175 protein-coding genes, 3 tRNA genes and 1 pseudogene (1 of these 179 running past the window's edge) are annotated in these 207,902 nt (G+C 55.1%); 124 read left to right on the top strand and 55 right to left on the bottom strand.

Going from position 1 to position 207,902, the window contains the following annotated elements; genetic code table 11:
• Positions 1 to 417, bottom strand: the 5' end (the start) of a protein-coding gene (locus HMPREF0577_RS02825; protein ID WP_004012146.1) for a hypothetical protein. It extends 1,023 nt beyond the left edge of the window; 417 of the gene's 1,440 nt are visible here — the first part of the coding sequence; the start codon lies at positions 415 to 417; its stop codon lies off the left edge, out of view.
• A gap of 134 nt (positions 418 to 551) precedes the next feature.
• On the opposite strand from HMPREF0577_RS02825, the gene HMPREF0577_RS02830 reads away from it, so the two are divergent.
• Entirely contained in the window at positions 552 to 1,592 is a 1,041-nt protein-coding gene (locus HMPREF0577_RS02830; protein ID WP_004012147.1) for a glycosyltransferase family A protein, read from the top strand.
• A gap of 123 nt (positions 1,593 to 1,715) precedes the next feature.
• Here HMPREF0577_RS02830 and HMPREF0577_RS02835 read toward each other — a convergent pair whose 3' ends face one another.
• The gene (locus HMPREF0577_RS02835; protein WP_231282877.1) at positions 1,716 to 3,137 is read right to left on the bottom strand and encodes a hypothetical protein; all 1,422 of its coding nucleotides are present in this window, start codon (positions 3,135 to 3,137) and stop codon (positions 1,716 to 1,718) included.
• A gap of 216 nt (positions 3,138 to 3,353) precedes the next feature.
• On the opposite strand from HMPREF0577_RS02835, the gene HMPREF0577_RS02840 reads away from it, so the two are divergent.
• Positions 3,354 to 4,703, top strand: a complete 1,350-nt coding sequence (locus HMPREF0577_RS02840; protein ID WP_248613653.1) for a CAP domain-containing protein — start codon at positions 3,354 to 3,356, stop codon at positions 4,701 to 4,703.
• Between the two features lie 25 nt (positions 4,704 to 4,728).
• On the opposite strand, the gene HMPREF0577_RS02845 is transcribed toward HMPREF0577_RS02840, so the two are convergent.
• Genes HMPREF0577_RS02845 through HMPREF0577_RS02870 form a run of 6 tightly spaced genes read right to left on the bottom strand, consistent with a single transcriptional unit; the run spans position 4,729 to position 12,468 of the window.
• Entirely contained in the window at positions 4,729 to 6,027 is a 1,299-nt protein-coding gene (locus tag HMPREF0577_RS02845; RefSeq protein ID WP_004012150.1) for an ABC transporter ATP-binding protein, read from the bottom strand.
• Positions 6,027 to 6,926 carry an ABC transporter permease gene (locus tag HMPREF0577_RS02850; RefSeq protein ID WP_004015665.1) on the bottom strand — a complete coding sequence of 300 codons (900 nt, stop codon included), beginning with the start codon at positions 6,924 to 6,926 and terminating at the stop codon, positions 6,027 to 6,029. The genes HMPREF0577_RS02845 and HMPREF0577_RS02850 overlap by 1 nt, the downstream gene beginning before the upstream one ends.
• 1 nt (position 6,927) lies before the next feature.
• Positions 6,928 to 7,989, bottom strand: a complete 1,062-nt coding sequence (locus HMPREF0577_RS02855; RefSeq protein WP_004012152.1) for an NAD-dependent epimerase/dehydratase family protein — start codon at positions 7,987 to 7,989, stop codon at positions 6,928 to 6,930.
• Positions 7,990 to 8,021: 32 nt separating this feature from the next.
• Positions 8,022 to 9,386: an alginate O-acetyltransferase AlgX-related protein gene (locus HMPREF0577_RS02860; RefSeq protein WP_004012153.1), complete on the bottom strand. Its 1,365-nt coding sequence runs from the start codon at positions 9,384 to 9,386 to the stop codon at positions 8,022 to 8,024.
• The gene (locus HMPREF0577_RS02865; protein WP_004012154.1) at positions 9,383 to 10,609 is read right to left on the bottom strand and encodes an acyltransferase family protein; all 1,227 of its coding nucleotides are present in this window, start codon (positions 10,607 to 10,609) and stop codon (positions 9,383 to 9,385) included. Before HMPREF0577_RS02865 ends, HMPREF0577_RS02860 begins: the two co-directional genes overlap by 4 nt.
• A 17-nt stretch (positions 10,610 to 10,626) precedes the next feature.
• Positions 10,627 to 12,468 carry a rhamnan synthesis F family protein gene (locus HMPREF0577_RS02870; RefSeq protein WP_004012155.1) on the bottom strand — a complete coding sequence of 614 codons (1,842 nt, stop codon included), beginning with the start codon at positions 12,466 to 12,468 and terminating at the stop codon, positions 10,627 to 10,629.
• Between the two features lie 195 nt (positions 12,469 to 12,663).
• On the opposite strand from HMPREF0577_RS02870, the gene rfbB reads away from it, so the two are divergent.
• Positions 12,664 to 13,656, top strand: coding sequence for a dTDP-glucose 4,6-dehydratase (gene rfbB, locus HMPREF0577_RS02875; RefSeq protein ID WP_004012156.1), 993 nt, complete (start codon positions 12,664 to 12,666; stop codon positions 13,654 to 13,656).
• A gap of 47 nt (positions 13,657 to 13,703) precedes the next feature.
• Entirely contained in the window at positions 13,704 to 14,564 is an 861-nt protein-coding gene (rfbD, locus tag HMPREF0577_RS02880; RefSeq protein ID WP_004012157.1) for a dTDP-4-dehydrorhamnose reductase, read from the top strand.
• A 106-nt stretch (positions 14,565 to 14,670) separates the two neighbouring features.
• Here the strand turns inward: rfbD and rfbA are convergent, their stop codons facing one another.
• Positions 14,671 to 15,534 carry a glucose-1-phosphate thymidylyltransferase RfbA gene (gene rfbA / locus HMPREF0577_RS02885; RefSeq protein ID WP_004012158.1) on the bottom strand — a complete coding sequence of 288 codons (864 nt, stop codon included), beginning with the start codon at positions 15,532 to 15,534 and terminating at the stop codon, positions 14,671 to 14,673.
• A gap of 172 nt (positions 15,535 to 15,706) precedes the next feature.
• Here rfbA and manA point away from each other — a divergent pair, with 172 nt between their 5' ends.
• The 4 genes from manA (at position 15,707) to HMPREF0577_RS02905 (ending at position 22,616) form a co-directional block, all read left to right on the top strand.
• A complete protein-coding gene (manA, locus tag HMPREF0577_RS02890) occupies positions 15,707 to 16,906 on the top strand; it encodes a mannose-6-phosphate isomerase, class I (protein ID WP_004012159.1) in 1,200 nt (399 codons plus the stop codon).
• Positions 16,907 to 17,174: 268 nt separating this feature from the next.
• Entirely contained in the window at positions 17,175 to 17,468 is a 294-nt protein-coding gene (locus HMPREF0577_RS02895; protein WP_004012160.1) for a WhiB family transcriptional regulator, read from the top strand.
• Between the two features lie 196 nt (positions 17,469 to 17,664).
• Positions 17,665 to 20,994 carry a glycosyltransferase gene (locus HMPREF0577_RS02900; protein ID WP_004012161.1) on the top strand — a complete coding sequence of 1,110 codons (3,330 nt, stop codon included), beginning with the start codon at positions 17,665 to 17,667 and terminating at the stop codon, positions 20,992 to 20,994.
• Entirely contained in the window at positions 20,991 to 22,616 is a 1,626-nt protein-coding gene (locus HMPREF0577_RS02905) for a DUF5719 family protein (RefSeq protein WP_004012162.1), read from the top strand. Before HMPREF0577_RS02900 ends, HMPREF0577_RS02905 begins: the two co-directional genes overlap by 4 nt.
• 89 nt (positions 22,617 to 22,705) lie before the next feature.
• Here HMPREF0577_RS02905 and HMPREF0577_RS02910 read toward each other — a convergent pair whose 3' ends face one another.
• A complete protein-coding gene (locus HMPREF0577_RS02910; RefSeq protein ID WP_248613655.1) occupies positions 22,706 to 23,533 on the bottom strand; it encodes an RDD family protein in 828 nt (275 codons plus the stop codon).
• A 44-nt stretch (positions 23,534 to 23,577) separates the two neighbouring features.
• Here HMPREF0577_RS02910 and HMPREF0577_RS02915 point away from each other — a divergent pair, with 44 nt between their 5' ends.
• From HMPREF0577_RS02915 to HMPREF0577_RS02945, 7 genes and pseudogenes are all read left to right on the top strand, one after another.
• Positions 23,578 to 24,561, top strand: coding sequence for a stage II sporulation protein M (locus HMPREF0577_RS02915; protein ID WP_004012164.1), 984 nt, complete (start codon positions 23,578 to 23,580; stop codon positions 24,559 to 24,561).
• A 139-nt stretch (positions 24,562 to 24,700) separates the two neighbouring features.
• Positions 24,701 to 24,901 (top strand): annotated as a pseudogene (rpmE, locus tag HMPREF0577_RS02920) (50S ribosomal protein L31); the annotation flags it as partial.
• A gap of 178 nt (positions 24,902 to 25,079) precedes the next feature.
• Positions 25,080 to 26,180, top strand: coding sequence for a peptide chain release factor 1 (prfA, locus tag HMPREF0577_RS02925; RefSeq protein WP_004012166.1), 1,101 nt, complete (start codon positions 25,080 to 25,082; stop codon positions 26,178 to 26,180).
• On the top strand, positions 26,177 to 27,169 hold the full coding sequence (locus HMPREF0577_RS02930) for a N5-glutamine methyltransferase family protein (RefSeq protein WP_004012167.1): 993 nt from the start codon (positions 26,177 to 26,179) through the stop codon (positions 27,167 to 27,169). Before prfA ends, HMPREF0577_RS02930 begins: the two co-directional genes overlap by 4 nt.
• Before the next feature lie 110 nt (positions 27,170 to 27,279).
• Positions 27,280 to 29,538: an HlyD family efflux transporter periplasmic adaptor subunit gene (locus HMPREF0577_RS02935; protein ID WP_004012169.1), complete on the top strand. Its 2,259-nt coding sequence runs from the start codon at positions 27,280 to 27,282 to the stop codon at positions 29,536 to 29,538.
• 18 nt (positions 29,539 to 29,556) lie between these two features.
• Positions 29,557 to 30,405 carry an ABC transporter ATP-binding protein gene (locus HMPREF0577_RS02940; RefSeq protein WP_036342223.1) on the top strand — a complete coding sequence of 283 codons (849 nt, stop codon included), beginning with the start codon at positions 29,557 to 29,559 and terminating at the stop codon, positions 30,403 to 30,405.
• The gene (locus HMPREF0577_RS02945; RefSeq protein WP_004012172.1) at positions 30,402 to 31,703 is read left to right on the top strand and encodes an ABC transporter permease; all 1,302 of its coding nucleotides are present in this window, start codon (positions 30,402 to 30,404) and stop codon (positions 31,701 to 31,703) included. Before HMPREF0577_RS02940 ends, HMPREF0577_RS02945 begins: the two co-directional genes overlap by 4 nt.
• Positions 31,704 to 31,943: 240 nt before the next feature.
• Here HMPREF0577_RS02945 and HMPREF0577_RS02950 read toward each other — a convergent pair whose 3' ends face one another.
• Together HMPREF0577_RS02950 and HMPREF0577_RS02955 are read right to left on the bottom strand one after the other, a co-directional pair.
• Positions 31,944 to 32,807, bottom strand: a complete 864-nt coding sequence (locus HMPREF0577_RS02950; protein WP_004012173.1) for an aldo/keto reductase — start codon at positions 32,805 to 32,807, stop codon at positions 31,944 to 31,946.
• A gap of 93 nt (positions 32,808 to 32,900) precedes the next feature.
• Positions 32,901 to 33,959: a L,D-transpeptidase gene (locus HMPREF0577_RS02955; RefSeq protein ID WP_248613656.1), complete on the bottom strand. Its 1,059-nt coding sequence runs from the start codon at positions 33,957 to 33,959 to the stop codon at positions 32,901 to 32,903.
• Positions 33,960 to 34,053: 94 nt separating this feature from the next.
• Between HMPREF0577_RS02955 and HMPREF0577_RS02960 the strand changes: the two genes are divergently transcribed.
• On the top strand, positions 34,054 to 34,923 hold the full coding sequence (locus HMPREF0577_RS02960; protein WP_248613657.1) for a YwiC-like family protein: 870 nt from the start codon (positions 34,054 to 34,056) through the stop codon (positions 34,921 to 34,923).
• A gap of 225 nt (positions 34,924 to 35,148) precedes the next feature.
• Here the strand turns inward: HMPREF0577_RS02960 and HMPREF0577_RS02965 are convergent, their stop codons facing one another.
• The 3 genes from HMPREF0577_RS02965 to HMPREF0577_RS02975 all read right to left on the bottom strand — a co-directional run bounded on the left by HMPREF0577_RS02965 (position 35,149) and on the right by HMPREF0577_RS02975 (position 38,050).
• Complete coding sequence (locus HMPREF0577_RS02965) at positions 35,149 to 36,405, bottom strand: class I SAM-dependent methyltransferase (RefSeq protein WP_004012176.1); 1,257 nt, start codon at positions 36,403 to 36,405, stop codon at positions 35,149 to 35,151.
• Between the two features lie 176 nt (positions 36,406 to 36,581).
• A complete protein-coding gene (locus HMPREF0577_RS02970) occupies positions 36,582 to 37,013 on the bottom strand; it encodes a Fur family transcriptional regulator (protein WP_004012177.1) in 432 nt (143 codons plus the stop codon).
• Positions 37,014 to 37,117: 104 nt separating this feature from the next.
• Positions 37,118 to 38,050: a hypothetical protein gene (locus HMPREF0577_RS02975; RefSeq protein ID WP_248613659.1), complete on the bottom strand. Its 933-nt coding sequence runs from the start codon at positions 38,048 to 38,050 to the stop codon at positions 37,118 to 37,120.
• Between the two features lie 439 nt (positions 38,051 to 38,489).
• On the opposite strand from HMPREF0577_RS02975, the gene recA reads away from it, so the two are divergent.
• The 4 genes from recA (at position 38,490) to HMPREF0577_RS02995 (ending at position 41,889) form a co-directional block, all read left to right on the top strand.
• Positions 38,490 to 39,608: a recombinase RecA gene (gene recA / locus HMPREF0577_RS02980; RefSeq protein WP_004012180.1), complete on the top strand. Its 1,119-nt coding sequence runs from the start codon at positions 38,490 to 38,492 to the stop codon at positions 39,606 to 39,608.
• A complete protein-coding gene (locus tag HMPREF0577_RS02985; protein WP_004012181.1) occupies positions 39,605 to 40,135 on the top strand; it encodes a regulatory protein RecX in 531 nt (176 codons plus the stop codon). Before recA ends, HMPREF0577_RS02985 begins: the two co-directional genes overlap by 4 nt.
• Positions 40,128 to 40,694, top strand: coding sequence for a CinA family protein (locus HMPREF0577_RS02990; protein WP_004012183.1), 567 nt, complete (start codon positions 40,128 to 40,130; stop codon positions 40,692 to 40,694). Before HMPREF0577_RS02985 ends, HMPREF0577_RS02990 begins: the two co-directional genes overlap by 8 nt.
• Before the next feature lie 82 nt (positions 40,695 to 40,776).
• A complete protein-coding gene (locus tag HMPREF0577_RS02995; protein ID WP_004015686.1) occupies positions 40,777 to 41,889 on the top strand; it encodes an NADH:flavin oxidoreductase/NADH oxidase in 1,113 nt (370 codons plus the stop codon).
• 57 nt (positions 41,890 to 41,946) lie between these two features.
• Here the strand turns inward: HMPREF0577_RS02995 and HMPREF0577_RS03000 are convergent, their stop codons facing one another.
• The 3 genes from HMPREF0577_RS03000 to HMPREF0577_RS03010 all read right to left on the bottom strand — a co-directional run bounded on the left by HMPREF0577_RS03000 (position 41,947) and on the right by HMPREF0577_RS03010 (position 46,370).
• Positions 41,947 to 42,786, bottom strand: a complete 840-nt coding sequence (locus HMPREF0577_RS03000) for a hypothetical protein (RefSeq protein WP_004012185.1) — start codon at positions 42,784 to 42,786, stop codon at positions 41,947 to 41,949.
• 57 nt (positions 42,787 to 42,843) lie between these two features.
• On the bottom strand, positions 42,844 to 44,457 hold the full coding sequence (locus HMPREF0577_RS03005; protein ID WP_004012186.1) for an ABC-F family ATP-binding cassette domain-containing protein: 1,614 nt from the start codon (positions 44,455 to 44,457) through the stop codon (positions 42,844 to 42,846).
• A gap of 137 nt (positions 44,458 to 44,594) precedes the next feature.
• Positions 44,595 to 46,370 carry a hypothetical protein gene (locus HMPREF0577_RS03010; RefSeq protein ID WP_004012187.1) on the bottom strand — a complete coding sequence of 592 codons (1,776 nt, stop codon included), beginning with the start codon at positions 46,368 to 46,370 and terminating at the stop codon, positions 44,595 to 44,597.
• A gap of 129 nt (positions 46,371 to 46,499) precedes the next feature.
• On the opposite strand from HMPREF0577_RS03010, the gene HMPREF0577_RS03015 reads away from it, so the two are divergent.
• From HMPREF0577_RS03015 to miaA, 3 genes are all read left to right on the top strand, one after another.
• Positions 46,500 to 47,906, top strand: coding sequence for a hypothetical protein (locus HMPREF0577_RS03015; protein ID WP_050756876.1), 1,407 nt, complete (start codon positions 46,500 to 46,502; stop codon positions 47,904 to 47,906).
• A gap of 166 nt (positions 47,907 to 48,072) precedes the next feature.
• Positions 48,073 to 49,716 carry a tRNA (N6-isopentenyl adenosine(37)-C2)-methylthiotransferase MiaB gene (gene miaB / locus HMPREF0577_RS03020; protein WP_050756877.1) on the top strand — a complete coding sequence of 548 codons (1,644 nt, stop codon included), beginning with the start codon at positions 48,073 to 48,075 and terminating at the stop codon, positions 49,714 to 49,716.
• Positions 49,713 to 50,672 (top strand): tRNA (adenosine(37)-N6)-dimethylallyltransferase MiaA, encoded by a 960-nt coding sequence (miaA, locus tag HMPREF0577_RS03025; RefSeq protein ID WP_004012190.1) that lies wholly within the window; start codon positions 49,713 to 49,715, stop codon positions 50,670 to 50,672. The genes miaB and miaA overlap by 4 nt, the downstream gene beginning before the upstream one ends.
• Here the strand turns inward: miaA and HMPREF0577_RS03030 are convergent.
• The 3 genes from HMPREF0577_RS03030 to HMPREF0577_RS03040 form a co-directional block, all read right to left on the bottom strand.
• Positions 50,601 to 51,548 carry a YbjN domain-containing protein gene (locus HMPREF0577_RS03030; RefSeq protein ID WP_248613660.1) on the bottom strand — a complete coding sequence of 316 codons (948 nt, stop codon included), beginning with the start codon at positions 51,546 to 51,548 and terminating at the stop codon, positions 50,601 to 50,603. The genes miaA and HMPREF0577_RS03030 overlap by 72 nt on opposite strands.
• A gap of 191 nt (positions 51,549 to 51,739) precedes the next feature.
• Positions 51,740 to 52,588 (bottom strand): class I SAM-dependent methyltransferase, encoded by an 849-nt coding sequence (locus tag HMPREF0577_RS03035; RefSeq protein WP_004012192.1) that lies wholly within the window; start codon positions 52,586 to 52,588, stop codon positions 51,740 to 51,742.
• 58 nt (positions 52,589 to 52,646) lie between these two features.
• Positions 52,647 to 53,648: a hypothetical protein gene (locus tag HMPREF0577_RS03040; protein ID WP_248613661.1), complete on the bottom strand. Its 1,002-nt coding sequence runs from the start codon at positions 53,646 to 53,648 to the stop codon at positions 52,647 to 52,649.
• Positions 53,649 to 53,821: 173 nt separating this feature from the next.
• Between HMPREF0577_RS03040 and hflX the strand changes: the two genes are divergently transcribed.
• Together hflX and HMPREF0577_RS03050 are read left to right on the top strand one after the other, a co-directional pair.
• Positions 53,822 to 55,363, top strand: coding sequence for a GTPase HflX (hflX, locus tag HMPREF0577_RS03045; protein WP_004012194.1), 1,542 nt, complete (start codon positions 53,822 to 53,824; stop codon positions 55,361 to 55,363).
• Entirely contained in the window at positions 55,360 to 57,381 is a 2,022-nt protein-coding gene (locus HMPREF0577_RS03050; protein WP_004012195.1) for an ATP-dependent DNA helicase, read from the top strand. Before hflX ends, HMPREF0577_RS03050 begins: the two co-directional genes overlap by 4 nt.
• A gap of 131 nt (positions 57,382 to 57,512) precedes the next feature.
• Here HMPREF0577_RS03050 and lexA read toward each other — a convergent pair whose 3' ends face one another.
• Positions 57,513 to 58,268 carry a transcriptional repressor LexA gene (gene lexA / locus HMPREF0577_RS03055; RefSeq protein ID WP_004012197.1) on the bottom strand — a complete coding sequence of 252 codons (756 nt, stop codon included), beginning with the start codon at positions 58,266 to 58,268 and terminating at the stop codon, positions 57,513 to 57,515.
• A 254-nt stretch (positions 58,269 to 58,522) separates the two neighbouring features.
• On the opposite strand from lexA, the gene HMPREF0577_RS03060 reads away from it, so the two are divergent.
• Both HMPREF0577_RS03060 and nrdR read left to right on the top strand, forming a co-directional pair.
• Complete coding sequence (locus HMPREF0577_RS03060; RefSeq protein ID WP_004012198.1) at positions 58,523 to 58,978, top strand: LysM peptidoglycan-binding domain-containing protein; 456 nt, start codon at positions 58,523 to 58,525, stop codon at positions 58,976 to 58,978.
• 117 nt (positions 58,979 to 59,095) lie between these two features.
• Complete coding sequence (gene nrdR, locus HMPREF0577_RS03065) at positions 59,096 to 59,542, top strand: transcriptional regulator NrdR (RefSeq protein ID WP_036369526.1); 447 nt, start codon at positions 59,096 to 59,098, stop codon at positions 59,540 to 59,542.
• Positions 59,543 to 59,714: 172 nt separating this feature from the next.
• On the opposite strand, the gene HMPREF0577_RS03070 is transcribed toward nrdR, so the two are convergent.
• From HMPREF0577_RS03070 to HMPREF0577_RS03080, 3 genes are all read right to left on the bottom strand, one after another.
• Positions 59,715 to 61,493, bottom strand: a complete 1,779-nt coding sequence (locus tag HMPREF0577_RS03070) for an AMP-binding protein (protein ID WP_004012200.1) — start codon at positions 61,491 to 61,493, stop codon at positions 59,715 to 59,717.
• A gap of 95 nt (positions 61,494 to 61,588) precedes the next feature.
• Positions 61,589 to 62,830 (bottom strand): phosphoglycerate dehydrogenase, encoded by a 1,242-nt coding sequence (serA, locus tag HMPREF0577_RS03075; protein ID WP_004012201.1) that lies wholly within the window; start codon positions 62,828 to 62,830, stop codon positions 61,589 to 61,591.
• Positions 62,831 to 62,881: 51 nt separating this feature from the next.
• Positions 62,882 to 65,206 carry a HelD family protein gene (locus HMPREF0577_RS03080; RefSeq protein ID WP_004012202.1) on the bottom strand — a complete coding sequence of 775 codons (2,325 nt, stop codon included), beginning with the start codon at positions 65,204 to 65,206 and terminating at the stop codon, positions 62,882 to 62,884.
• A 107-nt stretch (positions 65,207 to 65,313) separates the two neighbouring features.
• On the opposite strand from HMPREF0577_RS03080, the gene HMPREF0577_RS03085 reads away from it, so the two are divergent.
• Positions 65,314 to 66,357: a PAC2 family protein gene (locus HMPREF0577_RS03085; RefSeq protein ID WP_004012203.1), complete on the top strand. Its 1,044-nt coding sequence runs from the start codon at positions 65,314 to 65,316 to the stop codon at positions 66,355 to 66,357.
• A 122-nt stretch (positions 66,358 to 66,479) separates the two neighbouring features.
• Here HMPREF0577_RS03085 and HMPREF0577_RS03090 read toward each other — a convergent pair whose 3' ends face one another.
• Positions 66,480 to 67,787, bottom strand: coding sequence for a hypothetical protein (locus HMPREF0577_RS03090; RefSeq protein ID WP_004012204.1), 1,308 nt, complete (start codon positions 67,785 to 67,787; stop codon positions 66,480 to 66,482).
• Positions 67,788 to 68,017: 230 nt separating this feature from the next.
• Here HMPREF0577_RS03090 and HMPREF0577_RS03095 point away from each other — a divergent pair, with 230 nt between their 5' ends.
• The 14 genes from HMPREF0577_RS03095 to HMPREF0577_RS03160 all read left to right on the top strand — a co-directional run bounded on the left by HMPREF0577_RS03095 (position 68,018) and on the right by HMPREF0577_RS03160 (position 83,142).
• Complete coding sequence (locus HMPREF0577_RS03095; protein WP_004012205.1) at positions 68,018 to 68,428, top strand: DUF3040 domain-containing protein; 411 nt, start codon at positions 68,018 to 68,020, stop codon at positions 68,426 to 68,428.
• Positions 68,429 to 68,591: 163 nt separating this feature from the next.
• A complete protein-coding gene (gene mraZ / locus HMPREF0577_RS03100) occupies positions 68,592 to 69,023 on the top strand; it encodes a division/cell wall cluster transcriptional repressor MraZ (protein ID WP_004015704.1) in 432 nt (143 codons plus the stop codon).
• Entirely contained in the window at positions 69,020 to 69,169 is a 150-nt protein-coding gene (locus tag HMPREF0577_RS03105; protein ID WP_004012207.1) for a hypothetical protein, read from the top strand. Before mraZ ends, HMPREF0577_RS03105 begins: the two co-directional genes overlap by 4 nt.
• A 57-nt stretch (positions 69,170 to 69,226) precedes the next feature.
• On the top strand, positions 69,227 to 70,249 hold the full coding sequence (rsmH, locus tag HMPREF0577_RS03110) for a 16S rRNA (cytosine(1402)-N(4))-methyltransferase RsmH (protein ID WP_004012208.1): 1,023 nt from the start codon (positions 69,227 to 69,229) through the stop codon (positions 70,247 to 70,249).
• Positions 70,249 to 70,653, top strand: coding sequence for a cell division protein FtsL (gene ftsL, locus HMPREF0577_RS03115; RefSeq protein WP_004015708.1), 405 nt, complete (start codon positions 70,249 to 70,251; stop codon positions 70,651 to 70,653). The genes rsmH and ftsL overlap by 1 nt, the downstream gene beginning before the upstream one ends.
• Positions 70,654 to 70,722: 69 nt before the next feature.
• Positions 70,723 to 72,525, top strand: coding sequence for a peptidoglycan D,D-transpeptidase FtsI family protein (locus tag HMPREF0577_RS03120; protein ID WP_004015709.1), 1,803 nt, complete (start codon positions 70,723 to 70,725; stop codon positions 72,523 to 72,525).
• Between the two features lie 104 nt (positions 72,526 to 72,629).
• Entirely contained in the window at positions 72,630 to 74,180 is a 1,551-nt protein-coding gene (locus tag HMPREF0577_RS03125) for a UDP-N-acetylmuramoyl-L-alanyl-D-glutamate--2,6-diaminopimelate ligase (protein ID WP_004012211.1), read from the top strand.
• A 10-nt stretch (positions 74,181 to 74,190) separates the two neighbouring features.
• Complete coding sequence (locus HMPREF0577_RS03130; protein ID WP_004017847.1) at positions 74,191 to 75,642, top strand: UDP-N-acetylmuramoyl-tripeptide--D-alanyl-D-alanine ligase; 1,452 nt, start codon at positions 74,191 to 74,193, stop codon at positions 75,640 to 75,642.
• Positions 75,639 to 76,742 (top strand): phospho-N-acetylmuramoyl-pentapeptide-transferase, encoded by a 1,104-nt coding sequence (mraY, locus tag HMPREF0577_RS03135; protein WP_004012213.1) that lies wholly within the window; start codon positions 75,639 to 75,641, stop codon positions 76,740 to 76,742. Before HMPREF0577_RS03130 ends, mraY begins: the two co-directional genes overlap by 4 nt.
• Positions 76,739 to 78,256: a UDP-N-acetylmuramoyl-L-alanine--D-glutamate ligase gene (gene murD / locus HMPREF0577_RS03140; RefSeq protein ID WP_004012214.1), complete on the top strand. Its 1,518-nt coding sequence runs from the start codon at positions 76,739 to 76,741 to the stop codon at positions 78,254 to 78,256. Before mraY ends, murD begins: the two co-directional genes overlap by 4 nt.
• On the top strand, positions 78,198 to 79,508 hold the full coding sequence (locus HMPREF0577_RS03145; RefSeq protein ID WP_231282884.1) for an FtsW/RodA/SpoVE family cell cycle protein: 1,311 nt from the start codon (positions 78,198 to 78,200) through the stop codon (positions 79,506 to 79,508). Before murD ends, HMPREF0577_RS03145 begins: the two co-directional genes overlap by 59 nt.
• Before the next feature lie 9 nt (positions 79,509 to 79,517).
• Positions 79,518 to 80,651, top strand: a complete 1,134-nt coding sequence (murG, locus tag HMPREF0577_RS03150; RefSeq protein ID WP_004012216.1) for an undecaprenyldiphospho-muramoylpentapeptide beta-N-acetylglucosaminyltransferase — start codon at positions 79,518 to 79,520, stop codon at positions 80,649 to 80,651.
• Positions 80,648 to 82,120 (top strand): UDP-N-acetylmuramate--L-alanine ligase, encoded by a 1,473-nt coding sequence (murC, locus tag HMPREF0577_RS03155; protein WP_004015712.1) that lies wholly within the window; start codon positions 80,648 to 80,650, stop codon positions 82,118 to 82,120. Before murG ends, murC begins: the two co-directional genes overlap by 4 nt.
• Positions 82,121 to 82,317: 197 nt before the next feature.
• Positions 82,318 to 83,142, top strand: a complete 825-nt coding sequence (locus HMPREF0577_RS03160; RefSeq protein WP_248613663.1) for a cell division protein FtsQ/DivIB — start codon at positions 82,318 to 82,320, stop codon at positions 83,140 to 83,142.
• A gap of 98 nt (positions 83,143 to 83,240) precedes the next feature.
• Here HMPREF0577_RS03160 and HMPREF0577_RS03165 read toward each other — a convergent pair whose 3' ends face one another.
• From HMPREF0577_RS03165 to HMPREF0577_RS03175, 3 genes are read right to left on the bottom strand one after another with little or no spacing between them, the layout of a single operon-like run.
• Positions 83,241 to 84,008 (bottom strand): amino acid ABC transporter ATP-binding protein, encoded by a 768-nt coding sequence (locus tag HMPREF0577_RS03165; protein ID WP_004012219.1) that lies wholly within the window; start codon positions 84,006 to 84,008, stop codon positions 83,241 to 83,243.
• Between the two features lie 30 nt (positions 84,009 to 84,038).
• The gene (locus HMPREF0577_RS03170) at positions 84,039 to 84,692 is read right to left on the bottom strand and encodes an amino acid ABC transporter permease (protein WP_004012220.1); all 654 of its coding nucleotides are present in this window, start codon (positions 84,690 to 84,692) and stop codon (positions 84,039 to 84,041) included.
• Between the two features lie 19 nt (positions 84,693 to 84,711).
• The gene (locus HMPREF0577_RS03175; RefSeq protein WP_004015717.1) at positions 84,712 to 85,548 is read right to left on the bottom strand and encodes an amino acid ABC transporter substrate-binding protein; all 837 of its coding nucleotides are present in this window, start codon (positions 85,546 to 85,548) and stop codon (positions 84,712 to 84,714) included.
• Positions 85,549 to 85,764: 216 nt separating this feature from the next.
• Here HMPREF0577_RS03175 and ftsZ point away from each other — a divergent pair, with 216 nt between their 5' ends.
• From ftsZ to HMPREF0577_RS10810, 8 genes are all read left to right on the top strand, one after another.
• Positions 85,765 to 87,447, top strand: a complete 1,683-nt coding sequence (gene ftsZ / locus HMPREF0577_RS03180; protein WP_004012222.1) for a cell division protein FtsZ — start codon at positions 85,765 to 85,767, stop codon at positions 87,445 to 87,447.
• Positions 87,448 to 87,627: 180 nt separating this feature from the next.
• The gene (locus HMPREF0577_RS03185) at positions 87,628 to 88,098 is read left to right on the top strand and encodes a cell division protein SepF (RefSeq protein ID WP_004015720.1); all 471 of its coding nucleotides are present in this window, start codon (positions 87,628 to 87,630) and stop codon (positions 88,096 to 88,098) included.
• Positions 88,099 to 88,219: 121 nt separating this feature from the next.
• Complete coding sequence (locus HMPREF0577_RS03190) at positions 88,220 to 88,522, top strand: YggT family protein (protein ID WP_004012224.1); 303 nt, start codon at positions 88,220 to 88,222, stop codon at positions 88,520 to 88,522.
• A 212-nt stretch (positions 88,523 to 88,734) separates the two neighbouring features.
• A complete protein-coding gene (locus HMPREF0577_RS03195) occupies positions 88,735 to 89,382 on the top strand; it encodes a DivIVA domain-containing protein (protein WP_036342239.1) in 648 nt (215 codons plus the stop codon).
• 1 nt (position 89,383) lies between these two features.
• Positions 89,384 to 90,031, top strand: coding sequence for a signal peptidase II (locus HMPREF0577_RS03200; RefSeq protein ID WP_004012226.1), 648 nt, complete (start codon positions 89,384 to 89,386; stop codon positions 90,029 to 90,031).
• Positions 90,028 to 90,948, top strand: a complete 921-nt coding sequence (locus tag HMPREF0577_RS03205; protein WP_004012227.1) for an RluA family pseudouridine synthase — start codon at positions 90,028 to 90,030, stop codon at positions 90,946 to 90,948. The genes HMPREF0577_RS03200 and HMPREF0577_RS03205 overlap by 4 nt, the downstream gene beginning before the upstream one ends.
• 146 nt (positions 90,949 to 91,094) lie before the next feature.
• Entirely contained in the window at positions 91,095 to 94,907 is a 3,813-nt protein-coding gene (gene dnaE, locus HMPREF0577_RS03210; RefSeq protein ID WP_036342242.1) for a DNA polymerase III subunit alpha, read from the top strand.
• A complete protein-coding gene (locus tag HMPREF0577_RS10810; protein WP_004012229.1) occupies positions 94,904 to 95,053 on the top strand; it encodes a hypothetical protein in 150 nt (49 codons plus the stop codon). The genes dnaE and HMPREF0577_RS10810 overlap by 4 nt, the downstream gene beginning before the upstream one ends.
• 263 nt (positions 95,054 to 95,316) lie before the next feature.
• Here the strand turns inward: HMPREF0577_RS10810 and HMPREF0577_RS03215 are convergent, their stop codons facing one another.
• Positions 95,317 to 96,591 carry an MFS transporter gene (locus HMPREF0577_RS03215; RefSeq protein ID WP_004012231.1) on the bottom strand — a complete coding sequence of 425 codons (1,275 nt, stop codon included), beginning with the start codon at positions 96,589 to 96,591 and terminating at the stop codon, positions 95,317 to 95,319.
• 34 nt (positions 96,592 to 96,625) lie between these two features.
• Positions 96,626 to 96,994 carry an RNA-binding S4 domain-containing protein gene (locus HMPREF0577_RS03220; RefSeq protein ID WP_004012232.1) on the bottom strand — a complete coding sequence of 123 codons (369 nt, stop codon included), beginning with the start codon at positions 96,992 to 96,994 and terminating at the stop codon, positions 96,626 to 96,628.
• A 151-nt stretch (positions 96,995 to 97,145) separates the two neighbouring features.
• Between HMPREF0577_RS03220 and HMPREF0577_RS03225 the strand changes: the two genes are divergently transcribed.
• The 9 genes from HMPREF0577_RS03225 to HMPREF0577_RS03265 all read left to right on the top strand — a co-directional run bounded on the left by HMPREF0577_RS03225 (position 97,146) and on the right by HMPREF0577_RS03265 (position 106,474).
• Positions 97,146 to 97,967, top strand: coding sequence for a hypothetical protein (locus tag HMPREF0577_RS03225; RefSeq protein ID WP_004012233.1), 822 nt, complete (start codon positions 97,146 to 97,148; stop codon positions 97,965 to 97,967).
• A gap of 24 nt (positions 97,968 to 97,991) precedes the next feature.
• Entirely contained in the window at positions 97,992 to 98,876 is an 885-nt protein-coding gene (locus HMPREF0577_RS03230) for an SseB family protein (protein WP_004012234.1), read from the top strand.
• 252 nt (positions 98,877 to 99,128) lie between these two features.
• Positions 99,129 to 100,172 (top strand): helix-turn-helix domain-containing protein, encoded by a 1,044-nt coding sequence (locus HMPREF0577_RS03235; protein ID WP_004012236.1) that lies wholly within the window; start codon positions 99,129 to 99,131, stop codon positions 100,170 to 100,172.
• Positions 100,173 to 100,242: 70 nt separating this feature from the next.
• Positions 100,243 to 101,025 (top strand): DUF4417 domain-containing protein, encoded by a 783-nt coding sequence (locus HMPREF0577_RS03240; RefSeq protein WP_248613665.1) that lies wholly within the window; start codon positions 100,243 to 100,245, stop codon positions 101,023 to 101,025.
• A complete protein-coding gene (locus HMPREF0577_RS03245) occupies positions 101,022 to 101,375 on the top strand; it encodes a polymorphic toxin type 50 domain-containing protein (protein WP_004012238.1) in 354 nt (117 codons plus the stop codon). Before HMPREF0577_RS03240 ends, HMPREF0577_RS03245 begins: the two co-directional genes overlap by 4 nt.
• Positions 101,376 to 101,377: 2 nt before the next feature.
• The gene (locus HMPREF0577_RS03250; RefSeq protein WP_004012239.1) at positions 101,378 to 101,734 is read left to right on the top strand and encodes a hypothetical protein; all 357 of its coding nucleotides are present in this window, start codon (positions 101,378 to 101,380) and stop codon (positions 101,732 to 101,734) included.
• Between the two features lie 117 nt (positions 101,735 to 101,851).
• Positions 101,852 to 102,997, top strand: a complete 1,146-nt coding sequence (locus HMPREF0577_RS10820) for a site-specific DNA-methyltransferase (protein WP_004012240.1) — start codon at positions 101,852 to 101,854, stop codon at positions 102,995 to 102,997.
• A gap of 26 nt (positions 102,998 to 103,023) precedes the next feature.
• Complete coding sequence (locus HMPREF0577_RS03260; protein ID WP_211204929.1) at positions 103,024 to 103,917, top strand: DNA methyltransferase; 894 nt, start codon at positions 103,024 to 103,026, stop codon at positions 103,915 to 103,917.
• Positions 103,910 to 106,474 (top strand): DEAD/DEAH box helicase, encoded by a 2,565-nt coding sequence (locus HMPREF0577_RS03265; protein ID WP_004012244.1) that lies wholly within the window; start codon positions 103,910 to 103,912, stop codon positions 106,472 to 106,474. The genes HMPREF0577_RS03260 and HMPREF0577_RS03265 overlap by 8 nt, the downstream gene beginning before the upstream one ends.
• A gap of 121 nt (positions 106,475 to 106,595) precedes the next feature.
• Here HMPREF0577_RS03265 and HMPREF0577_RS03270 read toward each other — a convergent pair whose 3' ends face one another.
• Both HMPREF0577_RS03270 and HMPREF0577_RS03275 read right to left on the bottom strand, forming a co-directional pair.
• Complete coding sequence (locus HMPREF0577_RS03270; RefSeq protein ID WP_004012246.1) at positions 106,596 to 107,660, bottom strand: glycosyltransferase family protein; 1,065 nt, start codon at positions 107,658 to 107,660, stop codon at positions 106,596 to 106,598.
• A 10-nt stretch (positions 107,661 to 107,670) separates the two neighbouring features.
• Entirely contained in the window at positions 107,671 to 110,310 is a 2,640-nt protein-coding gene (locus HMPREF0577_RS03275; protein WP_004012247.1) for a sodium-translocating pyrophosphatase, read from the bottom strand.
• 120 nt (positions 110,311 to 110,430) lie between these two features.
• Between HMPREF0577_RS03275 and HMPREF0577_RS03280 the strand changes: the two genes are divergently transcribed.
• From HMPREF0577_RS03280 to HMPREF0577_RS03310, 7 genes are all read left to right on the top strand, one after another.
• Positions 110,431 to 111,051, top strand: a complete 621-nt coding sequence (locus HMPREF0577_RS03280) for a Sec-independent protein translocase family protein (protein ID WP_004012248.1) — start codon at positions 110,431 to 110,433, stop codon at positions 111,049 to 111,051.
• A gap of 27 nt (positions 111,052 to 111,078) precedes the next feature.
• On the top strand, positions 111,079 to 111,360 hold the full coding sequence (locus tag HMPREF0577_RS03285) for a twin-arginine translocase TatA/TatE family subunit (protein ID WP_004015739.1): 282 nt from the start codon (positions 111,079 to 111,081) through the stop codon (positions 111,358 to 111,360).
• A gap of 29 nt (positions 111,361 to 111,389) precedes the next feature.
• Positions 111,390 to 112,130 carry a twin-arginine translocase subunit TatC gene (gene tatC, locus HMPREF0577_RS03290; protein WP_004012250.1) on the top strand — a complete coding sequence of 247 codons (741 nt, stop codon included), beginning with the start codon at positions 111,390 to 111,392 and terminating at the stop codon, positions 112,128 to 112,130.
• Positions 112,131 to 112,534: 404 nt separating this feature from the next.
• A complete protein-coding gene (infC, locus tag HMPREF0577_RS03295; protein ID WP_004012252.1) occupies positions 112,535 to 113,605 on the top strand; it encodes a translation initiation factor IF-3 in 1,071 nt (356 codons plus the stop codon).
• A 2-nt stretch (positions 113,606 to 113,607) separates the two neighbouring features.
• Positions 113,608 to 113,802 (top strand): 50S ribosomal protein L35, encoded by a 195-nt coding sequence (rpmI, locus tag HMPREF0577_RS03300; protein WP_004012253.1) that lies wholly within the window; start codon positions 113,608 to 113,610, stop codon positions 113,800 to 113,802.
• A gap of 18 nt (positions 113,803 to 113,820) precedes the next feature.
• The gene (rplT, locus tag HMPREF0577_RS03305; RefSeq protein WP_004012254.1) at positions 113,821 to 114,201 is read left to right on the top strand and encodes a 50S ribosomal protein L20; all 381 of its coding nucleotides are present in this window, start codon (positions 113,821 to 113,823) and stop codon (positions 114,199 to 114,201) included.
• 24 nt (positions 114,202 to 114,225) lie between these two features.
• The gene (locus HMPREF0577_RS03310; protein WP_004012255.1) at positions 114,226 to 115,035 is read left to right on the top strand and encodes a TrmH family RNA methyltransferase; all 810 of its coding nucleotides are present in this window, start codon (positions 114,226 to 114,228) and stop codon (positions 115,033 to 115,035) included.
• Positions 115,036 to 115,125: 90 nt separating this feature from the next.
• Here HMPREF0577_RS03310 and tpx read toward each other — a convergent pair whose 3' ends face one another.
• The gene (gene tpx, locus HMPREF0577_RS03315; RefSeq protein WP_004012256.1) at positions 115,126 to 115,620 is read right to left on the bottom strand and encodes a thiol peroxidase; all 495 of its coding nucleotides are present in this window, start codon (positions 115,618 to 115,620) and stop codon (positions 115,126 to 115,128) included.
• Positions 115,621 to 115,646: 26 nt separating this feature from the next.
• Positions 115,647 to 115,844 carry a 50S ribosomal protein L28 gene (rpmB, locus tag HMPREF0577_RS10825; protein ID WP_004012257.1) on the bottom strand — a complete coding sequence of 66 codons (198 nt, stop codon included), beginning with the start codon at positions 115,842 to 115,844 and terminating at the stop codon, positions 115,647 to 115,649.
• Positions 115,845 to 116,017: 173 nt separating this feature from the next.
• Here rpmB and HMPREF0577_RS03320 point away from each other — a divergent pair, with 173 nt between their 5' ends.
• Together HMPREF0577_RS03320 and HMPREF0577_RS03325 are read left to right on the top strand one after the other, a co-directional pair.
• Positions 116,018 to 117,697, top strand: a complete 1,680-nt coding sequence (locus HMPREF0577_RS03320; protein ID WP_004012258.1) for a hypothetical protein — start codon at positions 116,018 to 116,020, stop codon at positions 117,695 to 117,697.
• Positions 117,698 to 117,799: 102 nt separating this feature from the next.
• On the top strand, positions 117,800 to 120,259 hold the full coding sequence (locus tag HMPREF0577_RS03325) for an ATP-dependent DNA helicase RecG (RefSeq protein ID WP_004012259.1): 2,460 nt from the start codon (positions 117,800 to 117,802) through the stop codon (positions 120,257 to 120,259).
• 31 nt (positions 120,260 to 120,290) lie between these two features.
• Here HMPREF0577_RS03325 and rsmD read toward each other — a convergent pair whose 3' ends face one another.
• Positions 120,291 to 120,854: a 16S rRNA (guanine(966)-N(2))-methyltransferase RsmD gene (gene rsmD / locus HMPREF0577_RS03330; RefSeq protein ID WP_004012260.1), complete on the bottom strand. Its 564-nt coding sequence runs from the start codon at positions 120,852 to 120,854 to the stop codon at positions 120,291 to 120,293.
• A gap of 39 nt (positions 120,855 to 120,893) precedes the next feature.
• Here rsmD and coaD point away from each other — a divergent pair, with 39 nt between their 5' ends.
• Genes coaD through HMPREF0577_RS03360 form a run of 6 tightly spaced genes read left to right on the top strand, consistent with a single transcriptional unit; the run spans position 120,894 to position 125,269 of the window.
• The gene (gene coaD / locus HMPREF0577_RS03335) at positions 120,894 to 121,436 is read left to right on the top strand and encodes a pantetheine-phosphate adenylyltransferase (RefSeq protein ID WP_169769901.1); all 543 of its coding nucleotides are present in this window, start codon (positions 120,894 to 120,896) and stop codon (positions 121,434 to 121,436) included.
• A gap of 23 nt (positions 121,437 to 121,459) precedes the next feature.
• Entirely contained in the window at positions 121,460 to 122,278 is an 819-nt protein-coding gene (locus tag HMPREF0577_RS03340) for an ATP synthase subunit B family protein (protein WP_004012265.1), read from the top strand.
• A complete protein-coding gene (locus HMPREF0577_RS03345) occupies positions 122,271 to 122,906 on the top strand; it encodes a YceD family protein (protein WP_004012266.1) in 636 nt (211 codons plus the stop codon). The genes HMPREF0577_RS03340 and HMPREF0577_RS03345 overlap by 8 nt, the downstream gene beginning before the upstream one ends.
• Before the next feature lie 23 nt (positions 122,907 to 122,929).
• Entirely contained in the window at positions 122,930 to 123,715 is a 786-nt protein-coding gene (gene rnc, locus HMPREF0577_RS03350; RefSeq protein ID WP_004012267.1) for a ribonuclease III, read from the top strand.
• Positions 123,708 to 124,616: a bifunctional DNA-formamidopyrimidine glycosylase/DNA-(apurinic or apyrimidinic site) lyase gene (gene mutM / locus HMPREF0577_RS03355; protein ID WP_036342251.1), complete on the top strand. Its 909-nt coding sequence runs from the start codon at positions 123,708 to 123,710 to the stop codon at positions 124,614 to 124,616. Before rnc ends, mutM begins: the two co-directional genes overlap by 8 nt.
• Entirely contained in the window at positions 124,616 to 125,269 is a 654-nt protein-coding gene (locus tag HMPREF0577_RS03360; RefSeq protein WP_004012269.1) for a response regulator, read from the top strand. Before mutM ends, HMPREF0577_RS03360 begins: the two co-directional genes overlap by 1 nt.
• A 73-nt stretch (positions 125,270 to 125,342) precedes the next feature.
• Here the strand turns inward: HMPREF0577_RS03360 and HMPREF0577_RS03365 are convergent, their stop codons facing one another.
• From HMPREF0577_RS03365 to HMPREF0577_RS03385, 5 genes are all read right to left on the bottom strand, one after another.
• On the bottom strand, positions 125,343 to 126,650 hold the full coding sequence (locus tag HMPREF0577_RS03365; RefSeq protein ID WP_004012270.1) for a sensor histidine kinase: 1,308 nt from the start codon (positions 126,648 to 126,650) through the stop codon (positions 125,343 to 125,345).
• Positions 126,643 to 128,583 (bottom strand): thiol reductant ABC exporter subunit CydC, encoded by a 1,941-nt coding sequence (cydC, locus tag HMPREF0577_RS03370; protein WP_004012271.1) that lies wholly within the window; start codon positions 128,581 to 128,583, stop codon positions 126,643 to 126,645. Before cydC ends, HMPREF0577_RS03365 begins: the two co-directional genes overlap by 8 nt.
• The gene (cydD, locus tag HMPREF0577_RS03375; RefSeq protein WP_004012272.1) at positions 128,580 to 130,376 is read right to left on the bottom strand and encodes a thiol reductant ABC exporter subunit CydD; all 1,797 of its coding nucleotides are present in this window, start codon (positions 130,374 to 130,376) and stop codon (positions 128,580 to 128,582) included. The genes cydC and cydD overlap by 4 nt, the downstream gene beginning before the upstream one ends.
• Positions 130,377 to 130,474: 98 nt before the next feature.
• The gene (cydB, locus tag HMPREF0577_RS03380) at positions 130,475 to 131,638 is read right to left on the bottom strand and encodes a cytochrome d ubiquinol oxidase subunit II (protein ID WP_004012273.1); all 1,164 of its coding nucleotides are present in this window, start codon (positions 131,636 to 131,638) and stop codon (positions 130,475 to 130,477) included.
• A gap of 14 nt (positions 131,639 to 131,652) precedes the next feature.
• Positions 131,653 to 133,284 (bottom strand): cytochrome ubiquinol oxidase subunit I, encoded by a 1,632-nt coding sequence (locus HMPREF0577_RS03385; protein ID WP_004012274.1) that lies wholly within the window; start codon positions 133,282 to 133,284, stop codon positions 131,653 to 131,655.
• Between the two features lie 381 nt (positions 133,285 to 133,665).
• Between HMPREF0577_RS03385 and HMPREF0577_RS03390 the strand changes: the two genes are divergently transcribed.
• The 11 genes from HMPREF0577_RS03390 (at position 133,666) to deoC (ending at position 146,440) form a co-directional block, all read left to right on the top strand.
• Entirely contained in the window at positions 133,666 to 136,086 is a 2,421-nt protein-coding gene (locus tag HMPREF0577_RS03390; RefSeq protein ID WP_169764718.1) for an Rne/Rng family ribonuclease, read from the top strand.
• A gap of 13 nt (positions 136,087 to 136,099) precedes the next feature.
• Positions 136,100 to 137,941: an ABC-F family ATP-binding cassette domain-containing protein gene (locus tag HMPREF0577_RS03395; RefSeq protein ID WP_004012277.1), complete on the top strand. Its 1,842-nt coding sequence runs from the start codon at positions 136,100 to 136,102 to the stop codon at positions 137,939 to 137,941.
• Positions 137,942 to 137,950: 9 nt separating this feature from the next.
• Entirely contained in the window at positions 137,951 to 138,883 is a 933-nt protein-coding gene (rapZ, locus tag HMPREF0577_RS03400) for an RNase adapter RapZ (protein WP_004012278.1), read from the top strand.
• Between the two features lie 48 nt (positions 138,884 to 138,931).
• Positions 138,932 to 139,954: a gluconeogenesis factor YvcK family protein gene (locus HMPREF0577_RS03405; RefSeq protein WP_004015769.1), complete on the top strand. Its 1,023-nt coding sequence runs from the start codon at positions 138,932 to 138,934 to the stop codon at positions 139,952 to 139,954.
• Between the two features lie 104 nt (positions 139,955 to 140,058).
• Positions 140,059 to 141,039, top strand: coding sequence for a DNA-binding protein WhiA (gene whiA, locus HMPREF0577_RS03410; protein WP_004012280.1), 981 nt, complete (start codon positions 140,059 to 140,061; stop codon positions 141,037 to 141,039).
• A 297-nt stretch (positions 141,040 to 141,336) separates the two neighbouring features.
• On the top strand, positions 141,337 to 142,344 hold the full coding sequence (gene gap / locus HMPREF0577_RS03415; protein ID WP_169756973.1) for a type I glyceraldehyde-3-phosphate dehydrogenase: 1,008 nt from the start codon (positions 141,337 to 141,339) through the stop codon (positions 142,342 to 142,344).
• Positions 142,345 to 142,435: 91 nt separating this feature from the next.
• A complete protein-coding gene (locus HMPREF0577_RS03420; RefSeq protein ID WP_036342434.1) occupies positions 142,436 to 143,626 on the top strand; it encodes a phosphoglycerate kinase in 1,191 nt (396 codons plus the stop codon).
• Between the two features lie 5 nt (positions 143,627 to 143,631).
• A complete protein-coding gene (tpiA, locus tag HMPREF0577_RS03425) occupies positions 143,632 to 144,408 on the top strand; it encodes a triose-phosphate isomerase (protein ID WP_004015772.1) in 777 nt (258 codons plus the stop codon).
• Between the two features lie 348 nt (positions 144,409 to 144,756).
• The gene (locus HMPREF0577_RS11650) at positions 144,757 to 145,251 is read left to right on the top strand and encodes a hypothetical protein (protein ID WP_169769488.1); all 495 of its coding nucleotides are present in this window, start codon (positions 144,757 to 144,759) and stop codon (positions 145,249 to 145,251) included.
• Positions 145,236 to 145,628: a preprotein translocase subunit SecG gene (gene secG, locus HMPREF0577_RS03430; protein WP_004012285.1), complete on the top strand. Its 393-nt coding sequence runs from the start codon at positions 145,236 to 145,238 to the stop codon at positions 145,626 to 145,628. Before HMPREF0577_RS11650 ends, secG begins: the two co-directional genes overlap by 16 nt.
• 164 nt (positions 145,629 to 145,792) lie before the next feature.
• A complete protein-coding gene (gene deoC, locus HMPREF0577_RS03435; RefSeq protein WP_004018047.1) occupies positions 145,793 to 146,440 on the top strand; it encodes a deoxyribose-phosphate aldolase in 648 nt (215 codons plus the stop codon).
• A 31-nt stretch (positions 146,441 to 146,471) separates the two neighbouring features.
• Here deoC and HMPREF0577_RS03440 read toward each other — a convergent pair whose 3' ends face one another.
• Entirely contained in the window at positions 146,472 to 148,193 is a 1,722-nt protein-coding gene (locus HMPREF0577_RS03440; protein WP_004012287.1) for a phospho-sugar mutase, read from the bottom strand.
• Positions 148,194 to 148,437: 244 nt separating this feature from the next.
• Between HMPREF0577_RS03440 and HMPREF0577_RS03445 the strand changes: the two genes are divergently transcribed.
• From HMPREF0577_RS03445 to HMPREF0577_RS03470, 6 genes are all read left to right on the top strand, one after another.
• Positions 148,438 to 149,523, top strand: a complete 1,086-nt coding sequence (locus HMPREF0577_RS03445; RefSeq protein WP_004012288.1) for a BMP family lipoprotein — start codon at positions 148,438 to 148,440, stop codon at positions 149,521 to 149,523.
• A gap of 89 nt (positions 149,524 to 149,612) precedes the next feature.
• A complete protein-coding gene (locus tag HMPREF0577_RS03450; protein WP_004012289.1) occupies positions 149,613 to 151,133 on the top strand; it encodes an ABC transporter ATP-binding protein in 1,521 nt (506 codons plus the stop codon).
• On the top strand, positions 151,130 to 152,482 hold the full coding sequence (locus tag HMPREF0577_RS03455; protein WP_004012290.1) for an ABC transporter permease: 1,353 nt from the start codon (positions 151,130 to 151,132) through the stop codon (positions 152,480 to 152,482). Before HMPREF0577_RS03450 ends, HMPREF0577_RS03455 begins: the two co-directional genes overlap by 4 nt.
• On the top strand, positions 152,479 to 153,777 hold the full coding sequence (locus HMPREF0577_RS03460; RefSeq protein ID WP_004012291.1) for an ABC transporter permease: 1,299 nt from the start codon (positions 152,479 to 152,481) through the stop codon (positions 153,775 to 153,777). Before HMPREF0577_RS03455 ends, HMPREF0577_RS03460 begins: the two co-directional genes overlap by 4 nt.
• 65 nt (positions 153,778 to 153,842) lie before the next feature.
• Positions 153,843 to 154,250, top strand: coding sequence for a cytidine deaminase (locus HMPREF0577_RS03465; RefSeq protein WP_004012292.1), 408 nt, complete (start codon positions 153,843 to 153,845; stop codon positions 154,248 to 154,250).
• Positions 154,251 to 155,549, top strand: coding sequence for a thymidine phosphorylase (locus tag HMPREF0577_RS03470; RefSeq protein ID WP_004012293.1), 1,299 nt, complete (start codon positions 154,251 to 154,253; stop codon positions 155,547 to 155,549).
• Here HMPREF0577_RS03470 and deoD read toward each other — a convergent pair.
• Complete coding sequence (deoD, locus tag HMPREF0577_RS03475) at positions 155,542 to 156,264, bottom strand: purine-nucleoside phosphorylase (RefSeq protein WP_004012294.1); 723 nt, start codon at positions 156,262 to 156,264, stop codon at positions 155,542 to 155,544. The two genes, HMPREF0577_RS03470 and deoD, sit on opposite strands and share 8 nt — an antisense overlap.
• A gap of 75 nt (positions 156,265 to 156,339) precedes the next feature.
• Positions 156,340 to 157,479: an SPFH domain-containing protein gene (locus tag HMPREF0577_RS03480; protein WP_004012295.1), complete on the bottom strand. Its 1,140-nt coding sequence runs from the start codon at positions 157,477 to 157,479 to the stop codon at positions 156,340 to 156,342.
• A gap of 149 nt (positions 157,480 to 157,628) precedes the next feature.
• Here HMPREF0577_RS03480 and HMPREF0577_RS03485 point away from each other — a divergent pair, with 149 nt between their 5' ends.
• Both HMPREF0577_RS03485 and HMPREF0577_RS03490 read left to right on the top strand, forming a co-directional pair.
• Positions 157,629 to 158,705, top strand: a complete 1,077-nt coding sequence (locus HMPREF0577_RS03485; protein WP_004015776.1) for a TFIIB-type zinc ribbon-containing protein — start codon at positions 157,629 to 157,631, stop codon at positions 158,703 to 158,705.
• Positions 158,706 to 158,720: 15 nt separating this feature from the next.
• A complete protein-coding gene (locus tag HMPREF0577_RS03490; protein ID WP_004012297.1) occupies positions 158,721 to 159,770 on the top strand; it encodes a TPM domain-containing protein in 1,050 nt (349 codons plus the stop codon).
• A 31-nt stretch (positions 159,771 to 159,801) separates the two neighbouring features.
• On the opposite strand, the gene tkt is transcribed toward HMPREF0577_RS03490, so the two are convergent.
• Positions 159,802 to 161,883, bottom strand: coding sequence for a transketolase (tkt, locus tag HMPREF0577_RS03495; protein ID WP_004012298.1), 2,082 nt, complete (start codon positions 161,881 to 161,883; stop codon positions 159,802 to 159,804).
• Between the two features lie 91 nt (positions 161,884 to 161,974).
• Here tkt and HMPREF0577_RS03500 point away from each other — a divergent pair, with 91 nt between their 5' ends.
• The 10 genes from HMPREF0577_RS03500 to HMPREF0577_RS03550 all read left to right on the top strand — a co-directional run bounded on the left by HMPREF0577_RS03500 (position 161,975) and on the right by HMPREF0577_RS03550 (position 172,078).
• Positions 161,975 to 162,934, top strand: coding sequence for a site-specific tyrosine recombinase XerD (locus HMPREF0577_RS03500; RefSeq protein ID WP_004012299.1), 960 nt, complete (start codon positions 161,975 to 161,977; stop codon positions 162,932 to 162,934).
• A 47-nt stretch (positions 162,935 to 162,981) separates the two neighbouring features.
• Positions 162,982 to 163,824 carry a ParA family protein gene (locus HMPREF0577_RS03505; protein WP_004012300.1) on the top strand — a complete coding sequence of 281 codons (843 nt, stop codon included), beginning with the start codon at positions 162,982 to 162,984 and terminating at the stop codon, positions 163,822 to 163,824.
• Complete coding sequence (locus HMPREF0577_RS03510) at positions 163,814 to 164,632, top strand: segregation and condensation protein A (protein WP_004012301.1); 819 nt, start codon at positions 163,814 to 163,816, stop codon at positions 164,630 to 164,632. The genes HMPREF0577_RS03505 and HMPREF0577_RS03510 overlap by 11 nt, the downstream gene beginning before the upstream one ends.
• A complete protein-coding gene (gene scpB / locus HMPREF0577_RS03515; protein WP_004016716.1) occupies positions 164,629 to 165,393 on the top strand; it encodes an SMC-Scp complex subunit ScpB in 765 nt (254 codons plus the stop codon). The genes HMPREF0577_RS03510 and scpB overlap by 4 nt, the downstream gene beginning before the upstream one ends.
• Positions 165,386 to 166,222, top strand: coding sequence for a pseudouridine synthase (locus HMPREF0577_RS03520; RefSeq protein ID WP_004012303.1), 837 nt, complete (start codon positions 165,386 to 165,388; stop codon positions 166,220 to 166,222). The genes scpB and HMPREF0577_RS03520 overlap by 8 nt, the downstream gene beginning before the upstream one ends.
• 92 nt (positions 166,223 to 166,314) lie before the next feature.
• Positions 166,315 to 167,559, top strand: coding sequence for a prephenate dehydrogenase (locus tag HMPREF0577_RS03525; protein ID WP_004012304.1), 1,245 nt, complete (start codon positions 166,315 to 166,317; stop codon positions 167,557 to 167,559).
• A gap of 93 nt (positions 167,560 to 167,652) precedes the next feature.
• A complete protein-coding gene (cmk, locus tag HMPREF0577_RS03530; RefSeq protein ID WP_004012305.1) occupies positions 167,653 to 168,396 on the top strand; it encodes a (d)CMP kinase in 744 nt (247 codons plus the stop codon).
• Positions 168,397 to 168,439: 43 nt separating this feature from the next.
• Positions 168,440 to 169,993 (top strand): ribosome biogenesis GTPase Der, encoded by a 1,554-nt coding sequence (der, locus tag HMPREF0577_RS03535; RefSeq protein WP_004012306.1) that lies wholly within the window; start codon positions 168,440 to 168,442, stop codon positions 169,991 to 169,993.
• A 207-nt stretch (positions 169,994 to 170,200) separates the two neighbouring features.
• Positions 170,201 to 170,274, top strand: a tRNA-Pro gene (locus tag HMPREF0577_RS03540).
• A gap of 778 nt (positions 170,275 to 171,052) precedes the next feature.
• Complete coding sequence (locus HMPREF0577_RS03550) at positions 171,053 to 172,078, top strand: RodZ family helix-turn-helix domain-containing protein (RefSeq protein ID WP_004012309.1); 1,026 nt, start codon at positions 171,053 to 171,055, stop codon at positions 172,076 to 172,078.
• Between the two features lie 146 nt (positions 172,079 to 172,224).
• Here the strand turns inward: HMPREF0577_RS03550 and HMPREF0577_RS03555 are convergent, their stop codons facing one another.
• Entirely contained in the window at positions 172,225 to 174,024 is a 1,800-nt protein-coding gene (locus HMPREF0577_RS03555) for an AMP-dependent synthetase/ligase (RefSeq protein ID WP_004012311.1), read from the bottom strand.
• 196 nt (positions 174,025 to 174,220) lie between these two features.
• On the opposite strand from HMPREF0577_RS03555, the gene HMPREF0577_RS11785 reads away from it, so the two are divergent.
• Positions 174,221 to 175,735 (top strand): hypothetical protein, encoded by a 1,515-nt coding sequence (locus HMPREF0577_RS11785; RefSeq protein ID WP_248613668.1) that lies wholly within the window; start codon positions 174,221 to 174,223, stop codon positions 175,733 to 175,735.
• Between the two features lie 122 nt (positions 175,736 to 175,857).
• On the opposite strand, the gene glnA is transcribed toward HMPREF0577_RS11785, so the two are convergent.
• A complete protein-coding gene (gene glnA / locus HMPREF0577_RS03565; RefSeq protein ID WP_004012314.1) occupies positions 175,858 to 177,279 on the bottom strand; it encodes a type I glutamate--ammonia ligase in 1,422 nt (473 codons plus the stop codon).
• Between the two features lie 272 nt (positions 177,280 to 177,551).
• Positions 177,552 to 179,489 carry a cell wall-binding repeat-containing protein gene (locus tag HMPREF0577_RS03570; RefSeq protein WP_004012315.1) on the bottom strand — a complete coding sequence of 646 codons (1,938 nt, stop codon included), beginning with the start codon at positions 179,487 to 179,489 and terminating at the stop codon, positions 177,552 to 177,554.
• Positions 179,490 to 179,660: 171 nt separating this feature from the next.
• On the opposite strand from HMPREF0577_RS03570, the gene HMPREF0577_RS03575 reads away from it, so the two are divergent.
• From HMPREF0577_RS03575 to HMPREF0577_RS03585, 3 genes are all read left to right on the top strand, one after another.
• Entirely contained in the window at positions 179,661 to 180,950 is a 1,290-nt protein-coding gene (locus tag HMPREF0577_RS03575) for a thiamine ABC transporter substrate-binding protein (protein ID WP_004012316.1), read from the top strand.
• 100 nt (positions 180,951 to 181,050) lie between these two features.
• Positions 181,051 to 182,745 carry an ABC transporter permease gene (locus tag HMPREF0577_RS03580; RefSeq protein WP_004012317.1) on the top strand — a complete coding sequence of 565 codons (1,695 nt, stop codon included), beginning with the start codon at positions 181,051 to 181,053 and terminating at the stop codon, positions 182,743 to 182,745.
• A gap of 43 nt (positions 182,746 to 182,788) precedes the next feature.
• Positions 182,789 to 183,532 carry an ABC transporter ATP-binding protein gene (locus HMPREF0577_RS03585; RefSeq protein ID WP_004014196.1) on the top strand — a complete coding sequence of 248 codons (744 nt, stop codon included), beginning with the start codon at positions 182,789 to 182,791 and terminating at the stop codon, positions 183,530 to 183,532.
• A 46-nt stretch (positions 183,533 to 183,578) separates the two neighbouring features.
• Here the strand turns inward: HMPREF0577_RS03585 and HMPREF0577_RS03590 are convergent, their stop codons facing one another.
• Positions 183,579 to 184,040, bottom strand: a complete 462-nt coding sequence (locus tag HMPREF0577_RS03590; protein WP_004012319.1) for a tRNA (cytidine(34)-2'-O)-methyltransferase — start codon at positions 184,038 to 184,040, stop codon at positions 183,579 to 183,581.
• Between the two features lie 46 nt (positions 184,041 to 184,086).
• Here HMPREF0577_RS03590 and HMPREF0577_RS03595 point away from each other — a divergent pair, with 46 nt between their 5' ends.
• The 6 genes from HMPREF0577_RS03595 (at position 184,087) to HMPREF0577_RS03620 (ending at position 190,404) form a co-directional block, all read left to right on the top strand.
• A complete protein-coding gene (locus HMPREF0577_RS03595) occupies positions 184,087 to 186,987 on the top strand; it encodes a DEAD/DEAH box helicase (RefSeq protein ID WP_004012320.1) in 2,901 nt (966 codons plus the stop codon).
• A gap of 107 nt (positions 186,988 to 187,094) precedes the next feature.
• Positions 187,095 to 187,457, top strand: a complete 363-nt coding sequence (locus HMPREF0577_RS03600; RefSeq protein ID WP_004012321.1) for a hypothetical protein — start codon at positions 187,095 to 187,097, stop codon at positions 187,455 to 187,457.
• A 64-nt stretch (positions 187,458 to 187,521) separates the two neighbouring features.
• Positions 187,522 to 187,611, top strand: a tRNA-Leu gene (locus tag HMPREF0577_RS03605).
• A 45-nt stretch (positions 187,612 to 187,656) separates the two neighbouring features.
• Positions 187,657 to 188,787, top strand: coding sequence for a bifunctional GNAT family N-acetyltransferase/nucleoside triphosphate pyrophosphohydrolase family protein (locus tag HMPREF0577_RS03610; RefSeq protein WP_004012322.1), 1,131 nt, complete (start codon positions 187,657 to 187,659; stop codon positions 188,785 to 188,787).
• A 50-nt stretch (positions 188,788 to 188,837) separates the two neighbouring features.
• Entirely contained in the window at positions 188,838 to 189,932 is a 1,095-nt protein-coding gene (locus HMPREF0577_RS03615; protein ID WP_004012323.1) for an FAD-dependent oxidoreductase, read from the top strand.
• A gap of 121 nt (positions 189,933 to 190,053) precedes the next feature.
• The gene (locus HMPREF0577_RS03620) at positions 190,054 to 190,404 is read left to right on the top strand and encodes a hypothetical protein (protein ID WP_004012324.1); all 351 of its coding nucleotides are present in this window, start codon (positions 190,054 to 190,056) and stop codon (positions 190,402 to 190,404) included.
• On the opposite strand, the gene HMPREF0577_RS03625 is transcribed toward HMPREF0577_RS03620, so the two are convergent.
• On the bottom strand, positions 190,391 to 191,389 hold the full coding sequence (locus tag HMPREF0577_RS03625; RefSeq protein ID WP_004012325.1) for an aldo/keto reductase: 999 nt from the start codon (positions 191,387 to 191,389) through the stop codon (positions 190,391 to 190,393). The two genes, HMPREF0577_RS03620 and HMPREF0577_RS03625, sit on opposite strands and share 14 nt — an antisense overlap.
• 96 nt (positions 191,390 to 191,485) lie before the next feature.
• Here HMPREF0577_RS03625 and HMPREF0577_RS03630 point away from each other — a divergent pair, with 96 nt between their 5' ends.
• From HMPREF0577_RS03630 to HMPREF0577_RS12115, 9 genes are all read left to right on the top strand, one after another.
• Complete coding sequence (locus HMPREF0577_RS03630; RefSeq protein WP_004012326.1) at positions 191,486 to 192,631, top strand: tRNA (adenine-N1)-methyltransferase; 1,146 nt, start codon at positions 191,486 to 191,488, stop codon at positions 192,629 to 192,631.
• Positions 192,624 to 194,252: a proteasome accessory factor PafA2 family protein gene (locus HMPREF0577_RS03635; RefSeq protein WP_004012327.1), complete on the top strand. Its 1,629-nt coding sequence runs from the start codon at positions 192,624 to 192,626 to the stop codon at positions 194,250 to 194,252. The genes HMPREF0577_RS03630 and HMPREF0577_RS03635 overlap by 8 nt, the downstream gene beginning before the upstream one ends.
• A gap of 34 nt (positions 194,253 to 194,286) precedes the next feature.
• Positions 194,287 to 194,490 (top strand): ubiquitin-like protein Pup, encoded by a 204-nt coding sequence (locus HMPREF0577_RS03640; protein WP_004012328.1) that lies wholly within the window; start codon positions 194,287 to 194,289, stop codon positions 194,488 to 194,490.
• A gap of 3 nt (positions 194,491 to 194,493) precedes the next feature.
• A complete protein-coding gene (locus HMPREF0577_RS03645; protein WP_004014191.1) occupies positions 194,494 to 195,885 on the top strand; it encodes a proteasome accessory factor PafA2 family protein in 1,392 nt (463 codons plus the stop codon).
• Positions 195,882 to 197,552 (top strand): hypothetical protein, encoded by a 1,671-nt coding sequence (locus HMPREF0577_RS03650; RefSeq protein WP_248613672.1) that lies wholly within the window; start codon positions 195,882 to 195,884, stop codon positions 197,550 to 197,552. Before HMPREF0577_RS03645 ends, HMPREF0577_RS03650 begins: the two co-directional genes overlap by 4 nt.
• A 110-nt stretch (positions 197,553 to 197,662) precedes the next feature.
• Positions 197,663 to 198,526, top strand: a complete 864-nt coding sequence (locus HMPREF0577_RS03655; protein ID WP_004012331.1) for an indole-3-glycerol phosphate synthase TrpC — start codon at positions 197,663 to 197,665, stop codon at positions 198,524 to 198,526.
• Positions 198,523 to 199,473, top strand: a complete 951-nt coding sequence (lgt, locus tag HMPREF0577_RS03660; protein ID WP_004012332.1) for a prolipoprotein diacylglyceryl transferase — start codon at positions 198,523 to 198,525, stop codon at positions 199,471 to 199,473. The genes HMPREF0577_RS03655 and lgt overlap by 4 nt, the downstream gene beginning before the upstream one ends.
• A 393-nt stretch (positions 199,474 to 199,866) precedes the next feature.
• Positions 199,867 to 200,085, top strand: coding sequence for a hypothetical protein (locus HMPREF0577_RS03665; RefSeq protein WP_004012334.1), 219 nt, complete (start codon positions 199,867 to 199,869; stop codon positions 200,083 to 200,085).
• A gap of 290 nt (positions 200,086 to 200,375) precedes the next feature.
• Positions 200,376 to 200,534 (top strand): hypothetical protein, encoded by a 159-nt coding sequence (locus tag HMPREF0577_RS12115; RefSeq protein WP_155812118.1) that lies wholly within the window; start codon positions 200,376 to 200,378, stop codon positions 200,532 to 200,534.
• 397 nt (positions 200,535 to 200,931) lie between these two features.
• Here the strand turns inward: HMPREF0577_RS12115 and HMPREF0577_RS03670 are convergent, their stop codons facing one another.
• The 3 genes from HMPREF0577_RS03670 to HMPREF0577_RS03675 all read right to left on the bottom strand — a co-directional run bounded on the left by HMPREF0577_RS03670 (position 200,932) and on the right by HMPREF0577_RS03675 (position 201,959).
• Positions 200,932 to 201,639, bottom strand: a complete 708-nt coding sequence (locus tag HMPREF0577_RS03670) for a DUF3800 domain-containing protein (protein WP_004012335.1) — start codon at positions 201,637 to 201,639, stop codon at positions 200,932 to 200,934.
• 142 nt (positions 201,640 to 201,781) lie between these two features.
• Complete coding sequence (locus tag HMPREF0577_RS11970) at positions 201,782 to 201,910, bottom strand: hypothetical protein (protein ID WP_004012336.1); 129 nt, start codon at positions 201,908 to 201,910, stop codon at positions 201,782 to 201,784.
• Positions 201,883 to 201,959: transfer RNA gene (locus HMPREF0577_RS03675), tRNA-Leu, on the bottom strand. The genes HMPREF0577_RS11970 and HMPREF0577_RS03675 overlap by 28 nt, the downstream gene beginning before the upstream one ends.
• Before the next feature lie 93 nt (positions 201,960 to 202,052).
• Between HMPREF0577_RS03675 and HMPREF0577_RS03680 the strand changes: the two genes are divergently transcribed.
• On the top strand, positions 202,053 to 202,664 hold the full coding sequence (locus HMPREF0577_RS03680; protein ID WP_004012337.1) for an ANTAR domain-containing response regulator: 612 nt from the start codon (positions 202,053 to 202,055) through the stop codon (positions 202,662 to 202,664).
• 183 nt (positions 202,665 to 202,847) lie between these two features.
• On the opposite strand, the gene HMPREF0577_RS03685 is transcribed toward HMPREF0577_RS03680, so the two are convergent.
• The gene (locus HMPREF0577_RS03685) at positions 202,848 to 203,315 is read right to left on the bottom strand and encodes a PaaI family thioesterase (protein WP_004012338.1); all 468 of its coding nucleotides are present in this window, start codon (positions 203,313 to 203,315) and stop codon (positions 202,848 to 202,850) included.
• A 24-nt stretch (positions 203,316 to 203,339) separates the two neighbouring features.
• Here HMPREF0577_RS03685 and polA point away from each other — a divergent pair, with 24 nt between their 5' ends.
• On the top strand, positions 203,340 to 206,462 hold the full coding sequence (gene polA / locus HMPREF0577_RS03690) for a DNA polymerase I (protein WP_004012339.1): 3,123 nt from the start codon (positions 203,340 to 203,342) through the stop codon (positions 206,460 to 206,462).
• Between the two features lie 104 nt (positions 206,463 to 206,566).
• Here polA and HMPREF0577_RS03695 read toward each other — a convergent pair whose 3' ends face one another.
• Positions 206,567 to 207,829, bottom strand: coding sequence for a dicarboxylate/amino acid:cation symporter (locus tag HMPREF0577_RS03695; RefSeq protein WP_004012340.1), 1,263 nt, complete (start codon positions 207,827 to 207,829; stop codon positions 206,567 to 206,569).
• Between the last annotated feature and the right edge of the window lie 73 nt (positions 207,830 to 207,902).

The raw sequence follows: 207,902 nt of genomic DNA on the forward strand, positions 1-207,902 counted from the left end.
AGTGACAAACCCTTCGTTGAGAATGCCTATCTCGTACCAGTTGGCCGGGTCAAAGCGAAACTGCATCATCGCTTTGTACCCAAAACCGGCACCGTAGGGGCAGTCGTTCTGGTCACAATCAGTCCCCATATTCCCTTCAACTTGGGCATTTATGGTACCACGAGGAGCGAGTTGCCCTGGGGTGGTAGCTGCACCGCCGGTCCATTCGCCGTTTCGGACACTGCCAGAGACACTCACGGTAGTGTTGTGGTCAAAGGTATTCACCTCGAAACCTGGGGAGCTGGCCGTGAACAAATCAATAGTGGCCGCGTTTGCTGGAGGGACGTTTGTGAAATTTAGACACAATGTAGCCAGAAGCGAGAACGCGGCAACCAGCGCCAAGGATAGTTTAGAAAATCTATTTACTTTCACACGCATTAGTCTTTTCTCTTCTTTTTCTTTTCCTATTTGAACCGGTACCCAGTCTAGCAACCGTGACGCTCGAACAACGGTAGAAAACGCTTGCGTGGTGTAGACTTAGGGATGTAGTTAAAGTCAGGGGGTTATGTTCCATGTCACCTAGAGTTACCATCGTGACGCGTACCAAAAACCGCCCTCTGTTGTTGGCTCGGGCGCTACAATCTGTGAATGCTCAGACTTTTCGTGACTATCAGCATGTTATTGTTGACGATGCGCGTAACCCTGAACCTATAGAGCGGATGCTGGAAGGCTTAGATTCGGAGGGGCGTGACAAGGTTCTGCTAGTTGCCAGTGCGGAGAACACTAGGAGGGAAGGCGTAGTTTACGCTGGTTTATCCGCATCGCATTTGCAGTACTTGTGTATTCACGATGATGACGACACGTGGGAGCCGCATTTTTTAGAAAAAACCGTGGCGTGGATGGATGCTCATCCTGAAGCGGGAATGGTGGGCGTGCGTTGCAATCTGGTAAAGGAAAAGGTGGAAGAAACCGAAATAGTCGAGCTAGAAAAAGCACCGCTGCGTCCCGAGCTTGACAGTTTTACCCTGCTGGAAACTAGTTATGCTAATTACGTTCCGCCTATTGCCCAGTTATTTCGTCGAGCTAGCGTGGATCGGTTAGGTTTCTGGGATTCTTCCTTGGCTACTCAGGCGGATTGGGAGTTTAATTTGAGGATGCTGGCCGATAGTCCGGCAGGTTTCTTAGGGGAGGAACCGTTAGCGAACTGGCACCATCGTAGGCAAAGTGAAAACGAGTTGGATAATTCGGTGGTCTCAGAGCGTTCTGGCCACTATAACCAGAATCTTTTGATTCGTGATTCGTATCTGAAACGCAGCTTGCAGCAGGGTGATACGGGAATGTTTGCAACCGTGTTGGCGCAGCAGGTGTGTATTAAAACGTTACGCGAGGAAATGAACGAAAAGCTGCAAAATGCAGAGGATTCGCGCCAGATGATTCACGCCAGTTTGGTTAAAACTATTTTGGGGCAGCAAGAGCAGTTATCGCGGCTGCATGAGGAGTTGCAGGAAATCAAGGTCGCTAACGCGGAAGTACTCTCGGTGGTGAAGGACTTGCAGTCCTACCAGTACCGGTTCCGGCGACGTTGGAACAAACTGTGGGGGCGGGGAAAATAGTACGAAGCCTCGTGTTGAGGGGGAAACTCCTGGTTATGTTGGCAGCATTAAACCAGTTGGCATCCCGAATTCGGGATGCCAACTGTGCTATTTAGGGTGCCGTCGTGGCTGTCAAGCCGCGATTTATCTATGTGCCGGGTCTTGTGACCAAGACGAAGTCATGCACTGTCCAGACTGGCGATTTTCTGGAAGATACTGCCAAATCATCGCTACCCCACCCACGAGGGTGGTATCCCAGTCCTTCCCGGCAGGAATTCCCTGAGCCTGTCCCTCTACTTCAAAGGAATTGGCACCAGTCTTGCGGGCTTGCAAACCGTAGGTGCCCTGGAGTCCCCATTCGTGGTGGAAACCACAGTCCCCGCCACCATGTCCAATCTGAGCCTCCACCCCGCTGAAGTAGGCATGCACATAGTCGCCGTTTTGAGCCGCATTGCCCTCTACGGAGGCATAGATACGGCCGGACAATTTAGCCTTCATATTCGCTATGGGTTTACCATCAGCCCAGATTACCGCCCAGCCGTTTTCTTTCCACCATTCGATGCGCAGATTGTGCCAGTTAAAATCGGCGGGTTGGACATAGTCGTAGTCGAAAATTCCTGCGGACATACGACCCGAAATATAGTAGGGATTCCCCCCAGTTTCCGGTGCAGTTTGGGCAGTTTGTATTCCTGCAGAGACAGCAGTTCCATGGTCATCATGCAGCTTAATGTAGCTGGAATGACCCACCCCGTAACCGTTGTCCTTCATATTGGCGGTAATCATGGCATAAGGCTTGCCTTGGGGGATAAACACGGTGGAACCGGGAACCTTACCGGAAATATTGAGGTTATCGAATACCACATTAACCGCATCATTCGGATTTTGAGCGGCTGCCATAAAAGTGATGGAGGGGCCATTCTTATCCCCGGCGGTGAAATTGTATCCGCCGAATACTCGTGTGTTATCCACTACGAAACGGATGTAATTTCGGGTCCACTGTGCCTTGATTAGGTGGCAAAAATCCTTAATGTAATGTTGCTCATCCAAATCTACCTTTTGGTTGGACTGCATTTTTTGAATGATATTGGCATTAGCGGCTTTCTGCGCGTCAGTCACTAGGGGCTGAGTGACGCGGAAAGGATTCCCCAGATGTGTCCCCAAGACTACAATTTCCGGTCCCCAGGTCACATTACCTTGGTTGAGAATACCGATTTGATAGTAGTTTTGGGAATCGAAGCGGAACTCGACTACCCCTTGATATCCCGACCCGCTACCGAAGGGACAGTCCCCTTGCTCGCAGTTTTTGCCCATATTGCCACGTAACACCACATTGGTGGTTCCAGTGGGGGGCATTTGATGAGCAGTGGTTGCCCGTGATCCGGTCCACTGACCGCCTCGGGAGGTACCGCTTAGAGCCACAGTAGAGTTGTTATCCGTGACGTTAACCGTGAATCCTGGTCCGGCGAAGCCCCAAAAATTGGTAGTCGCACCATGAGCAGGAATAGCGGTCAGAGAAACTAAAGTCAGAGCGCATGTCCCAATCATAGCGATAAATTTGCGTTTCATTATCAATAAAATCCTTCCCCTTCTCTGGTGAAAATGTGTTTCGTACCCTCCAGCATAGCGCTACCGGGAAGATAAAAGGGCGAAATGGAAACTGTTCTTTCGGTGCTTGATGTGTTTTTACAAGTCTTTATCCCTAGGGGATTTACAGTTCTACCGGTACCAATTTTGGTGGCGCTGAAACAAATTGTGGGCCGGGGAATTAAAAAAGTTCTTTTCATGGCTAGTGGTGAAACGATAGAATCGTTGCAAGCGAATATTTTACTTTCAAAAGGAGATGATTCGATGCTATTGCGAACCGTTACTGTTAGCCTGGGAGCCTTGGTATTAGTGGGCAGCGCCTTTACGGCGGTGCCTGTTCCTAAATCCGCTGATACCGACGTGACCACCTCGGTCAAATCTGCCACAGTAGCAACCAAATCTGTGCCGACTGCGGGATCAGCTACACCGCAGTACCGTTGGAATAATGCCCAGGCAACCTATCGGGATTTAGCTAATTTGGCGTATCACGTACACATGCGACCGGGGCTGAAAGTTTCCGTTACCCAGGGAAGTGCCGCCGAGAACTGTATCCCGGGGGCAGCCGACCCGAACTTTTTGAATCTGGCTTTAGACGCGTGGAACTACTTCCGTTCTCTCAATGGACTCGACCCGGTCAAGCTGAGTGGCGAATCGGCATTTGTTCAAAATGCTCAGCACGCCGCGATGGTGATGGCAGCCAATAATTCCTTGGGACACTATATCAGCCCCGAATGGAAGTGCTACAACGAGGCTGCTAGCGAGGGAGCGAGCAGTTCTAACCTGAATCTTCGCCACGGCTACGGAGAGCGCTCTACTGGGTTTGCGTACAGCCCGGCTGAATCCATGTTGGGTTATTTCACCGAGAACGGAGTGCGCAACGATGGTTTAGGCCACCGCACTCAAATGATGGAACCTTATTTGACTACTTCGGCCATTGGATCGTCTTGTACCAGTTATGGAACCTGCGGTGAGAGCGTACGGATGCATCGCCCCAATCACGCTGCCTTCGGAGTAATGTTTAACAGTTCGCGTCGTCGCCCCTTGGCCTTATCGTGGCCTGCGGCGGGTTATTTCCCACGCGAAATGCTGCCCAATACTCAACAGGGATCCAAGTGGCACTTCGCCATGGATGGGGCGGATTTGACTGGAGCTACGGTTACACTCACCGACGCTTATGGTAACCCGATTCCCTTGGATGAAGTGAAGAACTCTAAATCTCCCAACGGGCCGTGGCCTGAGCTCGTACAAAAGGATGACTACACAACCTATGAATATGACACGATTCTGTTCAAGCCATCTATGGCTCATCTCGGTTCTGCGGGGTATATGGACAAGGAAATCAAAGTCACTGTTACAGGGATTAAACCCAAAAAAGACGAGTACAAGCGTCCGCAGATAAATGTTCCCTCGTCCTATACCTATTCCGTGTTGATTATGGACACGACTGTGCCCGGTAATCCCTACGGGGATGCGGATGGAGACGGAATCTCCAATGTGGATGAGCTAGAAGTGTTCCGCACTAACCCCTTTATTCCCAACCGGCGGTAATCCCCGCATCCGGAGAACCGGGAATCTAGGCATTATCGGCGGCGTTAAACTCCGTGTGTGCGGCCAGCTCTTGCCAGTAGGCTTCGTCGCGAACCGGCAGTTTGGCCATTTCTGCGGGCGGGCACAGGTTTTTGAAATGCGAGCCGAAAGCCACCACGCCGCCGGATTCCATTCCCACCCAGGGCAGCACGTCAAAAGCGACTCCTTTTTGCCAGGCGTCAATTACTTGGTTAACCTCAAAATTTTGGATTGACGCTGACAGGTAGTAAGTGGCGGGACGTAGTGGCAGGTGTGGAATCGTGATGTCAACACTGCCGGTTCCGGGGAGTAACATTTCGGGCACAAAACTGTCATCTAGACTGTGATGTCCCCAGACCCAAAACCCTTCCCTGGTATCAATAGAAGCCCCGAAAACCGGGCGTTTAATGGCTTGCAGGCATTCATAGTGCAGACGAATCGTAATCGGGTCACCGGTGTGAACTTTTCTCGTATCTGTCCCCTGAGGGCCAATCCATTCCATTTTGGTAATTTTGGCTTCGCCAGAGCCGAAACGGGTGCCGCCTTCTTCCACGCGCACGGCTCCATGCGCCATGTTGGAATAACGATCCACGATACTGGCGGCAGAACCGGATGCCACTAACTTGCCGTGGTTGAGCCAGGCTGCTTCGTCACAGAAAGTTCGCATCATTTCCAGAGCGTGCGATACCACTACCACGGTGCGTCCTTCCTGACGGAACTGAGCAAATTTATTTAAGCATTTTTCCTGGAATTCCAGGTCGCCCACGGCGAGAATTTCGTCTACTAACAGGATTTCGGGTTCCACGTGGATGGATACGGCAAATCCTAGGCGCACGTACATGCCGGAAGAATAGTTTTTGACCGGTTGATCAATAAATTTTTCCACCCCGGAAAACGCCACGATTTCATCGAACTTTTTTTCGATTTCCTTCCTGGACATGCCAAGAATCGCCCCGTTTAGGTAGATATTTTCTCGGCCGGACAAATCCGGGTGGAAACCGGATCCGACTTCCAGCATGGCCGCCATACGCCCGGTGGAAGTAATATGCCCCGAGTCGGGCGCTAATATTTTCGCAATACATTTCAGTAAAGTGGACTTTCCTGAACCGTTTTGACCCAAAAGGCCGAAAGTGGATCCCCTGGGGATGCTCAACGTCACGTCGTTTAAAGCATGAAACTCCTCAAAGGCACCCTGGCGTTGGCGCAGCAGGCGTCGTTTCAGAGAACGGTCACGCTCCTTGTATATGCGAAAGGTTTTAGAAAGGTTTTCCACTGTGATGGCAGTATTGTTGTCAGGGCTAGTCATCAGAGTTCCTCCACAATCCGTTTGGAAGCCTTTTTAAACACGAGGATACCCGCTAGCAGGCTAAGCACGGCCCAGATGGTAATACCCAGCCAGACTTCTGGGGGGGCAACAGCGTAATCGTAAAACACCGCCCGGTTGGCTTCCAGAATAAGTTCGGCGGGATTAATCCGGAAGATTACGTCCAAAGGCAGTGGTTTTCCACCCCAGTTAAAACCTTTAGCGGCCAGGGTTTCCTGGGCGGAAACCAGCATGGATAGGGGGAAAACCACTCCGGAGGCATACATCCAAATTTGGGTGAATATCCCCCACAAGTGGGAAATGTCCCGGTAGTACACTGTTCCTACGCTCAGTAGCAGAGCCAATCCCGTCCCGAAAGCGGCGCTCAGCAGTAGTATCGGTATCAGCAGCGGTACGTAAAGCAAGACTTTCGGCCCGCCCATTAGCATGGTAACAATCAACAGCACCAGCAGCTCGAAGAGAAAATTAAAGGTTTGCGCCACCGTAGAGGCCAACACTAGCACCCAGCGGGGAAAATACACTTTGGTCAATAGTCCGGCGTTACCTACCAAGGTGTTCATCCCGTTGGTGATGACCCGGGAGAGGTATCCCCAGCACAGTACCCCGATTCCTATCCACAGGGCAAAGGAATCAATGTCGGAGTTTCTCCCCGGTTCCACGCCACCTCGAAAAATCACCCCGAAAATCACTGCGAAAACCGCTATCGTGGCTAGGGGATTAATCAAAGACCACAGGCGTCCTAACACGGTGCCTTTGTATTCGGCGGAAATTTCGCGGCGAGCCAGCACCCACACCAGCTGGCAGGCGTGGAGGTATTCGGCTTTTCGTGATATCCCGGCGGGTGGTTCGGGATGGGGGGAAGAAATACGGGGAAGCTTCACGTTAATTTTCCTGATTTCGCGCATCAATCCAGTTACAAAGGCGTTCGATACCGGTAGCGATATTCACTGCCGGGTTCCACTCTAGGGCGGTAGAGGTTTGAGAAATATCAGCCCATCCGGCGCGAATGTCTCCTTCGCGGTATTGCCCGGTGATGACAGGGTCGGGAGCCTGGTAGTAGTTTGCGATTTCGACGGCAAGCTCGTGAATAGTGGTGGCTTTGCCTAATCCCACGTCGTAGGGGTAGCGGTTGGTGTGGCCTCGTTCCACTCCTGCCGCTAGGGCGCTGCTAACATCGTCGATGTAGACAAAATCGCGGATAATTTTGCCGTCTTCGTATACGGGGATTGGTTTTCCTGCTTTGGCTAGGCGGGCAAATAGGGAAACTATTCCGGTATAGGGGTTAATCAGTGACTGGCCTGCGCCGTAAACATTTTGCAGACGGAACCGTACCAGTTCCACTCCCATTGATCCGCACCAGGAGGATAACAGGTTTTCCTGGCACAGTTTCGTGGCCGCGTAAACGTTGGCAGGGTCAGGGGCGACTTCCGGGGAGAATTGCACGGTGGGTTTCAATCCGGGGAATTCCCATTGTCCTGCTTCTAGCATGGCATGGGTGCGCATTCCCGGATAGCAGGTTTGTCCTTTCTCGTCAATCCAGCGTCCTTCCCCGTATACCGCGCGCGATGAGGCCAGGACGATTTTTTCGGGAATGATTTTGTTTCTGGCCAAGGCGTCGGTCATTTGGGTGGTACCGACCACGTTAGTCGAAGAGTGTCGTGTGGCTTCCAGCAGGGACTGGGCAGTGCCAGTTTCGGCTGCCAAGTGCAAGATTACGTCTGGTTGCACTATTTGCAGGAGGGCATCCCAGTCCGCTGATTTACGCACGTCTCCCACCACCAGTTCGGCTCGGCTGTCGAGGTCTGCGGGGCGGGTGGCGGTGGCGTGAATCTGCGGGTGCAGATTATCGAAAGCCACTACGCGATCGTAGAGTTTTACCAGCAGGTGTGAAGTGGCGCAGCCAATAAAACCGGCGCCTCCGGTGATGAGGCAAGTTTTTCCCATGATTCTCCTTATTCCTAAAACTCGAAGCCATTCTAGTCGGCTTTTGTGGGCTTTGACGTATTCGCGCTTGGTTGGGGCAGGGGTGGCGGGGTGAAGGTCAAATATCTTTCCGCAAATTCGAAAATAATGACTCTGGGTTTTTGCGTGGCGATAGCGGTTGCAAAGTCGGTGGGGTGGCCGGTGTCCAAGTAGTGTCCCATCTGGTATGTTCGTGAGAATGCAAGGTTCCACAGGGGAGAAATCCCGTTTCCCATGGAATCGCGGAATATCAGCGCCGCAGGTCCGGTGGCGTGTGGGTTGCGGGTTTCTGTTGGCAGGTTTGCGAAATCGGTGCCGCTACCCACCGGTAGGGTGAGAGAATTTCCGTTTTGATCTGTCGCGGTGAAAGTACCGGGTTGTAGTGAGAACGCGGGTACTACCCAGTCGTTGGCTTGCTGGTGGTACCCCAAGGGCAGGAATTCATTGGGTGCTTGTGCCACTCGTAGTTGCGCCACCGGGGGGACGGTTAGGCCTTGCAGTTGTGAATCTAGTGCGGCCAAGCATTTGACGGTTTGTTTCCAGGCCAGGTATCCCCCGTAGGGCGACCAGTGCGAGTTGACTCGCGACCAGCCGTAGAACGTGTCTGGGGTCTTAGGTTCGACTGGTGCTTTTGCGGAGACGGTTTCCCGCGTGTCCAACCAGGGGAGTTGCGGGTAGGCGCGAATGAGCTGGTTTAGTGGCTTGTCGGAAAGTAACTGTTCGGTCCATTCTGGCAAGAATCGTGCGAAAACGTCCCATTTGGCCGGACCGGGCATGATTACCAGGGTGGCGCCTCTTGCGTTTGCCAGGGTGCGCAAGTTTGTGAAAAATTTTCCCCATTCTGCTAGCTTGGCGGCGGATAGCTGTTCTTTTCCGATGGCTTGGGAAAAATTATGTGCTTGGGCGTCGGCCCAGAACACCCAGTTGTCGCGTCCTATCACGTAGGGGCTGGTGGTGGCGTGAGTGATGAAGGTTTCCGTGGCTCCGGTGCCGGCGGTGCCGGCAAAGTGTGAGGGTTGTGGTTGCGGGATTGAGGGTAAACATGGAGCAGGGGCGAGTGGGGCTAGGGCTTTGGTGGTATTAGCGGTGGCGTTAGTGTTGACACGGGGGGTTCGGTTGGTTGTTTTGCCGATTTCGCAGTGCGTTGCACTATACCACAGTCCGATTCCGGTGGCGGCGATAACCGCGAGCATTAACCCCATTAGCGGGAGGTAACGCAGTATGCGTTTAAATCCTCGTTCTTTTAATTCTATATCCCGTACACCGGTGGTGGAGGCGGTAAAACCGGCGGTGAAAATCCGGTTGCGTAGGCGCGGCCGGGTGGCTGAGCCGTTTTCGTGGCGCTTTGGTGAGGGGGATGCAGGTTCAGCGTGGTTCATGAATTTGCCTTTGGGGATTCGGGGGAGGCTTTCACCTCTGCGGGGGGCTGATTCTTGTCGGCGCGCCGACATTTTTGAAACAGTATTTTCATCCATACAGGCGTCCAATTTTTCAGGCTCATAGCGGGTTTTTCGATCAGGTGCCATGAAAGAAACGCCACCACGTGGGTCGCTATGATAATCACCAGGTGGTAGACTATCCAACCACGTTGGGGTAGCCCGAAGTGCGCCCCGAAGGTCATTATCGGCCAGGCGAAAATATAAACCCCGTAAGAAAAATCCCCGAATCTCTCCCAGTTTTTTAATGGCAGCACCACTGCCAGCCACATGAGGAAGTAGCAGAAACCAAATTGTCCCACAATATTCCATCCGTGCGTGGCGTAGGTAAACACCCCTAGACAGATTCCAAAAAGAGCTAGGCGCCCATCCAGGGGAATCCGATCCCCAAACAGGGCGAATAGGGTTCCAAACGCAAAGGGAGCGAAGAACATGAGCAAGAAAATATCCGAAAAAACCGGGCTTAAAGCGGTGACTTTCACTCCCATCCACATCAGAGCATTCAACACGATTGCCGCTAGGGCGATAAGCCCGCCTAAACGACGGTGGGTGAACAGTCCGAATAATCCCGCCAAACCCACTAAAATATAGCATAAAAATTCGTATTTTAGGGTCCACGCGCTGCCATTCCAGTCAAAAGCGCCGTGCAGGATGGAATAGGGCAGGTTCCCTCCCTCCCCGGCGATATTACGCTGGTTTAACACCAGGAACATATTGTTCCAGAAGTAGGTGAGAGGGGATTCTTTGGGCGGGTGGAGGTAACCGTTCAAATTCCCGTGTTCGTGATAGTAGGAAATAGGAGCCAGCACTACCACAGTGAACAGCAGCGCCGTCCAAAAGGCGGGAAAAATCCTGAGGATACGGCGCCAAAAATACCGGAAAATTGTGGCGTGTCCCATGCGTGATTTGGTAATCAGAAAACCGGAAAAAAAGAAAAACCCGGCTACCGCTACCCCGCCTAAGGATTGCTCGGAGGAAATTTGCACCCCTAAATCTTCCCCACCATAAAAACCTCCAATGGGCCCGGCGTGGGAAAAAATCACTAAAAAAGCCATCAGCCAGCGTAGAAAACCAATCGAGTTGCTGCGCGGGTCAAAAACTTCTGACAGGTAATGCCACTGGCGAGAATGCTGCCCGGTGACGACGTGCGATTGTTGCGTACTCATGTCCAGTTTCTTTCCCCTTACCTTGAGCGGACTTTGTGATAAACCTGGCGGGCGAGGAGATAAAACGGGCGCAGCGTTTTCGCCAGATGGGGGGAGCGGCGTTGTAGTGTGAGTTTCAACTCGGGCAACAGCCCGTAAGGTCGCCGATTCTGCAAGGCGGTGACAGCCTCAAGTGGAAAGCCGGGTAATTGCGATAGCAACGCTTGCACCCGGTATTCCATAAATCCGTAATAGATACCCGCCCACTCTCGGTTCATGACGCTTTTGCAAATCAGTCCTTCGCTCAGGGAGGAGTAGGAAAAGATTCGCTCAATCACGTGAGCCAAAGATCCGTCAGAATACTGGCCTTCTTCGGGGAAATCGTTAAAAGTGAAGTGAGCCTTTGTGAGGGGAAGCAGGGCTTCGGGCCGCGCGAAAAACATTGACCCGTAGGGAGACAAGGGAGTCGTATCGTCGAAAGGCAGTTTGATTCCCAAGCGTTCGCACAGCGCCAGGGCGGGTTTTTTGTTTGCAAACCAGGCGTGCCCCAGGGTGGGGTAGCCCAGAGACACGGCGGGAGGAAACACCATTCCTAGGTAGGGCTCGGTTGCGAACAAGTGCAGCAGGTTGGCGGTGTAGCCTGGGGAGGGCAGCAGATTTTCGAACAGGTGGCGTTTGAATAATTCTGCCGCGTTGTATGCGTCCTGTGCGGATTTTTTGGAGTGAATTTTTGCCACCACGTCGAAACATCCCGGTTCCAAGACGTCGGCGCAAGTCACCAGGAAAGCGGAAACGTCGCGGCCGCGGTTCGATTCCACGATGCGCACTTCGGCTTGGCGTCCCATGGTTTGGAGCTGTTGTTCAATTTGGGTTTTCTTCTCGGGGGTGGAAGTGGTGAGGAAAATTTGGGCGTGGTCTCCCAGGTATGAGAATCGTTTCATGATTTCTGCGGTCATGTCCGCGTAGAAAACATGAGCCACCCCGGCAATTCGCAATTTGGCATTAGCTGCTAGAACGGATTCTTCCGCATTGTCATCCAACACTTGAGTCAGATTGAAATTGGTGGACAAAACCCGGGGCTTGGCGTTGTGTGATACGTTTTGCCAGATTAGTTCTTCGGGGTATCCCGCCCGGCGGACTTCGCGCATGATATCGGCACCGATGATGGCCTGTTTGTCCAGGTAGAGCGGGTCATGGAAGAATAAGCGGCGTTTTAGAATCGGGCATCCATCGGCCAACATTAGAGCAGCATTGTCGAAAATCGGATGCACTGCGGGGTAATTTTCCGCCGGCCAGGCCACCTCGTAGCGCCACCCTAAGTCGGCAAAATGCTTGGTGAACCGTGACTCGTGGTGTACCACGGAGTCTGTGTAGGAGTTTATCGGGGGCATGGTTGCCCAGTATTGCCGGAAGTCTGTGGATGCCAGCAGTTTGTGGCGCACCGCAATCCAGTGCGATTGAATATGCAGCGGCATTTCTAAAGCTACGGTAAAAGGGTGGGGGCGTACGGCTTTGTGAGCGCTGATGCCCCAAAAGTCAGTGTCGATGGCATCCATGCGGTTAAACATGTCCGCGTAGGGGTGGATGGGGCCAAAAAATGTGTAGTTCATGAGGATAACCTCATCGAAACTATCCAGACGTTCCCAGCCGATTTTTTCCAGGGATTCCTTATAGGCGTACACGTCAAACCCGTTGTTTTCCCGCTCCCACACGGTATCCGCTACTTTGGACAGTTTCTGTTTGGAGGTTTCGGTCAGGACGCTGTTGGAGACGACGAAAATCAGTTCGGCGTGTTCCCGCAGCTTTTCCAGGTTGTATGTTACGTAGTCATCCACTTGACCTGATTTGTCATAGAACAAGTAAATGACGGCTCTGCGCATAGATTTTCCCCTTTTTGGCGTTGCTGCGTGGAAGAATGAAGCATCTTCCCGTGTTGTACATCTTATTGTATCGGGTAGTGCGGTGCTAAAAGTTTTGGTTTTCGCCACGCGCCATGTTCGACCATCTGCTATCAGTGGAGATGTGTAAGCTAGTGGGGAGCAGCATCGAATAAAACAGATGAGGGAGGATTTTGAATGCATGTCTTGGTTACCGGTGGAGCCGGGTTCATTGGCGCTAACTTTGTCCACACTACGGTGGAAGAACACCCGGATGCCACGGTTACTGTTATCGATAAAATCGGTTATGCCGGCAACCCTAAATCCATTGAGGGTCTTGATCGGGTCAAGCTGGTGGTTGGCTCTACTGAAGATAAAGACCTTATGGATGCGTTGGTGAAAGAATCTGACTTGGTGGTAAATTTTGCAGCTGAGTCTCACAACGACAATTCACTAGTCGACCCCTCGCCTTTTATCTATTCCAACCTGGTGGGAACGTTTAACACTCTGGAGGCATGCAGGCGTCACCGGGTGCGACTTCACCACATTTCCACCGATGAAGTTTATGGGGACTTGGCACTGGATGACCCGCACAAGTTTGAGCCCGATTCGCCCTATAGGCCGTCTTCGCCGTATTCCGCTTCCAAGGCGGGTTCTGACATGTTAGTTCGCGCGTGGATTCGTTCATTTGGTATCGAGGCTACCATCTCGAACTGTTCTAACAACTACGGTCCCTATCAGCATGTTGAAAAATTCATTCCCCGCATGATTACTAACCGTATGGACGGGGTACGTCCGCGCCTCTACGGGGATGGTTTGAATGTGCGCGACTGGATTCATGTGCTTGACCATAACACGGCAGTGTGGGCTATCATCAACAAAGGTCGCTTGGGGGAGACATACTTGATTGGTGCCAATGGGGAAAAGAACAACTTGCAAGTGGTACAGGCATTAAACAAGATGATGGGGTTCCCCGAAGATGATTTCGACCAGGTTAAAGACCGTCCCGGTCATGACCGCCGCTATGCGATAGATGCCACTAAGCTACGTGAGGAAACCGGGTGGGAGCCCAAGTACACCGACTTTGAGGAGGGTTTGCGTCACACTATCGAGTGGTATCAGAGTAACGAAGCCTGGTGGCGTCCCACCAAGGAAGCTACGGAGGCCAAATACGCTCGGCAGGGTCATTAGCCGACGCTCCGAATGTCCGCTTTGAGAGGCGAAAGTAAGGTGGAAAAATGCGGTGGATAGTTCTCGGAGCTAAAGGTATGCTCGGCCAGGACGTGGTGGAGTTGCTTCAATCTAAGAACCAGGAAGTTCAGTCCCTGGATCGTCCGCAGGTAGATTTAACTCTTTTTGACTCGCTACGTTCTCAAGTTCGCGATGCGGACGTGGTGGTGAACTGCGCGGCTTTCACTGCGGTGGACGCGGCGGAGGAACAGGAACGGCAGGCTTTTGACGTCAACGCTAAGGCAGTGCAATATTTGGCGGTGCAGTGTCGGGAAATCGGGGCGCGTTTGGTGCATGTTTCCACTGATTATGTATTTGACGAACCAGCCGATCGTGACACTCCATGTCCGGAGGACGCTTTGCCCGCACCTGCTGGCGCCTACGGTCGCACGAAACTGGCTGGGGAATGGGCTTTGCAGGCGCAAGGCAAAGACTATCTGATTGTGCGCACGGCTTGGCTATACGGGGCGAAAGGGAACTGTTTCCCTAAAACGATGGCGCGTCTGGCTGGTGGACACGACCGGTTGACGGTGGTGGCCGACCAGTTTGGCCAACCCACGTGGACGCGAGACTTGACGGATTTGATTTGGCGCCTGGTGGAGGCTAAAGCTCCTACGGGGATTTACCACGGTACTTCCAGTGGGAAAACCAGTTGGTATGGTTTTACTCAGGAGATTGTTCGTTCTTTGGGTAGGAATCCGGCGATGGTGGTTCCGGTTGCTACGGCTGATTTTCCGCGCCCGGCGCCGCGCCCGGCTTTTTCGGTGTTGGGGCATAGGGCTCTGGAGGCGATTGGGGTGGCACCGATAGGCCAGTGGGATTCACGCTGGAAGGTCGCCGCAGGGGAGGTTTTGGCAGACTTCCGCTAGTTTTTGGTTTTCCCATTAGGTGTCAGCCGGAAATGCCGGTTGACACCTAATGAACCCACCTCATGAGTCCGAACCCGTTAGCGAGCCCGCGACGGATGGTGTCTGTTTAGTCTTGCAATAGTCCGAGCAGATACTCGCCGTACCCGGATTTGCGCAAGGGTTCGGCCACCCGCGCTAAATCCGTGTCGCTCAAAAATCCGCGCCGCCAGGCGGCTTCCTCCGGGCAGCCGACCTTCAGGTCTTGGCGTTTCTCGACGGTACGCACGAAGGCCGTCGCGTCCGCCAGGGAATCGAAAGTCCCGGTATCCAACCAGGCGGTGCCGCGCGGCAAGACTTCGACATGCAGTTTCCCGGCCTCCAGATACTGGCGGTTCACGTCGGTAATCTCGTATTCCCCGCGAGCCGAAGGCTTGAGGTCGCGGGCAATTCCCACCACGTCATTGTCATAGAAATACAACCCGGGTACTGCGTAGTTGGACTTTGGCTGTGCCGGTTTTTCTTCAATCGAGACGGCCTTGAAATCCGAATCGAATTCCACCACGCCATAGGCCTGGGGGTTGTGGACGTGATAGGCAAACACTGCGCCCCCGTCAATGGTATGGAAACGTTGCAACTGGTCACCCATGCCCGGTCCATAGAAAATATTGTCACCCAGCACCAAAGCCGCAGAATCCTGTCCGATGAAATCCGCGCCTAACACGAATGCCTGTGCCAGGCCGTTGGGGACTTCTTGAACCACATAGGACAGGTTGATTCCGAACTGGGAGCCGTCCCCCAGCAGCCGATGGAAAGCCGGGGCATCATGTGGGGTAGTGATAACCAGAATATCCTTTATCCCCGACAGAATCAGAGTGGTCAAAGGATAGTAAACCATGGGTTTGTCATACACCGGCACCAGCTGCTTTGAAGTGCCTTGGGTAATGGGGTGTAACCGAGTGCCGGAACCGCCGGCTAAAATAATTCCACGCATACGGGAATTCTATCAGGGTACGGGGTGCGGCGCGGCTTTGTGGCGGTGTGTTGGATTGCGGTTTCATGAGGTGCCATCCCCAAAGAGCTGTCTTGGTAATTCGGCCTGGTAAATTCCCGCATTGGCGGGGTTTTTAAGTAAAATCAGAGGTAACAAGGCGTTGGGAGGAAACATGGAACGTATCAGTGGAGTAAAGAAGCAATACGCTTGGGGATCGGATACCGCTATCCAGGAACACTTTGGTATTGGCGAACCGGGTGAAACCCTGGCTGAAGTCTGGTTCGGGGCGCATCGTTTGTCGCCATCTGCGTTGCTGTCAGATGAATCGGCTGACCCGATTTCCTTGGCGGATTGGATCAGTGCCGACCCCGAGGGCACCCTGGGGGTTTCGGTGGTGGAACGTTTCGGGGCACGTTTACCGTATTTAATAAAGCTGATTGCCCCTAAGCGGCCCCTGTCTCTACAGGTACACCCGGATCGGGAACATGCCCAGTTGATGTTTGATGTCGAAGAACGCGCCGGGATTCCTCTTGATGCTGCCCAGCGCATGTACAAAGACCCCAACTATAAGCCGGAGCTGATTTACGCTTTGACCCGTTTCGAAGCCTTAGCGGGTTTCCGTGCCCCGCGGCGTATTGTGGAAATCTTTTCCGATTTGGATACGGAACTGGCCACTCAGATTGTTTCTCAGCTGCGCGCGCAGCCTTCACCTGAGGGTATCCGGGAGGTCACCGATCGTTTGCTTTCCCCCCACACTACCCCGGCAGCTCCCCAGGTAGAGGCTACGGTGGCGGCGATGAGTGACCGGTTACAAGCGGGGGTTTCACCTTCGGTGCGTGTTGATCGGGTGGTCACCAGCCTGGCACGTCAATATCCGGGGGATGCTGGGGCGGTAGTAGCTGCCATGCTGAACCCGGTATCACTTCGTCCCGGCGAGGTTCTGTTCACCCCCCCGGGAGGGATTCATGCTTATGTTTCGGGGCTGGGCGTGGAAATCATGGCGAATTCCGACAATGTGTTGCGCGCCGGGTTGACCGAGAAACACGTTGACTGCCAAGAACTGTTGAACTGTCTGGACTACGTGGCAGCACCCCCGGTGCGGATTGCCCCGGAATGGGTGACGGATTCCACCCAGGTGTTCTATGCCCCAGTGGATGACTTCGAACTGTCGGTTACAAAGTTGGGCGACCCTCAGCTGTTGCCAGGGCACGGGGGGCGGATTGTGCTGTGTATCGAGGGCGAAGCCATCCTCAGTGACGCGGAAACTGACCAGTTGCGCTTGTTGCCGGGACAGGCTGTGTTTGTGCGTGCTGATAAAACCCCGGTCTATGCGTCGGGACACGGCGTGGTGATGCAATCCGATATCCCCTAAATCCGCCGGATTCCCAATTACCCAAAATCCGGTTTTGTGGCAAACGGTCCATGGTGTGTCGTAGTAAATGTGATATTTATCACACTTGCGGTTTAGCTGGGTAATCAAGCGGATTGAGCTCGGTTTAGGGACAAGCACCTCGTGAATCACTTGTGAATATGAATGACAAACGTGTAACTTGGTACTAGCGATTTCCCGTCCAGCGGCCCGAGACAGGCCTCGGGTGCCGGGAAACTAAAGAACTCGATACAAGAGAGGTGCGTTGAATATGTGGAATCTGTTTGGTGAGGGAGCCATCGACTATGTCGATACCTCCACCGCCATAGATGATATTTTCAACGGGCCGCTCGCCTGGCAAGCCCAAGCCTTGTGTGCCCAAACCGATCCCGAAGCCTTTTTCCCGGAAAAAGGCGGCTCCACCCGGGAAGCGAAAGCGGTGTGTGCTCAGTGCGAGGTGCGCGAACAGTGCCTGGAATACGCTTTGGCCAACGATGAACGCTTCGGTATTTGGGGTGGCCTCTCAGAACGAGAACGCCGCCGCTTTAAACGACGGGTGTCCTAGGTAAAACCCCGGCCAGGGCTTGAAATCCAGGATGGCACCTCATGAAGGGGCAACCCAACCAGTCCCACCAATCCAGCCCAGCCCAACCCCGCCGGCCAAATACCCTCCCGGCAACAGCAACTGGATAGCAAACTAGGCAACACGCCCCGACCGCGCCACTTAGGAACCAGCCCCTAAAAACGCTAACCTTAAACCTATGCCATTAGAAGTCAGCGCTTTCGTCGTCACCTCCGGGGAAACTCCCTACCTAGCGGCGACTTTGTTGGCAGTGTCGCGCCAAACTATCCCCCCGAAATCTGTCTATGTGATTGACGTTTCTACCTCTGGGGTGGCGCGGCGAGTCGGCACCCAGATTTTAACCGCGCCCGGGGCTCGTAACCTGGGGGCAGCTCTCGAACAGGCGCGTCTTTCCCCCGATTTCCCGAAGCTGGAATCCGGTGCCGCCATCTGGTTGCTGCACGACGATTCGGCACCCGACGCGACTTGCCTGGAAGAACAGCTGCGCGTTTTTGCTGCCAGTGATGATACCGTGGTGGTGGGCGCCAAACAACGTGCCTGGGACAAGGCCGCGCAACTGCTAGAAGTCGGGATTCAAGCCACTGCTTCGGGTCGGCGTCTACAGGAAATGGATGCCGGGGAAATCGACCAGGGGCAATATGATGGTCGCAGCGATGTACTCGCGGTGGGAACTGCTGCGATGCTGGTCGACTGGGATACCTATCTCGAACTAGAAGGTTTCGACCCGCAGCTTGGTTCCTTTGGGGACGGATTGGAGTTTTGCCGCCGGGTGCATTTGGCGGGGTATCGCGTCCAAGTGGCGCCTCGTGCCGTCGTGTACCACAAACTTGCCGGATACTACGGACTGCGCGGCCCCGACGGCGGGCGGCCCACCCGCGCGACCCGCCTGGCTGAAGAAAAAGACGCTCTGGAACCGGAACCAAAACGCTCTTTCACCCCTCGAAGGGTGGCGCAACTGCATAACTGGTTGGTAGCCGCACCCTGGTGGCAGTTTATTTTCCTGCCGCTGGTGGTGCTGATTCTAGGCGTTATTCGCATTGGGTGGCGCATTGTCACCAAGGAACCCAAACTGGCCGCCGGGGAGCTAAAAGCCACCCTGGTCACCGTGTTTCACCCCGTGGGGGTGTGGCGCGCCCGGCTGAAGCGTGCCCGCCACCAAAGAGTCCCGAGTCGCGCCCTGAAACCTTTACAGATTAAAGGGAGGCAAATCTGGCAGGCCAAGGTCACCCTGCGTAAAATCGCCAAAGACGCGCGTAAACCCCTGATTACTGACCAGCAAGCCCGGCAAAACTATATCATTGAAAAGAATATCGATGCGGGACTTTCCCTGGTGGTGGCGCTGATTCTGTTGATGATTTCCTTGTTGACTGGGCGTTTCGCCCTGGGCGGGGTCGCTGGGGGAGCGCTGCCTAGCTTGCCAGAGGCATCCTCGGAGTTTTGGGCGCACCTGATTTCTGGGTGGCTGCCGGCCGGACTAGGCTACGGCTCCCAGATTCTAGCGGCCGACCCCTTGGGGCTGCTGCTGGGTATCCTGGGGGTGTGCCTCGGGACAGTGGGGATTAAGAGCCCGGTAATTCTGGCTATCTTGGGTTTCGCGACCCTGCCGGTGGCGTGGCTCGCGGCCTGGTGGGCGGCGGCAGTGATGACCACTTCCCGTCCTTTGCGGATTACGGCGGCTTTGTCTTGGGTGCTGTCCCCGGCTTTGCTGGCGAGTCTGGGGGCTGGTCAGATTTCTGGGTGGATATTGGCCTGGGCGATTCCGCTGTTCGCGGGGGCGTTGGCGCGAGCCAGTGGAGCGGGGCACACCCGAATAGTGATGGGCGACGGCAATGAACCGGTAGAGATTACGGTGGAATCGGCGCGAATCATTCAGGCTGGTTTAGCAGCTTTGGCTGGTTTCGTGGCGGTTTGTGCCGCTCAAGTTTTGATTGTGCCGTTGGTTTTGCTTTTGGGTTTGGGATTCATGAGGGGCGTGTCCAGAATTCCGGCGGATTATTCGCCATCCGGGCTATCCCCTCATGAAGCCGCGCCCAAAGCGAGCCAAGCCCTTAAAGCGACTCACGCCCGGCTCGCCTTTCGCCACCTGCTGATTATCCTGCTGCCCTCGGCGTGGCTGGTGTTGCCGATGCTGTTGCGTACCTTGAGCCACCCCAACCAGTGGCCGCTGTGGGTATCTACCCTGGGGGTGCCCCAGGAATCGCCGACTCCGAACTGGATGGATTTGCTAACTGGTTGGCCACTTTCTTTGCGTCAGGTGCATCTGGCTCTGCCGCTGCCCGGTTGGCAGTGGCTGGCAGTGGCGCCCGTGCTGCTGACACTGATAGTGACGCTGGTCAGCGTGGTGGTGCCGGGGCACAGCCTAGCCTCGCACTGGTCGGTAATCTTGGCGCTGTGCGGTTTGGCTATCGCCGGGTTGTCTGGGGTAACTCCGGTGGCTGTCCACGAGGCACATGCGGTCACGGCCTGGGCCGGCCCGGGCTTGGCCGTGTATCATGCGGGGCTGCTGACGGCGGCAGTGACTTTCTGGAACCGGCTGCGTTTGGATACCCCCCTTCAAGTCGCTGGGTGGGTTGAAAAAACCTGTCGGGTCGGGTTGGCGGTGGCGGTGTTCATCCCGGTGGTGGGGGTGGCACCGGGTCTGATTAGCGAAATCGTGCACCCACGAGCCAGCGATTTTGGGCGTCTCCAGGCTTTCCACGAAGAAATGTTGCCGGCCACGGTGGTGAATGGCCAGACTGGTCCCCAACAGCAACGTTGTTTGAACTTGGTGGTGCAAGCCGCCCCCAATCAGTCCATCCTGGTAGAGGCCAGCGTGTGGCGAGGGTGGCGCGATACCGTGTTCGAGGCTGCGCCGTGGGTGAAACTGAAGAATTATCAAAATGTGTCTGGGACGCGCAGTCCCGATGCCGCCGACACGGTGCTGTCCCAGACCGTGGCGGCGGTGTTGGGGGGTGACACTCCGCGGCTAAGCGAGCAATTGGCCAGTCTCGACATTCACTTTATTGTGGTGGCGAACGGTGATTCGGAACCGGTGCGCCATTTAGTGAATCTCTTGGATTCCAGCGCTGACTTGGAGCGGGTGACTCAAACCGCAGCGGGGACGGTGTGGCGACTCGGCGATGATAGTCAAGCCGGCTTGGTACGGGTGGCTTCGGCTCATTGGATTGGGGGTCGCCCCAGTTGGCCTACCGAGAAAAACCAGGCCATGGCTTTGTCAGGGCGAGTCCCAGGACAGGTGGCTTTGCCGGCTGGTAGTGAGGGGCGATTGATGGCGCTCTCGGAGCGTCGCGATGCTAACTTTATGCTGCATCTTGACGGTAAGCCTTTGAGTGCTGTGGACAACGGCCAGTGGAATAATCTGTATCGATTGCCGGGCGGCAAGGGTTCCTTACAGATTCGCTATGCATATCTGCCCTATCAGTTGTGGGGAGCGGTGCTGGTGTTATGGCTGTTTATCGCGTTCGCGGCGGCTTTGCCTTTGCGGCGAGTCTCGGAGGTGAAAGTGTGACAAATTCAGGAAAAAATGCTGTGGGGAAAGCACGCGAGCCTCGCGCCGGGGTACAGACTTTGAAAATGGTGTTGCACTGGGGCTTGGGAACCGTGCTGGTGTGGGGCATGAGTCTTGCCCTGGTGGTTTTTGCTTGGAAGCATCCGGTAGTAACTGGGGGGGTGCGTTATGGAGAGCCGGTGCCAGTTCCTGCCGCAGAGGTAGTGTTGTCTTGCCCGGCTGTGCCTCCCACAGTGAATCCGAAAGCGGTGGATGCGGCTGGACAGCGGGTCGCACCCCCCCAGATTGCCGGATCGCTGACCGCCACCGTGTTGGCACGTAGTGGTAAAGTCCCGACGGATGCGGTTTTCTCGCCTCTAGTTGATTCCGTTCATGAGGTGCCAGCCGCTACCCCGACCGCTAGCGCTGCACCGACGTCTGTCCCGAAAAAAAAGTCTCGAGGCAAGGATGGTGATGCCCAGGCTGAGAGCGAGCCTCCCGAAGACACCCGGTCTGACCTGGTGTTACGCCCCCGCTCGGCGATGCTTTTTGGTCGTTTTTCTAAGCCGGTAAGTGGGTTTTTACGTGCGGCTCCCTGGGAAAACCGGGCAGCTTTGGCGGCGGCTGATATTGAGCAGTCGGTGTCCTCGGGAGACTATCGCGGCTTGGCTACGGGAACATGCCAGGTCGCCTCCCAGGATGTCTGGTTGGTGGGGGGTGCTACTATCCCGGGAAACTCCACCGTGTTGCAACTCATGAATCCTTCGGCGAATCCGGTGGAAGCCAAGGTAGAAGTCTGGGGGGATACCGGAAAACAGCGTTTCCCGCGCGGCGAGAAACTGCGTATTAACCCTAAAGACCAGGTTTCGATTCCTTTGGAATCCGCGCTGCCCAGTCTGCAAAGCCTCGCGGTACACGTGAGTGCTTCCGGGGCGGGAGTAGCAGCTTCTTTGATGACCCACAATTTGCAAGGACTGACAGCGGGTGGCGTGTCCTTGGTGCATGCCAGCGTGGCTCCGGGGAGAACCCAGGTGATTCCCGGGGTGGCGATGAGCGAGGATTTGGGAGCGGTGCGGATTTTGAATCCTGGTTCGGAAACCACCCATGCCTCGATAGAGGTTGTAAATGAAAACGGTCGTTTCCCTTTGCCTGGCGGAGCCAAAGTTACCTTGGATGCCGGCACCGTCACCGATTTTACTTTGGGAGGATTGCAGGCGGGTAACTATGCGGTGGTGGTCACGTCTCCAGACCCGGTGGTGGCGGGAGCGGTGGTGTATCGTCACGGTGGGGAGTCCGAGCAAGACCCAGGACGGTTCATGCGTGATCATGCTTGGCTGCCGGCTTTACCTCCCGGCGGTGGAGTGGTGCTGGGACCGGCAGCAATTAATCGACAACTTTTGGTGACGAATCTGGGCGAGGCAAATAGTGAGTTTAAAGTTGCTGGTCACACCCATGTGGTAAAGGCTGGAACCACGGCGGTGGTGCCCCTGACCGAGGAAGCGGCTGATTTGGTAGAGGCTCCGGATTTGTATGTGACTCAGGTTTTAACCACCGAGTTGGGGGATGGCTTGGGGATTGACTCCTTGGAGCCTTCCCCAGATTTAGCTCAATCACGTCAGGTTTATGTCCAACTGCGCAGCTAAATTCTGACAGACAAAACAGTATTGTAGACTTCTTGGATAACGCCAAGTTTCCCCGTTTTTTGCGATGATAAATTCGGGGGTTGTCGAGTTTACACCCCGTATTTCGGGGCAGAGACCGCCGCGACTTTCTGGGAAATATTTGCGTCGCGCCTCATATAGGTTTCGTATTCGAGGTCGCGGCGCAACACCAGCACTGCCGCAATGAAACGTTCCGGATTTGTGTTGGGCGGCGGTGGGGGATAAACCGAGGGCTCTAGCTCGTTGGCTATCTGTAGGGCGGCCTGGCGGCGTGCCTCAGGTTGCATCTTGCCTGCAGTTTGCAAGAAACGACGTGCCATTACTGAAAATGCCCCGTCAAGTTCTTTGACATGTGCGACCATTGCCCAACCCGCGAGCTCCGGGGCTAGGAGCAGCGCCTGACGGCGGGTGACTGCGGGTTCGGAAATCACATAGGTTCCGGCAAAGAAATCCCCGACCCGCCGGGAACGTCGGTTGAAGGTAGCAGTCAGAATCGCCACGGCACCCCCGGTGAACCAAATTTCTCCCACCCCAACCAGAGCACGAATAAAGGCGTGACGGAATGTAATCGGGCCACCGTCGTCGCGTACCACGCGAGTTCCCGCCACGAACTTACCCAGGGAACGACCGTGGGTCAGGGTTTCCACAATCATGGGATAGAAAAATGCCCAAAACGCTATTGTCGTAGCGGATAAGGCCATGAGCTGGGCAGAATTGTTTATCGGCAGCTGATCAGTGGGACCAAAAAAATAAAACAAAGCCACGACTTCGCCAGTTAACACCATGCCCACAATCGCGGACGCAATGTCGATTAGGCCTGAAATAACACGTAAAAACAGGGATGCCGGCTGTACCAGCAAAGCCACTGCTTCGCCGGTGACCACAACATCTGGTCGCATCTTCTCGCCGCGAAAAGTCTCCATATTACTGTTAGATTACCATTATGGATATTGACGCGTATAGTGCAAGGCAACGCCCAGCCTGGAAACGACTGGAAAGACTGAACCGGAAACGGCGTTTGGACGGTGCGGAAGTCGACGAACTGGTGGGACTATACCAACGTACAAGCTCAGATTTAGCCACTTTGACTTCTTCAGCTACCGATCCCGATTTGGTTTTAGAGCTGACCCGAATTGTACAGTCCGCCCGCGGCCGCATCAGCGGGGCACGGGCGGGAACCTTGAAAACCTTGGGATACTTCTTTACGGTTACCCTGCCTCTAGCCATGTATCGCTTGGGGCCACTGTTTTTAGCTACCTTGGTGTATTCCCTGTTCATAGCGATTTTCGCAGGATTCTGGGTGTTTAACCACCCAGAGATTATGACTGCCCAAGGCAGTGAGTCGGATTTGCAGCGATACGCTCAAGAGGCCTTTATCTCCTATTATTCCAATAACCCCGCCCCAGACTTCATGGCGCAAGTATGGACGAATAACGCCACTATCGCCGTGCAAATGGTAGCCACATTTATGACTGGGGTGATTCCCCTGATGATTTTGACTACTAACTTTGCCCAGGTAGGTATGGCCGGGGCGATATTGGCGAAGTACGGGGACATCAAGGTTTTCTTTGGGCTAATCACCCCCCACGGCATCCTGGAATTGTCCTGTATCGTGCTGGCCACCGCCGTGAGCCTGCGTTTATTTTGGGCAATTTTCGTACCCGGGGACTTGCCGCGTACCCAAGCCTTTGCAAAGATCGGGCGCGAGCTGCTGCCGGTGGGCATGGCTTTAATTATGCTTTTGGCTATAGCGGGAATCGAAGAGGCCTTTTTGACTCCCTCGCCGCTGTTACCACTGGTAAAGGTGCTTGTGGCGGTGGTGGTCTATGCTCTGATTATTACCTGGGTGGTGGTTTTGGGGCACCGTGCCAAAAAACTGGGCTTGACTGGGGATATCGCGGCCAACCAGGCCGGTTACATGCTCTAGACTCAGTTCCTTTTCGGGACTGGCGCGGTAGCATTTTTCAACAGTTATGATTAGCTGTGGCATAATAGACCCTGGTTCCTGGTTCACCTGTGGAAAAGCCGCCGGACCCAGAACCCATTGAAACCCCTAGGAGAAATTGATGAAAAAGGATATCCACCCGGAGTACGTTGAAACTCGGGTTACCTGTACTTGTGGAAACAGCTTTACCACTCGTTCCACTTTGACTTCCGGTGAAATGCGCGTGGATGTGTGTTCTGCCTGCCACCCCTTCTATACCGGGAAGCAAAAGATTTTGGATACTGCAGGTCGTGTTAATCGCTTCGAGGCGCGCTACGCCAAGTACAATGCGGCCAAGAAAGCGGCGGCGGAAAAAAAGGCCGCCGAGGCTAAGAAGGCTGCTAGCGAAACCACTGCGGCTAAATAGCTTTGCTTTGGCACCGGTTCGACCCTTCGGGGCGAGCCGGTGCCTTTGCTTTAATTTCTAACCGGTGAAACCGGGTGCTTTTGAAAGGAACATCATGTCTAAATTTCCCCCCGAGCTGGCGGGGGTTGAACCCCTGCTTGAAGAATACGCCGCCGTGGAACGCGAAATGAGTGACCCGGATTTACATTCTGACCAATCACGTGCCCGCCGGGTGGGACGTCGCTATGCGGAACTGGGACGAGTTGCGGCGGCCGCGCGAGCCTTCTTGGAGGCACAAGACGACTTGGAAGCCGGACGGGAGATGGCTGCCGAAGACCCGGATTTTGCGGCGGAACTGCCGAAACTCCAAGAAGCTTTCGATACTGTTCAAGCTGCGCTGATAGAAATCCTCACCCCACGTGACCCCGACGATGCCCGTGACGTGATTATGGAAATCAAAGCCGGAGAAGGCGGCGAAGAATCTGCCCTATTCGCTGGGGACTTGATGCGTATGTACCAACACTATGCGGAAAAAATGGGATGGGCCGTACAGATTTTGGGTTTGACTGAATCTGATTTGGGCGGGGTTAAAGACGCCCAAATCGCGTTCAAAGCCAAGGGTAATCCCACCCCAGAAGAAGGCGTGTGGGCACACCTGAAATACGAAGGTGGGGTGCATCGGGTTCAGCGAGTGCCCGTCACTGAATCTCAAGGCCGTATCCACACTTCGGCTGCCGGGGTACTGGTAATGCCGGAAGCCGAAGAAACTGGGGATATCGAGATAGATCCCAATGACTTGCGTATTGACGTGTATCGTTCTTCGGGGCCGGGGGGACAATCCGTGAACACCACCGACTCGGCGGTGCGCATCACCCACCTGCCCACCGGAATCGTGGTGTCGATGCAAAACGAGAAATCTCAGTTGCAAAACAAAGAAGCTGGGATGCGCGTGTTGCGATCGCGCCTGATGCAGTTAGAACAGGAAAAACGTGAAGCAGAGGCCGCTGAAGCCCGGGCTTCCCAGGTACGCACCGTGGACAGGTCCGAGCGAATCCGCACCTATAACTTTCCGGAAAACCGGATTGCGGATCACCGCACCGGGTACAAGGCCTATAACTTGGACGCAGTTTTGAACGGAGAGCTCGCACCGGTAATCCAATCCGCCATCGATGCCGACGAAGCTGCACGCCTTGCCGCTGTTGGCGAAAAACAGTGAAAATCCCGGAGCATATCTCCTCGCGGGCAGCAGTGAACGATGCGGCCTTTGTACTCAACGAAGCCGGGATTGGCAATGCCCGCATGGAAGCTTCCTGGCTGCTGCAGCATGTGTTGGAGCACCCTCCACTTTATGACGAGCGTCTCGATGCAGCGAAATATCAAGAGTTTTTTGCGCTTGTAGGTCAGCGCGCGCACCGGGTTCCCTTGCAACACGTGATGGGAGAAATGTATTTCCGAGGACTCAAATTGCGGGCGCGACCCGGAGTATTTGTGGTGCGTCCGGAAACCGAGTGGGTCGCCGAAGCCGGCATCGAGACAGCTCAAGTTTGGGGGGCACAGGGAATACCTCCCCAGGTTTTGGATCTCGGATGCGGGTCGGGCGCACTGGGGCTAGCTGTGGCTGCCGAGGTCGCGGATACGGTTTTAACCAGTGTGGATATCAGTCCCGAGGCCGTAGCTTTGACGCAGGAAAATGCGGATTTGTGCGGGATAAAGGCGCGGGTGATACTGGCCGATGCTACGGATTTAGGGGGGCTTATATCCGCACTTACAGCTGATTCCCGGTTGGCACCTCATGAAACGGACAGAAAAGCCGCCGCCACGGAGGGCGAATGCCAAACCGAAGCGGCACCTCATGAATCCGAAAACAACGGAGCAAACGAAACCAAGGCGACCCCGAAATTCCACGTTATAGTAACCAACCCTCCCTATGTAATCGAGACAGTAACCCAACCCGAGGCCGCCGCCGACCCACCCCAAGCCCTCTACGGCGGGGGGACAGACGGCTTGGACATCCCTCGCAGATTCCTGGAAAACGCGGCAAAACTGCTGGTCGCTGGGGGAACTGTGGTGATGGAACACGGAGAAACCCAAGGGGAAGCTTTGGTCGTGGCGGCACGCGACCTGGGATTCGGGCGGGCACACACCGAAAAGGACTTGGCAGGACGGCCCAGATTCTTGCGAGCCAGCGATTATCAGGGACTTTAAAACTTTGTCCCCGATACTGAAGTTTTTTGGTAAGGGGTTAATTAGGGATTTCCCCTATAGCGATAAATTTAAGATTGCTTTATCGTGGTTAACGACCGAAAGGATTGCCCGTGAGTGATGATGTTAAGAAAACCGAGATTTCCAAGGAAGTAATTAGCCCGGTGAAGCCTGGCGCTAAACTCGCCGATGAGTCGGAAACAAAGCCGAGTACGAACCCGTTTGCGACCCCGACAGTGAAACCTGGCGCGGCTGGCACCTCAGCCCCGGGAGCTTTGAGCACGAAACCCATGAAGTTCAAGAAAAAACTGGGGAAGGGGAAAAGGAAGAAACGGCGTCGCATTATCATAGCCATAGTGGTGGTATTGGTGCTAGCGCTGCTTGTATTTATGCTGCCAAGTCTGTTTGGGGGGGGACGAAACGATGCTAATGCAAACGCGATTTATTCCGGTGATATTACCTCGGTGAAACGTAGTGATGTCACTAAAACCGTGTCCTTGAATGGTACTTTGGAAAGTTCCAAATCAATGGCGATATATACCACGCTTAATTCCCCGGTGACAGCCCTGAAAGTAAGGGCGGGTGATGCAGTCACCACGGGACAGGTACTAGCGCAATTGGATACCGATGCCACTGTCAAAGAAATTGCTTCGCAACAGGCAGCGATGCAAGATGCCCAGGTTTCCAAACAAAATGCCATAAACCAAGCCCAGGATACTTACCAGAACTTTGCGGATTCCTTGGCTAGCGGTACTAACCCGGAGATAAACGCCGCTAAGAAAGGCATTAAAACCGCCCAGGCTGAATATCAGAAAGCCCAAAAAACTTTTGAAACCTTGAAAACTGATCGGGCAACTAAGATTACGGATTCCCTAGTCACTCAGGAAGCTGCGTTGCGCACCGCCTACCAGGAGGTAGAGAAAACCCGGATGAGTGCCTCGCGGATTGGGGCAGCATTGAAAGAAGCCGACAGGATGCGAGACCTAGAGAGTATTTCGCTGGCATCGGATAAAGCGGATTTGGCTTTGCGTCAAAAAGAGCTGCAAAAGGCACAAAACGATTCCAGCCTCAGCAAGGAAAAGAAAGCTGAAGTGATTAACGCTTTGCAGTGGGAAATCAACCATTTGACTGAAGTAATCGCCGAGGGCGAAGCCAAAACACAGGCCGTCAAGGAAAAGTATGATACAGCTTGGTCTCAAGAAAAAGAGAATAAGCTAAAGATACGTCAAGCCACCGAAAACTTAGGGATGGCACGTCGGCAATATCGCCTGGCTTTGCTAAAAGTTGACCGTGAGCTGGCTGATGCTCAGGATGCGGTGGCTCGGGCTCAGGACGGAATTTTGGATGCGAATGCGGGGTTGCAACAGGCCGAAGCGACCGCCCAATTGCAAAACCGCACGAACCAACGGGCGATAGAAACCGCGCGATCCGGGGCAACTAATGCCCAGGGACAGCAGGCCATTGCCAAACTGCGTGCTGATATTAATTCCGCCACGGTCAGAGCCCCGATGACTGGGGTAATCACCAGCGTGACCGCCAAAGTTGGATCGCCCGCTCAGGGAGCCTTATTCATGGTAGAGGATAACCAAAACCTGTTAGTTAAAACAGCCGTGAAAGAAAAAGACGTGTCGAAACTCTCGGTGGGACAACAAGTAACTTTCAAGACTCCCGCCACGGGGGACAAGAAATACACCGGAACCGTAACATTTATTTCCCCCGCTGCCAGCCGAGACCTGGCCGGTGGCGGTGACGGGAACAATTCCTCGGGCGGATCTGCCTCAGGGGGAGGAGCTGGTGGCTCTGGCGCTTCGTCGGTTATGTTCCCCGTGGAAATCAAGGTCACCGGGGAGTTGACCGGGCTGCGCTTGGGATCCACCGTGAAAGCTAAGGTTATTTTGCAAGACGCACGCAATGCTTTAACTGTACCTTCGAGCGCCTTGCTGGATGCTCCGATGCCGGTGGGGGCAAGCAGTGCCGGTGATGCTGGCGACGAAGGGGAATCCGTCCCCTCCAAGTCCGGGGCAAAACCCAGTGTGGTTTTGGATCCGGGAGCGCCCCCGGAAGCTCGGGAAGAGGCGAAGAACCCCTCGGTAGCCGGGGCTGCCAAACCCGCAGGTCCAAGTAATCCCAATGCGCCTAAGTCTGTGCTGGTCTTGGAAAATGTGGGAAGCAAAACCCCCACTATCAAGGAAGTCAAGGTGAAAGTACTGGTGGAAGGCGCTAGCGCCACCGCGATTGAAGGGCCAGGAATCGGAGCGGGCACCAAGATTCTGAACAATCCCATGCAGTACATGCACCTTATCGGTCTGAAAGCCCCGATTGTGGATACTCCGCTGCCCGAAAGCAGTGCTGGTAGCGCTCCACAAGGCTAAATAGGGAGATACAGAGCGATGAAAAATATTCCTGATACACCCGCACCGCCTGGAATTCCCAGGGTATCCGGTACCCCGGGGGTGCCACCCGTGATTGACATGCACGGTATCGTCAAACGTTTCTTCGAGGACACCGACCACGAACTGACGGTGCTAAAAGGATTCGACCTCGCCATATATCCGGGAGAATTCGTGTCCATCGTGGGATCTTCGGGCTCGGGGAAATCTACTTTGATGAATATCATTGGCTTGCTGGATCGACCCACAGAGGGCAGCTATGTAATCGCGGGTCAAGATATGGCCGATGCCGATGATGATGACATGGCGTTGCTGCGTTCCCTGTCCATAGGTTTCGTGTTTCAAAGTTTTAATCTGGTCAGCCGTACCAATGCCCGAAGAAATGTGGAACTGCCCATGATGTATGCCGGGGTAGGACGTAGCGAGCGTCGTGAACGCGCCGAAGAGTTATTGGAATTGGTGGGCATGGGGGAACGCATGAACCACCAGCCCAATGAACTTTCCGGTGGACAGAAACAACGCGTGGCAATTGCCCGGGCGATGGCTAATGACCCCGATATTATCCTGGCGGACGAACCTACCGGGGCACTGGACACCGAAACCGGAAACATGGTGATGAATCTGTTCCACCAGCTGCATCGCCAGCAGGGTAAAACCATTGTGCTGATTACCCACAACCCGGAGTTGGCCGAGCAAACCGGGCGTATTTTTCACATGCGTGACGGGCTGTTGGACGCACCGGTACCGGGTTCACTGGCGCAAAGTGTCCAGGTGTCAGGTGAACAAATCGATGCTTTTAGCGGGCATTCGACCCGAGCCGCTGCGGCAATGGGGGGTGGAACGCGATGACTCTGGGAGAAAGCCTGCGCCTAGCCTTAGCCGGGCTATGGGCAAATAAGCTGCGCGCCTTGCTGACCTTGCTGGGCATTATTATTGGTATTGCTTCCGTGGTGGCGATTATGACCCTTTCAGAGGGAATCACCCAATCGGTAACCAAGTCGCTCAACAGCATTGGTGGCACAGACATGTATGTCAGGGTGGATACCAAAGAAAATATTGCCAAGATGAAGAGCAATGATAATGGTTCCTATGTCGATTCCGCCAATGTGCCCAATAAAGAGGACTCCGACTATATCACCACAGATTTTTTGGAAAAACTACGCAGCGATTTTGCCAATCGCATCGAAGGTGTAAGTGTTTCCGGAGCCGGTGGATTTGGTACGGTGACCTATCGCGAAAAACAGGTTGATGTTAGCAACCAGTCCACCAACCAGGATTTTCTGATTGGATCCAACCAAGAGATGCTTGCCGGGCGAGGCTTTACCGCCGATGAAGTTCTTGATGGGGAGCCAGTGGCAGTTATCAGTGAAAAAATGTTGAAAGAAGTCTTTGGTGGCAACAAAAATCTGGCCTTGGGGGCGGAATTTAGCTATTCGGCTGGCAACGGGGATATGACGTTTAAAGTCATTGGTATCTATCGGTCGGTGAAGGGCAAAGGTATCGGAGGAGCCCTGGCTGGAGGCCTCAGTGGGGATGACAATCAATTCTATATCCCCTATACCCTGGGGGATGAAGTAAATGGAACCACCACCAGGGGATTCGAATATGCCACGATTAGGCCTAAAGCTAGCGGGAATCTGAAGGCACTGCGAGACGAAATCCAACGTTACTTTGACAAACAGTGGGAGACCAGCCAGAACTTTGGGGTAATCGTAGTTTCCATGGAAAATGCCATGAAACAGTTAAACCAGTTGTTCGGGACGATTTCTTTAGGCCTTTCTGCGATAGCCGGACTGTCCCTGCTGGTAGGCGGAATCGGGGTGATGAACATCATGCTGGTTTCCGTTACGGAGCGCACCCGCGAGATTGGGATTCGCAAAGCTCTCGGTGCCACCCGCAGCAATATCCGCAGCCAGTTCATTATCGAGGCTATGATGGTGTGCCTCTTGGGAGGCATCCTGGGGGTGATACTTGGCGGGGTTGGCGGCTATTACGGGGGTGCCGCCATGGACGCTTCTGCGCTGCCACCCTTGGGGGCATTGATTTTTGCCCCAGCGTTCTCAGTCGGAATTGGCGTGTTTTTCGGATACTATCCCGCGTCGAAAGCCGCCAAGCTCGACCCCATTGAGGCTCTACGCTTTGAGTAGTTTGTTGTAGCCAGACGAGTCACCGCAAAAGCAGCGGAAGAGTGCTCCCAGACGCGAGGCTGCTGCGTCGCACGGCACAAGCCGTATAACGACGCAGCTACAACGCGGCGGAGCGGCGGAGCTAAAACAGCGAAGCCGCGTCGTTTTAGCCGAAACGGCTTAAGTGGCAAAGCCGCGTTCAGGGGAACCTTCCCCCTTTTGTCTCGCGTGGGGGCACTCTAGCGACGAACGGTGACACGATTACTTACGTAGCCAGTTGACCTTATCGGGATGCGAGCCGGTGCGACCGGCTTCACCCCGGTCAAGATTATCCAGCACGGCGCTGGCCTCGGCATCGAGCTGCACCTCGAGCGCTCCCAGGTTTTCTTGCATCCGTTCGCGGTGGTTCGACTTGGGGAACACCACATCACCCCGGTCAATCGCCCAGCGCAGAACCAGCTGTGCCGGCGTGCAACCCAAGCGTTTCGCTTCACGCTGTAACCCCGGGTCGTCAAAGAATCGCCCGCGCGCCAGTGGCGACCAGGCTTCGATAATTCCCCCATGAGCCCGGGTGAATTCGCGTACCTTGTTATTAGCAAACCAGGGATGTGTCTCTATCTGGTTCACGGCCGGGAACTCCCCGACTTCATCAAGGAGCCGTTGCAGGTGCGACACCTGGAAATTCGACACTCCCACGTGGCGTACCAGCCCGGCATCGCGGAAATCCAGCAGCAACCGCCAGCAATCGGGATATTTTCCGTCATAGGTATCGGGCATAGGCCAATGAATCAGAAATAAATCCACATAGTCCGTACGCAACTTTTCCAGGGATTCCTCTAGGCTACGCCGGGCATCGGCCTCGGCGTGGAACGGATTATCCAGCTTAGTCGTCAAGAAAATTTCGCTGCGGGGAATCCCACTGACCGCTAAAGCCGTCCCCACCTCAGCTTCGTTGCGATACATTTGTGCCGTGTCTATATGGCGATAACCTAGTTCCAAGGCGGCTTCCACAATCTGCTGAGCCGAATCAGGTGCAACCTTGTAGGTACCGAAACCTAGCTGCGGGATGGTGCCTCCCTTTGGGTCGGAAAACTGTATTTGGGGAATAATTATCTTGCCTGTCATTTTGGCCTCCTTTAGCCCCGATTTTATCCCACGATTGTCATCCCGGATGGCACCTCATGAACCCGTGACCCCAAGCGAGAACAACCGCATCGGCTACTGATGAACCACCACGACAGTCCCGATGCTGACCAAATCAAACACCTGTTTCGCATCCGCCACTGCCATATTTATACATCCATGCGAGCCCTTTTCTGGTTCCCACACGAAGGTGTGGCGCCACGGCGCTCCGTGTAAGGCGTAATCCCCGCTGAAATACGCTATCCACGGCGCAGCCTCCTCGTAGGGGCCGTTCCAGCCGATTCCGCGCATGATTTGGTGGTCAACCTTGGCATAGACCTGGAAAACCCCCTGGCGAGTCGGTGCTTGTGGATGCCCATTCACCATCGGAATCGGTCCATAAACCGGCTGATTTCCACGGTAAACTGCCGTAGTATGATTGCTCAGATTCACGTCCACCCACACCTGTGTAGGCTGTGCTTGATAAGCCAAGGGTGGGGTGGGCACCACCGTGTCATCAAAACCGCCGGGAGCAGACTCGGTGCGTAACTCTATCTTGACCTCGCGTTTTCCGTCTTGTAGCGACTTCATGAGTTGCGAGGTACTCTTGGCCAGATTCTTGATTTTCACCCCGCTCACCGGGTCTTTGAGCAGCCGCACCAAATGCCCCGTCGCATCCACTTGCCGCGAACCTTTTTCGGGGGCGCGTTTCAGTTGGGCGGCGGCTTGGGTCATCCACGCGGCGACTTTTTCTGGCTGGAACTGGACTTTAGTACGAACTTTACCTTTTTGTGACCGGTCGGGCTGGAATCGAACCCAGGAACGCAGCTGTGCCGGGGTGGCGCGGATTTCGCTGGGCTGCGTTTTTTGGGGACTAGCTTTGGCGGGTTTCGCCGAGACGGAGCCGGTGTTGCCGGTGTTCCCAGTGTTGCCACTGACTCCGGCTAGAGTCACCACCACTTGACGCGAGGTAATTTCTTGAGATGCGGCCGCCGTCGCTCGCTTTATGGCATCGCTTTGCTGCTGGTTATGCCCGAAAACCTGCCAAGATGCCACTATAACTATGCCCACAATCATGGCCAGCACCCACATTGACGGGGACTCCCAGACGTGAACCCGCCGATGTTGAGGTATCAGGTGTGAAGGATGATTCATAAATAAGCGGGTTTCTCCGTAGTTTTACGAGCAAATATTCGATACGAAAATAATACCTGATTGAGACCCAGGCGAAATGCATAAACTAGAGATTATGAATAAGTCTCGCGCTCCCCACAAGAAGCTGAAGTCTCAGGTGCGTAACTGGTTGCCCAACCAGCATGGCGCATGGTTCATTGTCATTGTTCCGGCGCTGTTCGGGGCAAGTTTGGGCGGCTGGGTTTGGCAACATGCTCTGCTGCTAGCGGTGTGGATTATCGGGTTTTTCTTTGTGTTTTCCGCGCTGCGATGGGTAAAGAACCCGCGACGAAAGACCTTGCGGACACCCGTGGTGGTGTACGGCGTGGTGGTGGGCGTACTGGGTGTGGCGACTTTGGTAGCCTTGCCACTCCTGGCATGGTGGATTCCAGTTTTCGCGGTCATCATAGGAATTTGGGTCGAAGAAGTCTGGCGCGGACGTGAACGGGAACTGGGGGCACGGTTGAGCGTCATCGTGGCGGCCGGGCTGATGACACTGGTGGCGTATCACTGTGGTTTGATGGGCACGGCTTTGCGGATGGGACAGGATGCCGTTTCCGGGATTCATGAGGCGCCAGTCTTGGGTGGACATGCTTTTTCCTCGAGTTTACGAGGCTGGCCGGCGGCCGGGATGGTAGCGGGGGAGCTGGTGGCCTATTTTGCGGCCTCGGTGCCCTATGTGAAAACGATTTTCCGGCGACGCGGAGACCACCGATTTTTGGTGGTTTCAGCGGTTTCTCACGCGGTATGCCTGGTGGCGGCGGTGATATTTGCGCTGTTGCACTGGGTTTCTCCCTTGGTTGTGGTGGCGTGGCTGGTGGCGCTGGGGCGTGCGGTATGGTTCCCCTGGCAGGCAGCTCGACGTGGAAAACCGTGGAAGCCCCGCGTGATTGGGTTTAGCGAAGTGGCGATTTCCGTGCTGGTTTTTCTGGCGACCATGCTGTGAGCTATAAGTTCTGAGACAATTTTAGAGCGTGGACGTATCAATAAAAAATTTAACCATAACATCTGTGCATTCCCCACCAACTATTTCTGGGTATAGGATAACGATGTCCTTAAAACTTGAGTAATTCCGGACACCCAGTCTTACCTTTTGTGTCTCAAATTTTTTTCTTTCCTCTTCTTTAAGGTTATTGGAAAGAAAGTCTAAATTAGCAAATACCTCTTTGCCCTATTTCCTTGAAAGCAACACTATTGTTTCCACATGTCGGGTGTGAGGGAACATGTCCACCAGTTTCAACTCGGTAACGCGGTACGACTTCATTCGGTGCAAGTTGTCCACCAGACTGGGCTGGTAGCAAGATGAATAAATCACGTGGGGAATCTCGGATTTTTCAATCCACTTTGACAGTTCGTTGCCCAGCCCGCGCCGGGGCGGGTTCACCACCAACAAATCGGGCGTAACCAGTTTCTTTTGATTCTTAATCCACTTGCCGGCATCGGCGGTGATGAACCGCAATCCGTTGGCGGCTGGCTTGGATATAACCTGGTTGGTTGTGATGTTGTCAGTCGTGTTGCTGCCGGTAGTGTCTCCGGTCACCTGGGTGGTTTGGTTTTCATGAGGTGCCTGTCCAGGAGTCGCCCGCTGCAACTGTGCGGCATGTTTGGCTCCCTCGATAGCGGCTCCGGCAAGTTCCACGCCAATAACCTGGCAAGAACCTGGCTCGCCACCCCCGGCCTCGCCTGGACTTGGGTTGGCACCTAATGAATCCGCCACCGCGAAACCAAAACCACCCACCCCGCAGTACAAATCCCAAACCAGGCCGGGACGCAAGCGCGCGGCCCACTCAGCCGCCTGATTGTACAGCGCCAAGGCTCCTGCCGTATTGGTTTGGAAAAACGCGCCGGGTGCCAAGAACAAATCCGTGCCCACCCCGGGCATGGGTAAAAACCGCTGCGGGGACAACACGATTTCCTCCGGGCCGTCAATCAAAGCAGTGTGTTCAGGTTGAATATTCACGGAAAACACACGCAGCCCCGGCAACTCGCGAGCCAAATCCGGCCAAGTGTTTTCCACCCGTTTCAAGGCAGCCTTCGAGCGCAACACCAGGCGCACCATCAGTTCTCCGGCCGGGTTCGCGCTGACCAGAACGTGGCGCAATTCGCCCCGGTGTGCGTCAATTTGATAGGGACGTGCCCCCAAGCGCAACAACCACTGGCGAATCGGTTCGAAAGTAGCGCGAATCGACTCGGGGTACAGCGGACATTCCTCCAGGTCAACCCCGTGAGGATGACGCGGCGTGGGTGCCAGTCCCAGGGTAATGGTTTTCTTAGACCCTGAAATCACCATCTTGGCCTTGTTGCGAAAACCCGGCTGCGGGCATTGGAAGGGCGAATTCCACTTGGTATCCGGGGTCAGGAAAGGATAAAGCATTCGGCGCGTAGTGCGCATCTTGTCGCGTACCTGGTCACGATAGTCTTGCCCCATCAGCTCACAAGACCGACAGCTTCCCCGGGAAAAATACGCACACTTCACGCTAGCTAGTCTACGGCGCGGGAGGGATTGGGTAAAAAGTCGCGCCAATCACTTGTTTCCAAAGCTGGTAATCGATGGTTTTTCAACCGTCGATTACTGCGGAAGTCCGCGAGACACTATTGGGAGATTCAAGAAGTCTTGGCGGAATCGGAATTCTGGCGGCACTCGGCGCAAACCCCGTTGAGCTCCATGACATGTTCGATCTCGGTGAAGCCGTGTTTATTGGCCAGTTTATCCAGAGTTACTTCCAGCCCTTCCAGGCTGAATTCTTCGGTTTTGCCGCATTTGCGACACACCAGGTGATGGTGGTGGTGGATATCGCCGCATTCGCGATACAGCATCGTGCCGTCAGCGGCGCGCAGTTGGTCGAGGACTCCTTCGGCGGCCAGGGAAGCCAGGTTGCGGTAAACCGTGGCTAAGCCGATGGTGGCACCGGCAGATTTCAATTTTGTGAACACATCCGCTGCAGAAAGGAAATCTGGTTCGCCGTGCACGGCTTGCAGCACAGCCTCTAGCTGACGGGTTTTGCGTTTCCGGGTGGGGGCTTCTTTCCTTTCCATAGGTATATTGTGTCGCTTTTAGCGATATAAAGCCAGTTATCGGATAATGATAACATTTTTCAACAAAAGTGTAAGTGGGATTTGTGGCGGTTAATCGTCACGAATTAGGCTGCTATCACTTCGGGAAGGTAGCTACTCGCTCCGGGCATATTGGTGGTGATACTGCCAGTGCTGACACCGCGACCAGCGTCGCTACCAGCCGCACCCCCGGCCGCCCGTTCGGCACCGGGGGTGAAACTCGGCGCAATAGCAGTCACCGAACTATTTGCCTCGCGATAGGCATCAAGTGAGGCCTGAGCCAGGCGTTGCGCGGGGTGTTCGCCGCGTTGCGCCAGTTGCATCTGGCGTATCCAGAACTGCCCTTCCGTCACGCGCCGCCCCCAGGCTTCGATATCGGCCTGCTGGCGCTTGCGTTTGGCTTTGCGTGCGGTCTCCAGGTGGTTCAAAGCCGCACAGCGTTTTTGCTCAGCTTCTTGCAAACGGCGTTGTTTCATGGCTCGCAGCGCCGCCTCAGCTGCCTGCTTGGCTTTCTTTTCTTCGATGTAATCCTGGGCTTCTCGATCAAGTTTAGCTTTGCGTTCCTGGGCTTCCTGGCGGGCAAGTTGCATTTCTTGGGCATACATTTGGTTGGCGTACTGGGTGGCTTCCAATGACCTTCTTTCCAGTTCTTGCGCGGCGGCATCGTCACCAATTCCGGCGGAAACTCGCGCCTGCTGGGCTAAAGACAGCGCCTGAGCTTCGTACTGTTTGGCTTTCTGAGCAGCTTGCTGCGAAGTGGTGGCTCGGGGGGCGCAAAGCGAGCTGAATACGTTGCTACGTTGTCGGATACCAGAAGCGTTTTTCTCGGCATGTTTGCGCCGAGCCTCACGTTCGATTTGCTGTTGTTCAAAATCGTCTAGGGCGTCAAGAAATTCTTCGTCTTTTTTGGAAAGTAAATTATTTTCTTTGGCGAAAGAGCGCAAAGAGCTGCGCAGCTGCATCCCAGCGGTCAGCTGGTTTCGCATCGCGAATGCGCCGGCATTAAAAACCAGACTCATTTTTCCGCCCTCCATGGCTTAGCGTGGTCATTGCTGATTTTGTGCGCCCTCCTGGCGACAATCTTTTCCATCGGCAGATTCGAGAGGAAACTTAGCTTTTTAGCTCATGTAAATATTCCCCATAGGGTGCGTATAGTTTGAGTAAATTTAAAGGTTTTTGTTGGGGGACGGGAAGGTCTCTCGGGTGCGGTTGGTGGTTTATGGGTCGAATTCATGAGGTGTTTGCTCCAATCTCGGCGTGTCTTTGCATTCGAACGCCTGTTCGATATAAGGTTTTCCACAGATGAAATAAATCGTCTGTTTCCACAGGGGTGGAGAAAGTCGATTTTTCGCGTCCAGGGTTGCGCGTAACCTCATCTTGAAGGCCTCGGAGAGGGGCTGGAACCAACAACCTGAATAATCGGGCAGCGGCGAGCTGCGAACAAGGAAGGGCAAAATAATGGCGAAAGACGATCGGGCAAAGGCTTTGGAAACCGCTTTGGGTCAGATTGATAAGCAATTTGGTAAGGGATCCGTGATGCGGCTGGGGGATAATGCAGCGGGTAAGGACATTGCGGTGATTCCTACCGGTTCGGTGGCGCTTGACGTGGCGTTGGGTATCGGGGGTTTGCCCCGCGGGCGTATTGTCGAGATTTATGGACCAGAGTCCTCGGGCAAAACCACGGTGGCTTTGCATGCGGTGGCTAATGCCCAGAAAGCGGGCGGGAATGCCGCCTTTATTGATGCTGAACATGCTTTGGATCCGGTTTATGCCCAAAAGCTCGGCGTAGACATTGATAATCTCTTGGTGTCCCAACCGGACACTGGCGAACAAGCCCTGGAAATCGCGGATATGCTGATTCGCTCGGGTGGACTAGATATTATCGTAATCGACTCGGTGGCCGCTCTGGTTCCAAAGGCTGAAATCGAAGGGGACATGGGGGATTCCCACGTCGGTTTGCAAGCCCGATTGATGAGTCAGGCTTTGCGTAAAATTACTGGGGCGCTGTCCGCGACGGGAACCACTGCAATTTTCATCAACCAGTTGCGTGAAAAAATTGGGGTGTTCTTTGGTTCCCCGGAAACCACCACGGGCGGTAAAGCCTTGAAATTCTATGCTTCGGTGCGTATAGATGTGCGCCGAATCGAAACTATGAAAGATGGCACCAACCCGATTGGTAACCGTACCCGCGCCAAGATTGTCAAGAACAAGATGGCTCCGCCGTTCCGTCAGGCCGAATTCGACATTATGTACGGCGAGGGCATCTCGCGTGAGGGGGGGCTGATTGATCTGGGGGTGGATTGCGATATTGTCACTAAGTCTGGTTCCTGGTTCACCTACGGCGAAATCCAGTTGGGACAAGGCAAGGAAAACGCCCGTAAATTCTTGCGGGATAACCCCGAGTTGGCGGCGGAACTCGAAAACAAAATTCTAATCAAGATGGGGGTACGTCCCGATCCCGAAGCCGCTAGTGAGAGCATCGAGGTCGAGGGGACGGAAGCTGGAGCGGTGCCAAAAATTGCTGTAGTCACCGAAGAAGACACCCGTAGCACCAAGAAAACCCGGAAGGCATCGTGAGTCTGCATCTAGTAGCCTCCGCAGCCCCGGATGCGGCTGAGGCGGGACTAAAACTCCTGGATCGACGCGCTGTAACCGAAACCCAGATGCGCCAACACCTGGCCGGTAAGGGATTCGAAGCAGCGGCGGTGAACGAGGCTGTGGCTTTGTTTACGGCTCGCGGTTGGATTGCGGATGGAGACTATGCCGGGGAAATGGTGCGTCAACGCTTTGCAAAACCGGGGCTTTCCCGGGCGAAACTGCGCGCTGATATGGAAAAGCGCGGCTTGGATTCTCCCGAGGTGGATGCCGCGCTAGCAGCCTTGGACCAGGAATTCCCCCAGTGGGAGGCACAAAATGCGTGGAATCTCTTGAAGGGGAAACTCGTCGGAGCGCGGCGTGGTCTCGACTTGGACTGCGCCCCAGACCGGCGCAAGCTCCAGGCCAAACTGTGGCGATATCTCGCTACTAGGGGCTTTGATTCCGATATTTCCCGCCAGGCCGTGCGCCGGGTGTTAGACACAATCACAGAGGCACCTCATGAATAGCACCACCCCAAAACCTGACGAGCCAAACCTCGGGGAAGCCATGGACTCACCGCAGCTCGTGGCCACGCTTCTAGCCCAGTTAGCCCGGCGCGGCTGGAAACTGGCCGGCGCGGAATCCCTGACCGGGGGGATGATAACCTCCACTATCGTCGACGTGCCCGGGGCTAGTGAAGTCCTGCTTGGCGGGGTAGTAACCTACACTGATGCCATAAAAAACCAGGTTTTGGGGGTGAGTGAAACCCTGTTGGAAACCTATACGGCCTACAGTGGCGAATGCGCCTTAGCTATGGCTGCGGGAGCCCGAAAACTGTTCGGGGCTGAGATTGCCTTCGCCGCTACTGGGGTCGCTGGACCTGGATCCGACCAGGGATTCAACCCGGGCATCGGCTTCGTGGCCTGCGTTAGCCCCTCCGCCAGCCGGATTCGTTCGTTGCGTCTCCCTGCGGACTGGGAACGTGGTCGGATTCGTGAAGCGTTTACGCGTGCCGCTTTGGATTTAATTCATGAGGTGCTTGCTACAGACACGGGGCGTAACCCCGTGCTTGGATTGCCCCGATAAATCAGGGAGTCCCGAGAAATTTGGACGCATCAAAGGAATAGGGGTTAAAAATACCCACGTTAATCCATGTAGAATTTAGGACATGTCGCGTTTATTTGAGCCTTTTGAATTTCATGGAGTAACCGCCCGCAACCGCATGTGGATGCCGCCAATGTGCCAGTTCACCGCGTCTTCGGAGGGATCGAGCGCCGGCTGGCCCAATGATTGGCATGAAATTCATTACGGGGCTCGCGCGGCCGGTGGGGTGGGAGCTGTTATAGTCGAGGCCACTGCCGTCTGCCCGGAAGGTCGGATTTCCCCGTTTTGCCTGATGTTGGATCGCGACGAGAAAATCCCCGGATTCGCCCGGCTCGCCACCCTCATCAAAGAGGGTGGGGCTTTAGCAGGAATCCAGATTTCCCACGCGGGGCGCAAGGCTTCCTCTTCGCCTTCCGGCACCCCCTTGGTGCCAGCGGACGACGAAATGGGGGGAATTGGTTGGCACCCGGTGGCTCCCAGCCCGATTCCGTTTTCGCCGCGTCACGAGGTGCCACGGGAACTTGACTTGCCAGGCATTAAAACTATTCAAAATCAGTTTGTTCAAGCCGCACGTCGTGCTTTGGAAGCCGGATTCGACTTCGTGGAACTACACGGGGCACACGGATATTTGATGCACGAATTCCTCTCGCCTATCACGAACCATCGCATTGATGAATACGGCGGCGACCTCGAGGGGCGCTTCCGCTTCTGGAAAGAAATCATCGTGATGATTCGCGCCGAGCTAGGTAGCTCTTTCCCATTATTGGTGCGGATTTCCGCCACTTCCTGGCTGCCGGAATCGAATCTGGAACTGCGTCGCGATGTGACCTTGGACGACTGGGGCAAACTGGCTCATGAACTGTCCCGTCTGGGAGTGGACTTCATTGATGTATCCACTGGTGGGTTGGTTCCGGGGGCGCAAATCCCGGTTGCCCCCGGATACCAGGTGCCCTATGCCCAAGAAATTCAAAACCGTGGTCCGCTGCCGGTTTCCGCTGTGGGATTGATTACGGAGCCAGCTCAGGCGGAACAGATTCTGGTCACCGGAGCGGCCTCCGTGGTGGAGGTAGGCAGACCCCTGTTGACTGATCCTTCGCTTCCGCTGGCGTGGGCCGCGCGGCTGGGGGATGAACCGCCAGTGCCGGAACCCTATACCCGGGGTACGCCGCGCACCTAAGGCTAAACCGGATTTCCGGCATGCACCTCATGAACGGAGCATAAACAACCCCGACGGTTACTGAGCTTTGGCGACGAAAGCCTGGCCGATATGGGTCACCAGACGTTGCAAATCCGCTTTAGCGTTCGTGGCATCCTGTTCCGGATGCGCCCCGTCAAAGAAAACCCGCAGCTCCAGGTTCCCAATCCGCTGGAAAATTCCCACCGTGGTATAACCGGCAGACTCACTGGCCACCAGGGAGCCTTCCTCTGCTTTTTCAGAAACCTTCCCGGCGGGTTTCGCCGTGAGCTTGGTCATCAACCCGTCGGTAGCACCGTCAAGCGGATAATCCTTGACATCGGCTGTGAAATTTGTGACCTCATTGGTTAACGGTTGTGCCGGGGAACTGCCGTTACTTGCCCCGGCCACAGTCAAAGTGTACTTGGGGCAAGACTTGGGGAAAGCTCGTTGAAAATCGCTGACAGACGAGGCTTCTTTCACACCCGGATGGGCACGCAGCTGGAGTCGCACCAGTGTCTTGTTGTCCTGGCTCACAGCTTGCGAGAATGCGGCCGGAATAGAGGTGTCGTCCTTGTAGGTATCCAGCAGTTTCGCTTGGCATACCTCGGGGTCAAACTTGGCGGTTCCCAGCAATTTCGCGGCTTCCATATCTCCCAGACGTGTTGAACCGGTCTCTTCGGCACTCTGAACCTCAGGCTTTAACTTGAGAATTTTCGTGTCGTTAAGCAACACTCCCAAGTTAGGTGCAGAGAACTTCTTGACCAGCTGGGGAATCTCGGATTTTTTCGCCTCGTACTGTGCCTTGGCATCCGAGGAACTAGTCGACGCGCAGCCAGACAAAGCCGAGGCCGTCAACGCGATAGTCGCCAGGCTCGCTAGAATTCGAGTTTTTTCCATAGTTATTTCGCCTTTCTTGTGGGGATTACTTTTTTAGTGTAACCGCCGAAAGTCGAATTAGTCTGCTTCAACCAGCTCTAAATATTCATCATCATCCCATAAGTCCTCGTCTCCGTCGGGAAGCAGTAAAACGCGTTGCGGGTTTAGCGCCTCGACCGCGCCGGGGTCGTGACTGACCAAGACGACAGCGCCTTCATATGTTGCCAGGGATTTGAGGATTTCTTCACGTGAAGCCGGATCGAGGTTATTCGTCGGTTCGTCCAAGAGCAGCACATTAGCCCCACTGACCACCAGAGTAGCCAAGGCCAGGCGGGTTTTCTCGCCGCCAGAAAGTACCCGGGTGGGTTTATCCGCATCCGCTCCGGAAAACAGGAACTGTCCCAGCAAGGAACGCAGCTCGGTGTCATTCAAGCCCGGCGCGGCGGCCTGGAGGTTTTCTACCACGCTTAGCGTGTCGTCGAGGGTTTCATGTTCCTGGGCATAATAACCGAGCTTCAGGCCGTGGCCTTTTATGACTTCACCCGCATCCGCAGTTTCTAAGCCGGCCAAAATGCGTAACAGCGTGGTTTTCCCCGCGCCGTTGAAACCCAAAACCACCACTCGGGAACCCCGGTCGACAGCCAGGGACAGACCCGAGAACACCTCTAAGGAACCGTAACTTTTAGCCAATCCCTCGGCTTGCAGGGGGACTTTCCCACAGGGAGCCGGTTTGGGAAAGGCCAGACGGGCAATCTTTTCGCGGGTAGTTTTGATTTCCGTGGATTCCAGCAGCTGCTCGGCACGACGCAGCATTTGCTGGGCGGCCACGGCCTTGGTGGCTTTGGCTCGCATTTTCTCGCCCTGGGCAGACAGCGCGGCGGCTTTTTTCTCGGCCACCGCACGCTCACGTTTGCGTCGAGCCTCGTCCTCGGCGCGGGCTTTAAGATAGGCCTTCCACCCCAGGTGGTAGATATCCAGGGCGCCGCGATTAGCATCCAGATACATCACCTGGTTGATGGTTTCATCCAAAAGCTTCACATTGTGTGAAATAATCAAAAACCCGCCCGAAAAGGAACGTAAAAACCCGCGCAGCCAAATGATTGAGTCGTGATCGAGGTGGTTAGTGGGCTCGTCCAACAACAGGGTGTCAGCTTCGGAAAACAACACCCGCGCCAGTTCTACCCGGCGACGTTGTCCCCCCGAAAGTGTGCCCAAGTTTTGCTGGAGCATCGCGTTGTCGATGCCCAGGTTCGCGGCAATCTGGGCGGCTTCGGCCGCCGCCGCATAGCCCCCCGATTGGTGGAATTCCTGGTCGAGTCGCACGTACTTTTCCATGGCTTTTTGCTGTTTTTCCCCAGTTTCTTGACTCATAGCCACTTCGGCTTTACGAATCCGTGCCTCGATCTGGTCTAAACCTCGCACCGAGAGAATACGATGGCGCACGCTTTGCTGGGGGTCGGCGGCACCGGGGTCTTGGGGCAGATATCCCGGAGGAGCGGAACGTGAGACTTGCCCCTCGACCTGGATTGCGTCAGGTATCCCCGTGCCGGACAGCAGGCGCATCAGCGTGGTTTTCCCCGCACCGTTGCGACCCACCAAACCGATGCGCATCCCTTTATTGACTTGGAAAGATGCTTCGGACAGGAGGACGCGGTCAGCGATACGCAAAGTCAGGTTAGCGGCAGTAATCACCTAAAGAGCTTAGCCAACTCTGGTCTAAACCCCGAAACATTTTGAATTCAAACTAAAGTCAGCCCAAAATTATAACAAATAAATCCCCATTTGTGTGTAAAACTCGACAAGCTGTCCCGCGTAGAATTACGAAAACATTAGCCCGCGAGCAAGGCGAGTTCTTCGAGCAACATCCGCAGCTCGGCAGGGGTGGTGGCATCGACGAAGTCATCGGCTCGAATCAACCACTGGCGGGCTTCGCCCAGCCTACCCAGCTGCCAATAGGCCTGTATCAAGTAACACGCCACCCGCAGCGATTGACGGCGGCTATCCAAGCTCTCGGCCAAGTCCACCAGTGGCAGGCCACAATCCAGCATCTCGTCCCAGTGTCCGCCCAAACCCAACAGGGCAACATGACTGGTTTCAAAGAGTAACCAATGGTGATCCGCAGAAATCTCGCGGGGGAGGGACACGAAATTCACTTCGGACACGGCTTGGTGAAAACGCGTTAAAGCCGAGTGGCTCCTCATGAAATCAAGTAAAGAAAAACCCGGCACCGGGCGACTTAAAGCCACGCCCCCATCCGAGCGGAGCGAACCGTTCGTTACGTGGCCTTCCGCAGCCGCGCCCTCGTCCAAGGCAGGCAGCAGCCAAGCAGCCCAGCCGTGGTGAAAACCATGCTCGCCCAGCAAAGCTGCCACGGTAAAATGGGCTCTCAACAGGGAACGCACGCTTTGCCAAGAACACAAGGGAGTCTGGTTCAACAAAGCAGCAGTGCGCACAGAAATTGTGTTATTCCCATTGCGCGCATCAAAAGCAAGCGCCAAACCACGCGCGACCCGTTCCAAACGAGCCTGAGCCGTTGCTAAAGACACCCCGGGCTGCAAAGACTCAAAAGCAAACCACGGGTTATTGCCCGGAATAGCGAAATCCAGCTCCGGAACGGTGGTATCGAGGTTTCGATAGGCCTGTAAGGCACGCCTCAAAAGCGCGGCTGCCGCCCGAGCGGCAACCAGTAAATCCCAGGGATCCTCGGGATTCGCAAACCAATGGGCGTGAGTGTGCAAAATCTCTAGACCCTCGTCCAGGCTCCACGTTGCCGCACAAAAACGTAACTGCGAGGCGATATCGCCTAGATATTGCGAGGATTCGCTTTGATGACGATAACTGCGTTCATGGGCACGCCACGCCACGTCACCCTGGCCAGCCCAAGCCTGGGGCAACATCAACAATGGGTCAATATCTTCGGGGTGGGAACACTGCCAAGACGCGGTCGAACAACGCCCCAGAGCCTCGCGATACAGGCTTAAAGCACGGGGATAATCCACCGCGTTTACCGCCCAGGCAATCCGGGAACGGAAATGATGCAAAGGACAGTCAACCTCGCCCGTAACCTGGCGGGGAATCTCCTCGAGTCGCGACATAACATCCAAGGCTTCCCCCGCCGCGAGACGTTTACCTAAGCCCAGCTCCACTTGGTGACGGCTGCTCAGGCGGGAATGTAAATCAATCCCCGTCTTAGAGGCAAAAAACTCCATCCAAAACACCAGACTTTCGATGCAGGACGCATCAACGCGGGGATGACGTACCGCCAACGGCGGCACTTGCAACATTTGGGTGGCGATATTAAGGCGCTGTTCCTCGTCAAGCTCGTCGGGGTGATGCGCGATGTAATCTAGCACCCACGCCAAGTTAGACAAGGCCAGTTCGGTGTTACCGGAATCCAAACCATCCCACCCGATTTCCAGGCGAATTGAAATCTCGAGGTCCCCTAAAGAATGTTTTCGGGCAGAGTCAGCCAAGTCCTGCAAGTGTGCCAGGCGAGCCGCCCCCAGCGGTTCCCCCAGAGTTTCCAACAATTCCGTGCGAATCTGGGCGGCGAGCAATTCCGGGTCAACCCCGGAAAGAAAACCTTGGGTTTCGAAAATGCTCATCACCACAATTCTAGGGTTTTTCGGGGACTCCAGACTATTTCGAGTTCCGACTGCGTGTCGCGGCGCGTCATTGGCGGTTTTAGGCCAAATTATCTGTAAAGTGAAGCTGAAAATATGGGGAGGGGGGATATGGAACCAGAGTCAGCACAGCCAACTGAGTCCGCGACTTTCTTAGCCACGCAACTGGCCAATGCCACCTCTAAGCCTCCCGGGATTCCCCGCACCAAAGCCACTTTGGACGTGGTTAGTGCCGCGCGGGAAGCCGGTTACGACGAGCTATTAGCGCAAGCTGAAATTGAGCTAATTGGCTGTCACCTGCAGGGACGTAATCTTGGCAAAGCACTAGAAGCGTTTTCTTCGACCCTGACCCGGCTGCTGTACCGCCCGGAACTCTATGATTCCAGGTCTTTGTCCCAGCTGGGGAGATTTTTCCCGGAAGTGATTGAAAGCGCGGCCTGCCACCCTGATGTGCCATTGTCCTTGATTAATCACCTGTTGGTGGGCTTAGAGGCTTTTCAGGAAAGCCTCGATCCCTCGCCGGCAGCCTCGGATTATCTGCGTCACAATACGCGCCTGGCACTGGGACAACCCCCCACAGAACGCAGTTTCCTAGATCGGGCGATTGACCGCATCACTCCGGCAGATTCCCGATCCCTACAGCGTGCGATTGATATTACTCAAATCGAAATGGCCGCCGCGACGCATCCAGATTCTGCCTTGCAAGTGGCGTGGCGGATGTTGACCCACGAGTTGCCCGGGGGACAGAAAGCGCGGTTGTTGCGAGTGATGCTGCCGGCTTTGGTGGCGCAACGTGCCTGGCAGGTGGCGTGGGAGGCACACCTGATTTCCTATGAATATGACCGCGAGGTTTCTCGCTTGGCGGATTTGGCCGAGCACTTTCGTTTCCTGGCGATAAGTGGGATGTGGCGCCGCCTGGTGAAAGTACTGGAACGCCACCTGGCTTTGATTCGTCACGCCCACGACCCGTGGGATTTGTGCCTCGGCCTGCGTGGCGCGGTGGGATCATTGGAATCATTGGTATTCAACGGGTACGGTGGGTATCAGTTAAAGGTTTCCCTCGCCCCTGCTGCCCGGTTTCATGAGTTGCCAGCCCTGGTGCGACCCACTGTTCGAGAAGCGCGCGATGCTCTGGGAAGAGCCTTGAGCGGCCTGGCGCGACGCTTCGATGACCGTAATGGCACCGTGGAAGTCTCGGTATCCTCGGGATTACTGGGCTATACCCCCCTGCCCGACGGGTTGGTGTTGGCTGGAAACGAAGGCGACGCCCGGTTCATGGCGCGCCTGTTACGGGCGCGAGCCCTGTTGGAATGTGACCAGGGATTCGATGCGCTGCTATTGTTGGGCGGACTAGAACAGACCAATTTTCCTTCCGTGGTGCGTCTTGCCCCCGAGATTCGGATGTTAACCTCGCTTGCCCGGATGCAAATGAGCCACGATGCGGCAGATCGCCTGGAAAACCAGCCAGCCCCTCATGAATCCGGAACCGAAAACCAGCAACGCACCGGCAGCGACTAAACCCGCAAAACAACGCCCCCGACCTGCAGCTTACCGGGCAGACTGACGCACTTAGAACACATTTGACTCAAATATAACCATCCCGGCGGCGCCGAAAACAGCAAAATCGACACCGATGCCTTAGAATAAGCCGGTGAGTAGTCCCCAAATTATGGAAGCGTCCGGTATGAAAACTGCGGCTGTCGCCAACCGACCCCTGTCGCCAGCCGAGAGGGGGCTACCGCGCACCTATCATGTGGTGACCCTGGGGTGTCAGATGAATGAGCACGACTCGGAACGTATGGCGGGGCTGCTGGATGCAGCGGGGATGGTGCCGGTGTCGAGTGTGCCCGAAAAGGCTGCGCGTGCCACCCGCGCCGGCGACGGGGGAGCTGACGTGGTGGTGCTAAACACCTGTTCCGTGCGAGAAAACGCGGCAAATAAGCTCTATGGGCACCTGGGACAGTTGGCCGAGGTGAAACGCGAACGTCCCGGCATGATGATTGCGGTCGGTGGGTGTTTCGCCCAACAAGAGGGTTCCGGGATTTTGCGGCGTGCCCCGTGGGTTGACGCGATTTTCGGCACCCACAATATCGACATGTTGCCGGTGTTGCTGCGCCGCGCGGAGCTACGCCAAGAGGCCGCCGTGGAACTGGAAGAAACTCTGAAAGTCTTTCCTTCGATGTTGCCAGCGCACCGCACCAGCCCGGCTTCGGCCTGGGTGTCAATCAGCGTAGGGTGCAACAATACCTGTACATTTTGCATTGTGCCGTCCCTGCGGGGGCGCGAACGCGACCGGGAACCCGAAGAGATTCTGCGGGAACTGCAAGCCGTTGTGGCGCAAGGCGCGGTGGAAGTCACGCTGTTGGGACAAAACGTGAACTCCTATGGTAACGGCTTCGGTCGACGCGGGGCATTCGCCCAGTTGCTGCGCGAGGCGGGACGCACTCCCGGGTTGGAACGGCTGCGGTTTGCTTCCCCCCACCCGGCGGCTTTTACCGAAGATGTGATAGCGGCGATGGCTGAAACCCCTACCGTGATGCCGTCGCTGCATTTCCCGTTGCAATCCGGGTCAGACCGAGTGCTGCGTCAAATGCGGCGGTCATACCGGGTGGAGCGATTCTTGCGGATATTGGGTGAGGTTCGCGATGCTATTCCGGAGGCCGCTATCACCACCGATGTAATCGTTGGATTCCCCGGGGAAACCGACGCGGATTTCGAGGCCACCTTGCGGGTGATGGAACAAGCGCGGTTTTCGGCGGCCTTTACGTTTATTTATTCTCGGCGCCCCGGCACCCCCGCCGCTGACCGTGAAGACCAAGTCCCGTCCGAGGTAGTGTCCGAACGCTACCAGCGGTTGCTCGCATTGCAGGAACGAATTTCCACCGAGGAAAACGAGCGGCTCGAAGGCCAAACAGTCGAGGTGCTGGTTGGGGAACAGGGCACGAAAGACCGGGAAACCGGGCGAATGTCGGGTCGGGCTCGGGATAATCGGTTGGTGCATTTCGCGCTGCCCCCGAGTCTGAGTCAAAGCGACTTACAGAAGGGTAACGGCAGTGCAATAACGCATTCAGGCGGTAAATTGATGCATCCGGGGGGCGAACCACCAATGCCGCGCCCCGGCGATTTCGTCACCGTTCAGGTCACCCACGGTGCCCCACATCATCTGGTGGCGGATTCCGCCTTGGCGGGTGGCCGGTTCGAGGTGCACCGCACCCGCGCCGGGGATTTATGGGAAGCTAGCCAGAGTGCGCCTGCCCCGGGGCACGGGATTCAACTGGGAATGCCGGGGATTCCCGTGGTGGCGCGTCGCCGGAGAGTTGCCTCTTGATAGTCACCGTGGTTGGCCCCACCGCCAGTGGGAAAAGTGATTTCGCCCTGGATTTGGCCGAAATGTTGTTGGGACAGCCTTGGTTTCAAGCGGTTTTCCCCGGCGGGGTCGAGATTGTGGGTGCCGATGCTTTTCAGCTCTATCGTGGGCTAGATATCGGCACGGCGAAAACCCCGAAAACCGAACGGCGGGGGATCCCCCACCATCAGATAGATGTGCTGGCACCTCATGAAGAGGCTTCCGTGGCGGCCTACCAACGCCACGCGCGCGCCGATGTCTTGGGCATCCAAGCCCGTGCCGCCCTGCCCTTGGTAGTGGGGGGCAGCGGACTGTACGTGCGTGCTTTGACCGACAAGCTTGCGTTTCCGCCGACTGACCCGGCGGTGCGGGCACGCTGGCTCTCGCGTTTGGAGGCTTTGGGCGCTTCCGCGCTTCATGAGGTGCTAGCGGAACGTGACCCAGTGGCGGCGGGGCGGATTGACCCCAATAATGGGCGGCGCCTGGTGCGAGCCCTAGAGGTGATTGAACTGACTGGCCAGCCGTTTTCCGCATCCTTGCCCGACGGGACATACTGGCAAGATGACACACTACAGTTTTACTGCACCCGGGATTTGGCGGATTTGGACACGCGGATTGCGGTGCGTACCCGTGCGATGTTCGCGGGTGGCCTGGTCGAAGAAACCCGAGGTTTGTTGGCAGATACCGAGCATCCCCTGGGGGTCACGGCGCGGAAGGCCACCGGGTATCGCGAGGCGGCGGGGGTTCTTAAGGGCGAGCTAAGTGTGGCGGAAGCAATCGAGCAAACCGCCTTGGCCACCCGGCAGTTGTCGCGTAGACAGATTAAATGGTTTCGTCGCGAGGCGCGTTTGGTGGAACTGGCGATGTCAAGCAAAGAATTTGGGGTGCTGCTGACCCAAGCGAGTCAACAAATCCGTGGATACGCCCACGCCGACTAGGATTTGCGTGTCTAACTGGTGCATTGACAGACCTTCGCCGGTGGGGATCAGGTAATCTACCCGCAAGTAAGGATTCCGGCGTAACCCGAGAATGCTGATTTCACCCAAAGCATTTTCGATATTGGAGTTATTCACTGCCAAGAACAGTTCTTCGGGTGGTACCGAATGTGGCAAACGCACCAGAGCCGAGACGGAAAACCAGGTGTCTTCGCCGAACAAGCGCAACACGGTTTCTTGGGTGGAGTTGAGGATTCGCGGGGCATCGAGCAGATGGAAAACCGAGCCGTCACGTTGGGTACGCAGGTGCAGTCGGTTGCAGGTTTTGTCCACGAAGTCTCCATCAACCCGTTGAGTGGGGTCATCCTTGTAGACAGCACTGGGAACCTGGAGGACATGCTGTTTTTGCAGCATATCGCGGTGGAAAATGTACTTGTCTTCGGGCTGAACCCACTGGAAGCTGGATTCCAGGGCGTGTGTGAAACGCTCGACCATAATCAGTGCCAGCAACAGGCTAGCCTCGAGTTGTTGCGACCCCATTCCCGCCGTGACCTGGAAACTGGTTTGGGTGGAAACATGCAGGTAGTCGCCGTGTTCATAAATCATGGCTTTCGGTCCCACCACCTCGCGATTGTGCCGCAAGATATAGGGGTAAAGTTCGGGTTTTTCCATGGTGGGGATGGCACCACGCCACACGCTACGCAGGCGTAAGACCCCCGTCACCAGGTCGATATAACTGGTGGCGGTGGAACACGGAATCATGAGCATATGTCCAGTACTGCAAACGTCAACCACGTAGTTTCGGCCAGCACTATCTAGAGCATCACAGATTCGATCCAGTGTGACCGCCTGGGGACATTGCATCGTCATTTGCGGCATAGCTAAATCGTAGTCGGGTGCGCGCGGTTACGGGGGCGAACTGGGCAGACATTTTAAATCCCGTCTAGATTTTGGCTAGCGCCTCATGAAACCCCCATCATGGACACATAGCGTCAAGAATGCCTGACATGTGCGCTTAAGGCTAGCCCGTGACCTGGGATTTTACTTGGCGCGATATTCTATCAAAGCGCTTATGTATCCATGGGGCGTAGCTGCAGTACGCGAAAACCCTTGGAAGACGCGAGCCGTTCCGTCTCCCAGCCCGAGTCCCGAGCCCACGCCGCAAAGGTATCCGCCCCCAGGTTTCGCCCCATCACCAGGTATGCGACCCCGCCTGGACGCAACTTCACCCGCCACGCCGTCCACATCGCGTGCAGCGCATCCTTGCCGATACGCACCGGGGGATTGGACCAAATCACGTCCACGCTGCCATCCGCCAGCTGCGCCAAAGCGGCTGTCTCTGCCAGGACTTCGAGGTTTCCCAGCCCGTTTTCCCGGGCGTTCTTCGCGGTCAAATCCAGGGCGCGCGCGTTCACATCCACCGCCACGACCCGCGCCGCCGGGCGCTGTCGCGCCATCACCAGACTCAACGGTCCCCAACCGCAACCCACATCCACGAAGACCCCACCCTCGGGCAACTTCGGGACTTTACGCAGCAACACCGCCGTGCCCTTGTCCAGGCCATCCCCGGAAAATACCCCAGAGTCGGTGTGTATCCGAAAAGTCATCCCCGCCAGTTCCACTTCGAGTTCCCGGGGGCGCGCGGCGGCGCTGGGGTTGGCCGCAAAGTATTGTTCGTTTCCCTCGGGTTTCGGCGTGGCGTGGGCTTTGGGGGTGGGGGGCGAGTTTTTCCTCCGGGCGTGCGTCGAGCTGTTGTGCGTCGAGCTGTTGTGCGTCGTGCTGTTGTATGCCGTGCGGTTTTGCGCCGTGCCGTTGTGCTTCGTGCCGTTGTGCTTCGTGCCGTTGTGCTTCGTGCCGGGGTTTCCCGTGCTACCGTCGCGCCTCGCGGCAAAGTGCTGTTTATGAGGGCGTCTATTCATCTAGGTATCCTTCTGCTCGGCTCGGCGCTGGTAATTCTAGGGCTTTCATGAGGTGCCATCAAAAAATCTTGGCCACCAACACGGAAAGCAGCGAAGTCAGCACGCTCATCACCAGCGCCAAGAGCAACGCCCCCAACACGGAAAACGTAAAGAAGAACAGGCAGAAACCTACGCCCAGTGAAGAAAGCCCGAATTCCAAAATCCACTCGCCCGGTTTCGCCAGTCGCATCCGCGTTGCCGCCAGTTGCGCCGCCACATCCAGGCCTACCAAAATCACGGTCAGCCCAAACGCGAGTCCCAGATATGCCCAGAAATCCTCGAAAATAATCGCGACTTCTTTGGGTCCCCATCCCGAAAGCAGCAACACGCACAGGGTGGGCACCATTAACGCCACCAGATTTCCCAGCATTCGCGCCAGGCCTTCCCCGAAACTGATTACCGTCGGGCGTGCTGTGTTTTTGTCGGCATCGGACCTGTGCATAATCCGCAGCAGCGGTGGGGGCACGGGGGCGTTGGTGGGGCGGGGTTTAGGCTCGGTTTTATGAGCGGCCTGTGGTTCGTTGGCCGCGTCGCTTTCGGGGTCGGATTCATGAGGTGCCAGCTCCAAATCCTGTCTGGACGCATCTTTTGTATCCAGACCAGACAAAGTGGTTGCGGGCTCGGTTTCTGGGATGGCACCTCGTGAACCCGACGAAATCACAGCCTTAGCCGTACCCAACAGAGTTGCTAAATCCACGGCCAACCCTTCGCCAGACTCGCGAGGCGGTCGCCCTTCTATCACTCGCGGCACCCGGGGACGCAGCCGTTCCGGAACCGTGATGGTCGGGTCGTGTTGAGCGGCTTCTATGATAATGTCATCCTCGTTGCGCCAATCCGGGACATTGAACAGGGCTTGTTGGCGGCGTTGGCGTGAATTACTGGTGTCGGCTTCAACGGGGGCAGTGCGAGGCAAGGATTGCCCGAAGGCAGAACGCCGTTCCCCCCGAGGTGTCGACTTAGCGCTATTTTCGGGGGAGGGGTTGGGTTTATCCTTAAAAGTCAATGGCGAAAACCTCTCCATAGGGGCTAAGAGAATTTTAACGGAAGGGAAATAATTTGGGGGCAAATCGGGGCACATCCGCAGCATTTGAAGCGCAACCGGGTCGAGAGTCGCGACCACGCCCAGAGAATCGTTGCAGTTCGCAGAAACTGAGTGACCTGGAGGCGGGTGCGGAGCGAGAGTCCTTACTTGGTTTGGATGGTTGGCGCGACCCGGGGAACGAGACTGGTCGGAAAACTTGGCCGGAGGGGGGAAACCAGCGTGAGCAACAGTATCTTCGTGACCAGGCGGCGCGCTGGGAAGAACGCTATGCCTTGAGTCGGGGGGAGTCTTTGGGTGCGGAACTCTCTGATATCTCCGAGGTTGAATACCGTGAGGTGCGGCTGGAAAAAGTCGTGTTGGTGGGAATTTTTCAAACCGACCGAGACAAGGCCGAATACTCGCTGCGGGAACTGGCGGCTTTAGCGCAAACTGCGGGGGCAAAGGTGCTGGCCGGGATAACGCAACGTCGGGAAAGTCCCGATGCGGCCACGTTTTTGGGGATTGGTAAAGCTAAAGAACTGCGTGCCCTAGTGGCTAGCTTAGAGGCTGACACGGTGATTGTTGACGACGAACTCGCCCCCTCTCAGCGGCGCGGCCTAGAGGACGTGGTCAAGGTCAAGGTGATTGACCGTACGGCCGTGATTCTGGATATTTTCGCTCAACACGCGACCTCCCGCGAAGGTAAGGCCGAGGTGGAACTGGCGCAGTTAGAGTATTTGTTGCCGCGTTTGCGGGGATGGGGCGAATCCATGAGTCGCCAGGCCGGCGGACGAGCCGCCGGCGGTGAGGGCATCGGTTCAAGGGGCCCGGGTGAAACCAAAATCGAACTTGACCGGCGCCGCATCCGCACCCGGATGAGTCGCCTGCGTCGACTGCTGCGAGAGATGGCTCCTACCCGTGAAGCGAAACGCGCGGCGCGGCGTGCCGGGGGAGTCCCGGCCGTGGCGATTGTGGGTTACACGAATGCCGGGAAGTCTTCACTGTTGAACCGTTTGACCGGGGCGGATGTATTGGTACACGACGCCTTGTTTGCCACGCTGGATCCCAGCGTGCGTAAGACACACACGGCCACGGGGCGGGTGTATACCCTGGCGGACACGGTGGGTTTTGTGCGTCGGTTGCCTACCCAGTTGGTCGAGGCTTTTCGTTCCACCCTGGAGGAAACCGCGATGGCGGATTTGCTGTTGCATGTGGTGGATGCGGCGAATCCCGATCCGATGGGCGAAATTGAGGCGGTGAACGCTACCCTAGACACGATTGAATCCATTCGACACACCCCGGTGGTGATGGTTATTAACAAGGTTGATGCGGCTAGTGCCCCGACTTTGGCGCTGCTGCGGCGGTTGCTGCCTGAGGCGGTGGAAGTCTCGGCTCGTAGTGGTCAAGGAATTGAACGACTGCAAGAGGTTATCGCCTCGCGTCTACCCTGGCCCCAACAGCGGGTACGGGTGTTGGTGCGGTGGGAAAACACCGGTTTGCTGGAGCGGATTTACCGCGAGGGAAGCCTGGTAAGCCAAGAAACACGGGTGGACGGCACGTTTGTTGATGCCTGGGTGGAACCCGCCTTGGCGGCGAGACTGCTGAATCAAGCGTTGGGCGCAACCCTCGACAAGCCAGTCGCGGATGAAGCAAAATGCTCGACACCTGGGATGGCACCTCATGAACCCCCCGTGAATACCGAGAGGATAACATGAGCGAAACGAAACCCACCTGCGAAGATATCCTCGAAGCGGCCGTGGTGGCGCTTGGCGGCACGAAGCGATCGGGACAAGTCGTGATGGCTCGAGCCATAGCCGAGGCTTTCACGCAAGGCGAACACCTGGCGGTACAAGCCGGTACTGGCACTGGGAAATCCTTGGGATACCTAATTCCAGCTTTGCAATACGCCGCCACTGAGGACACTAGGGTCGTGGTTTCCACCGCCACCCTGGCCTTGCAACACCAGATTATTGCTAAGGACGCCCCGTTGGCGGTGGCGGCGGTGAAAAAAGTGTTGGGTGAAAGCCCTCGGGTGGAAGTGCTGAAAGGCTGGCAAAACTATGTCTGTTTGCATAAGTTGAATGGTGGATACGAAGGGCTGGGCGAGGATTTATTCGCGGCAGCGGATATGATAGCACCCGAAGAGATGGCCGAAGCGGGGGGGAAAGGGGCGCAGTCAGCGTGTGACCGACGGGCGCGCCGGCCACGCGGATACGCCGCCCAGACTAAACGACTCTATGAATGGGCGCGGGAAACAGACACCGGAGACCGCGACGAAGCCCCCGCTGGAATCACGAACCGAGCTTGGAGGCAAGTGTCGCTGTCCTCTCTGGAATGCGTGGGGGATACCTGTCCGTTTCGTGACCAGTGCTTCCAGGTGCAGGCGCGCCAACGTGCTGCCGGTGCCCAGGTTGTGGTGACGAATCACGCTATGTTGGGGCTGGCAGCGGCGGGTCGGGCTACTCCGCTGCCGGAATATGATGCGCTGGTGGTGGACGAGGCGCATGATTTGGTGGAGCGAGTGCGCAGCCAGGCTACTACCGAGCTGAGTGCGAGTCTGGTGGCGAGCGCCAGCAAAGCCGCCGGGCGGGTTGGTTTGGAATGTGCCGAGCGGCTAGCCGACCAGGCTTTGGCCTTGCAGATTGGGTTTTCCCACCTGGAAGACGGTCGGTTCAAGGTAGTGCCATCCGCCATCGCAGAATGCCGAACCGTGTTAATTCCCGCCTTGAAACAGGGGTTGGCTGATTTGGCCAATAAAAAAGAGGAAACCCCCAAAACTGCCGTGGCCAAGGGGGTACTGTCTAGCCTGTTGGAAACCCTGGAGGCGATGAATCCCGACAGGGTGGAATCTGGGCAAAACGTGCTGTGGTTAACTCGCGGTTATGAACGTGACCAGGAACCCCGGCTCTATGTGGCTCCCTTGAAAGTTGCGGATAAGCTGGCTGCTCGGATTTGGGCGGATACTGCCGTGGTGATGACTTCGGCTACTTTGAAGCTGGGGGGCAGTTTCGAGCCGGTTTTGCACCAGGTTGGCTTGAATCGCGCTGTGCCCGCCCCGAAAACTTTGGATGTGGGGTCGCCGTTCCAGCCTGCCAAACAGGGGATTTTGTACTTGGCCAAGGATTTGCCCGCCCCGGGTCGCGGCGAGCACCCTGAGGTTTTTTGGAATCGGTTGGTGGCTTTGGTACAAGCTTCACGGGGTGGGGCATTGGGCTTGTTTTCTTCCCGGAGCATGGCCGAAAAGGCGGGAGAAGTCTTGCGCGAGCGCACTGACTGGCCGATTCTGGTGCAAGGCGAGGATTCCGTGGCGGCGCTGGTGCGTGAGATGCGCGAGGATTCCTCGGCCTGTTTGATGGGAACTTTGTCCCTGTGGCAGGGAGTGGATTTACCTGGAGCGACATGTCGCTTGGTGGTGATTGACCGACTTCCTTTTCCGGTTCCCAGCGATCCCTTGATAGAGGCGCGATGCGAGGCGGTGCGCCAGGCGGGGCGCAGTGATTTCATGGAGGTTTCGGTGACCCATGCGGCGCTGTTGATGGCGCAGGGTGCGGGACGGTTGCTGCGTTCTGGCAGCGATCGGGGCGTGGTGGCTGTATTGGATTCCCGCTTGGCCACGAAAAGCTACGGGCGTTTCATTATTACTTCGATGCCGCCGCTGTGGCCAAGTACCGATGCCTCGGTGGTTCTTGGCGCGCTGGGGCGTTTGGTGGAAGGTCTCGAAGCCGAGGCTTAAGCACGTGTCGCGTGTTTGCTGGCAGCGCCACATATCGAGGCTCCGTGGTGTTGCGAGTCTAAAATGCTAGCGTTTTACGCCGGCGGTCTAGTTTCAGGTGCCCTGGTGGTGTTTTTGAGTGGTGTTGCGGATTAAAGCGCACGAATAACGGTCACAACTTTCCCTAGAATTGTCGCGCCATCCCCGGGGATTGGCTCAAAACTGGGATTATGTGGCAACAGCCAGATATGCCCTTTGTCCCGCGAGAATTCCTTAACCGTGGCTTCGCCTTCCAGCATGGCGGCCACAATATCCCCGTTACGAGCCTCGTTTTGGGCGCGCACCACCACCCAGTCCCCATTCATAATCGCCGCGTCACGCATGGATTCCCCGTTGACCTCCAACATAAACAGTTCCCCGGCTCCGGTGAAGCGTCTTGGTAGCATAAACGTGTCTTCCACCAGTTCTTCGGCGGTTATCGGGGTGCCGGCAGCGATGCGTCCCACCAGTGGGATGGCGTTGGAGTCGGCGGTGTCCGCCACGCCGATAGGGATGGTGTGGATGGTGGCAGAGATATTTTCGGTCGTTTTGAGGCTGGAGTTATTTTGGTTGTTACGTTGGGTTTCGCTGTATACCTTCGGCGCTTCGGGCGCATGAGGTGCCATTTCGGTCGTGACCACGGGTGTCCCCTCGGGGAGCTTTACGAATTCCAAAGCGCGAGGCTGGTTGGGAACCCGGCGTAAATACCCTTTTTCGACCAGTACTTCCAGGTGATGCTGAACGGAGGAAGGCGAGGACAGCCCCATAGCCGAGGCCAATTCTCGCACCGAGGGGGGGTAGCTCAGCTCACGGCTGAGGCGGTAGAGCGTGTCCAACACTTCCCGCTGTCGTTTCGTGAGGTCGCTCACTGGGGTTCCTTTCTGTCTAAAAACTTGTCCCGAACTAGATTGGGTTTTCTCGCGTATTTGCAACGGAAAACCCGAGTGCAACGAAGCGTAATTTTCGCTTTGAGGCTGGTTGGAGACTGGTCTTACCAACTTCGGCTAGTTGCTTATCTAAATCTATATTCGCACAAATGTTCGATTTAGGCTCGACAACGCGCCGATGATGGTTTATATTATACGTACAAGTGTTCGTACGAACAAATGTTCGAGTGAATGGGATGATGATAATGACTGCAGTTTTGGCTCCGGCTTGGGGCGGCGAAGAACTTGAATTCAACTATGAATCCTTGGCTCCGAATCATCCGGCGGTGCGGAGGAAACACCACTCACCCCGGCTCCGGTTGGTTCCCGGCTTGGGGGCGGAAACTGTGGGTGTTCCCGTGCTCTCTTGGTGGCGTATTGCCGGTTCGGTGGGGGTTTTTATTTTGGCATTAGTGGCGGCGGTGACTCTAGGCGCTCTGGTGGGAATTGGCCTTGACCCAAGTTTTGGGTTGGTACCTGTTGACTACTTCTCCTATACAGTTCTTCCCGGGGACAACCTGTGGAGTCTCGCCGCCGCTAATGTCACGGCGCTACCCCCCGGGGAAGCTGTGGCGCAAATGATGCAAATCAATCATCTCGATGCAGCTTCTGTGCTGCAAACTGGCGACCAGCTGCTGATTCCCATCTATTAAGTCAGAACAATGAATACGAATCCGCAACTTCTTGAGCCGGTTTTCACGCGCTTGCAAAAAAATTCGTTTAATCTTACGGTAAGAGCTCCTGGAATGTCCTTTAGAAAGGATTCAGCTTTGCACTGTCCGTTTTGCCACCACGAAGACTCTCGCGTGATTGACTCGCGTACCTCCGAAGACGGCGCCTCGATTCGTCGTCGTCGGGAATGCCCCCACTGTGGGGGGCGCTTCACCACAGTTGAAACCACTTTGTTGCTTGTAAAGAAACGCTCCGGGGTTACCGAGCCGTTTTCACGGGACAAAGTTATTGCGGGGATGGCCAAAGCTACCCAGGGACGTCCGGTCACCGATTCACAATTGGCGCTGCTGGCTCAAGGAGTCGAGGAGACTTTGCGACAAAAAGGTGCTGCCGTCATTAACGCTGAGGATGTAGGGAAAGCTATCCTGGAGCCCTTGAAGGCCTTGGACGAGGTGGCCTATTTGCGTTTCGCTTCGGTTTATTCTGACTTCAACACCCTCGAGGATTTCGAGGCCGCCATCGCTTCACTCAAGCACCGCAGGTGAGGAAAAATTGCTGTTCATTTTACTTCTTGGCTCTGTTGGCGTCGAGTGTTGATTTTGTTCTAGCGCTTAGGTTTTCTCTCTATTGATTTGGCGCGGATTGGTCTTGCTCTCCGAGAATCCTGACTTTTCTTGCCATGAAGCTCTCCTTTCGGATGTTCAAGCCCGAAGCAGCCTAGGACAGCTCTTTCAACACGGAGTCGCGAACCTTGCGACGTTGAATCTTGCCCATCTGGTTTTTCTCTAGGCTCTCGGGGAAAGACACGGAGCGTGGCATGGCATAGCGTGGCAAAACCTCACTCACCCAACTGCGTACCTTGTCTAGATCCAGGCTAGCACCGGGTTTCAACACAATCGCGGCGTGAACTTGCTCCCCGCGAGCTGCGTCAACCTGGTCAGGAATCCCCACCGCTGCAACTTCTTGTACCTGAGGCATGGACGCAATCGCGGTCTCTACTACGGAAGGGTAAACATTGAAACCGGAGATAATAATCAGCTCTTTTCGCCGATCCGACATTTTCAAGAAACAGTCATTTTCCTCTACCAAATCCCCGGTCTTCAACCAGCCGTCCGCAGTGAATAACAAGTCCGTCTCGACCTGGTCGCGCCAGTAACCAGGTGAGCACCCCGGTCCTTTCACTATCAGTTCGCCAATCTGGCCGGGCTCCACGTCTTGGTTGCTTTCCGGATCCACCACTCTAACCTGAATAGAGGGGAAGACGATACCCATATAGCCCAAACGACGGTCGGGACTCATGGGGGAGCCTAGTACGGTGGGGGAGGTCTCGGTCATCCCGTAGCCCTCGATGAGGTATCCTCCCGTAGTGTTTTCCCAGCGTTTGGCGACCTCTTCCGTCAGGGGCATTGCCCCGGAAATTGCGTAGGAAAACGAGCGCAAATTCACTTTCGGGTTATTGACAGCCGCCTTCGCTAGGCGGTCAAAAATTGGGGGCACCCCGACAATAAACGTGCCGGGACGCCGTCGTTGCGCGCGCAATATCCCTTCGACATCGAACTTCGGGAATAACACGGCCGTCCCCCCCAAAGCTAAGTTTCCGTTCAAAGACAAGGTCAAACCAAAGGCGTGGAAGAAAGGCAAGACACAGTACCAGGTTTCTTGGCCTTCCCGCAGTTTCGTCACCCAAGTGGTGTTAGCCCACAGATTAGAAACTAAGTTACGGTTGGTCAAAATCACCGCTTTTGGCTTCCCCGTGGTGCCCCCCGTATGCAGCAAAACCGCTGGAATATCGGGATCGACGCGGGTAATGCGGTTGAAAGGCTTGCAGTGAGCCAATAAATCATTGAAATCCGGCAAATCTTTGGCCGCCGCATCACACATTTGACTGCGCAAATCCCGGGCTTTCTTAACCGGAAGCTGCAAAGAAAACCGCAGGTGGCGCGGCAAAGCCCGCGCCATGTCAATCGAAATCAGCTCTGCGGCCACTTCGGCGGCCACCTCACGGATAGTGACAGCGGTTTTCTGCCAGGCAAAAATCAGTTTCGGTTCGGCGTTTTCAAACTGCCACTTCAGTTCCACCGGGGTGGCTAGGGGATTGTGCAGCACGGCAACCGCCCCTACTTGCAGACAAGCATAGAGCACGTAGATAAACTGGGGACAGTTAGGGGCAACTAATGAAACCCGATCCCCCCTTTCCACGCCGCGTTCCCGCAGTAAAGCTGCCGTAAGCTGTACCCGGTGAACCAGCTCACGATAGCTGGTGGTGGCACCAAAAAAATCCAAGGCGACGCGACGCGGATACTTATTAGAGATGCGCCGCAGCATATCAATCAGCAGTTCGTCGGTGATAGGAACTTGACGGGGAACCTTTGGATCGTAAAGCTCCCGCATTCGTTTGGTCAGCTCAGAATCATTTTCCGGGGGAGTATGTACATAGCGAGGCAGGTGAATCCCCGCAGCGGGGGCTAGACCAAGCAAATCGACGGTGTCAGTCAAGGGTTTTCCTCTCCAATTCGGCAAGCGTTATATCCAGTTTAAACATAGTTGCCGGTCAACTGTCATTTTGACCGGCAACCGCACGTCCAAACCGCTTAGTTCACCGTGGTTGCATCCACGCGGGTAAAACCAGGTAAAGGTATGACCCGGCAACGGATTGTGGTGTCCATGGCGTTGATGTCTTGCACCGCAGCCACCGGCAGCTCAGAGGCAATATCGGCAATCACATAGCCCACCTCGCCGTTCGTGCCCAGAATCTGGCCTTCAACGTTCACATTCGCTGCCGCCATTACCTGGTTGATATGCCCCATAACACCGGGGGTATTTTGGTGAATCACACTCATGCGATAGCGGGTTCTCTCGGTTGGCTGCAAGGACAGAGTGGGCATATTCACACTCATCACGGTTTCCCCGGTTTGGATATAGTTGCAAATCTTGGCGGAAACAAAGCTACCAATGTCTTCTTGCGCCTCCAGGGTAGAACCACCAATATGTGGGGTCAGAATCGTGTTTTCCTTGCCCAGCAGGGGAGATTCGAAAGGTCCGCCGTTTTTCAGTGGTTCCTCGGGGAACACATCCACCGCGCAACCCCCCAGATGCCCTGAATCCAGGGCGGCCGCCAGGGCATCCACATCCACCACGAATCCCCGCGAGAGATTCAACAGCTTTGAACCTGGTTTCATCATGGCAATCTCGCGTGCCCCGAACATATTGCGATTCGTTGGCCGTCCATCCACATGTAGGCTGACAAAATCAGCCCCCTGCAAGGCTTCTTCCAGGGAATCACACTGTTTAGCATTGCCAATCGGCAGCTTCTTGGCCAAGTCATAGAACTGAACCCGCATCCCCATAGCCTCGGCCAGAATCGAGAGCTGGGTACCCGTAGAGGAATACCCGATAATCCCCAGGGTTTTCCCGCGCACCTCGTGGGAATTTTGAGCAGTTTTCTGCCAGTCGGCACGCTGCATATGCGCGTTTCGCACCGGCAGCAACCGCGCCAAGGCAATAATCTCGGAGATAGCCAATTCCGCTACCGAACGGGTATTAGAATAGGGGGCGTTAAACACTGCGACCCCGTGGGTCGCCGCCGCTTTCAAATCGATTTGGTTGGTGCCAATCGTAAAAGTTCCAGCGCAAATCAAGTCTGGGCAAGATTCAAACACGCGGCGGGACAGATTTGTTTTCGAACGAATCCCCACCATCTGACATCCTTGCAACGCCTCTATCAGCGCGTTTTCATCCAAGGAACCGTCGATGCGCTGCACCTCTATATTCGCATCGTGAAATGTCTTATCGGCTATCGTATGCGGGTTTTCAAGCAAAAGAATTTTCATCATACCTGTACTTTCTCGCTATTTTCATTGTTTTCTTAATAACTATAGACGGTTTCAATCTATTCCCAGCACGGCTCCGGTTTTAATCATGTGTAAACGCCTGGTGGGACGGGTCATCGCTACGTATAAATCCCCCGCTGACACCTGTGCCACGCCCGCCGGGTCGACCAAAACTACCACATCAAATTCCAAGCCTTTGGAAGCCTCCGGGGTTATCCACGTGACCTGGTCATTTAGCGGATCAGTCTGAGCCAGACCTAGAGCCGCCCCAAAGTCGGCTCCTAGATTCGTAATCACCGCCAGGCGGCCTTCACCGCTGCCGACCTCTGTTTCGAGCCGTGACACCTCTTGGTCGAGAATTCTTCGGGTGGGAGCCACCAAATCTTCGAGAGAGATATCCGCAGGCAAGTCTGTAATTTCCAGGCAGTCCTCGAGGTCGCGTGCAGAATGACACGGAACGGGAACACACCCGCCATTGGCCGCCAATACTCGCTGGGCTAAATCCATAATTCGGCGTGGGGTGCGGTAGTTAATCGTCAGAGCCTCCATAACCGGGTTGGCACGGGTTGCCGGTCCCAATAGCCCTTGCCAGTCGGTAGCATCGCCGGGGTGCCTCGCCTGGTTCACATCTCCTACCACAGTGAAAGACCGCGAGGGACAGCGGCGCAACAACAGGTGCCAATCCATGGGAGTTAGCTCTTGGGCTTCGTCGACCACCACATGCCCATAGGCCCAAGACCGATCCGCCCGGGCACGTTGTTCCAAGGGGGAGAGGATTTCCACTCCTCGGGTCGAGGCCGCTAACTGGGCTGGGCTCACGAGGCCGCCGCCCAAATCCATGGCTTCGATGGCATCGCGAGCCCGCTGGACTTCCCGTTGGGCGTGGGCGCGAGCCGCCGAGCCCTCGTCGGTGAGTCCGGGTGTTGGTCCCAACAATTCGGCCAGTTCATCAAGAATCGGGACATCAGCATCCGTAAATGGAGTTCCTTTGGGGCGAACCAAGGATTGCAATTCGCGACTCGTGAACGCTACCTTTGCCAGGGCAACCACTCGGCGTAAGTAGTCCGGATGGGCATATAAACGTTCCAACAGTTGGGGAGCCGAAGCCGGCAGATACATTCGATTTATGGCGCGGCGCACTATCGGCGAAGAACGGATTTCTTCGGTCATCCACTCTAAATCTTGGGGGCGAGCCTCTGCGCCGCCATACATGGCTGTGAGCTCACGCACCAAGTATTTCGCATAAGCTGCCCAGCGTTGATTATGAGTGCTACCGGCGTGAGACCCGGCCTCCATGGCATCACGAACCAAGGCTGTACTGAGAGTCAGCTGCACATGCCCCAGGTCAAGTTCCTGGTCGGTTGCGGGGGGACGTTTCAAATCTGCCACGACCGCCGCCGCGACTTTAATCCAGCGGGTATCGCCTTTTAACGCTCGCAGTTCAGGGCGCTCCGCCACGGTTTTCACCCCAGGGAAAGCCTCGCCCATCGTGATACTGACCACTCCAGTTTCCCCCAAAGCCGGCAAAACCCGCTCGATATAACGCAAAAACGTCTTGTTTGGACCGATAACCAAAACCCCGGTGCTGCCCAGCAAATCTCGGTGGGCATAGAGCAAATAAGCCGCGCGATGCAAAGCCACCGCAGTTTTTCCGGTTCCCGGGCCGCCTTGCACCACCAGAAATGCATTCAAATCCGCACGAATCACCCGATCTTGCTCGGCTTGAATGGTGCCGACTATGTCTTGCATGTGTCCCCCGCGTGCCGAGGACAGGGCTGCCAGCAACGCTCCTTCCCCTTGCAATGTGGTGGTATCGGCCGCGTCGGTATTCAATAATTCATCTTCTAGGGACACCACCTGGCGCAGTTCGGTGCCGAGGTGACGTCGGCACAACACGCCCATGGGCTGCACGGCGGTGGCTTGATAGAAAGGCCGGGAGGCTTTGGCTCGCCAGTCGATTAGCAGTTGGTGGGACAGCGCATCTTCCAGTTCTGCACTGCCTGGGCTCGTTGCTGTCGCTGCGTCGCCCACACTTGGCGACACACTCGCGTTCGTCGGGTCATTATCCGTACTTGACGCAGATTCTCGCAACCCCACTCGGCCAATGTGAAACTGCGTTCCGTTTTCCATATCCAAGCGTCCAAAAACCAGGTGGTTTTCAACACTTTCCAGACGAGCGGCCTCGTCTCCGTAGTGGGCTGCCAAAGCATCCCGGTCAGCTCGAGCCGAAGGATTGGCCGAAATCTGGGCTGCGATTTTTGCTTGTTGTTCACGATAAACATGCCGCCAAGCGTCTAAAGCGGCATAGGCTTTGTCAACAAATCCCTGCTCTTTAGCCAGCTCTTGGTGGCGTATCGTGTCGTCAGGACTGGGTTCCATTGAGCCTCCCTGTCGGAAAACGTGGTAATCAATTATGACCTAAAAGCCACCTCCCAAGCGAATTAAGCTTGAAACGGGGTAATCTATTAAGGAGAGTGAGGAGGAACATGACACCAGACTATTCATTACTGCTTCCCGGCACGAACTCCAAGGTTCGCGCTACGGTGCTGCTGCACCATCTGCATGGTGCTATGGATGCGGGTCATGCCGGTCGTGGTCTGATAGAACACCTGGTGGATACCCTGCCGGTTAAAACTGTGGCTACTTTCAACTCTGATTTACTCATCGACTTCCGTTCGCATCGCCCTTGGTTGCGTTTTGAAGACTGGCATTTCTCTGACTTGGAAATGCCCGAAATTAAACTGGATTTGCTCTCCGACGATAACGACACAAATTTTTTGGTTTTGCACGGTCCGGAACCGGATGCTCGCTGGAACGCCTTTGTGCAAACCGTGTTGGATTTGGCTAGAACTATGGGCGTGAAACAAATCGTGGGGGTGGCGGGGATGCCAGCGGGGGTGCCGCATACGCGCCCCACCCCAGTGCATATGCACGGCTCGAATCCGAAATCTTTACCGCAACAGCCCAGGATGCAAGGCGAGATGACGATTCCGGCGGGGATGGATCAGCTTTTGGAATACGCCCTGGGCGAGGCTGGTTTTGATTCTCTGGGGATTATCGCGGCGGTGCCGTATTACCTGGCAGAGGGGGACTATCCGCCGGCCGCAGCGGCCATCATGCAGGCAGTGGTTTCGCAAACTGGGTTGGCTTTGCCGGTGGGTGACGTGGAAGCGGCGGCAACCGTGACTTTGGGGCAAATCAATCAGATGGTCGATCAGGCTTCCGAGGCTAAGGTCATTGTGGAAATGCTCGAGAAGAATTTCGACGAGGCCAAGCCGGATGCGATTATTGAGACGAAGCCCGAGCCTTTGCCCACAGCTGACGAGCTGGGTGCTCGACTCGAGGAGTTTTTGGAGCGTAGTGACCGCTTGTCGCGGGGTTTACAGTTAAAGAATCTGGATCGCGATTTCGAAAAGAACAGTAATTCGGGTTTGTCGTCTTTGCGTGAGACTCCTTATGAGCGCCGCGATATCGACCCGATGCGCCCGAAGCGTCGTCCCCGTCACCGTAAGGATGTGGAAGAGGACTAGGGCTTCTGTAGTTTTTGGTTCGTTGGGTTAGTCTCGCTGGGTTTTGTTTAGCGGTGCCCGCTTTGGTGGTTTTCTTTCGGATTCATGAGGTGCCATCCCGGGTGCCGGGCTGAATCCTGAAATCACTCCCATTTCCCTAGGGGCTCATAACCCGGGTTCGGGTTCTGATATACCGGGAACATTAAATCGGGTTGCAGGAAACCTAGATATATAGCCAGAGACACGCAAACTATTCCCAAACCGAGCCAGAGGAACGCGCCTCTCGCTAGGCGTATGATTCTTTCTGCGCCGGTATCGAAACCCATCAGATTCACTCGGCTTAGATTGATGGGATAGTACCAGGCTCGAGGCCCCTCGGCGGCTACTGTTTCCAGATTGTGATCCTCGGAGCCGAGCTCGGCGCGTTCGGCGGCTTCTATCCGAGCCTTGGCAGTGGCTTCCTCGAAGGCTTCACGCTCCGCTAAAAGTTGGGCTTCTCTCTTGGCGCGAGCCTTGGCGGCGGCTTCCCTCACTTTGGGTGGACGGGGGTCGCTACGCGGGTCACTGCTTGGCAGAGCAGTGATTTTGATGGTGGTTTCACCTCCGGGGGTGTCAAACTGGGCGATGGCGGAATGTGCGGTGTCTTCGGGCTTCGTGGATTGAACCCGGAAATTTCCGGCGGCTTCTTCTTTGAGCTGTTCTCTGATGAGGCGCTGTAACAAAATCGTGGTGCGCCGTCGCGCGGCATCCACCTGTACTTTTGAATATTGCACGGGCATCCCCAGAGGAGCCCACATAATTGAGACCTCGTAGCCGTTTTGACGTCCTTGCCCGCGTCCTAGGATTTGGCGCACTCCGGTGATACGCGCCGGGACTGTGACCGGGTTGGAGCTGAGTCGTACCCACAAAATAAAGTTGCGGACGCTCTTTGTCAGGGCGATGCCCCCAAGGTATATCAAGGCTCCTATTACTAAGGGGAACATGAATACAAACCAAGGGTCGGCATCCTCGATAGTCTTGAGGTTAAACAGCGAAGCGCCGGTGGCTATGAACTGTGCTGCTAGTACTAACAGCGCCCACAAAATCCGGTTCATATTCCACGATTCGTCCCGGGTAAAGACGATATCTCGCGGGTCGAAGCTGGAAACCCAGGCAGTTAGTGGTTGGCGGTGCCGCAGGGCTTCGCGGGCGCGTCCGGGGTTTAAATCGGTGGGATTGAGGCTAACTTCGTGAAATTCTGCTTCGTCATTGGATTCCCAAGCGTGAATCAGCACCGTCACCTCGTAGGGGTGAGATCGGTGAACGTCGTCTTCCGTCAGTGCTTCGACTTCTTTGACATACACTTGAGCTTGGAAACGCTCGGTACCGGGGTGTGGTCGCGCCCTTATCACCAGGTAAATCGCCAAGAATAGAGCGAGAATCCACCATAAAGCTATGATTATCAGCTGCATAGAACCATTAAACCAGTTTGGCGCTAAAATGACAGCTTCATGACGTCAACGTTTTGTCGGATTGGTGTGCTTTTGGTTGTTTCTGGAGCAGGCGGTGTTGCTTAAGACTGGGGTAAATGGGTCTTGTTCGGCTGACATTTCGCGGTGGTGTGGCATTGCGGGAGGCAAAAAGTTACAATGGTGCTTAACATGAGTTGTCCAAGCAAGTTTTCTGCGCCGGAGGATGAAAAATGCCGCTGTCTGACTATGAAAAAGAAGTATTGGCACAGATGGAAGCGCAACTGAGTGACCAAGATCCTAAACTGGTAGACCAGATGCGAGGTTCGGCTCGTTTCCCTCGGGTAACTTCACGCCCCCGGCGGGTCGCCTTCGGGGTGGTCTTGATGCTGATTGGCATAATAGTTTTGGTTGGTGGCCTGGTGGCCTCGCCTTATCTGCAGCATCTCCAGGTTCTGGGTACTTTGACCGGAGTTTTGGGTTTCGTTGTGGTGGTGCTCGGTGTTTTGCAAATCCTGGGAATTTTATCCACGCCGCACTCACGAAGAGTTCCGAGTCGCAAGCCAGCGGTGGCGCGTAGTGGCGGTAGTTTTATGGAGCGTCAACAGGATAAGTGGGATCGCCGTCAAAACCCGCAAAGCTAAGCGGAATCGACAGATTATGATTTCCTAAAAATTCCTCCACCAGCATATTCCCTGAAATTTCACGAGATTTCAGGGAATGTTTCTTATTTAACTCGCGTTTCACTATGAAAGTGGAGCTAAGTGGAGTAAAGTGGAGGAAACTGGTAATAGGAAGGAGGGAAACGTGTTCCTAGGCACTTACGAGCCCAAGCTCGACGACAAGGGACGTTTGATTCTTCCTTCCCGTTTTCGTGACCAGCTCTCGGCTGGAGTCGTCCTCACCCCTGGTCAGGAGCGTTGTATCTACGCCTTTCCGACCAGCGAGTTCGAAACCATTTATGACGAGCTGCGCCAGGCACCCCTAACCCACAAAGAAGCCCGCAAGTTCTCCCGTGTCATGCTCTCGGGAGCAACTGACCAGATTCCCGACAAGCAAGGCCGGATTAACATCCCTGCCAATCTGCGCCAATACGCCGGGTTGAACAAGAACCTCAAGGTGATTGGAGCCGGAGCTCGAGCCGAGATTTGGGATGCTGACACCTGGGATACCTACCTTTCCGAAAGTGAAGACGCTTTCGCCGAGATAGCGGAGGAAATCGTGCCCGGATTGTTATGAGACAAAGCGGTCAAAGCCGCGAGGTGTCCCCCCGAATTCTGAATGTGCTTCCCCGCAGGCAGACCTCGGTGGGAAACCTGGCGGATTTGACTGCTCAAACCAAGGTGAATCCCGAGACTGGCTGTTTTGTGGATGGCACCTCATGAAAACTGAATCAAAACCACCGCAAGCTTTCGTAATCGATAAAGGAGCCCCCCAACCCCATGAGTACCATCACCCCAACCGCAGCGATACACCAGCCGGTGCTGGTGCAACGCTGCGTGGAACTGCTGGCACCCGCGCTAATCCCTGTTGAGCGCCCCGTGCTGGTGGATGCTACCGTGGGGTTGGGGGGACATTCCGAAGCCTTGCTGCAACGCTTTCCCCACTTGCAGATTATCGGGATAGACCGCGATGGTGAAGCCCGCGCCTTGGCTGGAAAACGCTTAAGTGTTTTCGGATCGCGAATAGAAATCGTGGCGGCAACCTATGGGCAGCTCGCGGAAATCCTGGCGGAAAGAGGCCTGGAAACCGTCGACGGGATTCTTGCCGACCTGGGAGTTTCCTCGCTGCAACTGGATGAAACCGCGCGAGGATTTGCCTATGCCATCCCCGAGGCTCCCCTGGATATGCGTATGGATCAAAGCCGGGGGATTACCGCAGCACAATTCATAGCTACCACCAGCGAGACAGAAATCGCGAGGGTGCTGCGCACCTACGGGGAAGAAAAATTCGCCCGACAAATCGCCAGAAATATTGTGAAAACTCGGGAAGTCACGCCTTTGCGCACCACCGGAGAGCTGGTTGACCTAATCAGAGCCACAATACCTGCCCCGGCACGCCGCCACGGTGGAAACCCCGCCAAGCGCACCTTTCAAGCTCTGCGAGTGGCAGTGAACGACGAACTGCGAGACTTAGAAGTCTTTCTCACAGCGGCGCTCGACGCTTTGCGAGTCGGCGGACGCCTGGTAGTGGAAAGCTACCAGTCCCTGGAAGACCGCCTGGTCAAACAAGCCTTCACCCCGGGAATCCATCCGGAGGTACCCCGGGGGCTGCCCGTGATTCCCACCGGGTATGAACCGTGGTTACAAGACCTGACTCGCGGAGCTGAAAAAGCCGATGCCCTCGAGCTGCAACGAAACTCCAGATCTCAATCGGTGCGCCTTCGGGCAGTAGCGAAATTGCGCGAAATGGCACCTCATGAACCGAAACGCCCCAACCCCAACCCCGCACCGAGGAGGAAATAGTGAGCAACGTAAACTACGCGCTGCGCAAACCCCAACCCGCTCCACGATCACTGAGTCCGGCGGCATCACCCCGCGAGCGACTTCACGTGGTGCCGACCCTGGCAAAACGCCAGATAACTTGGCCCATGTGGGTTACGGTAACCACCCTGCTGATTATGTCGTTGGTGATACCAGTCGTGGTCAACGCGCAGATGGCGATGACCTCCTACGCTATGTACGCCCAGCGTTTAGAGCTCTCGCAACTACAGGACTATCAAGCCGACCTGGTTATGCGGGCTCGCGAAGCCCAATCCCCCCAGAAATTGGCTCAAAAAGCCCGGGAACTGGGATTGGTACCCGCCGGGAGCCCGGGGTACATCAACCTCGCGGAACACAACGTTACCCCCGGCCAGGCGGCTCGCTAGACATCGCGGTAAAGAGGGAAACCGGCGTGTGATACCGGCAAAACCTCGGAAAAAAGGCAAGCTGGGACAGTGAGTCGTTTACGGAGAGGCACCCTGGCCGGGTTGATTATTCTTGTCTTGGTGGTATTCGCGGTACGTCTCGTATTTGTGCAACTGGTTGACGGTCCCGCATTAGCCAAGCAAGCCCAGCAGCAGCGGTCACGCACTACTGTTATCAAGGCATCGCGGGGCGATATTGTGGATGCGAGCGGCAAGCCGCTGGCCACCTCGGTGCGACGCTATAACGTTGGGGTAAACCAGATTAAAATTAATACGTATTATGAACCCGTTATGACCAAGCGTGACGGCGAAGAAGTGCCTGAACTGGATCAATACCGCCGTGCAAAGATTAAAGCCTTCGGGCCGGTGGCAGCGGCCGAAAAATTGGCACCGCTGCTGAAACAAGACCCCGCCGAACTGGGGGGCAAATTGGTGGCCGCCCCCGGCAGTAAACCGTCTACCTTTGTGTATATAGCCAAGGAAATCACTCCAGAAGTGTGGCGTGACATTCAAAAACTGCGTATTCCCGGCATCGAACCGGAGGAAATCACCAAACGAATTTATCCCAATGGTAATATCGCCGGCAATATTGTGGGGTTCACGAACACTGACGGAGACGGTCTGGCGGGACTGGAACTGAGCCAAAACGCGAAACTCGCGGGGGTGGATGGCGAAGAATCTCGCGAAATTGGTCGTAAAGGGCAGGAAATCCCAGTTCAAGGCAACTACAAGAAAGACGCCATCGCCGGGCAAAGCGTGAAAACCACCATCCGCGTGGACTTACAAAACAACTGTCAACAGATAGTGGAACAGACCCGAGTCAAAACCGGGGCACAAAGCGTTACCGCCGAAGTTGAGGAAGTCGGTACCGGGAGGATTTTAGCCTTGTGTGAAACCGATACCGTTGACCCCCGCCACCCCACCAAATCCAGCGAAAAAAACCGGGGTTCCAAAGCCGTATCCACTGTTTATGAACCCGGTTCGACTATGAAAGTTCAGACCATGGCCAGCGTTTTGGACGAAGGGAAAGTTACCCCCCTGACCCGTTTCACGGTTCCTTACAAGATAACTATGTCCAATGGGCAAACCTTCCAGGATTCTGTGTTCCACGGGGTGCAAAGTTTAACGTCGGCGGGGATTATCGCGAAGTCGTCAAATGTGGGAATCGTCCAGGTCGGGGATTTGGTAAAGGATTCTCAGCGTTACGCCAAGTTACGCCAAGTAGGATTCGGAAAGGTAACCGGAGTGGAACTTCCCGGCGAATCCGGGGGGCTGCTGTCCCCACCCGAAAAATGGGATGGGCGTCAGCGCTATACCATCATGTTTGGACAAGGCGTAGCAGCGACTATTTTGCAGGTCACCAGCGGGATAGCTACCGTGGCTAATGGTGGGGTGAAAGTCTCGCCGCATCTGATTGACTCGTGGCGCACCCCGGAAGGAAAAGTCATCCAGAAAAAGGTTGATGCGGGAACCCGGGTTTATACCAAGGAAACCGCCCGGGAAATGTTGACTATGATGCAAGGAGTGGTCTCTGGAAGCGGTGGGGCATCCGCCGCCGTCATCGAGGGATACCCGGTGGCCGGCAAAAGCGGCACCACTCAGTTAATTAATTCTAAAGGCCAACAAACCGGCACCATTGGTTCATTTTCTGGCGTGTTCCCCGCAGATAATCCTCGAGTGGTAATCACGGTGGTGGTAGAGCGTCCCGCCACCTCTATCTATGGTGTGGTGGTGGCAACTCCGGCATTTAAAGACATTGCAAACGCTACGATAAGGGAGTTGGGCATTCCGCCGACAAATGCTAAGTCCGAGCTTTATCCCATCGGGGGGTAGTATCCCGGAAAACCCGGATAAACTGGGTACTTGGGGATTTCTAGAAAAACCTGGGGATTCCACAGAATCAGATAAATCCGGAAGCCCCATAAAGGAGAACACGAATGACTTTGGAAAATGAATTCAACCCTTTCGAACCGGATTTACAGGCTTTGGCTTGGGTGGATACGGCTGCTATTGCCGACGCTGTGGGGGGGACAAGGCACGGGCCGGCCGGACAGGTGCGCGGAGCCGTGATAGATAACCGCGATGTTCGTGGTGGGGAACTGTTCATCGCGATGCCCGGTCTCCATGTTCACGGCGCAAAGTTTACCCCCGATGCGATATCTCGAGGGGCAAAGGCGGTGCTGACTGATGCGGCTGGACTGGATTTAGTGGCCAACCCGGAGGTTCCGGTTATAACAGTGCCCGATGTACCCCACGCTGCTGGTCGCGCCGCCGCTATGGCTTGGGGTAATCCCGCTAATCATTTGCGATTGTGGGGGGTAACGGGGACGAACGGGAAAACCACTACCACGTATTTGCTGCGGCACCTCTTGCACCGCGTCGGAAAACTTGCTGCTTTGGTGGGAACGGTAGAAGTCGCTATCGGTAAACGTAGTGTGCCCTCGAATATCACCACCCCCCAGGCCGCTCAAGTTCAGGCCATTGCAGCGTCCACGGTCGCCGCACACCTCGAGGATCTCGTTTTAGAGGTCTCTTCTCATGCTTTGGGGTTGGGGCGGGTTGATCCGCTGCGATTTAGAGTGGCAGGTTTTTGTAACTTAACCCATGACCACTTGGATTTCCATCACTCTATGGAGGATTATTTCCAAACCAAGGCCTCGCTGTTCACCGAAAGACGCTCCGACCGCCAAGTAATCATTGTGGATGATGACTGGGGACGCCGTCTGGCTGAACAACTTGAGCGCATGGGACAACATGACTTTGTGACCCTTTCCACCACTGGATTCCCCGCAGATTGGCAAGCCTCCATCACTCCCGATACCAGTGGCTACTCTCACTTGGATTTGCGGGCTTTCGACGGGAAAACCGCCAGTGTTCAAGTACTGATGCCTGGCCGCTTTAATGCGGTCAACACGGCCTTGGCTATTGTGATGCTAGTCACCGGTTTGAGTGTCAGTCCACGGATGCTGAATGGGGATATTCTGCGTCACCTTTGTTCTCACCCCATCCGGGTGGAAGTTCCGGGACGTATGGAACTGATTGCGAATCAACCTCGAGTTATTGTGGATTTCGCGCATAATCCGGGGGCTTTAAAAAGCTTGCTCGAAACCTTGCGCCCCTCTACCGCTGGCCGGCTGCGTCTGGTGTTTGGAGGAACCGGGCAACGTGACCTTGAAAAACGCCCGATTCTGGGTAGAATCGCCGGTGAATTAGCTGATTTTACCTATCTTACCGATGACGATCCCCACGAAGAAGACCCCGGCAAAATCCGCGCCGAGGTTCGCGCTGGGCTGGAAGACTTCCCCGGTAAGTATGTCGAAATTGCGGGGCGATCCGCGGCTATTAAACAGGCCATTCAAGACGCGAAGCCCCAAGATACGGTCGTTATCGCGGGTCGTGGCCACGAGACACTTCAGGAAACCCCGGTGGGAGCTATAGACTTAGATGACCGCGTGGAAGCTCGCGCGGCATTGCAACTGCGAAACTAGGAGCAATCCCTTGATCGACATGACGATTGATGCACTGCGAGAAATCGTAGGGCTGGAGCCAGGTACAAATTCCACTCGAATTCAAGGTACGGTAAACACAGATTCCCGATTTATCGAAGCGGGTGATGTGTTTGTGGCTTTGCCGGGAGAACATACCGATGGACACTGTTTCCTGGGATCGGTGGCGCGTCGGGGAGGGAAAGTAGCGGTGGTAACCAAAAACCGCGACGAAATCCTGGCGCAAGACTGGGCTACCGAGGAGGAACTGGGGAAACTGATTTTACTCCAGGTTGACGATGCCCAGATAGCCTTGGGGAAAATCGCCCAGGCTCATCTAGAACAGCTGCGAAGCCGGGCACGAAATGGGTCAGGCAAGCTTAAACTCGTGATTGGGATTACCGGATCGGCGGGCAAAACTACGACCAAAGACCTCGCCCGCCAGCTGCTTTCTGCTAAGGGAAAAACTGTGGCTCCCCCCGGTTCTTTCAACAATGAAATAGGTTTGCCCCTGACTGTGCTCCAGGCCGATAGTGATACGGAATACCTTGTCCTCGAGATGGGTGCTTCAAAACCGGGGGATTTGAAATATTTGACGGCGATTGCTCCGCTGGATGTGGCGGTGGTGTTGATGGTGGGGACGGCGCACTTGGAATCCTATGATTCCGTGGACGCGCTGGCCGCAGAAAAATCCCAGATTATCACCAGTCTCGGTCCCACCGGGGTAGCCATCCTGAACGCCGACGATCCGAGAGTCGAAGCTATGAGCGGGCGCACCGCCGGTAGGCTGATTTACTTTTCTAGCCAGAAAGCTACGGGGGTGCGGGCTACTCACCTCAAGGTTGACTCGGATTCCCACGCCTCTTTCACCCTGCATACCCCTGCCGGTAAAGCCCAAGTAGAGATGCAACTCATCGGGGCTCACCACGTATCTAATGCCCTGGCTGCCGCAGCCATCGCGCATGTAGCCGGGATGGCAACTCATGAAATCGCGGCCGCCCTACACCACGCCACCCCCCAATCCGAGCACCGAATGCACCTGGTGCACCTGGCAGACGCAGTGGACTTGATTGACGATGCGTACAATGCCAACCCCGATTCTGTCAAAGCCGCACTGGATGTACTATCGAAGTACGCTGCCAGCCGACGGGTTGTGGCCGTGTTGGGCGACATGCTGGAGCTGGGGGTAGCTGCCCCGCAACTGCACGGCGAGATTGGACGTTACTGTGCCAAGGTAGGAATTCCGGTGCTAATTGGGGTCGGGCCGATGGCGAAGAACATTGAGCTGGCTTATTCTGCGCTGCGTCATGATGGGGAACACCATCACACCCTCGATGAAAAATCCGCCGGGCGTTTGCTCCAAGAAGTAGTGCGTCCCAAAGACTTGATTCTGATTAAGGGGTCGCACGATTCGAATCTGTGGAAACTCGCTCAAAGCATCGAGGAAAGGGGACGGGTGCGATGACTGCAGTACTCCTGGCCGGTATGTTTTCGCTGGTCATCAGCCTGTTCGCCACCCCGGTTTATGTAAAGTGGCTGGTGAAAAAACAGTTTGGCCAGTTTATCCGTCAAGACGGGCCGACCGCGCACTACACTAAACGCGGCACCCCCACCATGGGCGGAGTGATGATTATCGCGGCGGTGATTGGGGGCTGGGCAGTGGCGCATATCCAGATAGGGATAGTGTCGCATCGCAGCCCGGTGGTTTCCGAGGTATTGCTGTTGTTCCTGCTGGTGGGGCTGGGATTCATTGGCTGGTTAGACGATTGGATTAAAATTTCTAAGCATCGATCCTTGGGGTTGAATCCCACCGCTAAACTGTTGGGACAGTTGACAGTGGCCTCGATTTTTTCCGGTCTGGCGTTGGGGTTTGAAAATGACCAGAAACTCACCCCCGCTTCCACTAAAATCTCGGTGATTCGCGACACTGGAGTGAACCTGGCATTCCTGGGGATTGGCCTGGGAGTGGTTCTGTTTTTGATTTGGGCTAATTTCCTGGTGGCCGCCTGGTCGAATGCGGTAAACCTGACTGACGGTTTGGATGGTCTGGCTTCTGGGGTTTCCATCTTTGTGTTTGGTGGCTACGGTTTGATATCGTTTTGGCAGTTTTCGCAGTCATGTCGCACGGCCGGGGCGGTGGTCAGTGCTTGCTATGGGGAAACTCGCGACCCGCTGGGGGTTGCCATTGTTTGTGCCGCGATAGTCGGGGCACTGATTGGCTTTCTGTGGTGGAATGCCTCCCCAGCGCGGATTTTCATGGGAGACACGGGATCCTTGGCTCTGGGCGGCGCGCTGGCGGGGGTATCGATTTTCACTCACACCGAGTTCTTGGCGGTAGTTATCGGGGGGCTGTTTGTGGTGGAGGTGTTTTCCGACGTGATTCAAGTCGGTTTCTTTAAAGCCACGCGTCGCCGGGTGTTCAAAATGGCTCCAATTCACCACCATTTCGAGTTGTTGGGCTGGAAAGAGATTACGGTAGTGATACGCTTTTGGATTATTGCCGGGATTATGACGGGAGCCGGGGTAGGTATGTTCTATTTTGATTGGGTGGCGCGTTTGCCATGAGTTCGCAGTTTACTGATGCCTCTATTGGGGTTTTAGGCTTAGGGAAATCCGGTATCGCGGCGGCAGAGGTGCTCATGTCGCTAGGGGCGCGAGTGACTTGCTACGATGCCTCTGGGGCGGCGTTAGAGCGCGCGCGCCAGGCTTTGGGTGCCTCTGGAGTAGCTTTCTGTTCATTAGTCGGGGAGGAAAATCAGGCGCAAGCTGCCGTCGAGGCGGGGCATAAATTATTTATTGTTTCCCCGGGAATTCCCCCGCATAATCCGCTTTACCGGTTGTCTGCCGTAGCGGCACCCGTGTGGTCAGAAGTGGAACTGGCATGGCAGATTCAACAGGAGAGCTCCAATCGCGGGTGCAAGTGGCTGTGTATTACTGGTACGAATGGGAAAACCACCACTACGGGAATGCTGGCACAAATGTTGATTACTGGGGGAGTGGTAGCCACGGCGGTGGGGAACTATGGCACCCCGATTGTCCAGGTGGTGGCCGAAGGCGCGGTAGATGCCTTGGCGGTAGAACTGTCCTCTTTCCAGTTGCACGCGACGTTTTCCGTGCAACCCTGGGCATCGGTTTGGCTGAACTTTGCCCCCGATCATATTGACTGGCACGGCAGCGCCGATGAATACGCTTGGGATAAGTCCAAAATCTATCGCGGGGTGCAACACGCTGCTTTCTATCCCGTCACCGAGGAACTACCGACCAAGGTTTTGGCGCAATCGGGTTTGCCCCCGGAACGTATCTTTGGTTTGACTCCTGGGATTCCCCAGCCGGGTTTCCTGGGAGTAATCGACGATGTTTTGGTTGACCGGGCTTTTACTTCCGACCCCGCCAAACAGGCCTTAGAGCTGGCACGTTTTGCCGACTTGGAACACTTGACTGGGCAGCCTACCCCTACCTCTGCGATTTTGCAGGATACCTTGGCAGCAGCGGGGTTGGCGCGGGCCTACGGGCTGCAGCCGGTTTGGGTGCAGCGCGGTATCCGCGAATTTGAGCTGGAACATCACCGTCGTGCCCCGGTTGGTGTGTTCGATGGCGTTTCCTATATTGACGATTCGAAAGCGACCAATACTCACGCGGCGGCAGCTTCTTTGCGAGATGTGGCGGATAAACACGCCGTGTGGATTGTGGGGGGCGACCCCAAAGGCCAAGATTTCCACCAGCTGGTAAAGCTGGTGGCTCCGAAGGTGAAAGCGGCGGTGTTAATCGGCCTTGACCCGGAACCTTTCCGTCAGGCATTTGCGCAAAACGCCCCGGGAATTCCCTTAAAACGAATCGAACCGGGGGACAATCTTATGGAACGAACCGTGAAAGCCGCTACGGATTTCGCTGCTTCGGGGGATGTGGTTTTACTTGCCCCGGCATGTGCCTCTTGGGATCAGTTCCCTAACTACGGGGTGCGCGGCGAATTGTTTGCGGCGGCGGTAAACGCGTTACACCAGGCCAAGACAGGAAAGCAAGATGACGAAACTCGATTCGCAAGCGGCACCAGCCGCAACAGCGGAGTCGAATCCCGCTGAGTCGTTGCGCCCGAAACGTCGGTTTCTACAGTCTTGGCGTGACCACCCGGTGTTGAGCTACTACCTGCTGTTGGTTATTACTTGGCTGTTGTTTGCTATCGGCTTGATTACCGTGTTTTCGGCGGCTACCATCGCGGCGCTAGACCAGAAATCTAATCCTTTTTTGGCCTTCGGGAAGCGTTCCTTGATTTATTTGGCTTCCCTGGCGGTCATGTTTGCGGCTTCACGAATCAGGGCGGTGATATATAAGCGCTTGGCCTGGTATTTACTTGGCGCTTCATGGCTGTTGCAGGCCTTGGTGTTCTTGCCTGGTTTCCATGGGGTCAGCGCGGGCGGTAACACGAACTGGCTGGTGATACCGGGAATCGGCTTTTCCATTCAGCCTTCCGAGTTCATGAAACTCGCCTTGGTAATTTTCCTGGGAGCCATGCTCTCGGATTCGAGGTTGCGTCACAAGTCCACCAGAAATTTTCCGCTGTACTCGATTGGGGGAGCGGCTGGTGGCTCTATCGTCTTGGTTATGATAGGCCGCGACCTGGGGACTGCTATGGTAATGTCTTCCTTGATTCTGGTGGCTTTTTTTATTGCGGGTATCCGCTTACGTCACCTCGCTATCATCGTGGTTTGCGGCGCCGGTTTGGCTGCCGTGGGGGTGATGAGTTCCCCGAGCCGCCGCCGTCGGGTTTTCGGTTTCGTGGACGCCTCTACTACCGATCCCACCGGGGTTGGCTACCAGCGCCAACATGGTCTGTGGAGCCTGGCCACCGGGGGACTAACTGGGGTTGGTCCGGGGGCTAGCCGCGAAAAATGGTCTTACTTACCCGAAGCTGACACGGACTATATCTTTGCTATTCTCGGCGAGGAATTTGGCTTAGCTGGTACCTTTTGGGTGTTGACGCTGTTCATACTGCTGTGTTTGACCTTGACCCGAATGATGCGCCGGTCAACTGCTTCCTTCGAGGTCTATACATTGGCGGGAATTATGGGATGGTTTTTTTCTCAGGCTATCATCAACATCGGTGCGGTGGTGGGCTTGTTGCCGATTATCGGGGTGCCACTGCCACTGATTTCTTCCGGCGGGTCTTCGATGTTGTCGGTTATGGGTGCCATCGGAGTGGCTTTGTCTTTTGCCCGACATGAACCCGGAGCCCAAGAAGCCCTGCAGGTGCGGCTTCGTCCCGTGAAACGTTCCCTGGCAATTCTGGCCGGGTCGAGTGTGAAGTTTTCCAAGAGCCGGCGGATAAAGCGTTAGACTGGGAACGTGAAGCAACCAGTTATTGTTTTCGCTGGCGGGGGTACCGCCGGTCACGTAAATCCGCTGCTTTCCACGGTGGCAGCGTTGCGCGCTACAGGCTTGGACTTTCATCCCTTGGTGTTGGGCACCAAGGAAGGGTTGGAATCTGAACTGGTTCCGGCAGCGGGTTTGGAACTGGCGACGATTCCGCGTCTGCCGGTACCGCGCCAACCTTCCTCCGATTTGGTTACCTTGCCCCTGCGGCTGCGTCGCACGGTTAAGGATCTAGAATCGCTGTTTTCACAGCGCGAGGCGACCGCCTTGGTAGGTTTCGGGGGCTATGTTTCCGCCCCGGGCTATTTGGCGGCGCACCACTTGAAAATCCCTTTTTTGGTGCACGAGCAAAATGCGCGTCCTGGCATGGCCAACCGTTTGGGGGCGCGGTGGGCCAAGGCGGTGGCCTTGACGTTCCCGGAGACCCCGTTGCGTTCGCGTCGCGGTAAGACAGAGGTTACCGGTTTGCCGCTGCGTCCCGCTATGCTAGAGCTAGCGTCTCGCCTGGCCACAACAGAAGGCCGTTTGGCAGCGCGCGCCGCTGCCGCCCAGTTTTTTGGGTTATCGCCGGATAAACCCACTGTTTTGGTTACGGGGGGTTCATTAGGTGCCGTGTTCTTAAACCAGACTTTGCCGACCGCGCTGGCTCAGGTTTCCGGAAATTTCCCCGACTTACAAGTGGTTCATTTGACGGGTAAAGACAAGGACAAACCAGTGAAACAGTTTGTGTCAGAGGCTGGTTTACAGCAAAACTACAAGGTTTTGGATTACCTGTCAGAGATGCATCATGCTTTGGCTTTGGCTGACGCGGTGGTGTGTCGTGCCGGGGCGGCTACTGTGGCAGAGAATTCGGCGCTGGGTCTGCCGGCGCTCTACGTCCCGCTACCGGTGGGTAATGGGGAACAGTCTTTGAACGCATTGAGTGTGGTTGAATCCGGGGGCGCTTTTCTGTTGAACCAAAAGAAGGCCAAACCCACTGAGGTTGCGGTATTGATTGAACGGATGCTTGACCCCGCGAAGAACCCGGAAATGCGTCAGGCAGCGGCTAGTGCCGGCACCACCAAGGGTGCGGCGAATCTGGCGAAATTAATCCAGGAGGTCTTGTGAGGGACAGTTCATCGAATCTTTCCAATGTAAACGCTGCTCACGTTGTGCCCGCCCACCAGGCGTTTCACCTGGTAGGTGTTGGTGGGGCAGGCATGAGTGTGCTGGCGCATCTATTGCATGACTTGGGTTATACGGTTTCTGGTTCGGATCGAACCGAGGCCGATACCTTACCGGAGCTGCGTGAGCTGGGGGTAAAAGTGTTTGTGGGGCACCGTGCCGCTCAGGTTACCCCAGGCATGATTGTGGTGGCTTCTTCGGCTATCCGTGAGGATAATCCTGAAATCCAGCGTGCCCATCAACTTGGACTAGAGATTTGGCACCGCTCCCAAGCCTTGGATTTCTGTACCCGTTCTAAGGATTTGCTGGCGGTGGCGGGGGCGCACGGGAAGACTACGACCTCCGCGATGCTTTCCAAGGCGTTGTGGGATGTAGGTGCCGACCCCAGTTTTGCGATTGGTGGGGTGATTTTAGAGTACGGCACGGGGGCACGTCTGGGACGCGGGCGGGCGTTTGTGATAGAGGCCGACGAATCCGATGGGTCTTTTTTGAACTATGCGCCATTGGTAGAAGTTTTGACTAATATCGAGCCCGATCATCTTGACCATTGGGGGAGTCGCGAGGCTTTTGACCAGGCTTTCGTGGATTTTACCGCCCGGATTCGCCCGGGCGGTGCCATTGTAGCTTGTGGGGATGACGCGGGGATTAGGCGGCTGGCACCGCGTTTCCATTCGGGTGCTGCTTTGGTGTCTTATGGTTTTGGTGCACCTTTACCTGGCGCGGCGTTGGTGGTTGCTTTGGGGGAACCTCGTTTGGGTGCCGGTCATGCAGAGGTTGATTTACGGGTCATGAGGTGCCATCCTGAACAGCTACTGTTCCACGACGTGCTCCGCTTGTCTCAGGGCGGGAAGCATTACCTGTTGGATGCGGCGGCGGCGTTGGGAGCTGCAGCGGCTTTGAATGAGTGTGTCGGCGGTATAGATTTCGGGGCATTTTGCCAATCTTTAAGCAGTTTTACCGGGACAGGGCGTCGGATGCAGTTTCTGGGCGAAATCGGGGGAGTGCGGATCTATGACGACTATGGGCATCACCCCACCGAGGTAGCCGCCACCTTGGGGGCGGCGCGCGACTTGGCTGGGAATGGAAGGCTGCTGGTGTGTTTTCAGCCGCATTTGTATTCCCGGACTAAGACTTTTGCTTCTGAATTCGCCACTGTGCTTTCAGCCGCTGACGAGGTCGTCGTCTGTGGGGTTTACGCGGCTCGCGAAAACCCCACAGACGGAGCTGACGGGGACGCGATTGCGGATTTAATGGGTGAAAAGGGACAATTCATCTCGGATATGTATGCAGCCGGAGATGCGGTTTACAATCTTGCCAAGCCGGGGGATTTACTGCTATTCCTGGGGGCTGGTTCCATTACCCATGTGGCTCACGACTTGGTGAAAGCTCATCTGGGAGCTGGCACCTCATGAAACGCCCCACTCGACCCAACCTAGGTAAGCCGGCCGCCAAGCCGAGACCCCCCGCTCCTGGCGCGGATAGACCAAGCCAAGCGGGGGTAAAACGGAAGTCTCAACCGACAGAACCGACACAGTCGGCAGAAGCTCTAGCCACTAAGCCGAAGTTACCTCCACAGAGCGCAGGTTCCATTAAGGTGACAGGCTTTTCAGTGTCTGCGACCAGGGAGGCAACCGAGCCCGCTGTTAGCGAGGCTACGACGACACCCACGCGTGCCACCGCACCCAAATCCGCCCAGGTAAACACCAAACTGCTAGATCGCCTGGAGCAACGTGAATCTGTAATGCGGCTAATCCGACGCAAGCGTCTTGCGGTGCTGGGGGGTGTTCTTGTGGTGATTGTCGCGGTTTCGATGGTAGTTTTCGTGTCTCCTTTGACGGCTTATCGTCTGACAGAATGCCGGGTTACGGGTATGAAGAACACCGATGCGGCGGCTATCTGCCAAGCCACTGGGGGATTCGCGGGTACCCCTTTGACTCGGATATCTACCGGGGTGTTGCGAGGCACGGTGCTGAAAAATGTACCCGCCCTGCGCGAAGTTCAGGTACAACGTCGCTGGTGGCACGGCCTGAGCTTGCGGGTTCAGGAGCGTGAGCCGGTGGCCACTGTACGTAAAAACGGCAAAGTCGTGGGTGTGGATCGAGACATGGTGGTTCTGGAAGTTGCCCCGGGGGAGGTCTCGGGATTGCCGCAGCTGAATGCGGATTTAGAAAAGCTGGGTGGCAAAACACGCAAACTGGTTGATGCTGCTCTGCACACCTTGGGGGATATGTCGCCCCAGTTGCGGTCGCAAATCGAGGCTGTGACTTCGCAAGATGCCGCCCAGCTGGCGTTTTCCCTGCGGGATGGTCGAGAATTAGTGTGGGGTGACAGCCAGAAATCAGGCGTGAAAACCTCGGTGGCGCTGCTGCTGTTGGAACAGCCTAATGTCAAGGTTGTCGACGTTTCCATCCCGGAGCGACCTTCGACCCGATAGGCGGGGGAATGTGTATAGAGTCGGGGATTTCGGCTCGCACCTCATGAACCCGTAGCTATCCGACATCACGTCAGGGTGCCAACTTAGTTCACCGAGATTTAATGAGAACGCGCCTCTCCGCGCAGTTTGGAGAGGAACTGTTTGGTGCGCTCTTGGGTCGGGCGGTGAATCAGCTCGTCGGCCGCGCCCTCCTCCAGCACGGTACCGCCATCCATGAACACGGCGCGGTCGGCCACCCCAGCAGCGAATTCCATCTCGTGGGTAACAATGACCATCGTCATCTGTTCTTCGGCCAGAGAACGAATAATGGCCAAGATTTCGCCGGTTAACTCTGGATCCAAAGCGGAGGTCGGCTCGTCGAAGTACAGCATCCTGGGGTGCAAGGCCAAGGCGCGAGCAATCGCGACGCGCTGCTTTTGACCACCGCTAAGCTCCGAGGGATACGCCCCGCCTTTGTCTGGCAGATTCATGCGCTCTAGCAAACGTTTGGCTTCGGCGCGGACTTCCTCCGGAGGACGTTTTTGCACCTTGATGGGGGCATCGCACAGATTGCGCATCACCGTCCAGTGTGGGAACAAGTTGAAGTTCTGGAAGACCAAACCATAGTCGTGACGGAAACGTTTTTCGTCACCCTTCGAGGTTTTCACTCCATTTTCCTTGGTTAGGGCGGTCTGTCCGAAGTATTCGATGTGTCCTGAATCCATGTAGTCCAAAAAGGTAGCGCAACGCAGCAAGGTGGATTTTCCCGAGCCGCTAGGGCCAAGAATCGCCAGGACTTCGCCCTCGGTGACGTGCAGCGAGACGCCTTTCAAGACCTCTAAGTTCCCGAAGGACTTGTGCATGTTTTCAATCTTGAGTGCATCCACTTTTTACCTCTTTTTCCGGATTCTTGGGTTCTAGACGGCGTATTTGCTGACATGTTTTTCCAGCCGATCCATCAAAACGGCTACGACTATGTTGAACACGTAATAGAACACGGCTGCCGCCACGAAAGGTGCCATGGAAGCCGTAGCGGAAGCGTATTGCTTGGCCAAGGTAAACATTTCGGTATAAGAAATTGCGAAGGCCAGGGAGGTGTCCTTGACTAAGGTGATGACCTCGTTGGTGATAGAGGGTAAAACCGTGCGAAACATTTGCGGCACTTTAATCGTGAAAAACGTGCGGCGCTGGGAATAGCCCAGCACAAAAGCCGCCTCGCTTTGCCCGGCAGGGATGGCTTGGAAACCGCCGCGATAGATTTCCGCGAAATAGGCTGCGTAGTTAATCGCAAAGGCGATAATCACCGCGTAAAAACGGTATTCTGCCGAAATCTGGACGCCAAACAGGTAGTACGGCCCAAAATACACCACCATCAGCTGCAGCATCAAAGGTGTCCCGCGCATTATAGAAATATAGAACTGTACCACCCAGGCCAACGGTTTAAAGGGACACACCCTGCCACCGTAAACCAGCAGCCCCAGGGGGAGGGACAACAGCAGGGTCAAGACAAAAATGACCACACTGTTGACCGACCCCCAGGCCAAATCTGGCAGAAACGACCAGTCATTCATACTGTGCTTCCGTTTTCCTTTAATCCTTGATTACAGATTTTTCAACCGCGTGTTTTTCGGCTAGTTTCATGAAAGTGCCGTCAGCTTTCATTTCATCTAGAGCCTTTTGCACCTGGTCGCGCAGGGATTCGTTGCCTTTTTTGAAACCGATTCCATACTGTTCGGTGTGAAAAGGTGGATTCATGATGGTGAACTTGCCTTTTTCGCGCGCCTGCACCTGGAAGTTCGCCACCCCCACGTCCACCGCTACCGCGTCGGCTGCGCCGGATTCCATATTCATGAAAGCCTGGTTATAGTCGGGAACCTGGTCAAGAGAGGCAAAACTGTCCTTAAGGTCTTTGTTGTCCTTATTTTCTAAGGCCGTCAGGCCGGACGAATCGGCTTGCACCAAAACGTGTTTGCCCGCGAGACCTTTGGTATCGGTGATTTTATCGGCGGTTTTCGTAACGAACACAATCGAATTATCCACGTAGGGTTTCGACCAGGTGTATTTGTCTTCACGCCCATTGATAGTAAACCCGTTCCACAGGCAGTCTACGGTTCCAGAGTTCAACTCCATGTCTTTCGCGTCCCAGTCGATAGGTTGGGGCACGAATTTCCATTCGTTGCGTTTTGCCACCTCTTTGGCTAGGTCAATGTCAAAACCAACATATTCGCCGGTTTTTTCGTCCTTGTAGCCGTAGGGAGGAAAGTTGGGATCGAAACCGATGGTGAATTTTTCACCCGCTGCCTTGGCAGCACTGGCGTGGTCGGTGGAATGATTTTTGTCATTAGATGCGCTGGTATTCCCGCAAGCGCCCAGGGTTAAGGCCAAAATCGCTGCGCAACCGGCAGCGGATAGTTTCTTGATATCCATAAACCTTCCTCCTTCGTTAGGGGGTTTGACATGCTTAAACCCTACATTGTGCCCTATGTTGGCAATAATTACTAATTCCACGAGTCGTGAAGCGAAATTTGCGACACGCCGGGATACCTCCCACCTGGGGAAGGATTGTTCACTAAATTTCGTGAGTCAACAGGGATACCAGACTTTAACCCTAAAGCTAAAGGTTAAGGTTGAAAGGGGAGGAATATGGAAGCATCACCGCAGGCAGTTATCCGCGTCGTTGGGGTGGGTGGCGGCGGGGTTAACGCCGTGAACCGCATGATTGAGGCGGATTTGCGCGGGGTGGAGTTCATTGCGGTGAACACCGATGCCCAGGCGCTTTTGATGAGCGATGCCGACGTGAAACTCGAGATTGGTCGTGATCACACCCATGGTTTGGGTGCCGGTGCCGACCCGGAAGTTGGCAAAAAGGCTGCTTCTGACCACGAAGACGAGATTCGCGAGATTCTCGAGGGCTCCAATATGGTGTTCGTAACCGCCGGTGAAGGCGGGGGCACTGGCACCGGGGCGGCTCCGATTGTGGCGGGGGTTGCCCGGGAACTCGGGGCGCTGACAGTAGGCGTTGTTACTAGACCGTTTGAATTTGAGGGACGGCGGCGCGCGGAACAGGCCGAGCGGGGTATCGAGGCCTTGCGAGAACAAGTCGATGCGTTAATTGTGATTCCCAATGAACGTTTGCTGGATTCCACCAACGAGGATCTCTCGGTGATTGGGGCTTTTCGCGCCGCTGACCAGGTTCTTCAGGCTTCAGTCCAAGGCATCACCGAAATCATCACCATCCCCGCTGACCTTAACGTGGATTTTGCGGATGTCACCACCACCTTGAAAGATGCCAAGACAGCCTTGATGGGTATCGGTTCCGCTACCGGACCCGAACGCGCCATGGATGCGGTGGAAATGGCGATTTCCTCGCCCTTACTAGAGACTTCTATGGAAGGAGCCAATCGGGTGCTGCTGTTCTTCCAGGGTGGTTCGGATCTGAAGATGAGCGAGTGGCGCCAAGCCTCGAAGTTGGTTCAGGAACTGGCTGACCCGGAGGCCAATATCATCGTCGGGGTGGACATCAACGAAACTTTTGGCGACGAGGTTCGCGTTACCGTTATCGCGACCGGTTTCAACGGCTTGGATGCCGCCGGCAAGCCAATTCCCACTAAGGCTGCAGCCAGTGTGCCCAATGCGTCTTCCCTGGCTGCTAGTGCCGTGCGCAGCGCTGGCTCTGTCCCAAAATCTCTCGGTAGTCCGGCTGTGGCGGGAACTGCTCCGGCCGGGACAACTCCGATTGGGATGACGACTGCCGCGACGGTGGCGGGGGCTTCCGCCACACCAGTGGTACCGAGCGTGTCGAATTCAGCGGTCGCGTCTGGTGCTTTGAATGTGCCAAGTACACCGGCTGGAACCACCCACCGTCAAACCACCGGCAGTATTGCAGATTCAGTAGCGGCGCGTTTGGCAGAGCATCGCGCTAAGGAAAAGCCAGCGGTTCCCACTAGCCCAAGGCTTACAGCGGTCACACCTCCGACCAATACGGCGGTACCGCTCGATTCGCAAGCTACGGGAGTGTCACATCAGGCTGACCCCAATGCTGCTCGGATTCCAGCAGGAACCGAGACAATTGGCAAACCGAAACCGAGTGCGAGTACCTTGCACAACCCCGAAGTAAAAATCACCGGTTTAGCTGGAATCCCTGACGCTAAACGGGAACCACTCGCGGTGACCAGTGGAATTCGCCCGGTTTCCCCGGATGCTTCCACGGTTCCCAACTATGTGGATTCTTCTCGGGAACAGACCGCGCCCCCGTTGCGACTCCAGCAAGTTTTCGATGACATCACCCCTAAAGACGAACTGGACATTCCAGATTTCTTGCGATAAAAACGCAAAATTCTAGGCTTTTACGTATTTTCCCTCCCATACCGTCCTCGGTGTCGCGTGGCGACACCGAGGACGGTCTTTTTACGACACTCCGAGGCAACATCCCGCCTCGTACCCGATTGATGGCCTAACCTCGGTGACAGTTACCTTTCTATTCGGCAACAACTTATGGGAGAAGATATGGGAAGTGCATTACTGCGCAATGTGCTGGAAAAAGTTGGTTTACGGGAACCAGATGCTTCAGATTACGATGATGAATATGCTGACAATGACGAGGGCGCCCTGGGCGAAGTCCACGAATTCCCCGGTTCCACAGAACCAGAGGTTTCGGAGAAAAAAGAAGTAACCGAGGCACAATCGCAGCCGCAGGCTCCCGTTTTCAACCGAATTAAAACCTCCAAGCCAACCAGCTACAACGATGCCCCCGAAATTGGGGATTCCTTGCGTGACAACATTCCGGTAATCCTTAACTTGAACTATATGGGCAAGCCCGAGGGACAACGTATGGTTGACTTTGTGTCTGGTCTGTGTTTCGGCTTGGAGGGGAAGCTAGAGTTGGTCGGAGAAAACCTGTTCTTGCTCACCCCCAAAGGAATTGCTACGGTTACCGACCAGAAACAGACCCCCTCTTTCCTGCCGTCTCGGTATTAATTGGGGTCAACCTCAGCTATCGGAAGTTTTAACCTATCCGGGGGCGAGGAATTGCTGCCAGGCAACTTTGCATTTCGCGTGCGTTTGCTATAACCGTGCACTCACCCAGTAAACTGGGTGAGTGCAGATAATTGGACTGGTTATTTACTACGCAATTTCGCTGTATCTCGCGATTTTGATGGTGCGTGTGGTTCTGGACTGGATTAGCTTCCTGGCGCGAGACTGGCGTCCTCGAGGAGTGGTGTTAGTGCTGGCGAACATTGTCTATTCCCTCACGGATCCGCCGGTGCGCTTCTTTGGCCGATTGATTCCCCCCCTACGTTTCGGAGGAATCGGTCTTGACATGGGATTTTTGGTGTTTTTTCTGGTGTTGGTGGTGACTCAGCGACTGGTGGCGTGGTTGTTTTTGTATAGCTTGGCTTGAAATGCTGCGCTTTAACCGGAGCTCCCTCTTGATACTAGGGCCGGCTTCCAGTCAGAAATTAGTAAATTCCCACCAAAAAGCGGTAAGTTTAAAACCTCAGTATTCACACAAGTAACAAAAATGTGGAACAATGGATGTCGTACGGTATCGTGCGAAGGCTCCAAAGTTTGATAAGACGGGCTGCGGCCCCTGGACAGGACGAGGTGACATATATGGCGCTGCTCACCACAGATGACATCGTCAACAAAAAGTTCCAACCGACGAAGTTTCGGGAGGGATACGACCAAGATGAAGTCGATGATTTCTTGGACGAGGTGGTGAATACCCTCGATGCGATGACCAAAGAGCGTGATGGCTTAAAACAGCAGCTCGAAGAGGCACACCGCCGTATCACCGAGCTCGAAACGGCCAGCGTGGCACCGACTCCCGTAACCTACGTGGAGACCGAGCCACAACCCGAACCACAACCTGAGCCGCAGTCGGAACCTGCTTTTGTCGAGCCACAACCGCAGCCCGAACCGGCTCCGGCTGCGATGCCGGCAATGCCTCAGGGCGAGAACGAATCCACCTCAGCGGTGTCCATGCTGACCATGGCGCAACGTCTCCATGACGAATACGTCCAAAACGGTCAGCAGGAACGCGAAGAGATTATCGCTAAGGCTCGGGTGGAAGCCGACCGGATTATTTCCGAGGCCGAACAAGAGCACTCTCGTGTCTTAGCGCAGCTCGAGCAGGAACGCGGCATGCTGGAACGCAAGATTGAGGAGCTGCGTACCTTCGAGAGCGACTACCGCTCCCAGATAAGAAGCTATCTGGAAGGTGTTCTCGCTGACTTGGCGGCCTCGGCTCCTAACGCGTAGCATGAAGCCTCCTAAGGTTTTTGGCTACCAGCTTCCGGTGGATCCAGATAGACTCCACCGGAACCTGGTAGCTTCTGGTATTGCTATATTGATCGGGTTAATAGATCAGGGCTCCAAGTGGCTAGCGATACACTTTCTCGCCTCACGCCCCGAGCCCCTACCCTTGGTAGGAAACTGGATTACTCTGCATTTGACCCAGAACTCGGGAGCAGCACTGTCTTTAGGCGGGAACAAGACCCTGGTAGTCACGATTCTGAGTTCGGTAGTGTTGGCGGCATTGACCGTCGTTATGTTTCTATCCTCCAATCGCGCCTGGGCATATACCTTGGCCGTGGTTATCGGTGGTGGTTCCGGTAACATTACCGATCGCCACATGGGGGATACCTTCGGTACCGGAGCGGTGACTGATTTCATTGATTATTTCGGTCTGTTCGTCGGCAATGTGGCCGATATTTTCGTGGTTATCGGGATGATCTTGGTGTTCCGACTCATGCTTAAAAATGTGTCGATTTTTGGCTATGCGACCAGCGAAGATTCCGAAGAAGGTGTCGAAACCCAGATGGCACCTCATGAATCCGAGCCTAAAACCGCACTAAAGTCCACATCTCAACTCACGCCTCATGAACCCGCCGGAGGGAAAAATAAGTGAACCGAGTACTGCCGGTACCGGAGGGCTTGACGGGTCTGCGCGCCGATGTTGGATTGGCGAAACTGCTAGGGCTGTCGCGCGCGAAGGCCGGCGAAATCCTGGCACAAGGTGGCGTGGCTATGGGTGAAACGGTGTTAAAGAAATCCGATGCGCTGCAATCCGGGGAAACCTTGGAAGTTACTGCGCCGATTCACCCCAAAGTTTATGTACCGGAAGTGACCCCGGTGCCGGGGATGAAACTGCTTTACGAAGATGCCGACCTGGTGGTGGTGGACAAGCCTGCCGGAGTAGCGGCACACACCGGGCCGGGCTGGGACGGGCCGACAGTGGTAGGAGCCTTGCGCGCGGCGGGAGTGCGGATTTCCACTTCGGGTCCGGTGGAACGCGAGGGTATCGTGCATCGCCTGGATGCGGGGACATCCGGGGCAATGGTGGTGGCAAAGTCCGAACTGGCTTACGGCAAATTGAAAAACGCTTTTCGCTATCACCGAGTGGAAAAGATTTATTTGGCGGTGGCTCGCGGTATTTTGAAGCCGTCCCTGGGCACCATCGATGCCCCTATTGGGCGGGCTCCGGGGCGTGAGTTCAAGATGGCGGTGGTGGTGGGTGGTAAACCCGCCGTGACACACTATGACACTGCGGAAAGCCTGCCTGGCGCGACCCTGGCTCGAGTGCAGTTGGAAACGGGTCGCACCCACCAGATCCGGGTACATTTCGCGGCGATTGGTCACCCGCTGCTGGGGGACACAGAGTACGGGGCAGATGCGAAACAGGCTGTGCGTCTAGGCTTGGAACGTCAGTGGCTCCATGCTTCGCGCCTGGTTTTCAAGCATCCACGTACCGGGATAGAAATCGCGATGGATTCGCCTTTGCCTTCCGATTTGCAGGGAGTTTTGGCGGTTTTGCGGGGCAGCTGACAAGATTGAGGTTGGGACTTAAATCTTGGGTGGCTGGGGGGTTTAGCTCACGTTGTTTCGGCTTCATGAGGTGCCATCCTGAAGGGCGAAACCCGCTCTGGCTTTCGGGTTAGCTCCCTCTTCACAGTCCCGATAGAATGGAGGGCATGGCTTCCTCTGATTTTGTTCACCTGCATGTTCACACTGATTACTCGATTTTAGATGGGGCGGCAAAGGTAGCGCGCCTGGTAGAGAAGGCTGCCGAGAACGGCCAGTCGGCGGTGGCGATTACAGATCACGGTTACCTCTTTGGTGCCTATGAGTTTTACGCGGCGGCAGTCAAGACCGGGGTGAAGCCAATTATCGGCTTGGAAGCCTATGTTACCCCGGGAACTTCGCGTTTTGACACGAAGCGGGTGCATTGGGGGACTTTGGAACAGCAGAAGGCCGGGGATGATGTGTCGGCCAATGGGGCTTATACGCATATGACCTTGCTGTCGCGTACCACCGAGGGGATGCACAACCTGTTTCGCTTGGGTTCTTTGGCCTCGATTGATGGCCAGATGGGGAAGTGGCCACGCCTGGATCGCGAACTGTTGCAACGTTACGCCGGGGGGCTGGTTGGAACTTCGGGATGTCCTTCGGGGGAAGTACAAGTAAAGCTCCGCTTGGGACTCTATGACGAGGCCTTGCGTACCGCCGGGGAGCTGCAAGACATTTTCGGCAAGGAGTTTTTTTACATAGAACTGATGGATCATGGTTTGAGCATTGAGCGCCGGGTGCGTGAAGACTTGTTGCGCCTGGCCAAGGCGCTGGACGCGCCCCTGTTGGCGACTAATGATTCGCACTATGTTAACAAAGAAGATCGTGAAATCCAGGATGCCATGCTGTGCATCAACTCGGGCGACCAGTTGAACAATGAAAACCGCTTTCGCTTCGATGGCACGGATTACTATCTGCGACCCAGCAACGAGATGCGCGAGCTGTTTCGCGATTTGCCCCAGGCTTGCGACAACACTTTGCTGGTAGCCGAACAGTGCGAAGTGAAGTTTTCCACAGTGGATGACGGAGCCTCATTTATGCCGAAGTTCCAGGTTCCGGCTGGCGAGAACGAGGAATCCTGGTTTGTCAAAGAAGTAGAACGCGGCCTGAACTACCGTTATCCGCAAGGCATCACCGAAGCAGTACGTAAGCGCGCGGATTACGAGGTGGGGATTATCCTGCAGATGGGGTTTGCGGGATACTTCCTGGTAGTTTCGGATTACATCCAGTGGGCCAAACAGCAGGGCATCCGGGTGGGGCCGGGGCGTGGCTCCGGGGCGGGTTCGATGGTGGCCTATGCGATGCGGATTACTGACTTGGATCCTTTGCAACACGGTTTGCTTTTCGAACGATTCTTGAACCCCGAGCGCGTGTCCATGCCCGATATTGACGTGGACTTCGACGATAGGCGCCGCGCAGAGGTTATCGAGTATGTGACTCGCAAATACGGCAAGGACAAAATTGCCCAGGTTGTGACCTATGGCACGATTAAAACCAAGCAGGCTCTAAAGGACGCGGCGCGGATTTCCGGGGCAGCGTTCTCGGTGGGCGAAAACCTGACCAAGGCTTTGCCACCAGCGGCAATGGGCAAAGATATTCCGCTGTCCCAGATTTACAATAAAGACCATCCCCGCTATAAGGAAGCCGAAGAATTCCGCAAGGTCGTGGCCAGTACGGGTGAAAACCAGGCTATTTTCAGCCTGGCCTCTGGGGTGGAAGGCATGACTCGCCAGTGGGGGGTTCATGCTTGTGCGGTGATTATGTCCAGTCACACACTGACGGATATTATCCCGATGATGAAACGTTTGCAGGACGGGGCGATTATCACCCAGTTCGACTATCCCACCTGTGAACACTTGGGGCTGTTGAAGATGGACTTCCTGGGGTTAAAGAACCTGACGATTATTTCTGATGCCCTGGATAACATCAAGTTAAACGGCAAAACACCCCCAGATTTGGAACACCTGCCGATTGACGATCGGGCTACTTATGAATTGCTTTCATCGGGGGAAACCTTGGGAGTGTTCCAGCTTGATGGTGGGGGTATGCGCACCTTGCTCAAACAGCTGCGTCCTACCGAGTTTGACGATATTTCAGCCTTGGTGGCGCTGTATCGGCCAGGACCCATGGGGGCGGATTCCCACACTAACTATGCCTTGCGTAAGAATGGGGCGATGGGGATTAAACCGATTCATCCCGAGTTGGCCGACCCCCTCAAGGATATTTTGGGATACACCTATGGCCTGATTATCTACCAGGAACAGGTTATGGCTATCGCCCAGAAAGTCGCGGGTTTCACCCTGGGACAGGCTGATATTTTGCGCAAGGCCATGGGTAAAAAGAAAAAAGACGTGTTGGACAAACAGTACGTAAAATTTCACGACGGGATGCTGGGCAATGGGTATTCCGAAGATTGCTGTAAAACCCTGTGGGATATCTTGGTGCCTTTCGCGGATTATGCCTTTAACAAGTCCCACTCGGCTGCTTACGGGCTGATAGCGTACTGGACGGCCTATCTGAAGGCGAATTTCCCCACCGAGTACATGGCGGCGGTGCTGACCACCCAGACTGACAAGGACAAACTGGGGATGTACCTCAATGAAGTTCGCCGCATGGGGATTCGAGTGCTTCCCCCGGATGTGAATGCCTCGGTAGCGACTTTCGCGCCGGATGGAGCCGATATCCGCTTCGGCCTGGCTTCGATTCGCAATGTGGGCGAGGGCGTGGTGGAAGGCATCATCAAGTCGCGCCGTGACAAAGGTGCTTATACGTCTTTCCAGGATTTTCTGAACAAAGTCCCGGCGGAAGTCTGTAATAAACGCGCGATTGAGTCGCTTATCAAGGCGGGGGCTTTTGATGCCTTCGGGGTGGCGCGTCGCGCTTTGGTGGCGGTACATGAAGAAGCCGTGGATTCAGTGATTTCCTTGAAGCGCCAGGAATCTAAAGGACAGTTTGACTTGTTCGCGTCTTTGGATGGGGGCGGGGACGATTTGCTAGAGGGCTTCAGTGTCGAGATTCCCGCTCTCAAGGAGTGGCCGAAAAAGGATAAACTGGCTTTTGAGCGGCAAATGCTGGGTCTGTATGTCTCGGATCACCCGCTTTCCGGGATGGAGAACGTGTTGCGTCGCCTTGCCGCCGACCAGATTATCGAGTTGACCAGCGAGGATGGTAAGCCCAATGATGCTGAAGTGCGGATTGCGGGTCTGATTACCTCGGTAGAGCACAAGACTTCGAAACGTACCGGCCAGCCGTGGGCAATTGCACGCTTGGAGGACATGAGCGGGGCGATTAACGTCCTGTTCTTTCCCAAGACGTACGAAACGGTAGGGGCAGCGTTAGAGCCTGACCGGATTGTTACCGTGGGGGGAAGGTTGAAGCGTGAGGACGAGAGCGCCTCGGTTTTCGGACAAGATTTGTCGGTGCCGGATATCACCGCGCGTCTGGATCACCTTGACCAAGTTGAGTTACTCTTGCCCCAGCAGCGTTGTACCTGGGAGGCCATGAATGCTTTTGGTGATTTGATGCGACGTTTTCCGGGCGAAGCTCCGGTGCGGCTGCATGTGTGGGATGGTCATGAGGCGCCAGTCTTGGAACTTGATCAGGGCGTGAATGCCGGGCCGGATTTCCTCGAGGAATTGCGGGCTTTACTGGGTAATGACGTTATAGTGGAACCTGGGGTTGACCCCGTGGCGGCTTTGCGCGCCCGCGCCGCTAACGAATCTGATATTTTCGGTGGCTCGATTGGCTCTTTGTCGCCCGATGCCCCTGGTGATACGGTGCCTGACATCGCCGCTGTCCCCACCTCCAGTACGGCTTCGCCTCCTGCTTTGGATGGTTTTGATTCGGCTGCATTAGGTGCCAGCGGAGATACACCGGATTTGGGAATCCCGGTGGCCACGGTTTCCCAGTTCCCCGCCACTGGGACTAGCACCTCATGAACGCGATAGCGCGGTCACTATCTAGCGACGTAAGTCTGCGCGCTCTTGCCAAAGACATGGTTCCGGTGGCACCGGGTATTATCGCTGAGACTGTGGGCAGATATTTGGAACTGTTACAGCCTAGCTTCCTGGCTGTCATCAGGTGACCCCCACCAGTCGTCCGGGAAGCAGGGTATCTTTCAGGAAGCCGTAGTCAAAGTTGCGCAAGGCTGTTCGCCCCGTTCACGAGTCGCCATCCGCATACAATTGCTTGTACTATATGCAGCATCGTGACAGGTTCGCGTTTTTACTGCATATTTTTCTACGTGAAATTACCCCGCTGTCGCAACTCGCCGTAAATCCTGTAATTCGCGGCCTAGCGGTTCTGCAAAACACGTCCTAGAGCCGCTGAACTGCCCTGATGACCTCGTTATTCTGCTGTTTCAACAGTGGTAGCAGCGGGTTGCTCAAGTTCGGACTCGGATTCAGAGTACGCATCGGGAAGGGGAATTTTGGCGAACTGACGGTCGCGCCAAATCAACAATCCAGACAAGGCCAGGCCAAGGGCAGAAATTGCCATCACCAGGCGCACATCAAAAGCATCGGCTAATGGAGAAAGAATTCCCGAGCCTAAAGGCATCGTGGCGGTGGCAATCATAGTGGAAATGGATATGACTCGACCCATTTGGTCGGGATTTATCGTGCGTTGCAACAGAGTCATGGTCGGCACCGAACAGTAAGGCACCGCCAAGCCTATTAGTGCGGTAAACCCCGCAAAGCACCAAAACTGTGGTGATACTGCTAAGCCCATAGTCAAAGCCCCCAACAGAGTCAGAGCAATACCAATAGTTTTATATTCCTGTTTGGCCCCTGCCCAGGCAGAAACCGCCAGGCCGCCCCAGGCTGCTCCAATCCCAAAACAGGTTTCCACAGTGGCTAAACGCCAGGAATCAGCACCAAAAACCCGAGTAATCTGCAGGTTGCCAATAATTACCGGCCCGCCCAGAAAGAAAGTACACAGCGCCTGGTAGGTCAGGAAACGCCCCACAAAGAAATGCTGGCGCACATAGGTCAAGCCCAGTTTGAATTCCCGCAGTTGCGAAGTTTCATGAGCCACCCCCGGATTGTGATGTCCCACTTTCACAAAAACCAGTAGCAGGAAAATCCCGATAATCGCGGTTACTACGTCCACGGCGAACACCAGGTACAGTGGCCAAAACGTTAGCAGAATACCGGCCACCGCTGGGCTGGCTACATTGCCCAAAGATTGGACGGAACCCAAGATACCGTTGACTTTCATCAGGCGCTCTTTGGGGACAAACTGTGGGGTCAAAGCACTCACCGCAGGGCTCTGCACGCCGGATCCCAGGGAACGAATGGCTAAAACCGTGTACATCAGCCACAATTCTTTATAGCCACTCATGAATGCCAACATGACCACCAAAGTGGCCAAGGCAACCACCGCGTCCGCCGCCACGATTAGCTTGCGACGCGAATACCGATCCGCCCAGACCCCCGCGAAGCCGGAAATCAGGAACATAGGAATAAACCCGCACAAAGTCGCGATAGCCAGGGCGGAACCGGACTTAGTTGTCAGGGTGATGTACCAAATCATGGCATAGTGCACCAGGAAAGAACCCAGCAAGGAAACAGTCTGGGAGGTCACATAGAAGGCGGCGAGTCTACGCCAATGAGGGTATTCCACCGCTTTAGTTTATCAAACCGTAAAAGGGAGCAAATTAATATGCGGTGCGGCCACGTAGCGCATCGAGTTGACGGCGCTCTTTCTTGGTGGGACGTCCGGTGCCACGCGGTCGGAATATCACCGCGCCGGCGGCAGGGTCGGTCAATCGCGGTGGGGTGATGTCCCGATAAGCCTTCACCGCCTCGGGGGCACCGACCCGCTTGGGCAGCAATTCGAGCACCTCCAACACGCGGTCGAAGCCGTTGACCCGCAGCCGCACCTCGTCACCAACCTTGACCTGGCTGGCAGCTTTGGCCGTGATACCATTGATTCGCACGTGTCCGGCTCGTGCTGCTGCGGTCGCCAAAGACCGTGATTTCAACTGCCGCGTTGCCCACAGCCACACATCCACTCGCATGAGCATTATTCTAGCCGAGGTCTAAAGTGGGAACACGGCGGTAATCCGGTTAAGATGGAAGGGTGTTTTATGTTCCAGATTCCACGGCACTAGTCGCGGTGCCGGATGCCCAGACCCGGTCGTTTCCACGGCGAATTCACAATCCGGGAGGCGACTCATGAACGAGAAAAACAACGAAAACCGCCACGAAAGTGACAATCGTAACGAACGTGATGAATGGGAAAACCCCAGCAAACGCGACGGGAACGAAACTTTTGACCCCACCCACGATGACCAAGCTCGGGTTGACGCGCAGTTCGCGGATTTGGTGTCAAATCTGGATGATTTTGGTGAACTTGACGAGATGGAGCCCCTGGTGGGGCAGGGCGAGCCGGAACTTTCGACGGACAACCAGCGGAAGCTCGAAGCCGAAATTTCCGAACTGGATCGACCCCAGGAAACTACCGAAGACCTCGACTCCAATCGGGCGCGGGTAGTTTTTTTGACCCCATTGGCCTCGGCCGATGCCTTGGCGGCACTGTGTGCTCTAAGTGATATCGAACTGGTGGTGGTGCCCACCGAATCAGGTGCGGTGGGCGTATTGGAACTGAATCTGAGCGAGGAAGCCTTTGGGATGGCGTTAATCGCGGATACTCTGGCCGATTTTGATCCCAGCGTCAGTGAAATCGCCAGTATTCTGAGTCAACTGACCCGAGTGCCGGTGGTGGTGCTTTCGGCGCTGTTAGCACCCGGAACCGAACAGGAACCCGGCGTGACTGGGCAAGTACTGGCGGGGCGTTGGACGAATGGCGAGTTCGAAACCGATTTGCCTTCCGGCTTGGTCTTGGTGCAAATGCCGCTGCAAATCGAGGATTTGCTGCTGGGGCGCGTCGCGGAAACCGAGGCTGCTGGGGCGGTGGAAACCAAGGATATTGCGCAGTGGAAGGCTATGAAGATGCTCAGTAAGGGGATGCGGAAACCTCGGCGTGGCAAGAAATAGTTACCTTGCGGGGGCAGGGCATTAATGAAGAAAATACCGAAGAATCCCTATGCGGGGGACAGAGGGGACTTGCTGCCAGGGACGGCACATGCCCTGGAACTGGCGCGGTGTGGGGATGTCGGGGCGGCGCAAGTGGCGCTGTGCCGGGCTTTGGCCACAGAACGACTGGTGGTGCCGGTGCCGAAGCCGGTGACTTCGGAAATAATCAAGGATTCGTGGGAGCAGTTCGCGCCACCTGGTTTTGACCCTGCACAGCAGCCTGTATTTACCTCAGGTTTTCGGGCTAAAAACTACTACGAGGAAAATGCCCCCCTGACACAGAGCACGGTTATTCACGTATCCGGGGCTCGCGAGCGAAAGCCCGAAAACGTAGTGAATTGTGTGTCGGAGTCACTAGGCATTGTCTATTCCCCAGTGGGGGTGGCTACACCGGTTTATTCTTCGGCTCAGACCTTTGAGAGTGAAGTGGAGGCTTCTCGTCCCGTGTTGATGAATCCGGCGCGGGTAGCGTTGGCGGCGCTGACCGATGGCGGTAATCTGTGGCTTGACCCCGTGTATAGTTACGGTTCTGCCACCGAGGCGAAAGAGGCCTTTCGAACCGACCCGCTTGGTTCATGCGAAACGATAATCTTGGGACGTAACGCCTTGACCGCCTTGGCTTGCGGCGATGACTGGTTGGCGCCCTGGGATGACCCAGAGATTCCGGAGCTATTGGCGCGGGCGGCGACGCATACGGCCTGTGAAATCGTGGCAAGCGAACCTTTCCCGGCTGGTGGTTTGAATCTGAAGCTGCGTGTACCCCAAGGCTTAGAGGAGCGTAAATTGGCGTTGAAACGTCTTCAACGGGCGCTGGCTCGCGATTTAAAGTTGACCGTCCGGGTCACGTATTTCTCTCTCACCCCGGCGTAGTTCGTCCCACGTGGCAGAAATAAGTGAAAATTTTGCGATTTAGGGCGGTTTTTTACCTCAAAACCGAAATTTTCACTCAATTCTGCCAGGCATCGCCGCGTGACGGGTTCATGAGGTGCTTGTCGGGATAGCCGGCGCTTCCGCTCGGAAATGTGATAAATAACACTTTTAGTTGATTTTGTGCGGATTCGTCAATGCCATCTGGTAAGCTGAATCTCGAAATCATAGATTCCCGGACTTTAGGATGTTGAAGTGAGCAAACTTGGTGAGTTGATAACGGCAGAGATGACTGCTAAGGACTGGAATCAGAGCGATTTGGCTGCTGTGGCTGGTAAAAGTAAGCAGTACATTTCCGACATTCTGAATGGTAAACGTGCTTTGGATGCGGAAGGCGCTGTACTTATCGGTGCGGCACTAGAGGTATCTGCTGAAGAGTTGCTGTTGATAGGAATCCGCGAGGCGATTGCCCGAGAAACCGAGCGTTTAGATGTTGGCGCTATTGAGCGCAGATCCGCCATCGAGTCGCGTTTCAACCTTCGGCTGCTTCAGGAAGACGGTTTTTTTGAGGGGAATCTTGATTTTGAACAAATGGAAAAGGCTTTGGCTCCTGCCAGGAAAATTGTTGAAGCGACACGCCGTCGAGGTTCCGGCGAGGTCGTAACACCTAAACAGGCTTCCTGGTTGGCAGCGGTGCAGCTCCAAGTACAGTCTTGTGCGCCCAAGTTTCCGGCTTTTCAAAAAGATGGATTGCGGGAACTGGCACTGTCTATTCCTCGGCAGAGTAAAGACATCAAGTGGCTTAGAAAATTGCCTCAACTGGCAGCGAAAGTGGGTTTGATACTGGTGTCCAAAAAAGTGTTCCCGGGAGCGGCGTTACACGGGGCATCATTCCGGATTCCGGTAGGTGACCGCATGGTTCCGGTGATTGTGCTTACTGCGAAGGGTGGTAGAGCTGATTCTGTGATATTTACACTGCTCCATGAAATCGGCCATCATCTGTTAGGGCATATCGAAGGTTCCCTGTGTCTCAACTATACGAATCCAGAAGATGATTGTGAGGCTAAGGCTAATGACTTTGCAGCCGACATAATCGGGGCTAATCAGATTTTGGACTACCCTAGTCGTCCTTCACGGGAATTGATAGCAGATACGGCGTATTCGCTGAATATTCCGGAGTGGTTCGTTATTGGTCACCTGCAGAAGCTGGGAGTAGTTCCCTGGGCTTCCCCGCTTTCTCGCGTTATCCCGAATATACAGGAGGAGGTACTGTCATGGCAGCCAGCATATGCCTGCTAATAGCACAATGGCAAGACCAGTACCGGAAGCGACAACTAGAGAATCGTATAGCTTGTGGAGGATGGTATATATGACTAGCATCGGGAGTCGTTTACAGTGGACACAGCCGACTCTGCCGGGGATGGAAGCCAAACTTGTGCCGGGTGAAGCATTCAGACTAACGCAAGAGCATGGTAAGGTTCGCCAAATACTATTTAAGGATGCGAAAAAACTTCGAGCACTTAAAAATGCTCACCTGTTAGAACGGCTAAGCTTACGGGGTGAATCGGAAATCCCTCAAATTCTTCCCTGTAGTACGATTCCTAAGCGTTTGGTTGCGTGGTCAGAGGCGAAGCTGGCAGACAATAAATCTGGTGCCTGGCTGCACTTTTACGAAGATGATTACAAATTTAAAGAAATTTGGGATGATTCAGAGCTGCTGTTTTCCACAGCCAGAGAATTTGACGGGATAATATCCCCGGACTTTTCTTTGTACTATGATGCACCTTATCCGGTGAAGCTGGCGAACACGTATCGAAACCAGCTCTTAGGTGCTGCAGCGCAAGCCAGAGGTATTCCTACCATCGCAAATGTAAGACTATCCGGCAGGGATTCTGCATGTTACGCCTTGGCGGGCGTGCCGCACAAATCTGTCATTGCGCTGGGTTTGCATGGCACGGTAAAAGAGCCAGAGAACCGTGCCATTGTCAGAGATGAAATTGAAGTGATTGTCAATACGGTGGAGCCAATCGCGATAGTGGTATATGGTTCCGATGCCTATGGTGTGCTGGACTATCCCGCAGGACTTGATATTCCTATCTATGTTTTTCCGGCAGATACCTATACCCGCTCGCGTGACAGGAGGGTGGCGTGAGTAAGCCTCGAAGCAACTTATATGATTATGACAAGAAGAAACCGCGTGAGGTGCGGGGGTTCACCACTGCGGTTCACTATGGGAAACAGATTAAGCATATGCCCGGGAAGAAGGGGTATGACCCGAGCAAATCCCCAGTAACCCTGGATATTGTCGAAATTCAACGTCTTATTGACCGCAAGGCGGGCACAGGTAAATGGTGCAAACCAAATAAAGAGGTAATTGATTTCAGGCAGATAATTGGGATTTTTAAAGATGACAGTGGTATTGTCGCTCTCCCTACTACTAGAGCGACAATTCATTATTCGAAAACTGGATGCCATTTGGTTCCTGCTGCACCTAAGGAGTAATTATGTATAACTATTTTCACCCAGAGGAAAAATATCAAGTATGGAAAGTAGTGCGCTACCATTATCGCCATCCGCAAGCCTTGCTAGACATTAGATTCTTTGACGGCGAAGAGTATCGTGGCGTATTTGACACGGCGTATGACTCGGAGAATGGTTGTGATTTGGATATTGAGATGGATGACCCGAGGTATGATGAATTCTTTCAGGTTGCATTTGAGATTACTGAGATAATTAAGGACGGTTCGCGCCGATACAATGAATTTCTCACTGTTGACTATCGCGATTTTCCCGTCCTGATTACGAACGTGGAAACCGACGAGGTCGTGTATTCGGCGGAAACCGACCCGTTGCGCAAATAACTAGAGCCGCTCTGTCAGTGGCGCAGGCGGTGATGAATGAGTGCGTGGCAGCGGTGAAGCCAGGTGAGACTGTATAATTAGGGGTGGTTACGGTAATCAAAGGCGAAAGGAGCCTGCGTGGAGAAAGCACAGCGACTGGAACTGACCTGGTACAACAAGGACAAAGCCCTGATTCCCACCGAGACCGGGAAATATGGCTACACTTGGGTTGACCCGGCTGACCCCAGGTACTGTGAAACCCACACTCTGGTGTTCGACGAATATGTTACCGGCTCGCAGACACCCAAAAACGACAAGTCCAGGTACACCGAACGTGCCGACTTGGAACCACAAGACGACAACCTGCTAATCCTGGGGGAATCCGGGGATGTACTGGAAGCCCTGACCCGGGTACCGGAACTGGCCGAAAAATATGTCGGTAAAGTGAAACTGATTTATATCGACCCGCCGTTTAACACCGCCCAGACTTTCGCTAACTATGAGGATAACCTGGAGCACTCCGTGTGGCTGACCATGATGCGTGACCGACTGGTAAACCTCAAAAAACTGCTGCGCGAAGACGGCTCCATCTGGGTACACCTAGACGATGTAGAAGTCCACCGCATGAGGCTGCTGCTCGACGAAATCTTCGGCTCAGAAAATTTTATTTCCGAGGTAATTTGGCAAAAGGCTTATGGTGGAAATAACTCATCAGTTGAATTTGTAAGTTCTACAGATACAGTACTCGTATATTCAAAAAAAAGGAATAATCTACAGTTAAATTCCCTACCTAGAACTCCAAAAATGGATTCGCGCTACAGCAACCCAGATAATGATATTAGGGGAAGGTGGAAAGGTGATAATGCATTTGGAGAAGGTGCTGGAAAACCTGGCAAAAGCCAGCACCCCGGAGTTTATGGGATTCAGCATCCTGTAACAGGAAAAATGGTTTATCCCCGACCTGGATATCACTGGGTTAACGAACAGATAAAAATGCTTCAGATATTCAAAGATTGGGGAGAATACGTCACAGGTGATTTTACTTTTGAAGAGAAAGTAAACCGAGAAAAAGTTTGTGGACCTGGAGTAATTATAAGAGAAGATATTAGGCCGCTTGTCTGGCTCGATTGGACGGAAGAAAAAGGCTTAGCTAGATATGCTCAGGGAAATCTTCCCGTTTACTACCCAACATCAAATGGCTATGGTGGATTCAATCTCAAACGCTATTTAATTGATATGACTTCCGGCAAGACTCCAAGCATTTTTTTTCGTGGCAAGATGTAGGTCACTCAGACAAAGCAAAAAAAGAGATTAAGGCTCTTTTTCCTGGGATGGAACCGTTTACAACCCCGAAGCCGGAGCGACTGTTGGAGCGGATTATTCATATTGGGTCGAATCCGGGGGATATAGTACTGGATTGTTTCGCGGGATCCGGGACAACGGCGGCGGTGGCGCAGAAAATGGGGCGGCGTTGGGTGACCTGCGAACTGGTAGCGGATACTTTCGAGCGTTTTACCAAACCGCGCCTCATGAAAGTTATCAACGACCAGGATCCGGGCGGGGTGACCTACACTAAGAAAGGTGAATATATTCCTGCCGAAGGTGTGGAGCTGCCCGAGAAGATTAGCCCGGAGGATGCCGCTAAATTCAACGCCGTCTTAAAGAATTTACTCTCTGGCGACCCTGAAGAGGAAGAGAATCCACAGCTAAAACAGCTAAAGAAAGCCGCCTCGAAGAACCCGTTAATCAAACAGCTGAAAGCCGCCACGAAAACCGAACGTAGCAAAGAATCCATTAACTGGCGCGGTGGGGGAGGCTTCCAGGTGGCACACCTGTCCCCGGCTTGTTTCGACTATGACCCAGAGCTCGACCGAGTGATGTTAACCCCGGCCGCCACGGGGGAAACTTTGGTAGAGGCAGTGGCGGCGAACCTAGGGTTCACCCTGTTACACGCCGAGGATGACTATATCTTTGATGGTAAACGGGGTAATAACCTGTTAAAAGTCATCGAGGGAGTGGCCACTCATGAAACCGTAGACTCCCTGGTGTCACGCACCCAGCCGGGAGAAACAATCACCTTGGCGGCCACCAGCGTTATGGACGGAGTACGCGAATACCTGCGCCTTGCTCGGAAAGGCTCGCGGGTAGTGGCCATCCCGGACGAAATTTTCCCCTACCGGAAAGGTGGCGAAAACAATGCCTAAGCGCTTGCAGCTTACCTTCGATTCAGAACTGTTGGAAACCATCAGCGCCGACTTCGACCTGCGTGCCCCGAACCGCGAAGCCCTGCGCCAGCTGGCTTTCGTGCTGGACGGGGACTATGACCCGGAAGTGATGCAAGTTCTGAACCTGGCTACCGGGGTGGGCAAGACATACCTGATGGCGGCTTTTATCGAATACCTGCGTGCTAAAGGTGTGGGGAATGCGGTGATAGTCACTCCCGGCAAAGTCGTGCAAGCCAAGACCATCGCGAACTTCACGCCCGGACAGCCCGGCTATATCGCGGGCTCCCCAGTGCCACCAGACATAGTTACCCCGCAAAACTATGCGCCGTGGATAGCACGGCTTAACAGTGGAACACAGCCGGCCTCGGGGGCACAAACTCCCGTGTTGGCTTTTATTTTCAATATCCACCAGCTGATTGCCCCCAAAACCTTGGAAGGTGATACCCACGGTAGTGGCCAGGAGGCCATGAAGCGTAAGCCTAGGCGTTTCGACGAAAACGCCGGGGTACTTTTCGACTATTTGCGCGAGCTTGATGACCTGGTAGTGATAGCCGATGAATCGCATCTGTACGGGGTTTCGGCCGAGGCTTTCCATGGGGCTTTGCGGGAGCTGCAACCAGCCGCCATGATTGGGCTTACCGCCTCGGTGGACAAGACCAAAGACCACGTGATTTACGAATATCCCCTGTATCGTGCCATTCAAGACCGGTATGTGAAAGCTCCAGTGCTGGCCTTCCGCAAAGGCGGGTACACGGGTGCGGCGGCCTCGGAAGAACAGCAACTGCGAGACGCGATACAGCTTCGTGCCTATAAACAGGATTTCTACGATACCTATGCGGATACTCACAGTCGCGCCCGGTTGAACGCGGTTTTGCTGGTGGTGTGTGCGGATACGGAACACGCCGACCAAATTACTTCTTTGCTGCGTACAAGTGAATACTTCGGATCAGATTTTGCCGTATTGCAAGTGGATTCCAACCATGACAAGGAAGATACCAATCGTTTTTTGGCCGGCTTGGAGAAACCGGATTCACCGGTGAAAGCTGTAGTGAGCGTGAACAAGCTAAAGGAAGGCTGGGATGTAAAGAACGTGGCGGTAATCGTGACCCTGCGTGCTATGGCCTCCGAGGTTTTGACCCAGCAAACCATGGGACGTGGACTGCGACTGCCTTTCGGAGCGTACACGGGTGTAGGCCAGATAGACCAGCTGGATATTGTTGCCCACCAATCCTTCGAGGAGCTGTTAGATGCCGAGAATGTTTTGCAACAATTCGGCCTGGAACAAGCCGTGAAAGACAGCGACCCGTCACGGGTGAGAACAGCGATTCGTCAGGCTGCCGAACAAGCATCCGGTGGTGATGCCCTGGATGGTACCCCGGACGCTTCTGCGGACGGTTCCCCAGACGGGAGGATTTCTGCCTCGCGTGGTGTTAGCATCGGCGTTGAAACAAGTGAAACCGGTCAGCCAGGAATGACGATTCGCCACATACCCGAGACTGGCACCTCATGCACCCCGAACTTTCCCGAACCACCACAAGTGGTGACCATCACCCGCAACCCCGACTTTGCCGAGGTGACGTACACTTTCCCCGTAACCACCGTTAAACAAGAACAGCCGCGTTTCGATTTGTCCGCAATACCTCGAAAGACCATTGCGGATGCCGCCAAGCGGGTCACCTCCGCTAAAGATGTGCTGCTGCGCAAAGAGATTGTCGCCGCTTTAGGCAAAGACCTGCACGGGGCAGACCTGGAGAGCGCCGAGGTGGATTCGATACCCGTTGCAGCCGAGGCCGCCGAGCACGCGCTGGTGAAACTGGTGTTGAACCTTCAACAGGTGCCGAAAACTCCCGAGACTGCGGGTTACGTAAAGTCGTTTTTGGTGCCGATTTTCTGTAATAGCGTGGACTTTGCGCACTGGACAGTGAAAACCCTTGGTTGTGCGCAAGCGTTGCTGCGAAAAATAATTAGCGACTACATCAAGGAGCTTTCGCGAGAAATCCGTGAAGTCCCAGTGATTCACCCCAAAACTATGCCCGGTTCGGGCTACATCTTGCTGTTGGGGGAGAAGGTACACGCCCAGATTGATAACCGCCGCGATTTCGTGCGCGGCCGGGTATATGCGGGGTGGTTCAAATCGTTGTTTAGCGCCGAATCCTTCGATTCATACACTGGGGAATACGAGCTGGCCAAGTTGCTGAACACTTCGCCCAGCATTGTCTGGTGGCACCGTCTCCACCCTGCGGATGGCGCTTTTGTCAGTTACAACGCTCTTGACCGGTATTTCCCGGATTTTGTGGCACTTGACCGGCAAGGCGTTCACTGGATTATCGAGGCGAAGAGTGAACGCGGCCGGGATGACGCGACGGTGGCGGCCAAACGCCGGGCTGCGGAGGCTTTAGTGCAGCGCCTGGCGGCTGAAACAGCCTTTGCCGGGCAATACTGGGGGTATCTGATTGGTTTTGAAAGCGACATTGCGGCGGCCGACTCTTGGGACGATCTCAAGGCACTCGCCCAGCCGGTCAGTAACCTGGTTTAGTTGGGTTTATGCTGCGCCTGTCTGGGGCAGGCGGCAGAAATTTGGGAAAAATGGGGGTGGGGGTTGAATATATTGACCCCCACCCCCAAAAAATCCCGAATTTCTGCCAGGATGAAATTATCTAGGCGTGGGGGATATCGCCCAACCAGTCGGTGACCGCCGAGATTAACGCGTCATCGAAAGCATCATCAGAGTGGTGTTCCCCAATCCACTTTTGGATGTCTCCACCCGCACAGGCATCGAGTTTCGCTCGGGACTCTTTAGGATTCACCACGGCTTGCCACAGCATATTCTTGGCCTCATCCATGGTCTTATAGAAAAATGGGTAATCCTCGGGCACCAAGGCGTGAGCCCACGGCAAATCCGGGAAAATCCCTATAACCCCGGCACCCAGAGCCTCTACATAGGCAATACCGTAGGATTCCTCGGAAGTGGTGGCCAAGAACGCCGTGGTTCGAGCCAGCGCTTTCCAATATGATTGGCGAGTGGCGGTTAGGGGACCTACCCAAATCCAGTCTCGCTGCGAGAATTTCATCGCAGCCTCACTGACCAGATGCGTCTCGTGCAAACGCATTTCTACTTTGATGGGTATCTTGCGATGCACCCACTGGACAGCTTCCAAGAAAATCTCGGGACGTTTACGTGCCGAGAGATAAATCGAAGGGTAGAGCACTATCGGAATCTCGGTTTCTTGGCGTGGTTGTACGTGAGCCAGACGGAATCCCAGGTTTACCCAGCCCAGTTGCATCTGTTCATGTAAGGGTTTCACCGTCCACTTATGACAAATCTCGCGCACCTCGGAGGCGGTACGTTCTGAGTTAGCGAAGGTGGGGAACAGGGTACAGGACAGAGCCATAGAAGCAATACCCTCTACGGTTTGCATATCACTGGGCGACCACCACATGAAGTTCATGATGCGGGGCTTTTCCGCCCCGGCGTCATACATTTTCTGCCACAAACGTGAAGAATCAATCACATCCATGTTGATTACCGCCACGTCGTTGGGGTCAAGCATCTCCAGTGGTGCCACCGTGAAACCTTCGCAGCGTCGGGCTGTGCCCCCAATCAGAATCGAATTGGGGAAATTACGCAGGATACGCCGCACCAAGGTATCACCAGCAGAATGCCCCGCCACATGCCCGGCTTCATCAATCTTTATCGAATCCCATTTGATTGCGAGTTTCATGTTCTTGTCCTTATCTAGTCGCTGGGTTGGAGCTGGTCGAATCCGGGGAAATATCATTCTCGTCCGTTTCGGATACGTCGAAATCTGGAATGGCATCTAAGGCCGAAGCAGCAATCGGAGCATCCGCTCCGCTAGAAGGCAGCGTCGTCCCCGTCGAACGCAGTACCAAGCCCTTTACATTGCGTACGCCATTGATAGCGGTGTCGGCAGGGGGCTCGTGGTTATTCATAGAGTCTTTGGTAGCGGCACCCCGGATACGCATCCGGTAGAAACTAGCCCACACGAAATACGCCGAAGCGATGAATAACACCCCGGCTAGGACATGAACCAAACGCGCCTGACCCTGATTAGTTAGACTGACTGCCAGTTCGACGGCCAGCAGTCCAAACAGCGTAGTGAACTTGATGATTGGGTTCAAAGCCACCGAGGAAGTGTCCTTGAAGGGATCTCCCACCGTGTCGCCCACGATGGTGGCATCGTGCAGCTCTGTACCTTTCATATGCAGATCAACCTCGACAACTTTTTTGGCATTATCCCAAGCTCCACCGGCGTTGGCCATGAAGATTGCTTGATACAGGCCAAAGATAGCAATTGAAATCAGGTAGCCGATGAAGAAATACGGCTCCACAAAGGCAAAGGAGAGGGTGGCGAAGAACACAGCCAAGAAAATCAGCAGCATCCCTTGTTGAGCGTATTGGGTACAGATTTCCACCACGCGGCGTGAATCGCTTACCGAAGCCCGTTCGTTGTTGGCATCGAGTTTAATGTTGTCCTTAATGAAAGCCACCGCTCGGTTGGCGCCAGTGGTTACGGCCTGGGTAGAAGCCCCAGAGAACCAGTAAATCACTGCGCCTCCGGCGATTAGACCCAGCAGGAAGGGAGCATGTAGGAGGGACAGGTTTGCAACGGCTTCCTGATTATGTAAGGAGTTTGTCAAGGACATGATAATCGAGAAAATCATGGTGGTGGCACCCACTACGGCGGTGCCAATCAGCACTGGTTTGGCGGTGGCTTTAAACGTGTTTCCTGCCCCATCATTATCTTCTAGCATCAGTTTGGCTTTTTCCCACACTGGATTAACGGCGTACTCTTTCATGAGTTGCCCCTCTATGCCGGGCACAGACTCGATACGCGACAACTCAAACACGGATTGAGCGTTGTCGGTTACCGGACCGTAAGAGTCAACCGCAATCGTGACCGGCCCCATTCCCAGGAACCCGAAAGCCACCAGGCCAAAGGCAAAAACCTCGGGGGCTTGCATCACAGTCCCTAGCCCCATTTCGGAAATCAGGAAGGCTACCCCCATCAGACCCACAATAGTGATTCCCAGCCAGTAGCCGCTCATATTGCCAGCGACCAGGCCGGAAAGAATATTCAGACTCGCTCCGCCTTCACGCGAAGACTTGACAGTTTCGCGCACAAAATGCGAGTTGGTCGAAGTGAACACCTTTACCAACTCGGGAATCAAGGCTCCGGCCAAGGTGCCGCAGGTAATGATGGTCGCTAGTTTCACCCATAGCATTGCGGGCTGGTCAGCCATAATGAACCAAGTCACACCGTAGGTTAGGATGATACACATAATCGAGGTCACCCACACCAAACTCGTCAAGGGGGTTTCAAAATTCATTCGCGAGGCCTCATGGTACTTGGTGTGAACCCATAGGGTATTCAAAGCGTAGGCTAAGGCGGCTCCGATAATCATGACCGCACGAACCACGAAAATCCACACCAAAAGCAAGGCCTGTAAAGATAAGTCATCCACCGCCAACACCACGAAGGTCACCAAGGCCACCCCCGTCACTCCATAGGTTTCAAAACCATCAGCGGAAGGTCCCACCGAATCCCCGGCGTTATCCCCGGTGCAGTCGGCAATTACCCCGGGATTGCGCGGGTCATCTTCGTCAATCTTGAATACAATCTTCATCAAGTCCGCGCCGATATCGGCAATTTTGGTGAAAATACCACCGGCGATACGCAAGGCGGAAGCCCCCAGGGATTCTCCGATAGCGAAGCCAATGAAACACGCTCCGGCCACGTCTTTGGGCAGGAATACCAAAATTATCAACATCATCAACAGCTCCGTGGAAATCAGCACGGTGCCGATGGACATCCCAGCTTGCAGGGGAATGAAGTGAACCGGATATGGACGTCCCTTTAGTGAGGCAAAAGCAGTACGGGCATTGGCAAAGGTGTTGACCCGAATTCCGAACCAGGCTACCGCAAAAGAACCGGCCATGCCCAGCAGGCTAAAGCCAATCACAATAGCGACTTTGGACCAGGTGAATCCCACCAGAATCTTGTAGTAGATAAAGATAATGGCGGTAATGAACACCCACAGGAATAATAGGAACTTACCTTGTTTCACCAGGTAGGCCTTGCAAGTAGAATAAATTAGCTCAGCTACTTCCAACATAGATTTATGAACTGGTAAGGAACGTAGACTCAGGAAGGTCATCAGCCCGAAAGCCAGCCCAGCCACGCATACCAGCATTCCTATTAGCAGCAGGGTACTTCCGGGAATCCCGTGGATGGTAGCCAGACCTAAATCCGGCAGTATCAGGTTTGCTTCACCTCCTCCCATTTCGCCTTCGGTGGGCGGCAAAGCTGCCGCTAGGGATGGGACAGTAGCAGGGGGGAAACCTATTAACATAAATCAACCTCGTTTCACTAGGGCTTTCCCTGTTAACTAACCAGTCTAGTTTTCAAAAATACATCCCGCAGCTGTTTGAACTCTTGAAGAAATCTGCGTCACCTCACTACAATCGGAATTGTGGAATTCTTTGGGATAAGCGGCTCGGAGCTGCTGTTGATTTTGGTGGTGGGGGTCATCATTGCGGGACCTCGCCACGCTGCCCAAGGAATTATGTGGCTGCGTCAAGCCTTGCAATATTTGCGCCGCTGGTCGGCGAAACTGCGCGAGGAAACCACCGCTGCTGGTAGCGGGCTGAAAGTGGATTTGTCGGGATTTGACCCTTCGCAGTTCAATCCCCGTCACCTCGTGAAAGAGGCCGTGGCCGAGGAAATGCAACTGTGGATAAAGGCCATAACTACCGGTTCCTCGCCGGAAGTCACCCAACTGGAACCCAGGGAAACTCCAGATTTCACCACTGATTCGGAAAAACCCGTGCCGGAGAGTCTGAAATTATTCGAGCCGCAGTTGCGAGCTTTGCAGGCGCTACACCAGCAAGCCCCTCATGAACCCGACGAAAACAAGTTAAGCGAAGGAAATAACTCGCCCCACCCAACCAATCCAACCACCACGAAACCCGACCCGGTCAACCCGATTGACAACAACGCCGAGGTCGGAAACCCAACCGGCTCGTCCGCCCAGACTGCACTGCCAGAGGAACAGGAGCCAATCGTCACGCCGCCACAAAATCAGCTAAGCTAGATATACGGCCTATATATAAGGAGAAACATGGTTCCCTCACACGCGGTTATGCTGTCTGTCAGCCCTATTGTTTGGATTACGGTCATTATCGTTTTGGTGGTGGTCTTTGGAGCGGCGAAACTGCCTGAAATCGCTCGTAATGTGGGGAAATCAGCGAAAGTTTTGAAGGAAGAACTCAAAGATTTGGCCGAAGATGAAAACTTTGCCGCGCCCGTCAGCCCGGAAACAAGCCAAGTACAAGCCCCCACTCAGGCAGCACCGAAGCCGGAAAACCCCGCCGACCAAAGCATTCCTCACCAGGACAATTGAGCGAATCACCAACCCCAGCTAAGGGGGTTATGACCATCGCGGCGCACCTCAAAGAGCTGCGCCGTCGGCTGATTTTCGCGTTGCTGGGTATCGCGGCGGCGTCCATCGGTGGTTGGTTCCTCTATGAGCTGGCGCTGGCGCATATCACCGCCCCGATGCGTGACATTGGGGGAGCAGAGCTAAATTTTCAAACCATTGGCGCGGCGTTGGATTTGAAATTGCGTGTTACGTTGTGGCTGGGCATATTGATGTCTTCGCCTTGGTGGATATATCAAACCTTGGCGTTTTTGTGGCCTGGATTAAAGAATCGGGAGCGCAGTTGGCTGGCGGTTTTTGGTTTTTTCGGGGTCGTGTTGTTTGCCGGGGGTGCGGTTTTCGGGGATTGGACGGCTCCGCGCGCGGTTCAAATTTTGGCTTCTTTCACTCCGCCCGAAGCAGTGATGCTACTTTCGGCCGATTCTTATATTCATTTTTATATTCGCCTGGTGATTGCCTTTGGGTTGTCGTTTTTGATTCCCGAAATCCTGGTGATGCTGAACTTTGTGGGGGTGTTGCGGGCGCGCCAGATGCTTAAAGCGTGGCGTCTCGCGGTAATGGTAGCGCTGGTGTTTTCCGCGATTGCCAATCCGTTGCCGACACCGTGGCCGATTCTGCTCCAGGCCGGGGCGTTATTGGCACTGTACTTTGGTGCGGTGGGGATTTCCGCGTTGCATGATTGTCTCCGGGGGCGGCGGCGTAAGTTGGGTTCATGCGGCTCCGCGCGAGAGTAACCCGCAGATTGGTGCCACCGCAGGGTGCTGTGACGCATGGACGAAGTCCTGAGAGCGCCACAAATGCAACGTAGCAGTGTTTAAATGTCTACTGCCGCCGGAACTCCGCTAGGGCTCTTGCGCTCCGAAAAACGGCAAGGATTTACCGTTTTAGGCGCAACTCTTTGTAACCGGCTAAATTAGGAAATCTGCCCCGCCCGGTTTTCCGTAAATATGCCGTGATTTGGGATATCACCTCATGAATTGGTAGTATAAGTTGTCCGGCTCATAGCCGGGATTAAGCGGAAGATTATTCCCACCTCTGCCCGGTACTTTGGTACGTCTTGGGTAATGGTTCGAGCACGATAGTGCAGCTGTGGCGTTTTCTCGTCACAGTCGGATGGTTTTTGCGTTTAACCCGGTTTATGGCATATCACAAGCAAGGAGTTGTCATTTCAGACGTAAGGGTTAACGACCAGATTCGCGTACGTGAAGTGCGCGTCATTGGTCAAAACGGTGAACAAATCGGGGTGGTAGCCATTGGTAAAGCCCTGATTTTGGCGCAGAATGCCGGTTTGGATTTGGTGGAAGTCGCCCCCGAGGCGCATCCACCGGTGTGCAAGCTGATGGATTTTGGGAAATACAAGTACGAGGCCGCGCAAAAGGCTCGCGATGCGAAGCGCAACCAGGCCTCTACCCAGTTGAAAGAAATCCGTTTGGGGCTGAAGATTGACCAGCATGACTACGAGGTGAAGCTTGGGCACATGCGTCGTTTTCTTGACGGCGGTGACAAAGTCAAGGTTATGATTCGCTTCCGTGGCCGCGAACAATCCCGCCCTGAAATGGGCGTTAAACTGATGAATCGCCTGGCGGAAGATATCGCCGAAGACGGGATTGTGGAATCCACACCGCGTCAGGACGGACGCAATATGACGATGGTCTTAGCACCGGTGAAAAAGAAGACCGACGCGGTTTCGGTGCAACGTAAACGTCGTGAAGATGAACGTCAGGCTAAACGGGACGCGAAAGCGGAACGTGCTTTGCGCAACCAAAAGCGGGTGGCGGAACAAGCCAATGCTCCGGTGTTGAAGCCGCTGACATTCTCGCAGCTGGGCGAGGGTGGTCTGGCCGGTTTGAAGAAAACAGACGGGGCATCGGCTAGTAAAACTGATGACGCGGCGGCACCTCATGAAGCCGACGTGAAACCAACGCCTCCTGCGGCTCAATCTGGAAGCACCAAAGCTAGTCCCGCCAAAGCCGGCAGCGCCAAGGCCGACCCTAAATCCAGCTCGGCCAAGGGCGAGCCGGGGAAACCTGTGGCCAAACGCGCCCCGCGTACCACTACGCGGCGAACCCCTAAAACTGGAGGTGAAACGGCGAACAAAACGACCCGTTCCACCACCAAGAAATCTGCCCCGAAGACCGAAAAGACGACTGTGGGCAAGACCGAAAAAACGCCGGCCGCCACGGCTCAGGCTGAAACAGAGGAGAAATAATTATGCCGAAGAATAAAACCCATTCGGGCACTAAGAAACGTTTCCGCACCACTGGTTCGGGAAAGCTGATGCGTGAAACCGCTAACAAACGCCACTTGCTGGAACACAAGTCCAGTCGCCGTACTCGTCGCTTGAGCCAAGACCAGGTAGTGGCTCCGTCTGACGTGAAACGCGTCAAGAAGCTGTTGGGTAAGTAAGGGAAAAGGAGATTAATCATGGCACGTGTTAAGCGCGCAGTCAACGCTCACAAAAAACGTCGTACCACTTTGGAGCGCGCCTCCGGCTATCGCGGGCAGCGTTCCCGTCTGTACCGTAAGGCGAAGGAACAGGTCACGCATTCTTTCGTGTATAACTATCGCGACCGCAAGGCTCGCAAGGGTGATTTCCGCAAATTGTGGATTACCCGCATCAATGCGGCCTGCCGCGCCGAAGGCATGACCTACAACCGTTTCATCCAGGGCTTGCGCCTGGCGGAAGTGGAAGTTGATCGCCGGATGCTGGCCGAATTGGCTGTCAGTGATATCACCGCTTTCAACGCTTTGGTGAAGGTTGCGAAGGATGCCTTGCCGAAGGATGTAAACCAACCGGCCGCCTAGGTAGCGGAGCGGATAACTCGAAACATGCTGGAACGTCGCGAGATTCTGGACAATCCGTCGTCTGTAAAGATGCGTAGAATTGCCGGGCTCTCGCGGCGTTCCGCACGTCTAAAATCCTCGCTGATTCGCATCGAGGGTGCCCAGGCCTTGCGTGAGGCTTTACGGTTCGCGCCGGATTCGGTGGAGGACGTGTATCTTACCGAGGCGGCGGGGGTCTCCGAGCCGGAGCTTTTGTCGCTGGTGGAGGCCGCGCCGGTGCATGGGCACTGGGTCAGTGAACGGGTTGCGAGAGTCGTGGCCGAGGCCGCGCAGGGCTGGTTCGCGACGGCCAGTTTCGCGGTTTTTCCTCCGCTTCATGAGTTGCGGGGGCGCGTAGCGCTGATTTTGCCGGAAACTCAAGATCCCGGCAATGTTGGAACCATGCTGCGCTTGGCGGATGCCTGTGGGGCGGGTAGTGTCTTTATGGGGGAACAATCTGCCGATGTGAGTTCCCCGAAAGTGATTCGCGCCTCGGTGGGATCTGTGTTTCATGTGCCGACGCCGCGTTTTTCGGATTTGGCTCAATTAGTCTCGACGCTTCATGAGTCGCAATGGCTGGTAGCTGGCACTGCTTTGGATGCCCCCTTGGCTTGGGGTTTCGAGGTGGCGAGCCAATTTGCCGACAAGAAAGTCGCCTGGATGATGGGCAATGAGGCTCACGGTCTGAATGCTGCCCAGCGCGAGTTGTGCGATGTATTGATGGCCATTCCTATGTTCGGGCAAGCTGAATCTTTCAATGTATCACAGGCTGCGACTTTGGCTTTGTGGATGACAGCGCACGCTCAAACCAGGTGACTTTTGCGAAGACTTTAAAACATGGTTTGGGGGGGCAGTCGCAAAAGCGGCTGCCCCCCCAAATATGGGTGGATATGTGAACAGAAAGCTTTATAACGAGGCGAGAGCGGCTTCGAAGTTGGGGTTTTGCGCGATGTCCTCGACCAGTTCGGTGTATTTCACTGTGCCATCAGCCCCAATGATAACAACGGCTCTCGCTAACAAGCCGGCCATGGGGGAGTCCGCCAGTTTCACACCGTAATCTGTGCCGAAGCTAGAGCGGAAACCAGAGGTGGTAATCACATGTTCAATGCCCTCGGCACCGCAAAATCGCCCCAAGGCGAAAGGTAAATCTTGGGAAACGCTGACCACCATCACATCCGGGTGAGCCGCCGCCTCGATGTTGAACCGTCTGACGGATGCGGCGCAGACCCCCGTGTCAATGGATGGGAAAATGTTGAGCAAAATCGTCTTACCCGCCAAGTCTCCCAAGGTCAGTTCGCTTAAATCCAACTTGGTGACACTAAAATCCGGGGCTTTGGTGCCTGGTGCCGGCAAATTACCCACAGTGTTTACTGGGGTGCCTTGTAAATGTGTAAGAGCCATGAAGTTACTTATAGCTTGAATTCTAGCTACACTGCGGCGGGGCGAACCACGCGCTCTGACTTGATGCACTTGGTGCAGACATTCAGATGCTTGGGGGTGCCCTTAACCAGAGCGCGAACCCGCTGAATATTCGGGTTGAAACGACGCTTATTCCTCCGGTGAGAGTGGGACACACTCATCCCAAAACCCGGTCCTTTACCACAAATGTCACATACCGCAGCCACAATTTTCTCCTGAAATCGATTCTTCACAGTCTAAAGGAGCCAAAACAGCCCCTCGCTCATAAGAGCAACCTGACAATAATAAGCCAAAAATAGGGTATGAACAAATCGAGCCCTGTTACTGCCCGTTTTCGTGGGCTTGGCCGCTAAAATAAATCTCAACCCAAGGAGCATATGTGGATGTAACCCGCCAGATTATAGAAACCAAAGATTTCTGTGCCTGGGTGGCGCATACGGCGACACTGTTGGTGCAAGCCGAGGATTTGCTTAATGACCTCAATACTTTTCCAGTGCCTAATTTCAATACCGGGACGAACTTGGCGGCAACCTGGTCAAAACTGGCAGCTGTCGCTGCGGTTTTTTCCCCGCACATCCCACCCGACCGGTTCATGGCGCATCTAGCTAGTGTGGCTGCGAAATTCCCGCGTGGTTCCAGCGGCATGTTCACGGCGGCGAGTCTCGCGGCCACCGCCAAAACCTGGCGGGAAGTTCCGCTGATTCGTCCCGTAGAACTAGTACAAGCTGTTAGCAGCATTTCTCGAGATTTCCAGAACCTTGACGGGGAAGTCAGTCTGGATTTTGGACTAACTGCCCTGGTACGAAACATCGAGGCAGAACTAGCGGAGCTCAACGTGTACACTTTGTCTGCGGTGATGGATACCACGGTGGTATGCGCCCAGCAGCTTACCGTAGATTCCGCTGATACTCACCGGGGGGTTGGGGATGCGGGATTGGCGGGGGCGTGCCTAATTTTGGCCAGCCTGGCAGATGTGGTGGCCTCAATCGAAGGGAAAACTCCGGGTAATACCGAGATTATCCAGTCCATGCTAACTGACTGGGCTGACCGGTCGCGTCCTGTTGTTAGTGCCCGGCGTGCCCAGACTCCGGGCACAGAATTCGAAGTTACTTTTCGTCACACTGGCTATGCGCGAGAAATTGGCACGCGCCGCCAAGAACTGGGCGCAACCTGTTCCGAAGTGCTGGAACTGGGGACTAAAGACGAGCTGGGTTTCGCTACTTTCACCACCCATGTTCACACGGCCGCGCCGCTGTCGATTCTGCCTCACCCTCACGAGAACATCCTGGTGGAACAGCTATCACCCCCCGAGTCTTCCCTTTGGCGTGTCGGCGCGGAAGATCCTGTGCCGGAAAAAGACAATGTGGTGTTGTTCACGCGACGTTTTACCCGCGCGGGTCAGCCTGGCAAATCCGGAAAATCCGGTGGCTCGAGTGGGTTTAGCGGCGTGGATGCCCTGGAATCGGGGATGCAACAAAAACGTCCCAAATTGGTAATCCTTAGCGAAGCTCCAGCTTTGGTGGAAATGTATGCGCGTGGCTCAGCCACGGTACTGTTGAATCCGAGCGGGACGGATTGGGTACAGTGGGCTTTGGGAAAACCACGGGGACTATCCGTGCTAATACCCAGCTCGCCCGCCACGTGGGAGCTGGCCAAGGAAATGGCACCTCATGAAACCGCCGTAGTGACCGTCGCCCCCAGCCGCGACGAACTGAGCGCATTGTGGCTCAGCGCAGGACTGGCCACTTGGCAATGTCACCGTGATGGCGATTCTGAAGCCTCGGCGCAGCGCGAAATACAGCGGTTGTGCACGCTGATTCGGGTAGAGGAAATCGGCGAAAACCTAAAGGAACAACTTGAGGCACTTTGTGCTTTTGCTCCGGGTGATACTGCTGAAATTATGGCGCTAATCGGGGCGCGTCAACCCGGCGTGGATCGGGTCAGGCTGCGTAGCATGGCCGAGGGCGACCCCCGCATTGAACTGACGATTTTTTATGGGGGGCAAAGCGGGGCAACCCTGTTGGGAGTGAAGGATGACACCGAGTGGGATGAAACCTAAACAGGCGTAAAACTACCCGCATAACCCCAGATAAACCAAGGTTTGTGCGGGGTGTTGACGAAGGAAATTTTTTGCTCCAAGTCATCTAGTAGAGTGGAAAACATGACGAATCTGGATGCGCCGTTGTCTCGCCTGGTACGCGGGAAATCCTTGGTGTCCAAGTTGGCGCACCTGGGAATCGGAACCGTGGGTGACCTGTTGTGGTATCCGCCGCGGCGAATGTATCGCTGGGGGGAGCTAACTCGTTTCGACACCCTTGTTCCCGGCACGGAAGTGACCCTGTTCGCGGCGGTGATGTCGACGCAGCTGGGCTGGACACGGCGTCACGACAAAGCCATGTTCACCGTGGTGCTACAAGATGAGCTGGGCGAAGCTTCGACGTTGTGGGGAGCTACGCGCGGACGGCTCACCGTGCGGTTTTTCGCTAAACATCCTGCTGCCTTGCAGTTTCACGCTAGCCGCCTGGAAAAAGGCACAATTGGGGTGTTTGCGGGTAAACTCTCGGGGCGGGTGGATGGTTTTGGTGGCTCGGGGGAGGCTTTTTTGGCGCATCCGGAATACCAGGTACTCCAGGATTACGACCCGGAGGTTGCTCGTGAGCTCTCCTTGCGCCCGCAACCCCTGTACCACGCTACGGCCGGGTTGCCTTCGTGGAAAATCGAGGGATTGATTACCACCATCTTGGCTGGGGTGGAGGAAATCCCCGAGGCTATCCCCGAGGATTTGCGTGCGCGCTGGGGTTTGCCGACGGCTGCCGAGGCCTTGCAGTGGCTGCATCACCCTCCGGACGAGGCCTCTCATGAATGTGCCTTGGATTATTTACGATATCGCGAGGCTCTGACTTTGGGGGCAGCGCTGGCAAAGGCTCGTCAGCAGGCTCGACTGCGTCCGGCGTGGGCTTCGCCGGCGGAAGTCAATGGGAATGGGGTGATTTCTGCGGACAGTTCACCGGGTGGTGGCTCTGCGGGTGCTTCTGGGGGTGGTTCCGGGGTCATGAGGTGCCATTCGGAAACTGCCGCCACGTCTGACAAAGTGGATATCTCTGGGGGTGGGAAAACCCTGGTGGAGCGGTTCCTTGCCCAGTTGCCTTTTGAACTAACCGCCGGGCAGCTTCGCGCCTGGCAGGAAATCTCGGCTGATATGGCCACGGAAGTCCCGATGAACCGGTTGTTGCAAGGCGAGGTTGGCTCGGGGAAAACGGTTATCGCCGCCCTCGCGGCGATAACCGCTGTCCAAAACGGGTGCCAGGCTGCTTTTATGGCACCCACAGAGGTATTGGCACATCAGCATTTCGAGACCCTGAAGAAACTGCTAGGAAATCTGGGTTGTTCCCCTTCGGGCTTGGACGGCACTAAGCCGGAGGGTGACGTGGTAGGACTGCGGTTACTGGTGGGTTCCACCCCAGCCAAAGAAAAATCCGCCCTGCAAACGGCGCTGCAAACCGGGGAACCCTTGATTGTCGTGGGAACCCATGCCTTGTTGAGTAAGTCTGTGAAGTTTTCCAAACTGGGTTTGGCGGTAGTGGATGAACAACACCGTTTCGGGGTGGAACAGCGCGTGGCACTGTTGGCGGCGGGTCAGCGCGCCCCACATTTCCTGGCGATGACCGCCACTCCGATTCCGCGCACGGTGGCAATGACTGTGTTTGGGGATTTGGATGTTTCGGTGCTCGCCGAAATCCCTCGGGGACGCGGTGAAGTAAAGACCTTTTTAGTCTCGGAAGATAATGTGGCTTGGGTGGCACGTGCCTGGCGGCGCGCGGCGGAAGAAATCTTGGATGGCGGCCGAGTTTACGTCCTTTGTGCTCAGAAGGCACCTCATGAACCCGTCCCGGGGGACACGGCGGAAAAACCCGACACCGCACCACTCGCGAAACCAACCACCACTGTGCCTTTAGAGGAAGAATTTGGCGGTGCGTCGGGGAACGTGCCGACCTTGGCGCCGGGGCGGGTCTTGCACAATGTCGAGGACACGTTCAGACGGCTGCAAGCCTTGCCGTTTTTCGCGGATACCACTATCACTTGGGTGCATTCCGGCTTGGATTCTGGGGCTAAGCAGCGGGCGATTGCTGATTTTGTGTCCGGGGTGGCGCCGCTGTTGGTGTCTACTACTGTTATCGAAGTCGGTATGGATGTCCCCGAGGCTTCGATGATGATAATTCTGGATGCGGATCGTTTCGGGCTGTCCCAGTTGCACCAGTTGCGTGGGCGTATTGGGCGGGGGGTGCGTCCCGGGGTGTGTCTGGCGATTGCGCCCCTGAGCCTGGCGGACACCCCGGCGCGAGAACGCCTCGAGGCTTTTGCTTCGACTCGAGATGGTTTCGCCCTAGCAGAAGCCGATTTGCGGATTCGCCACGAAGGCGACGTCCTGGGCGATACTCAAGCGGGGCGTAATTCGAGGCTCCAAGTATTGTCCCTGGTTCAAGACGCAAAAATTATCGAGGCCGCCAAACAAGCGGCCGAGGAAATCGTGGCCGAGGATGCCCAGCTGGCCAATCACCCCGAACTGGCGCGCCTGGTGTTCGGACTGGGGCAGGGGGGTGAGAATTTGCGTAAATCTTGACCCATATCCCCATTTCTTTGAACCATTTAGTTTAATTCTTGGGTGCGACTTCCAGGAAGCTCACTTGGGTGTCGCCGTAGGTTTTGGTGGTACGGTTCATGAGTTGCGGGGGTAAATCTGGTAGTACTGCCCGCGAAGAACTTTCTAAAATAATGATTCCTGCGGGGGCAAGATGTGTTGCTACGCTCGACAAAACTTGGTCGAGAATTCCAGAATCCAGGGTATAGGGTGGGTCGATGAACACCAGGTCGAAACGCTCGTTGGCACCTAATGAAGCGGCAAACCGAACCGCGTCCGCACCCACTACCTGCACCCGCTCCCCGGCACTCAGAGCTGCCGCATTGGCACGCAAAACCTGTACAGCACCCCGGGCAGAATCCACCAGCATCGCGTCTGTTGCCCCGCGAGACAAGGCTTCCAAACCCAGTGCTCCGGAGCCGGCAAAAATATCCAAAACCCGTGCCCCGGCAATAACACCTTGGGAATCCAGGCGGGAAAAAATCGCTTCGCGCACCCGTTCCGAAGTGGGGCGAGTCCCCGAACGCGGCACTTGCAAAACTCGTCCACCCCAGGCTCCCGCTACAATCCGTGTCATAGCCCCAAGCCTAGCTTAAAAGCCGCTAACCTTAATAGCGTGACTACAGCGTTATGCCCCGGAACCTTTGACCCCTTTACCTTCGGGCACCTTGATATGGTGCGCCAATGTCTGGCTTTTGCTGACAACGTGGTGGTGGGAGTGGCTGAAAATGTTTCAAAGACCCCCTTGTTTACCCCGGAAAAACGCCAGGAGCTGGCCGAGAAAACATTACGGGAAGCCGATTTGGATACTCTGGTTAACGTCGAGATTATTCCCGGTTTATTGGCGAAATACTGCCAGAAACGTGGAATCGATGTTATTGTAAAGGGGGTGCGCAACGCCTCGGATTTCGATTATGAATCATCCATGAGCCAAATGAATTTGCATTTGGGGGCGCCCCCCACGGTTTTTGTGGCTGGTAGGCTCGGGCTGGCGCATATTTCGTCTTCGATGGTCAAGGAAGTGGCTCGCTACGGGGTGGATATTTTTGACATGGTGAACGTAGAGACCGCCGCAGCGCTCTATGATGTGTTTAGGATAAAACCGCCGCAGGCACGAGGTAAAGTAATCGCAGCCAGATTTGACCAAAACGGGAAGTAAACCAGGAAAGGAGAGTTGGGAAAGTGAGTAATACCGAAACCACCGATGCCGATATAACCGACAAAACCGATAAAACCGAGGAAACCACGGGGATGCCATCGGAAAATACTGGGGCTGATAGCAAGGAATCGTCGCAGGTCAAACCTGGTTCCGAGCCGGCCGAGCCAGCCGAGCCAGCCGAGCCGACGGAGGCCGAGCCCAACAAAGAATCGAACGGCAAATCGAACCATAAACCCGCTGACAAACCAGGCAAAGAACCCGAGGCTTTGACTTCGCAACAGATGATTGCCCAGCTTAACGCCGAGGATTACAAGGGCTCGGAGTTGATGGATGTTTTGGCTGAAATAGAGGCGCTAATCTCGCAGGCCAGATCCTTACCCATGAGTCCTTTCGTGCTGGTCAACAAGGCACAAGCGCTGTCTTTGCTGGATTCTGCCCGCGAAGCCATGCCAGCTGATATCCGCATGGCCAACCAGATTGTGGCTGGAGCCAATGCGGTGATTGAGCGCGCCCAAGAGGAAGCCAATGAAATCCTGGCTAAAGCCCAATCAAAGTCGGAACAGATTCAGGCCGATGCCCATGCTCGCGCTGACGAGTTGATTAACAAGGAACGCATTGTAGTGATGGCTCAGGATCGCGCCGAACAAGTTATTGAAAAGGCTACTAAAATAGCCGAGAATCAAACCAGTGGCGCCGATAAATACTGTGAAGATAAACTTGCGGAACTCGAGGGTATCCTCCGGAAAATGCAGGAACAATCCGCTGCGGGACGAAAGGTTTTGAAGGAACGCGCCAAGTTTGACCCCGAAACGGCTAGTGAAATGAAAGAGACTCATGACTAAACACCCCGACTCTCCCTCCGGAGAAACCGCGTGTCCCGCTCGTCCCGCTCGGCGTGATAAAACTGGCTCTCCCTATCGCCTTGACCTGCACGCTTTGCCGGGCAATCCCGGCTCCCGCCTGGAGTTTGACTGGTGTTTCCCGCTGAGTCCAGAGTGGACCAACAGTGTGGTTACGCTTGAAGGCACGGAAATCCCATGCCGCGTCGAGCTTACGGCCGTCTCTGAGGGCATCTTGGCTCACATCACCGGCGAGGTGGGGACGGTGGCGCAATGTTCGCGTTGCCTCGATCCTGTTCATGAGGTGCTATCCCTGGACGAAACCCAAATGTTCTTTTTCCCTGAATCTTTGGACTCGGCGCGCGAGCAAGCCGGAGAAGACAGCGTAGACATCCTCGAGGTCAGTGATGACAACCAAATCGACTTGGAACCTTTACTGCGGGACAACTTGGTGTTAGCCCTGCCCAATTTGCCGTTGTGTGATGAAAACTGTAGAGGCTTGTGCCCCGATTGCGGCGAACGTCTCGATATGCTGCCCGCCGACCACCACCACGAAAACGTCGACCCGCGCTGGGCGGCTTTGGGGGACTTGGCAAAGTCGCTGCGGGAAAACCCGGAGGGAGAAAACTAGTGGGAACAGCTATAAACCGCGCGATGCAACTCGATGCTACCTCCGCTGCGTCAAAACTGGATACCTTGGAGCCCTTATTAGAGGCGTGGGGTGAGCGTCTTGCCCCAGATTTATTGGTTTTGGCAATGACCCATCGGTCTTTTTCGCATGAACACGGCAAAACTGGGTCGCGCGGAACCAATGAGCGTCTCGAGTTCCTGGGGGACGCAGTGTTACAGATTATCGTCACGGAATATCTTTATCGGAATTTCCCCGACGAACCGGAGGGCACTTTGGCGCAAATGCGTGCGGCCACGGTTTCCCAAACCCCCCTGGCTGAGGTGGCACGAAAAATCCACTTGGGAGAGTACTTACGACTGGGAGTGGGCGAGGATCGTCAGGGCGGTCGCGACAAGGATTCGATTCTCTCGGACACCCTCGAAGCTTTGATTGGGGCAACTTTTCTGTCTTGTGGCCTGTCTGTGACCCGGGTAGTGGTAGAGCGTCATTTGCGACGTTTCTTGCGTAATGCACCGCGCCGTGCGGTTACCTTGGACTGGAAAACAACGCTCCAGGAGCTACTCAGTGCTGCCGATTTGGGCGAGGTCACCTACGAGGTGGTCGCGACCGGTCCCGATCATCAAAAGCATTTTTCGGCTCAGGCTCTGGTGGAGGGTGAGAACTGGGGAGAAGGACAGGGGAGTTCCAAAAAAATCGCGGAACATCAGGCGGCCGAAGCTGCTGTCGCCACTTTGGCGCAACGCTGTCCCGAGGTAGTCGGCTCGGAAATCCGCCAGGATTTGTTCCCGGGTGGGAATCCTGATGCCTGAATTGCCTGAAGTAGAGACGATTCGCCGCAATCTTAGCTCGCACCTCTTGAACACGTGCGTTACCGCCGTAAGTGCCCCAACGCATCCGCGTAGCTTACGTTTCCAGCCGGGCGGGTTTTCGCGGTTTCATGAGTTGCTAGTTGGAAAGCGACTTGAATCAGTATCACGCCGGGGCAAATTTCTGTGGTTGGAGCTTTCCGGGAATCAAACCGCCTGGTGTTTCCATTTGGGCATGTCGGGACAGTTACGCCTGGCAGCTGGGGATATAACCGCTTTGCCGCATGAGCGATTGCGCTTCACCCTAGATAACGGATTGGAACTGGTGTTTTGTGACCAGCGCACCTTTGGTCATACCGAGGTTCGCGCCTTGGAGCCCACGACTGATGGGGCTCCAGGCGGGATGGGAACCGAGCAGGCACTGCTGCCTGCGGGTCTAGGCCATATTGCCCGTGATGTGCTCGATCCGAATTTGGATGTGAGCTGGGTTGTATCGAGGCTGCGAAGCTCGCGCCGCGCGATTAAAACTAAGTTGCTTGACCAGGCAACGGTGTCTGGAATCGGGAATATTTATGCTGATGAAACCCTGTTTGCGGCGGGGGTTCATCCTGCGACCTTGGCGAAGAATCTGAGTGGGGAGGATTTGCGTAACCTGCTAGAGGTTGCCGCTAGTGTCATGCGCCACGCCCTGGAATTTGGGGGTACGTCTTTTGACCAGCTGTATGTGGATTCGTGGGGCAATCCCGGGGATTTCGCTTCGGAGCTGCAGGTTTATGGTCGTGGCGGCCAGGCTTGTCATCAGTGTGGCCAGGCTCTGGATAAGATAGTGCTAGACGGGCGAGCTACGGTGTTTTGCGCGCACTGCACGCCCGCACATCACCCCGCAGTAAGAAAGGCTGATTAATGATTGAACCCGCCGAGACTCGTGTGATGATTGTTGATGACCACGAGATTGTGCGCCGTGGCATTGCGGAAATTGTGGATCGTGCCCAAGGGCTGGTGGTAGTGGCAGAGGCCGGTAGTGTCAGCGAAGCCCTGTCGCGCGCGGAACTGGCTAATCCCAACGTGGTGTTGGTGGATTTGCAGTTGCCGGACGGTACCGGGATTGACTTGATGGGACAACTGCGGATTTTAGTGCCCGAATCACGTTGTATCGTCTTGACTTCTTTTGATGATGATGCGGCTTTGGCGGAATCTCTCGAAGTAGGGGCGGCGGCGTATCTGTTGAAAACCGTGGCTGGAGTCGAGATTGCCAATGTTATCAAGGCCGTGGCTGCTGGGCGGACACTGCTCGATGAACGCACCGTGACGCGTTCATCTTCCAAGCATGCCGACCCCACCGAGAGTCTGACTCCGACGGAGCGAAAAATCTTGAATTTGATTGGCGACGGGCTTTCGAATCGCGAGATTGGTGAATCCTTGGGAGTGGCCGAGAAAACTGTCAAGAATCACATTACCGCGTTGCTTTCCAAGATGGGCTTGCAGCGGCGTACCCAGGTGGCCGCGTGGGTGGCTTCTCAGAAGGCTGCCGCCTGGAGACAGCCTTCAGTGCGTTAAATACACTGCGGGTGTTATCCGTTATCCGCTACGTTTTGTTTCAATCGTAAGGATGTTACTACCATATAGTCGATTACGCGCTCAGGGGAATGCACCAGGTCAGTTTCGCGCCTCGCACTCCATCGTCGCGGTTTTCCAGGTTCATCTGTCCGAAATACACCGAGGCACGTGCCGCCATATTGGACAGCCCAGAATGCCGTCCCACAGTTTTTTCCAGTCCCACTCCGTCATCGGTAATCTCGAGGCGCATTAAGCCGTTTTTTTCGGTTTTCAGGGGTACATTGGGGCTGATTCGGGGGCAATCATGAGGTGCTAGTTTGGAATCTGTCCAGATTTGAGCTTCAACCATTACTTCGGTGGCGTGGGCGTGACGAGCCACATTCGTAAGTCCTTCCCGTACCACGGCGATGGCATCGGCTATTTGGTTGTCGTCAAGGATTCCAGCCAAGCGAGCTTGTAGTTCGTGAGTATTGTCTTTTCGGAACAGCTCGTTGTTCAGTTTCAATACCAGTGAGGGCGCGAAACCTAGGGATCGTCGAGCTAACGAGGTTTCGTGTCCCAGACCTCCCACCAAATCCAGTTCGGAGGCATCCGCGTCTTTCAGGCTGCTGACGATGCGGCGAATCTGGCTGATGGATTCCCCTACTGCCGTCAAGGCCAGGTCGAGTGTTTTCGATACATCATCGTCGGCGATTTTCCCAGATTCCAGGTCACTTTTCAGGGATTGTAACTGGAGAGAACTGGCAAAGAGTTGTTGTATTGCTAGGTCGTGCAAATCCCGGGCGATGCGTTGGCGTTGCTCCAGCAGGGTGGCGCGATCCTCGGCGTGGCGGATAGCGGACAGACGTAATGCAAGGGTGGCTTTTTTCGCCAAATCTGCGGCGGCCTTCAAATCTGGCTCGGTGAACTCGGGTTTACCTGGATTACGGAACAGGATAATGACCCCGGTGGCTATCCCGTGGTTGCTCATCGGGGCGTAGAGTGCGGCTCCGAATCGCGACAGGGCGGGGATACGCAAAGAATGGGCACGTTCCATCGAGGGCACGATTATGCCCACATTGGAGTGAATCACCTGTTGGGCACGTCCTTCGGGAGGAAATTCGAGTCCGAGCATTTCTGATTGGGCTTCTCCGGCGGTAATCTCGCTGATGTACTTGCCGCCTAAACTCGGCAACACAATCAGGGCTGTGTCGGCTTGGGCAGCTTTCAAGGCTGAGCGGCAAATCAAACGCAGGGCAGCTTCTTCGTCGGTGTCTTCCAGTAGCGCCACGGTGATACGTTGGCTCATCTCGTTGTAACGGTTTGAGGTTTCCAGTTTCAACCGCAAGGTTTCCAGGGTTTCTTTGGTTTCTGCTTCGGATGGATGGTGCTTTTCAGACATAGGTTTTTTCCTGTTCCAAAGCCCAGCGGTATTCCGCTTGTCGTTCAACCAGTTCAGCGTGGGTTCCGCGAGCGATAACCTCGGTGGTGCCTCCTGTTTCGGTTTTGGCCATCACCAGTACCTCGTCGGCGGCTCCTAATGCGGATAAACGGTGGGTTACCAGCAGTACCCCGCGTTCCCCGCTTTTTCCGGTGGTCAGCAAATCGCCCACTAGCTGGTCGGCCATTTCTCCGTCCAAATGTTCCCCTGGCTCATCTAAGGCTAGCAGTCGCGCCGGGGATGCCAAGGCGCGTGCTAGGAGGATGCGGCGTCGTTCTCCGCCGCTCAGTGCGGCACCATCCATCCCCAGGGTGGTCTCTAGGCCGCGTGGGGCGGCTTGTAGCCAGGTTCCCATCCCAGCTTGTATCATGAGTTTCTCGGCTTCTACCGATCCCACATTATTCCGGGAGACCCGGATGTTCTCTAAGACGGAGGTTTGGAAAATATGGGCATCCTCGGCGGTCATAATAATCGTGGTGGCGACATCTTCGCGAGGAATCTCGCTCAGAGGTTTTCCCCCCAGAGTTAGGGTGCCGGAAACGGGCTGAATCAATCCCGCTAGGGTGTACAGTAGCGTGGATTTACCGATTCCTGATTGCCCCACCACAGCCAATGCTTTACCAGGGCGCAGTTCCAGATTGATACCATGCGCTACCACTGGGCCACCCGGCCATCCGATAGCGAGGTCTTGCGCAACTAAAACCGGTTCTATTTCCACCGTTGACGCTGCGTCAGTGGCAGCGGTGCTTCCAGATTTTTTCGCGCCAGCGGTGTCAGCTTCATCAGACGGTATAACCACCACTGGGTGACTAGCTGTCAGAGCTTCTTCTTGGTCTTCGCGCTGTATCCGTTCTAGGGCGGCTTCGACTGATTTCTCTCCCCCCATCAGTTCCACCAGTCGCGAGGTTGCCGCCCCGGAGGAAACCAGTTGTACCGCAGCGGGTGCCAACTGGGCGGTGCCTTCGAAAGCGGCCAGCGGTGCCAACACTAAAATTGCCAGATTTACGTCCCACAGTTGGCCGGATAACACCAGGGGAGTCCCAATCAGGAACCCGCACAGTACCGCCAAACCCATCGCAAAGTTATCAATGAAACTGGCGATGGCAGCGGGTCTCGCAGCCTGGTCTTTCAAAGCTTGAATGTCTTGTTCCACTGATTCAAGGTGTTCCTTAGCTTCGGCCAGCCGTCCGGAAACTGCCAATTCCGGGGCGTTCATCAACAGGGTTTGGGCACTGGCGCTGAGCTCGATTTGGGCGTGTTGCGCCGCCAATTCGGCAATTCGGGCGGATCGAATCGTTAACATCGGTCCCACTACTCCGGCCAGCAGCAGACACAGTGCCAAAGCTAGGGCAGCCAGAGGGGAATAAAAAGCAAAAAGAATCACGGTGCCCAATCCGGTTATTGCCGTCACTGTTACCGGTAATACCGATTTCACAACGAAATCCCCTACGGAGTCGACATCCCCCCCGGTACGTGCCAAAATTTCGCCCCGTCGTAAAGCCGCAATATTGTTGGTGGGGCGATCGGCCAGAATTCGGTACACGGTGTGGCGCAGGTTCGCGACTCCCACCAGCGCCACCTTATGCGAGGCCAGTCGTTCCAAATACCGAAACAATGCCCGCCCAATCCCGAACATACGTACGCATACGGCGGTTATCGCCAAGTCCATCCACAGTGCGTCGGGTTGAGAGGCACGCGCAATCATCCACGCGGCAATCACCGATAGTCCGATGGCGCTGACCAAAGTCAGCACACCCAGGCCGATAGCCAAGGACATATTCCCGTGTTTCAGGTGCATCATTCGATAAGTCAGTTTCAGACTGCGGATTTCCTGGCGGGTCATGAAAGGACTGACCTTTACGGTTTTTTTTGTAGTTTTCTGGAGCCGGTTCATGCACTTACCTCCGCGTCAGCAAAGTCAAGATTCAATATTAGGGGTGGTAGGTCTTCCCGCCCGTCGGGTTTGCGCCGTCGGGGACGCGGTTTTGGTTTCGCGGCTTGTTCAGCGAGAATCTGGGCTTCTTTCTCGGCGGGGGTGAATTCCCTGGTAGTGACGGGGATGATTTCATCGGCTAGGTTCAACACGGCTTGACGGTGTGCAATGACCACCACGGTTTTCCCAGAGGCCTTTAGAGCGCGAATCCCTTCGATTACCAGAGTTTCCAGACTGGCATCTAGATGTGCCGTGGGTTCGTCCAAAACGATGAACTGGGCGGTATTAACCAGGGCTCGGGTCAGTGCCAAGCGTTGCCGTTGCCCCACCGACAGTCCGACCCCACCCGCTCCAAGTTTGGTATGCCACCCAGCGGATAGTGACTCAACTACTTCGGCGAACTTAGTGGTTTGTGCCGCTTTCATGAGTTGCGGACTTGGGTTTGTGCCGCTTTCGCCCAGGTTTTCTAACACTGTCCCGGGCAGAATGGCGGGATTTTGTGGTACCCAGGCGCATTGTTTCCACCAGGAGGCCGGGTCTATATCCCGCAAATCCGTCTGGGAACCAGTGGTATCTTGCACGGTTATTGTCCCCGAATCCAGGGTCTGCAGGGCTAGTAGGCTCATAGCAGTGGTAGTTTTCCCAGCCCCGCTCGGTCCAGAGAGTGCGTAAATCTTTCCTGGCTCTATCAAAGCGTTAAGCGAGGCTGGAGCCCACATTCCCCGGGCTTTCACCCCAACGTCTTTTAATTTCAAGGTGGCGGTTTCCAAATTCGGAGCTGTTTGGGTGCCGGTTTCCGGCAGGGGAACCTCTAAAATAGTAAAAGCGGCTTCCGCAGCGGTGACTCCGTCGGAGGAAGCGTGAAACTGCTTGCCCACCTGCCGTAGCGGTTCGAAAACTTCGGGGGCGAGCATAATCACCACTAGACCGGTAAACAGGTTCAGTTGCCCGCCCAGCATCCGCCAGCCGACCTCTACGGCGACAATAGCCACACACAGGGTGGTGAGGAACTCGAGCACTCCGCCGCTCATGAAGGCAACCCGTAGAGTTGCCATGGTGGAACGCGTGTATTCATAGCCCACACTTTTCACCTGACGGGCGGGTTCTTTTTCGCGTCCCAGAGCCTTCAGAGTGGCTAATCCGGCCAGCAAATCCACCAATTGCCCCCCCATACGTTTCATAGAGGCCAAACGCTTATCGGCATACTCTTGGGTCAGTTTCCCAATCAAAATCATGAACAGGGGGATAAGAGGGATAGTGATTCCCGTGGCGATGGCACTGGGCCAATCCAGAATCAAAATCACCAACAATGTTGCGGGAGTTACGGTCGCTGAAAGTAAGAGTTGCGGCAGGAAGAACACAAAGTATGCGTCGAGATCTTTCAGTGCCTGCACCACAGTGGTAACCGTGTCTTGGGCATGTTGGGTTTGCCAGCGCGGACCGAGTTTAGTGGCGTGCGTCAACACTTTGCCCCGTAGTTCCTGGATAGCGCCGCTGGCGGCACGGTGGCCGAACCACTGGCGAATCAACAGGGTAGTGGCTCGGGCAATCAGCACTCCCAGCAGTCCTAGCAAGGTTGGGGTGATTACTTCGAAACCGACATGGTGGCTGATTACCGCTGAGGCCGCGTTAGCAATCAGCAAATCCTGGCCGATAATCAAGGCTGCGGAAAGAAATCCTAATACCGTGATGAAGATGATATATCCACGCGCGCTTTTCGCGTATTTCATGAGTCTCGGGTCTAGTGGTTTCACACCTTAACATTGTCATAAACCGAAGAAATAATCTATTTGTGTAAAAACTGTTGGGCTCGGCTTTACAGCCGAGCCCAACAAAAATGTGGCCAGAAAAACTAACCCACTAGGAAGTTTGCTCCTTCACGAATCTTTCCAGGTTCCAAACCACCAGGGGTACCTGGGCTAATGCGAGACCGGAACATATACACGGACCAAATGGTGTATCCCAGCACCACGGGCACTAGAATGACGGCCGCGATGGTCATCACTATTTGGGTGCCAGGTGTGGCGGAAGACTCCCAGATGGTTAAGGAGTATTTCTCGGTGTTAATCGAGGACTTCATCACGTAGGGGAAAATCATAGCGAATACCCACGCTACGGCGAAGGCAACCCCGGCGCTGTTGAAGATGAAAGCCTTGCCGATGCTCCGCTGGAAAGCGAAGAATAGCCCCACAATCAGGCACACGGCCGCAATCACCAAGAAAATCAAGGCGAAGATGAAGCCTGCACCCATGTAGGCGAAGGTTCCCCAGATGGCGAAGACAGCGGTCAGCGCGGTGGAAACCAAAGCCAGTTTGGGAGCCAAAGCCTCGGAACGCTCGCGAACTTCGTCGGTGGTCTTCAATGAGAGGAACAAAGCGCCTTGAGTCAAGCACAGCGAGGCAATCACCAGACCGCCCAAGAGATTGAACACGCCGTTGATGGGACTGGGAACATTGTAGAACAATGACAGCAACTGTCCCAGTGGCATATCGCCTAACCCAATCAGGTTATGAACGTGCTTTGATGGGTCAATCTCATCAGGGGGGATGGGAGTAAAGGGTTGCTTGGGATCAACCACTGCGATCATCATCCCGGAAACCAGATTACCGAAGGCGGTTCCTAGCAGAATCGGCACCAGCCAGGCGCTGATGGTGTGTCCCCAGTCCCACTTGTTACGCCAGGATTCGCTGTCTACCTTATTGCGCCATTCAATAGCTGAAATTCGGACAATCAAGCACACTAGAATCAGGAATAACGCCAGGTACATACCGGAGAACATCACAGCGTACCACTCTGGCGAGGATGCAAAGGTGGCACCTCCAGCGGTTAGAAGCCACACCTCGTTACCATCCCAGTGTGGACCAATCGAACGTACAATCTGACCGCGCTCGGTGTCGCTCTTGCCGATAATACGCATCAGCATCCCGGTGCCAAGGCCATAGCCTTCTAGAATCAAGTATCCAGCCCAGAGGACGGCAACCAAGATAAACCATAGTATTTGCAATATTATTGCCATGAATCAAATCCTCCTTAGTAGGCGAATGAGAGTTCTTGGGATGGAGCCACGGGGCCGCCATCGGAAGCCGGAGTGTTGATGCCCTCCTTGGAGTAACGCACCAACAGCTTGAACCAGATAATGCCCAGACCTAGGTATAGCAGGGTAAACAATACCAACGAAATGAGGAACTCGATAGGGTTAACCACGCCGGACAGGCCATCGCCAGTCAGCATATACACGCCCGCTCCGGGATCTGTTGCTGTCAAGTTCTTATCGAAGGAATCTTGGTTGGGGTAAACGATGAAGGGTTGACGCCCAATTTCCGTCATAATCCAGCCGAACGTAACGCCGAGGAATGGCATCGGGAGGGTAATCAAGGCGAGATTCTTCAAGCCACGCGAAGTGGAAACCCGACCGCCCCGAGTCTGGTATAGACCTAACATGGCCAAAGCAGCCATGAAAATACCTACCCCCATCATCAGACGGAAAGACCAGAACACCGGCAAGACCGAGGGCGCATACTTTGCCCAAGAATAACCGGCCACATCACCTTTACCGCGTAAGCCAGAGGTATTGGTGGTGTCAATGTTGGGAGCCTTATCTTTGAAGTATTTCTGGGCGTTTTCCAACATAGCCTGGGTACGATCCGAAGAATCCGCAACACCAGCGATGGTACGCGAGAAAGAGTTGTGTGCCACGAAACCGAGCAAGCCCGGAATTCGGCCGATACCGATTTCGGTTACTTCGTACTTCGAGCCGTTATTTTCCCCGGCGCCTTCTTTGAGGACTGGATCAGGGCATTCCGAAAAGGCGAACAAAGCCAAGTTGCCGGATTCACCCGCACACAGCCCCTCAGCGGCTGCCATCTTAGCGGGCTGGTAGTACACCAGGTGTTGTCCCTGGAGGTGGCCGGAAGCCACCGTCAACAGGCCGGCTGCCAGCATGATAGTCATGCCCCAACGGGCGATTGGACGCCACACTTCCCGAGCCTCGGTTTCACCGATACCACCCTGGCTAGCGGCACGAACCATCCACCAGATGGAGATTCCGGCCACTACGGTGGCGGCTAAGAGAATAGAGGAAGTCACAACGTGGAGTACTGCCAACCACATGGTTGAGTTAGTCACCACTGAAAAGAAAGCCAGCGCCCCATTCAGTTCTGCACGGCCGGTTTCGGGGTTGAAAACTGCCCCGACCGGGCGCTGCATCCAGGAGTTTGCGCCAATAATCCACAACATAGACGTGTTGACCCCGGCCATAACCAGCCAGGCCACCACGACGTGAGCTTTCTTTGAAATCTTGCCCCAGCCAAAAATCCACACGCCGAGGAATGTGGACTCCATAAAGAATGAGAGTAAAGCCTCAAAAGCTAGGGGAGCGCCGAAGATGTCGCCGACAAAGCGAGAGTACTCAGACCAGCCCATGCCGAACTGGAACTCTTGCACGATGCCGGTGGCAACACCCAAGGCAAAGTTAACAAGGAACAGTTTTCCAAAGAACCGTGTCGCCTTCAGCCAGTACTCCTTGCCGGTGCGGTACCACAGTGTCTCCATAAGTGCTACCAGCAAGGACATGCCGATGGTGAACGGAACCAGGATGAAGTGGTAGACGGTAGTTACACCGAACTGCCACCGCGCCAAATCGAGGCTGTCAAGCAGCCCCATCGAGACGACGGTCACCTTAATCCGCCTTTCCGTAGAGTTAGTAGAAATTGCATTTGGCTCTAGAAATTCTTTTTATCCCCTGGGGGAGCCAGAAAATCCTGAGTTGGAACATAATTTACCCTAAAATTTTACCAATAGGTGAATTTCCGAGCCTCGGGTTGCTTTTGGGAGCAGATTTCTTCCCGATGCGCTAGTATGAGTCCATGGGTAAAGCTGGTGTAGGCAACCAACACCAGAACGGATAGACAGTTGATATCCACCGTAATCTCTTGAGATACAGCGGTTCTGAGTCCCCATCAAAGACTTCCGTTCCTGGTTGAATCCAGGGGCGACGATGTTTTGCCTCGCTTGGGGTTGCAAGGCGGAGGCAAAGGAGTTCAAGTGAATAAGACAGTTGAATCAAAAACCAGCGATGCTGCGGAAAAATCCGGGCAAGCTGCGGCCAAAAAGAGTAATGCTCAGGCTCTCGCAGCCGCGAATTTATTGTTCCAGGCACCTGATTTTTCAAGTTTTACGGCGGAAAATGGGGATGCAACTCATGAAACCGCAAAAAAAACGACACGCACCCGCCAAAGGCAGCGTAATTCCAGTTCTGAAAATGATGAAAAAGACAACACTAGTGAAGCTAAAATAGCTAGTGAGTCCAAAAAATCCTCAGAAACCAAGAAAAACCGGCGTAAAAACGACGATTCCTCTGATAACGCTGCTGAAAAGGTTGCAAAGAGTAGCGACAAAGGCGATTCTACCAGCATCGACAGCGGTGAAACCGCCACCACAACCAAACGCAAGCGCAGTCGCACCAGTAAAACGGAAGACCCACACGGTACCGGTACCGCGACGGAAAACGAGGTGACACGCCGTCACCGCCGTCGCATTCGTAGTGATGCCGATACTGAAAATGACTCGCAAGTCCAAGCCTTGGAAGGCTCCACCCGTTTGGAGGCCAAAAGAATCCGACGCAAGGCCGGACGTAAAGAGGGACGTAAACGCACCCCCATCACTGAAAGCGAATTTTTGGCGCGTCGCGACAGTGTTAAACGTGAAATGGTAGTTCGGGGGCGTGATGGCTTGAATCAAGTCGCGCTGCTGGAAGATGGGCTGTTGGTGGAACACTACGTGTCGCGCCACACCCAAACCACCATGGTGGGCAATGTTTACCTGGGTAAGGTTCAAAATGTCTTATCCTCGATGGAGGCCGCTTTTGTTGATATCGGCAAGGGACGCAATGCGGTACTCTATGCCGGGGAAGTGAACTGGGACGCAGCGGGGCTGAACTCGAAAACTGGACGTATCGAGGAAGCACTTAGTCCCGGAGATATGGTGCTAGTCCAGGTAACCAAGGATCCAATCGGCCACAAAGGGGCGCGTTTGACCTCCCAGATAACTCTGGCGGGGCGCCACCTGGTTTTGGTTCCCAGTGGGGCAATGACTGGGATTTCACGCAAACTACCAGAAGAGGAACGTAAACGTCTCAAGACAGTACTGAAAACCATGATTCCCGCTGGTTTCGGGGTGATTGTGCGCACTGCTGCCGAGGGAGCCACCGAGGAACAGCTGCGCGTTGACGTGGAGCGTTTGGTAAAAATCTGGGAAGACATTGAAAAGAAACGTGCCCGGCCACGAAACTCTCCGCAACTGTTGCATGCTGAACCGGAACTGGCGGTACGGGTAGTGCGTGACATCTTTAACGAAGATATTTCCAGCCTGACCATTCAAGGCGAAGAAGCATGGCACACGATTTCCAAGTATGTCAAGGAATTGTCCCCGGAACTGGGAGAGCGGCTGCATTTTTGGGAAGACGATTCCGATGTGTTCGCGGCTCATCGCATTGATGAACAACTAGCCAAGGGCTTTGAACGCAAGGTATGGCTGCCCAGCGGTGGTTATCTAATCATCGACCGTACCGAAGCCATGACAGTGATTGATGTGAACACAGGGCGCTACATCGGGGCGGGTGGCACCTTGGAAGAAACCGTGACCAAGAATAACCTTGAAGCCGCCGAAGAAATCGTGCGGCAACTGCGGCTGCGTGACATCGGCGGCATCGTGGTGATTGACTTTGTAGACATGGTGATTGAATCCAACCGTGACCTGGTGTTACGCCGCCTGGTGGAATGTTTGGGGCGTGACCGTACCCGCCACCAAGTCACTGAGGTAACCTCGCTGGGGCTGGTACAGATGACCCGCAAGCGTGTTGGGCAAGGCCTGGTAGAGGCCTTTTCCACCCAGTGTGAATGCTGTGATGGGCGCGGGTTCATTGTCCACGATGTACCGGTCGAAAACAACGGGCAAGCCCCGGAAGACGTGGTGAAACATTCTAATCGTCGAGGTTCCTCGGGGGGCGCTACGAACCGGAAGCGCAACGTTGCCAAGTCGGTAAAAGAAACCAAGCCGGAAGTACGCCAGACCATGGCGGGGATTGCGGCGGCGGCTCATGCCCAAGAAGAACCCACGGAAAGCCAGGCCACCACGACAAAAGGCAAATCCGGTGCTACAAAGAAAACTAAATCCGCTGGGGGGGTGCAAACTAGTGAATCTAGCGAAATCACCACCGCTGCTGACACGGACACTGCTATCGCAACAAAAGCTCCGACGAAAACCACTGCCAAGAAACGCTCTGCCAAGGAACTGGAGCGCGCCAAAGAGAAACCCGCATTAACTGCCGGGGAAACCAAGCGAGAAATCACCTCCAGCGCTGTGCCTGGAACCACTCCGACCCGGCGACGCCACCGTCGCGCGGTGTCTACCGGGGTAATCAATACCGATTCCACCGGGGCAGATATCGTCGTTTCCGGTAACTAACCCGGAGCGTGCCGTGGCGAATCTGTTGGGAGGGCAAAACCTCTGCGTGGAATACCCGGACAAAGTCTTGCTAGACCACGTCACTTTGGGGGTATCATCCGGGGATCGCTTAGGAATAGTGGGGCGCAATGGGGATGGCAAATCGACGCTGTTGCGGGTACTTTTTGGAGTGATTTCACCCGATGCTGGTTTGGTTACACGCCGGGGTGGGCTGCGGCTGGCTCTCTTGGGGCAAGACGATATGCTCAGTGGCGCTGACACGGTAGAGCGGTTGCTGTTGGGGTCTCGCCCCGTTCATGAGGTGCTAGCCGAGGCGCGAGCGCGCGATGTTTTGGACGGGCTTTGCTCTGGAATAGCATGGGAATCTCGAATAGAAGAACTCTCCGGGGGACAACGCCGCCGCCTGGCCTTAGCGAAACTGTTGCTAGGCGAATGGGACGTGATTGGTCTGGACGAGCCTACTAACCACCTCGATCTTGAGGCTGTGACTTGGCTGGCGAGGCACTTGCGACACCGGTGGGCAACTAACAACGGGGCACTGCTGGTGGTGACCCACGACCGCTGGTTCCTGGATGCGGTGTCCCAAGACACCTGGGAAGTTCACGACGGAATCGTGGAGCCTTTCGAGGGCGGTTATGCAGCCTACATCCTGGCGCGGGTAGAGCGTGACCGCCAGGCGGCACTAGCCGCCGAGAAACGTGCGAACCTGTTGCGTAAAGAACTCGCGTGGCTTCGTCGCGGAGCCCCGGCGCGAAGCTCTAAACCAAAGTTCCGGGTCGAGGCGGCCACGGCCTTGATTGCCGATGTACCCCGCCCACGCGACACGGTGGAGTTGGTGAAACTCGCAACCCAACGGCTGGGAAAAACCGTGATTGACCTGGTGGACGTGGACTTTTCATATCAGGGTGAAGACGGCACGCCGGTACTGCAGGACGTGACCTGGCGGATTGCTCCAGGGGAACGCGCTGGGATTCTGGGAGCCAATGGGGCGGGAAAATCTACCTTGTTGGGGCTTATCGCGGGGGAGCTGGTGCCCACCAGGGGGAGGCGACGCGAGGGAAAAACCGTGCAGCTTGGGGTTTTAGACCAAGAATTCCGTGCGTTGAAAGACATTTCTGGCTATCGAGTATATGAACTTTTAGGCAAGCTCAAGGGAAATTTCGAGATTGACGGCAAAGAGCTGACTCCCTCTCAGATGCTGGAGCGCTTGGGTTTCAATACCTCGCAGTTACAAGCCAAAATCGAGGTGCTCAGCGGGGGACAGAAGCGTCGCTTACAGATTTTGCTGCTACTGCTCGAGGAACCCAATGTGTTAATCCTGGATGAACCGACCAACGATATTGACACTGATACCCTTACTGCCCTAGAAGATGTGCTGGATGTGTGGCCTGGTACGTTACTGGTGGTTTCCCACGACCGTTACCTCTTGGAGCGTATCACTGATACTCAGTACGCGGTGATTGGGCATCATCTGCGTCACCTTCCCCGGGGAATCGAGGAATATCTGGAATTACAGGATGACAGCCGGAAAACCGGGATGGCACCTCATGAATCCGCGCCCAACACCACCAAGTCACCGAACACTACCTACACGTCCCCCGGGCTCAGCGCACCCCAGGCAGCCTCGAAAGCTGCGCCCCCCAGCGGTGCCAATAATTACCAGAAACAAAAGCAACTGGCCGCCCTGGAACGAAAAATCGAAAAAAGTCTCGCCCGACAACGCGACATTGAAACCGAGATGAGCCAAAGTGACCCGGCCGATTATGCCCACCTAGCCGCGCTGGCTAAAAACCTTGAAACCGAAAAAACTACCCAGGCTGGCCTAGAAGAGGAATGGCTGGAACTGGCCGAGTAGAATGGGCGTATGACTGACCCTACCCCGACGGTACCCCAGGGTATCCCTGAACTTGATGCGTGCCAACCCGCTGCCACGGTGCATCGCGCCCAGATGTTAATCATCACCGGTATGAGCGGCGCCGGGCGTTCCCAAACCGCCCAAGTCTTAGAAGACCTTGACTGGTACGTGGTGGATAACCTGCCGCCGCGAATGCTGCAACCCCTGGCGCGCATGATGACCCCGGAAGGCAACGGGGTACACCGCCTGGCGGTGGTGGTAGATGTGCGTTCACGCAGTTTCTTTTCTGAACTGATGACCACACTTGACCAGTTGCAAGAAGCCCACATCGAACACCAAACCCTGTTTCTGGATGCCTCCGATTCGGTGCTGGTGCGTCGTTACGAACAGGTGCGCCGTCCCCATCCGCTACAAGGCAAAGGGCGGATTCTAGACGGAATTCAAGCCGAGCGGGGGTTGCTGGCACCCATCCGCGACCGGGCGAATCTGTATATCGACACCACGAATTTTTCGGTGCATGACCTGGCGCGCAAAATCCGTGACATTGTTTCGGAAGGCAAGGACGCGGGGCTGAACATAACGGTGATGAGTTTCGGTTTCAAGTATGGCTTGCCGCTGGATGCCGACCATGTGGTGGATGTAAGGTTTTTCGCCAATCCGTATTGGGTCAGCGAACTGCGCCACCTGTCGGGCAAGGATGAAGCGGTGGCGAAATACGTGTTGGAACGTCCCGGGGCACGCCAGTTTGCCGAAAACTATGTCAACGCTTTGGCGCCGGTGTTGAACGGGTATTTGGACGAGTTGAAGCCTTTTGTGACGATTGCGGTGGGGTGCACTGGGGGACGGCACCGCTCGGTGGCGATGTGTGAATATATTGCGGGTCTGCTGCGAGATAAACATTTTTCGGTGCGCGCGACCCACCGGGATTTAGGCAAGGAATAGCTATGCAATGGCCAGCTGTGGGGAAGAATCCTAGGTCAAAGGATAACGATGTCTGAATCCAGTTTTCAGTTTATTCCGCCTCCGGGGGCGTGGCCGGGTCGCATGCCCCAACCCAAAGTGGTGGCTTTCGGAGGCGGGCATGGTTTGTACGCGACTTTACAGGCTTTGCGTCACGTCACCACGAATCTGACGGCGGTGGTGACGGTGGCGGATGACGGAGGTTCTTCGGGGCGCTTGCGTCGAGAGATGGACTTGATTCCGCCGGGGGATTTGCGCATGGCTTGCGCGGCGTTGTGTGACGAGAGTGAAAATGGCTTTACCTGGCGGGATATCCTGCAGTTTCGTTTTGCTACCACCGGAGAATTAAATGGTCACAGCCTGGGGAACCTGCTGATTGCGGGTTTGTGGCAGATCCTGGATGACCCGGTGGTTGGTTTGGACTGGTTGATGCAGCTTTTAGGGGCGAAAGGGCGGGTATTGCCGCTTTCACGAGTTCCCATGGAGATTGCGGCGGAAATCGAGTCTGACGGCGTGTTGAATACGGTTAAAGGCCAGTCGCGAATCGCGAAAACCCCGGGTTTGATCCGTTCGATTCAGCTTAATCCGCCCGACGCTCCGGTGACCCCGGAGGTGTTGGCGGCGGTGGCGGCCGCTGATTGGGTTGTGTTGGGACCCGGATCGTGGTTTACCTCGGTGCTGCCGCATTTACTGTTGACTCCTTTGCGTCGAGCGTTGTCGGAATCGACGGCGTGTAAGGCAGTGGTATTGAATTTGTCGCGGCAACGCGGGGAAACCCAGGATTTGCCTTTGCCTGACCATTTGCGGGTGTTGAATGATTACGCCCCGGATTTGGGTTTGAATATTGTGATTGGTGATCCGGGGGCGGTCGAGGACATCGACGGCTTGGCGCGAGTAGCAGAGTCGATGCACTGCGAGGTGATGTTGCGTCAGCTCTCTATTGGGGATGGGACGGCGCGTCACGATTCCTTGCGTTTAGCGGCGGCTTTCCGCGATGCCATGAGTGGCCATTGGGGGGATTTGGCTCCCCTTACGGAGCTGGATAATCATTAATGCGATAGATTGGTTTCCTTGAATGGCGCGCCGGGGCGGCGCTGGGGCGTCACTTGGAACATCGGTGGTGTAGTGGGATTTTACGGGAATGGAGTGTTGAAGACATGTCGTTGACGGCTGCGGCTAAAGATGAACTGGCTCGGGTGGTGGTGCAGTCACGCACGGATTTTCGTGCCGAGGTGGCGACTTTGCTGCGTTTTGCTGGCGGATTGCATTTGGTGGCGGGCAATATTGTCATTGAAGCCGAGTTGGATAGTCCTTTGGCGGCCAAGCGTTTGCAGATTGCTTTGGTTGATTTGTATCATGCGGCTTCCTCGGTGGTGGTGGTTCACGGCGGAGGGATTCGTAAATCGGATCGTTTCGTGGTTCGTGTGGTGCAGAAGGCGGAAAAGTTGGCTCATGACACGGGTTTGTTAGATAAGGCGGGGCGTCCGGTACGGGGGTTGCCCCCCGAGGTCGTTTCGGGGTCGATTACGGCTTGCGCAGCGGCGTGGCGTGGAGCGTTTTTGGCGCGCGGTTCTTTGACGGAACCGTCGCGTTGCGCGGCGATAGAGATTACGTGTCCCGGCTCGGAGTCTGCCTTGGCTTTGGTGGGGTTGGCGCGGCGTTTGGATGCAGTGGCAAAGTCACGCGAGGTACGCCAGATTCAACGAGTGGCGGTGCGTGAAAATGATTCCATCGTGACTTTGTTAGAGCGTATGGGTGCGGTGCAGACCTTGGCGGCGTGGTCTGATCGGCGTGATAAACGTGAGAAGCGCGGGGAAGTGAACCGTTTGGCGAATTTTGACGATGCGAATATGCGTCGTTCGACCCGGGCGGCGGTGTTGGCGGGGGCGCGGGTGCGTCGGGCTTTCGAGATTCTGGGGGATGACATTCCGGAGCATCTGATAACTGCGGGTCGTTTGCGATTGGAGCACAAGCAGGCTTCTTTAGAGGAGTTGGGTCAGCTTTCTGATCCGCAGTTAACAAAGGATGCGGTGGCGGGGCGCATTAGGCGCTTGCTGGCGATGGCGGATAAAAAAGCTCGTGAGCTGGGTATTCCGGATACCGAGGCTGGGCTGAACCCGGATATTCTGGATGCCTAGATGTTTTGGGAGCAGAGTGCGTTTGGGGGTGTCTCGGGGTTGCTTCCGGGGCGCTCGTGGGGATTTGTGTGGGTTCATGAGGTGCTTTCTGGGACTTTCGGGCCATTTTGTTCGCTAATGGATTAATCGAGGGGCGCTGGGCAAGAGTCTAGGAACTTTTTAGGATTTTATGAGTGACTTTAACCCCCGAAACGGTGTAGATTTTAAGTGCTGGTTGACTAATAACCAGGGACTCGGATTTTTCGGTTTGAGTCTTCGATTACCTACAGTGCTAAACCGCACAAAATGGAGGAAACTGTGACTGTCCGTGTTGGCATCAATGGCTTTGGCCGTATTGGCCGTAACTTCTTCCGCGCTGCTCTCAAGCGAGGCGCGGACATCGAAATCGTCGGTGTAAACGACTTGACCGACAACCACACCCTGTCTCACCTGCTCAAGTATGACTCAGTGACGGGTCGTCTGGGTAAGGAAGTATCCTACGATGACAAGTCCATCACGGTTGATGGCAAGAGCTTTGCCGCTATGGCAGAACGCGATCCGGCTAACTTGCCTTGGGGTGATTTGGGCGCGGACATTGTGATTGAGTCCACCGGTTTCTTCACCGATGGCGATGCGGCTCGCGCTCACATCAAGGCTGGTGCCAAGAAGGTCATCATCTCTGCTCCGGCTAAGGGGAATGTTGACGCTACCTTCGTGGTTGGTGTTAACCACACTGATTATGATCCGGCGAAGCATGATGTGGTTTCTAATGCTTCTTGCACCACCAACTGCTTGGCTCCGATGGCTAAGGTTTTGGACGATGTGTTCGGTATTGAATACGGCTTGATGACCACTATCCACGCCTACACTGGGGATCAGCGTATTCACGACGCGCCGCACAAGGATTTGCGCCGTGCTCGCGCCGCTGCCCAAAACATTGTGCCGACCTCCACCGGGGCGGCTCGCGCAGTGGCTTTGGTTCTGCCGCAATTGAAGGGCAAGCTTGATGGCTACGCTTTGCGCGTGCCGGTGATTACCGGTTCGGTCACTGACCTCAGCTTTATCCCGAAGAAGTCTGCTTCTGTCGAGGAAGTTAACGCGGCGATGAAGGCTGCGGCCGAGGGCGCTTTGAAGGGCGTTCTGGATTACAACGACGAGGGCATCGTTTCCACTGATATTGTTACCGATTCGCACTCTTCTATCTTTGATGCACCGTTGACCAAGAAGGTAGACAACATGATTAAGTGTGTGTCTTGGTACGACAACGAGTGGGGCTACTCTAACCGCGTGGTTGACTTGGCCGAGTTCATCGGGAAGCAACTCTAGGCCTTGAGGTTTTGAACATGTGGGCGCCTGATACCTTTACTAGGCTCAGGCGCCCACGTCTTACTGTCTGTTATAGAGAAGGAAAAATATGCTGAAAACTATTGAATCTTTGGGTGATTTGACTGGTAAACGGGTGCTGGTGCGCTCGGATTTCAACGTGCCCCTCAAAGACGGTGTCATAACCGATGATGGTCGGATTCGGGCGGCTTTGCCAACTTTGAAGAAGCTCTTGGACGGGGGAGCAAAGGTCATCGTGATGGCGCACTTGGGTCGCCCCAAAGGCCAGGTAAACCCCGAATTTTCTTTGGCTCCGGTGGCCAAGCGACTCGAGGAACTAATCGGTGCCAAGGTGACTTTGGCTGCTGATACTACTGGTGCGGATGCTCAGGCTAAAGCGGCGGCACTGCCGGCCGGCGAAATCTTGATGTTGGAAAATGTGCGTTTCGACCCGCGTGAGACTTCCAAGGATGATGGGGAGCGTGCCGAGTTTGCTGCCGAGATGGCGAAGTTGGCGGACTTGTTTGTTTCTGATGGCTTCGGGGTGGTTCACCGTAAACAGGCCTCTGTTTACGACATCGCGAAGTTACTGCCGGCAGCCGCTGGTTTGCTGGTGGTTAAAGAGATTGAGTCTTTGCGCAAGGCCACGGATAACCCGGAGCGTCCCTACACGGTGGTTTTGGGTGGATCGAAGGTTTCCGACAAGCTTGGGGTGATTGCGAATCTGTTGACCAAAGCGGATAGCCTGATTATTGGGGGAGGCATGGCCTTTACTTTCCTGGCGGCTCAGGGCTACCGGGTGGGTAAGTCCCTGTTGGAATCTGACCAGATTGACACGGTAAAGGGCTACCTCGAGAAGGCCAAGCAAAACGGCGTTGACCTGGTGTTGCCGGTTGACGTGGTGGTTGCCCCCGAGTTTAAGGCTGAAGCTCCCGCGACCGTGGTGTCTGCCGATGCCATTCCGGAAGACCAAATGGGATTGGATATTGGGCCGAAGTCCCGTGAAAACTTTGCGGCCAAGATTGCCCAGTCCAAGACCGTGGCATGGAACGGACCGATGGGGGTCTTTGAATTCGAGGCCTTCGCGGCGGGCACTAAAGCGGTGGCTCAGGCCTTGCAGGATGGCGATTGCTTCAGTGTGGTTGGTGGCGGAGATTCGGCCGCTGCGGTGCGCTTGCTTGGTTTTGATGAATCGAAGTTCTCGCACATCTCCACCGGTGGCGGGGCTTCACTAGAGTTATTAGAGGGCAAGGTTTTGCCCGGAATTGCAGTATTGGAGGGTTAATTATTATGGCAAGAATTCCACTTATGGCAGGTAACTGGAAGATGAACCTCGACCATCTCGAGGCAATCCAGTTGGTGAACCAGTTGCATTTGGATCTCGCGGATCATCATCATGATTTCGATGCGGTTGAAGTCGCGGTGATTCCGCCTTTCACCGACATTCGCTCCGTGCAAACCACGATTGACGGCGATAATATGAAGATTCGCTACGGCGCCCAGGATGTGTCTGTCCACGACAACGGGGCTTTTACTGGCGAGGTCTCCACCGCGATGCTGACCAAGCTGGGTTGCACCTATGTGGTGGTGGGGCACTCGGAGCGCCGCGAATACCACAATGAAACCGACGCGGTGGTCAATGCCAAGGCTCGCAAGGTTTTGGCCGCTGGTATGGTACCGATTGTTTGCTGTGGCGAAGCGTTAGATGTGCGCAAGGCTGGCAAGCACGTGGAACACGTTTTGGGTCAGATTGCGGCTGATTTTGCCGATATTTCGGCGGCCGAAGCCGAGAAGTGCGTGGTGGCTTATGAACCGATTTGGGCGATTGGGACTGGCGAAACCGCTACCCCCCAGGATGCCCAGGAGGTCTGTGGTGCTATCCGCCAGAAGCTGGCGGAAATCTACAGCGCGGAGGTCGCGGACAAGATGCGCATCCTCTACGGTGGTTCCGTGAAGTCCGCAAATGTGGCTGACATCATGGCCGAACCGGATGTGGACGGCGGCCTGGTTGGCGGTGCCTCCTTGAAGGCCGAAGAATTTGGCAAGATTTGTCGCATCGGCAAGTAGCTTGCCTGGTTTTTGGAGCCGACGGTTTCCTGTCGGCTCCAAAATTTTTAAAAATCCAGTGTGATATTTCTCACATTTAGCCCAAAACCCTGCGGGGGGGTGGGAATAGGTTTTCCTGGAGCAAAAAAATTTCGGTCAGGTTTTCCTAAGTGAACATGCACAGGAGGAAAATCTCATGAACAGGTCATGAATTATGGCGGTGGGGGCAGCTCTGTCCCTCAGCTCTGTCCCTGATTGGAAGCCTGGGCTTGGCAGTGCCGGCCTATGCCTCAATAGAGGTGGAGCCCAATGATTATGAAGGTTTGTGACCCGAAATGAAACGTATCGCGATATAGAGCTGCGAGTTTAGTGGCTATGCTGCTGGCTTTAGACGGATGCGGCAATTCCGCCGGTGGGTCATCCGACCCTATCAGGTCGGATGACCCACCGCCAGCGCTGGAATCGAGTGAAACAACCAGCGAGAATTCTCCAGAGGTTGATTCACCCCCAGAATCCCCTCATGAACCCGCCACCCCGGAAACACCGCAAGTTACAAGCGATTCCGAGGACGCGGGGGATTCGGATTTGCAGGTCACGCCTTCCACCGGGGCGATGCGCATCGAGGGCACCGTAGCGGATATTGCCCAGAATAAGACGGGCGCTCTCGCCAGTTTAAAGACATGGTGGGGCGCGCGTTGGAAGGGACAGAAAGGGTGCGGTTTTGCGTGTGATAGGTGCGAGGACTGTAGAGATTTTTGGAGGCCACGGTGTGGCCGAGCTAAGTCACACGCCCGGAACATGGTACTATTGACGCTATTGAACGAAGCTTCCGGAAGTATAAGGAAAACATGTTATTTGCACTGAACGTTGTCGCACAGGTCTTGCTGTTCCTGTGCTCTTTGTTGCTAATTTTGTCCATCTTGCTGCACAAAGGCCAGGGGGGCGGTATGTCCGACATGTTCGGCGGGGGGCTAACCTCCGCGATGTCATCTTCCGGGGTGGGGCAGCGCAACCTCAACATTGCCACCGTGGTGGTGACCTTAGTCTGGCTGTTCGCGATTGTGCTTTTCGCCTTCACCATGGAGAAACCCGCTGTCGCTGACACAAGCCGTCCAACAGCTCCAATTAGCAGCCAGGCTCCCGCGTCGACCCAGCCGAACCTGGCTCCGACCCAGGCACCGGCTCCGGCGCAAAAAACTCCGTCTCAATCCGCACCGGCGTCTCAAAAGCCAGCTAAGTAGCACGTTACGTGTCGATTTCGCCTTCCTGTCATTGATAGTGGAAGCCTCCGCCTCTACCTTTGGAGAGCGGGGTCTTCCTCGTCTCTGTACTTCCTCAAGAGGCGCAGCAAACCGATGGAAAGGCTTATATAATTTTGGGGAGTACTTTAGGAAATGGAGGAAAAATGAATCGAAATACTCTAGCTGCAATGGTGGATCACACTCTGTTGAAGCCTGAAGTTACTAAGGCACAGATTCAGGCGCTCATTGATGAGGCCGTAGAACTGGGAACCTATTCGATATGCGTGTCGCCCAATCAGGTGCCGCTACAGGTGCCCGCCGGGCTGAAACTGTGTGTTGTCTGCGGTTTCCCCTCTGGGGCACACGCCACCGAGACAAAGGCCACTGAAGCCCGCCTAGCGGTGGCTGCCGGAGTAGACGAAGTGGACATGGTAGTGAATCTATCTTGGGTCAAAGATGGCCGCTGGGAAGATGTCCAGGCCGATATCGCTGCCGTGAAAGCTCAGGTTCCCAGCCCGAAACTTTTGAAAGTTATTATTGAGTCAGCGGCGCTGACAGACGATGAAATAGTGAAGTGCTGCCAGGCAGCACAGGCTGCTGGAGCGGACTTTGTGAAAACTTCCACTGGTTTCCACCCGGCAGGTGGAGCCTCGGCACACGCGGTGGCCTTAATGCGTAAAACGGTGGGTGACTCTATGGGAGTCAAGGCTTCGGGTGGTATCCACACTGGTGAGCAGGCTTTGGAAATGGTGACAGCCGGAGCCACCAGATTGGGATTGTCAGGAACACGTAAGGTGCTCGACACCCTCTAGGGACTCCGGCTGTAGCCTTGGTCTAGACTCGCTAGAAACCTAGAACCTGAGATAGCTCAGTCTTTATGGTTTCCAAGCGGGTTTTGGCCAGGGCTTTATTTTCGGCCAGATTCTCTGCAGTTACTATGGGGATAACAACCTGTAGGTAACACTTTAACTTGGGTTCCGTTCCGGAAGGCCTGACTACCACCCGGGTACCTGAAGCCGTGCCAAAGAACAAGGCATCAGTGGGCGGCAGTAACGAGAGGTTTTCCCATCCGGCTGGAACCGAAGTATGCTCCGCATCCGGCATCTGGTTTTGTGACAGGTCATGACGGAAAGTAACCGGCTCGCCGCCGAGAGTATCCAGTCCAGAAGACCGCAGACGGCGCATCCCCTCGCTGATGAGGGACAGGTCCGCTACCCGGAAAGTGAGCGGGGCTGTCAAATGCAGTCCGTGCTGCAAATAGAGCTCGTCAAGACAATTATCGATACTGCGTCCCGATGCCTTTAGTTCCGCTGCGATCTCGCAGATTTTCACGGTGGCACTGATTCCGTCTTTGTCACGAACATACTCGGGGTCACAACAGTTTCCGATAGCTTCCTCGTAGCCAAACACAATACCGGGCGTGCGTGAAATCCATTTAAATCCAGTTAATGACACCATGGGTTGCACTCCAGCAGCAGCGCCAACCTTGTCCAGGAGTTCCCCGGAAACCATAGAATGAGCCACCGTGGCACCCGAAAGCTTGCCTTCCGCTTTGACTCGTTGACACATGTAGTATCCCAGCAGAGTTCCAGTTTCATCGCCGCTGAGCTGCCGCCAGCCTGTGGGCGAGCTGCTATCGGGGATGGCAGCGGCACACCGATCCGCGTCAGGATCATTAGCCACAATCAAATCAGCGTGCTTTTCTTGAGCCAAGGCTATTGCAAGATCCAATGCCCCGGCTTCTTCTGGGTTAGGGAAGGGGATAGTGGGGAAATCTGGATCGGGTTCTCGCTGCTCCGCCACGGGCAGTACGTCGATGAATCCGGCCCGCGCCAAGCTAGATTCACAGATTTCAGCGCCCACGCCGTGCATTGAGGTCAGCACCACTCGCAGTTCACGAGGTGATTCGGGTTTCACAAGCGAAGCAGCACGTTCAATGTATTGGCTAAATAGGCTTTCGGGGATGGTATCCCAACCTTCGCTGGCGCAGGGAACGTCTTTGGCGGCTGGCGCAGTTTGGATTTGCGAAAAAATCTTGGCATCCCAGGGGGAAACCAGCTGGGCATTAGCGCCGGCACCGGTCACGATGCGTCCGCCCAAGTATACCTTGTATCCATTGTCCTGGGCTGGATTGTGCGAGGCAGTAACCATCACCCCCGCGTCAGCGTGGAGTTTCCCCATGGCAAATGCCAGCAGGGGTGTGGGGCATTCGTGAGGCATCAACAGCGCCTTGCCGCCAGTGGCCACTACCACTCCCGCAGTGTCGCGGGCAAAGTCTTTGGATCGATGGCGGCCATCAAACCCAATCACTACCAGGAATCCCTCTCCAGTGACTTCTCGCAGTGCCGCCGACAGTCCCCAAGTAGCGCGCCTAATCACGGCAGTGTTCATACAAGCGGGCCCAGGCCCCATTTTGCCGCGCAACCCCGCTGTACCAAAGGCGATTTCCTCCGCGAAAGCGGCTTTGAGCGCAGCTTGAGCTTCGGGGCTCGGATCCGCAATTAAGGCCTCTAGTGTGGCGCGGTCTTGCGGATCAGGATCATTTGACAGCCATTTATCATACATTTTCAAACTCCTTATTTTTGGCCTCGTCAACGAAGATTAAAACATGGTATAAGACTGGGGTGGTAAAAGCGCAGAGATATTTACGTAATGGCAAAATGTCGTAAAGTATTTCAACACAATCTGTCATATTCGCTGTAATTTTTCAACATCAGGGTGGTGTGAGCGCGAAACTGTGGTTGGTTAGATACCATTAACCTCTGTTAGCCACTGGTCGTCTTTGGCCAGGTAAAAACTAGGAGGTTTTATGGTACCTAAGTTAAAGCTTGCTGCCCTGGCAGCGATTTCAACCCTAGCCTTGGCTGGTTGCGCGGCTCCACCGGAGTCCGAACCCGGCAAAACTGCCGATGCTAAAGCTCCTTCGGAATTCAAAGCCTGCATGGTCTCTGACCAGGGTGGATTTGATGACAAGTCTTTCAACGAGTCCGGGATGGAGGGACTGAAACGAGCCGAGCAAGAACTCGGTGTCAAGATTGGTTTCACCGAGTCCAAGACGCCCGAAGATTTCAAGCCCAATGTTGATTCCTTGGTGGCACAAAAGTGCAGCCTTATTATTGGGGTTGGGTTCATGCTCAACGAGGGCGTGCGTGATGCCGCTAAGGCTCATCCAGAAATCAACTTTGCCCTGGTGGATGCCCGTTTCATGGAAAACGACAAGGTTGTAGAGATGAAGAATGCCAAGCCTTTGGTGTTCAACACGGCTGAAGCCGCCTATTTGGCTGGATACGTCTCGGCTGCCACCAGCAAGTCCGGGACAGTGTCAGCCTACGGTGGGATGCAGATTCCTTCCGTTAACATCTTCATGGATGGTTTTGCCGACGGTATCAAGAAGTACAACGAAGATAACGGTAAATCTGTCAAGCTCATCGGCTGGGACAAAGATGCGCAAAACGGTTCTTTCGTTGGGAATTTCGAGGATCAATCCAAAGGTAAACAGCTGACTGAACAACAGGTTTCCCAGGGCTCAGACCTGGTGATGCCGGTGGCCGGTCCTGTAGGCCAGGGCACTTTGGCAGCGGTCAAGGGTAAAGACACCAAGGTAGTTGGGGTTGACTCAGACTGGGCGCTAAAGTATCCCGACCAATCGAAGCAAATCCTCACATCCGTAGTGAAGGAAATCGGCCAGGCCGTTTTTGACGCTGTCAAAGAAGCCAAGGAAGGAAAGTTTACCTCCGAAGCGTATGTAGGTGATTTGAAGAACAAGGGTGTGGATATCGCTCCTTTCCATGATCTTGATTCGGCAGTGCCCGCTGACGTGAAAGAGAAGCTCGAGGCTCTGAAGAAAGATATTGTAGACGGCAAGATTAAGGTCGAGTCCAAGAACAATCCGTGATGTTGTGCTAAATTCCGGGGTTTGTGAGCCGCAAATGCGGCTCACAAACCCCGGTTAGCCAGCGGACAATCATAATAGAAGGGAAATCAATGAGGCTGGAACTTCGCGGCATAACCAAAATATTTGGCCCCCTGGTGGCTAATGACCACATAGATTTAACTGTAGAACCGGGGGAAATTCACGCTCTATTGGGAGAAAACGGCGCTGGGAAATCTACCCTGATGAATGTCCTCTACGGTTTGTATAAACCCGACGCAGGTGAAATCCTCATTGATGGGAAACCGGTGACTTTTAAAGGCCCGGGAGACGCTGTAGCAGCGGGTATTGGAATGGTGCATCAACACTTCATGCTGGTTCCGGTGTTTACGGTGGCTGAATCGGTGGCCTTAGGCTACGAGCCCACCAAGGGCGTGGGAATACTAGATTTAAACTCCGCGCGCAAAAAAGTTCGGGAATTATCAGCTAAGTTTGGTTTCGATATTGACCCTGATTCCCTGATTGAGGACTTACCGGTGGGTGCCCAGCAGCGTGTGGAAATCATCAAAGCGCTGTCTCGGGAAGCAAAAATGCTGATTTTGGACGAGCCGACGGCTGTCCTCACCCCGCAAGAAACCGATGAACTCATTGAGATTATGCGTCAGCTAAAGGCTAGCGGGACTTCAATCGTGTTTATCACTCACAAGTTGCGTGAAGTCAAGGCTGCTGCTGAAAAGATTACGGTGATTCGTCGAGGCAAGGTAGTTGGGTACGCGAAACCAGAATCCACAGATTCGGAGCTTGCTGCTGCCATGGTTGGACACGAAGTGAAGCTTACGGTGGAGAAAGCGGAACCAAAGCTCGGTGATGTGGTCTTTGAGATGAAGCAGGCTACGGCAACTGATGAGACCGGACAGGTGAAGCTTGACCACATAGACCTAGAAGTTCGTAGTGGTGAAATCTTGGCGATAGCCGGAGTGCAAGGTAATGGTCAAACAGAGCTGTGTCGTACCATTCTAGGCTTACAGCCGCTCGCTGGTGGCTCTATGAGCCTAGCTGGTGAAGACCTCTCCAAGCTCAAGGTGAAAACCCGTTTGGGGCGGCAACTCGGTTATGTTCCTGAAGATCGCTCCACTGATGGCATGATTGCTTCTTTCTCTATTGCCGAAAACATGATTCTTGACCAGTACGACCGTCCTCCCTTTGCCACCGGAATCAACATGCATCCCAAGGTTGTGGCCGAAAACGCCGAGAAGCTCCGAGAAGAATACGACGTGCGGGTTACTTCCACCAGTGATGCGATTTCGACCCTTTCCGGTGGTAATCAACAGAAGGCAATTCTGGCTCGCGAATTATCGCGGCCGTTGAAACTACTGGTTGCTTCCCAACCAACTCGTGGCTTGGATGTAGGCTCTATCGAGTTTGTCCACAAACGTATCGTGGAACAACGGGATGCGGGAACCGGAGTAATCCTGGTTTCCACAGAACTTGACGAGGTAGTGGGCTTGGCTGATCGCATTGCGGTTATGTATCGCGGGAAAGTTATCGGGATAGTACCACCGGATACTTCCCGGGATGCTTTGGGGCTCATGATGGCTGGAATTCCCCTAGAAGAACAGGAGTCAGCGAAATGAAAGCTGTAAAAACAACTCAAAAGGCAGATCGCCCTCCGATTAACAGCCCCTTGCGTCAAATTATGTCGTCCTCGGCGATGCTCATAGTGGTGGCCGTGTTGCTTTCCCTGTTAGTTTCAGCCGTGTTGGTGGTAGCTTTCGATCAAAAAGTTCAAGAAAGTGCAGCATATTTATTCGCCAGACCTAGCGATTTCTTTGGATACGCCGGAACGGCTTTCGCCTCTTTCTTTACTTCGCTGTTCCGGGGGGCGATTTTTGATTACCAGGCTACCAGCGCGGTAGGAATGATAATGCCCATCACCAACTCGTTGACTCGTTCCGTGCCTCTTATTCTCGCGGGACTTTCGGTAGCCTTGGCCTTCCGAGCCGGTTTATTCAACATTGGGGCGCAAGGACAGCTTCTGGTGGGGGCGGCTTTGGGGGTATGGACAGGTTTAAATATTTCTTTACCTTACGGGTTGCACCTGTTGGTAGCCATGCTTTTAGCTGTTTTGGGCGGTGCCGTGTGGGGTGCAGTGCCGGGTATCCTCAAAGCCCGGGTGGGTGCCAATGAAGTCATTGTGACCATCATGATGAACTCGATTGCGGTGTTCTTGACTTCGTACTTCTTGAAATCCCGGGTGTTTATTGGTAACGGATATCCTGGAAAATCCTCGACAATACCCGATACCGCTGCGTATCCCAAACTGTTAGGTTCTGCTTTTAACTTGCACCTTGGTTTTCTGATTGCCTTGCTAGCAGCCGTTTTTGTATGGTGGCTATTAGAACGCTCGACTTTTGGTTTTGAGTTACGCGCCGCCGGGGCTAATCCTAATGCGGCTCGTACTGCTGGGATTTCAGTGAATCGCGTAATTGCTTTGACCATGATTATCGCCGGGGCACTTGCCGGGTTGGCCGGCACTGGCCCCGCCCTAGGCACAGAGCGCTTTCTCTCGGCGGGAACGGCCGGGTCTATCGGCTTCGACGCGATTACGGTAGCTTTGCTAGGAGCCTCAACACCGCTAGGCACCGTGTTGGCTGGAATCTTATTCGGAGCCTTCGCGTCCGGGGCTTCCACCATGCAGGCTGCCGCCGGTATCCCGGTAGATATCGTTTCCGTTTCCCAAGCAGTCATTGTGCTGTTGATTGCGGCACCGCCTTTGATTCGATGGATTTTCAGATTGCCGGAACCCATTGATTCTCGTATTGCCAAGCAGGCCACGCCACCGATGTCCGCGACAAAAGCGGATTCCAAGTCAGAGCCGACTCTCGCGGGGGCACCTCATGCCGAAAAAACCAATACCCAGCCTGAAGGCGAGGCGGTTGCCACCGAACATGAAACCACTGGCGGAAAGGAGGCTCAGTCATGAGTTTATCCACTGAATTGCTAGAAAAATCCCAGAGTGATCGTCAAGCCGATTCCTCGACTGTAAAACTGCAAAAAGACTGGCGTTGGCCTGTTTCCACCTGGATTATGACGGTGTTGTGCCTGGTTATGGGGCTGATTGCACAGGGGGTTTCAGTGGTTTCCTTCAAGGATGCCACCACCTGGTTTGAAATCAGTAACTGGAACGTGCCGGCGAAGCCCACGATTTTGATACTGACAGTGTTGTGCGCTCTTGGCGCGGGCGGTGCCACCAAAATTACTTTGCAGCGCGGCAAATCTCCCGCGTGGCTTGCTGGCCTGGTTGGAATGTTCTTTTTGGTAGCGTTGCTGCTCTTTGTCGTAGCGGGCAATAAAGATTCTGTGATGCCATTAGTGGCATTGTTGCATTCAACTTTGGCTTTGGCTATTCCGCTAGTTTTCGGATCCATGTCGGGCTTGGTATGTGAACGAACCGGGGTAATCAACATTGCTATCGAAGGACAGCTGCTGCTGGGAGCATTCCTTGGAGCGGTGGTAGCTTCCACAACGAAATCACCGTACTTGGGGTTGATTGGTGCTCCGATAGCGGGGGCTCTGGTGGCGGTGCTGTTGGCGTTGTTCACCATTAAATATCGTGTGGATCACATTATTGTGGGTGTGGTGCTGAACATGCTGGTGGTGGGGCTGACATCCTTCCTGTATTCAACGTGGCTAAAGAACAATGAAGCCAAGTTGAATCACCCCACGTCTCTCGACCCTTTGGCAGTACCGATTCTTTCTGACATTCCGGTTATCGGGCCGGTGTTGTTCAAGCAATCCCTTTTGGTATACCTGATGTACGTGGTAGTGGTGGTGTTGAATATCGCGATTTTCCGTTCGCGATGGGGTTTGCGCTCTCGGGCTTGTGGCGAGCACCCGCGCGCGGCTGACACGGTGGGGATTAACGTTAATCTTTATCGGTGGCGCAATGTGTTGATAGGTGGCGCTTTGGCTGGATTAGGTGGGGCGTATTTCACCATCGGAGCGGGTTTGGCTTTCACCAAGGATATGGCAGCCGGTAACGGGTTTATCGCCCTGGCCGCGATGATTCTGGGGAAGTGGAACCCGAAAGGTGCCGTGGCAGCGTCGCTGCTCTTTGCCTTTGCAACCGCTTTGGGCTATGTGATGCAGTCAGCGAGTTCCCCTATTCCTACCGAGTTTCTGCTGATGATTCCCTATCTGGTGACGATTTTGGCTGTGGCTGGATTCGTGGGGAGAGTACGTCCTCCTGCTATGGAAGGGAAACCCTATCCGCTTTAAGCCACTGAATTAATACCAGATACATAGCTTTCGTAAGATGATATATCAAACAATGGAGTAAATCTATGATACAACAAAGCGATTGGGATAGGTTGCATGAGGCCGCTAAAGAGGCACAGACCCATGCTTACTGCCCCTATTCTCACTACCAGGTGGGAGCGGCCGGTTTAACTGAGGCTGGTGACATTGTTACCGGCTGCAATTCAGAAAACGCTGCCTATGGGGTGGGTTTGTGTGCGGAATGTGGCATGATTTCCCAGCTCACCTTGCGTGGTGGCGGTAAGCTAGTGGCGTTTCTTTGTTATGGCAATCACGAGGCGCTAGCCCCGGTTTTGACTGTTCCCTGCGGGCGATGTCGTCAACTTATCCGGGAACATGCTAGTCCAGAGTTAATCATCGAAACGCCTGATGGGCGCAAGCCTTTTACCGAGATACTGCCCGAATCTTTTGGACCGGAATACCTAAATAAATAAATGGAGGAAACCATGATTGAAGCTTTTGATACCGTTGACGTAATTCGAACTAAGCGGGATGGTGAAGAGCTCAGTACTGCCCAGATTGATTGGGTAATAGATGCCTATACTCGCGGGTGGGTGACTAACGAACAGATGGCGGCGCTGGCTATGGCCGTGTTTATTAATGGTATGAACCGCCGCGAAATTTTCGACTGGACCAAAGCCATGATTGCTTCCGGGGAGTGTCTGGATTTCGGCTCCTTACCGCGTCCCACTGCGGATAAGCATTCCACCGGCGGGGTGGGGGATAAGATTACATTGCCTTTGGCTCCCTTGGTCGCGAGCTTCGGGGTGGCAGTGCCGCAGCTTTCTGGCCGTGGTCTGGGTCATACCGGGGGAACCCTGGATAAATTGGAAGCCATTCCCGGGTGGCAGGCTGATTTGAGTAATGAAAAAATCATAGAGATTCTGGGAACTGGCTGTGGCGCGGTGGTGTGTGCTGCTGGGGCGGGGCTGGCTCCTGCTGACAAGAAACTCTATGCCTTGCGCGACGTCACCTCTACGGTGGATTGTGTGCCGTTGATTGCGTCTTCCATCATGTCTAAAAAAATTGCCGAGGGATCCGCATCTTTGGTCTTGGATGTAAAAGTGGGTTCCGGAGCCTTTATGAAGAATGTAGACAAGGCACGAGTGCTTGCCGAAACGATGGTAGCTCTAGGCAAGGATGCCGGGACACACACCGTAGCGCTGTTGACAGATATGTCTACCCCCTTAGGCCGTGAAGTTGGTAATGCTGGCGAAGTTTCCGAGGCTGTAGAGGTGCTTGCTGGGGGAGGCCCAGCGGATGTGGTGGAACTCACCGTGGCTTTGGCTCGAGAAATGCTCACGGCTGCCGGTAAACCAGAAGCAGACCCGGCTAAAGCCTTAGCTTCAGGGGCAGCTATGGATACATGGAGAGCTATGATTCGGGCTCAGGGAGGCGATCCGGAGGCTCCTTTGGCGAAGGCGAAGGAGCATATGGAAGTGAAGGCCGAACGTAGTGGAGTTTTGAGCCGTTTGGACGCCTTGTCTGTGGGGGTGGCTTCTTGGCGCACCGGAGCCGGGCGGGCGCGCCCGGGGGAGTCCGTACAGCTAGGGGCTGGAATCACTTTGCATGCTAAACCAGGCGATACGGTCACTGCCGGTCAAACCTTGTTTACTTTGCACTCTGACGAACCCCAACGGTTTGCTCGAGCCTTAGAAGCTCTCGAAGGCGGCTGGGAGATTTCAGATTCCTTCGAGGGCGCCAGGCCTTTGATTATTGACCGAATTAGCTAAGCGCTGCCGCCGCTGCTAGTTTCAAGGTGTTGACGAACTTGGTCTCGCGTTCCTCAGGGGTCATGTCTTTTGAACTATCCAGCAGGTTATCCGAGACCGTCAACACGGTGAGGGCTTCCTTGCCGAACTCGGCGGCGGCTCCGTAGAGCGCTGCGGTTTCCATTTCCAAGCCCAGGGTGCCATAGGCAGTGAGTTTTTCCAACAGACCAGGGGTTTTGAAATAGAAGTGATCTTCAGAGAAAACCGAGCCTACGTGAACTCGTCCGCGATCCGCCTCGGGCAGGGTTTCAACGGCTCGCATCGCTGCCGACAGCAGGTTCCATGAGGCGCAAGGGGCAAAGCTGATTTCGGGGAACCGCGCCACGTTAATATGGGAGTCCGTGTGTGCCGTCATCGCGACTACCGTGTCACCGACCTGCGCTAGTGGAGAGATAGACCCACAGGTTCCTACCCGAATAATACGTTGTACCCCATAAAACTTAAACAGTTCTGTCGCATATATCGTTAACGAGGGCTGTCCCATCCCGGAACCCATCACGGAAAGGGGCTTGCCTTCATAGGTGCCAGTGAATCCCATCATGCCGCGTACCTCGGTAACCATTTTTGCGTCCGGCATCAGCATATGAGCAATGCGTTCGGCTCGTTTGGGGTCACCGGGCATTAGCACTGCAGGTGCGAAGTCGCCGGGTTCAGCTGAAATATGTGGGGTAGACATAAGGTTTCCTCCTTGAATAGTAGTTGTTATCGTAGTTATTTTATGCTTTTGAGGCGATTTTTGACGGTGAACTCGTCATGCAACTGGCTGGCCACACTGGGGACAGAAATTCGGTTTTGGCTGGCCAAATTGGGTGCCGCAGTTGGAACAAAACCTGGCGCCAGGGGAATTAGTGGCACCAGTGCCGCCACCTGTCGTGCTGCCCGTTCCGGACATTCCCTGTGCCTGTGGCTGTGCCGCCATCTGCGCTTGGTTGGAGGCCGAGGCGGCCTGCATGAAACCACCGCCGGCTTGCATCCCCATGCCTACTCCCAGCATTGCCGACCCGGCACCGGCCGGATTGGAACCCGCATTCTGGATTCCCGTGGCGATGGCGCCTTGCACATAACCTTCGCGAATCGAGGGGTCTTGTAGCATTGCGCCCTGGTTGCGCATGTCTATCAGCTTGCGAGATTGTTCGTCATAGGAAATCGAGGCGATACCCACTGCCTGGATTTCAATGCCGCGCGTGGCTTCCCATTCTTCGTCCAGCGCATCGCGCATGTATTTGGACAGTTCCCCCACATGGGACTGTACTTGGGAAATCCGAATCCCGTCCACGCTCATCTTGTTCAAAGCTACGGAAAACGCTTCCAGGAATTCGGCCTGGTACTGATTCTTGATATCGTCGATGTGTACCCGTTCCGCGTCGCGTGGCACCACTTCGGCATAGAACTTCAGGGGGTCGACGATTCGAATCGAATACGTGCCGTGTGCCCGCAAGAATAGCTCGGCATTATAGAAATTATCGAAGTATTGTACGGCATTCGGAGTGCCAAACTTGATGCCTTTAATCTCTTGCAGATTCACAAAGAAGGCCTTCTGTTGGCCGCTGGGGGCACCGCCGAACTTGAAACGCTCCCAAGTGTCGCGTAAAACTCCTTCAAAATTCCCGTTGAACAGGGATGGCGTGGTGGCGGAGCTAAATGTATATGCCCCGGGGTCGGTGGAAAAATCCACGATTTTTCCTGAATCTGTAATCAACATGGCCTGGTTGTCATAGACAATAATCTTGGAACCATCGGTAATAATGTCCCCACCGGCGTTATGCCGCCGTGCCTGGTGACCACGCACAAACACGATGCCTTCCCCCATGTCGGTGGCGACGATGGCATCCAACCATTGGTCGCTAATAGCACCCCCGATGGCTCCGGCCACTGCTTGAATTAAACCCATTGCTGTCCTCCTGTCTAGTAATACTAAAGTTTTTGAATCGTTGTGTCTCTGACACTCATTTTATCCATGCATTGCCACTAAGCTAGGTTTAAAACCGATTTCGGTAAAAACAGCAACGAACTGTCCTAGTTAAATGCAAGGAATTCTAGATGAGTGACGTACAAATCAAATGTCCCAGTTGCGGGGCGCCTCTGAACTTTGATGCGCCCAGTGGGGAAATGAAATGTGATTTCTGTGGTTCAACCTTCACTGTTCCTGAAGGCGAAGAAGCCTCCACTAAGGATGCCCAATCGGGCTGGAGTGAGGCTCCTGCTACCTATATAGACGAATCCACTGGCGAGCATCTAGCTACGTTTCACTGTGGCTCCTGCGGTGGCGAGATTGTGGGTAATCCCGACACGGTTTCCACGAAATGTCCGTGGTGTAACAATAATTTCGTGTCCACCAGCCAGTTAACCCGCACTCGCGTGCCAGATCGGATGATTCCTTTCGGCATGTCTAAAGAGCAGGCTCTGGCCGCCTTTAATGCTAGGATGAAAAAATTGTGGTTACTGCCGAAAGACTTCCGGAATGTTAATATGATGGATGTTCAAGGGGTATATGTTCCCTACTGGCTCTATGACGCTTCGGTTGCGGGTCAGGCTACCTATCGCGCAGAACGAGTTCGCTCGTGGCGCTCCGGGGACTATGAATACACTGAACATCGTATCTACCAGGTAGAACGTGAATGTGAGGTCGGTTATCTGGATGTACCAGTGTCAGGAACATCCAAGATTACCGGTGACATTACCGAAGCTATCGAGCCCTTTGATTACTCGAAATCCACTGACTTTGCTCCGGGGTATCTCAGTGGTTTTGTGACGAATAAATACGACATTGACTCTGACCAGGCCAATCCCCGTGCCTTGGATCGGATGAAACACACTACCTCCGAGGTAATGCGCCAGTCTGTGGTCGGATTTACCTCAGTTAAAGAGACCTCTTGCCAGATTAAACCCGCTTACGGCGACTTGGAATACGTATTTTTGCCGGTGTGGCTGATGAACATTACCTGGAACGGTAAGAATTACCAATATGCTATGAACGGGCAAACCGGTAAATTCGTGGGAACCTTTCCGGTTTCCTGGGCGAAGTTCTGGGGAGGTTTCTTCGGGCTGTTCTTCCCCCTAGCCGTAATAACTGGTGTCACTGTTTTTGCCTTTGTTATCCCACAGCTGCTCGGTTAAGGAAGGGGAAAGTATATGTTATATCAAAAGAATCTTCTGCATTGGTTTGTTTCGGGTCTTCTGGTGCTTGGTTTTCTGGGGACGCTAGCCTTTCCTGCTGGTTACGCCGTTTCATTAGGTGCCGGCCCGCAATCCCTGCAAAACGCTGTGAACCCGGGACTGGCACCTCATGAATCCGCAACCACTAATCCAATAGCCACCGACCCCGCCAACCCTGTGGCGGTGGCTCCAGAAACCACCCCCAGCCAAACCGCTACCCCGGCCGCACCCGCCACTCCCGCCACAGCATCACAACGACATATCTATGACGATGCCCGGATTTTTTCCCCCGAAAAAATTTCGATTTGGAACCAACGTGCCGCTGAACTAGCCAAACAATACGGGATAGGAATCTATATCGTTACGACTTCCTCCTTGAACGGTCGAGACCCCCGAGACTGGACCATCGACTATTTCCGCGACGCGAAACTCGGTGAAGGCTCGCAACACAGCGGAGAAATCTTGATGATTTGCCCCGAAAGTCGCGATATGCACATCGGGGGACAGGGCGAGGCGGAACAGGCCTTCCCTAACTATGTGGTTGACGTGATTCTGGCGAAAATGCGTAAGCCACTGAGGCAAGACGACTGGGATGGCGGCGGTGAACTGTTCTTGCAACAAGCCGCCAACTACCTGCGAGTTTGGAAAAGTACAGTCAAGTATTCTTCCAACGATGCCTCCGGTCGGGAGTACAGTAGTGCCGCGAGCGATAGCTCCAAATACCGGAATGACTACTCGCAACAATCCGAAAACTACACCGGTATTGGAATCCTAACCACGCTGGTGCTGGCGGCGGGCATTGCTGGGCTGGTGATGTGGACGTTGTGGGCACAACACAACACTATAAAACGACAGCAAGGAGCCCGATACTACGTGGTACCAGGCTCCTCGCGCATCACGAATGCGGACGATATCTTGGTGGATTCCTATGTGACTTCAGTGAAAATTCCCAAGGCCTCGTCATCTTCTTCGTCGAGATCCAGTTTTTCAAGCGGCGGCTGGACGGGGGGCTCCTCGAAATTCTAGGGGAGTTGCGCGGAACCGCTTTTTACCTTGTCTATGCCTTTGCCTTTGCCAGTGACTCCTTGGCCTTAGCCACCACGTTTTCCACGGTGAAACCAAAGAATTTGAAGTTTTCGGAACCTGAATTTGGCTTCCCGAATGTTTCGATGGAAACCGGCACCCCGGCATCACCCAGGTACTTGTACCACGGCATAGCTACTCCGGCCTCGATGGAAACCCGGGCGCGCACCCTGGGGGGAATTACCGAATCACGATAGGCCTGGTCTTGTTCCTCAAACCACTCCAGACAAGGCAGATTCACGATCCGCGCCACGATGCCCTCCTCGAATAAAACCTGGCCGGCTTGCAAAGCCAAGGATACTTCCGAACCGGTGGCCAGCAGCAAGACTTGGGGATTTTCCCCGAAATCCTTCAATACATAACCACCACGAGCCACTTCGCTAGCAGGAGCTAAACCGGATTCCGCACGCCCCGGATTCGGCACGCCCTGGCGAGTCAATACCAATCCGGCCGGACCACGGCGACGCAATACTTCCAGCCACGCCCAGGCGGTTTCCTCTGCGTCAGCGGGACGTACTACCGCAATCCCGGGCATGGCGCGGTAGCTTGCTAGGGTTTCCACCGGTTGGTGGGTCGGACCGTCCTCGCCCACCCCGACAGAATCGTGGGTCCATACATAAGTAACCGGCAATCCCATCAAAGCCGCCAGGCGAACCGCTCCGCGCATGAAATCCGAGAACACAAAGAAGGTTCCCCCGTAAGGACGGGTTAAGCCGGAAACCGCAATACCATTCATCACCCCGGCCATCCCGTGCTCGCGTACCCCAAAGTGCAGGTTGCGCCCATAGGGCGAGGTTTGCCAGGACTTGGTGCCATGCTCGAGCGGAGCAAAAGACAGTTCTGCCTTCATATCGGTGTTGTTGGATCCGGCCAAATCCGCACTGCCACCCCACAGTTCCGGCATGGCATCAGCCAGGGCGTTAATCACTTTGCCGCTCGCAGCGCGAGTGGCCAGGGCTTTGCCGGCTTCGAACTTCGGTAAAACCTGCTCAAGACCCTCAGGCAGTTTCCCGGCTTGTAAGCGCCGTAAAAGCTCCGCGCCTTCGGGATTAGCCTGCTGCCACGCCTCGAACCTTTCAATCCAGACTTCGTAGGCTTTGCGGGCGCGAAGCGCGGCGTTTTCCCTGGTGGCCTGCAACACCTCGGGGGACACAACGAAGGACTGGTCGTGATTCATGCCCAAGGCATCTTTCAAACCGGCCAGCTCACTGGCGCCCAGGGGAGCACCGTGAATTGCACCATGGTTTTGTTTCGAGGGACTTGGCCAGCCAATAATGGTACGCAGTTTAATCAAAGAAGGTCGCTCTGTTTCCGCTTTCGCGGCGGTGATAGCCGCGTACAGTGCAGTCAAATCTTCTGCGTAGCTGCCGTCGGAACGCAACCAGTTGACCTCTTGATAATGCCAGCCTTGGGATTCGAAGCGGGCGCGAATGTCTTCGTTAAAAGCAATCTTGACATCGTCTTCAATGGAAATCTGGTTGTCATCATACAGGTAAATCAGGTTACCGAGTTTTTGGGTACCGGCCAGGGAACAGGCTTCGTATCCGATGCCTTCCTGCAGGCATCCTTCCCCGGAAATCACGTAAACATAATGGTCAAACGGGGATTTACCCAGCGGTGCGCTCGAATCAAGCATACCGCGCAAGCGTCGTTGCTCCATGGCCATGCCCACAGCGGCAGCCACTCCAGTCCCTAACGGGCCGGTGGTAACTTCGATACCGGGTTGCACCCCGTACTCGGGGTGCCCGGTCAGTAAACCTCCGCTTTGTCGCAGTTTCTTTAAATCCTCCATCTCTATCCCGTAACCAGCGAGGAAAAGCTGTACATACTGCAGCGCCGAGGCATGTCCAGCCGATAGGACGAAACGGTCACGTCCCAGCCACTTCGGGTCTTTAGGATTCGTGTTCATGACGTATTGATATAGCAAATAGGCGGCTGGAGCTAATGAAATCGGTGTGCCAGGATGTCCGCTACCTGCAGCTTCGACCATATCGGCTGCGAGGGCTTTGGATTGACGAATAGCCTTTAAATCGAGCTCAGTGGCTTGAAAACTCATTTTCGTAACTCCTTAAAATATGACGAGTTAATGGATACAAATTGTTCACCTTGATGATATAAAAAAATACGATGTTCAGGAGGTATTAGCCATGGGTTCTGTACATTTTGCAAATCCCAGTTGGACGCCAGGTTTAAATCCCCAGGATTTCTTGAACTATCTGAGCGTGGAACGTGGTGCTTCCCCGCACACTATTGCAGCTTACCAACGTGACCTGCAGCGTTACGTGGCGTATCTGCAAATATTGGGGCGTGATACGCTGGCGCAGGTCACGGAGGTCGATTTGGAAGGCTTCGTGCGGGCTTTGGGGGATGGCTTTGCTTCGTTCCCGCCGCTAGGGTCGACTTCGGTGCGGCGTTGTTTGGCGGCTGCCCGCTCGTGGCACCGTTATCTGTTTGATTCGGGTTCATTAGGTGCCAATGTGGCTTCGAGCGTAAAGCCTGCCAAGTTGCCGCGTCGTCTTCCAGAAACCTTGAGCCTGGAGGAAATGGAGGCTTTGTTAGCCGCCGCGAGCTCCCCAGGAGACAGTAATTCTCTACGCGACCGTGCCCTGTTGGAGTTTCTTTACGCCAGTGGCGCGCGTATCTCGGAGGCGATGAATCTGGTGCTGGATGATATTGATTTTGAAACGGAACCCGCTTTGGTGCGGCTTTTCGGTAAGGGGCGCAAAGAAAGAATCTCGATGCTTGGTCACCAGGCATGTCAAGCCCTCCAGGCTTATTTGGTGCGGGTGCGTCCGACGCTGGCGGAAAAAGGCCAATCCAGAGGGCGGGTGTTTCTAAATACTTACGGCAAACCGATGTCGCGCCAAACCGCTTGGGCGATTATTCAGGCTGCTGCCAAGCGCGCTCAGATAGACCGTCCGGTGCATCCCCACACGTTGCGGCATTGTTTTGCCACGCATTTGTTGCAGGGTGGGGCGGATATCCGAGTGGTGCAGGAATTGCTGGGTCACGCCTCGGTGACGACCACGGAGATTTATACGAAAGTCTCGAAACAGATGTTGCTCGAAGTTTATGCTTCGGCACACCCTCGCGCCCGGCTCACTTAGCCGAAATCTTTCGGTAAGATAATTATGTGAAAACGTCTCAGCCCGCTATGATGCCGGTTCCGCCCGAAGACACGGAGTTTCCGGAGCCCCCCGCCCTGTCTGGGCACGGTCCGGCGCGTATTATCGCTATGTGCAACCAAAAGGGCGGGGTGGGGAAAACCACCACGGCTATTAATCTTTCGGCGGCTTTGGCCGGTTATGGTCGACGGGTGTTGTTGGTGGATTTTGACCCGCAGGGCGCAGCCTCGGTGGGTTTAGGGATTAACGGTCACGAATTGGATAACACGATTTATTCTCTGATGCTCAGTGGTCACCACAATGTGACTATTCGCGATGTGATTCAGAACACCGGCACAGAGAATCTGGACTTGATTCCAGCTAACATTGATCTTTCTGCCGCCGAGTTGCAGCTGGTTAACGAAGTGGCGCGTGAAACCATCTTGGCGCGGGTTTTGCGTGATGTGGAACAGGATTATGACCTGATAGTTATTGACTGTCAGCCGTCGTTGGGCTTGTTGACGGTAAATGCGCTTACGGCTGCCCACGGGGTAATTATCCCGGTGGCTACCGAGTTTTTCGCGCTGCGCGGGGTGGCTTTGTTGATGGAGACGATTAACACGGTGCGCGACCGTTTGAATCCACGCCTGCAGCTGGACGGAATCTTGGCAACGATGGTAGATTCGCGCACGCTTCATTCCAAAGAGGTTTTCGAACGTTTGACCGAGGCTTTCCAGGACAAAATGTTTTCCACTGTAATTAACCGCACGGTGAAGTTCCCGGATTCTACGGTGGCAACGCGTCCGATAACCGAGTTCGCGCCAACTCATGACGGAGCTGAGGCCTATCGCCGTTTGGCACGTGAAGTGGTCGCCAAGGGATATGTCGCCTGATTCTTCGGTTAAAAACCCGTCTTTCGAAGTAAACACTGCGGAATATACCGGTCCGTTTCATCTTTTAGCTGATTTGGTGGCGAAACGAAAACTTGATATCACGGCTTTCGCTTTGGCCGAGGTTACCAGCGAATTCTTGGAATACATCGCCAAGTTTCCCTCGCTGTCCCAAGCTACCGAGTTTCTGGTTATTGCGGCGACTTTGCTGGACATCAAAGCCGCGCGGTTGCTGCCGGGGATGGTAGAAACCGAGGAAGACCTGGAACTGTTGGAGGCTCAGGATTTGCTGATTTCTCGTTTAATTCAGTACCAAACCTACAAAGAAGCTGCCGGGTTTATTGCCTATAACTGGGATGAATACGGTTCGGCGATGGGTCGAGTACCGGGGGCGGAGCCTCTGCTCAAGGGGGTTTTGGCTAGCCTTAAAACCACGATTGATTGCGAGGATTTGGCTCGTCGCGCCGCCGGGGCGATTTTCGCTACGCCGCCTCAAGTGCTGGTGGCACATCTGCATGACCCGTTGGTTTCCGTCACTGAGCAAAGCCAGGTTTTGACCGAACGTTTGCGCCAGGCGGGTTCCTTGACTTTCCGCCAGTTGGTGGCGGATGCTAAGACCTTGCCAGTGATAATTTCGCGGTTTTTGGCGTTGTTGGACATGTATCGTCATGGCCACCTCAGTTTCGACCAGGAATATCCTTTGGGTAAGTTAGTTATTACCTGGGTGGGAAAGCCGGTGGATTCAACTGAAACGGTCGAGTCAGATGATTCCGACGCGGCGTTTAGTGATGCGGAAGGGGAGTGGCAGTGAATGACCTACTAGCAGGCGGGGGATTCTGGGGGGAACCGATGGGGGATTTCGTGTCGGAGCCCGAAGCGTCGCCCGCCACGGCCATCGTGGCGGAATCTGGGGGTGGGTTTGCCTCGGACGCGGAGCTGTTGTCTGGTCTCGAAGCCATTTTGATGATTTCCGAGGCTCCAGTTACGTTAACTTCTCTTGCTACCGTTTTAGCGGTGCCGGAGGCGCGGATTCATGAGGCGCTAGCCGCTTTAGCGGCCGAATATCGCGGCGAAACCGGCTCGCGGTCACGGGGCTTTGAGCTGCGTGAAAGCGCTGGAGGTTGGCGGATTTATGCCGCGCCTCGGTTCCAGGAACTGGTCGCTGGTTTTGTAAATCTGGGTTCTTCAGGCAAACTATCGCAGGCCGCTTTAGAGACCTTGGCAGTGGTGGCCTACAAGCAACCTTGTACCCGGGGGCAAGTCGCCGCGATTCGCGGGGTGAATGTAGACTCGGTGATGCGTAATCTGACGGCACGGGGTTTGATTGCGGAGTGCGGCCAGACCAATCTGGGGGCGATTCTATATGAAACCACGGCGGCTTTTTTAGAGCAAACCGGTTTGGATAGCCTGGAGGATTTGCCGCCGCTGGCACCGTATGTGCCAGCAAATCCGGATTTATCTGGGGTATTGGCAGCGGAAGCAACCGAGGCGGCCGAGGCAATTTTGGATGCCCAGACCCAGCGTGGTGTTAAGGAATTTAGCGAGGCACAGTTAGGAGCAACTCATGAATGAAACGAAAACCCTTGTCGAGGACACGAACCTGGCTATTCCCGAGGTTCCCGAGCACGCGCTCTGCTCTGATTCTAATCCGGGCGCTTCGCCTGCGGTGGAGATTCCGGAAGAACCGGTTCGGCTACAGAAACTGCTGTCGCAGGCCGGGGTGGCTTCGCGGCGTGCCAGTGAAGACCTGATTAAACGTGGCCGAGTCCAGGTGGACGGTGAAACCGTGACGGAAATGGGGCTGAAAGTTTTGCCTAGTGCGCGCATAACGGTAAATGGCCAGCGAATTCACACGGATGCTGCCTTACAGGTTTGGGCTTTTAACAAGCCAGTGGGGACGGTCTCTACCATGCAACCCGAGGATGACCGGCCATGCTTGGGGGATTGGGCGACGAAGCTTCCCCAACGTGTGTTCCACGTGGGGCGCCTGGATGTGGCGACGGCCGGGCTGATTCTGCTTACCAATAATGGCGATTTGGCTAATCGCTTGGTTCATCCTCGCTACGAGGTGCCCAAAACCTACGTGGCGATGGTGCAAGGCCAGGTTAAACCTGGATTGGGCAAGGTATTACGCCGAGGCGTGGAACTCGAAGATGGCGTGACTAAGGTAGATACTTTCAAGTTGGTTGAGGTTCGGCGGGGTTCCTCGATTGTTCAGTTGACGCTGCATTCTGGCAAGAATCGTGTGGTGCGCCGACTGCTGTCAGAGGTGGGGCATCCGGTTTCAGCTTTGACCCGCACCGCGATTGGAACGCTGCGTCTAGGGGATTTGAAGGAAGGTCATTTCCGGCTACTAACCGGTTCCGATTTGGTAAAGCTGCAGGAAATGGTGGGTTTATAGTCATGAGCGGGACAGTGAAGGAAGTAACACAATCTGTAACGAATAGTACAGATTCCTACGAATCGAGACGTGAGGCGGCTCCCAATTGTGGAATGTTAGGTACAAAAAACCTTGAATTTGGAGCGGTCGATACGCGTGTTAGCGATAGTGGAACGGCGGGTACAAAAGGTCCAGTTTTGATTATCGGAGCCGGGCTAATCGGTGGTTCCTTGGGTTTGTCTTTGACCCGTCTGGGCTTATCGGTTTACTTGCGTGATGCTTCCCCTACTGCCGTTTCATTAGGTGCCAGCTTGGGTGCCGGCACCCCGTGGAATCCTGGCCTCCCCGAGCCAGGCCTTGTGGTCGTAGCCACCCCACCCGATGTCACCGCCGGCGTTGTTTGCGAGGCGCTAGTGGAATTCCCAACATCCATTGTCCTAGATGTGTCCTCGGTGAAAACTCCGATAGTCGCAGCAGTTTTGGCTGCGAAACCTGATGCGGCCAGTCGCTATTGCTCTGTCCATCCGATGGCAGGCAAAGAAGTTAATGGTATCGGGGCAGCCTCTGGGGATTTGTTCACCGGGCGACCCTGGGTGGTGGTAGCGCACCCGGACACCGCGTCTACGGCAGTTCTAGCTGCCCGGACTTTAGGAATAGATGTGGGAGCATTCCTGGTGTCCCTCGGAGCCACAGAACACGACCGAGCCGTGGCGCTGGTTTCCCATGTGCCTCAGCTCGTGTCATCCCTGATGGCTGGATTGCTGATTGATGCCCCGGCGACATCCCTGGAACTGGCCGGGGGAGGATTGCGCGATGTGACGCGGGTAGCGGCTTCGGATCCAAGATTGTGGAATGCGATTTTGGCGGGAAACTCCCAAGCTGTTCGCGAGGTTTTGTTGCAAATGCAACAAAACCTCGCGGCTTTGATTGCCGGATTAGCTTCTCATGAAATGGCACCTCATGAATCCGAAACCAACCCCACCCCAGCACCCGAGGTGAGCGACACCGAAAGCGCTCTCGACGGAACCCCCCGCAACGAAACCTGGACTAAAGGCGCCGTGGGAGCCGTCAACACGGTGATGACCCGAGGCAACGAAGGTGTCGGCCGTATCCCCGGCAAACACGGCGACGCGGCCTCAAACTACGGTCAAGTGGCGGTATTGGTGCCAGACAAACCCGGCTTTCTGGGGAAACTGTTCCAAGAAATCGGTGCCGCCGGAATCAATATCGAAGATTTCCGTATCGAACACTCGCTGGGACAATCACGCGGTCTGGCCTACATCTACGTTATCCCCGCCTCGGTGGAACCACTGAGCGGTCACCTCCAGGAAACCGGCTGGAAAGTAGCGCGTTTGTAGCGGAACTGCTCGGGCGACGCTAAATTAGGATAGTTACATTATCCAGTGTGATTCCGGGGACTCGTAATGCCCCCGCCAAGCAGGGAAAGACTTATGGAATACGAAAAGTACGAAAACTTACGCGAAAAAGTCCTCGGACGCGGCCTGGTGGTGGCCATTGATGGGCCGAGCGGTTCCGGGAAATCCACTATTGCCCGTAAAGTAGCGGCGGCCTTGGATTTGGGGTATCTGGATACGGGGGCTATGTATCGTGCCACCGCCTGGTGGGTAGACCACCGGGGTCTCGACGTATCGCGTCCCGAAGAATTGGCGGTAGCGATGGCGAAAATGGATTTGAAGGTAACGGCGGTGGCGCATAACCCGCGTTTTTTTGTTGATGGTTTCGATGTCGGGCACGTGATTCGCGGGGAACACATTGATTCGATTGTGTCTGGGGTAGCGGCGGTGCCGGCGGTGCGCGCCGTACTAATCGCCTTGCAACAGCGCGTAATTCGGGAAGCCCGGAATTCCACTCGCGGGATTGTGGTGGAAGGACGTGACATCACCACGGTGGTAGCTCCCCAGGCGCCGGTGCGGATTTTGTTGACCGCCGACCCAGAGATTCGTCTGTTGCGCCGGGCTTTGCAAGATACTGGGCACGACGGGGCGGAAGCGCTGGAACGCGAACGGGCTTTGGTGCTGGGGCGAGACATGAAAGATGCGAAAGTCAACGAGTTTATGCAAGCTGCTCCTGGGGTGCACCTGGTGGACTCCACGAGTTTGGATTTAGAGCAAACCCTGGATGCGGTGATGAGCTTGATTGACCAGAATACCGACTGGGATAGACCCGGTAACTGAACAAGTTTTTTTGGTGAATTTCACGGGGATAGAAAGGGAATTGATGGCAGACTTGGGCACGGAAAATCCGGAGGTGGGGCTGGCCAGGCATACCTTGGGGGAGCTCCCGGGGGAGCATATCCCGGGGGACGGGACAACCACCACAACCGACACAACCGATACCGAAGCCGCCACCGAGCGTTTGCTGCGCGAAGGCCTGGGGGACTACGAACTAGAACCAGAAGACCTGGCGTTGTTGGATGGCGACCTCTCCGAACTGTCACGCCCGGACAATCGCGACTCCTGGCCGACAGTGGCGATAGTGGGGCGCCCGAATGTGGGCAAGTCCACTTTAGTGAACCGGATTTTAGGACGTCGTGTTGCGGTGGTTTTGGACGAACCTGGGGTAACACGCGACCGGGTGATTTACGATGCGGATTGGAATGGGCGGGATTTCCACCTGATAGACACCGGCGGTTGGGATGTGGGGGTCAAAGGCTTGGACAAGGCCGTGGCCACTCAGGCCGAGATTGCTATCGAGATGGCCGATGTGTCACTGTTTGTGGTGGATGCTAATGTGGGGGCGACCGCCACTGACGAAGCCATGATGCGCCTGTTGCGTGCCTCGAAAAAACCGGTAATCTTGGTGGCCAACAAGGTTGATTCCGAACGAGCAGAGGCCGATGCGTCGGGATTATGGAACCTAGGTTTGGGTGAACCCTATCCGATTTCAGCCTTGCATGGTCGCGGGGTGGGGGAACTGCTGGATGTGCTGTTGGACGCTTTGCCGCCGGTTGCTGCCCATCGGGTAGAACGCCCGGCCGATTCTACGCCGCGAGTGGCCTTGGTGGGGCGCCCGAATGTGGGCAAGTCTTCCTTGCTGAATAGCCTGGCCGGTTCGGGGCGTTCCGTGGTTAGTGACACCCCCGGCACTACGCGCGATCCCGTTGACGAGGTTTTGGAACTGGACGGCAAGGAATGGGTTTTCGTTGATACGGCTGGGATTAAGCGGCGTATCAAGCAAACCGTAGGGGCGGACTATTATTCGGTGCTACGCGCCCAGTCTGCGATTGAATCCGCCGAGGTTGCCCTGGTGCTGCTTGACGGGGGTGAACCGTTGAGCGAACAGGACGTGAAAGTCGTGAACCTGGTGGTAGAGTCTGGGCGTGCCCTGGTTTTGGTGAACAATAAATGGGATTTGGTTGATGAATACCGTCAACAGGAACTGAAGCGTGAACAGGAACTGGATTTGGCGCATGTTTCCTGGGCGCCGAAGATAAACATTGCTGCGAAAACTGGTTGGCACACGAATCGGATTGTGCGTGCCTTAGAGGCTGCTTTAGAGGGGTGGACGACTCGGATTGGCACTTCGCGTTTGAACACGTTTTTGGGCGAATTGGTCGCGGCTCATCCGCATCCGTTGCGTGGTGGTAAGCAGCCGCGGATTCTTTATGCTACCCAGGCAGGGGTGTGCCCACCGCGTTTTGTGTTGTTCACCACGGGATTTTTGGATCCCCAATACCGGCGTTTCATTGAGCGTCGGTTGCGCGAGACTTTCGGTTTCGTGGGCACTCCGGTTCAGATTGGGGTGCGGGTGCGGGAAAAACGCCGCCGCTAGTGGCGAATGCAGTATATTTTCGGTGGTTTCGTTAGCTAGAATGGGTCAGTATCGCTCGAAGCGGTTTACCGCTGCAATGCCTGTCTCCGTTTTCGATACTGGGGTTTTACGGGGAAAGGCCCGCTCAAGTTTCGTCTTGCTCGGGGTTTAGTGTAAAGTAGTGTCGTTGCCCCTCAAAGGGTGTTTCACTTCATGAGGTGCTTGTCACGGGCTGTGGCGCAGTTTGGTAGCGCACTTGACTGGGGGTCAAGTGGTCGCAGGTTCAAATCCTGTCAGCCCGACAAAGAAACCGGTTAGGGCTGTTTTAGGAACACGCCGCTTGTTGGTTTCGCTTGGACTGAGTTATAGACAGAGCTAAAGCATGCTCGAAAATCCATCTCGTAGCCTGCATCATGTTGTTGTATCGACTGCTTCAGATTCACAGTTGGCTCGTGGTCGGCACGTGCGGTTGGTTCTTTCGGGGTCATGAGGTGCTGGTTCGAGCTGGAAGCCTCCTGGGAAAAACGCGGGCGTTACATGAAACGGGTTTCTGGATGGGAGGAATCCTGGGTACTGTCTGGGGAATTTACGCGACACGCCGAAAATGTTTCGTGCGGGGGTTTAGTCGACTTCGAAATACATGGTTGTGATTACCTGAAAACCTGGTGAGCATGGGAATATGCTCCGTAGTCGGTGTCCTTAGGGAGCTGAGCTGGCAAATTCTTTGTTCTGTCATTTCGGGGGGGATGGGGCATAGTATATGTGATATTTATCACATTATCTCAGGCAATCTGACCGCTCGGAAATCCCTTAAACCCAGTAAAATCAGTAATTTTTCTTGAGACTAAGCTTAAAATTTACCGAGTATAAAGTTTCTTTACTGAAGCTTGAAGCTTCCCAACATGGATAATCCTTGGTTTTCCAACGGAATCCGCTAAACTATAACTGTAGGTTTCAAGGGAACCGGAACAACATCGAACATGGCAGAGGGAACTCGGCCTGCGGAATGGGTTCAGGAGCCCGGATAGCCTGCGGCAGCGTACAGGGCGCTGTCAAGTAAGAGCATGGAGGTCTCCCAAAATGAAAAGTTCACATAAGTTTTACGCAGCCACCGGAGGTCTTCTGGTTGCGGCTCTCATGGGCTTCGCAGGGGCGCACGCTGATACGGGTGTTCCTGAGGTAGATGCTAGTACTCCCATTGAGCCTGTAGCCAGTGTGCCTGCCGGGGGTTTCGAGGTTGGCGAGAGTGCTGAAGGCAAGGAAACAGCTGCTCCTGAAAAGCAGGAAGCTGCTGATGCCGAAAAGGCTCCTGTCACCACCCAGGAAAAGGCTGAGAAGGCCGCTGATGAAGCTGAGGTAGCGAAGTCAGAGGCTGAGTCGGTTGCGAAGGATGCCACTGAAGAGAAGTCTGAAGCCACGGAAGCTCCGAAGGCTGCGGATTCTGCTCCGACAGAGGCTAAAGAAAACAGTGAGGAAGCCACCACTGATAAGGCTAAAACCACTGAACCTTCCACCGAAAAGGTAGCCGAAGAGACTAAGGAGGGGACGTCTGTTGCTGCAGCGGCCGGGACTGAGGTCAACGCAGAATCGGTTGTTCCCGTTACTTATGTACTACCTAGCCACAGTTCTGTTGCGGCCAGCGACGATGCCGAGGAAGTTGTTACTCCACAACCCGATGCTCAGGCTCCGCTGTTGACCATGGCTAAGACCGAGGAAGCGGTTCCCTCTTCGGAAAAGACTCCGAATGGTGAATCTCAGGTAGTATTCTTCGAACTGCCGCAACCCGCTGGACCGGCTTTGGTTCCCGGACAAGCTACTCCGCTGCTCAATGCGGCGGTTTCTGAAGAAGCCACTGTTAACGCTAACGTGGTTCCTTCCACTGCTGTCCAGGAAAATGCCGCTGTAGCGCAGTATAACGTCAAGGCTAACGCCAGTTCTAAGGTTGCTGCTGAAACCGGGACATTGAGCCGTAGTTTGGCTCGTACCGGTTCCATTGCCCAGTACGCCACCTTGCTTTCCGCTGGTGCTTTGATTCTGGGTTTGGCCTTCCTGGTTGGTGCAGTTGCCACCTCGCGTCGCAACTCTCGACTGGTTGATGCAGAATAGTCCGCACTCCCTGTAAGAGACCTGTGGTTTGTGCCCACCATCCGGTGGGCACAAACTTTTTTAGCTGCTAGATGTTGTTCGGCGCTCCACCTAAAAACGCCGAACAACATCTAGCAGCTTTTTAGCGATTACATAAATTCCCTGGATTACTTACCATAAATCGCATCAATTTCGCGGGAATATTTTTTCATTACTACCTCCCGACGCACCTTCATGGATGGGGTCAACATGCCATTGTCCACCGTGAAATCCCCCAAAATCACTCGCACTTTACGAATTGATTCCGCCCGAGATACCGACTCTGAAGCCCGCGTGGCACCGCGCATTAGGGATTCTTGCACGGCCGGATGCACCGCTGCTGCTGCTACATCCATCGAGGGCAACTTGTGGTTAGCCAACCAAGTCGGCAGCATCTCGCGATCTAAAGTCACCAAAGCCGACACAAAGGGGCGCTTATCCCCAATAACCACCACATTGGAAACCAAGGGATGCCCCCGGAAGGCCTCCTCTAGAGGTGCCGGGGAGACATTCTTGCCCGAAGCGGTTACAATCAGTTCCTTTTTCCGGCCGGTGATACTCAAGAATCCGTCATCGTCAATTTCGCCCAAATCCCCGGTTCTAAACCAACCTTGCGCATCCAATACCGCAGCGGTGTCGGTCGGGTTATGACGATAGCCGCGCATAACCAGGTCAGAACGAACGAAAATCTCGCCAGTATCATCGATACGCACTTCTACTCCCGGCAAGGGCAGACCCACCGAGGGAATTCGCACCTCTGGCACATTACCGGTTACCGGTCCCGCTGTTTCAGTCAAGCCCCAGCCTTCAATCACATTCAGACCTAGTCCACGATAGAAATGACCCAGCCTTTCCCCCAGAGGGGCACCACCACTAATGACATAGCGGCAATCTTTACCCAAAATATCCAAAATCTTCGAATATACCAGGCGCTCTGCCCAACGGTGCTGCACCCGCAGCCGCCATCCCGGTTCATGAAGGCTATCTAAGGCCTGGGAATATTGAATGGCCTGTTTAGTCGACCAAGCAAATACGCTGTGTTTCAAGCCTTTCCCGGCCTTTACCTGGGCGGCGGTATAAATCTTTTCCAACACCCGGGGAACCACAGTCATCACCGTCGGCTTGAAAGACTGCAGGTCACTCATCAGGGTCTTTACCGAGGGAACACAGGCCAGCATCCCCCGTCCTGACAGCACCGTGAAACAGGAAAACCGCGCGAAAACATGAGCCAGCGGCAAAAACAGCAACAGCCGGGTCTTCTTGTTGTCAATAACCTCTGGCAGGGCTTCGCCAATCATCAAAGCCATGTAGCAAAAATTACGCTGGGTCAGTTCCACGCCTTTAGGGCGACCCGTAGTACCGGAAGTGTAAACCACCGAAAGCAAGGAATCCAGGTTCACATTCTCTAATCGAGTCTTAACTTCCTGTTTGGAAATCCCCGCTCCCATCAAGCGAATCTGGTCTAAAGCGCCGTCTTCTAATGCCATCACCCCGAAATCCACAGTTCTGCCGGTGGATTCCACCAGGCGCTGTTGGGTAGCAGTATCCGTAATCACCAGCCGGGAGCCAGTATCTTCCAAAATCCAGTCCACCTGGCTGGCCGCATCGGTTTCATAAATCGGTACTACCGTCAGCCCGGCGGTTTGCCCGGCGTAGTCCACTAACACCCAGTCATACGAGGTTCCTGCCATCAGCCCGATACAGTCCCCGGGCTGCAGCCCCATCCCGATTAATCCCCGCGCCAAATCTATAATCTGGCTCGCTAGAGCAGCGGCTGTGATTTCCTCCCAGCCTTGCTCAAAGGGCTTGGGGCGCATCATCACCACGGCATGTGGGGTGCGCCGGGCGCGGGCAAAAAACAGCGCGGGAATCGAATCATTTGCCTCCAGGTTAACCTGTGGCGGGGTAGCGAAATATTTCAGTGTCAATGGAACCTCCGATAACAGCCATGCTTCAGTACAATGCTACCTAGATAAGCTTACGCGCTAAAATCTGTGATGCCTGAACCCCGGTCGCATGTTTCGGTAACTATCCGTTCAGATTTGGGGTAAAACTGTCGATATGTCATTTGGGTGTGTCGCGGGTTCATGAGGCGCCATTGGCTATACGGACAAGGGAGGAAATATGAGTATTCCATCAGTGGGTGCCCCGCTGCCCTCGTATAGTGCCGGAAAATCTGCTTCCAGCACGGCTAATGCACAGACTTCCGCCCAGAATGCTCAAAATGCGGTGACCCAAGCGGCTGCCAATACGGCCTCGCAATCCCAATTGAGCCCTAATCCGAGAGCCGCCTCCGGTACCGCCACTGGAACGCCAGCCGAACAAAACAGTGCCGAGGCCGCTGCCGGCAAGGCTTCTTCGACCCAAAATGAATCTCGTAGCGGGTCGAGCATCCCAACATCCGCAAATTCCTCGGTGTCAAGCGCGAAGCTTGACACCTTAAGTCTCTCTACTAATGCGTGGCAGCAGCTTGCTTCGCAGACGCAAAAAGGCAGTGTGGGGAATGGTACGATGGGGCGTTTGCTGCCGGTTTTCACCCAGGGCGCCTCCGGTGGTTCCACTTTGGGTGGATCGGCGGCATCGGGTAATTCCGCTGGCAGTGTTTCTGGTTTTACCGGGATGGGTGCGGGTGCTGGTTGCGCTAGTTTGACCGGAAATCTGGTAAATGGCCAGGTAGCCACGACGGGGGGTCAAGGGCAGGGCGGCTTGGGTACTTCGAGTTCATTAGGCGCCACCCCGAATCCGAATTCGTCGCCGACACCATCCGGGTTGGGGAACTCTAATGGCGACATGTCGAGTGGCAGCCAGCCATCCGCGATGGCACCTCATGCCACCGCAATCGCCGCCAATATTACGGCGCACGCTAAAGCGGCAACTGGTGCGGCCACCAACCCATCAACCTTGCCGACCGGTTCGGGTGACGGTAAAACCGGAGCCACGTCACCGGGCGAAAACAGTGTGGATAGCGACGCAGCCGCGACTCGACCGGCTACCGGGGCGACCGTCGCCAACCGGCCAGCCGCCGGAGCCGCAGCTTTGCGCGCTGCCGATACCCAAAGCGCTCCTAACGCAGCCAACACTACCACCAGCAACACCAGCGCTCCCGCTGCTCCTGGCACCCCAACCGCACCGGGACACGCCGCTATGCCACGCCCCGAAGTGGCCGCCCGTCAAACAGCGGCGCAACAAGCCGCCTCGCAAATCGAAGAAGCCACCACCACAACCAGTAAAGCCGCGACCCGCCAGGGGGGAAATCAGCCTCGCACCCAAGCCGCTTCCCCGGATGCTTCGATGGTGCTGGGGATGCCCACCACTTTCACCACCCCGGAACCTACCCCGAAACCGGGGGAGCTGGGCTTAAATATCACCGCCAGTTCTGACCCCGTGGTGATGAGCCAAATCGCGGCGGCCAGCGGTTTCGGGATGAAGTTGCAACAGGCTTTGAACCTGAACCTAGGGATTCCGGGTTTAACCCCGGCCAGTATGGTCAGTGCTTTGGGGGTGCTGATTTTGGTGCTGGTGGCCTTGCGGGTATTCGTAAACGGTTTTGGCGATGACTATGTGATGCTTAGTTTCGCGGTGATTATCGGCATTATACTGACGATTGGACCGTGGGTGTTTAAACCGCGACATCGTTGAACTCGCCGTTTGAAATCCCAGGGCAGATGCCCAAACCAATCCAGTTTCACATCGGGTTTGCGCCCCAAAAGCCCCGAGGCGTGAACGCCCCGGGGCTTTGTCTGTCGATTAAAGCCTAGCTACTAGCAGTTGTAGTACAACTCAAACTCGAAGGGATGGGGATGGACAAACAGGCGTTGTACCTCGGATTCGCGTTTCTGGGTAATCCAGGTTTCCAGCAAATCCGTGGTGAACACGTCGCCTTCAGTCAGGAATTCGTTGTCTTCCTCGAGGGCATTTAAAGCCAAATCAAGCGAGGGCGGCAGCTTCTCGATATCGTGGTATTCCTCGGGGGGTAGTTCGTAGAGATCCTTGTCAATCGGCTCGGCCGGCTCGATACGGTTGCGAATTCCATCCAAACCGGCCATCAAAATCGCCGGAAAAGCCAGATAAGGATTAGCTGACGGGTCAGGCACCCGGTATTCAATGCGTTTAGCCTGCGGGGAAACCCCGGTAATGGGGATGCGGATGCAGGCAGAGCGGTTGCGTGCGGAATACACCAGGTTCACCGGGGCTTCAAAGCCGGGAACCAGACGACGGAAAGAGTTAATCGAAGGATTAGTGAAAGGCAGAATCGCGGCCGAGTGGCGCAACAGCCCGCCGATGAACCAGCGTGCCAAATCAGAAAGCCCCGCGTATCCGGATTCCCCATAGAACAGGGGATTACCGTCTTTCCACAGGGACACGTGACAGTGCAAACCGGATCCGGCCTCGCCCCACAGGGGTTTAGGCATGAAAGTCGCGGTTTTACCCAGTTCAATTGCTTTGTTTTTGACTATGTACTTGAACACCGTTAAGTTATCTGCCGCGTGCAGCAAGGTGGAATAGGTGTAACCGATTTCTTGTTGACCCGAGGCGCCGTTTTCGTGGTGGGCACGTTCAATCTCGAAACCGGTGTCTTGCAAGGTGCGAACAATAGCGTCGCGAATATCCGCACTGCGATCCATGGGGGGAACCGGGGCATAACCATGTTGGAAGGGCATCCGGTTGCCCAGGTTATGCCCGTTTTCCTCGTCTCCGGCGGTCCAGGAGGCTTCATTAGAGCGGATTTTCACGAAGGTGTCGGCCGGATCGGTGCGGTATTGAATCGAGTCAAAGAGGTAAAATTCGGGTTCCGGTGCGAAATAGCATGTGTCGGCGATGCCGGTGGACTTCAGGTACGCTTCGGCTTTCTGAGTGACTCCGCGTGGGTCGCGGCTAAACGGCTCATTGGTAAAGGGATCGACTACCGAGGCATAGAGCACCAAAGTGGGTTCTTGGCGGAAAGGGTCGACAAAAGCCGCTGTCGGGTCGGGAATCAGTTTCATGTCGGATTCATTAATCTTGGTGAATCCCTTGATGGATGACCCGTCGAACATCATGCCCTTGGTGAGGGTCGTTTCGAGCATATTCGTGGGGATGGTCATGTGTTGCATCGTGCCGTACAAATCGGAAAATCGTACGTCGATGAATCGGATTTTTTTATCTTGCACAAAGCTTAGAACTTGAGCGGTATCGTTAAACAAAATGGCCTCCTGGGGCGAATAATTTTTACAATTTTATTGTTCCAAATTTTACCGGGGGTGAAGCGGCGCATCAAATCGATAGAGTTTGCCCCCGGCGCGGTTCCAGCTGGGATGCGACTGGTTGCGTCGGGGGCAAGGTCTATTTAGTTTTCTCGGGTTCATGAGGTGCCAGCCCGGGTTGTGATTGTAAACGTGGGTCATGCCCCGTCGGTATTCCCGGGTTATAGTGCCCCAAGATTCCGGTTTTTGGTTCGCTAAATATCCACGGATATCTAGCGGATAGCGGCCAAAACTGCCTCGGGCAAAACTCGGATCCCGCCCACGCCGATAACCGATTCCAGTTTCAGTGATTCGCGTTGCTGACGCACTCCGGCACCTGTATTCGGGGTCAACAGGATAACCCCGTCGTTTACTGCACCCGCTACCATTGCGTCTTTCAATGCCGTTCCGGCGGCGATGTATGCCACGCGGCCAGCCTTTTGCGCCAGTGCGTTTTTGGCCACTATTGCTGCGGTTTGGTAGCGATCCGATCCGGACCACCGTTGCCAGCTGGTTTTGCCTACTAGCTGAGCTACTACCGGGGGCGTGGCTACGGCTTCACCGCCCAGCACGATGACTTTTTCGGGGGCGAATTCTTTGATTTTTTTACCGGCTGCCGCTATTGAGGCGTCGTTAGTGAATGTCAGGATCGGTCCGTCTCGCAGCACCGATCCTGCTACCGCGTCGGGGGAACCCATACCGGCGTTGCGGGTCACGTACACGACTTTTGGCAGCCCGTTGATTGTTTGCCAACGGTTGGCTACTGCTTCGGCGGTGGCGTTGCGATCCCCGCCTTGCAGCCGAGTCACATTTGTTGCTCCTACCAGGGATGCAGCTTGGGCTTCAATATTGGCTGGAACTGCTTTACTACCGCCTAAGATGACAATTTGTTCTGGTTTGACCCCGCCCAGGTTCAGGCTCACCCCGTCAGTCAAAACCACCGGGCCGTCCCCGAGGGTTCCCGCTGCCAGGGCATCGACCGGGTTGTGGTTGGATGCCACGTAAACCACTGGCCATTTGTCACCCCAGGCGTGCTTAGCCACGTTAACCGACGTTTCCACCCCGGAAGGACCAGCTAAACGTTCCGGGCGCGAGACGGCGGCGCGTTTAGCCTGCAACTGTGACAACTCTTTCTTGGCGGCATCGTATTTGGCTTTCAAATTGGCGTCGCCGTAGCGCATCCGGGCTTGAATCTTTTGGTAGTAGTCCTGGAAACGTTTTTCGTACTCGTCCACCGTGTAAGCACCCGTTGCGACAGATTCCGGGGTTTCGCTTTCAGAGCTGGAGTTATCGGAGCACAGCGGGCCAAGCCATTCGATGCTGTCGGGGTTGATGCCCTGGGCTTTTAGCTGGTCTATGCTCTCTTGAGTGTGGCAGTTTTCAGGCTGTCTGCGCTGGGATTTGCGGTTGAAGGCGGATGCTCCCCAGTTGAACTGCTGCAGATGCGTTACGCCGTAGCCTTCCCTGTCACCTGTACGAACCGCGAAACCGGTGACACCATACTCGTGATTAACAATGTTTGTGTAGTGACCGGTTACTCCTTTGCCTTTCGAGTCGTAAATCTTCTTTTCTGCATCAAACCATCCGGTGAAGGGGTCGCTGTACCCCCAGGCAATGTTTTCCCCGTATCCGTTATGTGAGTGCTCGTGGTGAAAGGTAGACCAGTTGGTGTTGACTTGGGCGATGGCCATGAGTTCGTCAGTGACTTTTAGCGGTCCGGCGGGCGACCCGTCCACGTCTCCCCACTGGGCGCGTAACGCATTGGCTTTACGCATCCATTGGAAAGTACTGGCCATGTTTTTTAGGGAGGTGGCGTCTTTCGGGTCTCCGATGTGCGTGTAGGAAATAAGGGGGGTTCCGTCGCTAACCTTGTAATCGGTTTGTAGTTGTGCTATGGCGTCTTTGGCGCCGACTTCTTCAAAGAACCCCTTGGAACCAGAATCGAACTGGGCTTTGGCGGCACTGCGGCTAGCTTGCCAGGCTTCCCGGGTCTTTTTTACCTTGGCCTGAGCTGCAGCTTCATCCTTGGGGACAACAGCATCGTTTTTCTCTGCTATTGTGGTGTTTTCATGAGGTGTTGCCGCGAATGACATCGAGGTGCAAATGGTGCCGCTTAAAGGAATCAGCAAGGCACCGGAGAGTCCAAGTGCTAAAATTTTCTTTGATTTCATTATTTTGTCTTTCTTCAGTTTCGGCTTATTGGTCGTGTATAAATTCCAGTTTGCATCAAAAGAATATCTTAGTCTCTGTGTTACAGATTTGAATTTATTTCCCCGGCGCGGTTCCAGCTGGGATGCGGCTGGTTGCGTCGGGGGCTGCGGACGGGAAAATCCCAACCGTAAGTGGCCTATAATGAAACCGACAGGGGAGCGAAATACGCTGAGAGTGCCCACTACCAGGCAGACCCTCGAACCTGGGCGGATAATGCCGCCAAGGAAGTCGAGTCAATCTCGAAAACACCGCCACCGGTGTTTTTAACCCCTGCTCTGGATTATCTAGGAGCAGTAACCATGTTTAAAACCAATCCCGCCCACCAAAGTTACGTCCGCAAGCGCGGCACGCACCTCATGAAGGGGGCAGCACTACTGGCCGGGGCACTGGCACTGGCGGCCTGTACCTCATCAATACCCGCCAAGCACAACGCCGCCACCGAACCCACCGCCGCCGGCACCGGGCAAGGCGAAGTGACCCTAGTGGCCTATGATTCCTTCCCCCTGAGTGAAGAAACCATCGCTGCTTTCAAGAAAAAAACCGGCTACGACCTGAAGGTCGTCAAATCTGGGGACGGGGTGGAACTGACGAATAAAATCATCCTCACCAAGGACGCCCCCTTGGGGGATGCGGTGTTCGGGATGGATAACAACACCGCACAAGCCGCCGTAAAAGCCGGAGCCTTAGCTGACTTTACGGGACAACTGGCACCCAGCGTCACCAAGGCGCGTGGCGCGGAAAAACAACTGGTACCCATCGACCAAGGCGAAGTCTGCGTGAACTACGACATTAAATATTTCCAAGACAAAGGCTTGAAACCACCCGCCACCTTCGATGATCTCGCCGCTCCGGCGTACCAGAACCTGACGGTGGTTCAATCCCCGCAAACCTCTACCCCGGGACTGGCCTTTATGTTGGCCACCATCAAAGCCAAAGGCGAAAACAGTTGGCAGAACTATTGGAAGGCCTTGAAAGCCAACGGGGTCAAGGTAACGGATTCTTGGGACACGGCGTTCAACGCGGATTTCACGGCCGGGGGTAATAAAAACAAATCAGCTGCCTATCCGATTATGGTGTCTTACGCGTCCTCACCGGCCTGGGCGGTCAACGAGGCCGGGGATGCCACCACCATCGGTAATGTTCCCGACACTTGTTATCGTCAGGTGGAATATGCCGCTGTGTTGCAAAACGCCAAAAATCCAGAGGGAGCCGCCGCCTTGGTAAAGTTCTTGACCGAGGAAACCGCGCAAAAAGACCTGGTGGAAAACAACTATATGTACCCCGTGTTGGACAGCGTGTCCCTGCCGGAACCGCTGGCCAAATTCGGGGCGCCCTCGGGGAAAGCCGTGTCCTTGGATGACAAACAGGTCAGCGAGAAACGCGAAGCCTGGGTGCGAGCCTGGACCGAAATCATGTCCTAGGTCGCGATTGACATTGTGAATAACAGGGAATAACGCCGTGCCCACCGCAGCCGAACCCGTCAGTGCCGCGCCCGCCGCCACGTCTACCGCCACGCCCGCGATGCCCCCCAGACAGAAACAAAACTCGGACAAGCGTGGGCACAAGTGCTGGGACAAGACTGTCCCCAGAATCCTGTTGGCTGCGGCCATCGTGGTGCCACTGGCATTCTGGGGGCTGTTTTTTCTGGTTCCTACCGCACGGCTAATCTGGCTGGGCATCAGCGGGGGAGTAATGCCGGGCGCGCCGTCCTTCGGGCAAGCCTGGCGAGACACGATGACCCGCCCGCGAACCTGGTCAGTGCTGTTTTGGACCCTCGAGATGGGGGTGCTGGGCACTGGGTTTTCCGTGATTCTGGGCGTGGCGGGTGCCTGGGTACTCTACGGTTTGCGCTGGCCGGGACGCCGGGTCTGTCGCGCCCTGCTGGGGGTACCCCTGGTGTTACCTTCGGTGGTGGTGGGGGTGGCTTTCCAAAACCTGCTGGCGAATTCGGGGCCGCTGGGTTTCCTGGGGCTGGCCGGAACACGGGTCGCGATTGTACTGGGAATGGTGTTCTTCAATTTTTCCCTAGTGGCGCGCCTGGTGGGTACGGCATGGATTCGACTCGACCCCAGGGTGGTGGCCGCAGCGCGAGTGCTCGGAGCCAGCCCCGCCCGAGCGTTCTTTACAATTACTCTGCCGCGTTTATTCCCCGCAATTTTCGCCGCAGCCTCGCTGGTGTTCCTGTATTGCATTACGTCCTATGGACTGGTTCGGGTTATCGGCGGGGTGAAAATAACCACCTTAGAGGTTGAAATTTATCTGGAAACCGCTGCTTTCCTGAATTTGCCGGGCGCGGCGGTGTTGTCACTGCTCCAGATTGCGATAGTGCTGGTGGCGTTGATTCTCAATGCGGTGTCTCGCTCGCGTTTCGAGGCTGTCGCCGGCGAGATTCGTTCCGTGCCGCCCCGGCAGCCGCGTCGCGAGGATTTGTTGGCGCTGGTCTTGTCACTCGCGGGGGTCGTGTTGGTGGTTTTGCCTTTGGGCGGGTTGCTGCTCGATTCTTTGCACCGTGAAGGCCAGTGGACACTGGATAACTATGCGGCACTGGCGCGTCCGGGTTTGTCGGCGGCCTTGCCGGGTTCGGCGCTGTCGGCGGCAGTTTATTCATTAGAGGTCGCCCTGATTTCCACGGCGCTAACCCTGGTGACGGGCTTGTCAGTGACGGTGGTGCTGACCCGGCGGTTCAAAGCGCGGGCGTGGCGCTGGGTGCAAGAATCCTTGGATGTGCTGATGGCCTCGCCCCAGGGGGTCAGCGCGGTTACAGTGGGTTTCGGCATGTTGATAACCTTGCAAGCCCCGCCGTTTTCCATGCCCGCCAATGCGTTTTTCTTGGGCGGAGTGGCCTCGGTAGTGGCGCTACCACTGGTGTTGCGTGCCGTACTGCCTACCGTTCGGGCTATTCCCCCACGTCTTTTGCAGGCGGCGGCGACTTTAGGTGCTTCGCCCCTACAGGTATTTTTCACCCTGGAATTGCCGGTGTTGCTGCGGGTTTCTGGGGTGGGGGCGGGGTTTGCCTTCGCCATTGCCTTGGGCGAGTTCGGTGCCACCAGTTTCCTAGCGCGTCCGCTACAACCAACCTTGCCGGTGGCGATTTTTGCTTTGAGCTCCAAACCAGAAATCGTTGCCCAGGGGGCGGCCAATGCCGCTGCGGTGCTGTTGGCGGGACTCTGCGCCGCCGCGATGTTTTTGGCCGAGTGGCGCCGCACGTCAGCTTAGAGGGTTATATTCATGTGGTTCGTTCGTTTTCCAGGAGGTTTCGGTGGTTTCTAAGGGGCTGCGGGTTCATGAGGTGCAATTTGCTTATCCGCCACTTTCCCGTGGTGTGGCACCCATCCCGGTTCTAAAAAATGTGTCCTTGGAACTCGAACCTGGCCAAGTCATGGTGTTGTTGGGGTCTTCGGGTTGTGGCAAGTCAACTTTGCTACAGGTCATCAGTGGATTGCTGAAACCGGATTCCGGAACAATCGCCTGGGATAACCAAGACCTCAAACGCACCCCGGTACACCGGCGGGGTTTCGCCATGCTGTTTCAGGGTGGGGAACTGTTCCCCGGCCGTGATGTGGCGGGGAACATCGCCTATGGCCTGGAAATGCGGCGTCCCCGACCAACCCGAGCCCAACGCGAAGCTAGGGTGGCGCAGATGCTGCGCCTGGTACACCTGGAAGGCTATGAAAACCGTGGTATTTCAACGCTTTCTGGGGGGCAAGCTGGGCGGGTGGCGCTGGCGCGGGCTCTGGCTCCTGCGCCCAGGCTACTGCTGCTTGATGAACCTTTGGCAGCCCTGGATGAACAGCTCAAATACGAGCTTGCCCGGGATATTCGCGAAATCCTCAAGGCCTCTGACAGCACAGCGCTCTATGTAACTCATGACCAGAGCGAAGCCAAACTGGTTGCCGACCGGGTGAGCATTATGCACCAGGGCGAGATTGTGGCTCAAGGCAGCCTGGAGTCACTGCGCCGTAATCCCCCCAACCCCGGAATTGCCAAGTTTTTGGGGTTGTAAAGCGAAGCGGTCGTAATGTCTTGGCACCTCATGAATTCCCAACCGACTAAACCCCGCCGACATAGCCCAGTTGCCCCCACGCGAAATACAGCCCGACCGCTGCCGAAATCGCCAGGTTCAAGGAACGGCGCCCCTCTAGCATGGGAATCCGCACCCGGGAAGTCACCCGGGGGTCGTCCATAACCGGCACCGGCAACCCGGTGTCTTCCGGACCAAACATCAAGGCATCACCATCTTGGAAATGCACCGACGGCAGCATGACCTCGGTGTGCCCGGTAAAGGCATAGATTTTTCCGGGAATTGCCGCGAAACAATCGTCCAAATCAGGGTGGCGCTGTAAGTGTGCCAAGTCGTGATAGTCCAAGCCAGCGCGTTTCAACTTGGTGTCCTCGAAATCGAATACGGTTGGTTCCACCACATGCAGAGTCGCCCCGGTACAGGCCGCCAGGCGAATCGCCGCCCCAGTATTTCCCGCGATACGCGGTTGGTAAAAAATCACATGCAACATAACGACCCTGATTTTACTATTTTCTGTTCCTGGTAGAATTGGGACAATGACCAGTAAGGAAACCGATTGGGAACAGCGCCTGCAAGCCCTGCTTCGCCCCGTCGAGATTGACCCGCAAAACCAGCCCCTGGCATTGCAAGTCGAGGACGGGTTACTGGTGCCATTGCGCCTGGATTCTAAAAACGCCTGGTCGACACGCCGCGCCCGGTGGCGGGATTTGACTTCCCGCTGGGTTTCCGTCACCGCCGGTTTGAACACCGGCCAGCTCACGGCTTTGCGTTCCTTGTTCGACCAGGCATCGAACCAAGGTTTAATCCAGGTAGACTCCCTGGATTCCACGGGACTCCAATGTTTACAAGACTGCTATCACAAAGGGGTTGAAATCTTTTCCGACCCGGCTCGCGACTTTGTTTATGTGCCCGATGATCTGGACGCAACCATGTTTTTGGATATTGCGGAAACCGGAGCAGGACTCGAAATTTCGGGCAAGCCCCTCGTGAAGCCGAACCCCAAACAGCCCCCCACGCAACTGTCCGGTTTTCGGTTTGCTCCCGCGATTTCGGGTACTTTTCACGAGGCGCTAGCTGATATCCAAGCAAATCCTATAATCGTGTCTGCCCCGGAAATAGACCATTTCTGGGCGCAGTGGGAGCAGTGGACGGAAACCTTAGATTTAGTGGCGCTGCTGACCCCGGAAACCCGGCGGCTAGCCCAATCGCATCACTTCGGACCGGCCACGCTGCACGGGTTCTTGGCTGTGAATCCCGTAGAGCCGCGCCAACTGGAGTTTACCTGGACTTTGCAACGCAAATCCCCGGCCGGCAAGACTATCTCGCTGCCGGTGGACACCCATAATCCCAGTAAAACCGTCAGTCAGCTAATGGCTCGTTTGGGGGCGCAATTGGCCTGGCGCGAGGAATCCACCCGGAATTTTTTCAACCATGTTTTCCCGGTGTGGGAATTGAACCGACTGCGTGACCTAGCCGATGATATCAACGACACCGACTGTGTCCGGGTGGTGTTTTCGCCTCAGTTGGAGCACACCAAGATTTTTTCGGAAATCCCCGAGATGACCCTGAATCTTAGCAGTTTTGAATCGGGGGACTATCGCCTGGATTTAGAGTGGCGCCTGGGTTCAGAGCGGGTACAGAGCGCGGATTTCTTGGCGGCGTTGGGGCGTGCCGATCGCTGGTGGCAAAGCCCCGATGGTAACTGGGTTGATTTGTATTCCCCGCAAATGCGTGACTTGCAGGCTATTTTGCAGGAGTTCGAGGAACTGGGATTGCAGGATTTTCAACGGGGCTCGGGTTGGATTGTTGATATTTCCCAACTTGGTCTGGTTCAGGCTTTGACCAAGTTCGCAAAAACCCGCCAGTTGAGCCCCAGATGGCAGGAAAACGCGACGGCTTTGCTGCATCCCCAGCCGGTGGCGGTGCCCAGTCTGCCGGAAGGCCAGTGGCGTAACTACCAGCAGGACGGCTTCCAGTGGCTTTATGCCCGGGCTGCCGCCGGTCTAGGCGGGATTTTGGCTGATGATATGGGCTTGGGCAAGACTTTACAGATGCTGGCGGTGGTGGCAGCGTGGCGACGCGACCATCCGGTTCCCACCGTTCCGGATGCTGTTACGAACGCTGGAGTGGAAGCTGTGCCTGACACTGCTGGGGGCACCGTCGTGGACACTGTCTTGGATACGGCGAACTCCACAGGTGCCACTCGCCCCACTTTTGTGGTGGTGCCGGCCAGTTTATTGGCGACTTGGGAAGAACAGGCGCGTCACTGGTTTCCCCAGTTGCGCCTGTTGGTTCAATCCGTCAGTGTGGGCAAGCATCCGTCGGATTGGCAGTGTTTGCGTCAAAAACTTGACTCGGTGGACTTGGTGTTGACGACGTACACTTTGGCGCGTCTTGATATGGATTTCTGGGCGGAATGCCAGTTTTCGGGGCTGATTTTGGACGAGGCTCAGGCGGTGAAGAACCCGGCGACTTCGACGCATCGCGCCTTGACGCGGTTGCGGGCGCGGTGGGCTTTTGCTTTGAGTGGAACTCCTTTGGAAAACCGGGAGCGGGATTTATGGTCGATTTTTGCTTTGACGGTGCCGCGGCTCTTGCCGCCGTTAGCTGCCTTTGAACGGCATTTGCACCATGCGGCGCTTACCGAACGTTCGGCCGCCCGCCATGCTTTGAGTGCCCGGGTTTCGCCGTTCTTGTTGCGTCGCACCAAGGAATCCGTGGCGAGCGAGATTCCGGCCAAAACGGAACAGGTGATTCACCTTGACCTGGAATCGCACCAGGCTGAGCTTTACCAGAAATACCTGGTGGCGGCGCGTTTAGAGGCTGAAGGTTTGCGAGCGAAGCGGCTTAATGTGCTCACGGCTTTGACCCGTTTGCGCCAGCTTTCCTTGAGCGCGAGGCTGATTAATCCTGCGGTGCCCGAGGATGGGGCGAAGATTGACTATCTGGTGGACGCGCTTCCCGACTTGGCGGCGCAAGACCACAATATTTTGGTGTTTTCCCAGTTCACCAGTTTCTTGGCTTTGCTGCGGGCTCGGCTGGAAGACCAAGGTATCACCTATGCTTATTTGGATGGATCGACGCGTAACCGACGTGACCAGGTGGATTGTTTCCAGCGAGGTTCGGCGCGGGTTTTTCTGATTTCTTTGAAATCTGGGGGTTTTGGTTTGAATCTAACGGCGGCGGATTATGTGTTTTTGTGTGACCCATGGTGGAATCCTCAGGTGGAGTCCCAGGCGATTGATCGGGCGCATCGTATCGGCCAGACTCGCCCGGTGAATGTGTACCGGTTGGTGGCTAAGAATACGATTGAGCAGCGGGTTTTAGCGATGCAGGCTCAAAAGCGCGAACTGTTCGACCAGGTGCTGCGTGGTTCGGAAAATCGCGAGGTTACTCCCCAGATTACTTTGGAACAGTTGCGGGCGTTGTTGGATTAGTTTCCGGTGGGTGGTAATTATTCGGGTTCATGAGGTGCAAGCCTGAAACTTGGCGCAAATTTACGAAAAATCCTGTCTTAGTTTCGGAAAAATGGGACAATTAATTCATGGAAGCAGACATTATAGATGCAAGGAATTACTTTAAACGCGCGGCAGTTCGGGCAAAAACCTTGGTTCGGGGTGACCCGCTGGTGGGTTCGGGATTGATTGTGATTGCGGTTTATTCCGGAAACGCCGAGGTATCCGAGGTGATGCGCGGCAGTGCCAAGACGATTTCGCGGATTATGCCTAATGGCACTCTTTCCGCTGAATCTGCCACTGATCCCGCTACGATTGGAATGAAGCTGGCCAGTGGCTATGTTTTGGTTAAGGCCAGCGCTACCGGAAAAGACGACGTGGATGAAAACGCGTTTTTCTTGGCTCCAGCGGCTGCCATGGTAGAGATTTGGCAGTTTGAAGAGGCCGGTTAAGCTAGTTTCGGTTTGATTTTTAAGCCCGCTAAACTGTAAATTGGTCTAGGCGTTTTTCGCACACGCGAGGGTGGCGGAATGGTAGACGCGCTAGCTTGAGGTGCTAGTGACTAATTAAACGGTCGTGAGGGTTCAAGTCCCTTTCCTCGCACCAAGCCCGGAAAATCCGGGCTTTTTTATTATCCGAGGGGAAGGTAACGTGCCGGGTTCCAATTTTGTTGAAGGTATTGCGACTTCGGTGTCTCAAACCGCTCAACCTGGCGGTATTGGGGCACATGAGCCATTTCCGGTGCGCGGTGAACAGGTAATCTTGGACATGCCGCGTCCTGGCGATGCCCAAGAAATTGTGTCGGCCTGCCAGGATTCCGATATTCAACGCTTCACCATGGTTCCGTTTTCTTTCGGTTTGCCCCAAGCACAGCATTTCCTTTCGGTGATGCACCAGAAACTGTGGGACGAAGGCGGGGCTAACTGGCTGATACGGGCTTTCTTGGGTCAGGGGAATCTTCGCTTCGTGGGTACTGTCGCGTTGCGACCTACTGGCGAAAAAAAGGCTGATGTAGGCTACTGGATTGCCCCGGAGTCTCGTGGGCAAGGCCTGATGACGCGGGCTTTAGCGCTGGCGGTGCGCACTGCCTTTGACAATCTTGGTTTTGAATGTGTCACCTGGCAAGCCAATCCCGAGAACCTCGCTTCGCATAGAGTGGCGTGGAAAGTCGGTTTTACTTTCAGTGGTGTCGCCCGGGGAGTGGGCGTGAATAACCGTGGTCAACGTGAAGACCGGTTGATAGCCAGTTTCGTTAAAGGGGATACTTTACTGCAACCCCGCGGCAGCTGGGAGGATGTCAAGATTTTGGGGCAGCATCCCAATCCCCGCGATCCCGAGGCCTTGGTACGTCAGTTCCACCAGGTTTATAATCTGCCGGTAGTGACCACCGGGGCGGATATTAGCGGCGAGAGAATGCACATGCGTCTGGCGCTTATCTTAGAGGAGACCACGGAGTTGGTACGAGCTCTCTACGGGAAAGCGGCGGCAAAGCGTTTACAGACTGCGACCCAAGGTCTTGTGGAGTTCGATGAACATGCCCGGGACACGATAGAAGTAGCCGATGCCTTGGCGGACTTGACTTATGTGGTTTACGGCATGGCCTTGGAAGCTGGAATCAGTTTGCCAGCGGTTTTAGCCGAGGTACAGGCCTCTAATTTGTCTAAACTGGACGAAAATGGGCAACCCATTTATCGTGAAGATGGGAAAGTTATGAAGGGGCCGGGATTTTTCCCCCCAAATATAGCGCGGGCTTTAACGAAAAACCTCGCTCCAACTATGTAGAATAAACAGGGACAGAGCTGAACTTAATTCACTAAAAACAAGGAGATAATGTGGTTCGTGTCACAGTTGTCGGCGGTGGCTATGGCGGCATCACAGTTGCTGGCGGCTTAGACGATGTAGCCGAGGTTACTTTGGTGGAACAAAAAGACCAGTTCGTTCATCACGCGGCCGCCTTACGTGCCGTTGTTGATGATATTTGGGCGCATACGATTTTCATGCCCTATTCGCGCCTTTTAAAAAACGGTCAGGTGATTCAAGACAAGGCCACCAAGGTGGAAGGAACCACGGTTCATCTAGCGACTCATGAACCCGTAACTGCCGACTACCTGGTGCTTGCCACGGGATCAACCTATCCTTACCCAGCCAAGCAGGATCAGCCCAACGCGGCCGACGCAAAAGCGCGCCTGGAAGAAACCCGGGATAACCTCAGCCGGGCGCGTCGGGTTTTACTGGTGGGAGCGGGAACCGTAGGCATCGAGTTTGCGGGGGAGCTGACCTCGAATTTCCCGGATGTCGAGGTAGTCATGGTGGATCGCGCCCCGCATATTCTGGGTTCCAACGAGTATGCTCCGCAACTGCGGGATGTGCTGACCCAGGAACTCGAGGAATCCGGGGTGCGCTTGGTTTTGGGGTCGCCCCTGTCTTTCGTGCCTCCCACTGAACCCGGGGTTTACCAGCCTTTCCACGTGGAAACCCAGGACGGGGTGGGGATTGATGCGGATATTTGGTTCCTTTGTTATGGGGCGCAAACCGCCTCGGGATATCTGCAATCCACACATGCTGACCGTTTGAATGAAGAAGGCCAGCTGGCGGTTGATGAATACCTGCGGGTAAAGGGCAGCGAGAATGTCTATGCGGTGGGTGATTTGACTGATGTGCCGGAGTCGAAACGCGCCGATGCGGCGCGGGCTCACGCTCGAGTTGTGGTGGCAAACATTAAGGCCGCGATTGCCGGCAAGGCTCCTAGCACGGTTTATACACCCGGAAAAATGTGGGTGGTGTTGCCCCTGGGTATGGAAGGCGGGGCTTCCCAGTTGACTGGAGAGGACGGCGAGCCTCGGATTGTTGGTCCGGAAGAAACCGCCGAAATCAAGGGGAATGACCTGATGGTGACGATGGTGCGCGGCCAGTTGCACTTGCCCTGAGGACTGGGCGGGGACGTTGCCCGGGTTAAAACCGGGTAAAAATGGCAGTAAACTTGTTTTTCGGGATTCCTTTTGGCGTCATTGAGCTGCGCAATCAGCTTTATAGGGTAAAATCGTGTTCATGAATGATGACCCTCGCCGTGACCTTGATGCTTTGATTTATGCCCTCGAGCGCCACTTGGAAGTGGCATTGTCCCTGGACAACGAGGATGACGACTCGGATGTTCTGATTGACGCAGAAAACCGGTTGCGCGATGCCTTCTTTACTTACGACGACACTTTGTTTACCCAAACCGGGGTCGAATTGCCTTTCGACATCCTCGATGACGAGGACGAGGATGAGGGCGATAACGACGCGGGCGACAGCGAGGATGACGATTTTGACTCGGATTATCATCGTCGTGACGACGACGATGACTCGCATTACCTAGACGGGGAAGACTTCGACGACTTCGACCTTACAGAGGATTAATCGGGTCGGTTACTTCGTCCAAGGCACTGGACACCTGGCGGGGCAGCTTTGTGTCCAATCCACGCAATACTTGGTGCAACTGCTCGGCGGTGCGTGCCCCCACAATCGCGCTAGACAAACCGGGGCGTGACAGCACCCAGGCCAGCGACACCGCTAGAGTCGACTCGCCCAAGCCCGAAGCGGCAGTGGCCACGGACTCTACCACCCGACGCTTTTCACTGGTCAGATAGGGTTTCACGAAACCTTGCAGATGCAAGGAGGCTCCGCGAGAATCTGGGGGAGTGGAGCTGCGGTATTTCCCGCTTAATACCCCTCGTCCTAAAGCTGACCATCCCAAAACCCCGATTCCCAGGGTGCTGGTGGCCGGTAAAATCTCTACCTCGATTTGCCGGTTCAACAGGGAATACTCGTTGGTTACCGCTGCTAAACCGGGTGTAGCCGCGCTGATTCCCGCCAGCCCCCCACCGAAAGTATTCCCCAGTCGTGCCGCCGCATAGGCTATCTGCCAGGCGTTATGGTTGGACAGTCCCACGAAACGTGCCTTGCCTGACTGCCAGGCCGCGACTAAAGTGGACAAAACCGCGTCAAAATTCGTGTGTTCATCGGGAACCTGCAGCATCCACAAATCCACGTAGTCAGTGCCCAGTTCCCGCAAGCTGGCTTCTAAACTGCCCAGCATAGCCGAACGGGATGCTTCCACGAAGCTGTGATTGTCTCGGCGCAGCACTCCGGATTTAGAGACGATTACCAAGTCATCGCGGCTTGCCATGCGGCTGTCCCCTCGTGAAATTAAAGCTCCCAACACTTGCTGGGCTTGTCCCTCGCCGTAAGTGGGGGAGGTATCGATGACATTGCCCCCGGCTTCCAAGAAAGCCTTTAACTGGGCGGCGCATTCATCATCTAGGGTGTCGCGCCCCCACGTTAAAGTTCCCAATCCCAAGGCGGAAACCCGCAAACCAGTGTTGCCTAAACGTCGCATTTCCATGCTTCCACGCTATCCCACCAAGACTGCGAATCCAGGAATTCAACGCCCAAGAAGCGTAAATTCCCCAAAGGGCTCGAAGCGTTTAAGATTGAAGCCATGGAACAACCAAGGATAAATTTACCTACCCCGGGCGGCCAGGCGCGCCGTCGCGGGGTGTTTCGTGCGGGTGAATGGGTGCAATTGACCGATGAAAAGGGGCGAATGCACACGGAGCTGCTCGAAGCGAAGGGTTATTTCCAGTGCCACCAGGGGGCTTTCCCTCACAGCAAGGTCATCGGAATGCCGGAAGGCAGTGTTATTCCCGCCGACAAGGGCGAGCACCGTTTTACCGCGTTGCGCCCGTTGCTGGTGGATTACCATCTGTCGATGCCGCGTGGTGCCCAGATTCTCTATCCCAAAGATGCCGCGCAAATCATAATGGAGGGCGATATTTTCCCGGGTGCCACCGTGGTTGAGGCCGGGGCTGGTTCCGGGGCGATGTCTATGAGTTTGCTGGCGGCGGTGGGACCGGCTGGCCGGCTGATTTCTTTCGAGCAACGCGAGGATTTCGCCCAGATTGCCAGGGCAAATGTGGAAATGTGGTTTTCCGGGAATGTTCCCCAGTGGGATTTGCGCCTGGGCGATTTGAGTGCCAGCCTGGTCGAGTTGCCGGATAAATCCGTGGATCGGGTGGTTTTGGATATGTTGTTACCCTGGGAACACTTGGCCGAGATTCACCGAGTTTTAGTGCCCGGTGGGGTGCTGACCTGCTATATTACCACCGCCACTCAATTGGCGCGTCTGGGGCAAGATTTGCGGAATTTCGGGGGTTTCACGGCTTTGAGTTCTTGGGAGTCCTTGGTTCGTCCGTGGCATGTGGATGGGCTTGCGGTGCGTCCGGATCATCGGATGGTGGCTCATACCGGGTTTATTTTCACGGCGCGACGCTTGGCGGATGGGGTAACCAGTATTCGTCGCGGCGAGCAGCCGGTGGGGTCGCTGGATTCGCGTGATGCCTTGTGGGAGGATGAATCTTTGGAATACGAGGGGTCACGTCCGATTTCCCCGCGTAAATTGCGGCGGGTGTTGCGCGATACCCAGGCTAAGGCGGCTTTGATGGGGCTTACTGACGGGGTGGCTGATAGTGTGGCTGATAGCGCGCCGGATAGTGCGCTGAATTCCGGGGAGGCTACGGTTGAGCCGGTGGGCGAGTCGGTTGTTGCTTTGGATAGCGCGTCTGGATTCGAGGCGGATTGTGGTTAATCACCGGGTGGTTGGGCTAGAGACCGAATATGGGGTGACGTTGAATCCGCAAGTGTCCTCGCGTCAGCGGGTTTCGGCCGAGGCCTTGTCGGTGGCGACGGCTCAGGCGGTGCGTTCGTGGCAGGCGAGTTTGCGTCCTGATGGACGCGCGGTTGCTTGGGATTGGGCGGGTGAGGATCCGTTGGCAGATATGCGCGGGGGTCACTTGGATCGTGCCAGCGCGCATCCTTCTTTACTGACTGATAATCCCGAGGTTTTTGCTCCTAGTGGGGATAATCCCGGGGCGGGGGTAACTGGCGGGGGCGCGGATTCTGTGGCGATGTCGGATGCGGTTGCTGCCTTTGGGGATTCGGCTTCATTAGGTGCCATCGTGAAACCCGGCGAGTTAGGAAATCTGGCCTCGCCGATGCTCACCAATGTGGTGCTAAGTAACGGGGGGCGTTTTTATGTTGATCATGCGCATCCTGAATACGCCACCCCGGAAGTTTTGACCAGTGTCGAGGCGGTTACTTGGGATGCGGCAGGGGAAAACATTGCCCGTTTTGCTATGACAAAAGCTTTAGATAGTGGCGTTGACCTGGTTCTTTATAAAAACAACACCGATTCCAAAGGTTCGGCTTATGGGACGCATGAAAACTATTTGGTGCCTCGTCAAATTCCGTTTGATAAAATAAAGGGTTCTTTGGTACCGTTTTTGGTCACCCGTCCGGTAATTTGTGGTGCCGGCCGGGTGGGTTTGGGACAGCACAGCGAAAATCCTGGTTTCCAGATTTCGCAACGTGCTGATTTTGTGGCGGATTTGGTTGGCCTGCAAACTACGTTTAACCGTCCGATAGTAAATACTCGCGATGAACCTCACGCCAGCACCTCATGGCGTCGCCTCCACGTGATTAACGGTGACGGAAACCGCTTCCAAGGTTCCATTCTGGCGAAGGTCGCCTCGACTCGAGCCTGGTTGGCTGCCATAGAGCTGGCCGATAAACTCGGCGTGAGCTTCCCTGCTGCCGGCATGTACTTTACCTGTGACCCAGTAGAGGCAGTGTGGCAAGTTTCGCGTGACTTTGATTTTTCCACCCGCCTGGCTTGTGCGGATGGACGTGAGCGCAGTGCGCTCGACTGGCAATATGAAGCTGCGTCGCGGTGTGCGGAATTCTTAGCCAGCGCTGATACGTCTTTGCTGACTGCTGGTGCTCGGCAAGATGCCCAAATCTGGGTGGACACTACGGAAATGTTACGTGCTGGCACTGCTGGTGCTCGGGTGGAGTGGGTGGCAAAGCACGAGCTGTTTTCGCGGCTCGCGGCGCGGCTGCCAGGGGGATGGGAGAATCCCAAGCTGGCGGCTTTGGATATTCGCTGGGCGGATTTGCGTCCCGGGTGTTCCCCGGTGGATAAACTTGGGACACGAATGGAGGTAATCGTTCCCGCCAACCGAGTGGCCGCTGCCGCCTTGCAAGCCCCGTCGGGAACTCGTGCTGCCGAGCGCGGGAAAGCTGTCAGCGAAAATCCTAACCTGGTGGCGGCCTCGTGGAATACCCTGGTAGTGGAAACCGGCCAGGAACAATTGCGTCGCCTGTCATTGGGCGACCCGATTGCCTCGGCACTGTACATACCGGAACTGTGAGTGCCTTTCTTGTTTCGAGGATACGGAGGAAAATATGGACAATAAGTCACACTCTACCCAGCCCCAGCAGCTTCAGCCTGAAGTTTCTACGCTACCGCCAGATGCCGGGTCTGCTGGGGACACTGCCCCGAGTGCGTCCTCGCCAGATTTGGATGATTTGCTTGATGATATCGAGGATATGGTTGCGGATGATGCCCAGAATTTCGTCCAGGGATTCGTGCAAAAAGGCGGGGAGTAATCCGTGACTAAGTTAACATATTTGGATTCTTTGCCACCGCGAATTTTGGGGATAGAAACCGAATACGGCGTATTAGCTGCTGGACAAGATGGAAGGCGGGTGGTGGATGCGGACACGGTGGGACGAGAGCTTTTTGCGCCGATTCACCAACGCTACCAGGCTAGTTCTGTGTTTTTGGAAAACGGGGGGCGGCTCTATCTAGATGTGGGTTCCCACCCGGAATACGCTACGGCGGAATGCCTGGATTTGCAAGATATTTTGGCTCAAGATCGTGCCGGAGCTGAAATTTTGCGGGATATGGCTGCTGCGGCCAGCCAGCGACTAACCGACCAAACCGGCATTCCCACCCAAGTGCACCTGTTGAAGAATAATCTGGACTCAGTGGGGAATTCTTGTGGGTGTCACGAGAACTATTTGCTATATCGTACGAGTCAGTTCCGTGCGCTGGCCGATGCCTTGGTCACTTTTTTGGTTACTCGCCAGATTTTTTTGGGTGCGGGGGCACTGTTGCGCATCCAGGGCGAGACCAAGTTTTGCCTGTCGCAACGCGCTTTTCAGATTGACGATACCGTGTCGGCGGCCACTACCACTACCCGCCCCCTCGTGAATACGCGCGATGAACCACACGGGGATGCGAAATTGTACCGGCGATTGCATGTGATTGTGGGGGATTCCAATGTTTTGGAATCCCCCACCCGCGCGAAAATTGCGATGATGAATCTTTTGTTGGGTGCCCTGGAGGCTGGCGGCGATTTTTCTGATATAGCATTAAATAATCCGATTGGAGCTTTACAGGAAATCACCCAAAACCTGCCACACCAAGGAAAACCCCTCGAACTAGTCTCGGGGAAACAGTTCACCGCCTTGGAATTGCAAGCCGAGTTCTGTTCGCGGCTGTCGCGCATATACAGTGAGGCAACGCTGCCCGCCGGATATCGCGAGGTACTTCATGAGTGGCAAGCCTGGATTAAAGCGCTTGCTGCGGGCGATTACCTGGCTTTAAACGGGGTTTTAGACTGGCCAACAAAGTTGACTTTGCTGGAAAAGCTGCGCTCGCGCCAAGGTTTGACCTGGGGTGATTCAAAGTTAGCGCGCCTGGATTTGGCTTATCACGATTTAGTGGCGGGACTAAATTTGGAATCCCGGGGATTAGCACAACGCCTCACCGCAACTCATGAAGTCGAAACCGCCAAAACCACCCCACCCCAAAACACCCGCGCCACCCTGCGTGGCCAATTCATCCGTTGCGCCCAAGATCACAACCTGCAGTTTCAAGCAGATTGGACCAAGCTGCGCCTGCGTGGAAAAGCTGGCGGCGACATCACCCTTTCCAACCCGTTTGTTACCGAATCGGAATCAGTAGCTAAGCTATTGAGAGCAATGGAGACACTTTGAGCGAGAGCACCCCGGCCCCGAAGCGTTCACACCGCGCCGCCGGCTCGGTGGACGCTATACCGCGCCCACGCTCGCAGCGGGATTTATCGAGTTCTCCACGGCGACGTGCCCGTCTGAACCGACTGCAACAAGATATCTACGCGGCAGTGTCTTCCGCTACCCCTAACCACCCCGCCGAAACCGCCCCGGCGGACATGTCGGCAGTCAGTGCGGGGGCAACGGATTTGCTGACCCGTTGGCTAAATGAAAACGGGTTCCAAAATCTGGCTGAACTCCAAATGATGACCAACCAGGCGGATTCGGAACGTCAGCGGCGTTTGCAACCGGATTGGCCCCAGACACGGCGGGAAAAGCGCCAGGCTGCAGCCGTGAAACCTGCGGTTTTGCCACAGGCTATCCCGGATTCCAGCGCAGCTGCGAGTCCGGTTCAAAGCGTGGATGTAGCCCCCGAAGTTTTCACGGCGGAGCCTCTAGAAGAAACCCCCGACCTGACCCCGGATATCACCGCATCCGCCCGGCTTGCCCTTGATACCGCTGTTGAATCCAGCGTGACAGCGCTGGCCGCCCCGGTTGCTTCCACTGCAGCGGCGTTGCGAGCCGCGCCCACCACGCGCCTGGAACGCCGTTCTCTCTCGCCCCGCGACCGCGACCGTGACCGCGAAGCTGCGCGTCCGCAAGCCCTGAACAGACATCGCCGCAACAATCGCGCTCATGCTCCCGAGACCGGTGGTATCCGCTTGCCCCAACCGCGTCCCTTGGCGAAAAGTTGGAAGCTTCCGGTGCTGCTAACCTTGGGGGTACTGCTGTTTTTGCTGATAGCGGCGGGAATACCCTATATTTGGGTTCAAACTCGCGGTTTGGCCGCGCACCCCGAAAAAGTCAAAGTTGAAGTACTGGGTGCGGTGGGAGCCCAGCCGATTTTGAACCTGAAACATCCGCTGCCTTTGGAACAGGCCTCTTCCGAAGTGGTACAGCCCGGGACAGGAGCCCTTCTCGAAGACGGTAAAACCACGGCTATACGCATCACGGTGTTTTCTGGCACCGACGGGAAACTGCTGTCTACCGGCGGGGATAATTCAGTGTTGGTGGGCAAATTTTCCCCCGAAGTATTTGGCGCCGAAGTGTATAACATGCTGCGTTCCGCGCGGGAAGGCTCACGCTACCTGTTGAAACACCCCGTACAGTCAACGGGAATCAAAGGAAGCGCCCACATGGAAATCGGGGTCATTGACGTGTTAGAGACCTCTTTGCGCCAGGCTATGACGACTTTGCCGCCTGAGAGCGGGTTAAAATTGGTGGATAACAATGGCATTCCGACCCCCGAGATAACCCGGGATTTTTCCGGTGATTTCCGGGTAGATACGTTGGCTTCCGGACAAGGAGCTTTGGTTTCTGCCGGCCAAAGTGTGCTGGTGAAATACCTCGAGTATTCCTATTCCAACCCGCCGGTTTTGTTGAAAAATCACTGGTCTGACCCGGTGAAACTGAAATTGGATGATTCTATTCAACTTGGGGCCATCCGGGGTATTATCGACCAACGAGTCGGCTCGCGGCTGGTGATTCAGGTTCCCCCCGCCCAGGGATCTGGCAATCAAGCCACGATTTTAGTGGTGGATATTCTGGCGAGCTGGGAACCAGTTCACCCCAAAGCGAGCCGCGCCCTCTAATAAGCCGTTTAACCAGGCAATTTGCGTCCTTTACCTGGCTTTGCAAACATCCCGATTTGGTGAAAGTTGATGATGTCGAGAAAATATAGACACAGGAAGGGATTTACCCAATGTTGTCTTACCCAGAGATTTATAGACAAACGCAAACCGAGGTTGCGTTGCGTGAGGCTACCCTTCCCTTGGAAGCTTTGCGGGAACTGACGCACTTGGCTCCCAGTCCCCAAAATGGTGCCGCCGTGTTGCATTCTCATCCCGGTTTCGTGGCGGTTATGGGCGAAATCAAACGTCAAACCCCGACGGCAGGATTCTTGGATCCAATCGAGGATCCGGCGGCTTTGGCTCGGGAATATGTGGCGGGCGGAGCCGTGGCGGTGTCGGTGGTAACGGAAACTCCGAATTATCTGGGTACCCTTGATGACTTTAAGGCGGTGCGTCGCGCGGTGGAGGTGCCCTTGTTGCGTAAGGAATACGTGGTCACCCCCTACCAGATTCATGAGTCGCGAGTCTTGGGTGCGGACATGGTGCTGCTGATGGTGGCCTTGTTGGAGCCACTGGTATTGGGTCTTTTGGTGGAACGCACCCAATCCTTGGGAATGGAACCTTTGGTTGAATGTCATTCCCGGCTCGAAGCACGCCAGGCGATTGCGGCGGGGGCACGCATTATTGGGTTGAATGCCCGTAACCGGGAAACTGGCGAGGTGGATCGCAATAATTGCGAACAAATTATTGATGTGATCCCCCCTGATGTGACGGTAGTAGCGGAATCCGGGGTGCGCGGACCGCGTGATGTTTTCAACTATGCCCGGGTGGGTGCGGATGCGGTTTTGGTGGGCGAATCATTAGTTCGTTCTTCTGATCCCCGGGCTTTGCTTAAACAGATGACTTCCGCTGCCCAACACCCGGCGTTGCGCCCTGACCGAGCCTCTCGCTATCGTCACCATCTGTCTGACACCGACGAAGGGGATACGCCATGAGTTTTACCTTGATTTCAGTATTTTCTGCGCTTATGGAACCGGGCTTGGCGTGGCCGGTATCCATTCCTTCGCCGCCTTCCCCGGTTTTTTTGTCGCTTGGGTCGCTGACAGTTCGCTGGTATGCCGTGTGGATTCTGACTGGGATGGTCGTGGCGATTATCTGGTCTGCTAAACGCTGGGAGAGCCGGGGCGGTAACCCGGATTTGCTGTGGGACGTGGGGGTTTATGTCTGTGTTTTCGGGATTTTGGGGGCACGCGCGATGGCGGTGGCTTCCTATCCTCACCAGTATTTTGGTCCGGGGATTCCCTGGTGGCAGCCTTTTGCGATTTGGCAGGGTGGCTTGGCTATTTACGGGGGTTTAATCGCTGGACTCTTGACCATGATTGTGATGCTACGTCGTCGTCGCTTACCGGTGGGGGTTTTTATCGACGCGGTGGCGCCCACGGTTTTGGTGGCACAGTCTTTGGGGCGATTGGGTAACTATTTCAATCAAGAAGTCTATGGTTCAGCGACTACTTTGCCGTGGGGCTTGCGGATAGCCGATGCTAATCTGCCATCCGGAGTGGCCAGCGGTACCCTGTTTCACCCAACTTTTCTATATGAAATCTTGTGGAATTTGATTGGGGTTGGGGTGATTTTGGGCTACGAGCACTATCGGAAGCAGGCCGGGAAACTCTATGCCTGGGAGCTGGCCGCCCTGTATTTCTTGTTCTATTCTGCGGGTCGTTTTGCTCTGGAATTCGTGCGCATTGACTTCCAATACACCGTTTTGGGGATTCGTTGGTTCCAAATTGTGGCTGGGGCGGGGGTTCTTTTTGGCTTGATACTGTTGAATGTGGCACGGCGGTGGCGCCAGCCTAGCCAGCTGCCTCGGCTGGCACCTCATGAAGCCGAAACTAAATCCGAGACCAAGGTGAGCGAAATAACCAAACCGGAAAACCGGTAGGAATGGCAGCTTATGGCAATATGCCGTAATTCCTCGGTCACCTTGAGCACGAGTTGTTGCTTGGTGCCTCGTTTACATGACTTGTCTGTCGACTGGCCGACGATTTTACTTTCATCGTGTTATAGATTATGATATTCTTTTTATAGTGACCCCGGATGCTTCGAGAGTTTGCAAGGAAGAGTGACCTCGGGCACGGGCACCAAACCAGCGTGTTTTTCCGCTGGCGGCCGAAAGCCGGATTAGAAACTTTGGTGTTTCCACGCCGCGTCTAACGACGTGTTTGGGAAAACGCCACAGCGTCAAGCGGGGTTCCCCGGTTTGCGCGGAAGGTTACAGGCGCAATCTCTGTGCCAGCCTTCCACTTGATAGCAGGAGAGAATAGGAGAAATTAAAATGAATAACAACACTTGGTCGCTTTTCGACAAGAACTTTCACCGTGAAGCCAAGAACATCGTGAACTTGGGTGATCTTACCGAAGTGGCACGTCCTTGGTTCGCTGATTTTGCCAACGATCCCAAGGTGCAATCTGCCCTACAGGACTTGAATCGTCCGGGGGTACGCCAACGTCGGGCTCTGGATTTTCTGGGGTTGGATTTGGTTCCCGCGATGTAGGTGGCCAGCACCACCACAAACCTGTAGCAGGGATTTGGGAAAACAAAAACGGGGTGAAGTTCATTGAACTTCACCCCGATATGGTACCCCGGGTGAGATTCGAACTCCAAAAAACGGTTTTTTACGTTCGTTGCTATTACTGTGAAAAGTCGAGTTTTCGTTGGTATTTATAGTAAAAGTCGCGTTTTAATGTTACTGCCGTTTTACGGCAAATAACGCCGTTTTACATTGGCTTATGTCCTGGGTATGTCCTGAAAAATCGGGACTTTCAACTGGCAAGGAGCGGAAAAATGACAGGCAAGATTAGAAAAAGTGGCTTCGGAAACGTAGACAAACGCCCCTCCGGCAGCTTTCGCGCGCGATACGCTAACCCACGATACGGGCTAGACGACAGGGAACCGCAATACATTAGCAGGACTTTCGACCGTAAAACCGACGCACAATCCTGAGATAAACCAAGCCGTCGCTTATGCGCTCATCAACCAAGACGAATACACCTTTTGGGAGCGTGAATACGGCGGGCACGCGGGTGGTATCGCCAAAGCCCTAGGCCAGCCCATGTGGCTGGTTGAGGCGTTCCAACACACCTACCGAACCCGCCTCGGCCTACTGGGAGCAAGCAGCTAAACCTCCCACCTGCGCGGCGTGGTAAAAAGACTTCCGCCCCCGTCACCTTCGGAAATCCAAAGAACAGGGGCGGAAGTGTTAAGTTATGAACACGCGCAAAACAAGGTTGCGCCTTTTCCTGGGGTGATGACCGCAAGCCATGCCCAGGTAAGAGGGTGGTGGGGTCTTTCACCCAAATCCCCTTACATGTTTAAGCATACGTTTCAGTGCTGTTTTTTGTCAAGACTTGTTTTGGAAAGTCAGGATATTCACTTTCCCGCGTTGCACGTCATCGAAACTATCCAACTCAAGGGCGCGGCGCAGACGCGCCGCCACCCGCGCCTTCGGCGTACCCCCACCATCAAGACTGGTTTTACGACGCTCGAAGTTGATTGAACTAGCCACCACATCGGCCAATTGAACCAAGTCAGTCGCTCGCGAATCCACGTCATAGGCTTCCAGAACACCCCGTGTCTTGAGCCGCCTGTTAGTCTCTGTTTTCACTAGTTGCGCTACTGTCTGCCCTGCGGGGGTTTGCACCAAATCCAGAAAAACATTCACCAGCTCTCCACGGTTAACATTGCCAACCACTAGCCGGGTCGCCATCTCGGCTTGCTGCTGCCACGTTTCCATGCCAGAGTTGAAAGACCCGTGGGAATCATAAACTGACCCGCCCACGCGAACATTCTCGGCGGCGAGGGTTTCCACCAGGTCAAAATAGAACTCTAGGTTGCGTTTACTGATTTGGGCGAAGTGGATTTCTCGATAGAAACCGTGGCGTTGACGAACTGCACGGACTTTACGGGAAAGAAACGCAGGGTCGCGCACCTTGACGAAGCCAATCACGAAGAAGCCGCCGCGTGAGTTTCGAGAACCTGATTCGTCAATGTAGATTGAGGAAACTTCGATGTTTCGGGGGAGCTGGAAATATTTGTCAAGGTGGCTCATGGTGGTTATCCTATCAGTCGCCCCGCGAAAGCAAGGCGACTGTCTGGCAACGGACTGGTAGCCAGCACGTTGTGCCCCGAGTCTAGCATGAAGACGGCCGATACAGCAACGGCTCTGTAAGCCCTAATAAACCACAGGAAACTTAGGAAACATCCTCGAAATACAGTTCCGGGGCACGTTCGCGCAGCTGTGCAACTTTGTTTTCTATAGCGTGAGTTTTTGGCTTGTTTTTGTGTATAGCGATGGTACCCCGGGTGAGATTCGAACTCACAACAAGCCGGGTTTGAGCCGACCGCCTCTACCAATTGGGCTACCAGGGCATCTCTTGCACGAAAACGTGTTTCAAGACGACATTTATACTAAAGTATAAGACAGGAAATTACAAAACAACGTGTCAAAGGGGTTGCAAACTTATGGGGAGTAGTGCTGTAACAGCCAGTCAGGACAAGGAAAATCGTCGCGTCATCGTGGCCGAAGACGAAGCCTTGATTAGGCTCGACGTGGTGGAAACACTCACGGAACATGGCTTCGAGGTGGTGGGAGAGGCCGCCGACGGCGAGGAAGCCGTGAAACTGGCTTTGGAACTGGAACCTGATTTGATGGTGATGGATATCAAGATGCCGCGTCTGGATGGGATTAGCGCGGCCGATAAAATCATGAAGGAAGTGCCTTGCGCGATAGTGATGCTCACGGCTTTTTCCGACAAGGAACTGATTGAGCGGGCTAAGGATGCCGGGACGATGGCTTACCTGGTCAAGCCCTTCCAGGCTAAGGATTTGATTCCGGCGGCGGAAGTTGCCTTGTCGCGCCACCAGGAAATGCTGACTCTAGAGGATTCCATCGCTGACTTACAAGATCGCTTGACGACTCGCAAACAGGTGGATCGCGCCAAGGGCTTGTTGATGGAAAAAATGGATTTGTCCGAGCCCGAGGCTTTCCGCTGGATTCAAAAGACTTCGATGGATCGTCGTTTGTCGATGCGCGAGGTCGCTGACGCGGTTATCGAACAGTTGGGGAGCGCCTAAGCCGCCTCTAAGCCGCCTCTAAGTCGCTTCTTGGCCTCTTGTTGGCCGCCTGGTATCCGCTTTTTCGGGGGCTTTTTCGGGGTTAGTCCGGCGCCCGACCCGGTGGTTTAGTCGCCCGGGTTTTCCTTTGCTCGGTTGGTTCCCGGTGTCGTTGTGGCGGCGGGTGGGTTTTTTCGCCCGGCTTCATGAGGCGCCATCCGGGTTTTTGGCCACCAGTTGACAGCTGACCGACCCGAAGGATATCAGTTTCCCGCTGGTTTCGGATACGACCTGAAAGGCATAGACGGCGGTGCGTCGCCCTAAGTGTTGGGCTTGTGCCGTGCAGCGCACGGTGCCGGATTGTGCCGGTCGCACGTGGGTTATCGTCAGGTTTGCTCCGACTGCGGCCATGCCATGCGTCGCCGCCCAGGCTCCGGCGGCGACCGAGGCGGTGTGTTCGGCCAGCAACGCCGTGGCACCCCCGTGCAGCAGCCCATAGGGTTGACGGTTTCCCACCACCGGCATGGTGGCTTCGGCGGACTCGGCGGTGATGTCGCGAATTTCGATGCCGAGTTTTGTCCCGGCTTCTCCGGCCTTTGCGGTTTCCCGGGTCTCTCCGGCCTTTGCGGTTGTGGTTTCCCCAATATTTCCCACTGTCGGTTTCGTGTTCATGCGTTCCTGGTAACCTTACTTAATATGAGTGATTTGCGTTTGTTGGTTTTGGATGGGCATTCCTTGGCGTTTCGGGCTTTCTATTCCCGACCGCCCGAGAATTTCCGCACCACCACCGGTGTCTATACGAATGCGGTGCATGGTTTCATGTCCATGCTACTGGCTATGTTACGCCGCGAGAAACCCACTCATATCGGGGCGGCTTTTGACCTGTCCCGGCATTCTTTCCGCACGGATATTTACCCGGATTACAAGGGAGGTCGCGCCGAGACGCCCCCGGAGTTCCTTGGCCAGATAGAGAATATTCAGCGTTTGTTGGATGCACTGGGTATCAAGTGGTTGACGATGGAGAATGTCGAAGCGGATGATATTTTGGCGACTTTGGCGACCCAGGGCAAGGCGCAGGGGATGCAGGTGTTGGTTTCTTCGGGGGATCGGGATACGTTCCAGTTGATTGACGAAAGCACTACCGTGTTGTATCCGGGGCACAACGCCGCCCAAACCACCCGGATGACCCCGCAGGCGGTGAAGGATAAGTATGGGGTGTGGCCGGCGCAGTACCCGGAGGTTGCGGCTTTGGTGGGGGAAAAGGCGGATAATCTGCCGGGGGTGCCTTTGGTGGGGGAAAAGAGCGCGGCGGCGTGGATTAACCAGTATGGCGGCTTGGAGGGGATTTTGGCGCACCGAGGTGAGCTAAAAGGCAAGCGTGGGGAAAATTTGCGTGCCCACGTGGATGATGTCTTGCGTAATCGCGAGTTGAATCGTTTGCGTACTGATTTGCATTTGCCATTGCAGCTGGATGATTTGCGTTGGCGGGGGATGGATGTGTCGGCGGTGGATGCGGTTTGTGCCGAGCTAGAGTTCAAAGAGATGCGCCGCCAGTTCCTGGCGTTTTTCGGGGTTTCGGGGGGCGCGTCGGGGTCGATGCCCGGTTTTGCTTCGCCCGGGTTTTCGGGTGGTGTCGGGGTTGATTCTGTGGATACGGGTGCGGTTGATATGTCGGCTTCACGAGGTGCCAGCCGCGATTCATTGGCCGAGCCGCAACCCGAGGCTTCTTTGGATTTCGGGTCTCGGCATGGTTTTGGGATCGAGCCGCATCCGGTGATTCACCGCTTGGAATCCGATTTCCAGGCGGGGGAATTGCGGGAGTGGCTGGGTTTGGGGCAAGCACCTCATGAATCCGAGATTGCCGTATGGGCGGTGGGAAACATCGGGGTGAACGCGCCGAGCATCGACTGGTTGTTCCTCGCGAAGCACGTGGCAATCCCCGAGGGTACCACGGGCGAAACCGCAGCCAAATCCCCCACGAATCCCAGCGGGGTTGCTTCGGGTGACAGTGAGGCTAACCCTAGAGAGGTAACGGGCGAGCTGACAGCGAAACCAGGCAATGGTGCCTCGGGGGGCGGGACGGCGGCAAGCCTCGCCCTGTTCCGGGAGGAAGCCGTATTGGTTACGCCCTCGACGCTGCGCCCCGAATCCGAGAATGTTTTGCGGGATTTTTTTGCCGCTGAAAACCGCACGGTGGTGGTGTATAACGCAAAGGCTTTGCGTCATGCTTTGCGTGCCTATGGTTGGGAATTGTCCGGCACGGTTCAGGATGTGAATTTGTTGGATTACCTGGCGGATCCGGATGCGTCGCGTCTAAAGTTCGCGGCGGTGACCGAGCGTTTGTTGGGCTGGTCGATTGATGAAAAGCCTTCGGATATCGGGAAAATCAGTGAACAGATGGCTTTCGACTTGGGGTGGGGCAATGTGACGGATGCCGCCGGAGCTGCAGCGGTGACGGCATCCACGGGCTCGAAGGACATTTCGGGGGGGATACCGTTGCCGTCGCTGCCGGAAACTTTGGTGAACCAGGCGAAGTATGCGTTGAGTTTGTTGGATATGTTGCCGATTCTTACGGAACAGGTCAAGTACCGACGGGTGGGGTCTTTGCTGGATATGGAGCTGCCGTTGTCGCGCTTGTTGGAGCGGATGGAGGACACGGGTATTGCTGTGGATGAGGGTCTTTTGCAGCGTTTCGACCAGGAGCTTTCGAGCGAGGTCAAACGCACCGAGACAGCGGCTTTCGAGGCAATCGGCCGTGAGGTGAATTTGTCTTCGCCCAAACAGTTGCAAGACGTGTTGTTCAACCAGTTGGGCTTGCCGCCGACGCGCAAAACCAAGACGGGCTACACTACGGATGCCAAAGCGCTCGAGGAGTTAGCGCTTTATAACCCGCATCCTTTCCTCCAGGCTTTGCTGTATTTCCGCGATCGCAGCAAGTTGTTACAGATTGTGCGTAATCTTGGGGATCGTATTGCCCCGGATGGCCGGATTCACACGACTTTTGGCCAGACGGTGGCGGCGACGGGGCGTTTGTCTTCGCTTGATCCGAATCTGCAAAATATTCCGGCGCGCACGGATGATGGGGCGCGAATTCGCGAGACTTTCATTGCCCAGATGCCGTTTGTGTCTTTGATGACGGCGGATTATTCCCAGATAGAGATGCGTATTATGGCGCATTTGTCGGGGGACGAGGGTTTGATTGCGGCGTTTAAGTCGGGCGAGGATTTGCATCGTTCGGTGGCGGCTTTGGTGTTTGGGGTGGCGCCAGAGGCGGTGACTGCAACCCAACGGACTCATGTAAAGGCCACGTCTTATGGTTTGGCTTATGGGCTGAGTGCTTTTGGTTTGGCTGGCCAGTTGCGCATTTCACAGGGCGAGGCGAAGCACTTGATGGAGACGTATTTTTCGCGTTTCGGGGCGGTGCGCGATTACTTGGAGCACATTGTGTCCGAGGCGCGTCGGGTGGGTTACACCGAAACTATGTGGGGGCGGCGGCGGTATTTGCCGGGTTTGCGGGCCACTAACCGAGTGGTGGCTGAGAATGCGCGGCGTGCCGCGTTGAATGCGCCGATTCAGGGTTCGGCGGCGGATTTGATGAAGCAGGCCATGTTAAGGGTTGACGCGGCGATGGCGGCGGCGGGGTTAGGTTCCCGGATATTGTTACAGATTCACGACGAGCTGGTGTTTGAGGTGGCTCCTGGCGAGGTTGACGCGTTGCGGCGGGTGGTGACCGAGGCGATGACTAGCGTGGTCGAGTTGCGTGTCCCGTTGGAGGTCTCGGTGGGGGTGGGTGCGAATTGGCGTGCCGCCGCGCATTAGATTTCGGGTTCATGAGGGGCTTGCCGGGGTTTTGGGCGTAAAAACGTGGTGGCTCACTGCCTTTTTAGAGGGGCAGTGAGCCACCGGATTTTGGGGTTGATGATTTATTTCACGTCTTCGAGGTATTTTTGGGCATCGAAGGTGTCTTCGGAGGCGAAACTGGCGGCGATGCGTTGGTCGCGCTCCGAGAATTTGCCGCCTGACAGGCGTGCCACGATTAGAGAGATGGCGCCGTCGCCGGTGACATTGGTGGCGGTGCCGAAGGAATCGAGGGCAATGTAAGAGGCTATCATCAAGCCGACTTGGGCTTCGTTGAATCCTAGCATCGAAGACAGGATTCCGGTGGCGGCCATGATTGCGCCGCCGGGGACGCCGGGGGCGGCAATCATGGTGACTCCCAACATGAAAATAAAGCCGGTGAAGTGTATCGGGTTAAGGGGAATTCCCGAGGTAATCATGATGGCCAGTGCGAAGGCGGTAATTTTAGAGGTCGATCCGGCTAGGTGGATGGTGGCGCACAGTGGTACGGTGAATGATGCCACCGCGTCGGGGACTCCGAGTTTTTTGGCTTGTTTTAGGGTGACGGGGATGGAAGCGGCCGAGGATGACGTGCCGAGTGCGGTCATGTAGGCTGGCAGCATGGTCAACAGGGCTTTGAAGGGGTTTACCCCGTAGGCGAGGCCACCTACTAGGTATTGGGTGACCAGGATGACGACTTCGAGGACGAGCACCAGTACCACGACGGTCAGCAGCACGACGATGACTTTCATAACCGCCCCGGATTTGGTCATGTTAAGGAAGATGCCAAAAATGTGCAGTGGCAGCAGGGGAATGATGACTCGTTCGATTAGGCGAATGATAATTTTACGGAATTCAACAAAGCCGCGCCGCAGCACCCCGCGGGAAACCAGGGACAGGCCGATGCCCATAATAAAGGACAGTATCAAGGCGCCCATTACGGAGATTACCGCGTCCATGGTGATGGTAAAGAAGGGTGCCAGGTCGGATTTCGAAGGGTCTTGTACTTCGGCTAGGGCACCTTGGTGCAGGAATTTTGGCAGGGTCAGCATGGCGGTTCCGTAGGTGAGGAAACCGGAGTACAGGGTGGAGATATAGGCGATGAGGGCGGTGAGCCCCAGCCATTTAGCGGAGCCTGACCCGAGGTCGGCGATGGCGGGGGTGACCAGGCCGATGATTATCAGGGGGATGCAGAATCCCAGGAATTGGCCGAAGATGGCGTTGAAGGTTACAAAGATGCGCACCAGGGGGACGGGGAAAAACTGGCCACAGATGAGTGCCAGGATGATTGCGATGACAATGGCCAGCAGAATGCCGCCTTTTTTAAATACTTTGGTAATTCCTTGCATGGGGGCTATTAAACCATTAGACGTGGATTTGGGGTAAATCGTCTCACAACTTGGGACAACGGATGGTCGTGTC

The organism is Mobiluncus mulieris ATCC 35243 (assembly GCF_000160615.1).
In the GTDB taxonomy this organism is placed as follows: Bacteria; Actinomycetota; Actinomycetes; order Actinomycetales; family Actinomycetaceae; genus Mobiluncus; species Mobiluncus mulieris.

Coding starts and splice junctions, on each gene's coding strand:
- cydC (WP_004012271.1), bottom strand. CDS start 128,583: ATGAACCGGCTCCAGAAAACTACAAAAAAAACCGTAAAGGTCAGTCCT.
- HMPREF0577_RS03010 (WP_004012187.1), bottom strand. CDS start 46,370: ATGAGCATTTTCGAAACCCAAGGTTTTCTTTCCGGGGTTGACCCGGAA.
- HMPREF0577_RS03200 (WP_004012226.1), top strand. CDS start 89,384: ATGAAGCCTCCTAAGGTTTTTGGCTACCAGCTTCCGGTGGATCCAGAT.
- HMPREF0577_RS03520 (WP_004012303.1), top strand. CDS start 165,386: ATGAATGAAACGAAAACCCTTGTCGAGGACACGAACCTGGCTATTCCC.
- prfA (WP_004012166.1), top strand. CDS start 25,080: ATGTCTAAATTTCCCCCCGAGCTGGCGGGGGTTGAACCCCTGCTTGAA.
- HMPREF0577_RS12115 (WP_155812118.1), top strand. CDS start 200,376: ATGACAGGCAAGATTAGAAAAAGTGGCTTCGGAAACGTAGACAAACGC.
- HMPREF0577_RS03490 (WP_004012297.1), top strand. CDS start 158,721: ATGTTATATCAAAAGAATCTTCTGCATTGGTTTGTTTCGGGTCTTCTG.
- HMPREF0577_RS03455 (WP_004012290.1), top strand. CDS start 151,130: ATGAAAGCTGTAAAAACAACTCAAAAGGCAGATCGCCCTCCGATTAAC.
- HMPREF0577_RS03265 (WP_004012244.1), top strand. CDS start 103,910: ATGCCTAAGCGCTTGCAGCTTACCTTCGATTCAGAACTGTTGGAAACC.
- HMPREF0577_RS03030 (WP_248613660.1), bottom strand. CDS start 51,548: ATGCCGCAAATGACGATGCAATGTCCCCAGGCGGTCACACTGGATCGA.
- HMPREF0577_RS02955 (WP_248613656.1), bottom strand. CDS start 33,959: ATGAATCATCCTTCACACCTGATACCTCAACATCGGCGGGTTCACGTC.
- deoC (WP_004018047.1), top strand. CDS start 145,793: ATGAATCGAAATACTCTAGCTGCAATGGTGGATCACACTCTGTTGAAG.
- infC (WP_004012252.1), top strand. CDS start 112,535: ATGGCATATCACAAGCAAGGAGTTGTCATTTCAGACGTAAGGGTTAAC.
- HMPREF0577_RS02975 (WP_248613659.1), bottom strand. CDS start 38,050: ATGAGTCTGGTTTTTAATGCCGGCGCATTCGCGATGCGAAACCAGCTG.
- rnc (WP_004012267.1), top strand. CDS start 122,930: ATGCAACTCGATGCTACCTCCGCTGCGTCAAAACTGGATACCTTGGAG.
- HMPREF0577_RS03230 (WP_004012234.1), top strand. CDS start 97,992: ATGAAGAAAATACCGAAGAATCCCTATGCGGGGGACAGAGGGGACTTG.
- HMPREF0577_RS03240 (WP_248613665.1), top strand. CDS start 100,243: ATGACTAGCATCGGGAGTCGTTTACAGTGGACACAGCCGACTCTGCCG.
- cmk (WP_004012305.1), top strand. CDS start 167,653: ATGGAATACGAAAAGTACGAAAACTTACGCGAAAAAGTCCTCGGACGC.
- HMPREF0577_RS02940 (WP_036342223.1), top strand. CDS start 29,557: ATGAAAAATATTCCTGATACACCCGCACCGCCTGGAATTCCCAGGGTA.
- HMPREF0577_RS03310 (WP_004012255.1), top strand. CDS start 114,226: ATGCTGGAACGTCGCGAGATTCTGGACAATCCGTCGTCTGTAAAGATG.
- HMPREF0577_RS03185 (WP_004015720.1), top strand. CDS start 87,628: ATGGGAAGTGCATTACTGCGCAATGTGCTGGAAAAAGTTGGTTTACGG.
- HMPREF0577_RS02860 (WP_004012153.1), bottom strand. CDS start 9,386: ATGAACCACGCTGAACCTGCATCCCCCTCACCAAAGCGCCACGAAAAC.
- recA (WP_004012180.1), top strand. CDS start 38,490: ATGGCGAAAGACGATCGGGCAAAGGCTTTGGAAACCGCTTTGGGTCAG.
- mutM (WP_036342251.1), top strand. CDS start 123,708: ATGCCTGAATTGCCTGAAGTAGAGACGATTCGCCGCAATCTTAGCTCG.
- HMPREF0577_RS03225 (WP_004012233.1), top strand. CDS start 97,146: ATGAACGAGAAAAACAACGAAAACCGCCACGAAAGTGACAATCGTAAC.
- HMPREF0577_RS03580 (WP_004012317.1), top strand. CDS start 181,051: ATGCCCCCCAGACAGAAACAAAACTCGGACAAGCGTGGGCACAAGTGC.
- HMPREF0577_RS10810 (WP_004012229.1), top strand. CDS start 94,904: ATGAACGCGATAGCGCGGTCACTATCTAGCGACGTAAGTCTGCGCGCT.
- HMPREF0577_RS02870 (WP_004012155.1), bottom strand. CDS start 12,468: ATGCGCAGAGCCGTCATTTACTTGTTCTATGACAAATCAGGTCAAGTG.
- HMPREF0577_RS03460 (WP_004012291.1), top strand. CDS start 152,479: ATGAGTTTATCCACTGAATTGCTAGAAAAATCCCAGAGTGATCGTCAA.
- HMPREF0577_RS03550 (WP_004012309.1), top strand. CDS start 171,053: ATGAAAAGTTCACATAAGTTTTACGCAGCCACCGGAGGTCTTCTGGTT.
- HMPREF0577_RS03480 (WP_004012295.1), bottom strand. CDS start 157,479: ATGGGTTTAATTCAAGCAGTGGCCGGAGCCATCGGGGGTGCTATTAGC.
- whiA (WP_004012280.1), top strand. CDS start 140,059: ATGTCGTTGACGGCTGCGGCTAAAGATGAACTGGCTCGGGTGGTGGTG.
- murD (WP_004012214.1), top strand. CDS start 76,739: ATGAGTTCGCAGTTTACTGATGCCTCTATTGGGGTTTTAGGCTTAGGG.
- HMPREF0577_RS03470 (WP_004012293.1), top strand. CDS start 154,251: ATGGAGGAAACCATGATTGAAGCTTTTGATACCGTTGACGTAATTCGA.
- manA (WP_004012159.1), top strand. CDS start 15,707: ATGGAACGTATCAGTGGAGTAAAGAAGCAATACGCTTGGGGATCGGAT.
- HMPREF0577_RS03145 (WP_231282884.1), top strand. CDS start 78,198: ATGACGAAACTCGATTCGCAAGCGGCACCAGCCGCAACAGCGGAGTCG.
- tkt (WP_004012298.1), bottom strand. CDS start 161,883: ATGAGTTTTCAAGCCACTGAGCTCGATTTAAAGGCTATTCGTCAATCC.
- HMPREF0577_RS02990 (WP_004012183.1), top strand. CDS start 40,128: ATGAATAGCACCACCCCAAAACCTGACGAGCCAAACCTCGGGGAAGCC.
- dnaE (WP_036342242.1), top strand. CDS start 91,095: ATGGCTTCCTCTGATTTTGTTCACCTGCATGTTCACACTGATTACTCG.
- HMPREF0577_RS02865 (WP_004012154.1), bottom strand. CDS start 10,609: ATGAGTACGCAACAATCGCACGTCGTCACCGGGCAGCATTCTCGCCAG.
- HMPREF0577_RS02965 (WP_004012176.1), bottom strand. CDS start 36,405: ATGGGGCAAGACTATCGTGACCAGGTACGCGACAAGATGCGCACTACG.
- HMPREF0577_RS11785 (WP_248613668.1), top strand. CDS start 174,221: ATGAGTATTCCATCAGTGGGTGCCCCGCTGCCCTCGTATAGTGCCGGA.
- HMPREF0577_RS03465 (WP_004012292.1), top strand. CDS start 153,843: ATGATACAACAAAGCGATTGGGATAGGTTGCATGAGGCCGCTAAAGAG.
- HMPREF0577_RS02855 (WP_004012152.1), bottom strand. CDS start 7,989: ATGGGAAAAACTTGCCTCATCACCGGAGGCGCCGGTTTTATTGGCTGC.
- serA (WP_004012201.1), bottom strand. CDS start 62,830: ATGATGAAAATTCTTTTGCTTGAAAACCCGCATACGATAGCCGATAAG.
- HMPREF0577_RS03125 (WP_004012211.1), top strand. CDS start 72,630: ATGACTTTGGAAAATGAATTCAACCCTTTCGAACCGGATTTACAGGCT.
- HMPREF0577_RS03625 (WP_004012325.1), bottom strand. CDS start 191,389: ATGGAAATGCGACGTTTAGGCAACACTGGTTTGCGGGTTTCCGCCTTG.
- HMPREF0577_RS03600 (WP_004012321.1), top strand. CDS start 187,095: ATGGAAGCAGACATTATAGATGCAAGGAATTACTTTAAACGCGCGGCA.
- HMPREF0577_RS03510 (WP_004012301.1), top strand. CDS start 163,814: ATGTCGCCTGATTCTTCGGTTAAAAACCCGTCTTTCGAAGTAAACACT.
- HMPREF0577_RS03285 (WP_004015739.1), top strand. CDS start 111,079: ATGGTTCCCTCACACGCGGTTATGCTGTCTGTCAGCCCTATTGTTTGG.
- cydB (WP_004012273.1), bottom strand. CDS start 131,638: ATGGCAATAATATTGCAAATACTATGGTTTATCTTGGTTGCCGTCCTC.
- tatC (WP_004012250.1), top strand. CDS start 111,390: ATGACCATCGCGGCGCACCTCAAAGAGCTGCGCCGTCGGCTGATTTTC.
- HMPREF0577_RS02840 (WP_248613653.1), top strand. CDS start 3,354: ATGGCTAGTGGTGAAACGATAGAATCGTTGCAAGCGAATATTTTACTT.
- HMPREF0577_RS03000 (WP_004012185.1), bottom strand. CDS start 42,786: ATGGAAAAAACTCGAATTCTAGCGAGCCTGGCGACTATCGCGTTGACG.
- miaB (WP_050756877.1), top strand. CDS start 48,073: ATGAAAACTGCGGCTGTCGCCAACCGACCCCTGTCGCCAGCCGAGAGG.
- tpx (WP_004012256.1), bottom strand. CDS start 115,620: ATGGCTCTTACACATTTACAAGGCACCCCAGTAAACACTGTGGGTAAT.
- HMPREF0577_RS03090 (WP_004012204.1), bottom strand. CDS start 67,787: ATGCAGCTGATAATCATAGCTTTATGGTGGATTCTCGCTCTATTCTTG.
- HMPREF0577_RS03445 (WP_004012288.1), top strand. CDS start 148,438: ATGGTACCTAAGTTAAAGCTTGCTGCCCTGGCAGCGATTTCAACCCTA.
- HMPREF0577_RS03085 (WP_004012203.1), top strand. CDS start 65,314: ATGACACCAGACTATTCATTACTGCTTCCCGGCACGAACTCCAAGGTT.
- HMPREF0577_RS03170 (WP_004012220.1), bottom strand. CDS start 84,692: ATGAATGACTGGTCGTTTCTGCCAGATTTGGCCTGGGGGTCGGTCAAC.
- HMPREF0577_RS02835 (WP_231282877.1), bottom strand. CDS start 3,137: ATGAAACGCAAATTTATCGCTATGATTGGGACATGCGCTCTGACTTTA.
- HMPREF0577_RS03175 (WP_004015717.1), bottom strand. CDS start 85,548: ATGGATATCAAGAAACTATCCGCTGCCGGTTGCGCAGCGATTTTGGCC.
- ftsZ (WP_004012222.1), top strand. CDS start 85,765: ATGGAAGCATCACCGCAGGCAGTTATCCGCGTCGTTGGGGTGGGTGGC.
- HMPREF0577_RS02970 (WP_004012177.1), bottom strand. CDS start 37,013: ATGGAAAGGAAAGAAGCCCCCACCCGGAAACGCAAAACCCGTCAGCTA.
- HMPREF0577_RS03365 (WP_004012270.1), bottom strand. CDS start 126,650: ATGTCTGAAAAGCACCATCCATCCGAAGCAGAAACCAAAGAAACCCTG.
- HMPREF0577_RS03050 (WP_004012195.1), top strand. CDS start 55,360: ATGAGCGAAACGAAACCCACCTGCGAAGATATCCTCGAAGCGGCCGTG.
- tpiA (WP_004015772.1), top strand. CDS start 143,632: ATGGCAAGAATTCCACTTATGGCAGGTAACTGGAAGATGAACCTCGAC.
- HMPREF0577_RS03095 (WP_004012205.1), top strand. CDS start 68,018: ATGCCGCTGTCTGACTATGAAAAAGAAGTATTGGCACAGATGGAAGCG.
- HMPREF0577_RS02950 (WP_004012173.1), bottom strand. CDS start 32,807: ATGACAGGCAAGATAATTATTCCCCAAATACAGTTTTCCGACCCAAAG.
- HMPREF0577_RS02895 (WP_004012160.1), top strand. CDS start 17,175: ATGTGGAATCTGTTTGGTGAGGGAGCCATCGACTATGTCGATACCTCC.
- HMPREF0577_RS03220 (WP_004012232.1), bottom strand. CDS start 96,994: ATGCTCATGCGAGTGGATGTGTGGCTGTGGGCAACGCGGCAGTTGAAA.
- rplT (WP_004012254.1), top strand. CDS start 113,821: ATGGCACGTGTTAAGCGCGCAGTCAACGCTCACAAAAAACGTCGTACC.
- HMPREF0577_RS03080 (WP_004012202.1), bottom strand. CDS start 65,206: ATGGAACCCAGTCCTGACGACACGATACGCCACCAAGAGCTGGCTAAA.
- HMPREF0577_RS03195 (WP_036342239.1), top strand. CDS start 88,735: ATGGCGCTGCTCACCACAGATGACATCGTCAACAAAAAGTTCCAACCG.
- HMPREF0577_RS03325 (WP_004012259.1), top strand. CDS start 117,800: ATGACGAATCTGGATGCGCCGTTGTCTCGCCTGGTACGCGGGAAATCC.
- HMPREF0577_RS03015 (WP_050756876.1), top strand. CDS start 46,500: ATGGAACCAGAGTCAGCACAGCCAACTGAGTCCGCGACTTTCTTAGCC.
- HMPREF0577_RS03385 (WP_004012274.1), bottom strand. CDS start 133,284: ATGGGGCTGCTTGACAGCCTCGATTTGGCGCGGTGGCAGTTCGGTGTA.
- HMPREF0577_RS03040 (WP_248613661.1), bottom strand. CDS start 53,648: ATGGAGAGGTTTTCGCCATTGACTTTTAAGGATAAACCCAACCCCTCC.
- HMPREF0577_RS03440 (WP_004012287.1), bottom strand. CDS start 148,193: ATGTATGATAAATGGCTGTCAAATGATCCTGATCCGCAAGACCGCGCC.
- HMPREF0577_RS03685 (WP_004012338.1), bottom strand. CDS start 203,315: ATGAACACGAAACCGACAGTGGGAAATATTGGGGAAACCACAACCGCA.
- HMPREF0577_RS03630 (WP_004012326.1), top strand. CDS start 191,486: ATGGAACAACCAAGGATAAATTTACCTACCCCGGGCGGCCAGGCGCGC.
- HMPREF0577_RS03505 (WP_004012300.1), top strand. CDS start 162,982: ATGATGCCGGTTCCGCCCGAAGACACGGAGTTTCCGGAGCCCCCCGCC.
- polA (WP_004012339.1), top strand. CDS start 203,340: ATGAGTGATTTGCGTTTGTTGGTTTTGGATGGGCATTCCTTGGCGTTT.
- rfbA (WP_004012158.1), bottom strand. CDS start 15,534: ATGCGTGGAATTATTTTAGCCGGCGGTTCCGGCACTCGGTTACACCCC.
- mraY (WP_004012213.1), top strand. CDS start 75,639: ATGACTGCAGTACTCCTGGCCGGTATGTTTTCGCTGGTCATCAGCCTG.
- HMPREF0577_RS03105 (WP_004012207.1), top strand. CDS start 69,020: ATGAGACAAAGCGGTCAAAGCCGCGAGGTGTCCCCCCGAATTCTGAAT.
- HMPREF0577_RS02910 (WP_248613655.1), bottom strand. CDS start 23,533: ATGCGACCAGATGTTGTGGTCACCGGCGAAGCAGTGGCTTTGCTGGTA.
- HMPREF0577_RS03525 (WP_004012304.1), top strand. CDS start 166,315: ATGTTAGGTACAAAAAACCTTGAATTTGGAGCGGTCGATACGCGTGTT.
- HMPREF0577_RS03570 (WP_004012315.1), bottom strand. CDS start 179,489: ATGAAATCAAAGAAAATTTTAGCACTTGGACTCTCCGGTGCCTTGCTG.
- HMPREF0577_RS03450 (WP_004012289.1), top strand. CDS start 149,613: ATGAGGCTGGAACTTCGCGGCATAACCAAAATATTTGGCCCCCTGGTG.
- rsmD (WP_004012260.1), bottom strand. CDS start 120,854: ATGACACGGATTGTAGCGGGAGCCTGGGGTGGACGAGTTTTGCAAGTG.
- HMPREF0577_RS02960 (WP_248613657.1), top strand. CDS start 34,054: ATGAATAAGTCTCGCGCTCCCCACAAGAAGCTGAAGTCTCAGGTGCGT.
- HMPREF0577_RS03250 (WP_004012239.1), top strand. CDS start 101,378: ATGTATAACTATTTTCACCCAGAGGAAAAATATCAAGTATGGAAAGTA.
- HMPREF0577_RS02945 (WP_004012172.1), top strand. CDS start 30,402: ATGACTCTGGGAGAAAGCCTGCGCCTAGCCTTAGCCGGGCTATGGGCA.
- HMPREF0577_RS03500 (WP_004012299.1), top strand. CDS start 161,975: ATGGGTTCTGTACATTTTGCAAATCCCAGTTGGACGCCAGGTTTAAAT.
- deoD (WP_004012294.1), bottom strand. CDS start 156,264: ATGTCTACCCCACATATTTCAGCTGAACCCGGCGACTTCGCACCTGCA.
- HMPREF0577_RS03640 (WP_004012328.1), top strand. CDS start 194,287: ATGGACAATAAGTCACACTCTACCCAGCCCCAGCAGCTTCAGCCTGAA.
- HMPREF0577_RS03405 (WP_004015769.1), top strand. CDS start 138,932: ATGTCTGAATCCAGTTTTCAGTTTATTCCGCCTCCGGGGGCGTGGCCG.
- HMPREF0577_RS03485 (WP_004015776.1), top strand. CDS start 157,629: ATGAGTGACGTACAAATCAAATGTCCCAGTTGCGGGGCGCCTCTGAAC.
- rfbD (WP_004012157.1), top strand. CDS start 13,704: ATGCGGTGGATAGTTCTCGGAGCTAAAGGTATGCTCGGCCAGGACGTG.
- HMPREF0577_RS03665 (WP_004012334.1), top strand. CDS start 199,867: ATGAATAACAACACTTGGTCGCTTTTCGACAAGAACTTTCACCGTGAA.
- lgt (WP_004012332.1), top strand. CDS start 198,523: ATGAGTTTTACCTTGATTTCAGTATTTTCTGCGCTTATGGAACCGGGC.
- rsmH (WP_004012208.1), top strand. CDS start 69,227: ATGAGTACCATCACCCCAACCGCAGCGATACACCAGCCGGTGCTGGTG.
- HMPREF0577_RS02845 (WP_004012150.1), bottom strand. CDS start 6,027: ATGACTAGCCCTGACAACAATACTGCCATCACAGTGGAAAACCTTTCT.
- HMPREF0577_RS03670 (WP_004012335.1), bottom strand. CDS start 201,639: ATGAGCCACCTTGACAAATATTTCCAGCTCCCCCGAAACATCGAAGTT.
- HMPREF0577_RS03680 (WP_004012337.1), top strand. CDS start 202,053: ATGGGGAGTAGTGCTGTAACAGCCAGTCAGGACAAGGAAAATCGTCGC.
- HMPREF0577_RS03595 (WP_004012320.1), top strand. CDS start 184,087: ATGACCAGTAAGGAAACCGATTGGGAACAGCGCCTGCAAGCCCTGCTT.
- HMPREF0577_RS03345 (WP_004012266.1), top strand. CDS start 122,271: ATGACTAAACACCCCGACTCTCCCTCCGGAGAAACCGCGTGTCCCGCT.
- HMPREF0577_RS03590 (WP_004012319.1), bottom strand. CDS start 184,040: ATGTTGCATGTGATTTTTTACCAACCGCGTATCGCGGGAAATACTGGG.
- HMPREF0577_RS03620 (WP_004012324.1), top strand. CDS start 190,054: ATGAATGATGACCCTCGCCGTGACCTTGATGCTTTGATTTATGCCCTC.
- HMPREF0577_RS03275 (WP_004012247.1), bottom strand. CDS start 110,310: ATGTTAATAGGTTTCCCCCCTGCTACTGTCCCATCCCTAGCGGCAGCT.
- rfbB (WP_004012156.1), top strand. CDS start 12,664: ATGCATGTCTTGGTTACCGGTGGAGCCGGGTTCATTGGCGCTAACTTT.
- HMPREF0577_RS02830 (WP_004012147.1), top strand. CDS start 552: ATGTCACCTAGAGTTACCATCGTGACGCGTACCAAAAACCGCCCTCTG.
- HMPREF0577_RS03035 (WP_004012192.1), bottom strand. CDS start 52,588: ATGAATAGACGCCCTCATAAACAGCACTTTGCCGCGAGGCGCGACGGT.
- HMPREF0577_RS02995 (WP_004015686.1), top strand. CDS start 40,777: ATGTCGCGTTTATTTGAGCCTTTTGAATTTCATGGAGTAACCGCCCGC.
- HMPREF0577_RS03360 (WP_004012269.1), top strand. CDS start 124,616: ATGATTGAACCCGCCGAGACTCGTGTGATGATTGTTGATGACCACGAG.
- HMPREF0577_RS02915 (WP_004012164.1), top strand. CDS start 23,578: ATGGATATTGACGCGTATAGTGCAAGGCAACGCCCAGCCTGGAAACGA.
- HMPREF0577_RS03060 (WP_004012198.1), top strand. CDS start 58,523: ATGATGATAATGACTGCAGTTTTGGCTCCGGCTTGGGGCGGCGAAGAA.
- HMPREF0577_RS03695 (WP_004012340.1), bottom strand. CDS start 207,829: ATGCAAGGAATTACCAAAGTATTTAAAAAAGGCGGCATTCTGCTGGCC.
- HMPREF0577_RS02900 (WP_004012161.1), top strand. CDS start 17,665: ATGCCATTAGAAGTCAGCGCTTTCGTCGTCACCTCCGGGGAAACTCCC.
- der (WP_004012306.1), top strand. CDS start 168,440: ATGGCAGACTTGGGCACGGAAAATCCGGAGGTGGGGCTGGCCAGGCAT.
- secG (WP_004012285.1), top strand. CDS start 145,236: ATGTTATTTGCACTGAACGTTGTCGCACAGGTCTTGCTGTTCCTGTGC.
- HMPREF0577_RS03655 (WP_004012331.1), top strand. CDS start 197,663: ATGTTGTCTTACCCAGAGATTTATAGACAAACGCAAACCGAGGTTGCG.
- rapZ (WP_004012278.1), top strand. CDS start 137,951: ATGACTGACCCTACCCCGACGGTACCCCAGGGTATCCCTGAACTTGAT.
- HMPREF0577_RS03270 (WP_004012246.1), bottom strand. CDS start 107,660: ATGAAACTCGCAATCAAATGGGATTCGATAAAGATTGATGAAGCCGGG.
- rpmI (WP_004012253.1), top strand. CDS start 113,608: ATGCCGAAGAATAAAACCCATTCGGGCACTAAGAAACGTTTCCGCACC.